Origin of the sequence: Citrobacter telavivensis (assembly GCA_009363175.1) — a bacterium.
In the GTDB taxonomy this organism is placed as follows: domain Bacteria; phylum Pseudomonadota; class Gammaproteobacteria; order Enterobacterales; family Enterobacteriaceae; genus Citrobacter_A; species Citrobacter_A telavivensis.
The window spans coordinates 5,005,561-5,236,246 of sequence record CP045205.1; the positions used below are offsets into that span (position 1 = coordinate 5,005,561).

Annotated in this window: 229 protein-coding genes, 1 tRNA gene, 11 pseudogenes and 1 riboswitch (2 of these 242 running past the window's edge); of the genes and pseudogenes, 91 read left to right on the plus strand and 150 right to left on the minus strand. The window is 52.8% G+C overall.

Annotated elements, in window-relative coordinates:
* The 3 genes from GBC03_26380 to GBC03_26390 all read right to left on the minus strand — a co-directional run.
* Positions 1-258: the 5' portion of a hypothetical protein gene (locus GBC03_26380; protein ID QFS73491.1), read on the minus strand. It extends 252 nt beyond the left edge of the window; the window shows 258 of its 510 coding nt (coding positions 1-258); its start codon is at positions 256-258; the stop codon falls past the left edge of the window.
* A 15-nt stretch (positions 259-273) separates the two neighbouring features.
* On the minus strand, positions 274-627 hold the full coding sequence (locus tag GBC03_26385) for a hypothetical protein (GenBank protein QFS73492.1): 354 nt from the start codon (positions 625-627) through the stop codon (positions 274-276).
* Positions 628-701: 74 nt separating this feature from the next.
* A complete protein-coding gene (locus tag GBC03_26390; GenBank protein ID QFS73493.1) occupies positions 702-1,022 on the minus strand; it encodes a hypothetical protein in 321 nt (106 codons plus the stop codon).
* On the opposite strand from GBC03_26390, the gene GBC03_26395 reads away from it, so the two are divergent.
* From GBC03_26395 to GBC03_26405, 3 genes are all read left to right on the plus strand, one after another.
* The gene (locus tag GBC03_26395; protein QFS73494.1) at positions 1,012-1,227 is read left to right on the plus strand and encodes a hypothetical protein; all 216 of its coding nucleotides are present in this window, start codon (positions 1,012-1,014) and stop codon (positions 1,225-1,227) included. The genes GBC03_26390 and GBC03_26395 overlap by 11 nt on opposite strands.
* Before the next feature lie 398 nt (positions 1,228-1,625).
* Complete coding sequence (locus GBC03_26400) at positions 1,626-3,836, plus strand: AAA family ATPase (protein ID QFS73495.1); 2,211 nt, start codon at positions 1,626-1,628, stop codon at positions 3,834-3,836.
* Positions 3,837-4,839: 1,003 nt separating this feature from the next.
* On the plus strand, positions 4,840-5,748 hold the full coding sequence (locus GBC03_26405; protein ID QFS73496.1) for an HNH endonuclease: 909 nt from the start codon (positions 4,840-4,842) through the stop codon (positions 5,746-5,748).
* A 406-nt stretch (positions 5,749-6,154) separates the two neighbouring features.
* Here GBC03_26405 and GBC03_26410 read toward each other — a convergent pair whose 3' ends face one another.
* The 4 genes from GBC03_26410 to silR form a co-directional block, all read right to left on the minus strand.
* On the minus strand, positions 6,155-6,505 hold the full coding sequence (locus GBC03_26410) for a DUF305 domain-containing protein (protein QFS73497.1): 351 nt from the start codon (positions 6,503-6,505) through the stop codon (positions 6,155-6,157).
* A 145-nt stretch (positions 6,506-6,650) separates the two neighbouring features.
* Positions 6,651-7,082 (minus strand): silver-binding protein SilE, encoded by a 432-nt coding sequence (gene silE, locus GBC03_26415; protein ID QFS73498.1) that lies wholly within the window; start codon positions 7,080-7,082, stop codon positions 6,651-6,653.
* Between the two features lie 245 nt (positions 7,083-7,327).
* A complete protein-coding gene (gene silS, locus GBC03_26420; GenBank protein QFS73499.1) occupies positions 7,328-8,803 on the minus strand; it encodes a copper/silver sensor histidine kinase SilS in 1,476 nt (491 codons plus the stop codon).
* Complete coding sequence (gene silR / locus GBC03_26425; protein ID QFS73500.1) at positions 8,796-9,476, minus strand: copper/silver response regulator transcription factor SilR; 681 nt, start codon at positions 9,474-9,476, stop codon at positions 8,796-8,798. The genes silS and silR overlap by 8 nt, the downstream gene beginning before the upstream one ends.
* A 189-nt stretch (positions 9,477-9,665) precedes the next feature.
* On the opposite strand from silR, the gene silC reads away from it, so the two are divergent.
* The 7 genes from silC (at position 9,666) to GBC03_26460 (ending at position 19,330) form a co-directional block, all read left to right on the plus strand.
* Positions 9,666-11,051 carry a Cu(+)/Ag(+) efflux RND transporter outer membrane channel SilC gene (gene silC, locus GBC03_26430; protein QFS73501.1) on the plus strand — a complete coding sequence of 462 codons (1,386 nt, stop codon included), beginning with the start codon at positions 9,666-9,668 and terminating at the stop codon, positions 11,049-11,051.
* Positions 11,052-11,079: 28 nt separating this feature from the next.
* Positions 11,080-11,433, plus strand: coding sequence for a cation efflux system protein CusF (gene cusF, locus GBC03_26435; protein QFS73502.1), 354 nt, complete (start codon positions 11,080-11,082; stop codon positions 11,431-11,433).
* A gap of 113 nt (positions 11,434-11,546) precedes the next feature.
* A complete protein-coding gene (silB, locus tag GBC03_26440) occupies positions 11,547-12,839 on the plus strand; it encodes a Cu(+)/Ag(+) efflux RND transporter periplasmic adaptor subunit SilB (protein QFS73503.1) in 1,293 nt (430 codons plus the stop codon).
* 10 nt (positions 12,840-12,849) lie between these two features.
* Entirely contained in the window at positions 12,850-15,996 is a 3,147-nt protein-coding gene (gene silA / locus GBC03_26445; protein QFS73504.1) for a Cu(+)/Ag(+) efflux RND transporter permease subunit SilA, read from the plus strand.
* 86 nt (positions 15,997-16,082) lie between these two features.
* Positions 16,083-16,523: a hypothetical protein gene (locus GBC03_26450; GenBank protein QFS73505.1), complete on the plus strand. Its 441-nt coding sequence runs from the start codon at positions 16,083-16,085 to the stop codon at positions 16,521-16,523.
* A gap of 97 nt (positions 16,524-16,620) precedes the next feature.
* Positions 16,621-19,092 carry an Ag(+)-translocating P-type ATPase SilP gene (silP, locus tag GBC03_26455; GenBank protein ID QFS73506.1) on the plus strand — a complete coding sequence of 824 codons (2,472 nt, stop codon included), beginning with the start codon at positions 16,621-16,623 and terminating at the stop codon, positions 19,090-19,092.
* A 40-nt stretch (positions 19,093-19,132) separates the two neighbouring features.
* Positions 19,133-19,330, plus strand: coding sequence for a DUF2933 domain-containing protein (locus tag GBC03_26460; protein QFS73507.1), 198 nt, complete (start codon positions 19,133-19,135; stop codon positions 19,328-19,330).
* Between the two features lie 33 nt (positions 19,331-19,363).
* Here the strand turns inward: GBC03_26460 and GBC03_26465 are convergent, their stop codons facing one another.
* Positions 19,364-20,101 (minus strand): peptidoglycan DD-metalloendopeptidase family protein, encoded by a 738-nt coding sequence (locus GBC03_26465; GenBank protein ID QFS73508.1) that lies wholly within the window; start codon positions 20,099-20,101, stop codon positions 19,364-19,366.
* Positions 20,102-20,389: 288 nt separating this feature from the next.
* Positions 20,390-20,839, minus strand: a complete 450-nt coding sequence (locus GBC03_26470) for a copper resistance protein (protein QFS73509.1) — start codon at positions 20,837-20,839, stop codon at positions 20,390-20,392.
* 234 nt (positions 20,840-21,073) lie between these two features.
* Between GBC03_26470 and pcoA the strand changes: the two genes are divergently transcribed.
* From pcoA to GBC03_26520, 10 genes are all read left to right on the plus strand, one after another.
* Positions 21,074-22,891, plus strand: coding sequence for a multicopper oxidase PcoA (gene pcoA, locus GBC03_26475; protein QFS73510.1), 1,818 nt, complete (start codon positions 21,074-21,076; stop codon positions 22,889-22,891).
* Positions 22,891-23,787: a copper resistance outer membrane transporter PcoB gene (gene pcoB / locus GBC03_26480; GenBank protein QFS74134.1), complete on the plus strand. Its 897-nt coding sequence runs from the start codon at positions 22,891-22,893 to the stop codon at positions 23,785-23,787. Before pcoA ends, pcoB begins: the two co-directional genes overlap by 1 nt.
* A 39-nt stretch (positions 23,788-23,826) precedes the next feature.
* A complete protein-coding gene (gene pcoC, locus GBC03_26485) occupies positions 23,827-24,207 on the plus strand; it encodes a copper resistance system metallochaperone PcoC (GenBank protein ID QFS73511.1) in 381 nt (126 codons plus the stop codon).
* Between the two features lie 4 nt (positions 24,208-24,211).
* Positions 24,212-25,141: a copper resistance inner membrane protein PcoD gene (gene pcoD / locus GBC03_26490; GenBank protein ID QFS73512.1), complete on the plus strand. Its 930-nt coding sequence runs from the start codon at positions 24,212-24,214 to the stop codon at positions 25,139-25,141.
* A gap of 54 nt (positions 25,142-25,195) precedes the next feature.
* Complete coding sequence (gene pcoR, locus GBC03_26495; GenBank protein QFS73513.1) at positions 25,196-25,876, plus strand: copper response regulator transcription factor PcoR; 681 nt, start codon at positions 25,196-25,198, stop codon at positions 25,874-25,876.
* On the plus strand, positions 25,873-27,273 hold the full coding sequence (pcoS, locus tag GBC03_26500) for a copper resistance membrane spanning protein PcoS (GenBank protein ID QFS73514.1): 1,401 nt from the start codon (positions 25,873-25,875) through the stop codon (positions 27,271-27,273). The genes pcoR and pcoS overlap by 4 nt, the downstream gene beginning before the upstream one ends.
* A gap of 216 nt (positions 27,274-27,489) precedes the next feature.
* Positions 27,490-27,924 carry a copper-binding protein gene (locus GBC03_26505; protein ID QFS73515.1) on the plus strand — a complete coding sequence of 145 codons (435 nt, stop codon included), beginning with the start codon at positions 27,490-27,492 and terminating at the stop codon, positions 27,922-27,924.
* 209 nt (positions 27,925-28,133) lie between these two features.
* On the plus strand, positions 28,134-28,541 hold the full coding sequence (locus tag GBC03_26510; protein QFS73516.1) for a transposase: 408 nt from the start codon (positions 28,134-28,136) through the stop codon (positions 28,539-28,541).
* Positions 28,538-28,888, plus strand: a complete 351-nt coding sequence (gene tnpB, locus GBC03_26515) for an IS66 family insertion sequence element accessory protein TnpB (protein QFS73517.1) — start codon at positions 28,538-28,540, stop codon at positions 28,886-28,888. Before GBC03_26510 ends, tnpB (GBC03_26515) begins: the two co-directional genes overlap by 4 nt.
* Positions 28,889-28,918: 30 nt before the next feature.
* Positions 28,919-30,511 (plus strand): IS66 family transposase, encoded by a 1,593-nt coding sequence (locus GBC03_26520; GenBank protein QFS73518.1) that lies wholly within the window; start codon positions 28,919-28,921, stop codon positions 30,509-30,511.
* A gap of 47 nt (positions 30,512-30,558) precedes the next feature.
* On the opposite strand, the gene GBC03_26525 is transcribed toward GBC03_26520, so the two are convergent.
* Positions 30,559-30,813, minus strand: a complete 255-nt coding sequence (locus GBC03_26525) for a type II toxin-antitoxin system ParD family antitoxin (protein ID QFS73519.1) — start codon at positions 30,811-30,813, stop codon at positions 30,559-30,561.
* Positions 30,814-31,096: 283 nt separating this feature from the next.
* On the opposite strand from GBC03_26525, the gene GBC03_26530 reads away from it, so the two are divergent.
* A complete protein-coding gene (locus tag GBC03_26530) occupies positions 31,097-31,609 on the plus strand; it encodes a hypothetical protein (protein ID QFS73520.1) in 513 nt (170 codons plus the stop codon).
* 34 nt (positions 31,610-31,643) lie between these two features.
* On the opposite strand, the gene GBC03_26535 is transcribed toward GBC03_26530, so the two are convergent.
* The 3 genes from GBC03_26535 to GBC03_26545 form a co-directional block, all read right to left on the minus strand.
* Entirely contained in the window at positions 31,644-32,777 is a 1,134-nt protein-coding gene (locus tag GBC03_26535; protein QFS73521.1) for a hypothetical protein, read from the minus strand.
* A gap of 166 nt (positions 32,778-32,943) precedes the next feature.
* Positions 32,944-33,717: a hypothetical protein gene (locus GBC03_26540; GenBank protein QFS73522.1), complete on the minus strand. Its 774-nt coding sequence runs from the start codon at positions 33,715-33,717 to the stop codon at positions 32,944-32,946.
* Positions 33,718-33,729: 12 nt separating this feature from the next.
* Positions 33,730-34,230, minus strand: coding sequence for a hypothetical protein (locus tag GBC03_26545; GenBank protein QFS73523.1), 501 nt, complete (start codon positions 34,228-34,230; stop codon positions 33,730-33,732).
* A gap of 208 nt (positions 34,231-34,438) precedes the next feature.
* Between GBC03_26545 and GBC03_26550 the strand changes: the two genes are divergently transcribed.
* Together GBC03_26550 and GBC03_26555 are read left to right on the plus strand one after the other, a co-directional pair.
* Complete coding sequence (locus GBC03_26550) at positions 34,439-35,050, plus strand: hypothetical protein (protein QFS74135.1); 612 nt, start codon at positions 34,439-34,441, stop codon at positions 35,048-35,050.
* Between the two features lie 170 nt (positions 35,051-35,220).
* A complete protein-coding gene (locus tag GBC03_26555) occupies positions 35,221-35,502 on the plus strand; it encodes a hypothetical protein (protein QFS73524.1) in 282 nt (93 codons plus the stop codon).
* A 44-nt stretch (positions 35,503-35,546) separates the two neighbouring features.
* On the opposite strand, the gene GBC03_26560 is transcribed toward GBC03_26555, so the two are convergent.
* The 24 genes from GBC03_26560 to GBC03_26675 form a co-directional block, all read right to left on the minus strand.
* Positions 35,547-37,091, minus strand: coding sequence for a conjugal transfer protein TraG (locus tag GBC03_26560; protein QFS73525.1), 1,545 nt, complete (start codon positions 37,089-37,091; stop codon positions 35,547-35,549).
* Positions 37,092-37,101: 10 nt separating this feature from the next.
* A complete protein-coding gene (locus tag GBC03_26565; GenBank protein ID QFS73526.1) occupies positions 37,102-37,440 on the minus strand; it encodes a hypothetical protein in 339 nt (112 codons plus the stop codon).
* A 1-nt stretch (position 37,441) separates the two neighbouring features.
* Positions 37,442-38,836: an integrating conjugative element protein gene (locus tag GBC03_26570; protein QFS73527.1), complete on the minus strand. Its 1,395-nt coding sequence runs from the start codon at positions 38,834-38,836 to the stop codon at positions 37,442-37,444.
* Positions 38,837-38,847: 11 nt separating this feature from the next.
* Positions 38,848-39,819, minus strand: coding sequence for a TIGR03756 family integrating conjugative element protein (locus GBC03_26575; GenBank protein QFS73528.1), 972 nt, complete (start codon positions 39,817-39,819; stop codon positions 38,848-38,850).
* A complete protein-coding gene (locus GBC03_26580; GenBank protein ID QFS73529.1) occupies positions 39,816-40,223 on the minus strand; it encodes a TIGR03757 family integrating conjugative element protein in 408 nt (135 codons plus the stop codon). The genes GBC03_26575 and GBC03_26580 overlap by 4 nt, the downstream gene beginning before the upstream one ends.
* Before the next feature lie 266 nt (positions 40,224-40,489).
* Positions 40,490-40,897: a hypothetical protein gene (locus tag GBC03_26585; protein QFS73530.1), complete on the minus strand. Its 408-nt coding sequence runs from the start codon at positions 40,895-40,897 to the stop codon at positions 40,490-40,492.
* Positions 40,894-43,710: a conjugative transfer ATPase gene (locus GBC03_26590; protein ID QFS73531.1), complete on the minus strand. Its 2,817-nt coding sequence runs from the start codon at positions 43,708-43,710 to the stop codon at positions 40,894-40,896. The genes GBC03_26585 and GBC03_26590 overlap by 4 nt, the downstream gene beginning before the upstream one ends.
* Positions 43,710-44,126: a TIGR03751 family conjugal transfer lipoprotein gene (locus GBC03_26595; GenBank protein QFS73532.1), complete on the minus strand. Its 417-nt coding sequence runs from the start codon at positions 44,124-44,126 to the stop codon at positions 43,710-43,712. Before GBC03_26595 ends, GBC03_26590 begins: the two co-directional genes overlap by 1 nt.
* Positions 44,110-44,385 (minus strand): hypothetical protein, encoded by a 276-nt coding sequence (locus GBC03_26600; GenBank protein ID QFS73533.1) that lies wholly within the window; start codon positions 44,383-44,385, stop codon positions 44,110-44,112. The genes GBC03_26595 and GBC03_26600 overlap by 17 nt, the downstream gene beginning before the upstream one ends.
* The gene (locus tag GBC03_26605) at positions 44,385-45,911 is read right to left on the minus strand and encodes a TIGR03752 family integrating conjugative element protein (GenBank protein ID QFS73534.1); all 1,527 of its coding nucleotides are present in this window, start codon (positions 45,909-45,911) and stop codon (positions 44,385-44,387) included. Before GBC03_26605 ends, GBC03_26600 begins: the two co-directional genes overlap by 1 nt.
* Complete coding sequence (locus tag GBC03_26610) at positions 45,908-46,807, minus strand: TIGR03749 family integrating conjugative element protein (protein ID QFS73535.1); 900 nt, start codon at positions 46,805-46,807, stop codon at positions 45,908-45,910. Before GBC03_26610 ends, GBC03_26605 begins: the two co-directional genes overlap by 4 nt.
* Complete coding sequence (locus GBC03_26615) at positions 46,804-47,463, minus strand: TIGR03746 family integrating conjugative element protein (GenBank protein QFS73536.1); 660 nt, start codon at positions 47,461-47,463, stop codon at positions 46,804-46,806. Before GBC03_26615 ends, GBC03_26610 begins: the two co-directional genes overlap by 4 nt.
* Positions 47,460-47,840: a TIGR03750 family conjugal transfer protein gene (locus tag GBC03_26620; GenBank protein ID QFS73537.1), complete on the minus strand. Its 381-nt coding sequence runs from the start codon at positions 47,838-47,840 to the stop codon at positions 47,460-47,462. The genes GBC03_26615 and GBC03_26620 overlap by 4 nt, the downstream gene beginning before the upstream one ends.
* A 9-nt stretch (positions 47,841-47,849) precedes the next feature.
* Positions 47,850-48,215, minus strand: coding sequence for a TIGR03745 family integrating conjugative element membrane protein (locus GBC03_26625; protein QFS73538.1), 366 nt, complete (start codon positions 48,213-48,215; stop codon positions 47,850-47,852).
* 12 nt (positions 48,216-48,227) lie between these two features.
* Positions 48,228-48,473 carry a TIGR03758 family integrating conjugative element protein gene (locus GBC03_26630; GenBank protein QFS73539.1) on the minus strand — a complete coding sequence of 82 codons (246 nt, stop codon included), beginning with the start codon at positions 48,471-48,473 and terminating at the stop codon, positions 48,228-48,230.
* On the minus strand, positions 48,464-48,781 hold the full coding sequence (locus GBC03_26635; GenBank protein QFS73540.1) for an integrative conjugative element protein, RAQPRD family: 318 nt from the start codon (positions 48,779-48,781) through the stop codon (positions 48,464-48,466). The genes GBC03_26630 and GBC03_26635 overlap by 10 nt, the downstream gene beginning before the upstream one ends.
* Before the next feature lie 192 nt (positions 48,782-48,973).
* On the minus strand, positions 48,974-49,735 hold the full coding sequence (locus tag GBC03_26640; protein QFS73541.1) for a TIGR03747 family integrating conjugative element membrane protein: 762 nt from the start codon (positions 49,733-49,735) through the stop codon (positions 48,974-48,976).
* Positions 49,722-51,833: a type IV conjugative transfer system coupling protein TraD gene (gene traD / locus GBC03_26645; protein QFS73542.1), complete on the minus strand. Its 2,112-nt coding sequence runs from the start codon at positions 51,831-51,833 to the stop codon at positions 49,722-49,724. Before traD ends, GBC03_26640 begins: the two co-directional genes overlap by 14 nt.
* Positions 51,834-52,062: 229 nt before the next feature.
* Positions 52,063-52,611 (minus strand): restriction endonuclease, encoded by a 549-nt coding sequence (locus tag GBC03_26650; protein QFS73543.1) that lies wholly within the window; start codon positions 52,609-52,611, stop codon positions 52,063-52,065.
* The gene (locus tag GBC03_26655) at positions 52,608-53,138 is read right to left on the minus strand and encodes an integrating conjugative element protein (protein ID QFS73544.1); all 531 of its coding nucleotides are present in this window, start codon (positions 53,136-53,138) and stop codon (positions 52,608-52,610) included. Before GBC03_26655 ends, GBC03_26650 begins: the two co-directional genes overlap by 4 nt.
* Positions 53,135-53,758, minus strand: coding sequence for a transglycosylase SLT domain-containing protein (locus tag GBC03_26660; protein QFS73545.1), 624 nt, complete (start codon positions 53,756-53,758; stop codon positions 53,135-53,137). Before GBC03_26660 ends, GBC03_26655 begins: the two co-directional genes overlap by 4 nt.
* A complete protein-coding gene (locus tag GBC03_26665; GenBank protein ID QFS74136.1) occupies positions 53,737-54,450 on the minus strand; it encodes a TIGR03759 family integrating conjugative element protein in 714 nt (237 codons plus the stop codon). Before GBC03_26665 ends, GBC03_26660 begins: the two co-directional genes overlap by 22 nt.
* A 24-nt stretch (positions 54,451-54,474) precedes the next feature.
* Positions 54,475-55,341, minus strand: a complete 867-nt coding sequence (locus GBC03_26670) for a plasmid transfer protein (GenBank protein ID QFS73546.1) — start codon at positions 55,339-55,341, stop codon at positions 54,475-54,477.
* Between the two features lie 207 nt (positions 55,342-55,548).
* A complete protein-coding gene (locus GBC03_26675; GenBank protein ID QFS73547.1) occupies positions 55,549-56,670 on the minus strand; it encodes a tyrosine-type recombinase/integrase in 1,122 nt (373 codons plus the stop codon).
* Between the two features lie 52 nt (positions 56,671-56,722).
* Here GBC03_26675 and GBC03_26680 point away from each other — a divergent pair, with 52 nt between their 5' ends.
* The 3 genes from GBC03_26680 to GBC03_26690 all read left to right on the plus strand — a co-directional run bounded on the left by GBC03_26680 (position 56,723) and on the right by GBC03_26690 (position 57,695).
* Positions 56,723-56,974 carry a shufflon protein C gene (locus GBC03_26680; protein ID QFS73548.1) on the plus strand — a complete coding sequence of 84 codons (252 nt, stop codon included), beginning with the start codon at positions 56,723-56,725 and terminating at the stop codon, positions 56,972-56,974.
* 219 nt (positions 56,975-57,193) lie between these two features.
* The gene (locus tag GBC03_26685; protein ID QFS73549.1) at positions 57,194-57,487 is read left to right on the plus strand and encodes a shufflon protein C; all 294 of its coding nucleotides are present in this window, start codon (positions 57,194-57,196) and stop codon (positions 57,485-57,487) included.
* 34 nt (positions 57,488-57,521) lie between these two features.
* Positions 57,522-57,695 carry a pilus assembly protein PilV gene (locus tag GBC03_26690; GenBank protein ID QFS74137.1) on the plus strand — a complete coding sequence of 58 codons (174 nt, stop codon included), beginning with the start codon at positions 57,522-57,524 and terminating at the stop codon, positions 57,693-57,695.
* Between the two features lie 495 nt (positions 57,696-58,190).
* Here the strand turns inward: GBC03_26690 and pilV are convergent, their stop codons facing one another.
* From pilV to GBC03_26825, 27 genes are all read right to left on the minus strand, one after another.
* Complete coding sequence (gene pilV, locus GBC03_26695; GenBank protein ID QFS73550.1) at positions 58,191-59,579, minus strand: shufflon system plasmid conjugative transfer pilus tip adhesin PilV; 1,389 nt, start codon at positions 59,577-59,579, stop codon at positions 58,191-58,193.
* A complete protein-coding gene (locus tag GBC03_26700; protein ID QFS73551.1) occupies positions 59,579-60,247 on the minus strand; it encodes a prepilin peptidase in 669 nt (222 codons plus the stop codon). The genes pilV and GBC03_26700 overlap by 1 nt, the downstream gene beginning before the upstream one ends.
* Positions 60,244-60,723, minus strand: a complete 480-nt coding sequence (locus tag GBC03_26705; GenBank protein ID QFS73552.1) for a transglycosylase SLT domain-containing protein — start codon at positions 60,721-60,723, stop codon at positions 60,244-60,246. Before GBC03_26705 ends, GBC03_26700 begins: the two co-directional genes overlap by 4 nt.
* A gap of 4 nt (positions 60,724-60,727) precedes the next feature.
* The gene (locus GBC03_26710; GenBank protein QFS73553.1) at positions 60,728-61,324 is read right to left on the minus strand and encodes a pilus assembly protein PilX; all 597 of its coding nucleotides are present in this window, start codon (positions 61,322-61,324) and stop codon (positions 60,728-60,730) included.
* Positions 61,325-61,333: 9 nt separating this feature from the next.
* Positions 61,334-62,449, minus strand: a complete 1,116-nt coding sequence (locus GBC03_26715; protein ID QFS73554.1) for a pilus assembly protein PilR — start codon at positions 62,447-62,449, stop codon at positions 61,334-61,336.
* A complete protein-coding gene (locus GBC03_26720; protein ID QFS74138.1) occupies positions 62,439-64,013 on the minus strand; it encodes a pilus assembly protein in 1,575 nt (524 codons plus the stop codon). Before GBC03_26720 ends, GBC03_26715 begins: the two co-directional genes overlap by 11 nt.
* A gap of 7 nt (positions 64,014-64,020) precedes the next feature.
* The gene (pilP, locus tag GBC03_26725; GenBank protein ID QFS73555.1) at positions 64,021-64,518 is read right to left on the minus strand and encodes a type IV pilus biogenesis protein PilP; all 498 of its coding nucleotides are present in this window, start codon (positions 64,516-64,518) and stop codon (positions 64,021-64,023) included.
* Entirely contained in the window at positions 64,505-65,719 is a 1,215-nt protein-coding gene (gene pilO2 / locus GBC03_26730; protein QFS74139.1) for a type 4b pilus protein PilO2, read from the minus strand. Before pilO2 ends, pilP begins: the two co-directional genes overlap by 14 nt.
* A 69-nt stretch (positions 65,720-65,788) precedes the next feature.
* A complete protein-coding gene (locus GBC03_26735; protein ID QFS73556.1) occupies positions 65,789-67,462 on the minus strand; it encodes a PilN family type IVB pilus formation outer membrane protein in 1,674 nt (557 codons plus the stop codon).
* Between the two features lie 19 nt (positions 67,463-67,481).
* Entirely contained in the window at positions 67,482-67,925 is a 444-nt protein-coding gene (gene pilM / locus GBC03_26740; GenBank protein QFS73557.1) for a type IV pilus biogenesis protein PilM, read from the minus strand.
* A gap of 1 nt (position 67,926) precedes the next feature.
* Entirely contained in the window at positions 67,927-69,276 is a 1,350-nt protein-coding gene (locus tag GBC03_26745; GenBank protein ID QFS73558.1) for a hypothetical protein, read from the minus strand.
* Positions 69,277-69,542: 266 nt separating this feature from the next.
* Complete coding sequence (locus tag GBC03_26750; GenBank protein ID QFS73559.1) at positions 69,543-69,791, minus strand: DUF2442 domain-containing protein; 249 nt, start codon at positions 69,789-69,791, stop codon at positions 69,543-69,545.
* Positions 69,775-70,017, minus strand: coding sequence for a DUF4160 domain-containing protein (locus GBC03_26755; GenBank protein QFS73560.1), 243 nt, complete (start codon positions 70,015-70,017; stop codon positions 69,775-69,777). The genes GBC03_26750 and GBC03_26755 overlap by 17 nt, the downstream gene beginning before the upstream one ends.
* A gap of 78 nt (positions 70,018-70,095) precedes the next feature.
* Positions 70,096-70,644, minus strand: coding sequence for a single-stranded DNA-binding protein (gene ssb / locus GBC03_26760; GenBank protein ID QFS73561.1), 549 nt, complete (start codon positions 70,642-70,644; stop codon positions 70,096-70,098).
* A gap of 17 nt (positions 70,645-70,661) precedes the next feature.
* A complete protein-coding gene (locus tag GBC03_26765) occupies positions 70,662-70,865 on the minus strand; it encodes a hypothetical protein (protein ID QFS73562.1) in 204 nt (67 codons plus the stop codon).
* 72 nt (positions 70,866-70,937) lie between these two features.
* A complete protein-coding gene (locus GBC03_26770) occupies positions 70,938-71,429 on the minus strand; it encodes a DUF3577 domain-containing protein (GenBank protein ID QFS73563.1) in 492 nt (163 codons plus the stop codon).
* Between the two features lie 628 nt (positions 71,430-72,057).
* A complete protein-coding gene (topB, locus tag GBC03_26775) occupies positions 72,058-74,067 on the minus strand; it encodes a DNA topoisomerase III (GenBank protein QFS73564.1) in 2,010 nt (669 codons plus the stop codon).
* Positions 74,068-74,080: 13 nt separating this feature from the next.
* Positions 74,081-74,803 carry a TIGR03761 family integrating conjugative element protein gene (locus GBC03_26780; protein ID QFS73565.1) on the minus strand — a complete coding sequence of 241 codons (723 nt, stop codon included), beginning with the start codon at positions 74,801-74,803 and terminating at the stop codon, positions 74,081-74,083.
* A gap of 341 nt (positions 74,804-75,144) precedes the next feature.
* A complete protein-coding gene (locus GBC03_26785) occupies positions 75,145-76,377 on the minus strand; it encodes a helix-turn-helix domain-containing protein (GenBank protein ID QFS73566.1) in 1,233 nt (410 codons plus the stop codon).
* 78 nt (positions 76,378-76,455) lie between these two features.
* Positions 76,456-76,686 (minus strand): hypothetical protein, encoded by a 231-nt coding sequence (locus GBC03_26790; GenBank protein ID QFS74140.1) that lies wholly within the window; start codon positions 76,684-76,686, stop codon positions 76,456-76,458.
* Positions 76,686-77,282, minus strand: coding sequence for a DUF2857 family protein (locus GBC03_26795; GenBank protein QFS73567.1), 597 nt, complete (start codon positions 77,280-77,282; stop codon positions 76,686-76,688). The genes GBC03_26790 and GBC03_26795 overlap by 1 nt, the downstream gene beginning before the upstream one ends.
* Before the next feature lie 84 nt (positions 77,283-77,366).
* Entirely contained in the window at positions 77,367-78,110 is a 744-nt protein-coding gene (locus GBC03_26800; GenBank protein ID QFS73568.1) for a DUF2786 domain-containing protein, read from the minus strand.
* On the minus strand, positions 78,103-78,357 hold the full coding sequence (locus tag GBC03_26805) for a TraR/DksA family transcriptional regulator (protein QFS73569.1): 255 nt from the start codon (positions 78,355-78,357) through the stop codon (positions 78,103-78,105). Before GBC03_26805 ends, GBC03_26800 begins: the two co-directional genes overlap by 8 nt.
* Entirely contained in the window at positions 78,350-80,065 is a 1,716-nt protein-coding gene (locus GBC03_26810) for a hypothetical protein (protein QFS73570.1), read from the minus strand. Before GBC03_26810 ends, GBC03_26805 begins: the two co-directional genes overlap by 8 nt.
* Positions 80,062-81,429 (minus strand): replicative DNA helicase, encoded by a 1,368-nt coding sequence (gene dnaB / locus GBC03_26815; protein ID QFS73571.1) that lies wholly within the window; start codon positions 81,427-81,429, stop codon positions 80,062-80,064. The genes GBC03_26810 and dnaB overlap by 4 nt, the downstream gene beginning before the upstream one ends.
* Positions 81,426-82,310: an AAA family ATPase gene (locus GBC03_26820; protein QFS74141.1), complete on the minus strand. Its 885-nt coding sequence runs from the start codon at positions 82,308-82,310 to the stop codon at positions 81,426-81,428. The genes dnaB and GBC03_26820 overlap by 4 nt, the downstream gene beginning before the upstream one ends.
* 708 nt (positions 82,311-83,018) lie before the next feature.
* Positions 83,019-84,263 (minus strand): MFS transporter, encoded by a 1,245-nt coding sequence (locus GBC03_26825; protein QFS73572.1) that lies wholly within the window; start codon positions 84,261-84,263, stop codon positions 83,019-83,021.
* A gap of 119 nt (positions 84,264-84,382) precedes the next feature.
* On the opposite strand from GBC03_26825, the gene GBC03_26830 reads away from it, so the two are divergent.
* The gene (locus tag GBC03_26830; GenBank protein QFS73573.1) at positions 84,383-85,795 is read left to right on the plus strand and encodes an aminotransferase class I/II-fold pyridoxal phosphate-dependent enzyme; all 1,413 of its coding nucleotides are present in this window, start codon (positions 84,383-84,385) and stop codon (positions 85,793-85,795) included.
* 337 nt (positions 85,796-86,132) lie between these two features.
* Complete coding sequence (locus tag GBC03_26835; GenBank protein ID QFS73574.1) at positions 86,133-86,501, plus strand: hypothetical protein; 369 nt, start codon at positions 86,133-86,135, stop codon at positions 86,499-86,501.
* A 130-nt stretch (positions 86,502-86,631) separates the two neighbouring features.
* Here the strand turns inward: GBC03_26835 and GBC03_26840 are convergent, their stop codons facing one another.
* Complete coding sequence (locus tag GBC03_26840; GenBank protein QFS73575.1) at positions 86,632-88,491, minus strand: bifunctional glutathionylspermidine amidase/synthase; 1,860 nt, start codon at positions 88,489-88,491, stop codon at positions 86,632-86,634.
* Between the two features lie 195 nt (positions 88,492-88,686).
* Here GBC03_26840 and yghU point away from each other — a divergent pair, with 195 nt between their 5' ends.
* Positions 88,687-89,556, plus strand: coding sequence for a glutathione-dependent disulfide-bond oxidoreductase (yghU, locus tag GBC03_26845; GenBank protein ID QFS73576.1), 870 nt, complete (start codon positions 88,687-88,689; stop codon positions 89,554-89,556).
* Between the two features lie 83 nt (positions 89,557-89,639).
* On the opposite strand, the gene GBC03_26850 is transcribed toward yghU, so the two are convergent.
* The 10 genes from GBC03_26850 to hybO all read right to left on the minus strand — a co-directional run bounded on the left by GBC03_26850 (position 89,640) and on the right by hybO (position 98,016).
* Complete coding sequence (locus tag GBC03_26850) at positions 89,640-90,323, minus strand: molybdate ABC transporter substrate-binding protein (protein QFS73577.1); 684 nt, start codon at positions 90,321-90,323, stop codon at positions 89,640-89,642.
* The gene (locus GBC03_26855; protein ID QFS73578.1) at positions 90,323-91,375 is read right to left on the minus strand and encodes an ABC transporter substrate-binding protein; all 1,053 of its coding nucleotides are present in this window, start codon (positions 91,373-91,375) and stop codon (positions 90,323-90,325) included. The genes GBC03_26850 and GBC03_26855 overlap by 1 nt, the downstream gene beginning before the upstream one ends.
* 77 nt (positions 91,376-91,452) lie before the next feature.
* Positions 91,453-91,701 carry a hydrogenase maturation factor HybG gene (gene hybG, locus GBC03_26860; protein ID QFS73579.1) on the minus strand — a complete coding sequence of 83 codons (249 nt, stop codon included), beginning with the start codon at positions 91,699-91,701 and terminating at the stop codon, positions 91,453-91,455.
* A 30-nt stretch (positions 91,702-91,731) separates the two neighbouring features.
* Positions 91,732-92,073, minus strand: a complete 342-nt coding sequence (gene hypA / locus GBC03_26865; protein ID QFS73580.1) for a hydrogenase maturation nickel metallochaperone HypA — start codon at positions 92,071-92,073, stop codon at positions 91,732-91,734.
* Positions 92,066-92,554, minus strand: a complete 489-nt coding sequence (gene hybE, locus GBC03_26870) for a hydrogenase-2 assembly chaperone (protein ID QFS73581.1) — start codon at positions 92,552-92,554, stop codon at positions 92,066-92,068. Before hybE ends, hypA begins: the two co-directional genes overlap by 8 nt.
* Positions 92,547-93,041: a HyaD/HybD family hydrogenase maturation endopeptidase gene (locus GBC03_26875; protein QFS73582.1), complete on the minus strand. Its 495-nt coding sequence runs from the start codon at positions 93,039-93,041 to the stop codon at positions 92,547-92,549. Before GBC03_26875 ends, hybE begins: the two co-directional genes overlap by 8 nt.
* Positions 93,041-94,744 carry a hydrogenase 2 large subunit gene (gene hybC / locus GBC03_26880; protein ID QFS73583.1) on the minus strand — a complete coding sequence of 568 codons (1,704 nt, stop codon included), beginning with the start codon at positions 94,742-94,744 and terminating at the stop codon, positions 93,041-93,043. Before hybC ends, GBC03_26875 begins: the two co-directional genes overlap by 1 nt.
* The gene (gene hybB, locus GBC03_26885) at positions 94,741-95,919 is read right to left on the minus strand and encodes a Ni/Fe-hydrogenase cytochrome b subunit (protein ID QFS73584.1); all 1,179 of its coding nucleotides are present in this window, start codon (positions 95,917-95,919) and stop codon (positions 94,741-94,743) included. The genes hybC and hybB overlap by 4 nt, the downstream gene beginning before the upstream one ends.
* The gene (gene hybA, locus GBC03_26890; GenBank protein ID QFS73585.1) at positions 95,909-96,895 is read right to left on the minus strand and encodes a hydrogenase 2 operon protein HybA; all 987 of its coding nucleotides are present in this window, start codon (positions 96,893-96,895) and stop codon (positions 95,909-95,911) included. Before hybA ends, hybB begins: the two co-directional genes overlap by 11 nt.
* A gap of 2 nt (positions 96,896-96,897) precedes the next feature.
* Positions 96,898-98,016: a hydrogenase 2 small subunit gene (hybO, locus tag GBC03_26895; GenBank protein ID QFS73586.1), complete on the minus strand. Its 1,119-nt coding sequence runs from the start codon at positions 98,014-98,016 to the stop codon at positions 96,898-96,900.
* Positions 98,017-98,269: 253 nt separating this feature from the next.
* Between hybO and GBC03_26900 the strand changes: the two genes are divergently transcribed.
* Positions 98,270-99,301, plus strand: a complete 1,032-nt coding sequence (locus tag GBC03_26900) for an IS630-like element ISEc33 family transposase (protein QFS73587.1) — start codon at positions 98,270-98,272, stop codon at positions 99,299-99,301.
* A 59-nt stretch (positions 99,302-99,360) separates the two neighbouring features.
* Here the strand turns inward: GBC03_26900 and GBC03_26905 are convergent, their stop codons facing one another.
* From GBC03_26905 to GBC03_26915, 3 genes are all read right to left on the minus strand, one after another.
* Positions 99,361-99,648: a DUF2623 family protein gene (locus GBC03_26905; GenBank protein ID QFS73588.1), complete on the minus strand. Its 288-nt coding sequence runs from the start codon at positions 99,646-99,648 to the stop codon at positions 99,361-99,363.
* 85 nt (positions 99,649-99,733) lie between these two features.
* A complete protein-coding gene (locus GBC03_26910) occupies positions 99,734-101,374 on the minus strand; it encodes a HAMP domain-containing protein (protein ID QFS73589.1) in 1,641 nt (546 codons plus the stop codon).
* 189 nt (positions 101,375-101,563) lie between these two features.
* Positions 101,564-102,451 carry a dienelactone hydrolase family protein gene (locus GBC03_26915; protein QFS73590.1) on the minus strand — a complete coding sequence of 296 codons (888 nt, stop codon included), beginning with the start codon at positions 102,449-102,451 and terminating at the stop codon, positions 101,564-101,566.
* An 81-nt stretch (positions 102,452-102,532) separates the two neighbouring features.
* Here GBC03_26915 and mgrA point away from each other — a divergent pair, with 81 nt between their 5' ends.
* Positions 102,533-103,573 (plus strand): L-glyceraldehyde 3-phosphate reductase, encoded by a 1,041-nt coding sequence (gene mgrA, locus GBC03_26920; GenBank protein QFS73591.1) that lies wholly within the window; start codon positions 102,533-102,535, stop codon positions 103,571-103,573.
* Positions 103,574-103,616: 43 nt separating this feature from the next.
* Here the strand turns inward: mgrA and GBC03_26925 are convergent, their stop codons facing one another.
* A complete protein-coding gene (locus GBC03_26925) occupies positions 103,617-104,111 on the minus strand; it encodes a TIGR00645 family protein (GenBank protein ID QFS73592.1) in 495 nt (164 codons plus the stop codon).
* 71 nt (positions 104,112-104,182) lie between these two features.
* Entirely contained in the window at positions 104,183-104,686 is a 504-nt protein-coding gene (locus GBC03_26930) for an RNA helicase (GenBank protein ID QFS73593.1), read from the minus strand.
* A gap of 104 nt (positions 104,687-104,790) precedes the next feature.
* Between GBC03_26930 and GBC03_26935 the strand changes: the two genes are divergently transcribed.
* Together GBC03_26935 and GBC03_26940 are read left to right on the plus strand one after the other, a co-directional pair.
* Entirely contained in the window at positions 104,791-105,198 is a 408-nt protein-coding gene (locus GBC03_26935) for a hypothetical protein (GenBank protein QFS73594.1), read from the plus strand.
* Positions 105,198-105,629 carry a cytoplasmic protein gene (locus GBC03_26940; protein ID QFS74142.1) on the plus strand — a complete coding sequence of 144 codons (432 nt, stop codon included), beginning with the start codon at positions 105,198-105,200 and terminating at the stop codon, positions 105,627-105,629. Before GBC03_26935 ends, GBC03_26940 begins: the two co-directional genes overlap by 1 nt.
* A 64-nt stretch (positions 105,630-105,693) precedes the next feature.
* Here the strand turns inward: GBC03_26940 and exbD are convergent, their stop codons facing one another.
* Both exbD and exbB read right to left on the minus strand, forming a co-directional pair.
* Entirely contained in the window at positions 105,694-106,119 is a 426-nt protein-coding gene (gene exbD, locus GBC03_26945) for a TonB system transport protein ExbD (protein QFS73595.1), read from the minus strand.
* 6 nt (positions 106,120-106,125) lie between these two features.
* Positions 106,126-106,860, minus strand: a complete 735-nt coding sequence (exbB, locus tag GBC03_26950; GenBank protein ID QFS73596.1) for a tol-pal system-associated acyl-CoA thioesterase — start codon at positions 106,858-106,860, stop codon at positions 106,126-106,128.
* A 249-nt stretch (positions 106,861-107,109) separates the two neighbouring features.
* Here exbB and metC point away from each other — a divergent pair, with 249 nt between their 5' ends.
* Together metC and GBC03_26960 are read left to right on the plus strand one after the other, a co-directional pair.
* Complete coding sequence (gene metC / locus GBC03_26955) at positions 107,110-108,297, plus strand: cystathionine beta-lyase (GenBank protein QFS73597.1); 1,188 nt, start codon at positions 107,110-107,112, stop codon at positions 108,295-108,297.
* A 139-nt stretch (positions 108,298-108,436) separates the two neighbouring features.
* Complete coding sequence (locus tag GBC03_26960; GenBank protein QFS73598.1) at positions 108,437-109,096, plus strand: DedA family protein; 660 nt, start codon at positions 108,437-108,439, stop codon at positions 109,094-109,096.
* 48 nt (positions 109,097-109,144) lie between these two features.
* On the opposite strand, the gene GBC03_26965 is transcribed toward GBC03_26960, so the two are convergent.
* Positions 109,145-110,044: a helix-turn-helix domain-containing protein gene (locus tag GBC03_26965; protein QFS73599.1), complete on the minus strand. Its 900-nt coding sequence runs from the start codon at positions 110,042-110,044 to the stop codon at positions 109,145-109,147.
* 194 nt (positions 110,045-110,238) lie between these two features.
* Here GBC03_26965 and GBC03_26970 point away from each other — a divergent pair.
* Positions 110,239-111,403, plus strand: a pseudogene (locus GBC03_26970) (alcohol dehydrogenase).
* Between the two features lie 104 nt (positions 111,404-111,507).
* Positions 111,508-112,335 (plus strand): 2,5-didehydrogluconate reductase DkgA, encoded by an 828-nt coding sequence (gene dkgA, locus GBC03_26975; protein QFS73600.1) that lies wholly within the window; start codon positions 111,508-111,510, stop codon positions 112,333-112,335.
* Between the two features lie 47 nt (positions 112,336-112,382).
* On the opposite strand, the gene GBC03_26980 is transcribed toward dkgA, so the two are convergent.
* From GBC03_26980 to GBC03_27005, 6 genes are all read right to left on the minus strand, one after another.
* Entirely contained in the window at positions 112,383-112,787 is a 405-nt protein-coding gene (locus tag GBC03_26980; GenBank protein QFS73601.1) for a carboxypeptidase regulatory-like domain-containing protein, read from the minus strand.
* 120 nt (positions 112,788-112,907) lie between these two features.
* Entirely contained in the window at positions 112,908-115,079 is a 2,172-nt protein-coding gene (locus GBC03_26985; GenBank protein QFS73602.1) for a YgiQ family radical SAM protein, read from the minus strand.
* A gap of 109 nt (positions 115,080-115,188) precedes the next feature.
* On the minus strand, positions 115,189-116,601 hold the full coding sequence (ftsP, locus tag GBC03_26990; GenBank protein ID QFS73603.1) for a cell division protein FtsP: 1,413 nt from the start codon (positions 116,599-116,601) through the stop codon (positions 115,189-115,191).
* Positions 116,602-116,723: 122 nt separating this feature from the next.
* A complete protein-coding gene (gene plsC / locus GBC03_26995; GenBank protein ID QFS73604.1) occupies positions 116,724-117,461 on the minus strand; it encodes a 1-acylglycerol-3-phosphate O-acyltransferase in 738 nt (245 codons plus the stop codon).
* A gap of 267 nt (positions 117,462-117,728) precedes the next feature.
* Positions 117,729-119,987 carry a DNA topoisomerase IV subunit A gene (parC, locus tag GBC03_27000; GenBank protein QFS73605.1) on the minus strand — a complete coding sequence of 753 codons (2,259 nt, stop codon included), beginning with the start codon at positions 119,985-119,987 and terminating at the stop codon, positions 117,729-117,731.
* A gap of 130 nt (positions 119,988-120,117) precedes the next feature.
* Entirely contained in the window at positions 120,118-120,510 is a 393-nt protein-coding gene (locus GBC03_27005) for a YgiW/YdeI family stress tolerance OB fold protein (GenBank protein ID QFS73606.1), read from the minus strand.
* A gap of 152 nt (positions 120,511-120,662) precedes the next feature.
* Between GBC03_27005 and qseB the strand changes: the two genes are divergently transcribed.
* From qseB to GBC03_27025, 4 genes are all read left to right on the plus strand, one after another.
* On the plus strand, positions 120,663-121,328 hold the full coding sequence (gene qseB, locus GBC03_27010) for a two-component system response regulator QseB (protein ID QFS73607.1): 666 nt from the start codon (positions 120,663-120,665) through the stop codon (positions 121,326-121,328).
* Positions 121,319-122,668: a two-component system sensor histidine kinase QseC gene (qseC, locus tag GBC03_27015; protein QFS73608.1), complete on the plus strand. Its 1,350-nt coding sequence runs from the start codon at positions 121,319-121,321 to the stop codon at positions 122,666-122,668. The genes qseB and qseC overlap by 10 nt, the downstream gene beginning before the upstream one ends.
* Positions 122,669-122,776: 108 nt before the next feature.
* Positions 122,777-123,358 carry an NADPH quinone reductase MdaB gene (locus GBC03_27020; GenBank protein QFS73609.1) on the plus strand — a complete coding sequence of 194 codons (582 nt, stop codon included), beginning with the start codon at positions 122,777-122,779 and terminating at the stop codon, positions 123,356-123,358.
* 30 nt (positions 123,359-123,388) lie between these two features.
* Positions 123,389-123,703 carry an antibiotic biosynthesis monooxygenase gene (locus GBC03_27025; protein QFS73610.1) on the plus strand — a complete coding sequence of 105 codons (315 nt, stop codon included), beginning with the start codon at positions 123,389-123,391 and terminating at the stop codon, positions 123,701-123,703.
* Positions 123,704-123,757: 54 nt separating this feature from the next.
* Here GBC03_27025 and GBC03_27030 read toward each other — a convergent pair whose 3' ends face one another.
* The 4 genes from GBC03_27030 to GBC03_27045 all read right to left on the minus strand — a co-directional run bounded on the left by GBC03_27030 (position 123,758) and on the right by GBC03_27045 (position 129,432).
* Positions 123,758-124,942, minus strand: a complete 1,185-nt coding sequence (locus tag GBC03_27030; GenBank protein ID QFS73611.1) for an aminotransferase class I/II-fold pyridoxal phosphate-dependent enzyme — start codon at positions 124,940-124,942, stop codon at positions 123,758-123,760.
* A 176-nt stretch (positions 124,943-125,118) separates the two neighbouring features.
* A complete protein-coding gene (locus GBC03_27035; GenBank protein ID QFS73612.1) occupies positions 125,119-126,309 on the minus strand; it encodes a glucuronyl hydrolase in 1,191 nt (396 codons plus the stop codon).
* Positions 126,310-126,332: 23 nt separating this feature from the next.
* Positions 126,333-127,601 (minus strand): MFS transporter, encoded by a 1,269-nt coding sequence (locus GBC03_27040; protein QFS73613.1) that lies wholly within the window; start codon positions 127,599-127,601, stop codon positions 126,333-126,335.
* Positions 127,602-127,611: 10 nt separating this feature from the next.
* A complete protein-coding gene (locus tag GBC03_27045) occupies positions 127,612-129,432 on the minus strand; it encodes a DUF2264 domain-containing protein (protein ID QFS73614.1) in 1,821 nt (606 codons plus the stop codon).
* Between the two features lie 165 nt (positions 129,433-129,597).
* On the opposite strand from GBC03_27045, the gene GBC03_27050 reads away from it, so the two are divergent.
* Complete coding sequence (locus GBC03_27050; protein QFS73615.1) at positions 129,598-130,452, plus strand: helix-turn-helix domain-containing protein; 855 nt, start codon at positions 129,598-129,600, stop codon at positions 130,450-130,452.
* A 47-nt stretch (positions 130,453-130,499) separates the two neighbouring features.
* On the opposite strand, the gene parE is transcribed toward GBC03_27050, so the two are convergent.
* From parE to GBC03_27075, 5 genes are read right to left on the minus strand one after another with little or no spacing between them, the layout of a single operon-like run.
* Positions 130,500-132,392, minus strand: coding sequence for a DNA topoisomerase IV subunit B (parE, locus tag GBC03_27055; protein QFS73616.1), 1,893 nt, complete (start codon positions 132,390-132,392; stop codon positions 130,500-130,502).
* Positions 132,393-132,419: 27 nt separating this feature from the next.
* Complete coding sequence (gene yqiA / locus GBC03_27060) at positions 132,420-133,001, minus strand: esterase YqiA (GenBank protein ID QFS73617.1); 582 nt, start codon at positions 132,999-133,001, stop codon at positions 132,420-132,422.
* Positions 133,001-133,828 (minus strand): 3',5'-cyclic-AMP phosphodiesterase, encoded by an 828-nt coding sequence (gene cpdA / locus GBC03_27065; GenBank protein ID QFS73618.1) that lies wholly within the window; start codon positions 133,826-133,828, stop codon positions 133,001-133,003. Before cpdA ends, yqiA begins: the two co-directional genes overlap by 1 nt.
* A gap of 24 nt (positions 133,829-133,852) precedes the next feature.
* Positions 133,853-134,275, minus strand: a complete 423-nt coding sequence (locus GBC03_27070) for a DUF1249 family protein (GenBank protein QFS73619.1) — start codon at positions 134,273-134,275, stop codon at positions 133,853-133,855.
* A complete protein-coding gene (locus tag GBC03_27075) occupies positions 134,272-134,904 on the minus strand; it encodes an ADP-ribose diphosphatase (GenBank protein QFS73620.1) in 633 nt (210 codons plus the stop codon). Before GBC03_27075 ends, GBC03_27070 begins: the two co-directional genes overlap by 4 nt.
* Positions 134,905-135,103: 199 nt before the next feature.
* On the opposite strand from GBC03_27075, the gene tolC reads away from it, so the two are divergent.
* From tolC to GBC03_27090, 3 genes are all read left to right on the plus strand, one after another.
* Positions 135,104-136,591, plus strand: coding sequence for an outer membrane channel protein TolC (tolC, locus tag GBC03_27080; protein ID QFS73621.1), 1,488 nt, complete (start codon positions 135,104-135,106; stop codon positions 136,589-136,591).
* Between the two features lie 149 nt (positions 136,592-136,740).
* Complete coding sequence (locus GBC03_27085) at positions 136,741-137,406, plus strand: DUF1190 family protein (protein ID QFS73622.1); 666 nt, start codon at positions 136,741-136,743, stop codon at positions 137,404-137,406.
* Positions 137,407-137,411: 5 nt separating this feature from the next.
* Positions 137,412-138,572: a hypothetical protein gene (locus GBC03_27090; protein QFS73623.1), complete on the plus strand. Its 1,161-nt coding sequence runs from the start codon at positions 137,412-137,414 to the stop codon at positions 138,570-138,572.
* Positions 138,573-138,606: 34 nt separating this feature from the next.
* Here the strand turns inward: GBC03_27090 and ygiD are convergent, their stop codons facing one another.
* Entirely contained in the window at positions 138,607-139,395 is a 789-nt protein-coding gene (gene ygiD, locus GBC03_27095) for a 4,5-DOPA dioxygenase extradiol (GenBank protein QFS73624.1), read from the minus strand.
* Positions 139,396-139,527: 132 nt separating this feature from the next.
* Here ygiD and zupT point away from each other — a divergent pair, with 132 nt between their 5' ends.
* On the plus strand, positions 139,528-140,301 hold the full coding sequence (gene zupT / locus GBC03_27100) for a zinc transporter ZupT (GenBank protein QFS73625.1): 774 nt from the start codon (positions 139,528-139,530) through the stop codon (positions 140,299-140,301).
* 408 nt (positions 140,302-140,709) lie between these two features.
* Here zupT and ribB read toward each other — a convergent pair whose 3' ends face one another.
* Complete coding sequence (gene ribB / locus GBC03_27105) at positions 140,710-141,363, minus strand: 3,4-dihydroxy-2-butanone-4-phosphate synthase (protein ID QFS73626.1); 654 nt, start codon at positions 141,361-141,363, stop codon at positions 140,710-140,712.
* Between the two features lie 105 nt (positions 141,364-141,468).
* Positions 141,469-141,618, minus strand: a riboswitch (FMN riboswitch).
* Positions 141,619-141,750: 132 nt separating this feature from the next.
* Here ribB and GBC03_27110 point away from each other — a divergent pair.
* Positions 141,751-142,047, plus strand: a complete 297-nt coding sequence (locus GBC03_27110; GenBank protein QFS73627.1) for an accessory factor UbiK family protein — start codon at positions 141,751-141,753, stop codon at positions 142,045-142,047.
* Positions 142,048-142,080: 33 nt separating this feature from the next.
* Here the strand turns inward: GBC03_27110 and glgS are convergent, their stop codons facing one another.
* The 4 genes from glgS to GBC03_27130 all read right to left on the minus strand — a co-directional run bounded on the left by glgS (position 142,081) and on the right by GBC03_27130 (position 148,185).
* Positions 142,081-142,287 carry a cell surface composition regulator GlgS gene (glgS, locus tag GBC03_27115; GenBank protein ID QFS74143.1) on the minus strand — a complete coding sequence of 69 codons (207 nt, stop codon included), beginning with the start codon at positions 142,285-142,287 and terminating at the stop codon, positions 142,081-142,083.
* Between the two features lie 164 nt (positions 142,288-142,451).
* Positions 142,452-143,885: a bifunctional D-glycero-beta-D-manno-heptose-7-phosphate kinase/D-glycero-beta-D-manno-heptose 1-phosphate adenylyltransferase HldE gene (gene hldE / locus GBC03_27120; protein QFS73628.1), complete on the minus strand. Its 1,434-nt coding sequence runs from the start codon at positions 143,883-143,885 to the stop codon at positions 142,452-142,454.
* Between the two features lie 51 nt (positions 143,886-143,936).
* Positions 143,937-146,774: a bifunctional [glutamate--ammonia ligase]-adenylyl-L-tyrosine phosphorylase/[glutamate--ammonia-ligase] adenylyltransferase gene (gene glnE, locus GBC03_27125; protein ID QFS73629.1), complete on the minus strand. Its 2,838-nt coding sequence runs from the start codon at positions 146,772-146,774 to the stop codon at positions 143,937-143,939.
* A gap of 109 nt (positions 146,775-146,883) precedes the next feature.
* Positions 146,884-148,185, minus strand: a complete 1,302-nt coding sequence (locus tag GBC03_27130) for a CYTH domain-containing protein (protein QFS73630.1) — start codon at positions 148,183-148,185, stop codon at positions 146,884-146,886.
* A gap of 241 nt (positions 148,186-148,426) precedes the next feature.
* On the opposite strand from GBC03_27130, the gene GBC03_27135 reads away from it, so the two are divergent.
* Positions 148,427-149,047 carry an SH3 domain-containing protein gene (locus GBC03_27135; GenBank protein QFS73631.1) on the plus strand — a complete coding sequence of 207 codons (621 nt, stop codon included), beginning with the start codon at positions 148,427-148,429 and terminating at the stop codon, positions 149,045-149,047.
* Between the two features lie 65 nt (positions 149,048-149,112).
* Positions 149,113-150,354: a multifunctional CCA addition/repair protein gene (locus GBC03_27140; protein ID QFS73632.1), complete on the plus strand. Its 1,242-nt coding sequence runs from the start codon at positions 149,113-149,115 to the stop codon at positions 150,352-150,354.
* A gap of 104 nt (positions 150,355-150,458) precedes the next feature.
* Here the strand turns inward: GBC03_27140 and GBC03_27145 are convergent, their stop codons facing one another.
* Together GBC03_27145 and folB are read right to left on the minus strand one after the other, a co-directional pair.
* Positions 150,459-151,280: an undecaprenyl-diphosphate phosphatase gene (locus tag GBC03_27145; protein QFS73633.1), complete on the minus strand. Its 822-nt coding sequence runs from the start codon at positions 151,278-151,280 to the stop codon at positions 150,459-150,461.
* Positions 151,281-151,511: 231 nt separating this feature from the next.
* On the minus strand, positions 151,512-151,877 hold the full coding sequence (gene folB, locus GBC03_27150; protein QFS73634.1) for a bifunctional dihydroneopterin aldolase/7,8-dihydroneopterin epimerase: 366 nt from the start codon (positions 151,875-151,877) through the stop codon (positions 151,512-151,514).
* Between the two features lie 106 nt (positions 151,878-151,983).
* Here folB and plsY point away from each other — a divergent pair, with 106 nt between their 5' ends.
* A complete protein-coding gene (gene plsY / locus GBC03_27155; protein ID QFS73635.1) occupies positions 151,984-152,601 on the plus strand; it encodes a glycerol-3-phosphate 1-O-acyltransferase PlsY in 618 nt (205 codons plus the stop codon).
* Between the two features lie 33 nt (positions 152,602-152,634).
* Here the strand turns inward: plsY and GBC03_27160 are convergent, their stop codons facing one another.
* Entirely contained in the window at positions 152,635-153,567 is a 933-nt protein-coding gene (locus tag GBC03_27160; GenBank protein ID QFS73636.1) for a LysR family transcriptional regulator, read from the minus strand.
* Between the two features lie 211 nt (positions 153,568-153,778).
* Here GBC03_27160 and ttdA point away from each other — a divergent pair, with 211 nt between their 5' ends.
* From ttdA to ureG, 10 genes are all read left to right on the plus strand, one after another.
* Positions 153,779-154,690, plus strand: a complete 912-nt coding sequence (gene ttdA, locus GBC03_27165) for a L(+)-tartrate dehydratase subunit alpha (GenBank protein ID QFS73637.1) — start codon at positions 153,779-153,781, stop codon at positions 154,688-154,690.
* A complete protein-coding gene (gene ttdB / locus GBC03_27170) occupies positions 154,687-155,292 on the plus strand; it encodes a L(+)-tartrate dehydratase subunit beta (GenBank protein QFS73638.1) in 606 nt (201 codons plus the stop codon). Before ttdA ends, ttdB begins: the two co-directional genes overlap by 4 nt.
* A 48-nt stretch (positions 155,293-155,340) precedes the next feature.
* Positions 155,341-156,804, plus strand: a complete 1,464-nt coding sequence (locus tag GBC03_27175) for a DASS family sodium-coupled anion symporter (protein QFS73639.1) — start codon at positions 155,341-155,343, stop codon at positions 156,802-156,804.
* A gap of 207 nt (positions 156,805-157,011) precedes the next feature.
* Positions 157,012-157,752: an urease accessory protein UreD gene (locus GBC03_27180; GenBank protein ID QFS73640.1), complete on the plus strand. Its 741-nt coding sequence runs from the start codon at positions 157,012-157,014 to the stop codon at positions 157,750-157,752.
* 10 nt (positions 157,753-157,762) lie between these two features.
* Positions 157,763-158,065, plus strand: a complete 303-nt coding sequence (locus tag GBC03_27185; GenBank protein ID QFS73641.1) for an urease subunit gamma — start codon at positions 157,763-157,765, stop codon at positions 158,063-158,065.
* 9 nt (positions 158,066-158,074) lie between these two features.
* Complete coding sequence (locus tag GBC03_27190; protein QFS73642.1) at positions 158,075-158,395, plus strand: urease subunit beta; 321 nt, start codon at positions 158,075-158,077, stop codon at positions 158,393-158,395.
* Complete coding sequence (gene ureC / locus GBC03_27195; protein QFS73643.1) at positions 158,388-160,091, plus strand: urease subunit alpha; 1,704 nt, start codon at positions 158,388-158,390, stop codon at positions 160,089-160,091. Before GBC03_27190 ends, ureC begins: the two co-directional genes overlap by 8 nt.
* Positions 160,092-160,100: 9 nt before the next feature.
* Complete coding sequence (gene ureE, locus GBC03_27200; GenBank protein QFS73644.1) at positions 160,101-160,559, plus strand: urease accessory protein UreE; 459 nt, start codon at positions 160,101-160,103, stop codon at positions 160,557-160,559.
* Entirely contained in the window at positions 160,559-161,233 is a 675-nt protein-coding gene (locus GBC03_27205; GenBank protein ID QFS73645.1) for an urease accessory protein UreF, read from the plus strand. The genes ureE and GBC03_27205 overlap by 1 nt, the downstream gene beginning before the upstream one ends.
* A gap of 9 nt (positions 161,234-161,242) precedes the next feature.
* Positions 161,243-161,860: an urease accessory protein UreG gene (gene ureG / locus GBC03_27210; protein ID QFS73646.1), complete on the plus strand. Its 618-nt coding sequence runs from the start codon at positions 161,243-161,245 to the stop codon at positions 161,858-161,860.
* 133 nt (positions 161,861-161,993) lie between these two features.
* Here ureG and tsaD read toward each other — a convergent pair whose 3' ends face one another.
* The gene (tsaD, locus tag GBC03_27215) at positions 161,994-163,007 is read right to left on the minus strand and encodes a tRNA (adenosine(37)-N6)-threonylcarbamoyltransferase complex transferase subunit TsaD (protein QFS73647.1); all 1,014 of its coding nucleotides are present in this window, start codon (positions 163,005-163,007) and stop codon (positions 161,994-161,996) included.
* Between the two features lie 227 nt (positions 163,008-163,234).
* Between tsaD and rpsU the strand changes: the two genes are divergently transcribed.
* The 3 genes from rpsU to rpoD all read left to right on the plus strand — a co-directional run bounded on the left by rpsU (position 163,235) and on the right by rpoD (position 167,456).
* The gene (gene rpsU, locus GBC03_27220) at positions 163,235-163,450 is read left to right on the plus strand and encodes a 30S ribosomal protein S21 (protein ID QFS73648.1); all 216 of its coding nucleotides are present in this window, start codon (positions 163,235-163,237) and stop codon (positions 163,448-163,450) included.
* A gap of 241 nt (positions 163,451-163,691) precedes the next feature.
* A complete protein-coding gene (dnaG, locus tag GBC03_27225; GenBank protein ID QFS73649.1) occupies positions 163,692-165,437 on the plus strand; it encodes a DNA primase in 1,746 nt (581 codons plus the stop codon).
* Between the two features lie 171 nt (positions 165,438-165,608).
* Positions 165,609-167,456, plus strand: a complete 1,848-nt coding sequence (gene rpoD / locus GBC03_27230) for an RNA polymerase sigma factor RpoD (GenBank protein ID QFS73650.1) — start codon at positions 165,609-165,611, stop codon at positions 167,454-167,456.
* A 45-nt stretch (positions 167,457-167,501) separates the two neighbouring features.
* Here the strand turns inward: rpoD and GBC03_27235 are convergent, their stop codons facing one another.
* Positions 167,502-168,008 (minus strand): G/U mismatch-specific DNA glycosylase, encoded by a 507-nt coding sequence (locus GBC03_27235; GenBank protein QFS73651.1) that lies wholly within the window; start codon positions 168,006-168,008, stop codon positions 167,502-167,504.
* Positions 168,009-168,133: 125 nt separating this feature from the next.
* On the opposite strand from GBC03_27235, the gene GBC03_27240 reads away from it, so the two are divergent.
* Positions 168,134-168,209, plus strand: a tRNA-Ile gene (locus GBC03_27240).
* A gap of 102 nt (positions 168,210-168,311) precedes the next feature.
* Here GBC03_27240 and GBC03_27245 read toward each other — a convergent pair.
* From GBC03_27245 to GBC03_27320, 16 genes and pseudogenes are all read right to left on the minus strand, one after another.
* A complete protein-coding gene (locus GBC03_27245) occupies positions 168,312-169,160 on the minus strand; it encodes a DUF4942 domain-containing protein (GenBank protein ID QFS73652.1) in 849 nt (282 codons plus the stop codon).
* A 63-nt stretch (positions 169,161-169,223) separates the two neighbouring features.
* On the minus strand, positions 169,224-169,427 hold the full coding sequence (locus GBC03_27250; GenBank protein QFS73653.1) for a DUF957 domain-containing protein: 204 nt from the start codon (positions 169,425-169,427) through the stop codon (positions 169,224-169,226).
* A gap of 29 nt (positions 169,428-169,456) precedes the next feature.
* Entirely contained in the window at positions 169,457-169,948 is a 492-nt protein-coding gene (locus tag GBC03_27255; GenBank protein QFS73654.1) for a hypothetical protein, read from the minus strand.
* Complete coding sequence (locus tag GBC03_27260; protein ID QFS73655.1) at positions 169,945-170,322, minus strand: toxin CbtA; 378 nt, start codon at positions 170,320-170,322, stop codon at positions 169,945-169,947. Before GBC03_27260 ends, GBC03_27255 begins: the two co-directional genes overlap by 4 nt.
* A 50-nt stretch (positions 170,323-170,372) precedes the next feature.
* The gene (locus tag GBC03_27265) at positions 170,373-170,732 is read right to left on the minus strand and encodes a type IV toxin-antitoxin system YeeU family antitoxin (protein ID QFS73656.1); all 360 of its coding nucleotides are present in this window, start codon (positions 170,730-170,732) and stop codon (positions 170,373-170,375) included.
* 23 nt (positions 170,733-170,755) lie between these two features.
* The gene (locus GBC03_27270; protein ID QFS73657.1) at positions 170,756-170,977 is read right to left on the minus strand and encodes a DUF987 family protein; all 222 of its coding nucleotides are present in this window, start codon (positions 170,975-170,977) and stop codon (positions 170,756-170,758) included.
* A 20-nt stretch (positions 170,978-170,997) separates the two neighbouring features.
* Positions 170,998-171,477: a DNA repair protein RadC gene (radC, locus tag GBC03_27275; GenBank protein ID QFS73658.1), complete on the minus strand. Its 480-nt coding sequence runs from the start codon at positions 171,475-171,477 to the stop codon at positions 170,998-171,000.
* 11 nt (positions 171,478-171,488) lie between these two features.
* Complete coding sequence (locus GBC03_27280) at positions 171,489-171,932, minus strand: antirestriction protein (GenBank protein ID QFS73659.1); 444 nt, start codon at positions 171,930-171,932, stop codon at positions 171,489-171,491.
* A 30-nt stretch (positions 171,933-171,962) separates the two neighbouring features.
* Positions 171,963-172,784 carry a DUF932 domain-containing protein gene (locus tag GBC03_27285; GenBank protein ID QFS73660.1) on the minus strand — a complete coding sequence of 274 codons (822 nt, stop codon included), beginning with the start codon at positions 172,782-172,784 and terminating at the stop codon, positions 171,963-171,965.
* A gap of 98 nt (positions 172,785-172,882) precedes the next feature.
* Positions 172,883-173,114: pseudogene (locus GBC03_27290) on the minus strand (DUF905 domain-containing protein).
* Between the two features lie 71 nt (positions 173,115-173,185).
* Complete coding sequence (locus GBC03_27295) at positions 173,186-173,635, minus strand: hypothetical protein (GenBank protein ID QFS73661.1); 450 nt, start codon at positions 173,633-173,635, stop codon at positions 173,186-173,188.
* Positions 173,632-174,087 (minus strand): hypothetical protein, encoded by a 456-nt coding sequence (locus GBC03_27300; GenBank protein ID QFS73662.1) that lies wholly within the window; start codon positions 174,085-174,087, stop codon positions 173,632-173,634. The genes GBC03_27295 and GBC03_27300 overlap by 4 nt, the downstream gene beginning before the upstream one ends.
* A gap of 38 nt (positions 174,088-174,125) precedes the next feature.
* Positions 174,126-174,761: a hypothetical protein gene (locus GBC03_27305; GenBank protein QFS73663.1), complete on the minus strand. Its 636-nt coding sequence runs from the start codon at positions 174,759-174,761 to the stop codon at positions 174,126-174,128.
* Positions 174,758-175,471: a WYL domain-containing protein gene (locus tag GBC03_27310; protein ID QFS73664.1), complete on the minus strand. Its 714-nt coding sequence runs from the start codon at positions 175,469-175,471 to the stop codon at positions 174,758-174,760. Before GBC03_27310 ends, GBC03_27305 begins: the two co-directional genes overlap by 4 nt.
* Before the next feature lie 41 nt (positions 175,472-175,512).
* Positions 175,513-175,701: a hypothetical protein gene (locus GBC03_27315; protein ID QFS74144.1), complete on the minus strand. Its 189-nt coding sequence runs from the start codon at positions 175,699-175,701 to the stop codon at positions 175,513-175,515.
* A 30-nt stretch (positions 175,702-175,731) separates the two neighbouring features.
* Complete coding sequence (locus tag GBC03_27320) at positions 175,732-176,607, minus strand: GTP-binding protein (GenBank protein QFS73665.1); 876 nt, start codon at positions 176,605-176,607, stop codon at positions 175,732-175,734.
* A 279-nt stretch (positions 176,608-176,886) separates the two neighbouring features.
* Between GBC03_27320 and GBC03_27325 the strand changes: the two genes are divergently transcribed.
* The 6 genes and pseudogenes from GBC03_27325 to GBC03_27350 all read left to right on the plus strand — a co-directional run bounded on the left by GBC03_27325 (position 176,887) and on the right by GBC03_27350 (position 185,058).
* Positions 176,887-177,270, plus strand: coding sequence for a transposase (locus tag GBC03_27325; GenBank protein QFS73666.1), 384 nt, complete (start codon positions 176,887-176,889; stop codon positions 177,268-177,270).
* Positions 177,267-177,494: pseudogene (gene tnpB, locus GBC03_27330) on the plus strand (IS66 family insertion sequence element accessory protein TnpB). Before GBC03_27325 ends, tnpB (GBC03_27330) begins: the two are co-directional and overlap by 4 nt.
* Positions 177,491-178,696 (plus strand): annotated as a pseudogene (locus GBC03_27335) (IS66 family transposase). The pseudogenes tnpB (GBC03_27330) and GBC03_27335 overlap by 4 nt, the downstream one beginning before the upstream one ends.
* A gap of 368 nt (positions 178,697-179,064) precedes the next feature.
* Positions 179,065-181,827 (plus strand): lactate dehydrogenase, encoded by a 2,763-nt coding sequence (locus tag GBC03_27340; GenBank protein QFS74145.1) that lies wholly within the window; start codon positions 179,065-179,067, stop codon positions 181,825-181,827.
* 14 nt (positions 181,828-181,841) lie between these two features.
* A complete protein-coding gene (locus GBC03_27345) occupies positions 181,842-183,887 on the plus strand; it encodes a DEAD/DEAH box helicase (protein ID QFS73667.1) in 2,046 nt (681 codons plus the stop codon).
* Entirely contained in the window at positions 183,880-185,058 is a 1,179-nt protein-coding gene (locus tag GBC03_27350; protein QFS73668.1) for a GIY-YIG nuclease family protein, read from the plus strand. The genes GBC03_27345 and GBC03_27350 overlap by 8 nt, the downstream gene beginning before the upstream one ends.
* Positions 185,059-185,339: 281 nt before the next feature.
* On the opposite strand, the gene GBC03_27355 is transcribed toward GBC03_27350, so the two are convergent.
* Entirely contained in the window at positions 185,340-186,356 is a 1,017-nt protein-coding gene (locus GBC03_27355) for an IS5-like element IS5 family transposase (GenBank protein ID QFS73669.1), read from the minus strand.
* Here GBC03_27355 and hdeB point away from each other — a divergent pair.
* On the plus strand, positions 186,355-186,684 hold the full coding sequence (hdeB, locus tag GBC03_27360; GenBank protein QFS73670.1) for an acid-activated periplasmic chaperone HdeB: 330 nt from the start codon (positions 186,355-186,357) through the stop codon (positions 186,682-186,684). The two genes, GBC03_27355 and hdeB, sit on opposite strands and share 2 nt — an antisense overlap.
* Positions 186,685-186,735: 51 nt before the next feature.
* Here hdeB and GBC03_27365 read toward each other — a convergent pair whose 3' ends face one another.
* The 5 genes from GBC03_27365 to GBC03_27385 are packed head-to-tail and all read right to left on the minus strand — an operon-like array spanning position 186,736 to position 192,121.
* A complete protein-coding gene (locus GBC03_27365) occupies positions 186,736-187,539 on the minus strand; it encodes an MIP family channel protein (GenBank protein ID QFS73671.1) in 804 nt (267 codons plus the stop codon).
* Positions 187,540-187,592: 53 nt separating this feature from the next.
* Positions 187,593-189,416 (minus strand): diol dehydratase reactivase subunit alpha, encoded by a 1,824-nt coding sequence (locus GBC03_27370; GenBank protein ID QFS73672.1) that lies wholly within the window; start codon positions 189,414-189,416, stop codon positions 187,593-187,595.
* A gap of 12 nt (positions 189,417-189,428) precedes the next feature.
* Entirely contained in the window at positions 189,429-189,854 is a 426-nt protein-coding gene (locus GBC03_27375) for a glycerol dehydratase small subunit DhaB3 (GenBank protein QFS73673.1), read from the minus strand.
* Between the two features lie 2 nt (positions 189,855-189,856).
* The gene (locus tag GBC03_27380; GenBank protein ID QFS73674.1) at positions 189,857-190,441 is read right to left on the minus strand and encodes a propanediol/glycerol family dehydratase medium subunit; all 585 of its coding nucleotides are present in this window, start codon (positions 190,439-190,441) and stop codon (positions 189,857-189,859) included.
* 12 nt (positions 190,442-190,453) lie between these two features.
* Positions 190,454-192,121: a propanediol/glycerol family dehydratase large subunit gene (locus GBC03_27385; protein ID QFS73675.1), complete on the minus strand. Its 1,668-nt coding sequence runs from the start codon at positions 192,119-192,121 to the stop codon at positions 190,454-190,456.
* Positions 192,122-192,534: 413 nt separating this feature from the next.
* Here GBC03_27385 and GBC03_27390 point away from each other — a divergent pair, with 413 nt between their 5' ends.
* The 4 genes from GBC03_27390 to GBC03_27405 are packed head-to-tail and all read left to right on the plus strand — an operon-like array spanning position 192,535 to position 195,053.
* Complete coding sequence (locus GBC03_27390) at positions 192,535-192,963, plus strand: heme-binding protein (protein QFS74146.1); 429 nt, start codon at positions 192,535-192,537, stop codon at positions 192,961-192,963.
* 21 nt (positions 192,964-192,984) lie between these two features.
* Complete coding sequence (locus GBC03_27395; GenBank protein QFS73676.1) at positions 192,985-194,148, plus strand: 1,3-propanediol dehydrogenase; 1,164 nt, start codon at positions 192,985-192,987, stop codon at positions 194,146-194,148.
* 20 nt (positions 194,149-194,168) lie between these two features.
* Positions 194,169-194,522: a hypothetical protein gene (locus GBC03_27400; protein QFS73677.1), complete on the plus strand. Its 354-nt coding sequence runs from the start codon at positions 194,169-194,171 to the stop codon at positions 194,520-194,522.
* The gene (locus GBC03_27405; protein ID QFS73678.1) at positions 194,523-195,053 is read left to right on the plus strand and encodes a cob(I)yrinic acid a,c-diamide adenosyltransferase; all 531 of its coding nucleotides are present in this window, start codon (positions 194,523-194,525) and stop codon (positions 195,051-195,053) included.
* Here the strand turns inward: GBC03_27405 and dhaR are convergent.
* The 3 genes from dhaR to GBC03_27420 form a co-directional block, all read right to left on the minus strand.
* Entirely contained in the window at positions 195,031-196,956 is a 1,926-nt protein-coding gene (gene dhaR / locus GBC03_27410; protein QFS73679.1) for a PTS-dependent dihydroxyacetone kinase operon transcriptional regulator DhaR, read from the minus strand. The two genes, GBC03_27405 and dhaR, sit on opposite strands and share 23 nt — an antisense overlap.
* A 101-nt stretch (positions 196,957-197,057) precedes the next feature.
* Entirely contained in the window at positions 197,058-198,155 is a 1,098-nt protein-coding gene (locus GBC03_27415) for an iron-containing alcohol dehydrogenase (protein QFS73680.1), read from the minus strand.
* A 58-nt stretch (positions 198,156-198,213) separates the two neighbouring features.
* Positions 198,214-198,438 (minus strand): hypothetical protein, encoded by a 225-nt coding sequence (locus GBC03_27420; GenBank protein ID QFS73681.1) that lies wholly within the window; start codon positions 198,436-198,438, stop codon positions 198,214-198,216.
* Positions 198,439-198,715: 277 nt separating this feature from the next.
* Here GBC03_27420 and GBC03_27425 point away from each other — a divergent pair.
* Positions 198,716-199,030, plus strand: a pseudogene (locus tag GBC03_27425) (dihydroxyacetone kinase).
* A 69-nt stretch (positions 199,031-199,099) separates the two neighbouring features.
* A pseudogene (locus GBC03_27430) lies at positions 199,100-200,610 on the plus strand (IS3 family transposase).
* A 24-nt stretch (positions 200,611-200,634) separates the two neighbouring features.
* On the opposite strand, the gene GBC03_27435 reads toward GBC03_27430, so the two are convergent.
* Genes GBC03_27435 through GBC03_27445 form a run of 3 tightly spaced genes read right to left on the minus strand, consistent with a single transcriptional unit; the run spans position 200,635 to position 204,038 of the window.
* The gene (locus GBC03_27435; GenBank protein ID QFS73682.1) at positions 200,635-201,318 is read right to left on the minus strand and encodes an ATP-binding cassette domain-containing protein; all 684 of its coding nucleotides are present in this window, start codon (positions 201,316-201,318) and stop codon (positions 200,635-200,637) included.
* Between the two features lie 10 nt (positions 201,319-201,328).
* Entirely contained in the window at positions 201,329-203,017 is a 1,689-nt protein-coding gene (locus GBC03_27440) for an ABC transporter permease subunit (protein ID QFS73683.1), read from the minus strand.
* On the minus strand, positions 203,001-204,038 hold the full coding sequence (locus GBC03_27445) for an extracellular solute-binding protein (GenBank protein ID QFS73684.1): 1,038 nt from the start codon (positions 204,036-204,038) through the stop codon (positions 203,001-203,003). Before GBC03_27445 ends, GBC03_27440 begins: the two co-directional genes overlap by 17 nt.
* 213 nt (positions 204,039-204,251) lie before the next feature.
* On the opposite strand from GBC03_27445, the pseudogene GBC03_27450 reads away from it, so the two are divergent.
* The 7 genes and pseudogenes from GBC03_27450 to GBC03_27480 all read left to right on the plus strand — a co-directional run bounded on the left by GBC03_27450 (position 204,252) and on the right by GBC03_27480 (position 211,345).
* Positions 204,252-205,067: pseudogene (locus GBC03_27450) on the plus strand (IS1595 family transposase).
* Positions 205,068-205,134: 67 nt separating this feature from the next.
* Positions 205,135-206,115: an IS5-like element ISKpn26 family transposase gene (locus GBC03_27455; GenBank protein QFS73685.1), complete on the plus strand. Its 981-nt coding sequence runs from the start codon at positions 205,135-205,137 to the stop codon at positions 206,113-206,115.
* A 57-nt stretch (positions 206,116-206,172) separates the two neighbouring features.
* Positions 206,173-206,382, plus strand: a complete 210-nt coding sequence (locus GBC03_27460; protein ID QFS73686.1) for a hypothetical protein — start codon at positions 206,173-206,175, stop codon at positions 206,380-206,382.
* A gap of 96 nt (positions 206,383-206,478) precedes the next feature.
* Positions 206,479-207,549: a dihydroxyacetone kinase subunit DhaK gene (gene dhaK, locus GBC03_27465; protein ID QFS73687.1), complete on the plus strand. Its 1,071-nt coding sequence runs from the start codon at positions 206,479-206,481 to the stop codon at positions 207,547-207,549.
* 10 nt (positions 207,550-207,559) lie between these two features.
* Positions 207,560-208,192 (plus strand): dihydroxyacetone kinase ADP-binding subunit DhaL, encoded by a 633-nt coding sequence (gene dhaL / locus GBC03_27470; GenBank protein QFS73688.1) that lies wholly within the window; start codon positions 207,560-207,562, stop codon positions 208,190-208,192.
* A gap of 10 nt (positions 208,193-208,202) precedes the next feature.
* Complete coding sequence (gene dhaM, locus GBC03_27475) at positions 208,203-209,621, plus strand: dihydroxyacetone kinase subunit DhaM (protein QFS73689.1); 1,419 nt, start codon at positions 208,203-208,205, stop codon at positions 209,619-209,621.
* A gap of 74 nt (positions 209,622-209,695) precedes the next feature.
* On the plus strand, positions 209,696-211,345 hold the full coding sequence (locus GBC03_27480; GenBank protein ID QFS73690.1) for a glycerone kinase: 1,650 nt from the start codon (positions 209,696-209,698) through the stop codon (positions 211,343-211,345).
* 103 nt (positions 211,346-211,448) lie between these two features.
* On the opposite strand, the pseudogene GBC03_27485 reads toward GBC03_27480, so the two are convergent.
* Positions 211,449-212,077: pseudogene (locus GBC03_27485) on the minus strand (siderophore-interacting protein).
* 442 nt (positions 212,078-212,519) lie between these two features.
* On the opposite strand from GBC03_27485, the pseudogene GBC03_27490 reads away from it, so the two are divergent.
* Both GBC03_27490 and GBC03_27495 read left to right on the plus strand, forming a co-directional pair.
* Positions 212,520-212,888, plus strand: a pseudogene (locus tag GBC03_27490) (site-specific DNA-methyltransferase).
* A pseudogene (locus GBC03_27495) lies at positions 212,889-212,978 on the plus strand (peptidase M23). It abuts the pseudogene before it with no gap.
* On the opposite strand, the gene GBC03_27500 reads toward GBC03_27495, so the two are convergent.
* The 3 genes from GBC03_27500 to GBC03_27510 are packed head-to-tail and all read right to left on the minus strand — an operon-like array spanning position 212,947 to position 215,670.
* The gene (locus GBC03_27500; GenBank protein QFS73691.1) at positions 212,947-214,236 is read right to left on the minus strand and encodes an ISL3-like element ISPpu12 family transposase; all 1,290 of its coding nucleotides are present in this window, start codon (positions 214,234-214,236) and stop codon (positions 212,947-212,949) included. The pseudogene GBC03_27495 and the gene GBC03_27500 sit on opposite strands and share 32 nt — an antisense overlap.
* A 21-nt stretch (positions 214,237-214,257) precedes the next feature.
* Positions 214,258-214,770: a signal peptidase II gene (locus GBC03_27505; GenBank protein QFS73692.1), complete on the minus strand. Its 513-nt coding sequence runs from the start codon at positions 214,768-214,770 to the stop codon at positions 214,258-214,260.
* 3 nt (positions 214,771-214,773) lie between these two features.
* Positions 214,774-215,670 (minus strand): sodium:proton antiporter, encoded by an 897-nt coding sequence (locus GBC03_27510; GenBank protein QFS73693.1) that lies wholly within the window; start codon positions 215,668-215,670, stop codon positions 214,774-214,776.
* A gap of 95 nt (positions 215,671-215,765) precedes the next feature.
* On the opposite strand from GBC03_27510, the gene cadR reads away from it, so the two are divergent.
* The 3 genes and pseudogenes from cadR (at position 215,766) to GBC03_27525 (ending at position 219,076) form a co-directional block, all read left to right on the plus strand.
* Positions 215,766-216,173 carry a Cd(II)/Pb(II)-responsive transcriptional regulator gene (gene cadR, locus GBC03_27515; GenBank protein QFS73694.1) on the plus strand — a complete coding sequence of 136 codons (408 nt, stop codon included), beginning with the start codon at positions 215,766-215,768 and terminating at the stop codon, positions 216,171-216,173.
* A gap of 78 nt (positions 216,174-216,251) precedes the next feature.
* Positions 216,252-216,506: pseudogene (locus GBC03_27520) on the plus strand (site-specific DNA-methyltransferase).
* On the plus strand, positions 216,503-219,076 hold the full coding sequence (locus GBC03_27525) for a type III restriction endonuclease subunit R (GenBank protein QFS73695.1): 2,574 nt from the start codon (positions 216,503-216,505) through the stop codon (positions 219,074-219,076). The pseudogene GBC03_27520 and the gene GBC03_27525 overlap by 4 nt, the downstream one beginning before the upstream one ends.
* Positions 219,077-219,166: 90 nt before the next feature.
* Here the strand turns inward: GBC03_27525 and GBC03_27530 are convergent, their stop codons facing one another.
* The 4 genes from GBC03_27530 to GBC03_27545 form a co-directional block, all read right to left on the minus strand.
* A complete protein-coding gene (locus GBC03_27530; GenBank protein QFS73696.1) occupies positions 219,167-219,793 on the minus strand; it encodes an inovirus Gp2 family protein in 627 nt (208 codons plus the stop codon).
* Between the two features lie 300 nt (positions 219,794-220,093).
* Entirely contained in the window at positions 220,094-221,509 is a 1,416-nt protein-coding gene (locus GBC03_27535; protein QFS73697.1) for a DUF3987 domain-containing protein, read from the minus strand.
* Positions 221,510-221,637: 128 nt separating this feature from the next.
* The gene (locus tag GBC03_27540) at positions 221,638-221,874 is read right to left on the minus strand and encodes an AlpA family phage regulatory protein (protein ID QFS73698.1); all 237 of its coding nucleotides are present in this window, start codon (positions 221,872-221,874) and stop codon (positions 221,638-221,640) included.
* A 92-nt stretch (positions 221,875-221,966) separates the two neighbouring features.
* On the minus strand, positions 221,967-222,977 hold the full coding sequence (locus tag GBC03_27545) for a hypothetical protein (protein QFS73699.1): 1,011 nt from the start codon (positions 222,975-222,977) through the stop codon (positions 221,967-221,969).
* A 220-nt stretch (positions 222,978-223,197) separates the two neighbouring features.
* On the opposite strand from GBC03_27545, the gene GBC03_27550 reads away from it, so the two are divergent.
* Positions 223,198-224,360 (plus strand): IS3-like element IS3 family transposase gene (locus GBC03_27550; GenBank protein QFS73700.1). Its coding sequence is split into 2 segments (ribosomal slippage): positions 223,198-223,459 and positions 223,459-224,360, totalling 1,164 coding nucleotides; the frame shifts between segments, so codons are not numbered across the junction.
* Here GBC03_27550 and GBC03_27555 read toward each other — a convergent pair.
* From GBC03_27555 to GBC03_27565, 3 genes are all read right to left on the minus strand, one after another.
* Entirely contained in the window at positions 224,357-225,679 is a 1,323-nt protein-coding gene (locus GBC03_27555) for a DUF4102 domain-containing protein (GenBank protein QFS73701.1), read from the minus strand. The two genes, GBC03_27550 and GBC03_27555, sit on opposite strands and share 4 nt — an antisense overlap.
* Positions 225,680-226,008: 329 nt before the next feature.
* Positions 226,009-226,347 (minus strand): DUF1889 family protein, encoded by a 339-nt coding sequence (locus GBC03_27560; GenBank protein QFS74147.1) that lies wholly within the window; start codon positions 226,345-226,347, stop codon positions 226,009-226,011.
* An 85-nt stretch (positions 226,348-226,432) separates the two neighbouring features.
* Positions 226,433-227,200, minus strand: coding sequence for a siderophore-interacting protein (locus tag GBC03_27565; GenBank protein QFS73702.1), 768 nt, complete (start codon positions 227,198-227,200; stop codon positions 226,433-226,435).
* A gap of 224 nt (positions 227,201-227,424) precedes the next feature.
* On the opposite strand from GBC03_27565, the gene GBC03_27570 reads away from it, so the two are divergent.
* The gene (locus tag GBC03_27570; GenBank protein QFS73703.1) at positions 227,425-227,985 is read left to right on the plus strand and encodes a PadR family transcriptional regulator; all 561 of its coding nucleotides are present in this window, start codon (positions 227,425-227,427) and stop codon (positions 227,983-227,985) included.
* Here GBC03_27570 and GBC03_27575 read toward each other — a convergent pair.
* Positions 227,982-229,547, minus strand: coding sequence for a HAMP domain-containing protein (locus tag GBC03_27575; protein QFS73704.1), 1,566 nt, complete (start codon positions 229,545-229,547; stop codon positions 227,982-227,984). The two genes, GBC03_27570 and GBC03_27575, sit on opposite strands and share 4 nt — an antisense overlap.
* A 309-nt stretch (positions 229,548-229,856) precedes the next feature.
* A protein-coding gene (locus tag GBC03_27580; protein QFS73705.1) for a PAS domain-containing protein crosses the window boundary here: on the minus strand, positions 229,857-230,686 show its 3' portion. The gene runs 691 nt beyond the window's last position; the window shows 830 of its 1,521 coding nt (coding positions 692-1,521); its start codon lies off the right edge, out of view; it ends in the stop codon at positions 229,857-229,859.

A 230,686-nucleotide genomic window follows, 5' to 3' on the forward strand; every position in this document is an offset into this window, starting at 1 on the left:
ACTGACACCTCCGTCTGGAAAAAGCAATCCAAACTTCAGGATAAGTCTGCCCCTTTTGAACCGGAACAACACAGGTTTCCCCACTTGAAAGCGGGTTACCCGAGTTCCCAGGCACATGGCCATAAGGGCATGTCCGGATTCATGAATAAATGCGTAAAGAAAACTGAAGAGATATAAATAAACTGGCAGCATCCATCCAAGACTATCAACGATGTAATGCAGGTATTCAAAAGAATGCAATGGAATTCCTTTAATCATAAATCCCGCCCGCCATTAAATTTGTTCAGCAGCAGTTTTTGCAATTTCATCCACCGCTTCTCTGACCGAAAAGGACAAACTCTGCTTCGGCGAGAAATGTACCCAGTAGCACAGGTGAGATGCCCAGGTCTGACCGTTCTGTCGCGGCTCATAATCCACACTGAAGGCATAGATAATCCTGCCATTCAGATCAAAGCTGGTCACTTCGCAGTAACGCAGATAAAGCTCGCGTAATTCATCAAACAATTCTCCCTCTTTCAGCGGGCCCGCTTCTTTGACTGTTTCACGCTGATCCATGAAATGCCCCACAGCTGCTTTTTTGGAAGGAAACTCCCTTCCCTTGATAATCCCCTTAGTGGAACGCCCCATCCTTAACTCCTTAGTTGTTACGCTGCTCTATTGAGAAATCCCGCCTGTCAGGAGTTCACCTTATGACCTGGTGACTATAAAAGATCCATATACCATGCCGCTTCGTCAGGACAACCCAAATCGATCTCAAACGCCCCTTCAGGAAGCGTACGGGATTTATAACCGCCGTCAGAATACTGAATGGACCACTCTTTCATATCTGGAGCATCAAGGCGGCTGGCCATTTCCTCGTATATCCCGTTCTCCTCATCGAGAAGCACAAGAAGTGTTTCCCCCTGCGTATTCGTCGTGCGGTATAACCACATTTTTTTACAGCCATAACCTGAAAGCATTTCCACAATTGATGAAGGGGAAAAGCTGTTGCACTGATTAGCGTATGTCGTTGTGTTGCTCATAATTGATTTCCTTATCGTAAGCTTTCTACTAATTACTTTATTTATCATCACCCGCAGGACATTCCGTTGCCCGCCTGAAGTGATTAGCCAGATAACAGTCACCAACCGCAATTACCGGACGCACCTTTCCCACACTTCCGAAAAATCCATAATAGCTTGTTTTTCGGAAATGCTGAGGGAGAGATTATCTGGAATGACCCGTTAGGTCGGTTTGAAGTGCGGAGGGTGGCTTACTATCTAATTAATTAAATTATATCACATTTTCTGATTTTGTCCCAAAAAATGTGCAAATAATAGCCATGATCCGCTTCTCGGGGTTTTCGGATCTCCATACAGTATGAAAAATACTGATGACTTTAAATCAAGAATATGAGCTGATTGTTGCTTTAGGTGCATTAATAACCAGTAAGCACAAGAACAAATTTTTATTGCTAATGATGTAATAATAACTCGGACATTAAAATACGGTTACCATCACTTCCCGTTGAGCCAGTTTTCTCATGTCAGTATGATCGAGAAAAATCTTATCAGGATGGCACAACCTGAATACAAAATGCGCTACGATGGAAAGGCTCAGAAAACTCAGGGATAAGGAGAAAAAGAATGGCTCATCTCAGGATCCGTGGCGTAAGAAGCTATGCGCCAGACAGGGAAATCTGCTTTGATCTCAGCAGCAAAGTGACGCTCATCTATGGCCAGAACGGCTCGGGAAAATCCACGGTATCTGGCTATTTTTATGACAGTCAGGCCGATAAATATCGGCATTGTGCATTTGAGAGTCCGCATATCAGCCACTTTCAGGTCTTTAATCAGGAATACATTGACAACAAATTCGCCCGTTCGGACTATCAGCCTGGAATATTCACTCTCAGCGAGGCCAATCAAGAAAGCCAAGATAAAATAAACAGTAATAATAAAGAAAGAGCAAAACTGAGTACTCGCATAGATAAGCTCAATGAAGAGATCGCAGAAAAAGAAGGGATGAAAGAAACGGTCATCGACCATTGTACCAGGGATATATTTAACAGAACGGTAAATGACAGAAAAATCCTCAGCGATTTCCTTGATGGAGCTAAAATTAAAAGATCGTTTTACGAACGTATGGTGGCAATACCACTTTCAGACGTTCGTACCACAACTGAGGAACTGGCTGATAAATGGCGGATGTTAAATCAAAGCGAAGGAACTCTTGTCGCCGAAATTCATATTCCCCAGACCACCGCCTTAACTGAAGACACACAAAAACTGATGCAGGAACCTGTTATGCCTGCAAGCAGCACACAATTCTCTGCGCTCATTCAGAAAATCGGTAACGCAGACTGGGTGCGCCAGGGACAGCATTATATAAACGACGATATTTGCCCGTTCTGCCAGCAGCCCTTTGATGTCATTACGTTTTCGCGCGAACTCACTCAGATGTTCGATGAGACATATCAGACTTCTCTTGGGATGCTGAGCCAGGCAGCAGAACGACTTGCTGAGGACTGTGATAACTTGGCCGAATTTGAACGCCGTGTTGCGATCCATACTTTCGTTGATGATGGAAGTCAGATTTTGTCTCTGGTGAAAGCGGTAAATAAATGCTTTCAGATTTTGTTGCAGCAACTCCTTAATAAAATTAAAGAACCTTCTCTGAAGATACAACCTGAGAACATTCAAGAACCCCTGTTGTTACTCCAGAATGAAGTGGATGCTTTCAATACCCGGGTACGGGAAAATAACCGTCTTGCTGAAAATTTCACCCAAGAAAAACAGACCCTGTACGCTGATGTCATGGCGCACCTCAGAAGGATTTGCGATGAGTTCTTTACCGAACGCGACAGGCAGCTTGGTGAGCTTCAGAATGAAGTTAACAGCAGGTTGCGTGAAGCTGAGAGCCTCGCTGCAAATAAGAAGCAGCTGGATGACGAGACGAATGCGTTGACCAGACAACTCTCCGACATACAACCAACCATTGACATTATCAACGCGAATCTCAGGCTGCTGGGGATCACTGGCTTTGAAATAATCTGCCATGATGCTGAAATGAAACTATACCGTCTGCGCCGAGGAAGCGAACCTGAAAAGGCGGAAGTATTCAAATCCCTCAGCGAGGGTGAGAAAACCATCGTTTCTTTCCTCTACTTTATTGAATCGTGCTCGGGAAGTCTCACTCCCGAAACCGTTAATCCTGAAAATAAACTCATTGTCATTGACGATCCGATTTCCAGCCTGTCACATAATTATATCTATGAGGTCGCTGCACTCATCAAACGTAAAATAATCAAGGCAGGCGCAGCAAGGCATGTCGTTATACTTACTCACAACATGTTTTTCTTCCAGGAAATACTGTTAAACAGCGGCCGCCTACAGGATAACAGAGAAGCACCGGTAAACTGGTCTTTGCTTCGCATCGTTAAATCTGACTACAGTTCCTGCGAAAAGCTTTCCATGCACGAGATGCTCAATGAATATCAGGCGTTATGGCAGACCCTGAAAGATGTCAGGGATGAGAAAACCCAGCCCGTTGTGCTTTTTAATACGATGAGGAATATTCTTGAGTACTATTTCAGTTTCTCCTGCAAAAATGAAAAACTGAAAGATGCCCTTGAGTCTCTGGCAAGCGAACACAGTGATGCTGGAGAATATGATTCATTTTACCGGGCAATCAACCGGCACTCTCATTCCGATGGCAGAAATATTTTATCGACCGGTGCCATCGATAAGGAACGCTATCTGAAAATGTTCAGAAGAGTATTTATTCAGACTGATGACGATGAACACTATCTTGCAATGATGGGGGAGTCTGAAGAACAGCGAGAAACAGGTGTTTAAACAAGAAGCATCGTCACCTACGGGTACCGTTCATTTAACGCGTCGGGAGCGAGCGCATGTGATTACGCACATGCTCTACGCGCCCGAAACGAAAACGTGTATACCGTACAACGGGTACAATTTTCGGTTTCATGGCGGGTTTTCCTTTTACAGTCCGGCTTCTGCCGGAAGTCCCTGTAACCATTTACAGGCGGTAAAAAGTGCAGAGGGGAACACCCGAGGTGACGACAACGGATTATAAACACCGTTCCGGTTAGAGGTAAACTATTTCCATAACATAAGCATGGAGAATGAGTGTTCCAGGTTAGGCGCACCTCCTCTGGATTCGTAGGATCCTTCCGGATGTCCAACCCTGCTAGCGATCAGTGATTAATGAATTACAACTACCCGCCGATAGACCTACCAGCTTCACCAGACCAATTAGCCGATAGCTTCAGTCCAAAAGGGTCCCCCTTCCTGCCATCAGAATTTAATAGGTTGAGGCATGATCCGGTTTTTGCTTTTTTCGGATCACGTATGACAAAACGCATGATATTTCCTGTAAATGCAATTATGCATAACATTTATATTCATAAATGTTAAAAGTGCGAAATTAGCATCAGTTGCTGATTATTATTAACATTTCAGCAACAAACTGCATCCCACCCGCTTCGTTAAAAAAACCGAAGGTCATCAGAAGCGCTCTCTGATCGTCCCGGGCTGAGACGGTGGCAGCGTCACGGGTAATGTCTCTATTTTATTGGTCGTGAGGAAGGCCGGATAATGGCCAAACTAAGAAGCCATAGCATTGGGGGCAGCCTGCTGATCTGGTATGATCAAGCAGAGGCTCATCTCAATGAGCAATCCCCGCAACAAGTTTTTTCGGGGTGCAACAGACCCTTTAGTGTCCAGGACTGAAAAAAAAGAAAGCACGGTCTCTGAGAGACTACTGTCCTTACGCAACCATACCGGTTAGCGAGCTTTATATTTTCATTATGACTATTTGTATAACAGGGGAATGAATGTGATTAAAAAAATATGCGAAGTGATTGATGGAGAGTATGTCTGTGACATTGATATCAGTGTGGAAGAATGGAAAACTTTATTAACAAATGATAAAGTTTTTGACACAAAAAGTATTGCAGCGTTAAAAAAATGGTTTATTGAGCCAAATCATTCCTGCACATGCTTCGATATTGGTAAGAAGTACGACCTGCACAGCATGAGTGCTAATGGTGTCATAAACGGACTGGGTGGCAGAGTTCAAAAAGAACTTGGTAGATTCGAGGTTAAAGGTGTCGGAAATATCGCATGCGGTACAAAATTCATTACCGTAATGAAGAGTAAAGAAATCGGCGGAAAACCCAAAAGAAACTTATGGACAATTCGTGAGGAACTTGTTCAGGCAATTAACGAACTGGATTTTTTTGGTACAACAGAAATGGCCAGCAGTGAGTATTACTCTGACGATGAGTTGATCAATGCCATAGAGAAAAGTAATATCTTTGACAACGTTCAGACGTTTGAATATACAGGGGAAGCCAAACCAAAGAAAAATGCAATAGAAGTAAAAAATGGCCTCTCGTATCCCAGGAGTAAAGGCGTATCCCAAAATGCGCTGAATAAAGCAGGTTACAGATGTGAAGTCGATAGTGACCACCCAACATTCAGAAGGCGAAATTCATCCTTAAATTACACAGAACCTCATCACATTGTACCTATGTCCAGGCAAGATGCTTTTGACACATCTCTTGATGTTGAAGAAAATATCATATCTCTGTGTTGCAATTGCCATAAACAAATTCACTTTGGTCAGGGTTATGAAGATATGCTGAAAGAAATATACACTGCGCGAAAAAGGTTATTAAAAAAAGTTGGTATTGATATATCACTGGAAAACTTGATTCTTTATTACAAAATGGAAAGTAAGTGAGATTCAAACGAGAGTGATACCTTCGTTTTATTGGTCGGGATGAACAGCAGATGATGTTTCCGGCAAGTATCGGGTCCAGAAACTTTCTGTTAAAAAAGAGGTAAAAGTAGTCTTGAGCCCTGACTGCGAATTGCCATTGCGCATGACCAGAGAACAGGACGAACCCCTGCCAAACCCAGGCATGAGAAACACCTTTAAAACATAGACTTAATTAAAATCAGCAATTCCCATCGAAATAATAAGCAAGCAGAATTGGCTCAGGTGAATTTCACTCGGTGCAGTGCATGCGTTGGGGGGGTAAAAGGAAAAACCCGAAATGAATCGGGTTTTGATTAATTAACGATTAACAGGTTCCCGTGCCCGGGAACACTCTGACTGTACGCGCAATATATTATTTCCGCAATCATTATTTTTGATTACCAAGCCATTTATTCATCTGCTCAATTTCACCTTTTTGAGCTTTAATGATGTCCTGCGCGAGCTTTCTCATTTCCGGATCTTTTCCGTATTTTAGCTCGGTCTCAGCCATTGCTATTGCCCCTTCATGGTGTGCTACCATGCCTTTCGCAAAAGCCTTGTCGGGATCGGACTCTTTTACAGCGGCCATCATTTTGTCATGCATACCTTTCATGCCGGACATATATTCCTGTGACGATGCCGATGAGGATATATCTGACATTTTCATTTCTGAATGTTCTGCGGAAATCGCTGGCAGGGATAACATCAGTATAACAAAAAGCGAATTTGTGATTTTCATATAATAAACCCTTTCAGATGGTTACCGGATAAGTTTAGCTGAGTCAGACAAAAAAGCCCCCTGAAGGGGGCAAAAAATAACAACATATCCGTATAAGGGACAATCTATCAAGGAAAGGGTAACCGCACGGAAACTTCAGTTGTCATCAGCCCGCATTGATCATGCGGCGGTGTGCATCAGCCATAGCCTGATGGGGGCCGGACTGACCGTTATTCGTAAATTCATGGGCAACAGCTGCTCTTTCATGTTCATTCATCGCCGCAAACGAAGTCGCCGGACGGGAAGCGTTAACGGTGCCAGTTCCCATCATCTTCTGATGACTTTCCGCCATTTTTTTATGTGCATCTGCTGAACCATTGTTCATGGTTTCATGAACAATAATAGCCTGTTCATGCTGATCCATACCGGCCATCCGTGGAGCTGCCCCCTGGATGGCGGCTGGAGTTGAAGAAGACTGCATCTGATGGGCCGGAGCCTGAGCATTATTGACACGCTCATGGATATTTACAGTTTCAGTGGCCCAGGCCGTAGAAATTAAGCTCAAACCTAACACTGATGCTAAGACGATATTTTTCATGGTAACTCTCCATTTCTGAATTAGTGATGTCCGTGAATTTCGATCTGTGTCCTCAGTAGTACAACTGACAACTCTACAGACCTTATTCCGCCGGGATGAGGCTTTAATACAACTCCTGGCTTGTGCTGATGCCGTGTATGGATGAAGTAATAATGCCTTCCTGATAAGTTGCACTAATTATATCGAATGGCTTCTGTTTGCTGCATGACAGGCTAATGACATCTTTGTCATTTAAATCTTTATTCTCAGTACTGGGTTTCCGGAATCATTTTCTCCAGTCTGGGCACGGATAGGATAAAACGAGTTGAACGTACGTCCGATTCCACCTGCACTCTTCCGTGATGTGCTTCCACGATGGACTTCACAATCGCAAGGCCGATGCCGCTGCCTTCTCCTTTTCGTTGTCTGGACGGATCTACCCGATAAAAACGGTCAAACAGCCTTGATAAATGCTCTTCAGGGATTGGTTTCCCCGGATTTTCAATCACAAGGTCAAAAAAGCTCTCCTGCTCTCTTATTGAGACGGTGATTGCCTGTCCCTCCGGGGTATAACGCAGGGCATTGGATAACAGATTATTGATCGCCCTTCTGAACATTTGTGGATCTCCCTCAACCAGGCAGGGCATCCCGTTAAATTTGAGCGTGATATTGCGTTCTTCGGCCCAGGCTTCGAAAAACTCGAAGACTTTCATGACTTCCGCTCTGAGGTCAAACATGACCCTGTCAGGTATCAGCTGATTATTATCTGCCTGTGCCAGGAACAGCATATCGCTGACCATTTTGGTCATCCGGTTATACTCTTCAAGACTGGAATAGAGGACATCCTCAAGTTCCCTCTGTGTTCGATCCTGACTCAGTGCGATTTCAGTCTGCGTCACCAGATTGGTGATGGGCGTTCTGATCTCATGCGCGATATCGGCAGAGAAATTGGCCTGGCGGGTAAAGACATCCTCAATCTTTCCAATCATATGATTGAACGAGATAACCAGTTGCTCCAGCTCAATGGGAACGCGTGTCGGTTCCAGTCGCGCATCAAGATTCTCGGAGGTGATGTTTTTAATGGCATTGCTGACATTACGAAGGGGCAGGTGCCCCTGACGGACAGCGATTCGAATGATCAGAACAATCAACAGGCTTATCACGACGGCAATCGCAATCAGGTTCTTTTTCAGCGCATCGAGGTAATGGAGATGGAAATTAATGGATAGGCCAGTCAGCATGACATAGTTCTGCTGTTTGCCCTGAAATATCGCCTGACCAGAGGAGGCGATAATCCTGTATGTTTCCATCTTCATTTCGGACCCGGTATCCATCGGTCCCGCAGGATCCTCCACCGTCCAGAGAAAGACATCCCGTGCGCGGCTGTGCTCGCTAAAATCTGCTGAATTCACTGCCGGGCGTAGTGCCGCCCCCTGAGCTGAGCTAAAGAGCACTTCCCCCCTGGGATTGAGGAGCAAAAGGGCAACGTTGCGGTAGCTGGCAATTGATTCCTTTATTTTGCTTATTTTTTTATCATCCGGATCCACCGGGGACTGCAGTATACGGTTCAGTGTGGTGCTGATTTGTTGAAGATCGCTGACATCCTGCTCGGCAAAATGATTTTCAACAGAATGCAGCATAAACCAGGTGAAGGCGATAAAAGCCAGTATCGTGGACAGGCTGATAAAAAAGGTCAGCCGCAGAGCGAGTGAGAAAGGGCGTCTGGAAGGTTTGCTATGCATCCGGGACCTCCAGCATGTAGCCCACGCCCCGGACTGTCTGGATCAGCTTTGTCTCGTAATCGTTGTCTATTTTAGCGCGGAGTCGCTTTACTGCGACATCGATCGCATTAGTGTCGCTGTCAAAATTCATGTCCCAGACCTGAGAGGCAATCAGGGAGCGGGGAAGAACCTCTCCCTGATGGCGAATGAAGAATTCCAGCAGGCTGAACTCTTTACTGGTGAGCACAATGCGGTTTCCGGCGCGACTGACTTTTCTGGATACGAGATCAATCGAGAGGTCAGCCACCTTAAACTGGCTTTCCGTGATCATCGTGTTTCCCCGCCTCAGAAGGGTTCTCACCCGGGCGAGCAGTTCGGCAAACGCAAAGGGTTTAACCAGATAATCGTCCGCACCCAGTTCCAGTCCTTTGACCCTATGTTCGATCGTGCCGAGGGCTGTCAGCAGTAAGACCGGCATACCCTTTCCGGCAGTGCGCAGCATGCGGATGATATCCCAGCCGTTCACATCAGGTAGCATGATATCCAGAATGACTAAATCATACTCGGCTGTCATGGCGAGATGATATCCGGTAAGACCATTATCAGCGTGATCCACTACGAACCCTGCCTCTGTAAGCCCTTTGCTGAGATATTCACCTGTTTTAATTTCGTCTTCGACGATCAATATTTTCATCTTGCTCCCCGGCTGGCTGCTAATGTCATTCTATTGCGCCCACGATCGTTATCAACGGATTACAGCAAAAATGACAACATTGTCATTATCCTGTCACTCGGCAAACAGAGAGCGTTAGGTAAAGTACCCCTATCAATACTCTGGACTTCATTTGAACCATTTACCAGGTCTGCCTGGACGAGAAGCGTTATGTTCAAATTAAAATTACTCAGCATTAGCACGATATTCATCCTGGCAGGCTGCGTGTCGCTTGCGCCTGAATATCAGCGGCCCGCAGCACCGGTACCCCAGCAGTTTTCACTGTCCCATAACAGCCTGACGCCAGCGGTAAATGGCTATCAGGATACGGGCTGGCGTAACTTTTTTGTCGATCCCCAGGTTACCCGGTTGATCGGTGAAGCTCTGACTAATAACCGTGATTTGAGAATGGCTGCCCTGAAGGTTGAAGAGGCCCGAGCCCAGTTCAACGTCACGGATGCAGATCGTTATCCCCAGCTGAATGCCTCATCCGGGATAACATACAGCGGTGGTCTGAAAGGTGACAAGCCGACCACACAGGAGTACGACGCGAGACTGGAGCTCAGCTATGAGCTCGATTTTTTCGGCAAACTTAAGAACATGAGTGATGCTGACCGCCAGAACTACTTTGCCAGCGAAGAAGCCCGTCGGGCCGTACACATCCTGCTGGTCTCCAACGTTTCACAGAGCTATTTCAGCCAGCAACTGGCGTACGAACAACTCCGTATTGCGCGGGAAACGCTGAAAAATTATGAACAGTCCTATGCTTTCGTTGAGCAACAGCTCGTGACCGGGAGTACGAACGTTCTGGCACTTGAACAGGCGAGAGGACAAATCGAAAGTACCCGCGCCGAAATAGCCAAACGAGAAGGCGATCTGGCTCAGGCAAACAATGCCCTGCAACTGGTGCTGGGAACGTACCGCGCACTTCCGTCAGAAAAAGGGATGAAAGGCGGGGAGATCGCACCAGTAAAATTGCCACCAAATCTATCTTCACAAATTTTGCTGCAGCGACCGGATATTATGGAAGCGGAATATCAGCTGAAAGCGGCTGATGCCAATATTGGCGCAGCGCGAGCGGCCTTTTTCCCCTCCATTACCCTGACCAGTGGTCTTTCCGCAAGCAGTACGGAGCTGTCAAGCCTGTTTACGTCAGGAAGTGGAATGTGGAATTTTATCCCTAAAATTGAAATTCCTATTTTTAATGCTGGCAGGAATAAAGCCAATCTGAAGCTGGCTGAAATTCGCCAGCAACAATCGGTGGTTAATTACGAACAAAAAATTCAGTCAGCCTTTAAGGATGTTTCCGACACGCTTGCGCTGCGCGACAGCCTTAGCCAGCAACTTGAGTCACAGCAGCGTTATCTTGATTCACTTCAGATAACTCTCCAGCGTGCCAGAGGATTATATGCAAGTGGTGCTGTCAGTTACATCGAAGTGCTGGATGCAGAACGTTCCCTCTTCGCTACGCAGCAAACCATTCTCGATCTTACCTATTCCCGACAGGTTAACGAAATTAATCTGTTTACCGCGCTGGGTGGCGGTTGGGTAGAGTAAATTTATTTAATTAATCAGGAAATTAAAAATGCGTAATTCACTTAAAGCCGTTTTATTTGGTGCCTTCTCTGTCATGTTTTCTGCCGGTCTTCATGCTGAAACACATCAGCATGGCGATATGAATGCTGCCAGTGATGCTTCGGTACAGCAGGTTATCAAGGGCACCGGTGTCGTTAAAGACATTGATATGAATAGTAAAAAGATTACCATTTCGCACGAAGCAATCCCTGCTGTGGGCTGGCCTGCAATGACCATGCGCTTCACTTTTGTTAATGCAGACGACGCTATCAATGCCCTGAAAACCGGCAACCATGTCGATTTCTCGTTTATTCAGCAGGGCAATATCTCCTTACTCAAAAGCATTAACGTTACGCAATCCTGATTATCAGTCCGGAGCGAATACATCCAGTGCGCCTGAACATTCATTAAGGGATTACTGTGAATGAATGATCGGGCGCATATGCCAGGTGTTTTGATTTTTCAGCGAGAAATTGTATGGCTTCTTTAAAGATAAAATATGCTGCAATAATTATCAGCAGCCTCATAGCAGGAGGGCTGATATCGGTTACTGCCTGGCAGTACGTAAACTCATCACAAAAAACAGTACAAACCGAACAAAAGGCACCGGAGCGAAAGGTACTTTTCTGGTATGACCCGATGAAACCGGATACCAAATTTGATAAACCCGGAAAATCTCCCTTTATGGATATGGACCTGGTGCCAAAATATGCTGATGAAAGCGGCGATAAAAGCAGTGGCGGGATCCGTATCGATCCAACGCAGGTTCAGAATCTGGGATTAAAAACGCAAAAAGTCACGCGAGGAATGCTGAATTATTCTCAGACAATCCCGGCTAATGTCAGTTACAACGAGTATCAGTTTGTCATTGTGCAGGCGCGCTCTGACGGTTTCGTCGAAAAAGTGTATCCCCTGACGATTGGCGATCATGTGAAGAAAGGCACTCCGCTTATCGATATCACCATTCCTGAATGGGTTGAGGCACAAAGTGAGTTCCTGCTGTTATCCGGTACAGGCGGTACGTCAACCCAGATAAAAGGGGTTCTGGAGCGACTTCGTCTGGCTGGTATGCCGGAAGAGGATATTCAAAGGCTGCGTTCAACCCGCACAATCCAGACCCGTTTTACCATTAAAGCACCTATTGATGGTGTCATTACTGCGTTTGACCTGCGCACCGGAATGAATATTTCGAAAGATAAAGTAGTGGCTCAGATTCAGGGGATGGACCCGGTCTGGATCAGCGCTGCAGTGCCAGAATCTATCGCATATCTGCTGAAAGATACGTCGCAGTTTGAAATTTCGGTACCGGCTTATCCGGATAAAACATTCCATGTCGAAAAATGGAACATTCTTCCCAGCGTGGATCAGACAACCCGTACGCTTCAGGTCCGTCTCCAGGTTTCTAATAAGGATGAGTTTCTCAAGCCGGGCATGAATGCCTATCTGAAACTGAATACCAAGAGCCAGGAGATGCTGCTGATACCAAGCCAGGCCGTTATCGATACCGGCAAAGAACAGCGCGTGATTACTGTTGATGATGAAGGCAAGTTTGTGCCGAAACAGATCCACGTTCTGCATGAATCACAGCAACAGTCCGGCATTGGCTCCGGCCTGAATGAAGGCGATACCGTGGTGGTCAGTGGCCTGTTCCTCATTGACTCCGAAGCCAATATTACGGGCGCGCTGGAACGTATGCGCCACCCTGAAAAAACAGAAAACAGTATGCCAGCAATGTCTGAGCAGCCTGTAAATATGCATTCAGGGCACTGAGGAGACGACGATGATTGAATGGATTATCCGGCGCTCTGTCGCCAACCGTTTCCTGGTCATGATGGGCGCACTGTTTCTCAGCATCTGGGGCACATGGACGATAATTAACACGCCGGTCGATGCGCTGCCTGACCTGTCAGATGTGCAGGTCATTATTAAAACCAGCTATCCCGGACAGGCCCCGCAGATTGTAGAAAACCAGGTCACCTATCCGCTTACCACCACCATGCTGTCCGTACCTGGCGCAAAAACCGTGCGTGGCTTTTCACAGTTCGGTGATTCGTATGTGTATGTCATTTTTGAAGACGGCACCGATCTGTACTGGGCCCGTTCGCGCGTGCTGGAATACCTGAATCAGGTTCAGGGCAAACTGCCTGCGGGTGTGAGCTCTGAAATCGGCCCGGACGCCACGGGAGTGGGCTGGATATTTGAATATGCCCTTGTCGATCGCAACGGAAAACACGACCTTTCAGAACTGCGCTCTCTGCAGGACTGGTTCCTGAAATTTGAGCTGAAAACCATCCCGAACGTGGCTGAGGTCGCTTCGGTTGGCGGCGTGGTGAAACAGTACCAGATTCAGGTCAATCCGGTAAAACTGTCCCAGTACGGTATCAGCCTGCCCGAAGTGAAACAGGCACTTGAATCGTCTAACCAGGAGGCCGGTGGCTCATCCGTTGAAATGGCCGAAGCGGAGTATATGGTCCGTGCCAGCGGTTATCTTCAGAGCATTGATGATTTTAATAACATCGTCCTGAAAACAGGTGAGAACGGCGTGCCGGTTTATCTGCGGGATGTTGCCCGCGTGCAGACCGGGCCCGAAATGAGGCGTGGTATTGCCGAGCTGAACGGCCAGGGAGAAGTCGCTGGCGGCGTGGTGATCCTGCGGTCGGGTAAAAATGCGCGCGACGTTATCACGGCAGTGAGGGATAAACTGGAGACGCTGAAGGCCAGCCTGCCGGAAGGCGTTGAAATCGTGACCACCTACGATCGCAGCCAGTTAATCGACCGGGCGATTGATAACCTCAGTTCCAAACTTCTGGAAGAGTTTATCGTGGTGGCCATCGTCTGTGCTCTGTTCCTGTGGCACGTACGTTCTGCCCTGGTGGCGATTATCTCTCTGCCGCTTGGCCTGTGTATCGCCTTTATCGTCATGCACTTCCAGGGACTGAACGCCAATATCATGTCGCTGGGAGGGATAGCGATTGCCGTCGGTGCGATGGTGGATGCCGCCATTGTGATGATTGAAAATGCGCACAAACGGCTTGAGGAGTGGGATCATCAGCATCCGGGTGAGCAGATTGACAACGCCACCCGCTGGAAGGTGATTACCGACGCCTCCGTGGAAGTGGGACCCGCGTTGTTCATTAGCCTGCTGATCATCACCCTGTCCTTTATTCCTATCTTTACCCTGGAAGGGCAGGAAGGTCGTCTGTTTGGCCCGCTGGCATTCACGAAAACGTACTCCATGGCGGGAGCGGCCGCACTGGCCATCATCGTCATTCCTATTCTGATGGGATTCTGGATCCGGGGGAAAATTCCTGCCGAGACAAGTAACCCCCTGAACCGGGTGCTGATCAAAGCGTATCATCCTTTGCTGCTGCGGGTCCTCCACTGGCCAAAAACAACCCTGCTGGTTGCGGCCTTGTCCATTTTCACGGTTATCTGGCCACTGAGTCAGGTGGGCGGTGAATTTCTGCCGAAGATTAACGAGGGCGATCTGCTGTATATGCCGTCGACCTTGCCTGGCGTCTCTCCGGCAGAAGCTGCAGCGCTCCTGCAGACAACAGACAAGTTAATCAAAAGCGTTCCTGAAGTGGCTTCTGTATTTGGCAAGACCGGTAAAGCAGAGACCGCAACGGATTCCGCGCCGCTCGAAATGGTGGAAACCACGATCCAGCTCAAACCTGAGGATCAGTGGCGTCCCGGCATGACAATTGACAAGATTATTGATGAACTCGACAGGACAGTCCGTTTACCGGGTCTGGCAAACCTCTGGGTGCCGCCTATCCGTAACCGTATTGATATGCTCTCAACCGGGATCAAAAGCCCGATAGGTATCAAAGTGTCCGGGACTGTTCTGTCCGATATCGACGCGACGGCGCAGAGTATCGAGGCGGTAGCCAAAACCGTGCCTGGCGTGGTGTCTGTCCTGGCTGAGCGACTTGAGGGCGGGCGCTACATCGATATCGATATCAACCGGGAGAAAGCCTCCCGCTACGGGATGACGGTAGGTGATGTCCAGCTGTTCGTCTCTTCAGCAATCGGAGGTGCTATGGTGGGTGAGACGGTTGAAGGGGTGGCCCGGTACCCTATTAACATTCGCTACCCGCAGGATTACCGGAACAGTCCGCAGGCGCTGAAACAGATGCCGATCCTGACCCCGATGAAGCAGCAGATCACGCTGGGCGATGTCGCGGATATTAACGTCGTTTCTGGACCAACCATGCTGAAAACCGAAAATGCCCGGCCAGCCAGCTGGATTTATGTTGATGCCCGCGGCAGGGACATGGTGTCGGTGGTTAACGACATTAAGACGGCCATCAGCGAGAAAGTGAAACTGAGACCGGGAACCAGTGTGGCATTCTCCGGACAGTTTGAACTGCTTGAGCATGCCAACAAGAAACTGAAGCTGATGGTGCCGATGACGGTGATGATCATTTTCATCCTGTTGTATCTGGCATTCCGCCGGGTTGACGAAGCCCTGCTGATCCTGATGAGCCTGCCGTTCGCCCTGGTTGGCGGAATATGGTTCCTGTACTGGCAGGGCTTCCATATGTCAGTGGCGACCGGAACCGGGTTTATCGCCCTGGCCGGGGTGGCAGCAGAGTTTGGCGTGGTCATGCTGATGTATCTGCGTCATGCCATTGAAGCGCACCCGGAATTGTCCCGTAAAGAGACGTTCACACCGGAAGGTCTTGATGAAGCCCTCTATCATGGTGCCGTACTGCGTGTCCGGCCGAAAGCCATGACCGTGGCGGTGATCATTGCGGGTCTGCTGCCAATACTCTGGGGAACCGGCGCAGGTTCAGAAGTCATGAGCCGTATTGCTGCGCCAATGATTGGTGGGATGATCACGGCTCCGCTGCTGTCCCTGTTCATTATTCCTGCCGCCTACAAATTAATCTGGCTGCGCAGACATAAAAAAAGCGTGTCATAACCCTGAAAGGGCGCCCCCAGTGGGCGTCCTTCTGCACTGATTCACCCTGACGTCAGGGTTTATATCGATAATATACAGAGGTGAGTATGAAAAAAGTGGTTCTAATGGCCCTGGCTCTCGGCCTGTCACTGCCTGCAATGGCGAGTGAAAAAGTCATTGATATGTACAAATCTGAAAACTGTGGCTGTTGTTCCCTGTGGGGCAAAGCGATGGAAAAAGACGGGTTCGAAGTGCGAACTCACGTCATGAATGATCAGGCGCTGTCAGCCCTGAAAGAAAAGCATGCTGTTCCTGCTGGACTACGAAGTTGTCATACCGCGGTTGTAGGTAATTTGATCATTGAAGGCCATGTGCCTGCGGCAACGATACATAAGGCCATGCAGTCTGGTTCGGGTATATACGGTCTCGCCACCCCCGGTATGCCAGCAGGAAGTCCGGGAATGGAGATGGGGGCCCGAAAAGAGGCTTACGATGTTATCGCATTCTCACCGGAGGGCAGTAAAAAAGTCTTCCAGCGAATCGAATAGTCAGCGGAACGGCTGATAACGGGACGCCGGCAGCAGGCACTCTTATGCCGGCGGCATTCGTGGTAATCGCATCCATGACATATCCTGAAGACAGAAAATGCTTCAGATATGCATAAGGAGAGTTACTGTGAAAAATGACAATGCAGTGGAACATAACAACCAGACTGCTTCTGAGCAGACATCATCCCCGGACGAGAGTCACGCATTGCATAAGGTGAGAGATCCCGTGTGCGGGATGGTCATCCTGCCTGACAAGGCGCACAGCAGCATTCGATACCAGGACCATCAGCTTTATTTCTGCTCCGCCAGCTGTGAGAGCAAATTTAAAGCCCATCCCGATCATTATTTTACCGAAGATGCCAGTGAACATCACCATCACCACGACCACCATGAAGTCAGCCCTGATAAGATAAAACAGTCTCACCGCCAGGCGGAGAAAGAGATTTCTGAAGGTGTGTGGACATGTCCGATGCATCCGGAGATACGCCGTAGTGGTCCCGGAAGCTGTCCTGTCTGTGGAATGGCACTGGAGCCGCTCGTAGCTACGGCATCCACGGGGACGAGTGATGAACTTCGCGACATGACAAGACGCTTCTGGCTGGGGTTGTTGCTGGCGTTTCCGGTTCTGATACTCGAAATGGGTTCTCATCTGTTTCCCGCTTTGAGGAATACAGTACCGCCACAGTACAACACATGGCTGCAGTTACTTCTGGCCTCTCCTGTCGTTTTGTGGTGTGGCTGGCCATTCTTCGCCCGGGCCGGAATGTCGTTACGTAACCGCTCCCTGAATATGTTTACCCTTGTTGCAATGGGGACCGGCGTAGCCTGGGTTTACAGCGTCATTGCAACCGTCTTCCCCTCCTGGTTTCCTGCATCGTTCAGAAACATGGATGGCCTGGTGGCCATTTATTTTGAAGCCGCAGCTGTTATTACGGTGCTTGTTCTGCTGGGACAGGTCCTTGAATTGCGGGCAAGGGAACAAACCTCAGGTGCCATTACTGCGCTTCTTAACCTTGCCCCCAAAACCGCCAGGCGGCTGGATCAAGACGGTCATGAAACGGATATTAATGCGGAAGATGTCCTGCCTGGCGATAAGCTCCGCATCAGACCTGGAGAGAGTATTCCGGTCGACGGTATCGTGGTCGAAGGCAAAACAACCGTTGATGAATCGATGGTGACCGGGGAATCTATGCCTGTTACCAAAACGGAGGGTGACCCTGTCATCGGGGGGACCATTAATCAGACAGGTAGTCTTATCATCCGTGCAGAGAAAGTCGGTGATGAAACGATGCTCTCACGAATTGTTCAGATGGTCGCTGATGCACAGCGTTCGCGGGCCCCCATCCAGAGAATGGCTGACAGCGTTTCAGGCTGGTTTGTTCCTCTGGTGATACTTATCGCGGTTGTTGCTTTCATGATCTGGTCTGTCTGGGGGCCCGAGCCCAGGATGGCGCACGGTCTCATTGCGGCTGTGTCGGTCCTGATTATTGCCTGTCCCTGCGCGCTGGGGCTGGCCACGCCGATGTCGATAATGGTGGGGGTGGGCAAAGGAGCCCAGGCCGGGGTGTTAATCAAGAATGCCGAAGCCCTTGAGCGTCTTGAAAAAGTGGACACGCTGGTTGTCGACAAAACAGGCACGCTCACGGAAGGTTCGCCGACGGTGACAGGGATTATCAGTCTCAATCCGGGTGGGGAAACATCTCTTTTGCGTGTAACGGCCGCAGTGGAAAAAGGCTCGCAGCATCCGCTGGGTATGGCAGTAGTTAAAGCAGCACAGGAAAAGGGGATCGCAATACCCGCAGTCACTCATTTCAATGCGCCGTCGGGTAAAGGTGTCTCAGGCGATGTCGAAGGTCAACGGGTTGTTATTGGTAATGAACTGGCTATGCAGGAAAACAGTATCGTTATTGATAATCAAAAGGCCGTTGCGGATACGTTGCGGATGGAAGGCGCTACCGTTATCTATGTGGCCACAGACGGGCACCTTGCAGGCCTGATAGCTATCTCGGATCCCGTGAAAGCAACCACGCCGGATGCGCTTAAAGCTTTGCGTCAGGCGGGGATCCGCATCGTTATGCTCACCGGGGATAACCAGCTTACCGCTGAAGCAGTCGCACGGAAACTGGGAATAGATGAGGTTGAAGCCGGGATTCTGCCGGATGGCAAAAAAGCAGTGATAACCCGACTGAAAGCGTCTGGCCATGTGGTTGCGATGGCCGGAGACGGTGTGAATGATGCCCCGGCGCTGGCAGCGGCTGACGTGGGTATAGCCATGGGAACGGGTACAGATGTGGCAATTGAAAGTGCCGGAGTCACCCTTCTCAAAGGCGACTTGATGATACTGAACAGGGCCCGTCATCTGTCAGAAATCACCATGAAAAATATCCGACAGAATCTGTTTTTTGCATTTATCTACAACGCACTTGGCGTGCCTGTGGCTGCAGGTCTGCTTTATCCTGTGTATGGAATACTGCTGTCGCCAGTTATTGCGGCGGCGGCCATGGCTCTTTCCTCCGTCAGCGTCATTGTGAATGCGTTGCGTCTGAAAAGTGTCAGGCTCGGGAAATAACACTGAGTGAAGGGGCTGTTACGAACAGAAGGAGTCCAGTATGAAAAGTACCACCTATGCGCTTATTGCTGTCGCCGCGATCGCGGCATTTGCCCTCCTGCGCGAACACTGGTCACATGTGGCAGGTTACTGGCCATATCTGTTATTGCTGGTCTGCCCGCTAATGCATCTTTTCCACGGCCACGGAGGGCATGGAGATCATCAACATCAAGGAAGTGAAAACGATAAAAAAAATTAATCCGGCAGACGGGGCCGCGTCGCGGCCCCGTTATCAGTCCAGGTATCGTTCGTAGTCTCTGGCATGCGCAAAGGCATGCTGTTCAAGTTTGTTATCAGCGGGTGCCGCTGCCCGGAACGCCAGTGAGTTAACAGGATTGTTATTGATGACCAGCTCGTAATGCAGATGAGGACCGGATGAACGTCCGCTGTTACCGGATAACGCAATAGCGTCTCCCCGGGTAACCCTGGCCCCTTTAGTAACGAGTATTTTATTGAGGTGGAGATAGCGAGTTTTAACACCGGCTTTTCCCGTTACTTCAACAAAATATCCCATGGTACTGTTGTATTCGGCCCGGGTGATTTTTCCGTCGATGACGCTGACTATTTTCGTGTTCATGGGCATGGAATAATCAATGCCATTATGGGGACTCACTTTTCCCGATACCGGGTTAAGTCTTGCAGGATTGAAAGGCGAACTGAGTCTTGCTGTGGCCGGTAACGGATAATCGAGACTGCCTTTCCCGGAAGTATCGGAAAGGTTATAGAACTTTTTATCTGATATACGATACGCCGTGTAATTAAATGAACCGGACGTAAATTTATAGGCCACGACACGTGATTTTCCCGCTTTCTTTTGCAGTACGAGTTTTAATGATTCATTTTTTTTCAAATGCCGCAGATTAAACCGGGAAGGCAAGGAGCGCTGAAGAGTAGCGATCTCGTTCGATTCCAGCCCCGAGCGGGTGGCTGAAAGGTAGGCATTTTCTTTTACGACATCGGTAGAATACATTTACTGGAATTCGCCGTTAGCATGAACACTGCGGCGTATGCTAGGGGTTTTCAGGAGGCGTGTCATCTGTCAGTTAATCGGGAGCACCGTTGATGGTCGTCATTTTTGTAACATATCTTGTTTCCCGTTTGCTCCTGAAGCTCTGGGAACTGTATGACCAGCCCGACGGTGATGATTAACGGGACTGAAACAGGTTACGGCAGAGCAATATGGGGCTCATGTCCTGCTACGTAACCCGTCAGTAAAGCCCTGCTGCGCACCTGACGCTAAGCACTAACCCGCCTGCAGTTACCTGGTCGAATACAGCCCGCGAAGCTTTCTTGCCTGCGTCTGATGTGCTTCCGCACCGGCATTATTGACCTGCTCATGCACGAGAGCGGCTTTTTCTCCGGCATTCAGTTCGTTAAAAGAAGAAGACGAGGTCTTTGAATTTGCATCACTGCCGGACAGCATTTTTTTATGTTCCTCAATCATTTTCTGATGCGCATAGGACGCGCTGTTGTTCATAAATGAATGAGCAACAATGGCCCTTTCATGTTCATTCATTTCAGAGAATGAGGGCGTGTTGTTTTTATTAACCCTGTCCGGTAAGTTTTCATGCGTCGAGGAATTCACATGACTGACGGCTGAGGCATTATTAACAAATCGATGTGCTTCATGGGCAATATCACTGGACTGAGCAAAAGCTGCCCCACAAAATAAAGCTGTAAACGCAGTGGTCGTGATTAATATATTCATGTGTAATTACCTTCTGAGGTACATAAAAGATGTCCTTATGATCATATATAAAAATAATCAACCTGTGGGGAAGATGACGTAAATGTAATACAGCTATGTACATTACACGATTGTAATGAATTTGTTTCTTAAGGTGTGCTAGATTCATTTCATTGTAAGTGGATGAACCAGTAATTTAATTTAAATCGGTTCTCGAATTCTGTCAGTAACCATACTTTAAATAAGGGAATGCGCATGCTGTTGAAAACGTCTCGACGAACTTTCCTGAAGGGGTTAACCCTCTCTGGCGTAGCCGGAAGTCTTGGCGTATGGAGTTTCAATGCGCGTTCCAGTCTGAGCCTGCCAGTTGCCGCATCCCTGCAGGGTACTCAGTTTGACCTGACCATTGGTGAAACGGCCGTCAATATCACGGGCAGTGAGCGTCAGGCCAAAACAATCAATGGAGGCCTGCCGGGGCCCGTTCTTCGCTGGAAAGAAGGTGACACCATTACCCTGAAGGTCAAAAACCGTCTTAATGAACAGACGTCCATTCACTGGCACGGCATTATTCTTCCGGCCAATATGGATGGTGTTCCGGGGCTGAGTTTTATGGGCATAGAGCCTGATGATACCTACGTTTACACCTTTAAGGTTAAGCAGAACGGGACTTACTGGTACCACAGCCATTCCGGTCTGCAGGAACAGGAGGGGGTATACGGTGCCATTATCATCGATGCCAGGGAGCCAGAACCGTTTGCTTACGATCGTGAGCATGTGGTCATGTTGTCTGACTGGACCGATGAAAATCCTCACAGCCTGCTGAAAAAATTAAAAAAACAGTCGGATTACTACAATTTCAATAAACCAACCGTTGGCTCTTTTTTCCGCGACGTGAATACCAGGGGGCTGTCAGCCACCATTGCCGATCGGAAAATGTGGGCTGAAATGAAAATGAATCCGACTGACCTCGCGGATGTCAGTGGCTACACCTACACCTATCTCATGAACGGGCAGGCCCCGCTGAAAAACTGGACCGGACTGTTCCGTCCCGGTGAAAAGATACGCTTACGGTTTATCAACGGCTCGGCAATGACCTATTTCGATATCCGTATCCCCGGGCTGAAAATGACGGTCGTGGCTGCAGATGGCCAGTATGTAAACCCGGTTACCGTTGACGAATTCAGGATTGCCGTTGCCGAAACCTATGATGTCATTGTGGAGCCTCAGGGTGAGGCCTATACCATCTTCGCACAATCCATGGACAGGACCGGTTACGCTCGAGGGACACTGGCCACGAGAGAGGGGTTAAGTGCTGCCGTTCCCCCCCTCGATCCCCGTCCTCTGTTGACCATGGAAGATATGGGTATGGGGGGAATGGGACATGATATGGCAGGAATGGACCACAGCCAGATGGGAGGCATGGATAACAGCGGAGAGATGATGTCTATGGACGGTGCTGACCTTCCGGATAGCGGGACATCCTCCGCGCCCATGGATCACAGCAGCATGGCCGGTATGGATCATTCCCGGATGGCCGGAATGCCGGGTATGCAAAGTCATCCTGCGTCAGAAACGGATAACCCACTGGTTGATATGCAGGCGATGAGCGTCTCTCCGAAATTAAATGATCCGGGTATTGGTCTTCGAAATAACGGAAGAAAGGTTCTCACGTACGCGGATTTGAAAAGCCGCTTTGAGGATCCTGACGGACGTGAACCTGGCCGTACCATAGAACTGCATTTAACCGGCCACATGGAAAAGTTTGCCTGGTCATTTAACGGAATCAAGTTTTCAGATGCCGCACCGGTGCTGCTGAAATACGGTGAGCGGCTCAGGATCACGCTGATCAACGATACCATGATGACTCACCCCATTCACCTGCATGGTATGTGGAGCGATCTGGAAGATGAAAACGGTAATTTCATGGTTCGTAAACACACAATAGATGTTCCCCCTGGTACAAAACGCAGTTACAGAGTGACAGCAGATGCGCTTGGCCGCTGGGCGTATCACTGCCATTTGCTCTATCACATGGAAATGGGAATGTTTCGTGAAGTCCGGGTGGAGGAATGATGCGAATGAAGAGAAATTTGAAGGCCATACCTGTTCTGGTCGCCGGTTTGTTTACCTCACAGCTTTCTATTGCGGCGGGCTCCGTCTCTGCAGATCCCCACGCCGGGCACGACATGTCTGCCATGCAGATGCCAGCAGATGAGAATTTCACTGAGATGACGTCAATGGAGCCCATTGTAACTGAGAGCAGAACGCCAATTCCGCCTGTTACCGATGCCGACCGGAAGGCTGCATTCGGCAATTTACAGGGGCATGCGATTCACGACAGTGCGATTAATTATCTGGTTCTGCTGGATCAACTGGAATGGCAACGGTCGGATAACACCAACAATTTCAGCTGGAGTGTTAACAGCTGGATTGGAGGCGACACAGATCGGATTTGGCTAAAGAGTGAAGGTGAACGAAGCAATGGGGAAACGGAGGCGGCTGAAGCGCAGTTACTCTGGGGACATGCGGTTGGCCCATGGTGGGATTTGGTTGCGGGTGTCAGGCAGGATTTCAGACCTGCTTCTGCCCGGACCTGGGCTGCTGTCGGTTTTCAGGGGCTGGCACTCTATAATTTTGAGTCTGAAATTACGGGTTTTGTCAGTAATGGCGGAAAAGCAGCCCTTCGTCTGGGAGGAGAATACGACGTTTTACTGACTAACCGGCTCATACTCCAGCCATCCTATGAGGTGAATTTCTACAGTCAGGATGATGAATCGCGGGGTCGCGGCAGGGGACTGACTGACACAGAGCTGGGGCTCCGGCTGCGCTATGAAATACGCCGTGAGTTTGCACCCTATATAGGCGTTTCCTGGAATCAACTTTACGGGAAAACATCCGATATGGCGAAAAGAGAAGGTGAGAAAGACCATCAGGTAGTATTCCTGGCGGGAGCCAGAATCTGGTTTTAACGCACTGATATAAAACACTCAACTAAACAGGTAAATAAAATGTCGATTTTAAATAAAGCCATTCTTACAGGTGGCCTCGTTATGGGCGTTGCTTTCTCTGCTATGGCCCATCCGGAATTAAAAAGCTCTGTGCCACAGGCTGATTCAGCCGTAGCGGCCCCGGAAAAGATTCAGCTTAATTTCTCGGAAAATCTGACCGTGAAATTCTCAGGTGCAAAATTAACGATGACGGGTATGAAAGGCATGTCATCACATTCTCCGATGCCGGTCGCGGCAAAAGTGGCGCCAGGCGCTGACCCTAAATCGATGGTCATTATTCCGCGAGAGCCTTTACCCGCTGGCACTTATCGTGTTGACTGGCGCGCGGTTTCTTCAGATACGCACCCTATTACCGGTAATTACACCTTTACAGTGAAGTAATATTATGAACGACCTGATTATGATTGTTATTCGTTTTCTTCTTTATCTGGATTTGATGGTAATATTTGGATTGCCATTTTTTCAGATATATGGAATAAGCGGTGTCAGACATGAAACCTATAACCTGACTAATTTCAGGTCGTTTATAACCTTTGCTGTTGTTACAGGCATCATTCTTACTGGCATTAATATGCTCCTGGTATCTAATGCCATGAGTGGAGTAACTGACCTCAGAGAATTATCCATCCATGTTATCGAGATGGTGATAGAAGAAACTGATGTGGGTATTAGCTGGATTGTCAGGCTCTGTGCCCTGTTTACCACACTCGGTGCTTTGTTCCTTTACACTAATAAGAGAGTATTGTCCTGCCTGCTGATGACGATGAGTGGGGGCGTGGCGCTGGCTACACTTGCCTGGGGAGGACACGCCGTTATGCATGACGGTCTGCATTACTATCTCCATTTACTGAGCGATCTGACCCATCTCGGCGCTGCAGGTGCCTGGACAGGTGCTCTGGTTGCATTTGCTATCCTGCTGATGCGCAGAAACGAGCATAATGCACAGAGCGTCATTGTGATATCTGACTCCCTGGCAAAATTTGCCACGGCAGGAACGGTGATTGTTGTAGCCCTGATCCTGAGTGCGCTGGTCAACTATCTGTATATTGCTGAGGGTAACTTAACTCCCTTATTCAACAGTTCCTGGGGGAGGATATTGCTTGCCAAGACGGCTCTGTTTGTTCTGATGCTTCTTCTGGCTGCAGCAAACCGGTTTCACCTGGGTCCCCGGCTTGAAGTTATGGTCAGGGAAGGGAATTATGATCGCAGCGTTGCCCTGATGCGAAACAGCATCCTGACAGAATTCGTTGTTGCGATTATCATTCTGGGCGCCGTAGCGTGGCTCGGAATGCTTGCTCCGTCTCAGGTCAGCTAGGGGACAGCCAAAGCTCATGCGTGAGATTTTTACTTTCATATCAGCGAGTTGACCATGCAGCGTATTTTAATCGTTGAAGACGAACAAAAAACAGGTCGTTACCTGCAGCAGGGACTGGTTGAGGAAGGCTATCAGGCCGATCTCTTTAATAATGGCCGCGATGGTCTCGGGGCCGCGTCGAAGGGACAGTATGATTTGATAATACTGGACGTGATGCTGCCTTTCCTCGACGGGTGGCAAATCATCAGCGCACTGAGGGAGTCCGGGCACGAAGAACCGGTCCTGTTTTTAACCGCAAAGGACAACGTGCGGGACAAAGTGAAAGGACTGGAGCTTGGCGCAGATGACTACCTGATTAAGCCCTTTGATTTTACGGAGCTGGTTGCACGTGTAAGAACCCTACTGCGCCGGGCACGCTCGCAGGCCGCAACAGTCTGCACCATCGCCGATATGACCGTTGATATGGTGCGCCGGACCGTGATCCGTTCGGGGAAGAAGATCCATCTCACCGGTAAAGAATACGTTCTGCTTGAGTTGCTGCTGCAACGCACCGGAGAAGTGTTACCCAGGAGTCTTATCTCGTCCCTGGTCTGGAACATGAATTTTGACAGTGATACGAATGTGATTGATGTCGCCGTGAGACGTCTGAGAAGTAAAATTGATGATGACTTTGAGCCAAAACTGATCCATACCGTTCGCGGTGCCGGATATGTCCTGGAGATCAGAGAAGAGTGAGGTTCAAAATTTCCCTGACCACACGCCTGAGCCTGATTTTTTCTGCGGTGATGCTTACGGTATGGTGGTTATCAAGTTTTATCCTGATTAGCACCCTTAATGGCTATTTCGATAATCAGGACCGCGATTTTCTGACAGGTAAACTTCAGCTCACCGAAGAGTTTCTTAAAACAGAGACGTTCAGGAACAAAACGGATATTAAGTCATTATCAGAAAAAATAAACGATGCGATGGTGGGGCACAATGGCTTATTCATTTCTATAAAAAACATGGAAAATGAAAAAATTGTTGAACTCTATGCCAAAAATTCTGTTGTTCCAGCGGTCCTGCTTAATAAGTCGGGTGATATTCTCGACTATATGATCCAGACGGAAGAAAATAACACCGTGTACCGCAGTATCTCGCGGCGGGTTGCCGTGACGCCGGAACAGGGTAAAAGCAAACATGTCATCATTACGGTTGCCACGGATACTGGGTATCACACCCTGTTTATGGACAAACTCAGTACCTGGCTGTTCTGGTTCAATATCGGTCTGGTCTTTATTTCTGTTTTTCTGGGCTGGCTGACCACACGTATTGGTCTGAAACCGTTACGGGAAATGACCAGTCTGGCTTCCTCCATGACCGTACACAGCCTTGATCAGCGTCTTAATCCCGATCTGGCCCCACCGGAAATCTCTGAGACCATGCAGGAATTCAATAACATGTTCGATCGCCTGGAGGGGTCATTTCGGAAACTGTCAGATTTCTCGTCTGACATCGCGCATGAGCTGCGCACACCAGTCAGTAATCTGATGATGCAGACGCAGTTTGCACTGGCTAAGGAAAGGGATGTTTCGCATTACCGCGAAATTTTATTCGCTAACCTGGAAGAACTGAAAAGGTTGTCACGAATGACCAGTGACATGCTTTTTCTGGCACGTTCAGAGCATGGTCTGCTGCAGCTGGATAAACATGATGTAGATCTGGCAGCCGAACTGAATGAATTACGTGAGTTATTCGAGCCCCTGGCAGACGAAACAGGAAAGACAATCACGGTTGAAGGAGAGGGCGTTGTTGCCGGAGACAGCGATATGCTGCGACGAGCTTTCAGTAACCTGCTTTCCAATGCAATCAAGTATTCTCCCGATAACACCTGTACAGCGATACACCTTGAGCGTGACAGTGACTGTGTGAACGTGATGATTACGAATACGATGTCTGGCCCGGTTCCCGCTAATCTGGAACGCCTGTTTGACCGGTTCTATCGCGCAGACTCATCTAGGGTCCACAACACGGAAGGCGCGGGGCTGGGATTATCAATTACAAGGTCGATCATTCATGCTCACGGCGGCGAGCTGTCAGCAGAACAGCAGGGGCGGGAAATTGTGTTCAGTGTGCGTCTGTTAACGGATTAATACTGTTATTCAGGAAAAATCCGGAAGGTGACAAAAATGTCATCATTTAGTCACGCGATAAACAGAGGCGGTTTTTTATAATCAGTCATAAATCAGGAGCAACGTGATAATTCAATCGCCCGGTTCCTGGCGTGATGATTAACCAGCCCTGAGATCAAATGCTTTCTCTGTTATAAGCATTGATTGTTCGGGTATGAAAACACCGGAGACCCAACCATGAAAAAAATTCTTGTATCCTTTATTGCCATGATGGCTGTCGCTTCATCTGCCTGGGCTGCAGAGACAATGAACATGCATGACCATGTAAATAATGCCCAGGCGCCTGCCCATCAGATGCAGTCATCCGCTGAAAAAAGTGCAGTTCAGGGGGAGAGCATGAAAATGATGGATATGAGCGGTCACGATCAGGCCGCTATGTCCCATGAAATGATGCAAAACGGCAATTCTGCCGCCCATCAGGACATGGCTGAAATGCATAAAAAAATGATGAAAGCCAAACCTGAGAACACCCAAGAAACTGCTAAGCCATTTTCCGAAATGAGCGAGCATGAGAAAGCCGCTGTTGTGCATGAGAAGGCGAATAATGGCCAGTCTTCCGTTATTCATCAGCAACAGGCGGAAAAGCATCGCAGCCAGATCACCCAGAATTAACCCGCAGCTCCACTTGTCAGACCCTCATTTGACGCCGAAGTCACTGGCTTACGCTCCCGTCCGGGAGCGTTTTTTTATATATGCATCCGCCTGGACAACTCCGAACTGTCTGAAGCTGTAGTCGTAAGCGTCAAGCCACTGCCGCCTGTTGCGATTACTAACGATTGACGATGATAGAGTCCTCTTATTAACGTTAATGGACTCTATCAATGTCAAACACTCTTCAGCCCCGCAGGGCGCGGGCGTCCTACTCAATGGACTTTAAGCTGGCTCTCGTCGAAAAGTCATATCAGCCTGGAGCCTGTGTTGCCCGGTTGGCGCGGGATAATGGAATTAATGACAATCTGCTGTTTACCTGGCGCCAGCGTTACAGACATCTTCTGCCCGATGAAATACAACGGTCAATCAGAGAGCAAGACTCTGTTATCCCCGTTGTCTTGCCTGATATGGTCCTGTCACACCATGCTGAGCCGCACTATGAATCCGCCGCTCCAGCCTGCCGCGAGGCCATGACATGCGAGGTGACTGTCGGCGGTGCCAGCCTGCGTCTGTCCGGGGATTTATCACCTGCACTTCTGAAAACGCTGATCCGCGAGCTGAGCGGGAGGAGCCGATGATACCCTTACCGTCAGGCACTCGTATCTGGCTGGTTGCCGGGGTCACCGATATGCGTAAGTCCTTCAATGGTCTGGGCGAACTGGTCCAGCATGTTCTTGATGACAATCCGTTCTCCGGCCACCTGTTTATCTTCCGTGGTCGTAAAGGTGACACCGTGAGGATCCTCTGGGCTGATGCTGACGGTCTGTGTCTGTTTACCAAACGTCTGGAAGAGGGACAGTTCGTCTGGCCTGCTGTACGCGACGGCAAAATCGCCATCACCCGCTCACAACTCGCCATGCTCCTCGATAAGCTGGACTGGCGGCAACCTAAAACTGCACGCCTTAACTCACTGACGATGTTGTAAAAAGCGCATGACCGCATTATAAATGGGGTCATGAGTCAGGACTATCTCGCCCGTATCGCTGCGCTGGAAGACGCGCTTCGCCAGAAAGACAGCCAGCTCAGTCTCGTTGCTGAGACTGAGTCGTTCCTGCGTTCGGCGCTGGCCCGCGCAGAAGAGAAAATAGAGAACGAAGAGCGTGAAATAGAACATCTGCGGGCTCAGATAGAAAAACTGCGCCGAATGCTGTTCGGTACCCGTTCAGAAAAGCTACGCCGGCAGGTCGAAGAAGCCGAAGCCCTGCTGAAACAGCAGGAGCAGCAAAGCGATCGTTACAACGGCCGGGACAATGATCAGCAGGTTCCGCGTCAGTTGCGCCAGTCCCGTCATCGTCGCCCGTTACCGGAACATCTTCCCCGCGAAATAAACAGACTGGAGCCAGCTGAAACCAGCTGTCCTGGTTGCGGTAGTGATATGGCCTATCTCAGCGAAGTCAGCGCGGAGCAACTGGAGCTGGTCTCCAGCGCCCTGAAAGTGATCCGCACGGTCAGAGTGAAAAAGGCCTGTACCCGATGCGACTGCGTCGTTGAAGCGCCAGCGCCCTCACGTCCTATCGACCGGGGCATCGCCGGGCCGGGTCTGCTGGCCCGCGTGTTAACGGCCAAATACTGTGAACACCTGCCGCTGTATCGCCAGTGCGAAATCTTTGCCCGTCAGGGTGTGGATCTGAGTCGTGCGCTGCTCTCCAACTGGGTGGATGCGTGCTGCCGGTTAATGGCCCCGCTGGATGAAGCCCTCTACCACTACGTGATGGACTGCCGCAAACTGCATACGGATGACACTCCGGTGCCCGTGCTGGCGCCGGGCAGAAAGAAGACGAAAACCGGGCGTATCTGGACATATGTCCGTGATAACAGAAGCGCGGGTTCATCAGATCCGCCAGCGGCATGGTTCGCCTTCTCACCGGACCGACAGGGGAAACACCCTCAGCAACATCTTCGGCACTATCATGGCGTGCTGCAGGCAGATGCCTTCGCAGGGTACGACAGGTTGTTCAGCGCAGAGCGTGAAGGTGGCCCGTTGACAGAAGCGGCATGCTGGGCTCATGCGCGGCGCAAAATCCATGACGTCTATATCAGCACCCGGACGGCCACAGCAGAGGAGGCTCTGAAGCGCATCAGTGAGTTATACGCGATAGAAGAGGAAATACGCGGCCTTCCGGCATCTCAGCGGCTGGCCGCCAGACGGTCCCGAAGTAAACCGTTGCTGATATCCCTGCATGACTGGTTGGTGGAGAAAAGTGCCACTCTGTCGAAAAAATCCCGGTTAGGCGAGGCGTTCGCTTATGCACTGAACCAGTGGGATGCCCTGTGTTACTACTGCGATGATGGTCTGGCAGAGCCGGATAATAACGCTGCTGAGCGAGCGCTACGAGCGGTCTGTCTGGGCAAGAAAAACTACATCTTCTTCGGCAGTGATCATGGTGGTGAACGTGGTGCCCTGCTGTATGGTCTGATCGGAACGTGCAGGCTGAACGGTATCGATCCAGAGGGTTACCTTCGCCATATCCTGAGCGTATTGCCGGAGTGGCCCATCAACAAAGTGGCCGAACTGCTGCCATGGAACGTAGATCTCACCAATAAATAGCCGTCAATACGGCGCTCACTTAACGCTTACCTGTAGTCCCAGATAACTTACAGGTCTTCTTCTCTTTTCGCATCAGCTCGATCCCTTTCATTTTCCGCCCTGGCACTGGCGTTTTTCAGGAATGCATCCTTGTTCCATGGTTTCGCCTCGCCGCTGCTGATCCCTTCGGCCAGCAGATCGCGCAGCAGACGCAGCGCGTCACGCATAACCTCGCTCTGGATTCGGTAATCACCGGCCTTAACCTGGGAATCGATGAATTCACGCAGCTCATCACCCACGTCCACGGTCATCGTACGGGCCATAACCCCTCCGTTTTTCAATGTAAGATTTATTCTTACATCAGTAGATTATTTTACTCTCCTGGTTCCACCTCCGCCATTTTAGTCAAAACAACGCAGCAGTAGTCTGGAGATCCGACTTATACTTTTTTCGGATCTCAGGGGAGAAAACTGAAGGGAAATCCAAATGCATATATCAATTAAAATATCAATACCAAAAACAACGAATAGCACTTTTTGCACTCACGGATAGCACTAATTGCTAAAACGAGGTATATTTGCGTCATCGGCTGCTTCGGGTGGCCTCATGACCATCTTTAAGGAGAATATTGTGGACACAAGTCTGATTGGACCGATCCTTACGGCGCTGCTTGCCGCTGCGGGGTTCTACTGTAAGTTTTGGTTTACGCGTTATCAGGCCTCCCGTGATCAGGCCCAGAAAGTCAGCCGGACGATCGAGGATGTCCTGAGCAATATGGCCGCGCTGTTCGGACAGAAGAAACCTGCCCGGATACTGAGAGAGGAATTTTCCGCTGTTATTGCGCCGCTTCATCAGGAAATGCGCAGCCTTGACGATATGACGTCCCGTCTGCCGCTGAAATGGCTGCAGCGCGAACAGCGCCACATTCTTTATCATGCCCGATGGCTGCAGCGGTATCTGGATTCGCGCAGGGGCGGCAGTGACGGGGACTTTATCCTGCTATTGCACGATGTGGCGATGGGGACCGATTATCAGGTTGCTGACATTCTGGCATCGCAGCATGACTGTAAGCGGCGTCGTGGATCACAGCTGCCGGTTAACCTGAAAACCTGCCCCTGAGAGGGGGCAGTTGAAAGCAGATAACTATCCGGCATCAGTCGGGTGATCCCGACACCACATATGGCATGCGTCTGGCTTCATCAAAGTCCCGCAGTTCCTGCGCCTGCCTCATGATCTCTGCGCTTGGTACCGGGAGTTTACCCAGGAGTTCCATAAATCGACTGGCAACCGACTGGATTGACACGCTGTTGGTCCTGGCTGTTTTCAGATTGGTATAAACAAGGCGGGAAAGTGGCTTTGTCAGCGCCTTGTCTTCCATGAATCGCTTGAATGTCCAGAGATAAATATCTACCAGCTCCAGACCTGCACTCTTGGTACCGGACTGGAATACAAGTGGTTCAGCCGGCATATTTTTCATGTTCATAACAGGTAATCCGGGCCCCAGTTCCCAGGGCATCTCCCGTATCTGGTAGTAAAACTCGTTAAGTTCACGCTGGGTGGTGTTGAACTGTGACTGCTGGTCAACAATGATACTGGCCTTTCTTTCTGGTGCCCCCAGGCGGGAACAGATCCCGTGCAATACGGACTGAAAGCCAATCATATTGGGCATAATCCGCAGCCTTTCCTTGTTGGTTTTACAGTTATAGCCCAGCTGTTCAAAATTGGCTGACGCCCAGTTCAGGGCATCGGTGATCAGCTGCTTCGACCGGTGGTCCAGCGCGCTGGCTGCCGTCCTGCTGATCAGTTCATCACTGACGGTACAAAAAAGTTCCGACGCCCGCTCATCATGCGCCTCCAGCCTTGCCGTCCATGCGTTTGAAGCAAGTTCATCATCAAACAGGCTGGCCAGATTCAGCAGCAGGGGGTAGCGCAGAGGGGTCCAGTATGCAGACCAGGGAACGGCTGGATTCATTCCCTGATCAAATACCTGGTCGAAGAACGAAATAATGGCATGATCGCGCTTTACTACCTGCCAGATGTCAAACCGTATCCGGTGCTTTTTCTGCAGAACCAGCAGCGTATCCACAAGGTCAGAAAGGCGGTGCAAGCCCAGTTCCGCAGCGTGCAGGCGCTGCACGCCAAGCGTTTTGCGTAATACGGCAAGATCCGCTTCAGCAACCTTATCCAGATTAGCATCAGACGACAGCACTCCGTAGGAGAGGACTGGCTGGGTTTTGTCAAAAAGGTTTCGGCCAGTCTGGCCTGTTTCATCCACATAAAAGTGCATTCAGAGATCCTTTACCAGGCAGTAGGAAGGGAAACGGCATAATCCTGGTCAATGTAAAACCTTTCTGCAGCCAGCTGCAAGTGATCCGCTTAAGGCTTTAATGACCTCAATACTGGGTTCACGGCAACGAACAAACGGGCCGGATCACAGACCCGTTTTTTAGAGATTACATCTGCCCGGGCTGCAGAAACTCGATTCTGGCAATGGCCGACCTGGACACAGATTTCCCGTCACAGTCTATGCCGAAAGTTGCGTTTCCGTCCGGCGGGAGGTCACGGACTGATGTATAGGCATATGCCAGAGCCGTTTCAAGAACCCCTTTTTCATAAACAATATCCGCCTCGAACCAGACAATACAGGGATGAAGCACGCTGAGATAATGCGGTTTAAGATCGTGGCCGTATTTCTTCTGGTAGGCCTTACAGACATCCTCTACCAGCTCCGGCAGCCAGAGGTAATCATGCAGTCCATTTTCACTGGCGTTAAAATGTAATTCCCGGACTAAATGGCCATAAGGTCCCCAGTGAATTTTATCGCCGGTTCTGAGCTGAAACATCTCATCCGGGACGCCCCCCGGAACATCCCATTCCTGCAGGTGTTTACGGACCATCTCATTCGGGGCCAGGTTGAGCAGCATTTTCATGGCGAGGGATTCTGACTGATTTAGCGCCAGTAACCCCGCCGGAAAAGTATTACCGGCGAAAGTCCGGGTGCCATGAAACCACAGAGCCCGGGTGAATGGTCCCGGTTCGCCCAGTTCCGCACAGACGTAGTCTCTCAGATACTGAGGTGCATCAACCAACTGGCGAGGATTAAGCTCGTAGATACTTTCAAGATCGAGCGAAAGCAGCACTTTTTTCAGCTTTTCAGGGGGACAGGCAAACCCGGCAGATAATGTATGCAACGCCTGAGTTCGTGAGGAGCAATCGAGAATCAACATGGTGTAAATCCCTCACAAATCCAATATGTTAACAGCGGGGGCTCGACGCCGAGCCATATTGTCGAGCAGCAGGGTCGCATAATATTTCAGAAAGGGTAAAAGCTCCGGAGCGCTGAAGCTGGCGTAGACTTCTCCATCTCCCTGGGATTCCCTGAAAACAATCCAGTCTACAAGGTGTGCATCGCTGGCTGACTCTACCTGGACACAGAAATGAGCAACTGAATTCCGCATCTTATGGATCAACTCCCGCAGGTTCATTTCCGGTCCGGGCAGCTGTGACTCACGTAATCCCATTTCTGCTTTAAGTTGCCGCGTTAAACGGTCGGCAGGCAGGAAAGAGAGCGCCCTCTCTTTCGGTAACACGATAAGACCCAGAAGGCAATTCAGGGTCAACGTGTAGTTGTACTGCTCCCTGAATGGTTTGCCCAGCACCTCAATCATTTCGTTATATTGATCGATAAGCGCCAGTGTTCGCTGAACAAAATCGGTTTCAAAATCTGAATAATTTCCCATTTAACCCTCCCGTTCCGGTTCGAAAATCCACTATATCATCCGGCCAGCCTGACGGCTCAGGTACAGCATTTCCTATTAAGTGAGTTTTCGGATCTGACCACGAAAGTAGAGATGGTGCACGTTGGTCTTGTATTGTATGTATTATTTGTATTGTGTACAAACTACAGTCAGGTTAAAATGTATGCATACCTTCTTAACGGAGTATTTCATGACTAACCTGCCTGCTGACACCGTCCGTCGGATCGAGGACGCCGCCGCCGCACTCATTGCCGCCGGCAACCCGAACCCGACCAACGAACAGGTCCGCCAGCACCTCGGTGGCGGCTCCCTGTCCCACATTTCCCCGGTGATGCGGGAATTTCGGGCACGCCAGCGCGCACTGGCCAGCGAACAGACGCCGGCTCTGCCGCCAGAGCTGGCGCAGCTGCTCACCGGCCAGTTGGCCCTGTTGTGGCAGGCCGCGGTGAAACAGGCAGAAGCCGGGACACTGGCGGCCCGGGAACAGGCCGACACCGATATCGCCCGGGCCGACCAGGAGCGCGACGAGGCGCTGGCGAAAGTGACCGCACTGGAAAGTGAACTGGCGGTGCTTCGGGAGGTGGTGACCGAACGTGACCGGTTGCTCGATGAGGTACGCGGGCTGCGCGCGGAGGCGCTGCCGCTGCGCGAGCAGGTAGCCCGTCTGACCGCCACCGGCGAACACCTGGCGGCGCAGCTGCAGGACACCAAAGCGGAGCTGAAGGAAACCCGGGAGGATGGCCGTGCGCTGCAGGCAGAGCTGCTGGCCCTGGCACGCCACGACGGGAAGGCGAAGAAATGAAAGTGGAAATACAGGCCCGTGTGAAGGCCTAAGGCCTTCCGCCGCGCACTGTAGCTCGCCGCCAAGGAACGCGCCTGTGAGCCGGTGCCCTCCCCTATAGTGCTTAATAATTTGCGTGTATAGGGGATTTTTAGTAGCTTATTTATTAGACAAAATGAGGAGTCATTACCATGAGCGAGGACGGTTTCAATAAAGATGACCTGAGCAGCACCTTTGCGCGTTTCACCACAAAACGTCGCAATATCGTTTGTGATGAATCCAAGCTGAAGCGGAAAAAACCTGAGCCGGTAAAACTTTCGAGTGCAACACAAGAAATTGGTTGTGTGATTTCATCTGTGCTCGCCTCTACCTCTAAAGCGGACGTCACAAAAGACAAACAGGACCAATATAAATCTCCTATCCGTTACAGCTGGGAGAAAAAAGGTATTAACGGTGGTTCTAACAATTTTTAATCTTATGAAGCGATGGCATAACCACCGCTTCATATAGCCATCAGTTATCCTTTGCTTAATCCTGATTTAATCCCGCCTGAAGCTGCATCAATCGCCACCCCTTGAGCTTTTTTACCTGCTTCCGAGCCAGCATCCGTAGGCATTTTAGAAGCATCACTAAAGTTGTTAGCCATATTACCAATTCGAACTCCAGCCCAACTCAGCATACCAACCCAGAACATCGGAAAGACCAGGTACATCATCCCCAGTACCAGGTTCATAATCCATCCATCAGCCGTTGAGCTAAAGAAAGCCGCGAAAGGCACCGAGCTGTTTGCAATCCCCTGCTCAGCCATATTGTCATAGAGGATGGTGATCAATCTGTCATCAAGCCAACCTGCCAGTTCCCACCAGAACGTAATGAACTGAAGAGCGAATAACGCGAAGGAGATGGTAAAAATGGTTTTCGGATCGTAGGCGCTGAACATCATTAACGCAGGAATGACCGTGATTATCATCATCAGCAATAATGCCTGGATCATCGGCAGTGCCTGCTTCATTGCATCAAAACCAGGTAACGCCTCGGCCTGTTTCAGTCCAAGACCAATAGACGAGGTAAGGCGTGTAAGATTACCAACTACTCCGGTGGTTGTGTCGCTACTGCCAACAGCATAAGTGGTACCGGCGCCGGAGAGATCTGCGTTGCGTGGGCTGACAAGCCAGCGTAACGCAATTTCTTCCCACTGCTTTCCGGGGAACTGACGCTGCATCTCCTTACGTGTGTTATCACTAAAACTGGCCAGAACTCGTTTGCGAAGCCCGGAAGTACCATCGGACCACCACGTCTTACATGTTGGATATCCACCTGCACCAGTATCCGGATAGCCACTGTCCCGGCTGCTGTTGTAAGGCCACTGGCTACGTGGCGTCATAGCCGTGTAGTAGTCATAATATCCGGAAGTATTCAGGAAGTAGCTGCTACCTATCCAGCCCACGGAGTTGATGGTGGCATCACTGAGCTGGCTGTTGCTGTTTTTCAGTCTGAAATATGCTCTCGAGTAACATTGATCTGCAAATTCCTGGACCTCCTGCAACAACACAGGATCACGCAGTTTCGTGTTCTGAACGTCAAAACGCATCTGTCGCAAATTCGTACCGCATGGGATTGACGCAATCATTGCCTGCGTTGTGCCCTTCGACATCATATGCAGGAGATACCACCAAACTGGAACCTCGGCCGTACGACCGTCAAAATCGTTAACGAGTCCCTTGTAGCCAGAATTCTGTGGCGTCGGCACACTGACGCCGCACTGTTTAGCGCGCGAGCTGTCGAACTTGATTGTGCTGATATCAACCGGCAACAGCGGAATACAGCAAAAGAGCATCACAAGATAAGACACATACAGTGCATGTTCGATTCGCGGAAGGGCAAGAAGCCCTTTGTTCCCCTCGTCAGCCCCCTCCTCCCTCACTTTCAGCCAGACGCCAAGAACCCTGACCACCAGTGGCAATGCAAAAAGGCCTGTACTGCTGAGAATGCTCCACATGGCATTGTTCATTACCCAGCCAAAGAGAACGAGAAAATATTCCAGAAAACTGTTTGCGGTCATCGTCCTCTCCTTACACAGCGCTTGTCCAGGCCACATATTCCGTGGCTACCAGGAACAACACCCCCATCAGTTCCATACGCACAAGACGCGGACGCCCATCCGGCCAGCGGATTAATGCCTGTGGGCGTACCTTCAATATCCAGGCGGTAATAGGGCAGCCATAAAGAACCAGTCGCCAGGCAAACAGTCCCCATCGGCTGTCATGCAACCAGCGCCGTGTGATGTGGCCATCAGGGTCGTAAGCCATAAATACCGCTGCGATAGCAAACATGCTGGCCGTCATCAACAGAATGAGCAGCACCATAAGGAGAATGCGGCCAATATGGCCGCTGAACGGGTAAAGTCTCATATCAGTTTGCTCCGGAAGACTGAGACTGGCCCATCTGGCTGAAGCCCTGGTCCTCGTTACCGGCTTTCTGCTGCAGACGGTTATCCTGATTCCTTGTCCCCTGCCGCTCCAGTGCCGTCAGCAGGCTGTTATTGCTTATAGATTTGCGTAACTCCATCTCATTACGCAGCGCCGTCAGCTCGCGATCGAGGGCATCGATGCGGCGATCACCCTCAGCAATGGCTTCCGGCTGCTCTGCAGCATTAGGTTCGGATTCACCAGTGGTGAGCATCCTGCGCATTGTTAGCGCGGTTTCAACGGTATCGGACATCGCCAGTTCGCCGGCAAGCCGCTGAACCAGGGCCGCTTTGTCCGGATCGTCACGTAATGCCTGAATTACCCCGCGGGTGACAACCAGACTGCCGGTTTTCAGTGCGGAAAGGTTATCAGTGGTGGGCTGCAGCTCACCACTAACCAGCTTACTAAGCTGCTCCAGATTCTCTTTCGTGGCATCCTCAAGGATGGGAGAAAAGCCAGTACCAGCGACAGCACTGCCCGGCTGGTTATCGGTTCCACCACTGGTACATTCACTGGTTTCCCGGCAAGTCCTGATGGAGCGATCACCAAGCACTTTAACAACGGCCGCAGCGGCCTCTTCAGAAGATTTATAACGTTGGCATGCGGTACCATTGCAGCTCGAGGAGCCGACGCTGCTGTTACTGGTCACTGGCAAATTATTCATCATGTTATAACCAGCTTTGGCCAGATCCCGAGTGGGCTGAATTGCGGGCTGCCCCTTGCCGCCTCTTTTCTGCCCACCAACCCACGTCACGCCTTCCTCTCCAGTTGCTTTTTGCAGTTTCTGGTCGCTGGAAACCGCATCGCCGCCACTTGTGGCCACAATATCTTTGTACTCTTCAGAGACAGCTACCTGCTGCCATTTATTGCCAATGGTATAATCAGCCAGTTTCTTCGACATGCTCTGACAGTTCAACATCGCTTTATCAAAGCTCAAACCGGCCTGCAGAACGCCATTGGTGAGCATTTCATACAGCCCGGGGTTTGCGCGCTGAATAGCCATTGCCGGCATACTCATGACAGCACCAGTCGCCCCCTGAATCACATTCCCCATCAGATCCTTAAACCCGCTGGTAATACCATTCAGCTGGTTGCCAACGGTTGTTTTGATGTCGAAATTGCCACACATCAGATCACTGCTAAGGCCACCATTAATGCCTATCCTGGACATATTGTTACGACTGGGCGGGGGTGAAATAACCGAACTGCCACCAATAGAATAAAAGAGCCCATCGCTGATAGCGTTACCGCTAACTGACGCCCCCGATGAAGACAAAGAGATATCAGTTGCCATTGCCGGCAGCGAGGCAAAAATCAGTAAAAGTCCTGCTTTTTTCATGTTCTGAACCTTTATGAGAAATCGGTGCTGGAAAGGAACGTCTGGCCGCGACGTTTGCAGCAGCTGTACGGTTGCCACAATGCCCAGGCATAGTTACCGTCCTGGGCAATCTGGCCATTGGTGTCGGGAAACACTGCACAGGTCTGGGACAACTGAGGCGAAAGTCGCTGCCATTTGTGGTTTTTGGTGCCGGTATTTTCTTTTACCGGCTCGGGTGGCCAGTAACCCGGGGACTTCTGTCCCGTAAGGGGGTTGTAGACGTGGAGCTGGCCGGAGCGGGTAATGACGTCAGCGACACGCTGAACTACAACCGCTGCTGATTTGTAACTGTCTGTCTGGGTGACAAACCCGCTACGTGGATAAACGTTCCCCCACATATTGCCGGATGTGGTTTCCCCGATTTCTCGTTGCCCGGGGATGAGTGCTTCGGGATAAAGGGTCTCCGGGACACCCGTTCGCCAGACCAGAGCATCCAGTGAGCTGTTGAAATAGGGCATGAAAGGAGTGGCAGCACTGTCGCATGAATAGCCCGGCACCATACCGCCAATGACTTTTGTTGCTGGATGGCCATAGGCGTCGCCGTAATAGAAATGCAGGTTCTGCTTACGTTCCCCGGGAGCTTTCATCTCCTGACGACCGCCCCCCGTACTCACACCCGTCACACTTTCCAGCAGAGAACCTTCAGCACCGCTGGCGGCGTTACTAACTGTGGACATTTCAGTCCAGGGGTTATCTCCGGGGTTGAGGTAAGCCGATACCACAGCCTCCGGAATGAAATGTGTCACTTTCACCGAGGTTTTCACCGTGCAACCAAATGGGGTACACAATAACCAGTAGCAGATACCACTGACACGCCAGCTGATACAGTCTGTACTTGCCGCGCTGGCCAGAAGATTCGCTGTATTGACGCTGGCCATGGTGCCGGAACAAACCAGCAATGTGGCGATCGCCAGTCGACGTGGGCGGAAGGAGAAAGATTTCATCGGTTCTTCTCCTTCCAGGCAGCGAGCTGACGGGTTGCCTCGTTGACATCAGTCGTACCGTAGACAACAAAGACGTCATCAAAAACCACAGCCGGGTATTTTTCCAGGCCGAGGGACCAGGCATGAGTGACACCCGCATAAGCTTCCGCCAGTTGTTGTTGCTGCTGCCGGAAATTCGGGGAAGAGATCACTGCCCGGGCACGTTGTTCTGCAAGAACGGGATCGGCAGATAACTGACCGAAAATGTCCGCCTGTACACGTTCGGGCGCATCGAGCTCAACAACGGAGACATCCGGACCAGGATTTGCTGCTATGGTATGAGAGGAGTCGGTATATATCACTGTGCCGGCACTGGCACCGACGGAAAGGAACAGTGCTGCCAGGCAGCAAAATGGCATTTTCATGAAAAACACTCCCTGAGTGTGAAAAACCTATTCAGGGTGCGTTCTCTTTAAGGAGGGGTCAGTAATTAATTCTGACGTGAAAAATGATAATTAATCTTGCCCTGGTAATTCATTATCTGTACGTCAGCATAAATCTCAGATCGCTGGAAATGTCATTTTTTAAATGCAGGAACTTTAATACACGCGGGCTCTTTGCCGCCCGCACCCGCAGCCTCCCCCCTTACCAGACAGCGGAAAACACACCGCTGTCTGGCAAGGTCGGAGGGTTATAAGTCACATCCGGTGTCACAGGTCACCCTGTCGATTTCCTTAAGAACCCAGAGCATATCGGTTGCATCGGGTACACAGATATTCCATCGGATACCCGACCGGTACTCCTGTTCTGCTGGCCAGAGTGTATTGCCGGTAACAGTTATCAGGATATCCAGGGTTTTCTCATGCACGTCGCTGAGGTGGACTGCAACGCAGCTGCGCCGGCCAACCCGGTGAGGATAGACCGACAGCAATACAGGCTGCTCCAGTCTCTTAACGATCTCCCCTTGCAGATGCTTAATCGACTCACTGTCAGCCACACCGACTGAGGCAGAACCCTGTGGCGGAACGGTAAAAATAACAGAGGCAATAAATGCCTTGTCCGGTACAACGATCGGCGTCGCCATAATCAGTTTTTTCATATTGTCCCCTGAATAGTACCAATGCCACGTTTCTCATCGAGGCGGCGCGCAACGTGAAATGCGGCCTCAAGCTCCGAGCAATTTAATTCATTCATAATGGCCCGTCTTTCGGCTTTTTCCTCTTTTTCAGTCATTCCCAGCGCCAGGTACAAACTGGGGGGGACCGCACGAAACAACGCCTGTACCTTACGGGACAAAATAACTCCCTCTGTGTATTTTCTCGGAAGTTTTGTCGCGGACAACAGCATCGCCTTCTGCTCTTCTGTGAGCGTCTTAAATCGCGCTATTTGTTCAACTTCATCAGGTGGCATAACGAGGCAGATCCACCACTCCGCCATATTGAGCATTTTTTTCGCAGTGTCAGGGAAATCCTCCAGGTTCTGTGTGAACAACCACAGCCATGATCCGAGCTTACGCCACATTTTGACAATTTTGGTTGCATACGGGCCCAACAGCGGGTTAGCAGTTACAATATGCGCTTCGTCGATTGGCACAATGATATCCCGATCGCTGAACTGTTCCCTTTCTGCGATGTTGTTAATCGTATTAAGCAGCGAGATGACAGCAACGGCCATCTGAGCTTCATAGCCTTCACGCGCCAGCGTACCTAAATCAACAATAGTCACGTCTGCCTCTGGCCATTGCGCGCCCGGACGGTTAAACAACTCCCCTTCAAAACCTTCGGTAAACATGCGTAATGCTTCTGCCATCTCTTCAGCTCGCGCACGTCGCGCTGGCGTGCGTTTCTCGCGGCCGTCTTCTCCCATGCTGACATCGCGGGCAATGTTCTCAAGCGAGAACATTAAATCTTCCGGTAGCATCTGGCGGTTTTCGTCAAACGCTTTACGAGCCGCAATGAGTATCGCCTCACGAATCATACCGCGGTCGGCGCGTGTCATTCGCTCCTCTTCTGCTGCTTCACCACCGGTGATCATCAACCGCGCTGCAATCTCCATTTCACCCAGAATGTCACGTTCTTCGTCCTTGTCCTCATCATCTTCATCAATGTCAGGGAGGGCCTCTTCGCTTGTCACTAACGTCTCAGGTTTCGCCTGCATGAGCAGATGTGAATCGCCAAACGGAGCAAGTGAAATAACCTTACCAGGCTTGATACTGACACGGTGCACTGAGAGCCCCAGCGAATTACAGTAATCTCCAAACAGACCGAAGCTGTTACCCGCTTCCAGCAAAAATATACGGGGGCGGTAGATTGCCACCATCTGAGCCAGTTTATCGAGCGCAGTGGCAGATTTACCGGCACCTGTCGGCCCGAAAAGCAGCAGGTGCGCATTCTGGGTACGGTCATTTTTATTAAGTGGATCTACGGACAGGGGGCCACCACCACGATTCCAGAACGTAAGCCCCGGGTGACCAGTACCGGTGTCGCGACCATAAATAGGGGCGAGACATGCAAAATGCTGTACAAACATAAGGCGCGTGTACCAGTTGTGTTTATCCATTTGAGGGTTAAAGCACATAGGTAACGCACGCATATAACTGCTGAGAGGACCAATATCGTGTTCTGGATTTATCGGTTCCATCCCACAGTTCAGTAATTTACTGCTGAGATCAAGATACCGTTTATCGAGTGTTTCCTTGTCCTGAGCCTTGATAAGCAGTGTGATGGCCGCACGGTAAAGCTTGTGTTTGTTTCCCAGGAAATTACGCGCTGTAGCAGCGTCTTCGCGAGCACGCAGGGAATCAACATTCTCCCCCATTGAATTGCGGCTAAGGCTCGCAAAACTTTCTTCAAGCTTGTCCTGAGGCTGAACCACCAGGGTCATGGCCAGAACTGTCCCTTCCGGAAGCAGATCCATAATGGCATTCACATTATCACCACGTTTTACCTCCCCCGTCAGATGACCGGTAGAAGGTGCAGTACGCAGGCGGGCAACCGGAACAGCTTTATGTGCCACATCATCAAACCACCACACACCGCTTTCGGCATCACTTCGCGGGCGGGTAAACCAGAGGCTTTCGCTGAAATCATTCAGAAGAGGCAAATCGCCCGGTGCATGATCGGAGTGTTTTGCGCAACGATACAATGTTTTCTTATCGACCCACGCCGGCGCCGGGTTGAACCAGCGCAACAGCCAACTATGGATTTGCTCGCCGTTCTGCTTTTCGCACCGGATACCGGCACCGCTCAGTGCTGCAGTCAGGCGATCGCAGACCTGTTTCAGCAGCACCTCCGGTGGCATGGGGTCACGATAAGGTGTCTCAACCCAACGGTAAACCACCATGCGCGTTCTGCGAATTTGCCCTCTCCAGGCGGCCCCTGTGACAGCCTCGTCTACAAAAAGCCCCTGTTCCACCGCCACATTTTCTAGGTGGCGCTCCTGTTCAGCCAGCCAGGCTTTCGTGAATGCAGTTCCCTGAGCTCTTGGCCTGACATAGCCTCTGATAGTATCCATATAAGTAGAGAGATCAGAGTCATCCTGGCAGAAAAACTGTACCACCCATTGGTGATCATCCAGTTCAGGGAGACTGTCCTGTAGGGCGTTCTCAGCGATATTGCAGATCTCGTCCAGACGTGTTTCCGGGCGCCCTTCAGTGCCCACAGGGATAATCTCATACACGGCCCCAACGGATACGCCATCGTCAAGCAGAATACATTCATGCTCTGGCAAATACTCACCCCAGGGAACATGATCGATAATGGAAGGTGCCGTGGAATACAGACGCGCTTCATCTGAATGAGTCAGTTGCCCTTCCCGGGTAAGCGGTTCATACCCACTGACGGAAAACGGACCGTTACCGTACTGATGAGCATCCTGAGACGCTCGACGTCGGCTAAATAAAGGGAAAGCCATCAGAGATCCTCCGTTCGCTCACCAGGCAACGCATACTGTACCTGGCTGTAGAAAGGAAAGACGGTGCTGTAGCCTGGAACCGGCGTGTTCCCGCCAGCCAGATGCGGAAAAACATACATGACCATGTCAGGATTTGGCAGACGCGGAAACGTCTGCTGAATTTCATTTTCCTGGGTGCGGCTGTAGCTGTTACTGACCTGCTGACTGATCTCACGTTCGCTGTCTGTAACTGGCCGGCGAAGTGTTGTTCTGCTCTCGTTGGTAGCATGAGTTGACGATGCACCATCGTTCCATAATTCAAGCATGGTGCTGTCGCCAGGCGGCAACATTTCCTCTTTTGACGTACTGCAACCCGAGAGGGCAAGCGATACAACGACCAACATAACGGTGGCCAGATGATTAAAACTGAGCAACATGCACCTCCGCTTCATCCGAATCACTGATGACAGCTGACAGACGAATCACTCGTCCATCAGGCAGCTGCATCTGCATTCCATTTCCCTCGCTCAGAAGCTTCTTTCCGACAGCGAGCAGGGCCTGTTCGGTGACTTCATGCCTGCTACCTTCCCATTTGCCATTATCACACCTGACAAAACCGGCAAAGAGACGGCCACCCAGTGGCGTATAGTCCACCCGATACTCGAGGTTTTTATTGTTCTGCATCTTTATCCCCATCAGTCCATGCCCGTGCTGCTACCAGCGAGGCTGAAATCGTCATATTTCACCTTGCGGCCTTTTTCTTCATAATCAATCGCCAACTGACGAGTGATATGTAAAGCCACTTTCTGTCCAGGCGGTACATAGATCGCGTCAAAAGTCTGACCATATCGCGCTTTAACCCAGTCAACGGTCTCACGCATACCGCCGGATAACGCCTTACCCAACACGGCCTGACCGGCATCCCCCGTCAGCGTAGACGTCACACCACCATAGCCATTGGTCTGGCTGGTATTCTGGTTTTCAGCCACGGCGTCCCCAGCTGCGCTGGCAGCTGCAAGTGCGGCAATGGTTGGCAGATAAGTAGAAGCGTTTGATTTTCGGGTACCTGAAATGCATGGAATGCCATTGTCATCTGATAACCAGCCAATACTGCTGTTATTCCCACCCTGGCTGTTCTGATTACCACCATTACTGCCTTGCCCCTCAGGTGAAGGAAGCGTACGAACGGTGCCATCAGTAAAAACAAAAGTGATGCTTGTTATGGCGCCGCGTACGCAGGAAAGCGTCCAGTCCCCCGTAGCGGTTCCCGAAACGATCGCCCCCTGTACATCAGGCAATTCAATGCCATTTGCCGTCAGGTTGTCTTTTCCGATCATCACTTTGAACGGGTAAGGGTCAGTCACCTTGCCATCAATGGGAATACGTCCCAACAGCGCGGTCATGGCCCGACTACCCACAAGCGTGGAGTTTTCCGGAAGGGTATAAACAGGGGCAGCATTTTTTTCAGATCCGGGAATGTTGTTCTGGACCGTTGTACTTACTGCTGACGTTGCCTGCCTGGCTGCATCACCTGCAGCGCCAAAGGAGGTGGCAAAAGAAAAACCAGTCGCGTTATTACTGTTTTTATCTGAGACAGGTCGACCATTCGCATCCGTGGCAATACCATCTTTCGGCTCAACCCATTGCAACCCGTTGCCATCTGTTTGAGATAGATTTCCCGTGCCTCCGGTCAGTCCATTGTCATAACCCAGTCCCACTGGAATATCGCTGCCTGCAACGTTACCTTTATTTCCTGCCGTTAAGCCGGAGGAGCCATTTTTGAGTTGGTCAAGAAGTTGGTTCACCTGCGAACTCAGATCAGTAACCTGAGAACTCAGTTGTGCACGTTTTTGAGCCTCTTCGGAACGAACTTGCCCCACAGCCTGGCTGATTTGCTGATCAACATTGGTGCTATTTTTTTTCAGCTCCTTATTTTCATCAGCAAGCGTTTTATTATCGCTTTCAAGGCTGTCAAGGCGCCCCTGAACCTTACGGTAACTACCAACCAGGGTACGCAAAGTATCCTGCGCGGTGTCACCTTCCACACCCAGCGCTTTGAGATCTTCTGGTGTAAGGTCCTTCAGGGCGACATTAGAGGTTTTCTGGCCTGCTTCATTTTTATCGTTTTTATCTGTACAGGATTTAACCCCAATCATGATGGCGCCCACCACTACGACGGGAACAGCAATTTTCACAAGCAGGTTTGAAGCAGGCTTTTTCATTTATGTGCTCCTCGGTTACTCCGCTTACTCTCCTTTCCTTCAGATTCGGGTAAACGCTGTTCAGCAATAAAGGCACTTTCGGGACGTCCTGTAGTAACCAGATATAGAACTGTCGTGTCTTCCGGTGTACCGGCACGCCCCAGCCAACGGTGCTGGAAAGTCGCAGTAGTAAACTGACCTTGCAGCGAACGAGGATCGAGGATGACCTTTACTGCTGATCGGTTACGCACCTGCAGCGCAATTACACTGCTGCCCTGCAGACTCCAGGCAGCCATCGGCGTGACGCTGACGGACTCAGAGGGCATAAGTGTGGTGATCCGGGGAGGAAGCTTCAGTGAAACCTGACTTACTCCCGGTACGGGCTCTACCGTTCTCAACGGTCCATACATGTTCTGTGCGGCATAACGAGTCAGGACAACGGGCAGCGGCGCATTGAGTTTTGCGGGCCTCCGGCTTTCTGCATTTGCCTCTGCCGACGACTGACGGCCGGCACTGTCCCCATCACTGCTGACCGTCTGTTTATCGGTCGCCGAAGCGGTAGCCACTTCTCCGTCGTAGACAATTTTGACAGGTTCCCACGTGGTTTTACCGGGGGCAGCAGAAACATCAAGTAGAAGTATTTCCCCGTTTTCCTTGTTCTGAAGTTCCAGTCTCGTCACCGGAAAGGCTTCTTTCGCATCGAGATAAACTACACCTCCGGAGCTTTGAATACGCAGCTTGTCGTTGAGTGTGGGCGGAAACCCCACTCGCACGTTTTTGTTTACAAAAACGATTCGCTCCTGCCCTACAGTCAGGGGAATCTGCAAAGGTATCCGTTCCCATTTCATAAGCTCAACAGCACGAGCTCCGGCTGAGACCAGTACCAGGGTCAGCAGGATCACTGAGAATTTTTTCAATTGAATGCTCCCGACTTTTGTTCTGGCTCAGGCAAGGAGATCGCCTCAAGTCTTTGTGGCGCGCTGTCATAGCAATCCAGTGCCAGTCCAAACGGATTTCGCTCTGGGTCACCTTCCCAGCGAACCACTTTCATTGGATAACGCGCCAGGGCACGCTTAACGGGTTCGGTATGGAAATATTCGTCAGCTACCAGGTCCAGCCGTACCACCCAATGATCTTCATCAATGATGGTCACGCTGCGGTTACTGTAACCACGACGGGGGATTTCGTATACCACGCGTACACGATCGCGCAGCTCGTCATTATTCTTGCGCATCTCGGCGTCCTTATTGAGAAAATCCTGACAGGACGGCGTCAAATACGGGCTCATTTGGGCAATTTTGGCTGTGTAGTCAGCTTCCCCATTTTTCGGCCAGGAATTCAGTTGCTGAAAAATGTAAAAAGCAAAACTGTAAACCGTAGATGGCGGGACCTCCCACCATTTTCGGGTACTGCCGGAACGCAGGTCAGGTGGGTTGTGAATTGTCAGCTCCGAGGGTGCTCGCATCCATCCCAGACTGGTGACGAACAGTCCCAAAGCCAGCAAAACACAAGCGATACGTAGCGAAATAATATGATTATCGCGGGCGGTTATACCGTTACGAAAACGACTCATACTTTCCCTCCGCGCATCAACGGAACAGGTTTCGTTCGTTTAAGTTCCCACGCCCTACTATCCAGAATCATGGTTCGGGACATACGTGCACGGCAGCGCAATTCCTCCAGACGTTGCCAGATATAATTTTCTGGCTTACCGCGCTTGTAGCTGGCAATCCAGTTGCCGCCAAAAAAAATGACCAACAGAGGCATCAGCAGCATGCACGTCGGAAAAGCCAGCCATCCGACAAAAGGAACCAGAGCTAACGGTATTGCCAGAGGGATACCGGCAATAACACCGATGACGGCCGCCAGCACAAACTCCCCGGATGTGAACCCTTTCCAGACCACGGGGGGGTTGTTCAGTCTGTCAGGGAGGAAATCAATGACGGCCATATGGGCTCCTTACAGGATATCTGAAGCTTTAGTTGCGAGGTAAATAACCAAAAGGATGAGGATGATGCCGACAACCAGATAGACCAGGAACTGAGTCCATTCCCCCTTACCACGACGGATATCGTGAAATGCGGTAATCACGGCATGCGCTACGGCAAAAAAAGCACCGACACATACGAGAAGCCCTATCGCAAGTGCCCCCATTTTGATGTAGCCCATAACGGTGTTGTAGGTTCCGCCACCGCCTCCAGATGTTGGCTGTTCAACAGCTGGCAAGTCTGCCATAGCCTGACTTGCAGTTAAGAGACCGGTAAGCAACAAATATCCCGCACGGGAATAGGCAGAACGAAAATGCCTGAAGAAAGTGAATTTCATTGAGTCATCCTTTCAGTGGAAAAACAGAAACAGGGTCAGCAGATAAAGCACAATCAGTCGAATTAGCAGCTCATTGAACTGCCTGAACGTCACTGATTTACTGACCAGGCCACGGTAGGCCTGCACCAGTGCCCATGCGCTGAAAAGGAGAACGACGATGGCGAGCGTACCGAGGATCAAGAGGTTCAGTTGCCCGGGCGTGAGGCTGCTTCCGGTGCCCGCACTCCATCCATTTAGCTGAGAGCCATTCATCGCCATGAGGGCTCCTCAGCACGGTACTGCCCGGTGACTAAAGTGGAGGGTGCTGTTGGCTGCGCGCGCGACGGCTCGAGATAAGTGGATATGCCCTGCCTCATCGTTGAGATGTCACGGGTTGCCTGCTGATAGTCGAAATAAAAGCGAGCGTCCTGATTCTGATTGGCTACGACGCGGGCGCGATCAAGGCCAGCCTGAACCTGATCCAGCTGGCGCATCACGAGTGCCAGCTCATCTTTTTCTGACGCCTGGCAGGTCAGCACCGGCAGAACGGGCAATAACATTGCCAGGATGATTGTGGTGTGACGCATTTGCGACTCTCCCTAATAACTTGTCGTCGGGAGATTGACGCAAACAGGACATGCTGGCAGCAGGAAAATATTTATGAAGGTCAGAAAATTAAATGCCACAAAGTGAGCCAGTTAATACAGATGAACCTTCAAAAAAAAAGCCCGCGACATCAAGCGGGCTCCGGGGAATTCCCGAAACAGCTACTTCCTGGGCTATAGGTATTTTTTAAAGGACGCCGTGACGATGGCCAGAACACCGCCAAGTAATAATGCTGATGGCAGCAACAGGAGATTTGGCCAGACAGCAGTCGGCCAGGCCAGATACAACATGCAGGGGCCGTAAAGTGCGGGTTTAATAAAACGTTTGGCGTGATGGTAGACAAAGCTCGATTCATATCCAGCTCCATAACGACGCAAATCTCGACGGACCAGCCCTTCAACTATGCCGGTGATAATCACCAGGCCGAACAGAGGCAGACTCAGGAAAAGGATCATCACCCTGATGAAGAAAATCAGAGTTACCCAGAGCGTAGCTTGCAGGTACTCCCCAAGCCAGCCGATTAGTGAGTCACCGAACCGGTTAATCGTTGGGATAACTCCAGTCCCCTTCTGACCAGTTTCCCTGAATGATTGAAGCCAATGGCTGAATCCGCTATCGACAAACAACCAGTTCCAGGCGGTATGTACCCACCGCGAAATCGTCTCAACCGGCGCTGCCATCAGTAAACTCCGCGTGTACCCTTCCGACAACCAGTGGCTTTCTGCAACCATCACCCGGTAGCTGTGTGAAGCACCTTCGTCAGGCCAGAGTAAGGCAATGCAGGCATATTCGATCAGCAGGCTAACCAGAAGCGACCCCAGCAGAATGCCAATTAAACTGACAGGCAAATCCCAGAGCAACATGCCGAATGGTCCGGATTGTTTCTGTCGGGATGGCGAACTGCGATTGGCAGTATCTCTGTCATGCTGAGACATTTTGCCCCCCCGAATATGCCGCATCACCGCCTGTCCACCAGGATTCTCCAGTTCGGTAATTCTGCTCCATGTTGTCAGCCAGCTGCTTCAGGCTCGCGGGCATGTAAGGATCGTCGTTATCAGCCGGCAACGGCATCCTGATTTTCCACAGGCGCCCTCCTTCAAGCAGGGCAAATGCCTGCCCTTTCGGCAGGTTGATAACGTCTGAAGGGTTGAGCATCGGGACTTTAACCAGACTGACCTGGTCCTGAACGTTACTGTTAAAATCAGTACCCTCTCCCGGCCGGGATACGTCAGTGACACCCGATGTAAGGGTTTTCTGGTAGACGTCAACTTCCGGTAATTGGTCGGTCAGGAGCATGGCAGTGTTTTTTTCACGCACACGGAGCATTATCAATGAGTTGAAGTTCCCCACTACCTGATTCGCTTTAGCACTGCTGCCTATACGGGCCTCGATGTCCGAAAGAGTCTGCGTATATGCAGTCACCTGGAAGCCCGCACCACCCCCTTTGTTGATGAGAGGAATAAACTCATCACCCATTAACTCGTTAAACTCGTCACAGTGAAGATTTATCGCCACTTTCGAACTTTTTCTGCCATCCTCATCACCGAGACCGAATTTATAGATGTGTCCACCTTCGGAAACGAGATCAGCGAACATGCTGTTGCCGACTGCTGCTGCGACAACAGGGTCGGATAGTGCATCGAGGCCGATATAAACCACGCCGCGCGATTTTATAATGTTATGCCAGTCCAGGATCGGTCTCGGATCGTTCAGGTCCGTATAGTCAGGTGCCAGCAATGCGGCCGTTTTACCAGTTGTAAGCTTTTCAAGCAGCGGCAGCAGTGACGCAACAATTTTGTCGAAATACGTTCGATCATATTGCACAGCGCTACGTAGCCCATCCAGCACCGGGTCCCACAGTTTTTTTCCTTCTTCGCTGGCCAGTACCTGCTCAATAGCCCAGATATTCATGCCATTAGGCCTGCCCTGCATGTGACGCGGCAGATCCTTCTCGCTTATACCGCTACCTAACAGCGCTTCGACTGTACTCAGCAACTGTGGTGCCTTTTCACTCAGCATATTCTCAACATAGGTTTCGTACAGTTCACCTATGTTTGTCACGTAACGCAGTATGAGACCGTAATCAGGACGCTGGCCAAGTGCGACCAGCGCGCGGGTAATAATATTGACAAATCGCCAGGCAAATTCCCGAAATGCAGCAGAATTGCCCTCTCCGGAGAGCTGTCCTGCAACACGTGATGCTACTTCCGAGATACGGCTGAACCGTCCAACGGCATTGTAGCGAGCGCTTATATCTGGCCATCCGAGGTGGAACACCCAGAAGTTATCCTGACGACCAGCACGGTGTGCCTCGGCATACATTCGCCTCAACAGATCGGCATCTCCTTTCGGGTCAAACACGATGACAACTTCATGCTCGCCTGCAGCGTTTTTACGGCGAATATCCTGTGTGATAAGTAACTCAGCAAGCCGGGTTTTACCGACTCGTGTGGTGCCGATAACCAGTGTATGCCCTACACGTTCTCCGAGATCATAGGTGACCGTAGTTTCATCCAGTTCCACACCATGGTAAATGGGGCTTCCTCCTACAGGAGGCAACGGGCGAAACGGGTTGAGCGCCGAATCAGTTCGTGTCAGCCTGCACAACCACGGCAAGCTGTACTCCATCTTTTTTTCCAGATCGCGTGCCAGGCGATAAATAACAGAAGGTTGTACGTAGACCTCACACTCCGGACGCCTCGCTTCCAGAAGACGCTGCGTATGGCGGGGAGACCACTGGAAGCCCTTGCCAAGGAACAAGTGCCGCTGGCTGACGGGGATCTGCTCGCTGGTCAGTACATATCGGGGCAAACGGCGAATGTTTTGGCGGTAACGGAGTATTTTCATCCCCTCAGATGTACGCTTCAGCGCCAGTACACCAAACCCCGCGGCGGTCACCCAACTGACCGATGGTGCGAGCGCGACAGCCCAGGGGGCCGTAAGGCAAATAAAGGTTGCGCTACCCGCCGCCGCAGCGGAATACAGTTCAACCGCCGGGCGAAGGAGGGATTCCATCACGTACTTGTCGCTCATATAAAAGCCCTCCCCTGGAACAGAGCAAAAGTTTTATCATTGAGTTTGAGGAATAAATGAGCAGAATCTGTGGCCTTGCGGAATACGGCTAGAAATAAATAAAAGAAAAGAAATAACCCAAACATCAGCAAAGAAATCAATACAGACCGGAATATGAAAATCCGGAAAGAAACCAAAAGCCACACCGAACCAATAAACGGTAATGTTGATGTGGAAAAATTCATCTGTATTACCTCTTTTTTAATGGCCGGAGAACATGTTCAACGGATTCACCAGACAGCAGTAGCAAAAGGGAAGACCCGCTTATGAGCAAAATTTCCGGGTAATCACTGAAATACTTAAAACTGATAAAACCTGTTCGTCCTGTGTGTACAAACAGACCTCTGCATTTTTCTTGTCGGACTAACTCACCAAACTGGCGGACATGTTCAGGACGAACAGCACTGGCAAATCGTTTAGCCTGGACAAGCCACCTTTCCTGACCAATCCAGAACTGACCATCAATACCACCATCACCGCTGTAACTCGGATTACGCCTGACCGGTATTCCTCGCCGCTCTATGGCGGTCAGAATCATCTCCTCGAAAACATAGGGATTAATCTTCCGTAAATATAAAACCTGCTGCCCCGCTTTCAGCTCAGGCAGTTTTAGCAACACCCTGTTAGCCGTCTGTCGATTACGCTGATGTCTGCGGACACGGGCACTTCTTGTATTACACCGCAGCCAAAAAGCTGTGAGTGAAATGAAAGCCAATAATATGAAAACCACTGTGGTCATTGCGCTAATCCATCAGCGGTAATCAGGACAGGGTAATGCGTCAGATTCAATCGCTTTGCCAAATCACCGCCGCGAACAGGGACCATCTCAGTACCTGGCAAGAGTCCTCTAAGCGTGTTGAGCGCACTTTCAGTCGTAACATTCACTACCATTCCTGTGGCGCCCATCCCTTTCAGTTCAGCACCACGCTGCCGCAGCCAGGCTCGGGAAATATCATCATCGCCAATCACAAAAACAGGGGGCAAACCGGGTAACTGCAGAGGGCGAGACGTCACCTTTCCGGGTGTCATTTCCGGTGTATTAACGGGCAACATATCGGAAATAGACAGCGATGACGGTGGTTCAGGCAAGGAAGAAACATCGGACAAATGCGACTCCTCACCTGAATTAATCGCCTCGAATAATGGTCTGGTTGACTCCCCGCCCAGATCCCCGACCACTGTCAGCGAAGCAAAACAACTAAACGCTGCTGTAAGCAGTGATACACAAAAGATGCCATTGAAATATTTATCGATATTTTTTTTCATTGAGGTTCAACCCAGGTTAATGAGTGACTGGCCAGAGCAACCGGCCCCCCTTCAGGGACCTTAATATCAGGTGCGATCTGACTTAGCTTGCGGCGTACGATAGCCATATATTTTGCTGCCGGCTTACCACCGGCCGGGTGGTGATAACAGCCAGCAGCTTTAATCCAGCTTCCAGGCTGAGCGTCATAGCAGGCACGGAGAATTCGGGCCGCTGCACGAAGATTTGTGTAGGGATCAAAAGCATCACGAAAGGATGGGAAAAGATGCCCGTTCCACCCAAGATTGACCTGGGCTACACCGACATCGATACGCTTGAGAGGGTAGCGCTGCATAAATCCAAGAAGTGCCGCAAAGGCCTCCTCGCGGGTTTCAAAGTGGTATCCTTTCCCTGCTACATTAATAGTCCAGGGCCATGGTTTAGACCCCCATGCGGTTTTACGGGTGCTTTCGGCCATCGCCAGCGAGTAAAGCGATTCTGCCGGAACGCGCTCGGCAGCAGCAATGACCCGATAAGCCTGCGGAACTACCTGAACACTGCTATTTACATTCACGACCGCCAGGCAACCAGTGCTGACAAACCATAAACAGCAAGCCAGTTTCAGAATGCGGCAATTTGCCATCCCTCTTCTCCCTGCTGCAAAATAACTGGCATCTGACCTTGCCCATAGCGCTGCCACAAACCGCGATCATGATTTAGGGTAATTTGCCGATTACGCACTTTTTCGACTGGTATGCCATGGCTTATTGCCCATGATCTGATTTTTTCGTCGCTCACGTCATTTCCGACAAGGTAAATATCTACCGGTCTGTTGTCGGCGATAACAGCAGCAAGCCGGGCATCACAGCGTGAACATGACTCTTTGACAAATAACGCCAGTCTTCCTTGTGTGTCATGAGCGATACCCGCGGCATTCCCCATATTCACGGCCAATGTTTCAGGATAAAGACGAAGCCAGGCAGTGTTTATTTCTCGTTGAAATGCGAGTTCTTTCTCGGTACGGGCGTATTCGTGTTTTACCCACAATTCAGCCAGCCGACGGCGCTCAGATGAATTATCTGTCTCGACGCCCAGGGCAGTAAGAGGATCAAGACCAGGGGACATAATGCCTCTGGCTCCTTTCATCAACGACTGATAGCGACTCCAGTCCTCATCTGAAAGCCCCCATTGTTGACCCTGTTGCTGCGTCTGAACCTGGTTTGCTGATGATGCCTGCAGGGATGTTTGCTGACTCTGATTCGATTGAGTGGTAACTGTTGATGCCGCCACACACAGCGGCAAGGAAAGTACACCTGCCATCAAAATTCTTCTCATCTGATGCTTCATATGTCTGGTCTCTTATTGAACCTGTAAACTATGTTGGGTACCGTTCACGCTGAAAACAGCAGTACCACTGTCCTGGATAGAACGAAGCGTCCACCCCAGCATCCCGTCTCCCGGTGAAAGCAACCGCATATCTGATATTTGGGAATTTCCACGGGGGATGACGACTGCGAACATCTGCCCGCCGCGCCGCTCAATGCCGGTCAGTACAAACGGTGCTTCAACAGCTGCGCGCCTGACTGACCGCTCAGGCTTTTTTACGATCTGGCCTGTCCCGGATTTTGAAGATGTTTTGCTCTTAGTGACTGGTTGCTGGTTCTGCTTCGATTCTTTCTGAGAAGTGTTGCTTTCAGCTTTGCTCAGCCCGGCAACTCGCGATTCAACCTGTGACAACCGTGAGTTAATGTCATCAATACGTTCAGAGTGTTCGTCTATCGCGGTACGCCGCGCCAGGGCTTCTGAGGAAAGTTTGTTAATGCTTCCTGTTAATTTTGAATGTTCCCCCTGAAAATCAGCTAACTGGTTTTGTACTGATTCAAGCCCTGATGAGACAGACTCGAGCTGCTTCTCGTGTTTCCGGCTTTGAGCTTCGAGCGAAGTAACCGAACCAGACAACTGGCTCATCTGACCGCTGCGAAAAGCGGCATCCAGGGAGTTCACCCGAATACTCAGATCAGAGATTTGCTGTGCCATGATCACAATCGTGGCCACAGAACCAACAAGAGAAACAATGAGGAATCCCAGACCTCCAATCCGGACTATTTTTTTCAGGTTAATGGGAACCAACCGGCGAGCCTCTGGCTCAGCAGGCACAACTTTCGAAGAAGTAACCTCTGGATTTTCAGGTATAACTTCTTCCGGGACGACTTGACTGACTGACATTTCAAAATCCTTATAGCTGCGCAGAACAGCCATAAGGTGCAAAAAACGTCATTCTATGGCGATGATTAACTCATCTGCCATTTCTGAAGTTTTTTTCGGCGGGGAAACCAGGTCGGAGGGGATCATCTGGAAAGGCCACTATCATAATAGCGCTGTCTAAAAACGTCCTTGTTTTAGATGTGTTTGAATCCAGGGGTTCGCAAAATTTCAGAGCGGATTAATGAGCACACGAGTTGGGTCATTAGCTTTGATATTGCCTGGTGGAGGGAGTCGTTCTCCAGAACGAGCAGCAAGAGCCTGAATTCTGAGAAGCTCAAAAGAGGCTTTCTGGATAACGTCTTCCTTTGTTTGCGCTTCAAGTGAAGGATGTTCAAGATCAGAGAAGCGTAAAACAATACCGTTATTGCTGCTCTCAAGTTCAGCAGGATACGGAACAAAGATCGCCGCCAGTTTCTGCGCCTGTCGTTTACGTATATCAAGTTTACTAACCAGCTGCGTCGCACGAAGGTGGGTATAGCGTTTTAGCATCGTCAGGCTCTTGTGTCCTGATATCGCTGCAATTTCCATGACATTCAGTGTTCCGAGCTCAAAAAGACGGCTTATAGCTTCGTGTCGTAGATCATGAAAATGCAAATCGACAATGCCTAAAGCCTGTATAACTTCTCGCCAGGCGCTTTTAAACCCATTGGATGTATAACTGAAAACAGGTCCGGATAGAGGGCCGGAATACTCTCTTAATACCTTTCTTGCTTTAAACGACAACGGAACATCCCGTACGCTCCCATTTTTAGTGAGAGGTAAATGAGCGATGCCAATGTGCAGGTCGATATTCTCCCAGCGAAGTGAGAGGATCTCCCCCTGACGCATAGCCGTTTCAAGGGCCAAAAGAAAAATGGCTGCCAACTCGATATTTCGTTTTGCCAGCGCCCTGCCAATCTTTCGCTCCTCCTGAGATGTCAATCTTCGGGTTCGCCCTTTGGAGGCCGGTGGTTTTCGTACATGCTCAACAGGGTTATGAGTACATGTTCCCCATTCAATTCGAGCAAGGTTATAAAGGGCAGATAGCAACGCAAGTTCAAGTCGGACACTTGCAGGGCTATTAGTTCGCCCCGTTTTACTACTTACTTCAGAGAGTCGCTGATCACGGTATTCTGCAATATCAACCGAAGTAATCTCATGCATGTATCGCCTGGCAAGAGCTGAACGCTTTATAACATTTATCCGATAAAACTCCTGCAGATGGCCCCGCTTTTGCACAGATGCACAACCGTAATATTTATCAAGAGCTACACCCAGCTCCATTTTCTTAATTCGCTGTCTGAGTTGCATCGCATATTCCTAAAAAGATTAGAAATATATCACATACCACTGTCAATCCGGTGTGTGGAAATCATTCCAAAACAAGTTCTCGATACAGGCTTTCGATGTGGGGAAAAATGTCACTAACAGTGATATTGGAATCCATGCTTATTGCTCATGGACGAACTTAAATGGTTCACCTTTTGGTGGATTTCAGAAGGTATATGCAGATAGTTCAAATCGCTGGTTTGTTACCAATACGCGATGGGGTGATTACGAATCAGGAGGGACAATCACTGTCACTTGCTTAAATCTACCTGGTGCCGGAATTTGACTGTCAATCCGGTGTGTGGCAAGGCAATGCTGAAATCGGTGATTTGTTCTTCTCTCCTGATATCAGCTCCGGTCAATCACGTAATATTGGGCAACATAAATATTGTGCATTGTCTCAGGCGCGATTCGATTACAACAATTACCGAGCGTGCGTTTTGGTTAGAAACGCAAATGGCACATGGACGTTGTCGGCTCCAAAGGTTGGTAATGGGCAAGCAAATTGCGTTGCCGTGTGTTTCTGACAACTGACTGTCAATCCGGTGTGTGGAGATCGGGCCAAGTCAAGTTCACCACACAGGTCTATAACATCGGACAAAATGTTATTGATCAGTATATCGGAATACATGCGTACTGCTCCTGGACATATCTTTTCAGCGCCCCGTTGGGAGGAACTCAAAAGGTCTATAGCGACGGGAACAATGGCTGGAGAGTCACCAATACCCCTTATAATGGATACCAAACTGGCTCTTCGGTTTCGGTTACTTGTCTTAACCTTCCGGGGGCGGGAATTTGACTGTCAATCCGGTGCGTGGACTGGAGCTGGAAAAATCAATAATTCTTCCTGTAAATGGGTTTCCGCTCCAAATGCCAATGATAACATTGGCGGTTATAAAACGGCTTCATGCCCTGCGGGATGGATAGTTCAATCTGTCCGTTGGTTTCAGATTCCATCCTATGTTGATGATGAGCATGTCGATGCGTTTTGCTGCCCATTTAGCTAACTGTCAATCCCGTGGCGATTCAGTGTGGGTATCTGGCGGAAACTACAGCGGGAATTATTCTTCACTTGGCTCATTTGTGTCAGCTTACACAGCTATCAATACCACCGGTAAGCCCATGACAGTATATGCATCTGGGGGAGTATCCACAGTGAACCGGCACGTCGAGGATGGTGACAATTGCAGAAACACATGGGCTTTGTCAGGTAGTGTTGATGGGCGCGTTATCACCGCCGCGGGTACAGCTAATTCAAGCTGGAGTAAGTCGGGTACGATTAATTTTATCGTACCGGCAGGCTCTTCCTTCACTGTTATGTCTAGCCCGTTACCCTCTTATGGATGCTCTCCAGGGAGTTTTAGCCTTGCTATATACTCATAATCTATGGGAGCTATACCGTCAGAATCGTACTGAAGAAATGCGCAGTAGACTGATATTCCATCCGGCGTGTAGTCAGGCACATCAAAGCCCTTGAGTTCACTACACACAGGATTTGGCGTCTAATTAGTGGCGCAGTTTGCTATAGCCTGGAAGCACGCTGCACCTTTTGAATTGTTCGGTAAGACGATGTAGAACCGGTCATTTACAGGATCAAGAGCCATGGAATCGGGTGAGTTATGATTGGAACCATCAGACCAACTTTTTAAAGTGTAAGAACCACCTATAGCCACTGTACCGGACGGACAATAAGCAGACGCAACCGCTTTATTGGCACAGGTGGTTTCGCCAAAAACGGTTTGCATTTTGATTTTTGATGCGGCTGCCCACACACCGGATTGACAGGAAAGTATGGCTCCAGTGGCGTCGCGGCTTACAAGGCCGTTTGGTGAACAAACTGCGCCAGCAGTATTGACTCCGTCGAGCTGCAAAACTTCTCCTGTAGAAAGTCTTCCATCAGCCCGCACACTTCCACCACGAACCTGACCGCTTGTATAAATATTCTTATTATTTATGACTCTAACCCAGTCATTATCTGACATATAAAAACCGCCGCCATACGTTTCATTTAGCCATCCCTTACTCCCTCGAGTTATGAACCAGCCATTATTTGAACGTATGTCGTTGTTAGCCGTTATTGTATTTCCTGCGGTGACGTTTGAACCGGCAGTAACATTCTGTCCTGTAACAGTTCCATTCGCAGTTATATTTCCAGTGGCCGCCACATCGCCACTGAAATTACCCGTTACGGCATTAATCGTGCCTGCGTTATTAAGATTGTTACCTCCCATATCAATACTGGTATGCATCGTGTTGAGGTCTGGCTTGCCGGTTACCGAAAAACGATAAAGGCGATCATTTTCACCGCGAGCAGCGCCCAGTTCATCTGTGGTCAGTAAAGCCGCAATATGTCCCTGAGTTGTACTTATCCCAAACTGTGAAAGAGGAATAGTCCAGCTGCCCATAGCGCCGGTAGCAGTTCCTGATGTCCATATATAGCCGCCCATACCAGAGGTGATATCCATTGATATCTGGCGCAGTGCGAGAAAAGGCAGTGCCGCGCCGTTTTGAGTGTAAACCAGTGCCTGCAGCTGATCTGTATTAGTGGCATTACGAACAACAGCAGCCAGGTAAGCCTGTCCGTCTACTGTCGTCTCGCTGAACCCCTGCTCCAGAAATCCGGTGTTTTTCAGCATAGCGGGTGTAACCGTAACCGGGGTCGTGGTGGTGGCACTTGAAAGCAAAGTATCGTAATAACGGCCAGTGTAGCTCTTCACAGCTTGTGTGAAGCGAGATACCTGTGACGCGGTATTCAGCCAGGTCCGTTTTTGCATCCAGTCACTGATAAGGGTAAAGCCCCAGACGCTGACCACCAGGAGAATAATCAATGAAGCACCAGTGCTGAGGATAGCCCAGCCCCGGTCAGTCGTTTTATATGTGAACACAGGCATCACCATGTAATAAGCGGTTGATACAATTTAAACAGGGTCACAGAAATCGCGCCGGCGCACAGCCAGGGTCCCATCGGCCCTCCTTCAGTTATGCGACGAACAGATATCTGCCAGAGCACAAAGAGCACCACGCCGATCAGCAGAGCATAAAGCCCCTCTCGCCCTCCCAACCAGGCCGCAATAGCACCGGCCAACCAGACATCGCCAAGCCCCAGACACTCACGGGCATGAATCCTAAAGGTGACATAACGCCAGACGCCAAAAATCACCAGCGCAGTGGTAGCTGTGAGGAAGTGCCCTATAAAGCCGGGAGCGATAAGAGCGGAAACAAGACCGGCAATAAGACACCTTATCGTCAATTCTCGGGGCAGAAATCCTGTGAACGCATCGGTAAGCGTCAACCTGAAAAGAAAGAGGCAGAACAACAGAGACATCAGTCGCTCCAGTAGCGGCACAGGGGACAGCATCATGCCAGTTGCCGCTGTAGCGTAAAGCCAGATGAAGCCGGTGGATGCAGGGGCGAAAAAAACAGCAAACCATTCCTGATCATCATCCAATATCATCAGGCTGAGACGAACCAGGCTCCTCATAAAACTGAATAAGCTGAGGCATAGAGGAAAAATGATAATGACAGTTGGCCAGGGCATACTCAGCGTCAGCAGTGTCACAGTTTTATTCCCCGTTCATTAAGTAAAAGCCGACGATAAATGGCATAAATCCGGTTGGCATAGGACTCGCGAGTTTCATGCCGGTCCTTACGAAAACCTGCGTTATAAGAGCCAAGACAGTTCCAGCTTATGCCGCATACCTGAAAATGCTTCGCCAGTATCCAGGTACCTATCTGAACGTTGAGGCACGGACGGTTCAGGAGGTCCTGTGAGCTGCGAATGTAACCCTGCGCTATCAGCGAAGCGATATGCGATGAATTGACCTGCATCAGTCCATAATCGGTACTGAGTGCCTGCCCGGTCTTTTTGTCACGATTAATATTTGTGACATCCGGTCGCAGGCTGCTTTCACCTATGGCTATTGCCTTAACCAGTAGCGGGTCAATGTGGTATTTAGCGCCCGCCGATTCAAAGCAGAATGCATCCACCCGTGGGCAAACCAAAATCAGCAGCAGAAAAGCGGACAGGCGCAGCATGTCATCAGCCGTTATGGGTGAAGACCAGTGTATTGTTACCTGTCATTCCGCTGTCTGATGAGCAGGTTTTGCCTGCCTCTTCTGCACTGACCAGACCGTCACTGTAATCAGTACTGTTAATGGTGATAGCACTGAATGCTCCACCGGAACCGAGCTGTGTAGTGATAGAGATGCAGTCTGCCTGCGGAACTTTCTGCGTTGTAACTGAAAATCCATTGTTAAATCCATTCGATGCCACAGGAGCCAGAACGACCTGACCACCATAACCGTTCCACATCGTAGCGGTACCGGAACTGGCTGTTCCCTGGATAGTCCAGCCAGCCTTTGGTGCGCCCCCCTGCTGGATAAGCGTTCCCGTCATAGTTGTACCGCTCGTAAAGTTATATCCCCCCTGCGCCTGCTTAAGCGACTGCGCGTTTGTCACGACGGTCTGGAGATTTGAAACCTCAACGGCAACGGACTTTTTCCCCCAAAGACTCCAGACCAGAGCACCAACCAGAGCCAGTACGATAATCGTCCCGATCGCAATGGTACCGTGTTCAAGAATGCCCCAGCCCCGGTCAGGCTGATGTTGGCGATGTGGTAATGTCTGAGCTGACATGGCGGTTCCTTAATGTAAGTTGAAAGTGTTCATGTCCTGAATCTGCATCACCATCATCAGGATGAGTAAGAAGAAACTCATAATCAGAACGAGAGAAAAGAGTTTGGTGGCATTCGCCCGACGCGCGACGCGCGCGAGCGCCTGCTCCAGCCAGCGGTCCGCATAATTGGTGATGAGCGAAGCAGCACCATCCCCCTTATCCAGAAGAGAGAGATAGTTCACAGCCTCACGGCTCGGAAAATCATATCCGCTGTTACGCAGAGCTCTGCCAAGTGAATCGCCTTCACTCATGCACTCCATCGCGGCCTCGATGCGTTCCTGCAGCCAGGGCGGTGCAAAACCGTTAAGGATCTGCAAAGCTTTGAGTTCCTGGACACCCGAACCAAGAAGCGCGCCAATATTCATAAGAAATACAGCTCCCTGCAGGTCTTTATAAACAGACCATGGTAGTAACCAGTCAGCACAGCGCCTGAGACGGCCGCGCCAGCGGGGCAGCGACCAGAAAGACAGCAGCACAAGCCCTGCGGCTGTAGCGGCAGAAGCAACACCCCACTCGGAACTCCACTTCGCTACTCCATTCATAAACCCGAGTGCACCGGTCCAGCGAGCTGGATCGGACATTTTGCTCATGGTGGGAACAAGTGCGAGATTGTTGGCCAGTAGTAGCCCCGTACTCAGGATGGCAAGCGCGGCAGGAAATACTGAGGCAAAAATTACCTGCCCAAGAATTCGCCGACGGGCAACAATCAACTTATCAGCCTGCATCAGCGCGGCAGGAATATTACCGGTTTCCATCCCGGCGCTGATAAGCGCGGCCTCTTCGTAAGGTGCCCAGGCAGCCAGAACATCCTGCAGCGCGCGGCCAGGACGGTTGTCGTTCACACCCTCGATGCAGTCCTGAACAAGTTCATAATAAGGATGCCAGCGCCTGCCAAAATCAGTATGTACATCGCCGATCATGGTCAGCGCGTCTTTCAGGGCCTTACGGTTTTCAAGAAGAAAGCGCAGCGTTTCGTAAAATGGCTGGCGGTATTTCCCAGTAAAAGTGGCTCTGACAAGCCGGTAGCGAATCCTTTCAGGGAACGACATTTCCCGGGATGGATAAAAATGGCTGTCACTTTCCATCAGGCACCTCACAATCCATGATGTCATCCTCATCCAGCGGACAGATGAGATCGCCTTCCAGCGGATCAACAAGACCCTCTGCCAGATAACGCAACAGATGCATGCGGCGAGTAATCCCACCCTGGTTTACCCAGTACTTTCTGGCAACTGAAGGCCCATGTGAAAGCCAAAGTTGCATCAGGCGAGCATCTGTCCGGACAACTTCGGCAATAGCTGTTCGCCCTGTAACGCCACGACTGATAATGCGTCCGGTCAGTGGTACCGTTTTCCGGCAGTGTTCACATCCCTCATAGTTGCGGAAGAAGAGATTTTTCGGTTCGCACAAGCCCGCGACAGAACAATATTTTTCGAGACGCGCGCGGGTTTCTTCATCAAGCTCAGGGACTTTGACTTCCCACGGTACCCGGCAGTGTTCACACAACAGCGGCACCAGACGCTGGCCAATCAGGCCAGTGATGAGTGCAGCATCCGCCAGAAGGTGGCGATCAATACCGAAATGCTCCATACGACGCAGGGAGCCGATAGGGCTCTGGGTGTGCAGGGTCGACAGCACCAGGTGGCCGGTTTCACTGGCGAAAATGGCGGCGAGAAGGGAATACAGGTCACGGATCTCACCGTTCAGGATGGCATCCGGATCGAGACGAAGTGCAGAGGCGTTTCCGTTACTCCAGGCGCGGCTGATGGCCTCCGGTGAATTGTCTTCCGGCATAACGGGGGTCTGAATACCACCCGGAATACGCCCCTCGGGCGGGTTTTCCAGCGTGAGCAGGCGCTTTTTACCGCCGGTCAGTTTCAGCCAGATATCACTGAACACGCGCAACGTGGCGCTCTTCCCTGAACCAGTAGGCCCGGTCAGCAGCGTCATGCCTTCCGGCATACGCAGGATCTGCAGGATGAGCTTAATCTGCTCAGGCAAAAAACCCAGTTGCGGCAGCGTCGGTATATTGTCCCCGTCATCCGGGATCAGACGCATGACCACTATCAGCCCATCCGGAGTAGGACGGTGTTCGTAGCGGGCGCCATAGAGGCCGGCGCGGCGGGCGAACTTTGCATCGATGCGCCCTGACTGCTCACGACCGGCAAAGAATGACTGCTCGCGCACGTCGCACATGGAAAGATAAGATGTGGAGGCCAGCGTCATACCCTCCACATCTTTCACTTCATCCACCACCTCCAGCTCGCCGTGAATACGCAACTGAACGATGCAAATCTTGCGATCACCGCTTATTTCCATATGAATATCAGAGGCATTAAAGTCGTTACCCAGCCTCATATAGCTGATGACCTTATCCTGCGACACACTGACGTCACGGTTACTTAGATCCGCCTCGCTCACACCCTGGTTAAGCCCACGGCCCTGACGTTCTGCCACTTCACGCCGCCGGTTCAGTTCGCTGAGTGTAACAAACTCAGTTTTTGCATCAGCCCATGTCCGGGTGACATCCATAACCCAGCGCTGTATGCCAGGGTCTTTTCGCCGGTTGCCGTCGATGAGTAGCGTAACCCCTCCAGACGGATGCTGCTCGGCAAAGACAAAATCCATGATTTCTTTATCAGAAGACATCATCACCTCAAAATGAAAGTTCAGAATTGTCGCTGAGGCGTACGATCGTGGAGGTAACCTCCGTGACCCGCTTTGAGGTTCCGGGAAGCTGATCGCCTTTTGCTACTTCTGTGACTCCGCCATCCGGCAGAACAATGCGTGCACGCAACTGCGAGCCACGGCCGTAAATCTCCTGAAGGCGCACACCACCGGTCCGCTTTTCACCGACTGCACTGGCAGTCTGTTGTGAAGGAGCTGGCTGCGCCATAAGCGGCATGGCAGGCTGGGCGGCAGTAGACAGATAATTCCTGTCAGTACTCTGTCCGGACTGGCTTTCACGCAGCTGCTGCTCCAGACGCGCCGTCTGCACTTTCTGCTCCAGAATGAGGTTGCGCGCCTGAGCTGCTTCAAGTTCGCCAAGCGTAACGTTCGGCGGAAGCGCATCACTGGTTACGGTTGCCACTGCCTGCCCGCAGAACAGAGCGGACAGCAGCAGGCCCGTTCCCGCGGGATTAATTCTGCGCATAAATGCTCCCCTTCATGGTGTAGTCGAACTGCCCCTGCGGGCTCATGGTGATTGACACGCTGTTCAGGCGGAGCCCGGTCGCATCAAAATCCTGCAGCAGACGTTCAGGCTGCAAACGCGAGCTGACAGTAAAAGTGAATTCGCGCCAGTCCTGTACGGGCATGGTTTTCTCTTGTCCTGGCGCGACCGCTGGCGGTTTCACTTCACTGAACTTGACTTCCAGGTTGCGGCGCTGCAGGTGCGAAATGAAACGTATCAGTTGGGCATCCGCGCCAGGCAAGGCCTCGTCGGTATACTCACTTACGCTGTATTTCCGGAAGGGAATGAATACGTCGCCGTTTTTACCTCCTTCCTGAAGGTTGAAAACAGCAGAATGCCCAAGAAGCACCCTTGCGCGGTGGGAGAAATCCTCCACCGTCGCACCAGGTGTGGCGAGGTAACGCAAGCGCAGGCCTTCAGGGACACATTCACCGTCCGTAAAGCGCCAGCCAGCCACCGAGGCGAAAAGTGGTTCGCGTGTCAGCCAGCAATTACCAAGTAAAAGCGAAACTGGTGGCTGAGAGGCCCACGGATGCGGCGCTCGGGCTGGCGCAGCTGGCTTATCAGCAGACATCGCCATTCGGGCGCGAAACTCTGCCATTGCAGCAGCCTGTTCCGCTTTTTGCTGAACGTCGTCGTACCAGTAAATTCCTGCTGCTGCCACGAGTGTAATAAGCGCAGCAGGCATAATGAGAGACATCGTCGTCAGGCGCTTACCCAGGCGGCAACGCTTCAGTTGCGAACGGTTCAGCCTGTCAGTGAGCGAGGTTGCATCACAATTATCATCTGCGGTTGCAGCACAGCGCAGACCCGGTGTATCAGCATCGTTAAAACGCAGGAAGTTTTCTGCTGCTGATTCTATCTTCGCGCGTGAACCGGTCACATCACCCATGACAGAAAGTTGCCCACCGCTGGCTGCAAAGAAAACCCAGAGATCTTCGTTGTGGCTGAGACGGTATATCCCCCATGTATTTCCCCCTTCAGACAGCAGGAATGCTACTGCAAGAGAGTAAGGGCTCCGTCGCACACGCCCGGGGGAAACGACCCCCATCATTGATGCGTTACGCCTGCCGGCAACTACTACATGCGTGTCAGGTGAGGCTTTTCCCCGGAATCGCGTTAACAGTGCGCTCCGCTGCTGCTCCCAATGAAGTCCTGCCATCCAGTCGCGACGGTGGTGGGTGACTCGAATGCCGCTACGGAGTGAAGATTTTTTCTTTGATGACATGGATTACCTCAGCAGAACAGGGGTGATCATAATCACGAGCGTGTTACGACCGCGCGTACCGTTCTGGCCACCGCCCAGGATAAAGTTGTCGGGTGTGAATGTTCCCTGCTTGTTTGCAGAAAGGTTCTGTTGCTCAGATCCGGTTAATACCAGTGTCTGGCCTGAGCGCAGGTTAACTTTACGTGCCAGCCCCTGTGTCGAGGTATTCGGTATATCGTTACGGGTATTCCCGTCCCTACTGATAAATTTCTCTATCTGCGGTGGACTGGTATAGCTAAAAGCGAACTGCAGTTGCACGTCACCGTTTTCCTGGATGAACGGCAGCATGGTCATGAACAAACCGGTGGTGATTGTGGTTACGGTCTGTGAGGAAGTAACCCCGACGTTAGCTGTTGCAGTTGAACTGGAACTTGTCAGAACGCCCTGTTGGTTTGAGAGCTGATAAGCTACCGGCGTCAGATTTGCTGTTGGGTCGGTCTGGTTCAGCGCCATGCTGACGTTGCCCTGCTCGGAAAGCGCTTTAATCAGCAGGCTGGAGCCGGAAAATTTGGCGGCATTGCCTGTTGCCGTGTCGAGAATCGAAATGCCGGCACTGCCTGCTGAAGTCGAAGCATTGGCCATTGAACCGGTCAGAGTGGCGCCAAAATTGTGCAGGGATTTGTATACGAGCCCCCAGTCAAGACCCAGTTGCTCATTACGCGTCTGGTTGACGCTGACAATCTGTATGTTGAGCTGGACCTGCCTGCTTAGAACCTTATTCTGATACTCAATGTAACGACCAATACGATCCAGAACGTCCGGTGTGTCAGTAACACTCAACGTGCCAGTAGCTGCTGAAAGCCAGAAACGACCAGATTTTGGCGTCAGCATCTGCTCGATGGTTTTACGAATGTCGTCGTACAGGTCGCTGTTCATGCCATAATCGGTCTTCTGATTAGAGCTAATGTCTCCGCTCGTCCCCCCCGATGTGCCGCCACCGCTGCCCAGCTGATTGCCAGAGCCGGAGTTAATTGATGCGCTACTGTTTACTTTCGTATTCAGGATAACGAGCTGAAAAGTGCGGGTATCCTGTCGATAAAAATAAACTCCGTTTCCGTCACTGCGCCATGACAGCCCGTACCCGCTGGCTTCGACATCGAGCAGATCACGAACATCTCCCTGGAATTTAAGGCCACGCATGAGCGCCGGTGATGGCTGAACGGAGACGGGCTGAGCTGACGTAGCCCCCATCTGTGCCAGGGGAACCCGACCATTGTCATCCGGCGCCGGCAGTTGACCACTCATCTGAGAAGTTACCACGCTGCCGGTACTCACGTTGCTCAGCGCAGCAAATGCATCTGGTGTGATGGAGACTCGTATACCACATAGCGCAGTGATGCGCTGTCCCAGCTCAGGCAGTGAAATGCCGTCAGGACGATTAATCGTTATCTGACAGGGAGGCAGATTCTTTTCGTCCGGAGTGGAGACCACCGGCGTGACTGGCTGCAGGTTTACCCAGGGCTTATCCATCCAGACAACAGTTGGTTGTGATATGGACTGACGACTCTGCAACACTCGCTGAGCCGTATCGGCCTGCCCAACGGCTTCCTTGTCTATTTTGCTGATTTCATTCAGCGAACATGATGACAGCACAAACGCAGCGGTAAGTACTGTCAGGCAGAAAGGTATACGCGGCATCCGCAGCTCCCTGATTCTGTTAGTTAAGATAAACAATGCTGCCTTCCGTCACACCGGACGGCAGAGACAGGTTCATATCAGTGCCATCCGCCATCCGCAGATGACCGCCGCTTACGGTCAGGGCAAGCGCAGAAGTCACTGAGCGGGCGCGCAACGCGGCATAAACACCGTCTGTTTCAGGTACCCAGATCCACAGGCGACCGTTCTGAATAATGCTTTTGATGCGACTGTCTGGTAACGGCAGCATTCCAGTCAGTGCGGTTGATACGGGGCCATCTGTTATGGACCGCCCGTGACGCCAATTATTTACGACATCAGCAGTCCGAAGCATGTCTGCTGCAAGCTGTTCAGGCTGAGTCTGCTGCAGCGCAAGCCGTACATGCTCTGATGAGTGGTGCTGTGCATCACCGGCTATCAAGATGATGACAAGACAAAGCGCGAAAACTGGCAGCGCATATCCCATATCATTTCCCGTCCTGAATCGGCTTATCGTCCACGAATACCAGGCACTGAAGACGATTTGGTGCTGCATAGAGGGGTTTTTCTGCAGGGCGATATAACCTAAACAGCTGCACGATAATCGACTCGAAATTACCGCGCAGCGTAAATGGTACATCGATGCGGTAGTTCACAGGCGTTGGCCAGATAACTACCCAGGTAGGACTACTGCCACTCTCACAGCGAACCGATGTAGCCCATTGGATCAGAGTCTCTTTTAACGTAGTGCCTGCCTGCGCGGTCCAGGCCTGTCCGTCTGGTAACGAGGAAAGCAATGCTCCCGGAGTGAAAACAGTTTTTCCGCTGACCGGAGCAGTAGGAGAGATGACAGTGGACGGTGGATTACTGTTCTGAACCGTTCCACCTGGTTTCACTGCACCAGATGGAGTTAAAGGCACACCAAGTGCAGCTTTATTCAGAGGTGTTGACGCAACTGACAATGCTGACGGCGCAGGCGCAGGAGCCAACTCTGTTGATGGTTTTACCTTGCCAGATGTTAACTTAGCTGCGGGACCTGCCTGTGTTTTCTGCACCGGAACCGTAGATTTTTCCCCAGGCTCGCTGGCAGAGAACGGGTTACGAGGTGTTTTTGCTGTCGTTGCAACAGATAAAGGGGAAACAGCTTGAGAGGTAACTTTTGGTGTCCCTGGTGACAAAATGGAACTTTCTGGCCGAGCCGGAGGCAACGGATAGCTATTATTTCCAGTACCAGAAAGTCCCTTAGAACTGTTAAGTAGTGTGCCTGTAGAAGCAGATTTCCCTGTTCCATGACTTGCTACACTCGCCTGCAAGGGACCTGTTGTTGAGAGGGCAAGATGTCGATATTCATCACGCAGAACAAAACAAATTTCTCGATTCAGGTCATCTACGCGCATACGCCAGGCAGGCCCGGCGAGGATTTGTAAAGCATCTCCAAGCTTCACAGGTCCTATTGAACGCTGCACAGCCGGTAATGGTTTAACGAACAATTCAGAGAATACACCCGGTTCGCCTGAACACAGTGAATAACCTGATTCAAGCATCACGTATCGCATACCTTCCCCAATGGTATTCACCATCTGCAAAGGCATCCTGATATCGATAATCTGATTCAGTGGGTCACGCTGAGCATCTACAGGTCGCGTACTCGCAAGTATGTAACGATCGTATCGAACAACTTCAGGGGAACGGTTTTGATAAAGATCCTGAACACGGGGAGAGCCCTGAAGCCTGCTCATGGGTTCAGAGCGAGAACTAAAGTCTGTGCAGCCAGCGGCAAGCAGACAAAGCGTGATGGCCCCAAGCCGATAACGTGTCTGCAGGTTTATTTTTACCATCAGGAATCCCCAGGAGTTGTCCGAAACAAGTCGGATATTCTGGCGGGGATGCCTTTTCGGACAATGCAAAACTATTACTGCGAACTGAAGAAAATTTCCTCGGTGGGGCAACCGCGAAAGACCAGGATATCCAGTTTCAAGGGTTATCACCGTATTCGGGCGCAGGGAAAGGAGCTACACGAGACCGATTTATCCAGCCAGTTGGCAATACCTTAAAAAGAAAAGCGCCGGAAAATCCGGCGCCTTAGTCTGCGACTTTATGATTATCAGGCTACGCGATGTGGAACATGGGTCACGTCACCACGGCCAGCGAGCAAGCCATCGACTGAGATATCCTCATCGAGATTATCCCAGTGAATACCACGTTTACTCAGTTCATAGTCATTACGTTCTTTGTCTGTGGCATTCAGCAGACGAGGAAACCAGGCGATTGGTACGCCCATCACCCTGCCATCGTTTAATTCGACCCACATGGTGGTCTCATCAAATCGTACATTTTTAGCTGAAATAGTCATTCCAGGCCTCCACAAACATCGTCTGGTTATGTTGAACCATCTTAGTCAACTCTTTAAGAGTCCGGGCATCGAAGCCATCGTTCCTGCTCAGTTTAACTTCATTTTCAAGCCAGAATTTCGCTTCACCATCAGCGTTACGGACATGAATATGAGCGGGTTCTAGAGGATTTCCCTCGTTCGAGTAAAAGAAAAATTTGAATCCGTTAATTCTCAGTATAACTGGCATTAAAAAAGTACCCCGCTCCTGCCATGATTATCTTGAATAAAAAAGCGCCAGTCAAACTGGCGCCTCTGTAAAATCCAATCAGGAAATGGCGTAGATCGCTTTTCGGCAGATCCCATAACCATGCCCCAGAAACGGTATGTCATCATCAAAATCCATCGGAGGTTCATTAGCAGGATTGTGTGGCGCAGCTGACTGCTGAGGCTGAGGCTGCTGAGGCTGCCCCCAACCTCCTTGCGCCGACCCAGGCTGCTGAGCATTACCGGTACCTGCTGGAGCATTACGACTACCCAGCATCTGCATCGTACCGTTCACACCAACCACAACTTCTGTTGTCCAGCGTTCAACCCCGCCGTTATCAGTCCATTTGCGGGTCCGCAGATGGCCTTCAATGTATACCTGTGAACCTTTTTTCAGATATTCACCGGCTATTTCGGCGAGTTTGCCAAACAACACAACGCGATGCCACTCAGTGTTTTCCTTCATTTCACCGCTTTGTTTATCACGCCATGACTCCGACGTTGCAATACTGAACCCTGTAACAGCTGTGCTATTGGGCATATAACGTACTTCGGGGTCCTGACCGAGATGGCCAACGAGAATAACTTTGTTAATTCCGCGACTTGCCATGATGTAATCTCCTGTACCTAATCATATTCACGCTGCGTCCATTCCCCTTTTTCAAGAGCAATATCGGCCTGCAGACTGGTTTTGTAGTATTCGACTGACTCACGGGACACGGGTCCCATTTCGTTCGCGGTTCCGATATAAAAACCGCGCTGACTGGACAGAACCTGGATCTGTAATTGATACCCAGCTTCTGAAGCCAGTAAACCGAATGGATTTCCCATGCGAGAGCTCCGTTACGTTATCGAGAGAGGTAAATCTCCCGAAAGAGATTTACCGGATGTAAGAAAAAAGAATTAAAACGAGTTCGGATCGTAGTCTTTAGGAGCCGCAGAACCTTGTTCCGGGGTTTGAGATGCATTTGGCGCTGTGTAAACGACTTCCTGGCCTTTCTTAATGAACTCGACCTTAATCAGGCGAGCCTTCAGAGAAGGTCTGGATTCACCGGAATGTTCACCCGACTGAAGGGTAAACACGTCAGCTTTCAGGCCGCTCAGCACAAACCCCAGCAATACTTTTTCCTCTTCATCCACGGCCTTCTGGCAGCGGTTGATGAGTTTTGTAGCCTCTGGGCCCGCAACAGTGACATCGAAACGAGTGTATGACGCATTGTCGGTAGGACCAGTCAGGGCATTAATGACAGCGCAGGTAAATTCACCGTTTTGGCCCTGTACACGACGAATCGAGCTCAGGTAGCCGATACCGCTTACGTTAAGATTGAAATACTCTTTTTTCTGGCTGGCAGAGGAAGAGGTGGTGGAAGAAGATGCAGTTGTAGTAGCAGTCATGATGTTATCTCCGGAGTAAAAACTAAACTGGTAGCGGAGAAACATCTATCCCTTGCGGGATAACGTTTCCCGCAGGGAAGTCAGCAAATTATTGCCGACTGGCTGTATTTGTGAAATGGACCTCAACTCGCCAGGAGTACCTGTTCTCAGAGGTTAAACAGGTTTACCACCCGAAGGCGCCACTCTCAGGTTTTATGTGGCATTGGCATGTGATTACCCGAAGGCGCCCTTCTCAAATCACCAGGGCATTGGCAGTTGTCGATGACAACGATTAGCCTCTTTATCATTTATTCAGACGCAGCAGATGTCAACGCCGGTGTGCGTAAAAAATCATCAATGCCAAAAAATAAAAAAAGCGGCACCTTTCGGCACCGCCTGTGAGGTCTGCACCATTAGACCTGATGTTGACCTGCTTACGCAGTTGCTCCGGGGGTGTGTTCAGGACCCGGCACGGTTTCACGGAGTTTTGTGCCTTTTTGACTCACGTTCAGGTGTGGACGCGGCCAACAAGACTGTATCCTGCAAGCACTGCATTTGATGCTCACAGGACCCGCAGTCACGAGGTGCGGCTTCAGAGCCGTCGCAACAATAGCAAAGGCATCCTGTCCCCGCAATGAGAGACAAGGAATTAATTATTCTTTGGTTTTACAGCCTTAGAGCTACGCGCGCTTTTACGTTTCTGGGTGTCGTTGTTGATGATTCCTTTGCAATCAGGATAACGAGTACACCCCCAAAACTCTCCTTTCTGTCCTTTTTTTAGGCGAGTTTTCCCCCCACATAAAGGGCACGATGGTGTGGGTGGTATTCTAATGCTCACCCGCTGCTGTCCTCCCATGCTGACAAGGTTACGGGTCCATCCGACCTGTCGCTGCAAAAAATCATTCAGGGTAAGGCGTCCTTCTGCTACTTCATCCAGAGCCTGTTCCCAAAGTGCAGTCATTCCGGGGTCGGTTAACTGCGAGGGCAGAGCATCAATGACATCAGCACCAAGATCAGTCGCGCGAAGCTGCTTACCTTTACGCACAATAAATCTGCGGTTCAGCAGTTGCTCAACGATACCAGCGCGGGTGGCTTCCGTGCCTAATCCGGCGTTGTCCTTCAGTACCTTACGAAGAGCAATATCGGTAACAAACGCTGACGCGTTCATCATAGCGCCGATGAGTGTTGCGAAAGTATAGTGAGCCGGCGGACGAGTCATTTGCTGCACGACCTCTGCACCGTTTACTCCGCAACGGTCACCCTTCCTGAGAGGAGGAAGTTCAATACTGAGATCATCATCCCCTGCACTATCCTCTTCCTCCTTACTGAACAGGACCTTCCAGCCCATTACAATCTCCGTCCTTCCTGTTGTGCGGAACAGTTGCCCGCCAATGTCAAACTGCAGACGAGTAATATCAGATTCGTGCAGGGGAAGAAATTGTGCCAGATAATTTCGGCGGATAAGGGTGTATACCCTTCGCTCTGCCTCACTTAACGCAGAAAACTTAAACGCGTTTCGGGTAGGGATAATGCCATGGTGAGCTGTGATTTTTTTGTCGTTCCATATACGCGAAACAAACGAAGTATTTAGACCTGAAAGAAGAGAACTACACTCTGGATCAGACAGACCAATAGCGGAAAGAACCGAGGGGATTTCCTCACGCATAGACTCAGGAAGGTATCCACAATCAGTTCGTGGATAAGTGGTTGCCTTGTGTTTCTCATAGAGGCTCTGTGCAGTGTCAAGCACCTGCTGGGGTGACATATCCCAGAGCAGGCCACAGGCCTGTTGTAAAGTGCCGAGCGAAAAAGCCAGCGGCGCTGCCGCTTTTTCACGCTTCGTCTCACATTCTGTTACGGTCGCTGCTCCAGCCTGCCGGCAAAGATGCGCTACCTGCTGCGCTATATTTTGGTGTACACAGCGTTTTTCTTCGTCGGTATAAACCTTTGCAGGTACCCATTGCGCCGGAAAAGTTCTCCCTCCCGCACTCAGAAGCGCCTTAACCTGCCAGAAAGGTTTTGGGACGAATGTCGCTATCTCCCGATCACGCCGGACAACCAGTGCCAGGGTGGGAGTCTGCACCCGCCCGACAGAAATCACACAGTCGAATCCTGACTGTACTGCAAGCAGTGTATACAGACGGGACAGATTCATTCCAATGAGCCAGTCGGCACGAGCGCGACCAAGTCCCGCATGATACATTCCAAGAGTTTCGGCACCCGGTCGCAGATCCTGGAGAGCTGCACGGATGCTCATTTCATCAAGGGCAGAAAGCCAAAGCCGCTGTACAGGACCGTCCCAGCGGCAGTATTCCAGCAATTCACGGGCAATTACTTCTCCTTCCCGGTCCGCATCAGTGGAGATAACCACATCATCGACCTGGCGCAGCAGCCGCTCAATAACCTTGAACTGAGACTGCGTCTCCTTTTTTACCACCACCTGCCATGGGGAAGGCAGGATCGGCAGAGCAGAGAGCGACCATGGTTTGCCATACTGTTGACCGTATGCTTCAGGCGGTGCGGTCTCCAGCAAATGCCCTACTGCCCAGGTAACAGTGACGCCAGGGCCAGTTAGAAAACCGTCGCCACGTCGGGTGGCACCCAAAACATTCGCAAGATCTCGCCCCTGTGAGGGCTTTTCGCAGATAAACAACCGCATGGTGGTTCCCCGGTCAGGCAGCCCGATATCGCATACGAAGCAGGTTTACGCTCGATTCATTAACCGGCGGTGAGAAAGCTGAGCGCTTTTCACCAAGAAGAACAGACAAATCTGGCTCTCCCGCCACCTCGCATGCTTGTTTCCATGTTTCGTTGTTTTCCACAGCATCAAACCGGGTAGCATCAATACGGCGATAAGATAAAACAGAGCCATAGATCTGACGAATTAATCTGCCACCTTCGCTAAGATGATGATCACGGCGAGAACGTGTAATTAATCCATAATGCGATGCTTGTAGTGCCTTTTTCGCAAACTGATCGAATCCTACTAACAGAAACACACACCTGTAACCCAGAGGGGTTCGTGTAAATACCTGGATATCGAGTGGCTCAACAGATGCAACTTCTGTCAATGTAATACCAGGCGGCAACATTGACATCTCAGCATCAAGTTGCTGTATCAAAGCAGTCATAGAATCTGATGCAACCTTGATCTTTTCTTCCAGGTTAAACATAGCAACATCAGCCCATGGATTATTTCGCAGGGAATCCTGGTTAATCAGAGTCGCACGGTGGAAAAACTGAGGCATACCGATAATTCCATGCCTTGCAGGCTTTTCACCGTCCTGTTTTTCAGGCTGACGCCCCTGCCATAGCCCGATTGCGTAATTCGTATGCAGTGCGATCGTCATTTCAGACTGCAGCGCACCAGTTCTTTTCTCATTTTTTTCTGCCATCGTTGTCACCTGTGCTCAGTTAAGATGAGCAGGCATAGTCCTGAAACACCGGTATCTCCAACAACGCGAAACTCATAATTCCAAGAACGAAATTGTAAGTTGGTTAAAATTTGTACTTGCTGCGCCCCGCAGCAAGCTCGTTTTTTAACCAACAGCAATACTTTCCCGCAAGACCCCAACCACAACACATCGAAACCTGATTCTTTTTTGTACTTGTTGCGCCCCGCAACAAGGTCATTTTTTAACCACTATTGCGCCCAGTAGTTCTGCTCATTTTTTGTACTTGCTGCGCCCCGCAGCAAGCTCACTTTTTAATCAAAAACAGATTTTTGATGCCATAATCATTTCTGGACCTGTTGCCGAATAGCCGCAATCATAGCCCTTACCTGCCCCTGAGACGGGCGTTTCGCAGGTTGAACAGGGACGTTGGCTGTGGGTACAGTACGTGATTCAACCGGGTGGGAAATTGTTCCACCAGAACTGGCAGTCGCCGTATCCTCTGAAATTTTCAGCTCACCACTTCGCGCCCTGCGAAGCATAGAGAACATCCAGCCCACCGGATTGTTGAGCCTTCCAAGGGCCTGTTGCTCACGCAGCATGTCAGCAAGGGCCTTTGCCATTGTCTCCGGAAGCGAAGCCATCTGCGTACTCAGCATCTGCCTGTCTTCACTGTTCAGAGCGTTCAGAAAATCATCTGGCAGGAATTGCTCACCACACGGTACGTACGTTTTTTTATTCACACTGTGTGTGAAAGAACGTACGTTACAGTCCGAATTTCGGACTCCGGCGTAAGTCCTTGATTTTTTACTGAGTCCATTTTCCGGATTCTGTGAATTATCAGGTTTAAGGGAACTGAGTCCGTTTTCCGGACTCAGTGAATTCGGGCTGTTTTTTATGCGTTTTTTACTGAGTCCTGATTTCGGACTCGGTTGCACAGCCTGTCGCTGACGAGCCATTTGTTCTGGTGTGGCAGGTGCACTTAGCCGGCTCTCAATAATGGCCAAGCGGCTGTGACGGTGGCGCATTCCCGGATCATGAAGGATGTCATTGACTACAGCCAGCGCCGTCATACGGACGGCTTTATTCCTGCTCAGGCAACTCTCTTCAACAAGGGTCAGCCAGCCCGGATCAAAAGTCTCAGCATCACGGTAGCCCAGCGGCTCATCATGCTGTGCATAGATATTGCCCCGCACACGACCATGGTCGTCGCGAACACGCTTACACAGGCTGAGCCAGCCTGTAAGACGCAGCATCAGCAGAACGCGGCTGACCGTATCTCTGGAGGCCTTCTCTGAATGTGCCGACGCCAGTTGAACCTGGAGCTCATCATAAGTCGGGAAAACAGCACCTTCATTCTGCTGTGCATACAACCGGATCATCACCCAGGCGGTTTTATCCAGTGGCGAAAGACGGGTATCCAGAAACAGCTGTCGGGGAAACGCATCATGTACATTTCCCATAAAAAGAAGCCCGCTGCGCTCCTGACCGACATCACCAGTGTCTGTACGCCGTTCGAGACTACGCTGCATCCTGGACAGTGTATGAGCAACTATGCTGTCTGCCGGAATGGTCATTTTCTGCTCTCCTCTTCAACCTGAGACAGCACAATGCCGGGACAAACCCGGCACTGTACGGTCAGCAGCGGCATTCCGTTACCGCCGTATTTCACGGTTATAGGTCTCATGATCCATAAGCCACCAGTGTTTACCTCCATCCTTACTGAGGATGCGCCAGAACGGCCCAACATCTATCTTGAGATAGCCGTTCATCGTCAACCGACGGAACACCTTCTCACCGCAGCACACTGCGCTGAACAGCCGTTGCGCCCTGCGACGAACCGAGGGGGAAACGTACTGACGTGAAGAAAAGTCGGTCATCTGCATCATGCTTCCTTGCGCTGTTGTGATTCACTCTTGCGGGATGGAGTTGTCTCCCGGCACCACTGGCAGACCCTGCTCCAGACTGCGGTCAGTGACAGGCCATGCTGCTCAGCGGCAAGCATCATCGCTTCCAGAGCCTGATGAGAGTCCGGGGATGATAGCCCGGCAGCCTTCCACTCGATCCATAGTGCCGAATCCTGTGGCTCCGTCAGAGACTGTGTGCGGCCCTGGCGAGACTCTATCCCCATCAGACGACGCCGTGCGCTAACCTCTGATGGAGACAGGCCGAAGTATTTATCAATCAGTTCCATTGAACCGCCAAGCTCAAGCGCCCGGTCTATCATCAGCATTCGTTTCTGCTCATTACGTGCCTGGTTGAGCATCAGCCAAAAATTTTCGTGATTCAGGCTAACATCAAGCACAGAAACGTGTGACTGGCTCAAATAATGCAGCTCATCAAGGCTCAACTGACTCAGTGCGCGTATCTCCTCGAGTGACATTCCCAGCGACTCACAGCGGCGAATATTGCCGTTTTTAACATCCATCAGCAGTGATGAAAGGATGGCCGTGGTGGCCTGTGAAAGGTTGTGCTGGCTCATAGGGCCCCTCCTGATATCATCTGATCGGCAACAAGCAGAACATCAAAAAGCCAGCCCGACAGGCAGGCACTCCATAAAATAATGTTACTCATGTGTACAGCCTCCCGCCGTAATCTGCTGTTGAGCCTGCGCACCAGTCAGGCCTTGATGAACTTCGGTATCCCGCCCCGCGAGCCAGCCCGCTACGCGTGCTGCTCTGTCGCCACGGCATTTACCGGCCACCCTGACGTTTACAGTCCCCAGGGTGTCGCCGGTGTGACGCTGGGCAAGCCAGCGCTGAAGCATGGAATTCTCACATTCTGAAGGCGCGAATGACTGCAGTACCTGCCAGACGCCAGATACCCACCCTTCACGAAACTGATCGGCTCTGCGACGAAGCGTGTTCTTAAGAATACGGCGCTTCCGGTATCCGGCAATCTGACCGTCAGTGTCTGCACGAAGTTGCCGCTGTAAAACGGTATAGATATAGAGCGCAACTTCGGCTCTCCCGCTGAAACCATAAAAGTGCAGAGATCGGCGAACGCTTTTTACACCACTGCAACTAGTGTGAATATGCCAGCCAAACCAGCAACGGCAGCCCGTGGCCATGCATACCACTGTTGCGAGTGAACTTAGCCAGGCTGGCACTTTTTCTGCATTACTGGTCAGGTTCTGACAGACGGATTCCTGGATATCATGAAGAGAAAGCATGTCAGGGGTCAGGCCATGACGCTGCATCAGCCGTTGAGCCAGAGCCACTGCACGGGCCGCCTCGTGTGGATTACTGTTCCGGGTACCCAGCGCCATCAGTCGCCGGATACGTGCAATCACTTTTGTAGTTTCAGACATGGTGTAGCCCCCTGCAGCCGGCAGCACGGTGAACATCCTGCTTCTCCTTCACATCCTGACAAGCAGCACACAACTCTACGCCCGGCACTGCCAACTGACGGGCAGCGGGAATGTCCGCGCCGCAGCACTCACAAATTTCTTTTGACGGGCGTAACGAGTGCACTTTTGCCCTGATAGCATCGATGCCGCGCTGGGTGAAAATAGCGGTACTGGCCTGAGCCATTTCATCATTCAGGTCCTCAGACATTTTCCCCTCCCTTCACAGCCAGACGCTGCAGCTCACGCAGACGCCGTATAACGCGGATAAGGCGCATTGTTTTTACAACAGTGACATCATCGAAAACGGCAGTATCTGCAGGTTCCTGAGAGCCAAAAAAATTCAGGCAGAACATGAACATATTGAACTGTTTGTTAGGCAGTGAACCTGATAGCCCGGCGAGGAAAAGAGTAAACTCGCTGGCGTTCTCTGAAATGGAGAAACCAGCTGAATGATGGTCTTTATCCTCCCGAACACAGTCCGCGCAGCCCATCGCTTCGGCAATTTCGAAAGTAAGCCGATAAGCCATATCCTGCAGGTGCTCGATGTCGTCCTGTAATGCGGAGATGTGCCAGATATCATTGACCGGTTCCAACCCGGTTGCGGCGAAGGCCACTGAGCTAACTGAAGGTGTGGAAGTTTCATCCTGTTCGCCAAAAGCAGAAACGAGCGCGTTGGCATTAACATCTGACTTAAATTGCCACTCTCCATCGTTATCAGGATTCTCTGTCTGACCGGTAATCACAGGATTTCCGCCAAACAGGTCATTCTGAACTTCACGACGCGGCTCACTTCCAACAGACATACCGCCGGGAAGTGCAGTATTGTCCTGAAGTTCTGGTACAGCTTCCGGACGCCCTGGAGTAGTCAGCGTACCGCTACGCAGACCAGTAACAGGGGGCTGGGATGAAGTATCTGCTGGCAGAGTCGTAACTGGTGGTGTTGTGCGTTCCCGACCACCTGACTGTTCAGACGCGGGTGTAGGTGCTGGCAGTGGAGGCGGCTCGCCAAACTGTTCCCTGCGTTTTTGCTCACGAGGATCAAGTTCAATTAACCAGCGGTCATAATTCAGGCTTGGATGGGGAAGAGCCTTAACCAGTTGACCGATAAACTCATCCCTAAAAATATCAAGGGCATAGCTTTCAGGTTCATCAAAACACCGGCAAACTGCACCAAACACATCATCAAGAGAACATTCTGGGTTTACGTCACCGCTGAAAGATTTCCAGACCTTCATAGCTGAAGAACGAAGGCTCAGGAGTGGTGTTGCCTGACCACGGCTCATGCCACTCTCAAGCAACTGGGGCATATGTGGATACAGGTAATTAAGCGTATCTTCCATCCGGCTTACGCTGGAGTTATCAATAGGATAACCTTCCTTACCCAACAGATCCGAAAGTTCTCGTAAGGTAACACTCCGGCCCAGTTGCTCTTCATAAATTACACGCGCTTTATGAACACCGAATGCCTTTTCTATATAGGTAAGATCCCCCCTGACCTCATTCTCAGCCAGGTGACCAACCAGACATTTTAGACGTCCAGGCCAGGGTTTGAAGATCGTGTGAACGCGATAAAAACGTTCATCACCAGTCTCCTGCCAGAGATCGCAGAGTATCTGATACCGGGTATTTCCCCCGTCACTAAAGATATAAACATCATCACCATCCGGATCACGGGTCACTTTTGGAATCGAATCCAATCCTCGTGCACGGACGGAAGCTTTAATTTCCTCAAAACGAGGATTGCGTCCTTTGCGCGGGTTATCCGGATTCGGGCGAAGCTGGTCAAGGGTAAGAACCATTGCCATTTCGTTTACTGGCTGGGTAACGGTGGGAGTATTATTATCAGCAGCCTGAGCCGGTGATTTTCCACGCTGCAACATGGCGTCGCCAAGGTTAAGACTACGGACGTTGCTCATGCAAACCTCCCGGTATGACCAGGGTTAGCAGAAAAACGCGTATAACGGCCTTCGTATTGCAGTCGGATCGTACCAATCGGTCCCTGACGCTGTTTGCTGACAATAATTTCAGCAACCCCCTTGTCTTCAGTGTTTTCGTGATAGACCTCATCACGATAGATAAAGACAATTACATCAGCATCCTGTTCCAGGGCACCGGAATCACGAAGATCGCCATTGTTCGGCCGTTTATCAGCACGACTCTCTAGTTGACGATTCAACTGCGAAAGGGCAACAACCGGACAACCCATTTCTTTCGCCAGCGCTTTGAGTGACCGCGAGATTTCAGCAATTTCCTGTGTGCGGTTCTCCTGATCCGGACAACGCATCAGTTGCAGGTAATCAAGACCGATGACTGAAGGGTGACCATAACGGCGGGCGTTACGACGGGCGCGAATTCTGAGCATGGCGGGGGTCAATGAGCCAGTGTCATCTATGATGAGGCGGTCTTTAAGGTCACCCATCAATAGTGAAGACGCGTTTGAAACACGCGCCCAGTCCTCATCATCCATCTGGCCATTTTTTAAATGTGTTAAATCTACACTGCCAAGTGAAGCGACCATACGCATGAGGATCTGCTCGGTGGGCTGCTCAAGGCTGTAAAACTGCGCATGTGTATCGGCTTTTTTCAGAAGTGAATTCAAAATCAGGCTGATCAGAAAGGCAGTTTTCCCCATTGAAGGCCTTGCTGCTATAAGTATCAGATCAGCTGCCTGCAGCCCGCTGGTCATGGCATCAAAATCTTCAAATCCCGTAGGCGTACCAGTAATACCATCGGGCACATTGCAACGACGTTCCAGCTCTGTAAGGAGTTTTTCCATGCCGTCAAGCAGCGTCACGGCCTGCTGTGGTTCTGAACGTTCTGCCAGCCGGGTAATTTTTTGCTCTGCGGTTTCCATCACCGCCCCGATATCAGCACCGGATGCCTTAACAGTTTCGGTTATCTCAGCACCAATGGCGACCAACTGTCGCCCCTGGCTGTACCTGGCAACAATGTCACAGTAAGCGACGATATTGGCCGCACTTGGAGTATTTTTTGAAAGTTCGGCCAGATAGGCGAATCCGCCAAGTTGCTCAAGCGCATCCTTACCACGGTTTTCAATGCTCTCAGCAAGTGTGATCAGGTCAATCGGACGCCCTGCTGCAACCAGACGCGCCATTTCATGAAAGATGACCTGGTGAACCTTGAAATAAAAATCATCGGTATCGAGACGGAGCGCCACTTCATCCCAGCAGTCGTTATCCAGCATCAGGCCACCAATGACGCTCTGCTCAGCATCCTGAGAAAACAGCCCCGAAACATTTCTGCGGTTGTTAGAGGTCATTCCTCGCCCCCCGCATTAGCTAACGCATCAAAATTCGTTTTCCACTCTGGGAAAAGTTCACAAGCCAATTGATACATTGACGTAAACGCTGAGTCGCTTTTACGTCGGGTATTTTTTTCAAGACGATGTACCGGTACGCCCTTAACATGCCCAAGAACATAGACAGTCAGGTCATAGATACATGTCTCCAGCAGGTCGATATGAATTTTGTCTGCATGGGCGCTGTAGCGTTTATCTTCAACGATCGCTTTGACTTCAGCGAGGGTCTCAACAGACAGATTGTCGTATTCCATACAGTTGATGAGCAATTTTGTGACTGGAAGCTGAATGCCAAACGCACAATAAGGCAGCAATTCTTCCATCAGCGCGACTGTTCCGCGCATGAACTCCCTGACATCAGGAAGAATCGGTTTGGCAATACCCACCATGGTTCCGGTGGAGGCCAGGATAATTAACTCAGACATCACTGACCGTGAGCCTTGTGAATCGACAATAATCACGCCATATGAATTAAAAAGGGGATGTGAAAGAGCATTTCGGAGGCGAACTCGCCCATCAGGCGCATTCAGCATTGCAGTTGGGAGAAAATTACGAGGATCGTTGGAAACGATAATGTCCAGATTATTGATCGACGTACGGGAGATCAGATTATCGGGATTTGAGAGATCAACTGTCTGCATCAACAGTTCGTACAAACCACCAGGGGCTTCATATTCAAGCGGGAATATACTGCTGGCCGTTGGCTGAGCATGGTCGCCATCAATCAGAAGTGTTTTGATACCTGCATCGGCCAGAAATCCTGCAAGATTAGCTGACTGAGTAGACTTACCCTCGCCCCCCTTAGTGGAAACAACAGGTATAATACGAGGCTTAACACCCAACGTTGGATAATCGATTGATTGTAAATGCATTTTAGCACCTGAAAATTAATCAGGATGCGATTCAACAAATACCGATCATTCTTCTATGGAATTTAACATTTTGTCACAGGGATTGAAAATCCCCGTGTCCTTGGTTCGATTCCGAGTCCGGGCACCACTAATTTATATTAACGGACCTTCACGGAGGTCCGTTTTTGCATTCTAATCCCGCCAGAATCTATGCTTCACATCTAACGCAATTCCACCGTACGCTATCTACTTCGACCCACAATAAGTCGCTTATGCGGGTACAAACGAGTATACAGGCTGATTCGATAATTTGTTGCCCTCACATCACTCAGACTCTCCTGTTATAGCGCTGACTGACGCGAAAAGCCGGAGCACCAAACCGACGTAAACCTCGACAAAAAAGGCGACACCGGCAATATGTTCTTCCTCGCCATTCTAACGGTTACAGATACTGATAATTGCGTTATTGTCACCCTGGGGAAGAGAAAACACTAGCCTCTGGTCAGTATCCGGAAATCTCATTTTCAACGTTCCGTGACAGCCGTGATCCTACTAACTGGAAGAGGGCCCAGATGCACTGCCACCGTTACAGGGGCTGGCCTTCGGGAGCAGTAGCTCCTGTCAATTGAGTTCACCGGAATCTAATCTAACACCGATCGGAAGTCGACAATACGTCGTTCAGTGTCCTGAACACAGGGGTTAATCCTGACCCGCGAGTCCTTTCTTTGAAAGCCTCAACAAGAGCAATACTGCAAGCGCAATAGGAATAAAAGTGAGCCAATTGAGGTTTATCCAACCGAGAGAGTGATACAACTGTCCGGATATCAGCGAGGCGATAGCAGAGGCACCAAAAACCAGCAGGTCATTCAATGATTGTACTTTACTGCGCTCACTTGCATGGTAGCACTCTGTCACCAACGCGGTCGCGCCAATAAAACTGAAGTTCCAGCCCAGCCCCAGTAACGCAAATCCACTCCAAAAAATGAATACGCTGTTGCCGATAAAATAACAAACGCTTGAGAGAGCAATAATTAGAAAACCAAGTATGGTGACAGGCAACTTACCATAGCGGGTCATGATCTTACCGGTAAAAAAGCTGGGGAGATACATCGCTAAAATATGCCACTGTACGCCCAACGTTGCATGATTGATTGAATGACCGGCGTCGACTATAGCCATCGACGTTACCGTCATCATAAACATCATCAAACCATAAGATGTTAATCCGGCAGTCACGGCGACAATAAAGCGGAAACTTTTTATAATCTGCAGAATTGTTCTTGGTTGCCTGGGAACGTTATTTTCCTGTCTTTCGCTTTGCTCCGTGATTTTATCCTCTTCAGGTACAACAAGCCCTGTCGTCAACCGGCCCACAGATAAAATCAAAATTATAGCGATGAGTGCCAGCACGGACTGGCTGAGAAAACTGCCGACCAAAGGAACGTCCAAAATGTCCTGTCCCAAAATAACCAGCTGCGGCCCTAATACAGCAGCAACCAGTCCCCCCTGCATCACCCGAGAAATCGCTTTTGGATGTGCCCATCCAGGAAGATAATCAATAGCTGCAAAACGGTAATTTTGTACGCAGGCGCCGTAGCCTCCCGCCAGGACTGCACCAATACAGAAATTCAGAAAAGAAGCGCTGTAAACGCCATAGGCTGCAAAAAGCCCTCCAATAGCAGCAATCAGCGCCCCCATCAGGTAAGTAGATTGCCGGCCAAAACGAGCAATTAAGTAGCCAACAGGCAAGGTTGCTAGCGCCATCCCTATGCTATAAAGTGAAACGGGCAATGTCGCTAAAGAAGGCGTGCTTGAAAGCTTTGCACCCACCATGCCTCCTAAAGAAATGATAATTGGGGAAGAGGATGCGCCAACTATCTGCATCAGGAATATCAGGTTTACGTAGTGCCATGCTCGTTGATCTATTTTCTCAGTATTATCCATGACCGTTTACTTAAAGTTAACACTTTAGACTATTCCAGATGAAAGTTAACCACAGACAACCGTTTTCAAGAAGTACCAGTTTGAGCAAATTTTAATGGAACCAGTTGGGGAAAGTTCGAATGCTATACATTAAGTTTGATAGAATTCATGGTCATTCTTATTCAAAAAATATTTACAAGGATATACGCGAAAAGATACTTTCTGGTAACTTACGTACTGAAGAAAAACTTCCATCAACACGTGAGTGTTCTAAAAATTTGTCTGTTTCACGAAATACAATATTGACGGCTTATGAAATGTTAATTTCAGAAGGTCTTGTCGTGAGTAAGCCCGGGTCTGGTTTTTTTGTCAGTTCAGACATTATTGCTAAGAAACACCCCTTACAGGTTAGTGATAGTTGTACCGCCTCGTTGTCAGATATATCAATACCCACGAATGCGATTAACTTTGACAGTGGGCTTCCTGCTTTAGATTTATTTCCCAAAAGAAAATGGAGTAAAGCGGCAACAAAAGCGCTAAAAGAGGCGCCGATATCTGCATTAGGTTACGATGATCCTCAAGGTAGGTCAGAGTTTAGAGAAGTACTCAGAAAATATCTTCAACGCACACGAGGCATCGTCTGTGGTGCGGACCAGATTATTGTTACCAACGGAACGAAACAAGGTTTAACATTGGTGGCAAAATGTCTGCTTGATGCACAAAGTGAAATCTGGATTGAAAATCCGACTAACGACAATGTCAGGCAGATATTTTCTTATCACACGAATAATATCACGCCTTTTGAAGTCGATAAGGATGGTATACAACCTTGCTTATTTTTCAAGAACAATAGCCCTACATTGATATTTATGACACCATCTCACCAATTTCCAATGGGGGGGAGGTTACCCATCAAAAGACGTCTGGAAGTGATTAAATTCGCCAGAGAGAATGACTGTTTGATACTAGAAGATGACTATGATAGTGAATTCACTTATGAGGGTTCACCTGCCAATTCATTATTTGAACTTGATCCACAGCATGTGATTTACTCTGGCACGTTTAGTAAAGTGTTGTTCCCTTCTATACGCCTCGGTTATCTTGTAGTCCCGCGTCATCTTGTAAGCAGAATTCGGGAAATTAAACGACTAGCGGATCATCATTCAAATTCAATAACCCAACTAACGCTGATGCATTTCATCGAAAGTAAAGAACTTGAACGTCATATCCGACGAATGAAAAAAGAGTATAGGAAACGACGAGAACAGTTACTTTTTCTCTTACATAAATATTTTGGAGAAAATATTAAAATACACGGCGATCGGGCCGGGATGCATGTTGTGGCAGAATTTAATGGTGTTATTTTTACGCAAAAAACCCTTCAACGATTGCAAGAAAAAGGTGTCTATGTTGTTCCTGTGGAAAAACACTCCATGTTAAAGGGGAAACATCAAAGTAAAATAATTTTGGGTTATGCACATCTTTCCTGTGAGATCATGGAAACCGGATTGAATATAATCAAAGCGGAATTAAACCTCAGCGAGAGTTTATAAATTGCGGATTAAACACTTACTGTTTCAGAGATAATCGTTAGGATCATTCACCTCAAACCCTTCAGGATACATTGATGCAAATCCACTCTCCGGATCAGACAAAATCGATATAGATAAATGAGCCTTATTGCAATTAATTACTCTTTCATTAATTTCTCTTTCATCTATTTATTTTCCATCTATTTGTCATTCATTTAACATGACAACATTGGCAATCGCTATTTTAGTGACTGTGATCATTTACTATGCCTTATAATAATATGATATTCACCTGTACTGTATGGACAGAAAAAATTTAATGCCCCTGGAAACATAACTGTAATCAGGAGAAAGATAAATGGACGAAAAAATATTTTTTATCGCGACCGGGCAACATCGAAGCGAATATCCAGATCCTATCACATTCACAAGAGGAACCCCGCTTATTGTTGGGGAAAGATATGAGGGTAATGAAGGATGGGATAACTGGTGTTTTTGTATAGCGTCGGGTCATGCAGGCGGGTGGGTTCCTGAACAACTGATTGAACGACGTGCCGAGTCGGATCATGGGGTGGCAAAAGAGGACTATTCTGCGAAAGAGCTTGACGTGAATGAGGGTGATGAGTTTCAGGCAATAAAAGCGCTGAATGGCTGGCTATGGTGTCGACGGCTTACAGATAATGATATTGGATGGGTGCCGATGAATATTCTACGGAAAATAGCATGAATTGCATCAGGTAAAAGACGTTGTGAGCGAAACTGCTATCGCTTAGGCCATGTCCGGACACCACGGTAAAAAGAAACCGCAACGCTACGCATTGCGGTCTTTAGTTCCTTACGCGAAATAGCCGAAGGGATCACCCCTTCAGTACTATCAGCGGTTCGATATCGCTCTCTTTCCTAATAACCAGCGATTCGTCGCCGCGCAGACAGGTGCCGCCGTAGTTTCCACCGACGGTAAAGGTGCACACCTGAATATACTTACCGGCAACGTTTGGCAGACACCATAGCTGCTGATAAATGTTTTTCTGTTCAGCAAATTTCCCGCTGGTTTTATCCAACAGCTCTTCCTGATGGCTGACCAAATCGATATTGCTACCACAGCGACCGGCAATCGGTTTCACCGCATACCCGGTTTGCGCCAGTTCATCATTGACGATGAAATCAGTATCCAACAGGTAACGATGATGCGGGAAAAGTTGCCAGAGGATCGGCAGAATCGCTTTGTTACCCGGGATCACCGTCCACAGTGGCTCAAAGACCAGCACTTCCGGGCGCAGCAGCACATCAATCAGCCGTACGTCCTGATCGGTATGCCCGGTACGAATCGGCACAGCGGCATACTCGGTTTCGCTGACTTCACGCACCTGCTCAATGGCCGTTTCCCATGCCCAGGTTTTCCAGACGCAGTTCACCAGGCGTCCTTCGCCGTCAATCAACTGACCAGCATCATCCCAGCGTAGTTCATCCAGCCCACGCAGGATCTTACTTTCAAACCCGGCCTGATGCAGCGCCTGCTGCATAAATTGCGCGTGGTAGTTCTCCTCAATATCCTTATCCTGCATGATGTGCACAAAAGGACGCGCGTGGCTGTGTTTCCAGGCTCCTGCCAGCTCGTTAATCAGTCCTTCTGCCGGGTTGTGCCCCTGCCCTTTATAGCCCTGCTCCGCCCAGCGCTCGAGGATTAGCCCCGCTTCGGTATGACACGAAGCGGAATCGGCATTGTATTCGTACACCTTCAGCCCACGCTCATCCATACAGAAATCCATACGACCGGTGATCATATGGTGGCGGCGACGCTGCCAGGAGAGACGCAAACGCGGCCAGAGGATTTTGGGAATGTCGAACAGCGCCAGCAGGTTATCATCTTTCAGCACCTTGTCTGTGGCGTGCAGATACATCAGATGCAGCTCGTTGGTCGCTTTGATCAACTCCTGCTCGGCACTCTCTGTAATCGTGAAATACTGGTATGGATCCTGATTGATCACGTGACCGTTTGCCGTTACATAGGCTTTTTGCAGCGGATCCTGTTCGTCCAGCCACTTGCCGTCAAACTGACCCTTTTCTTCCAGTCTTGCCGCGCCTATCTTCAGCGAATCATTGGCGATCCCCGGCTGCGGCAGGCTGTGCCTGGTATCGTCGGTCTGGATCATCCAGCCCAGAATGGTGGTGTCGTCAAAAGTGTCTTTCAGGGTATAGCAGCCATTTTCCACCACCATCTCCAGCTCACGCGTCCACTGCTGTCCGGGAGGAAGCGGAGTGTGAATGACATTCTGCTCGGCAATGCGGATTTTGTTGTCCAGCAACTGAGTAATAATCGCGACGTGGCCGGTGTCTTTAAATTCACCGCCTTTTTGCCAGATGAGCAACGCCCCGGCGACCGGCGCGCGGGGCGATCCGTTAGGAAACGCCTGCAACGGCAAAATGTTGTCGTTCACCACTTCGCGCAGGAAACGCAGCGAGAAGATCTCCCACGCCATACCGACATCGGTAAACACCGCACCATAATTCAGGAAGAGGAAACGGCGCGCGAATTCAACGCACTGCCATTTGTGGCCCATATATTCATTGTCGATATAGCTGCGAAATACAGCATCATCGTCATAGTCCCGTGGGTCGAGGGAGCTGTAATCTGAAGAGTAGATCGCTACACCACCGGGGGCATAGCCCAATAATGTCCCGAACGGGGCATCCTGACTGGTCGTTCCTTTGCTCATGCACCTTACCTCAAAACTATACAGCTGAGCAGCTTCTGCTTGCCTGCTCTACACCGCCGACCATCATACACCTCAACGCAGCGGGAGCGCGCGCAACAACAAAAAATAGCCAGGCGTAAATGTGCCAATCTGTTAAATGCGCGGGTGGTGACCTGCTACACTGCTTCAACACAACCACTCAGAAGGCAGGTCAACATGTCAGATAACACTTATCAGCCCGCGAAAGTCTGGACGTGGGAAAAATCCAGCGGCGGTGCATTCGCCAACATCAACCGTCCGATCTCCGGTTCAACTCACGACAAAGTGCTGCCCGTCGGTAAGCACCCGCTTCAGCTCTATTCACTGGGCACACCGAACGGCCAGAAAGTCACCATCATGCTGGAAGAACTGCTGGCGCAGGGAGTGAGCGGCGCGGAATACGATGCGTGGCTGATTCGCATTGGCGAAGGCGATCAGTTCTCCAGCGGCTTTGTGGAGGTTAACCCGAACTCGAAGATCCCGGCATTGCGCGATCATTCGCAGAATCCACCGGTGCGCGTGTTTGAGTCGGGATCGATCCTGCTGTATCTGGCGGAAAAGTTTGGCTATTTCCTGCCGCAGGATCGCGCAAAACGTACGGAAACCCTGAACTGGCTGTTCTGGCTCCAGGGCGCAGCGCCCTTCCTCGGCGGCGGTTTCGGCCACTTCTATCACTACGCACCGGTGAAGATTGAGTACGCGATCAACCGCTTTACGATGGAAGCCAAACGCCTGCTGGACGTGCTGGATAAGCAGCTCGCGAATAACGCTTTCGTGGCGGGCGATGAGTACACCATTGCCGATATGGCTATCTGGCCGTGGTTTGGCAACGTCGTGCTGGGCAATGTGTACGATGCGGCGGAATTCCTTGACGCAGGCAGCTACAAAAATGTGCAGCGCTGGGCGAAAGAGGTCGCTGAACGTCCGGCCGTTAAACGCGGGCGGATTGTGAATCGTACCAACGGGCCGTTGAATGAGCAGCTTCATGAACGTCATGACGCCGGTGATTTCGACACAAACACCGAAGATAAACGCCATCCGGCATAATGCTGCCTGATGGCGCTGCGCTTATCAGGCCTACCCTATTCCAACCGTAGGCCTGATCATACGCTGATGCCGCCCTCTGACAGTCAGGCGAATCCATGCTGACAAAGAATTAATCTCGCCTCAGGTGATAACAAAAAATCGGCGAACGGCTTTCCCTTGTCACTCAGGCAGGCAAATCCATACTCCGCGACCGGATTATATGGCTCCGGTATTTCTACCACCGTCAGCGTCTCAATCAGTCTGAGCCTCGGGGCATAGCTGGCATATCCAATGAAGACATCGGTGTCATCATTGCTGATTAACCACTCGGCTGCCAGACTTCCCGCCGGAAGGGGAAGCGTATCTCTGCCGCCGACCAGCGCCACCGCCCGTTCCCGGGCGCGCGTTCCCGCATCGCCCATCCGTGAAAAAAGCTGCTGCGTATAATCACCGGACGGATCGCATCCCGCTGTCGACGTGCCAATCCGCAGGTCCGGACGCGTTAACAGCGATAACCAGTCATCGCCTTCTCGCACTGCATCCGCCCGCACGGTAAGACACAGGCGATTGGTCGCGAAGGGAGCCACGGATTGTGCACGACCGGCGTCCAGCAGCGCTTGTGGATGCGCCATATTCGCCGAGGCAAAAAAGTCACAGGGCTCGCCAGCTTCAATCCGTTCGCGCAGCAACCCCGCCGGACCAAAATCACAAAGCACATCCTTCTCCTGAAAACAGGCCATCAGCGACTGCCATACCGCACGCAGACTCCCCGCAGCGAGGATGCGCATCAGTCAACGCCCTGATAGTCGGTGCGATAAAAACGCTGATACCACTCATTCGCCACATTGCGCATATCAATGTCCGTGAACTTCTGGGGGTACAACTTTTTCGCCATCCACAGTTCACCAATCCCCATCGCTTCCGGCATCGGATAACCCCAGGCTTTCGCGTAATCAGGCATCAGATAAACACGATGATTTTTCACTGCATCAATCACCTGCCACTGCGGGCTTTGCAGGATCTCATCAACCACTTTTGGATAGCGATCCTGCACAAAAATGACCTGCGGATTCCAGGCAATCACCTGTTCCATCGCCACCGGTTTGAAGCCCTTAACGGTTGAGGCCGCAACGTTCAGCGCCCCAGCGTGCGCCATCATCAGGCCGGTATATTTTCCTGAACCGTAGGTAGTCAGATCCGGGTTGGCCATATAGGCGCGAACGCGTTGATCTTCAGGGATCGCCTGCAAACGATCGCTCACCAGCTTGCGTCCTTTATCGGTGGCGTCAATCAGCGCTTTCGCCTCTTGCGGTTTATTAACAATATCGCCGATAAGCGTGATCCCTTCCCGCAAGCCCCGCTCGTAAGCCTGTTCCTCATCCGCCATGGTCGGATTCAGTTTGGCTTGTTCCCCTGCCGCGTCATGGCGCAGAGAGACTGCCACCACTGGAATGCCGAGACTGCTGATTTTGTCGATCATCTCCTGCGGCGCGTAGTTTGTGACAAACACGACCTGCGGGTGCAGCGCCACCAGCTGTTCCGGATCCACGTGGGTTAAATCGCCCAGCGCGGTTTTCTGGGCCAGTTCCGGCGCCAGTCGCGCGTAGCCATCACCCAGTTGTTGCTTCCAGTTCGCCATCACGCCGACAATTTTGTCGGTCGCATTCATCTGCACCAACAGATTGAGCGTCTGATGCTGGAGCACCACAACGCGATCCACCTTATCCGGCACGGTGACCTGGCGGCCAATTTGATCGGTAAAGGTACGGTCGGCTTGCGCCATGAAGGGGAGAGGGAAAAGTAACGCCAGCAGGGAGAGCTGGCGTAAGAATTTAAGCATGAGTGTATCCTCGCATTCGGTGTATAATTAAGTATACAGCGATGAAAGAACACTTAACAGACTGTCATCAGGGGTTATCAGGCGCTGGTCACGTCGTACTCCATACGGCGTAGCGCATCCAGCGTGGCTTTGGCTTCTTCTTCATCAATGATGCTCATCGCAAACCCCACATGCACTAACACCCACTGCCCGACCAGTTGTGCAGGACTGTCTTCACAGATTAGCGCAATATTCACATCACGTTTGATGCCGCACACTTCCACCTGCGCAAGCTGGTGAATATCTTCACCGACGGCCAGAACCTGGCCCGGAACGCCTATACACATATCTGACTCCGCCCCATGTCACATCACGGGTTATTCAACTTCAATACTTTTCACTTTCAGCGAATCGCCGGTATCAACACGCAGACGATCGCCATGACAACGCGGACACTGTGCATCGTGCTGAGTGATTTCAACTGCCTGACTGCAATCCCAGCACCATGCCTGTGCCGGTTTGTAGTCGATGTGCAATTCACAGCCTTGCGCCACCGTCCCCTGGCAGACAATGTCAAAACTAAAACGAACCGCGCTCTCTTCAACACAGGACAGCGCGCCAATCTCCAGCCACACGCCGGTGACGCGCTTTACGCCATGCTGTTCAGCCTGCTGTTGAATGATTTCAACCGCACTCTGACAAAGAGACAGCTCATGCATTCTGTAAGCCCCGACGCCCGAACAGCAATGCGCGACGGCTTGTCTGCGGCGCATCCGGATCGCTGACCGGCAGCGACAACAGCATCCGCGCGCAGTCATCGGCCAGACGCACACCCTCCTGTGCCGACAAACTGTGATTGAGCGGCGACATCAGGGAACAGCCGAGGTATTGCGATACGCCGTCCAGCTCGCCCACGGTGAACGTCATCGTGCCATACGGCAGACGCAGCCCGAGCTTTTCACTGACTTTACGCACTGGCCAGAGCTGGTCTGGCCCGGGGAAAATCAGCGCACTCAGCATCCACGGCGTAATCACGCATCCTGTCCACTGCCCTTCAAACAGGGTAAAGTCAGAGACATACACCGGCATATCAGGATGCAGGAAGGACAGATCGTGCATTGAACGCTGCGCAATCGCTTCAAACGCGGCCTGAACCTGTGCCTTTGGAGCCGTCTGGAACCCGGAGATCTCCTCAGACATGCGTTACCTCCCGTGGGATCGCTTCAACGCCCGACTCACGCAGCGCGGCCAGAACCTGCGCAAGCGCAGGTTCAATCATCGCTTCAACCGTTGGCGTTAAGCCAATGTTCGGCTCCAGCGATTCCGGAATGACGCCAATCAACGTCAGTTTTTTCGGGAACTCACCGGTGAAGCGAAGGGCCGACAGAACGTCGGCCAGGCCCAGCTGATGCGGGGAGATCTTGTTGGTAAACAGCGCCGGCACCTCATCATCCCGCAGGATCATCAGCGTACCCGGGGCGTTTTTTCTCGAGACAATGGCATCCGCAATGATCAGATGATCCCGGTTTGCCATGTCGCCGAGCAACTCCATGCCCGCCGTACCGCCATCAAGGATTTCAACGAAATCCGGCAATTCATATCGCTGCTCTAAGGCTTCAACGATACGAACGCCGATGGCTTCATCGGTCAGCAAAATATTGCCGACCCCTAAAACTAAAATCCGCATCACAGAACCTTTACAGAGACAACTTCGTTCCCGTCAGCGTCAACAACATGCACTGCACACGCCATGCAAGGATCGAAAGAGTGAATAGTACGTACCACTTCCAACGGTTTTTCCGGATCGGCAATCGGCGTGCCTACCAGCGACTGTTCGTACGGACCGACGTCATCGTTGAAGTTACGCGGACCGGAGTTCCAGGTTGACGGTACTACCGCCTGGTAGTTGCTGATAATGCCGTCTTTAATCACCATCCAGTGAGAGAGCATCCCGCGCGGTGCTTCAAGGAAACCGACGCCTTTAAATTCACCCGTCGCCGGAATATTCGGTTTCACGAACGTGGTGTGGTCACCTTTACCGATGTTGGCAATCAGCGCACTGTACTGGCTCTGCAGGATACCCTGTAGTTCACAGCAGTGAACGGTACGGCCAATAATACGCCCCAGCGTGGAGTGCAACTGCGCCACTTCCAGCGTTTTACCGGTCAGCGCCTGATAAATCGCAATGATTTCATTCAGTTTTGCCTTCGTGGACTCACGTCCGGAGGCCAGTTTCACCAGCATATTCGCCAGCGGTCCCACTTCGACGGTTTTACCGTAGAACGTTGGGGATTTCACCCATGAATATTTGCCGTCATCTGACCAGCCGTTATAGTCCGGAATGGTCGTCCCTTCCCACGGCGCCTGCGGGGCTTCGTCTTTATACCAGGCGTGTTTGGCGCTCTCCTGAATCCCTTTGATCAGGTACTCGTCGGAGTGAGAGGAGATCGGGCGATAGCTCGACAGATCCGCATTTTCGATATAGCCACCCGGGAACAGGAAGCTGCCGTTCTTACCGTCGGTCGGGAATTCCGGCGCAGCCAGATAGTTAACCGCCCCTTTACCATGTTCCAGCCAGTCCGGATAGAACGCGGCAATCACCGCCGTATCCACCTTGTAGACCTGTTCAACGAAGTCGCTCAGTTTGTCGATGAAGGACTTGATGTACATCAGGCGTTCCAGGTTCAGTACGCCCAGGCCGTCGAGGTTGATCGGGTTGGCAACGCCACCCACCGCCAGGTTCTGGATGTGCGGTGTTTTACCGCCCAGCAACGCCACCACGCGGTTGGCATCACGCTGACATTCCAGCGCCTGCAGGTAGTGAGCAACGGCGATCAGGTTCACTTCCGGCGGCAGTTTCATCGCCGGGTGTCCCCAGTAACCGTTGGCGAAAATCCCCAACTGGCCGCTGGCAACCAGGTCCTTGATCTTATTCTGAACTTTCGTGAACTCTTCCGCGCTGTTCAGATGCCAGGTCGACACGCCGTTCAGCATCGCTGACGCTTTTGCCGGATCGGCTTTCAGCGCAGAGGTGATATCCACCCAGTCCAGCGCCGAGAGCTGATAGAAGTGCACAATGTGGTCATGAGTGGTATGCGCCGACAGAATGATGTTACGGATATACTGGGCGTTAACCGGAACGTCAATGTTCAGCGCGCTTTCTGCCGCACGAACGGAGGCAATCGCGTGCGTTGTCGTACAAACGCCGCAAATACGCTGCACAATCATCCACGCGTCACGAGGATCGCGATTCTTCACGATCTCTTCCATACCGCGCCACATGGTGCCGGAAGCCCATGCTTTTGAAACAACGCCGTTTTCGATTTCGCAATCGATACGTAAGTGCCCCTCAATACGGGTTACAGGATCAATAGTAATTCTCTGGCTCATGCTTTGCTCGCCTCATGACGATTGTGATCGTTTTGTTTTAAAGGAGGAAGTATCGGCAGTAGACGAATGAGTACGATGTAAGCGCAAATCTCAATAGCCACAAAACCAATAGAAATCAACAGTTCTTCCCAGGTCGGGAAGTAGTGGTAGCCACCACCTGGATTAAATGCCACCAGCGAATAGGACAGACGCCATGCAGCACAACCCAGCAGCGCACTGAGCGCAGACAGGTACAGCATACGAGAGTCATTGCGCAGTTTCGCCACGCGCAGCACCACTATCGGGAAGACCATCAGCACGACTTCAAGCCAGAACATTGCTGAGTAGAAATCGCCGGCAAAGGCATATGACAGCTTGTCCCGGTAAATCAGTTCACCAAAGCGCAGAACGACAAAGATCGCCAACATCACGCTGATGGTGTTCGTCAACTTGATAAACAGGTTCTTCTCATCCGGACCGTTTCCTCTCAGGCCAGCCTGAACCAGCGAACCTTCAAAGATGACGATCGAGAAGCCCATAATAAAGGCGGTCAATACCGAGAACAGCGGCAGCATTTCATAGCTCTGCCACAGCGGATGCACCTTATAGCCTGCCGAGATCATCAGCGAGCCCATGGAGGACTGGTGCATGGTTGGCAGCAGCGCGCCGAGGGCGATGATGAAGAACATCAGCTTGTTCAGACGCTTCAGCGACACCTTCCAGCCCAGACGTTCAAACAGCGCAGGGGCAAACTCAAGCGCCATCACCCCAATGTAGATGGTCATACAGACCGCCGTCTCGAACAGAACCGAGTTCACGTTGAAGTGACCCGGAATGTAGAAGTACGGCAGGTTCCAGTAACGACCCACGTCAATGGTGATAGACAAGCCACCCAGAGAATAACCAAACAGGCTCGCCAGCAGCGCCGGACGCACCAGCGGATGGTACTGTCCCCGGTTGAAGACATATACCGCCCACGCCAGCGCCCAACCGCCACAGGCAAAGCCGGTGCCGATTAACAGGTCAAAGGCAATCCAGACGCCCCACGGGAAACCGCCGTTCAGATCGGAGACAGACCCCAATCCAAATACCAGACGCTTCACAATAAGGAGCATGCAGAGGATGATTAACGGCCCGAAGATGATGACCGGTTTGCTGATAATTTTGCCGCCCAGCGGTTTAGGATCATGACTCATGATCGTCTCCTCCGTCGTGATGGTCGTTTTTGGTATTACGACGAACCAGCACGGTCAAGCCCGCCAGCACGGCCAGTGGTAGCATCATGCCTTTATACAGGGTGTGTTGAACATGTTCGGAACGCGCGCCGGTTGAAATCTCATCCAGCTTCGGCATATCCAGATTCTCGTAAGGCACCCCGGTCAGTACTAACACCTGCGTTCCGCCGCCCTCTTTCTCACCGTAAAGATGCGGATAGTACTTCGGCACGGTATGCACGTAGGTATCGCCCGTTTTCACGGTTTGACGCGGATAGTGGTATTCACTGCCAGGCTTCAGCGCCAGGCGTTTTTGCGCCTCGGCCATCAACTCTTCGCGGGTACCAAAAATAACCGCACCGGCAGGACAAACCTCAACACAGCCTGGCAAGCCGCCCTTATCGAGACGCTCAACGCCTTTCTGGTTACACAGTTCACATTTGTGAAGCGCACCAAACGGGTTGTTGTAGTCGTACTTTGGCACGTTGTACGGACAGGCAACCATGCAGTAACGGCAGCCAGTGCAGACGTCTTTGTTGTAATGAACGATGCCGGTTTTCGGATCTTTTTTCAGTGCGGAAACCGGGCAGACAGAGACGCAGTTGGGATCGACGCAGTGCATACATTGTTTTTTGATGTATGCATAGCCATTCTCTTCCTGATCTTTATTCACGCCTGTACCGCTACGCCACACTTGAATGATGTTGTTGGTATACGGTGACAGTTTGTCGTTGTTCGACCAGGTCTGCGCCCCTTCAGGGTTACGCATCGGGAAGTTGATATCCTGACACTTGGTCACACAGGCCTGACAGCCCACGCACAGCGTCGAGTCATACAACATACCCAGAGAACCGGGGATGGGCGGGCGATTTTCTGCAGCCGCGTGGCTGATAGACGGCGCAGCGCCTAACAGCAACGCCCCGCCGGAGGCTGCTTTGATAAAATTACGTCTGTTCACGGTTATTCTCCCCGTGAGTCAGCGTTATCTTTCTTTTGCTGACGCCCCAGTTCACGTACCGCCATCACGCTGACACCGGCCACCAGACCGACAACGCCGCCAAGCAACCCGATAGCGCCGGCAGAGATGTTGCCGCCCTCTTTCATGTTCACATCAGGTTTTTCGGAGCGCGGTGTCTGATTTTCCACATGGGCAAGTTGGTGAATGCCCTTATGGAAACCAACGCCTTCTTCGTTACAGCCATAGCAAGGATGACCAATCGCCACTGGCCATACGCCGCCAACGTCGCAGAATTGCAGCGTGGAGCAGTTGCCCCAGGTTTCGGGTCCTTTACAGCCGAGGTGGTAAAGGCACCAGCCTTCACGGTGACCTTCATCGCCGAATTCTTTCGCAAAGCGACCGGCATCGAAGTGTGGACGCCGTTCGCAGTGTTCGTGAATCAGGCGGCCATAGGCAAAGGTTGGACGGTTTTTCGCATCCAGTTTCGGCGGTTTGCCCCAGGTGATGATATGGGCGACTGTCGCCAGGAAGTTATGCGGGTTCGGTGGGCAGCCTGGAATGTTGATAATGGTTTTACCTGGCAGAACTTCCTGCAGGCCAACTGCACCGGTCGGGTTCACGCCGGCAGCGGCGACGCCGCCCCACGCAGCACAGGAACCGATAGCGATAATCGCTGCCGCACCTTCTGCCGCTTTGCGGATATGATCCACAATCGGCTCACCGGCAACCATACAGTAAATACCGTTATCTTTTAATGGGATAGAACCATCAACAACCAACACATACTGCCCTTTGTACTTCTCAAGCGCATTGTGTTTGTTCTCTTCAACCTGGTGGCCGAAGGCGGCGGAAAGCACCTCATGATATTCCAGAGAGATGGTCTCCAGAACGAGGTTTTCTACCGTGGGGTGGGTCGCGCGAAGGAGGGATTCGGTACACCCTGTGCACTCCTGAGCACCAATCCAGACAACCGGTGGGCGCTGCGGACGGGATACCGATTCAGCCATTTCGGCGGCGGCTTTGCTACTGAGCCCCATCGTGGCGGCGAGTGCTGCACAAAGCTTCATGAAATCACGACGGTTTACGCCATGGGAATTAATGAGAGTGTTATCTCCAGTCATTTTATAGTTATTCCGTTACGAAGACCTGGCTCTTATTTTGCAACAATCACAAATCCGTAACTGCGATCGCTGCGCCATTTACCACACTTTTGTTATGGTTATGTAGCCTATGATACTGCGAGGGAATAACAAAACGAAGGGAGTAGTGGCTAAATAGCTGCGCGGAATAGTAGATCACTGAAAGGGAACTCAGCCCGGATTGTGCGATCTGATCAATCGCCAAACCAACCAAAACCACCAACCGGACTGAGCGATGCCGATCATAGCACCAATACCCCGTGGCGAACGACGCCTGATGCAGAAAGCTATTCATAAAACGCGCGATAAAAATCATGCCCGCAGACTCACGGCCATGCTGATGCTTCATCGGGGTGAACGGGTCAGCGATGTTGCCAGAACTCTCTGTTGTGCCCGTTCATCCGTTGGTCGCTGGATTAACTGGTTTACGCACTCAGGTATTGAAGGCCTGAAATCCTTACCCGCAGGGCGCTCCCGACGCTGGCCTTTTGAACATATCTGCACCCTGTTACGTGAGCTGATAAAGCATTCTCCCGGCGATTTTGGTTATCAACGTTCACGCTGGAGCACCGAATTACTGGCAATAAAAATCAATGAGATAACCGGTTGCCAGTTACATGCAGGAACCGTTCGCCGCTGGTTGCCATCTGCGGGGCTTGTATGGCGCAGGGCCGCGCCAACTCTGCGTATCCGTGACCCACATAAAGATGAAAAGATGGCGGTAATCCACAAAGCGCTGGATGAATGCAGCGCAGAGCATCCGGTATTTTATGAAGATGAAGTGGATATCCACCTTAATCCTAAAATCGGTGCGGACTGGCAGTTGCGCGGACAGCAGAAACGGGTAGTGACGCCGGGGCAGAACGAAAAATACTATCTGGCCGGCGCACTGCACAGTGGCACGGGTAAAGTCAGCTACGTGGGCGGCAACAGCAAAAGTTCAGCGCTGTTTATCGCTCTGCTGAAGCACCTGAAAGCCACTTACCGGCGGGCGAAAACAATCACGCTGATCGTTGATAACTACATTATCCATAAAAGCCGCGAAACACAGCGCTGGTTGAAAGCAAATCCCAAGTTCAGGGTAATTTACCAGCCGGTTTACTCGCCGTGGGTGAATCATGTGGAACGGCTATGGCAGGCACTTCATGACACGATAACCCGTAATCATCAGTGCCGCTCAATGTGGCAGTTACTGAAAAAGGTCCGCCATTTTATGGAAACCGCCAGCCCATTCCCCGGAGGAAAACATGGTCAGGCAAAAGTGTAGCGGTATTAGGCACAGCTATTTAGTGTAATTAATTAAAGCAAGATAATACCCCCTTTGGATCAACCTTCGAGCCGATAGCCGGCCATGAAAAAGCGAATTGTGGTGCTGGACTGATTTTCCCGAAAGAAGTCCATCACCATCTCTTTATCCAACCCATAGCGGCGCGTCAGGATCCCCGCTTCCCAGGCGCTAAGTTGCCTGTCGCCGGTTTTTTCAAACATGCGATGCGAGAATCCTAATACGAAGCCGCGTTTATAATCCGAACAAAAATCCGCCACATTGCGAGCGCTGTCAGCCTGCGTGGCGCTTAATCCGGCCATCAGGCCCTTGCCAAAATGATTGTTCATGACCCCTCCTTAATCGCTATATAATAAATTATATAGCGATCTTTTAAGCAAAGGCCAGAGGGTTCAGAGACTTTTTTACTGTTCCTTAAAACGCCACCCACTCATCACCTGGCGCAGCGGGTGCCTGGCGTCGCTGAGCGACGGGAGCGGCACTTTTGGCGGGGTGATTGGGCGTGTCATTTTGCGATAACCGGAACTGTTGCACAGAACGTTGTAAATCTTCCGTTTGTCTTTCCAGTGCCGCAGCGGCGGCAGAAACCTGTTCCACCAGCGCGGCGTTTTGCTGCGTGACGCCATCCATCTGGGTAATCGCAACACCCACCTGAGAAATCCCTTTGCTCTGTTCTTCCGACGCTGAGGCTATTTGTTTCATGATGGTATTGACCTCCGTCACGCCGCTCAGGATCGCCTCCATCGTTGAACCGGTATCCTTCACCAGTACCGCTCCGTGGTCGACGCGGCGAGCGGATTCGGCAATCAGCGTTTCAATTTCTTTTGCCGCGTTCGCGCTGCGGCTCGCCAGATTACGCACCTCGCCGGCGACAACGGCAAATCCACGCCCTTGTTCACCCGCACGCGCGGCTTCAACCGCCGCGTTTAATGCAAGAATATTGGTCTGGAAGGCAATGCTATTAATGACGGTCGTAATTTCAGCAATCTGCTTCGAGCTGGCGGAAATACCGTCCATTGTCTCGACCACTTCAGACACCAGCGAACCGCCTTTACCTGCTGTGCGTGATGCAGACTCAGCCAGAAGGCTGGCCTGACGCGCGTTATCCGCATTCAGCTTCACCGTGGCGGTAAGCTGCTCCATGCTCGCGGCCGTCTCTTCCAGCGCAGCGGCCTGCTCTTCCGTTCGCGATGAAAGATCGTTGTTGCCGCTGGAGATTTCAGTGGCCCCGCGCCAGATGTTGTCGCTACCGGAACGGATCGTGTTTACCGCATCGCGCAGGCTGTCCTGCATCGTGCGCAATAAAGGCACCAGTTGACCGACACAGTTGCGGCCTATGTCGTCAATCGGCTGACTGAGGTCGCCCTGGGCTATCTGGCGAAACTGTTGGCGAATTCGCGCCAGCGGTTTCACCAGCATGGTCACCAGATAGCGATCGGTGAAGAAGAGGATCGCAATGCCCAGGATCACTGCGCCGATGATCAGAGTACGGATGATCGACGTTTTGCTATCCACCATCACGCGGGTTTGATCAAGCATCACACCCGCGGCTTTATTAAAGCGTTCCGCACTGGCACCAAACGCCCGGCTCAATACTGGCGTCACTTTGTTTGCCTGTTCGCTCCAGGCGCTCTGAGTCCCCTGTTGCGCCAGCTGCATTTGCGGCGTGACGCCTTTGTCGAGGAGATCCTGCCAGCTCGCCAGCACCGCGGCGGAGACGTCGGGATCCATCGGGCCTGGCGAAAGGGTTTTCATCTCTTGCAGATTTTTGCTCATGTTATCCAGCGCCTGCTGGACGGGAGCGAAATCCGGCGTGCCGCCGCTGGCTTTCAACTCCATCGCGCGGCTGAGTCGGGTGACAAAGCGGAAATACTGATCGTTGCCCTGGCTGAGCACCGTCATCTGACGAACAAGATGGCGATCGACTTCGTTACCATCAGCGACACGAGAAAGAGACCAGGTGCTGTACAAACCCACACCCATCCACATTAAACAGAAAATACCAAGGATCGTCAGCATGACGACCCGGATGGTGAAATTACGCAGTATGTACATATATGTTCCTTGCCGTTAGGGAAAAGTCGCCCAGAGGCGAGTCTTAATCTCGTTATCGGCAAGGAATGAAGAATATATACTGACTTTTGTTTTTTTTACTTTCATAAACAATATCCCCGTTTCTTATATTCCTATAATTAACAATGAAAAACACCGGGAATATTACCTAACTAATGATTATCCTGTTATTTATGATAAATATTTTTCGAACCATGCCAGCGTTCTTTGCCAGGCCAGCTCAGCAGCGGCCTGGTCATACCGCGGCGTAGAGTCATTATGAAAGCCATGATTCACGCCGGGATAAATATAAGCTTCATAAACTTTATTATTCTCTTTCAACGCAGCTTCATACGCCGGCCAGCCCTCATTGATATTTTTATCCAGCGCCGCGTAATGCAGCAATATCGGCGCCTTTATCTTCGGCACATCCGCCGCGGCAGGCTGGCGGCCATAAAACGGTACCGCGCACTCCAGTTCCGGATAGGCTACGGCCGCCGCATTCGAGACACCGCCACCGTAGCAAAATCCGGTGATCCCCACTTTCCCGCTGGCCTCAGGGTGTTGTTTCATAAACTCGACGGCGGCGAAAAAGTCATTCATCAACTTCGTCGGATCCACTTTCTGCTGCAAAACTTTCCCTTCTTCATCGTTTCCAGGGTAGCCGCCCACCGAGCTTAAACCGTCGGGTGCCAGCGCAATGTAGCCCGCTTTCGCGACCCGCCTTGCGACATCTTCAATATAGGGATTCAGGCCCCGGTTCTCATGCACCACTACCACAGCAGGCACGTTGCCCGTCGCGTTGGCCGGTTTCACCAGATAGCCGCGCACGTTGCCATGACCGTTTGGCGACGGATAGTGAATATACTCAGGCAAAATATCGGGATCGGTGAATTTCACCTGTTCCGCCAGCGCATAGTTGGGCTTGAGCATATTGAACAGCGCCAGCGCCGTCACCCCGCCAACGGCGTACTTTGCCGCGAGATTGAGGAACTCTCGTTTCGAGATTTTCCCGTGTGCGTAGTAGTCGTAATAATCGAGCAACTCCTGCGGAAAATCTTTGGCTGTCAGACGCGTCATCGCATATCTCCGGAATTTGTGATTTTATAAGCATAGAATGAAAACGCTGTTTCGAAAATTCATCACCTGAAAGGAGACATCATGTCCTGGAACGCCTCCCCTGACCGCTATGAGAATATGCAGTACCGCTACTGCGGTAAAAGCGGCCTCCGACTGCCCGCGCTATCACTCGGTCTGTGGCACAGCTTCGGTCACGTTCAAGCCCTCGACTCGCAGCGCGCGCTGCTGCGAAAAGCCTTTGATCTCGGCATTACCCACTTTGACTTAGCCAACAACTACGGGCCGCCTCCGGGCAGTGCGGAAGAAAACTTCGGCCGCCTGCTGCGCGAAGACTTTGCCGCCTTGCGCGATGAGCTGATCGTCTCGACCAAAGCCGGTTACGATATGTGGCCAGGCCCCTATGGTTCCGGCGGCTCGCGGAAATATCTCCTCGCCAGCCTCGATCAGAGCCTGAAGCGTATGGGACTGGATTACGTCGATATTTTCTATTCTCACCGCGTAGATGAGAACACACCGATGGAAGAAACGGCGTCCGCGCTGGCTCACGCCGTACAAAGTGGTAAAGCGCTGTATGTCGGCATTTCGTCTTACTCGCCGGAGCGAACGCAAAAAATGGCTGAGCTTTTGCGCGAGTGGAAAATCCCGCTGCTGATCCATCAGCCTTCTTACAATCTGCTGAACCGCTGGGTAGATAAAAGCGGTTTGCTGGATACGTTAAAAGCCAACGGTGTCGGCTGTATCGCCTTTACACCACTGGCACAGGGGTTGCTCACCGGGAAGTATTTGAACGGCATCCCGGACGGCTCACGTATGCAGCGCGAAGGGAAGAAAGTACGTGGTCTGACGGAGAATATGCTGACGGAAGCGAACCTCAGCAGTCTGCGTCTGCTTAATGAGATGGCGCAACAGCGCGGTCAGTCAATGGCGCAAATGGCGCTCAGTTGGCTGTTGAAAGACGATCGCGTCACCTCGGTATTGATTGGCGCAAGCCGCCCGGAACAACTAGAAGAAAACGCTCAGGCGCTGAAAAATCTGTCGTTCACTGCTGAAGAGCTGGCGCAGATTGATAAGCATGTCGCTGACGGTGAACTGAACCTCTGGCAGGCGTCGTCCGATAAGTAACGCGCAGTGCCGGGTAGCGACAGCGGCTACCCGGCCTGTTCAGTCAGTGCTTATGGCGGGTTAACCTGTCGAGATAGCCCATCACAAACGCCGACAAGACGAAGGTGAGATGGATAATGACGTACCACATCAGCTTGTTATCCGGCACGTTCTTCGCGTCCATAAATACGCGCAGCAGATGAATGGAAGAGATAGCGACAATCGAGGCCGCGACTTTGTTTTTCAGTGAGGTCGCATCCATCTTCCCCAGCCAGTTCAGCTTTTCCCGCCCTTCGGAGATATCCAGTTGCGAGACGAAATTCTCATAGCCAGAAAACATCACCATCACCAGCAGTCCGCCGACCAGGGTCATATCCACCAGCGACAGCAGCACCAGAATCAGGTCAGCTTCTGCCATCGAAAAGATATTGGGCAGCACATGAAAAATCTCCTGAAAGAATTTCAGCGCCAGCGCAACCAGTGCCAGTGACAAACCAAAGTAAACCGGGGCCAGCAGCCAACGAGACGCGTACATGGTGTTTTCGAGAAAGCGTTCCATAATTTCCTGTGATGTAGCAAAAACCGGGCGACAGTATATCCCAACTGTGCAACATCAGATCAACATCCCCGTCAAACTTCGTCGGGATTGATCCACGGGCGCTGATACTCAGGCCACACCAGCGCTACCAGTGACGGATACGCCTCGACGCTAAACTCCCGGAAACACTGGCGTAAGTTGAGTACGTCGAGATCGGAATGGGGAACTTTTTCACCGTTGAGACAGCGCTTTTTTATCGTGTCGTAGTATTTATACACCGCTGAATTGAGATCGCTGCAACGCCGTTGGGCATCAAACAGTCCTGGGGTGTCATTCAACTGCGCCATCGTCATGCGTTTTATCGTTGCGTGAAGGAAATCAATATATTCGTGATTGACGCGCCAGTACCATATCGGTGTAATAGCATTCATCAACGTGGAAAAATGATCCTCTCCCTCTTCTTTGGTCAGAGGTGTTGATTGAGTCGCAGAGGCCAGTTCTTCAGCGTTGCGCGGTTTATTAAACTCACGCATTAATAAAAGCACGCCGCCGGTCAGCAATAACAAGGTAATGACAGAATAAAAAATACTGTTCATAGCATGACTCCATTTTTTTTGATTCTAAAATTACCCCATGTTATTGTCAACGCGACCTGCCAAATAAAAACAACTATACTTTTGATATTAAAGGAAATTGCGACATGCTTCCTGAGCACCTTGTGCCACCGCGTTTTCATCTGTCACCCGCAGGTCAGGCGGAAGGAACAGCAGAAAACGATGAGAATTTAACTCAGAGCAAAACAACCCTCAGCGATTATGAAGCCGATATCTTAATTAGCGCAACGCCCACAGGGCAATCTAAAAATATTCTGCTCGAAGAACGCGATCGTCATTTTAAAGAACGCCTTGAGCGGGTGGCAAAAATTGAGACTTTCGCTCGGGTTATTAATGCGTTACAGGCTGAAGGCGATATTGACGCCCAGACCTTAAGTAAAATAATCGCTGAAATGACCGCGCATATAAATGAAAATGGTAATGAAATTTGGCTTAATTTAATTACCCGGGAGAAAGACTCGCCCCTTTTCTATTCTCTGGATGACGAACAATGATTAAAGATGTTGAAGATAATAATGTCTATTTGGCCCTGGATGATAATAAAAGCGATCAATTTATCTTAAAGCAGAATATTGCCGCGCTTATCGCCAATAAAAATGCCGTCCTCGAAAGTGTGGCGCAAGAAGTGACGTCCATCCCGGCGGCGCTGGTTCGTCTGAAATGGCAAAACCGACGGGAAATTTACGCGCTTCAGGTGAAGGAAGAGATTTATGGCGCGGCGATCAACGCCATTATCAGACAGACCCCGGAGCTGCATGACAAAATCATGGCGCGGCTGGAGAGCACCTGGCAGTATTTGTTGGCTCGGGAGACGGCCACGCTGCGACTGACGCGCAAACTTGCCGACGGGAACTACCGCACGATCGCGATCACCACCGTCGCGCTCAATGAACGCCTGGTACAGACCCGGAGCGACAGGCAATAAAAAAGCCGGGTAGCAATAACGCCTTACCCGACCTTTTCTCTCATCGTGCCCGGGGCGACAACGATTATTTCGCTTTCGCGACCTCTTCGCCGACCAGGCCAATCTTCAGATACCCCGCCTGATGCAGCGTGTCCATCACCTTCATCAGGGTCTCATAGTCGACGGTTTTATCCGCGCGGAAGAAGATCGTGGTGTCTTTCTTCCCTTCAGTCAGTGCCGTCAGTTCTGCCACCATGGTCTCGTCCGTCACCGGATCGTTACCAATAAACATGCTGTTGTCCGCTTTGACCGACAGGTAAACGGGTTTTTCCGGGCGCGGTTGTGGCGTACTGGAGGAAGCAGGCAGGTTTACCTTCACATCCACCGTTGCCAACGGCGCGGCCACCATAAAGATGATCAGCAGTACCAGCATGACGTCGATAAACGGCGTCACGTTGATTTCATGCATTTCACCGTTATCGTCCAGATTTTCATTAAGACGCATTGCCATGAAACATTACCCTACACGTAATTTCTGCGCGGTGCGTACCGGATGAGCGGATGCGCTTGCATCCAGATCCAGGTCGCGACTTTGCAGTAACAGCACCTGTGCTGCCACATCGCCCAGCATCGCTTTAAGACCGCCAATCTGACGGGCAAAGATATTATAGATAACCACGGCTGGGATGGCGGCAACCAGACCGATGGCCGTCGCCAGCAGTGCTTCTGCGATACCCGGCGCTACGACGGCGAGGTTAGTGGTCTGCGTTTGCGCAATCCCGATGAAGCTATTCATGATGCCCCAGACCGTACCGAACAAACCGACAAACGGTGAAATCGCCCCGATGGTCGCCAGGTAGCCATTTCCGCGCCCCATATGACGTCCCACCGCCGCAACGCGACGCTCCAGACGAAAACCAGTACGCTCTTTAATCCCTTCGTTGTCTTCACTGCCCTGAGACAGTTCCAGTTCGTTCTGCGCTTCATTGAGCAATTGGACGCTTAAGCTTTTAGCGCCAAAGTTTGCAGCGATATCGCTTGCCTGATCCAGAGAGCGGGCTTCCGCCAACAGTTGCTGTTCGCGCTTAAGCCGACGCTTCTGAGAGAAGAACTCAACACTCTTACTGAAGAAGATAGCCCAGGTGACCACTGACGCCAGAATCAGACCAATCATCACGCACTTAACCACGATGTCGGCGTGCTGATACATACCCCAGACGGAAAGATCCGTCTGCATCAAATTATTACCCACTCTGTATCTCCAGGACGCAAATCACAAATTCTGAGCGTAATAATATCAAAACGACGTCGAATTGATAGTCGTTCTCATTACTATTTACATAGTGCCGCACCTTTGGTTTCTTTTCCTTGCGCTTACGCAGTAAAACGTTACGGGAGGGAATTTTAAGAAAATATTGTGCTTTATCCTGTTCCCCGGGATGCGCATTTTGCCATTCGTGGTAGTTTAGACATCCAGACGTATAAAAACAGGAAACACAACATGGCAGATAAGCAACTGGACACCAAACTGGTCGGTGCAGGACGCAGTAAAAAATACACGCTGGGTTCGGTGAATAGTGTGATTCAACGCGCTTCTTCGCTGGTTTTTGAAACGGTCGAAGCCAAAAAGCACGCCACCCGCAACCGCGCCAACGGCGAACTCTTTTACGGACGCCGCGGCACGTTGACCCATTTCTCGCTGCAGGAAGCGATGTGCGAGCTTGAAGGCGGTGCCGGCTGCGCGCTCTTCCCCTGCGGCGCTGCGGCTGTCGCCAACACCATTCTGGCCTTTGTCGAACAGGGCGACCATGTGCTGATGACTAACACAGCCTATGAGCCGAGCCAGGATTTCTGCACCAAAATCCTCGGCAAGCTGGGGGTGACCACCGGCTGGTTCGATCCGTTGGTCGGCGCTGACATTGTTAAGCATCTTCAACCCAACACCAAAGTCGTTTTCCTCGAGTCTCCGGGTTCCGTCACCATGGAAGTCCACGACGTACCGGCGATTGTCGCCGCCGTCAGACGCGTTGCGCCAGACGCCATCATTATGATCGACAACACCTGGGCTGCGGGCGTGCTGTTTAAAGCCCTCGATTTCGGCATTGATATCTCGATTCAGGCCGGGACCAAGTACCTGATTGGTCACTCCGACGCAATGGTTGGTACTGCCGTTTCGAACGCCCGCTGCTGGGATCGGTTGCGTGAGAATGCCTATCTGATGGGGCAAATGGTCGATGCGGATACGGCCTATATGACCAGCCGCGGGCTGCGTACCCTGGGTGTGCGCCTGCGTCAGCATCACGAAAGCAGTCTGAAGGTTGCCGAATGGCTGGCTGCCCATCCGCAGGTCGCACGAGTGAATCATCCGGCATTGCCGGGCAGTAAAGGACACGAATTCTGGAAACGTGACTTTACGGGGAGCAGCGGTCTGTTCTCATTTGTGCTGAATAAAAAGCTCAATAATGACGAGCTGTCCGCTTATCTGGATCACTTCAGCCTGTTCAGCATGGCCTATTCGTGGGGCGGGTTTGAGTCGCTGATTCTGGCCAATCAGCCTGAACAGATTGCGGAAATTCGCCCGGAAGGGGGCGTGGATTTCAGCGGCACGCTGATTCGTCTCCACATTGGTTTAGAAAATGTTGACGATCTGATTGCAGATTTAGCCGCCGGATTTTCTCGCCTCGTGTAAAATTGACGCTAATGGACAGCTATGCAGACACGTCGAGCGAAATTGTCTGCATTTGTTGCGCCCGGGATCAAGTCATCCGGGCCCGTTCAGGAGTACAATAGGGTCATTAAGGCGTAAACGCTGTTCCACAGGAAAGTCCATGGCTGTCATTCAAGATATTATCGCTGCGCTCTGGCAACATGATTTTGCCGCGCTGGCGGACCCACATGTTGTTAGCGTCGTCTACTTTGTGATGTTCGCCACGCTGTTTTTAGAGAATGGCCTGTTACCGGCCTCATTTTTACCCGGTGATAGCCTCCTGCTATTAGCGGGCGCATTAGTCGCGCAGGGCGTCATGAGCTTTGTCCCTACTCTGGTGATCCTGACGACGGCGGCCAGCCTCGGTTGTTGGCTTAGCTATATTCAGGGACGCTGGCTGGGCAATACTCGAACGGTAAAAGGCTGGCTGGCGCAACTTCCGGCGAAATACCACCAGCGCGCGACCTGCATGTTTGACCGCCACGGTCTGCTGGCACTGCTGGCGGGACGCTTTCTGGCGTTCGTACGGACCCTGCTGCCAACCATGGCGGGGATTTCCGGCCTCTCTAACCGCCGTTTCCAGTTCTTCAACTGGCTGAGCGGTCTGCTGTGGGTCGGCGTGGTCACCAGCTTTGGCTATGCCCTCAGCATGATCCCGTTTGTGAAGCGCCATGAAGATCAGGTTATGACCTTCCTGATGATCCTGCCACTCTTCCTGCTGGCGGCGGGTTTGATCGGCACGGTTGTGGTCGTTATCAAGAAGAAATACTGTAGCGCCTGATAGGTTGATTGCCGGATAGCGCTCTGCTTATCCGGCCTGCGCCGTCCGTCAACTCCCCTGCATGGTGCGGATCCGCGCCGCATCCTCTCCCGGCGTCACGCCGAAATAGCGCTTAAATTCGCGACTGAATTGCGACGCACTTTCATAACCCACCCGCATTGCCGCCGCACTGGCCTTCATGCCGTCGTGAATCATCATCATCCGCGCCTTATGTAACCGATACGTTTTCAGGTACTGCAACGGCGATGTGCTGGTGACTGACTTAAAATTATGGTGGAACGCAGAGACGCTCATGTTGGCTTCTGCCGCCAGTTGCTCGACGTTGAGGTTTTCGGTGTACTTATTTTCAATACGCTTGAGCACGCGGCTAATCAGGCTGAAGTGGGTCTGACGGCTCACCAGCGCCAGCAGTGCGCCACCGCGTGGCCCGGTCAGAACGTGATAGAGGATCTCGCGGATAATCTGTTTACCGAGAATTCGCGCGTCCAGCGGTCTCTCCATGACGTCGAGCAGACGTTCTGCCGCGCAGAGGATCTCCTCAGAGAGCGTCGCGGAGTTGATCCCGCTTGCCGCCATCGACGGCTGAAAGCGTTCGTCTTCGCCGATGTCCATCAGCAGTTCCTGCAATTGCAGAATATCGACATTGATGCGAAATCCGGCGAGCGGCACGTCAGGTGTCGCATAGGTTTCACATTCGAAGGGTAAAGGTACTGTCAGCAGCAGGTATTCATTGGCGTCGTAACGGAAAACCCGCTCATTGATGTAACCGATTTTATGACCTGAAAAGAGAAATATGATGCCGGGATCGTACATGACGGGTGTACGTAAACCCGGTTCAGTACCATACAGCAGACGGATGTCTGGCAGCAGTTCACCGGGCTTATGTTCATTGTTTTTCAACTGCTTAACTTTATCCGTCAGCAGTAAACAGATCTCTTCGCGGTTCATGGCAGAAATTTTTCTCAACGTATGACGACGCCTTGATTGTGCGCAAGTTTATCGTTTTTCTCCAGCACTCTGGAGAAATGGGCAAGACATTGGCAGAAATGAGCATTGAGAGGATAGCCGCGCACGACCACAATGTTCTCCATCCGGCAGACCCCGCCTGCCCTCTTTTTTTTACCCACATAAGGGAACGAGCAATGAACAACTTTAATCTGCATACCCCGACTCGCATTCTGTTTGGTAAAGGTGCGATTGCTGAACTGCGCGCACAAATCCCTCAGGACGCACGCGTGCTGATCACTTATGGCGGCGGCAGCGTGAAAAAAACCGGCGTGCTGGCGCAGGTACAGGACGCACTGAAAGGTCTGGACGTTCGTGAATTTGGCGGCATCGAACCTAACCCGTCCGTATGAAACACTGATGAACGCCGTAAAAATCGCCCGTGAAGAGAACGTAACCTTCCTGCTGGCCGTCGGCGGTGGTTCGGTCCTTGATGGCACGAAATTTATCGCCGCTGCCGCTCACTATGCGGATGGCGTTGACCCGTGGCACATCCTGCAGACCAGCGGTAGCGACATCAAAAGCGCAATCCCGATGGGGTCCGTGTTAACGCTGCCGGCAACCGGTTCTGAGTCCAATAAAGGCGCGGTCATCTCGCGTAAAACCACGGGCGACAAGCAGGCCTTCCATTCCGCACATGTGCAGCCGGTCTTTGCGGTACTGGATCCGGTTTACACCTACACCCTGCCGCCGCGTCAGGTGGCCAACGGCGTGGTTGATGCATTTGTGCATACCGTTGAGCAGTACGTTACGTATCCGGTTGATGCAAAAATTCAGGATCGCTTCGCGGAAGGCATTCTGCTGACCCTGATCGAAGACGGTCCGAAAGCGCTGAAAGATCCGGAAAACTACGATGTTCGCGCGAACGTGATGTGGGCAGCGACTCAGGCGCTGAACGGCCTGATTGGCGCGGGTGTGCCGCAGGATTGGGCAACCCATATGCTGGGCCACGAACTGACGGCGATGCACGGTCTGGATCACGCCCAGACGCTGGCGGTGGTTCTGCCTGCATTGTGGAATGAAAAACGCGATACCAAACGTGGCAAACTGCTGCAATATGCTGAGCGCGTATGGAACATCACCGACGGTTCTGACGATGAGCGTATTGATGCAGCAATTGCAGCCACCCGTAATTTCTTCGAGCAACTGGGCGTTCCGACTCGCCTGTCAGGCTACGGCCTTGACGGCAGTTCTATCCCGGCCCTGCTGGCGAAACTGGAAGAACACGGCATGACGCAACTGGGTGAACATAAAGACATAACCCTGGATGTCAGCCGCCGCATTTACGAGGCAGCCCGCTAAGCTTTTTTCACCTCTGGCTTTCGTTTTTGGGCATTTCGTCCAGACTTAAGTCACCCTACATCACCGGAGCGCCCCTCCGGTGATGAGCACATGAAGGAGGAAAAATGGCAAACCAAACCGTAATTAAGCTTCAGGATGGCAACGTAATGCCCCAACTGGGGTTAGGCGTATGGAAAGCCGGTAACGACGAGGTCGTCTCCGCCATTCATAAAGCACTGGACGTCGGCTATCGGTCCATAGACACCGCCGCCGCATACAAAAATGAAGACGGCGTCGGCAAAGCGTTAGCCAGCGCAGGTCTCCCCCGCGATGAGTTATTCATCACCAGCAAGCTGTGGAATGACGATCAGAAACGCCCCCGCGAAGCGTTGATGGAGAGTCTGGAAAAACTCCAGCTCGATTATCTCGATCTGTATCTGATGCACTGGCCGGTTCCGGCAATCGATCACTATGTTGCCGCCTGGCAGGGCATGATCGAGCTGCAAAAAGAGGGGCTGATTAAGAGCATCGGCGTGTGTAACTTTCAGGTCAACCACCTCCAGCGACTGATTGACGAAACGGGCGTCACGCCGGTGATTAACCAGATAGAACTGCATCCGCTAATGCAACAGCGTCAGCTGCACGCGTGGAATGCGACGCATAAAATCCAGACGGAATCCTGGAGCCCGCTGGCGCAGGGTGGCGAAGGCGTTTTCGATCAAAAAATCATTCGTTCCCTGGCGGATAAATACGGTAAAACCCCGGCGCAGATAGTCATCCGCTGGCATCTGGATAACGGTCTGGTGGTTATCCCGAAATCCGTCACGCCGTCGCGTATCGCCGAGAACTTCGACGTCTGGGATTTCCGTCTCGACAAAGACGAACTGGGCGAGATTGCGAAACTCGATCAGGGCAAACGCCTGGGTCCCGACCCGGATCAGTTCGGCGGTTGATTCCCTTCTTTCAGGCCCGGCTTAGCGTCGGGCTTTCATGTTGTTCGCTACAGGCATGACACCTCGCCGGGTTTGTCCGGCAACGTACACGTCACGTTGAACTTTCTGCCCTCAAGCGCGTGCGGCCCGCCAAAAGCGCCGCCCAGATCGGTTTCATAGTCCTTGCCATTCGCACTCATGTGTAGTGCAGAGCGAAAATACCAGTCCACCGGGCCTATTGGCACAAAGAAGGTCCATTTATAGGCAGCCGGGAAGGTAAAACGTCCATCACCATCAGAGCGTGTCTGAACGGACTCCCCACTGCTCACCAGGGTCAGTTGCGCCCCCTGTACCGGTTTGCCGGTACTATCGACAAGCTGTCCTGCCACTTCAGGCTGTATCTGGTGATGTACCACGCAACCGCTTTGCAGCAGAGCGATTGCCATCACCCCTGCCATCATCCCTGCTTTCATCTCCGTCTCCTGATTCAGATACTGTTTGCCCGCTACAGATGAAAAAATGGCTGCATCAGCAGCCACATTTATCAAACGGTGTAACCGACCCGGTAAGTTTGACGTTACCGGGCAATCGCATTATCGCCCGGCGACTTTTGCCCGCTTTTTGTTGGCGGCCGGCGTCTGACGCTGATGCGCTACCGGCGTGTGCTTGGTCAGCGCTGGACGGGTATTACGGTTCTGGCGACGCGCTTCGCGCATCTCTTCCAGCGTTGGTGCAGGCACCAGGCACTCGCGGCGTCCGCCAATCAGATGCTTTTTACCCATCTCTTCCAGCGCCTGACGGATCGTTGGCCAGTTTGCCGGATCGTGGTAACGCAGCAGCGCTTTATGCAAACGACGCTGCTTATCGCCCTTCGGCACCACCACATCTTCACTCTTATAGCCAATTTTACCCAGCGGGTTTTTGCCGGTGTAATACATGGTGGTCGAGTTTGCCAGCGGCGACGGATAGAAGTTCTGCACCTGATCGAGACGGAAGCGATGTTTCTTCAGCCATAGCGCCAGATTCACCATATCTTCGTCACGCGTCCCCGGGTGCGCGGAGATGAAATACGGGATCAGATACTGCTCTTTCCCTGCCTGCTTCGAGTAGAGATCGAACAGTTCCTTAAAGCGGTCATAGCTGCCCATGCCCGGCTTCATCATCTTCGACAGCGGCCCTTCTTCGGTATGCTCAGGCGCAATCTTCAGATACCCCCCGACGTGATGACTCGCCAGTTCTTTGATATAGCGCGGGTCTTCGACCGCGATGTCGTAACGCACACCGGAAGCGATCAGGATCTTCTTGATGCCTTTCAGGTCGCGCGCACGGCGATAAAGGTTGATCGTCGGCTCGTGATTGGTATCCATATGCGGACAGATATCCGGATAGACGCACGACAGGCGACGGCAGGTCTGTTCCGCACGCGGCGACTTGCAGCGCAGCATGTACATGTTGGCCGTCGGACCACCGAGATCGGAGATCACGCCGGTGAAGCCCGGGACGGTATCGCGGATCGCTTCGATCTCATTAATGATCGAATCTTCAGAGCGGCTCTGAATAATGCGCCCTTCATGCTCGGTGATCGAACAGAACGAGCACCCGCCAAAGCAGCCGCGCATAATGTTGACAGAGAAGCGAATCATCTCATAGGCCGGAATGCGGCTGTTGCCATATGCCGGGTGCGGCACGCGCTTATACGGCAGGGCAAAGACGCTGTCCATCTCTTCGGTTGACAGCGGGATCGCCGGCGGGTTGATCCAGATGTAGCGATCGCCATGCTTTTGCATCAGCGCACGCGCACAGCCAGGGTTGGTTTCATGGTGCAGGATCCGCGAGGCGTGCGCATACAGCACTTTGTCGCCCTTCACTTTTTCAAAGGACGGTAGCAGAACGTAGGTCTTTTCCCACGGCTTCGGACGCGCAGGCTGCACGGTAACGGCTTTCGCTTCCTGCTTTTTCGGCGCGACCGGTTTGTTGTCGGCGCACGGCAAATCTTCGCCATACGGATGCGGAATCGGGTCGATTTTCCCCGGCGTATCCAGACGCGTAGAATCGACGCCGCTCCAGCCTGGCAGCGCGTCTTTCACCATAATCGCGGTGTTACGCACGTCGCGGATCTGGCTTATGGTTTCGCCCATCGCCAGACGGTGCGCCACTTCCACCAGCGGACGCTCACCATTGCCGAACATCAGCATGTCGGCTTTGGAATCCACCAGCACGGAACGGCGCACGGTATCGGACCAGTAATCATAATGCGCGGTACGGCGCAGGCTCGCTTCAATGCCGCCAAGGATCACCGGCACATCTTTCCACGCCTCTTTGCAGCGCTGGGTATAAACCAGCGTGGCACGATCCGGGCGCTTGCCCGCTACGTTATCCGGGGTATAAGCATCGTCATGGCGCAGGCGGCGATCGGCAGTGTAGCGGTTGATCATCGAGTCCATATTGCCAGCGGTTACGCCGAAGAACAGGTTCGGTTTGCCCAGACGCATGAAATCGTCTTTGCTGTTCCAGTCCGGCTGCGCAATGATGCCAACGCGGAAGCCCTGCGATTCCAGCATACGACCGCAAATCGCCATACCGAAACTCGGGTGATCGACATAGGCGTCACCGGTAACCAAAATAATGTCGCAGCTATCCCAGCCAAGTTGATCCATTTCGTCGCGTGACATCGGCAAAAAAGGAGCGGGACCAAAACAGGCCGCCCAGTACTGAGGCCAGGAGAAGAGATCTCTGTCTGGCTGGATCAGGGATATTGCGCTCATAGTGCTTCCAAAAATGGTAAAAAAATAATCAAAGGCCGGCGATTATATGCCGGAACGAAAGAGAAATCGAAGGATAATCTCTCTCGCGTATCAGCGAGAGAGAGGAGGATTACGCCGCTGGATTCACCAGAATCTGCCCAATAGAACCGCGGTCCGCCATTTCCAGCGTCTGGCTGTTGAAGTAGAACGGGAAATGCGCCCAGGACGGTTGTCCGTACCAGACCAGCAGCTCTACCTGCCCATCCACCCAGACGGTATCTTTCCAGCCCCTGTCTTCCGGGAACGGCATCGCGCCGTTGACGTTACGCACGAGGAACGACACCCCTTCGATGTGAAACGACTGCGGCATATCGGCACGCACCGTCCAGCGTTCCCAGGAGCCCTGCTGCGCGGTGATATCAATGCGGTTGACGTCCCATAACTGGCCGTTGATGCCCGGATCGTCGCCCAGACTGATATCGCGACTACGAATCGGCGTACCGCTCATGATCTCGGTCGGCAGCAGACGCATCGGCAGGCTGTCGGTCACCAACGGCAGCAGGCCGGTTGGGCGCAGCGTTAACACCAGCGTGGAAACCAGAATGCTCGACGGTTCAAAGAAACCGCGGATCCGGTCAACGATGCTCGCCGCTTCACCACAGGTAATCGACACTTCATCGCCATTGGTCATGTCGACCAGAATTTCGCGGCGCTCGCCGGGCGCCAGCGACAGCTGTTTTACCGACACCGGCGCGGGCAAAAAGCCCTGATCGCCTGAGATGACATGCAGCGCGCGACCGTCGCTCATTTGCAGCTGGTAACGCCGGGAGTTAGAGGCATTCAGCAGGCGCAGGCGCACCCAGCCGCGGGATACCTCGACATAAGGACTTTGCACCCCGTTGACCAACAGCGTATCACCGACAAAACCACCGCTGCCGGGTTCGCTGTACTCCGGCGTGCCAAAGTTATCCAGTCGCTTGTCCTGAATAATGATAGGGAAGTCATCGACGCCGTAATGATTCGGGATCGGCAGCGATTTACTCACCTCATCTTCGACCAGCCACATCCCGGCCAGGCCGTTGTAAACCTGCTGAGCGGTACGGTTCGGCGTATTAGCGTGATACCACAGCGTGGCGGCGTTCTGACGGATGGGCAGCACGGGTGCCCAGTCTGCGTTTGGCGACATCATGCGAGCCGGACCGCCCATCAGCGGACCCGGAACCTGCAAACCGGCGATAGTCATAGAGACATTTTCCGCCAGACGGTTACTGTAGATAAGCTTAACGTCATCCCCTTTCCAGACGCGGATCGTCGGTCCGAGGTAACGCCCGTTAATGCCCCAGACCGGCGCACGCGTGCCCTGGGTAAATGACCAGTGCGAACGCTGCAGCGTCATAAACAGCGGCTGGCCCCGGCGGGATTCCAGTAGCGGCGGAACGGGCAGCGGCTGTTGCTGACCGGCAGCATTGGCCCTCAGCGGAACAGCACCGGCACACAGCGCGATCCCCGATGCCTGAATGAACTGACGCCGACTGAATGACATATAAGCTCCATGTAAAACTGGCTAAATTACGGGCAGGAACTCGTTTCCTGCAAAAACTCGTCATACTCCAGGCTGCATGTGCGTTAGCTTGCAGCGCGAATGAGTAAGCATTTATCGCTGAATCAAACTTTCCCGGCGGCTTCGCGCTCGGCGACTTCTTGATCAAGTTCAGCAATCTTTTGTTCCATCAACGAGCGGCAGTGCGCGGCCAGTTCACGAACCTGATCTTTACCATACTGACTGGTATCCACCGGCGGCAGCATTTCCACAATCACCAGACCATTCTTCAGGCGATTCAGGTTAATTTTATTCGAGGTATTGGAAACGCACACCGGAATAATCGGGACGCCAGCAGCAATCGCGGCATGAAAAGCCCCGGTTTTAAACGGCAGCAGACCACGGCCCCGGCTGCGAGTGCCTTCCGGGAACATCCAGATGGAGATACGACGCTTTTTAAAATGGTTCACCACTTCGGCAATCGTGCCGTGCGCTTTCGCACGGTTATTACGATCGATCAACAGGTTTCCCGTCAGCCAGTACAGTTGACCAAAAAATGGGATCCACAGCAGGCTTTTCTTCCCAACGGTCACGGTTGGCGGCTGCACGATATTCGCGGCGGTCACCATATCGTAGTTATTCTGATGGTTAGCGATGTAGATAGCGTTACCGTAGCTTTCCGCATCCGCGGGTTTACGGCACTCAACTTTCAGGCCGAACACCGGCGACAGACGACCAAACATGTGCCCGAAAGTCGCGACGTGTTTTGGGTTACGCGGGCTGAGTAAGCAGTAAAGAGAACCGAAAACACAAACCAGAATGGAATAGATAACGGTAATAATAAGTCGAAAAATAAATAGCATAACAACCTCTGAAGGCCTAAGAGCCCGGGATTCTACGTCACCTGCTATCAGGTTAGGGTATTGTTAATGTGGCTCTCTGGAAAACTGTATTGTTAATCGCGACTCACGAATAAACAACGGTTTTACGGGAAATTTTACTGTAATCCGGCAGGAACGAATGGCACGTCCCTTGTGGACAGGATAACGACGCACACGTTTTATCCGATCCACAAGGGGCATCTGCGTAGGCCGGAGAAGGCAAAGCCGCCATCCGGCATTTCACGCAAATTACTCTTCGCTGTCACCACTGCCGGCACGACGCGGCGAATCAATCTCAATGTGATCGATGCGCTGCAAACCACGCATCAACGTCCCGCGACGACCACGTTCGCCGGCCACTTTCTGCAACTCTTCAGGACGCAGCTTAATTTTGCGTTTCCCGACGTGAATGGTCAGCGTGCTTTGCGGCGGCAGCACATAGAGCAGCGCCAGCGCGTCATCACCCCGCGCCGCTTCTGCGGACGGAATGTTGATTATCTTGTTCCCTTTACCTTTCGACAACTGCGGCAGATCGCTGACCGGGAACATCAGCATACGTCCAGCCTGGGTAATCGCCAGCAGCATGTCCGTTTCATCTTCAATCACCACCGGCGGCATAACGCGGGCATTTTCCGGAAGCGTAATGAGCGTCTTACCGGCACGGTTACGCGCCACCAGATCGTTGAACGTACAGACGAAACCGTAACCCGCATTTGATGCCATCAGCAGTTTCTGCTCATCGCCTTCCATCAGCATATGCTCAACGGTCGCGCCCGGCGGTAGCGTCAGTTTACCGGTCAACGGCTCGCCCTGACCGCGCGCCGACGGCAGCGTAATCGGGTCAATGGCGTAACTGCGCCCGGTGGTATCGATAAACACCACCGGCTGGTTGCTCTTGCCTTTCACTGCCGCTTTAAAGCTGTCGCCCGCTTTGTAGTTCAGCCCCTGCGCGTCGATGTCGTGACCTTTGGCGCTACGCACCCAGCCCATCTGCGACAGCACGATCGTCACCGGCTCAGACGGCAGCATGTCGTGTTCGCTCATCGCTTTCGCTTCTTCGCGCTCGCGCAGCGGTGAGCGACGATCGTCACCATAGGCGTCGGCATCCGCCTGTAGCTCTTTCTTCAGCAGGGTATTCATTTTGCGTTCAGAGGCGAGAATCGCCTGCAACTGATCGCGCTCTTTCGCCAGCTCATCCTGTTCACCGCGAATCTTCATCTCTTCCAGTTTGGCGAGATGACGCAATTTCAGTTCGAGGATTGCTTCGGCCTGCGTTTCGGTAATACCAAAACGCGACATCAGCGCTGGCCTGGGCTCATCTTCCGTACGGATGATCTCAATAACTTCGTCGATATTGAGAAACGCCACCAGCAAACCTTCCAGGATATGCAGGCGTTTGAGGACTTTCTCCAGACGATAGTTCAGGCGGCGACGCACGGTATCACGACGGAACGCCAGCCATTCGGTGAGGATCTCCAGCAGGTTTTTCACCGCCGGACGCCCGTCAAGACCGATCATATTGAGGTTAATGCGGTAGCTCTTTTCCAGATCGGTGGTGGCAAACAGGTGGTTCATCACCTGCTCCATGTCCACGCGGTTGGAACGCGGCACCACCACCAGACGAGTCGGGTTTTCGTGGTCTGACTCATCGCGCAGATCGTCAACCATCGGCAGCTTTTTATTGCGCATCTGGGCCGCGATTTGCTCCAGCACGCGCGCGCCGGAAACCTGGTGCGGCAGCGCAGTAATCACCACCGCGCCGTCTTCTTTCTTCCACACCGCGCGCATGCGCACGGAGCCGCGTCCATTCTCATAAATCTTACGAATTTCAGCGCGTGGGGTAATGATTTCCGCTTCAGTCGGGTAGTCCGGGCCGTGGACAATATCCAGCAGCTCGTCCAGCGTCGTTTTCGGCTGTTCAATCAGGGTGATCGCAGCTTTTGCTACTTCGCGCAGGTTGTGCGGCGGAATATCCGTCGCCATACCGACCGCGATACCGGTTGTGCCGTTAAGCAGGATATTCGGCAGACGCGCGGGCAGCATTTTCGGCTCCTGCATCGTCCCGTCGAAGTTTGGCACCCAGTCAGCGGTTCCCTGTCCGAGTTCGCTCAGCAGCAGCTCAGCGTATTTTGACAGGCGGGATTCGGTATAACGCATCGCGGCGAAGGACTTCGGATCGTCAGGCGCCCCCCAGTTCCCCTGACCATCGACCAGCGGATAACGGTAAGAGAACGGCTGCGCCATCAGCACCATGGCCTCATAGCAGGCGCTGTCCCCGTGTGGGTGGTATTTACCCAACACGTCGCCAACGGTACGGGCGGATTTTTTAAATTTAGCGCTGGCGTTCAACCCCAGCTCTGACATCGCATAGACGATGCGGCGCTGAACGGGTTTCAGACCATCACCAATAAACGGCAACGCCCTGTCCATGATGACGTACATGGAGTAATTCAGATAGGCGTTTTCCGTGAATTCATGCAGCGCAAGGCGCTCTGCCATATCGCTCATTAATCGTGATTCCTCAACTGTAAGCCCGCCAGATACCCGGTATCTTTTCAGGCAATATTGCCGCAGATACTACCTTATCTGACGCGTTGAGTCACAAAGAAAAGGGCCGCGAACGCGGCCCTGACGGGGATTATTTGCTGACTTTACTGATTTGCTTCACGTCAATTTCAACGGAATTCCAGTCTTTGTCCACTTCACCCTGAATTTCAACGGTATCCTGCGGGGTGACCGTCACGCCGTTCCAGCGTTTGTGGTCGATATCGACATTGATGGTGCCTGTCGCGTCTTTAAACAGATAGAGGTCATCGGAAATGCGTTCAACGATGTTGCCACGCAGCGTCACCCAGGTGTCATCACGCAAGGATTTCGCACTTTCTACCGTCGTGCTACTGCCGTTTGGTCCCTGGAAGCCGCCGCTCTGCGTTTGTGTCGCGGACGGGCCAGAAAAACCACCCTGCTGCGCTGCCAAAACCGGTGCAGAGCAGAGCGCCATAACGGCAACAATTGTAGCCAGTTTTTTCATGATCATTTCTCCCTTTGATGTCACTTGATATCCATTAAACAGGCTAATCCTTAACGAGTTCTTAAGGCAAAAAAAAGTCTCATTTTTGCTGTACATCGCGTGCGACATCGCGGTTTACTTGCCGTTATGGCGACGGGCGCAAGGATGAAACGATGCGAATTTTACTGATTGAAGATGATGCGTTAATTGGCGACGGCATTAAAACCGGGTTGAGTAAAATGGGCTTTAGCGTCGACTGGTTTACGGAAGGTCGTCAGGGAAAAGAAGCGCTCTACAGCGCACCTTATGATGCGGTGATCCTCGACCTCACGCTACCGGGGATGGACGGACGCGATATTCTGCGCGACTGGCGTGAACAGGGAAAGCGCGAACCGGTGCTGATCCTCACCGCACGCGACGCACTGGCCGAGCGTGTGGAAGGACTTCGCCTCGGGGCAGATGATTATCTGTGTAAGCCCTTTGCGCTGATTGAGGTCGCTGCCAGGCTGGATGCGCTGATGCGCCGTGCCAGCGGTCAGGCCAGCAGCGAACTGCGCCACGGGCTGGTGACCTTAACGCCCGGCGATCGGGTCGCGACGCTGGCGGGTGAGCCGCTCATACTCAAGCCAAAAGAGTTCGCGCTGCTGGAGTTGCTGATGCGCAATGCCGGGCGCGTGTTGCCGCGCAAGCTCATCGAAGAGAAGCTGTATAACTGGGACGAAGAGGTCACCAGCAATGCCGTTGAAGTGCATGTTCACCATCTGCGGCGCAAACTGGGCAGCAATTTTATTCGCACCGTTCACGGTATTGGCTATACGCTTGGTGAGGCATCATCGTGACCCGGCAACTCAGCCTGCGCGTCAGGCTTACCCTCATCTTTCTGATTCTGGCAGCCATTACCTGGGCGGCATCGAGTTTTGTCGCCTGGAAGAAGACGACCGATAACGTCGATGAACTGTTTGATACTCAGTTGATGCTCTTCGCCAAGCGCCTGATTACGCTTGATATCAACGAACTGCACGCCACCGAACGGATGGCGCATACCCCGAAGAAATTCAAGCACGGCCACGTTGATGATGACGTGCTGACCTTTGCCGTCTATACCACGGACGGCAAGATGGTGCTGCACGATGGCGACAATGGTCAGAACATCCCCTATAGCTACCGTCGGGAAGGGTTTGATGACGGCCAACTCAACGGCGATGACGACAAATGGCGTTTTATCTGGCTGACCTCCGTCGATGGTAAGTACCGTATCGTGGTCGGCCAGGAGTGGGAATATCGTGAAGATATGGCGCTGGAGATTGTGACGGCGCAACTGGTCCCCTGGCTTATCGCCCTGCCGCTGATGCTGTTGATGCTGATTATGTTGTTGCATCGGGAGCTCATGCCGCTGAAAAAGCTGGCACAGGCGTTGCGACTGCGCGATCCGCAATCCAGCGAACCGCTCAGTTCACATGGCGTTCCGAGTGAGGTGCGCCCGCTGGTCGAATCGCTCAACCAGCTTTTTACCCGCACCCATAACATGATGGTGCGCGAGCGACGCTTTACGTCAGATGCCGCTCACGAACTGCGCAGTCCGTTAACGGCGCTGAAAGTCCAGACGGAGGTGGCGCAACTTTCTGATGACGATCCGCTGGCGCGGCAGAAAGCCCTGATGCAACTCCATACGGGTATCGATCGCGCCACGCGTCTGGTCGACCAACTCCTGACGCTTTCTCGTCTCGACTCGCTGGATAACCTGCAGGATGTCGCCACGCTTTCTCTTGAAGAGCTCCTTCAGTCCGCGGTGATGGACATCTGGCAACCCGCGCAGCAGGCGCATATTGATGTGCGTTTGCAGATCAATGCTTCCAATGTGACGCGTACCGGACAACCGCTGCTGCTCAGTCTGCTGGTGCGAAATCTGCTGGATAACGCCATCCGCTACAGCCCGAAAGGCAGCGTGGTTGATGTTACGCTTGACGCCAGACAGTTTACCGTCAGAGATAACGGCCCCGGCGTCACTGCGGAAGTCCTGCCCCATATTGGCGAGCGCTTTTATCGCCCGCCGGGCCAACACGCTACCGGCAGCGGCCTGGGCCTGTCGATTGTCCGCCGCATTGCCGCCCTGCACGGAATGACGGTGTCGTTTGGCAATGCGCCAGACGGTGGTTTTACCGCGACAGTACGGTGGTGATCGTCAATTATTGCGCCGAACGCAAAAGACTTTGCACATTTTGCTAATTTCACCGAATCGCCTGTTGACGTAAAATTAGCTTCAAACGCATTCCCGAGAGGCTAAAAAATGAGCAACGTCCTGATTATCAATGGCGCAAAAAAATTCGCGCACTCCAACGGTCAACTGAATGACACGTTGACGGAAGTCGCTGACGGCACCCTGCGTGACCTCGGGCATAGCGTCAAAATCGTCCGTGCTGACAGCGATTACGACGTGAAAGAAGAAGTGCAGAACTTCGTCTGGGCTGACGTGGTTATCTGGCAGATGCCGGGTTGGTGGATGGGTGCGCCGTGGACTGTGAAAAAATACATTGATGACGTGTTCACCGAAGGTCACGGCACGCTGTATGCCAGCGATGGTCGTACTCGCTCAGATGACTCGAAAAAATACGGTTCCGGCGGTCTGATTCAGGGGAAAAAATACATGCTCTCCCTGACCTGGAACGCGCCGATGGAAGCCTTCACCGATAAAGATCAGTTCTTCCACGGCGTGGGCGTCGATGGCGTTTATCTGCCATTCCATAAGGCGAATCAATTCCTTGGAATGGAAGCGCTGCCGACCTTTATTACCAATGACGTCATTAAAATGCCGGATGTACCACGTTATGTTGCAGAATATCGCGAGCATCTGCAGGCGATTTTTGGTTAACTAGTAACCTGGAATTAGAAGGAGTTAACCATGCTTACAGTTATTGCTGAAATCCGTACCCGTCCGGGACAACATCACCGTCAGGCCGTTCTGGATCAGTTTGCGAAAATCGTTCCTGTCGTACTGAAGGAAGAGGGCTGCCACGGCTACGCGCCGATGGTTGATCATGCGGCAAACGTGAGTTTCCAGACCACGGCGCCTGACTCAATCATCATGATTGAGCAGTGGGAAAGCATCGCGCATCTTGAAGCGCACCTGCAAACCCCGCACATGAAAGCCTACAGCGAAGCCGTTAAGGGCGACGTGCTGGATATGAATATTCGTATTCTGGAATCCGGTATTTAAACATACCGCGTTGTGCCGGGTCCGCCATCAATGTCAGACCCGGCAAAAGCGGCCTCAGGGCAGCGCTTTTTTCAGTCTCCGCACCGCTTCTTCCAGTTCATCCGCCGTTGGCGTAGCAAAAGACATACGTAGCGTACGTTTATCCGGATTATTGCAGAAGAAAAACTCTCCCGGCACGAACACCACTTTTTCCTGCAAAGTACGGGAAAGCCACGCCGTGGTATCGAAATCGTAACGGAACGTCCCCCACAGGAACATCCCCCCCTGCGGCATATGGAATGAGATATGCTCACCCAGTTCGCTGCGAATCGCATCCGCCAGCACATTGCACTTCTCACGATACGCCTGACGAATGATCTGGATTTGATCTTCCAGACGGCCTAACGTCAAATAGCTGGCCGCCATCGCCTGCGAATGCGCACTGGTATGCAGATCGGTTGCCTGTTTAACAATGGTCGCTTTTTGTCTGATCCATTCCGGCAGCACCACCCAACCCACGCGCAGGCCAGGGGCCAGAATCTTGGAAAAGGTCGAGGTATAAATCACCTGCTCAGAGCACCCGCTCTCCTGGGCATGCTGGAACAACGTTTTATAGGTCTCATTGGTGAAATTGATTTCGCCGTAGGGATCGTCCTCGATGATGGCAAAGTCATGCTGTTTCGCCAGTTGAACCAACTTCTGACGACGGGAATCACTCAGAACCACGCCGCCGGGGTTACCGAACGTCGGCACGATATACACGAACTTGATCGTGTTGCTCTGTAACAACACTTCCAGCTCGTCCACGATCATGCCGTCTTTATCGGTGCCAACAGACAGCATATCCGCCTGTGACAGTTGCAGAACCTGCAATGCGGCAAGATACGTCGGGCGTTCGAGCACCACTTTATCGCCCGGATTGATCAGCGTTCTCGCCAGAATATCCAGCGACTGCTGTGAACCATTGGTCACCAGAATCGCTTCAGATGTAGCCTGAATGCCGCGTTTCTGGCACAACTGAGCGATCGCTTCCCGCAGCGGCGGATAACCTTCGCTCAGGCCGTACTGGAACGCATTCAGAAACTGGCTTTCCATCATGTTGCGTGTGGCCATTTCCAGCCCTGTTTTATCAAACAGTTCCGGGCTGGGAATGCCGCCGCCTAGCGAGATCAGGCCTGGCATTTTGCTATGTTTGAGTAATTCCCTGATAGCGGAGGGTTTAAGGGCGTCGACGCTCTTAGACAGATGTGTGTTGTTCATCCTGTTTCCTTATTATGTATTTTTGGCGTCCATCCCCGGTTGTTGCCTTATCCTAAATCCGCGTTCTCGCCTCGGTTGAGCCTAATAGACCTCTCTGGCAAGATCAATCAGATATCATAATGGCAAAAGGGTAAGCTCCCGTGGCTTACCCTTTTGATCGACAGTGAAATTCACGCTTACCAGTACAGCTTCCAGCACTGGGTAAATCGCACCAGCGCCTCCACGTAGAAGTAATCTCCCCAACTGGCACACTCATCCACCCCTTTATTGCTTGAGAGGTGATACACCGAGTGTTTCAGCAAACCGTTACCCTTTTCCTCTTTCGCCATCAAATAGTGTTTCGTCAGCGACGACATGATCGCCATCGCCCACTGCTGGTAACGTTCGCGATCCGGGTCGGTAACGGGTAGATGTTTAATCAATTCCAGCAGGCCGCAGACCGCAATGGCCGCCGAGGAGGAATCACGCAGCGCATCGGTTCCGACCAGCGCCAGATCCCAATGGCAGACGGCGTCTTCCGGCAGGCGATTGAGGAAGTAGTTGGCCAGTTTTTTCGACAGCGCCACCTTCTGCGGGTCGCCGGTGTAGATATAGCTCAACAGGAAACCATAAATACCCCACGCCTGACCGCGCGACCAGCACGAGTCATCGGCATAGCCTTGTTGTGTGTTTCCGTAGCGCGGCGCACCGCTGTGCACATCCATGTAGTAGGTATGGAAGGTGGACGCGTCTTCACGAATTAAATACGTCTGCGCCTGGGAGACGTGCGCCTTCGCCGCGTCCGCAAACCGCGGATCGCCAGTCTGCTCGCTCGCCCAGTACAACAGGGGCAAATTCATGTTGCAGTCAATGATCATTCGCCCGGCCTGTTCCGGGTCGCTCAGATCGCCCCACGCCTGAATGATCTGCGCTTTCTCGTGAAAACGTTCCAGCAGCGCTTCTGCTGCCAGCAGCGAAAACCCGCGCGCATCGCGATTTCCCGTCAGGCGCCAGGCCGCCACGCAGGAAAGGGTGTACAGGAAGCCCAGGTCGTGGGTGTTGGTGTCGTGACGTCCTGCAATTCGCAGACCAAAAGAGCGGACGTGCTTTTCCGCCATGTCCCGGAACACCGCTTCACCGCTCATCTCCCAGGCCAGCCATAGCTGCCCGGTCCAGAAACTGGTCGTCCACTCGACATTATCCGTTAATGGGTAATATCCCTTCACACAGGTTTCGGCAGGAAAGTGGTCACCGAATTCCGTTAAATGACGACGAATCAGTTCGAGGACATGTTCACGCGCGCTGCGCATTTCATCCTGAAATGCCCCGGCATCGATCGGCCAACCAGGAAAAGCGCGCAGGCGTTCCTCAACGATATGATTTAACATATTTCGGTTCCTTATGACGTAAATTATCTTGTCGCGTTATTTTCAGCGATATCAAGGGCAGTATTATTTTTTCGTTTACTCTGGCATGCCGATAAGGTAAATGCCGAAATAAGCGTAAAGACCAGGGCGATAATCCCCATGATGATGTAGGTTTTCTCAAAACCAATACGGTCATACATTAATCCGGCAGGTGAAGAGACCACCACATTGCCGACATACAGCATCGCCTGATATCCCAGTAAATACATGGTTGCATTGACCCGTTTATCAAAATGCTCTGCGATATATTTAAAGACCGAGACCAGTAATAAACAGATCTCCAGACCATATAACGGTTTAAGCACAGAAATTAACAGGTGAGAATCGCAGAGACCGGAAATCACCAGTCGCGCGCCTACCAGTGCGCCGACAATCAGCAGTCCGCGTTTGGCACCGATAGCATTAACAAATAAAGGGATCACCATGTACATGACGAATTCCATACCCGACTGCACGGTGCCCAGATAGCCAAAGACCGCATTGCCTTCGTGGATGTCAGAGAAGAAAGTCACAAAGTAGCGGGAGAACTGCTGCTCGGCGATAAACATCATCCACGCGACGCCCGCCACATACAGGCAGAATGCCCAGAACTTACGGTTTCGCAACAGAGCGTAGACATCTGCCGGGACGATTTTCTCTTTGGTCAGCACATCAGCGGCATTGGCGGCATTGACGTTCACCTTCAGACTCAGCAGAACCATCAGCATCACCACCGACGTCACGCTGCCCATAATGAAGTTATAAGCCGGAGAAAGGTTAAACAGCAGTCCCGAGAACGATGATGCCACCGCCCAACCGAGTGAACCCCACATCCGAATCTGCCCAAATTCCATACCGTTAAGGCGGCTGTAGCGATCGGAATACGATTCACAGGCCGCCACGCCGGCATACCAGGCAAAACTCAGGTAAATCGCGCCAACAATAATCCCCAACAAAGTTTGAGAAAGTAATAATGGCTGGTAAACATAAATAAAGAAGGGTGCCATTAATGCCGACATGCCCACGACAAAATAGAGCAGATATTTACTCATCCCAATTTTATCGAGAATATAGCCGTAAATAGGTTTCAGGATAACCGAGAAAATACCATTCACGGCAAAGACAGTGCCTATTACCGTACCGCTAAGCTGTGCTTTCTGCCCCAGCCAAATCGCTAACAAACCGATGCTTGCCGACCAGGTAAAGAAATAGAGAAAGATAAAACTGCTGATTTTATAGTATTCCGTTCTGTAACCCGGTGAACGTATATTCATACCACCCTCGCTATAAAGAGAACGACAACTGGCGTGCAGATTCAGGTTCGCGAATCACGACCCGGTGAGTATTAATGTGCAATTGCGGAATGGCGGCGTATTCTTTGTGTTGCCCGGATGCACTGACCGCACAGCAGAGCCAGCTTTCTCCGGGCGCAATCTCTGTTGAGAGCACCGGGATCGCGGCACATTCGGCAAACATAATGCTGCTGTTTGGCGGCGTGATGATGCTGCCCGGACTGCGCGACATCACCGGCGACAGATCCACAATCGTGCTGCTGCCGTTGCTGGCGGCAATCACACATCCACGCCCGTTCAACTGGTGCTCCGCTTTCATCACCGCAAAGCCCCCTTCCACCGTTTGCAGTACCCGCGCGCTGTTGATGCGGTGCAAACGGATGTGCCATTCACCGAACGGCACCAGCCAGGTCTCTATCGTCACGTCATGCCAGGGCGACCAGCGCGAGAAAATGAAGCGCTCATCGACGCGGACTTCGTCGCAGTCGCGGCGACCCCGGAAGTAGTTATCGCCGTCGGCCAACAGCAGCATGGAATCGCACGCCGCATGCTTGATACCAAAACGCCCGCGCTCAATGGTGAAACCAAAACGGCTGGAATAGGCAAACTTCGTGTATTTCGCCTCGGTATTAACGTAGTTATTCAGCTCCAGCTGGCCGGATGTCAGCATTGTGACAAGCCCGGAATGCTCACTGTGCTGAAGAATTTGTCCAGCGTGCGGGATCGCGCGCGTTTGCGCCAGTGGTGGCAGGGGTTGCTCCTCTGCCAGCCAGAACGGGTGATTTTCCGGCAGCGCGAGGATCAGAAAGACCTTCAGCGCCCAGTAAGGAGAGCCGGGCGAATTGTAGTCCTCGCACATCGCCAGATTCGGGTAAGCGAAGCCTAACGTCAGGATCCCGTCACGATCAAAAATAGGCCGTTGCTGCCACCAGCGTAAATGTCGCAGGATCACCCCTTTAATGACGCCCGGCGTGAGTACATCCAGCTCAGCAAACGCCACCGCACTCCAGAACGCGACCATCGCAAATCGATAGGTCAGGCTGCGGCCGAACGGCACCGAAGCCCCGTCGGCCGCCGACATATAGATAAAGTCTTCGGCAAACCGCCGGGCACGTTCGCGCAACGTGGCGGCGCGAGCGGTATCTTCCGGATTCAGCGTGGCATACAGCAAGCCATAAAAATGGAAGGCCATCGAGATGTAGTAATCCTGGGGTCGTCCGGGACCATCGGAATACCAGCCGTCACCCAGATAGTAGGCCTCCATCAGCGCAAAGCGACGATCGATAGCCGTCTGATCGAACGGCAGTCCGGCACGTTTAAAACCGAGCTGAACGATGATGGCAAAGTAGTTCCAGTTGCTGTCCGGCATCTGCGCATCGGTTATCTGATTCAGCCAGCGATACAGGTTTTCTTGTTCCGACGGGCTGAACGCCGCCGTTAACCGGGTCTGTAGTAGCGCCAGACCCAGCCCATACGCCGCCATCTCCACCAGACGCTGATCGTAAGGCCCGGTGTCGCCCCAGTAGTGTGGACTCTGCGGATCGGTACCCAGCCTGATCGCCTGAATGTACTTGTCGGCAAACGGGGCCTCAGCACCTCCTGCCATCAGCGGGAAGAGCCCCCACAGCGCTCTCGAAAGCCCTTCCATACAGGCAATATCCGCACTGTAATGCGCACAGGTATCGCCCAGTGAAAACTGGGCCTGCCCTGCGGGAAACTGCTTATCCAGCGCCCCCAAAATGAGGTTAACCGCACGCGTAACCTCTTCACGGGATGACAATGGATTTGATTTTTCTTCAGTTGCCGACCACATACTCTGCCCCTCTGAATAAAGTGGCTAAAGCATAGTGAATCGCGCATTGGCAGAAATGTTACCTCAATCACACCCGACACATTCTTTTGAAACAGTGATTGAGAAAATTTAAAAATAGAGTTTATAAAGGTAATCAGCCTGGTAAAAATTTAATTCTGTTGCACTATGAGCATGAACGCACCGCTGTATTCAGAACGTCTGGAGCTTATCACCCTAAACGATGCTATCGCGTCGTTTAGTCGCCTGTTTGCCAACACGGTCCGCTACCACCACTGGCATCAATGTCTGGAAATGCTGTACGTAGAAGAAGGTTTCGGCGTGGTCACGGTCGATCATAAGCAGTACACCATGCGGCCAGGGCGGATGTTCTTTTTCCCACCGTTTACCCTGCACAAAATCATGGTTGATGAGCAGGCGCAGAATAGCTACCGACGCACCATTATTCATCTCGACCCGCATGCGGTATTGAAGGTGCTGCGTGATTTCCCGCTCAATCAGCAACGCCTGCAAAACCTGACGATTCGCGGCGGTGAAGCCTGGGTGATCGACGCTAGTGAGATCCATGCACACATCGATTTCCTCTTTAGTCGTTACGAGAAAATAGCGGCGTTGAAGCCGCTCAACACCGAGCACGTTGCCTGCCTGTTATTAAGCTTATTCAGCCTGTTACCTGAAGATAAGTGCAGTATGCAGGAAATCGCCACCGGCATCGCCAGCCAGGTGATGTTCTGGCTCGATGAAAATTACACGCACAAATTCAGCCTGAGCGTGCTGGCAGATGAACTGGGAAAATCGAAAAGCTACGTGTCGCGGCGCTTCCATGTTGAGACCGGGGAAAGCATTCTCGACTATCTCAATACATTACGTTTGAGAAAAGCCTGCGAAGCGCTACTTCACAGTGAAGCAAGCGTGCGGGAGATTGCGAAAAAGGTAGGATTTTCAGAGGTGACGTACTTTATCAGCGCGTTTGGCAAGGGAATCGGTGAAACGCCGTTGCAGTACCGTAAACGGCATAAATGACAGTGCCGGAGGGCGCGCGAATGACGCCACCCGGCACAACAACACCATTAGCCGTCAAGATCCGCAAGGTCGCCTTTTTCCTGCAACCAGTTACGACGGTCTTCGGAGCGTTTCTTCGCCAACAGCATATCCATCATGGCGTTGGTGCGCTGATCGTCCTCATCATCAATGATGAGCTGAACCAGACGACGGGTGTTGGGATCCAGCGTGGTTTCGCGCAACTGCATCGGGTTCATTTCACCCAGCCCTTTAAAGCGCTGTACGTTCGGCTTGCCTTTCTTGCGCTTTAACTGCTCCAGTACGCCCGCTTTTTCTTCTTCCGTCAGCGCGTAATAGACCTCTTTGCCGAGGTCGATACGGTACAACGGCGGCAGCGCGACATAGACATGTCCGTGTTTCACCAGCGTACGGAAATGCCGCACAAACAGCGCGCAGAGCAGCGTGGCGATGTGCAGCCCATCGGAGTCCGCATCCGCCAGGATACAGATCTTGCCGTAACGTAATTGGCTCAGATCGTCGCTGTCCGGATCGATACCGATCGCGACAGAAATATCGTGTACTTCCTGCGAGGCCAGCACTTCATCAGAAGAGACTTCCCAGGTGTTCAGGATCTTACCCTTAAGCGGCATAATCGCCTGATATTCACGATCGCGCGCCTGCTTGGCGGAACCGCCCGCCGAGTCCCCTTCCACCAGGAACAGTTCGGTACGATTCAGATCCTGCGCGGTGCAGTCCGCCAGTTTCCCCGGCAGTGCCGGACCGCTGGTCAGTTTTTTACGCACCACTTTCTTCGCCGCGCGCAGTCGACGCTGGGCGCTGGAAATAACCATCTCCGCCAGCAGTTCGGCTGACTGGACGTTCTGGTTCAGCCACAGACTGAAGGCATCTTTCACCACGCCGGAAACAAATGCCGCACACTGACGTGACGACAGACGCTCTTTGGTCTGTCCGGCAAACTGCGGATCCTGCATTTTCACCGACAGCACGTAGGCGCAGCGATCCCAGATATCTTCTGCCGAAAGCTTCACGCCGCGCGGCAGAATGTTGCGGTATTCGCAGAACTCACGCATCGCATCGAGCAACCCCTGACGCAGACCGTTCACGTGCGTCCCGCCCTGCATGGTCGGGATCAGGTTCACGTAGCTTTCGGTCAACAGTTCGCCGCCTTCCGGCAGCCACAGCAGCGCCCAGTCGACCGTTTCCGTGTCACCGGAAAAATTGCCGATAAACGGTTTTTCCGGCAGCGTAGGCAGGCCGTTTACCGCTTCGCCCAGATAGTCGTTCAGACCATCCTGATAGCACCAGCGCTGTTCGCTGTTATTGACTTCATCTTTAAAGGTGATTTCAACGCCAGGGCACAGCACGGCTTTGGCTTTCAGTACGTGCGTTAAGCGAGAGACGGAAAAGCGCGGACTGTCGAAAAAGGTTTCGTCAGGCCAGAAGTGGACGCTGGTGCCGGTATTGCGCTTACCGCAAGTGCCAACGACCTGCAAATCCTGAACCTTATCACCGTTCTCAAACGCAATGTTATACACCTGGCCATCACGACGCACGTTCACTTCCACGCGCTTCGACAGGGCGTTAACCACGGAGATCCCTACGCCGTGCAGGCCGCCGGAGAACTGGTAGTTCTTGTTCGAAAACTTTCCACCTGCGTGTAGCCGACAGAGGATCAGTTCAACGGCCGGAACGCCCTCTTCCGGATGAATGTCCACGGGCATGCCGCGACCGTCATCGATAACTTCCAGAGATTGATCGGCATGTAAAATCACATCCACGCGTTTCGCGTGGCCCGCCAGTGCTTCATCCACACTGTTATCAATCACTTCCTGCCCAAGATGGTTGGGGCGGGTCGTATCGGTATACATCCCTGGGCGACGGCGTACCGGCTCAAGCCCAGTGAGTACCTCAATGGCATCAGCGTTATAAGTTTGCGTCATGGTTTTAATAGCAATTCGAAATGATTGTCAGCAACTGTGCAGTCCAAGGAAATCGACAATCGGGTTGAAATAATCTTCGAAGCCCGTGAATGCATGGTTTCCACCTTCAATAACAGTCTGGCGGCAAGAGGCGTAATACGCCACTGCCTGGCGGTAGTCCAGCACTTCATCTCCCGTCTGTTGCAGCAGCCAGATTAAATCCGACGCTTCCAGCGGGTCGATCTGCATGACTTTAAGATCGTAAATATGGCGTGACTCTAGCACATATTGCTGCCCCGTGTAGGGGTTCTCGTTCTGACCGAGGTAGTCGATCAACAGTTCAAATGGCCGGACCGCCGGGTTGACGACAACCGCGGGCAACATAAAACACTGCGATAGCCAGGTGGCGTAATAACCGCCTAACGACGATCCCACCACGCCCAATGCCTCACCGCCGTGCTCCAGCACGATAGATTCCAGCATCTCTGCGGCATCAGCCGGATACGGCGGCAACTGAGGCACAATCATCTCAACATGGGGATACTGTTCACGCAGCCAGTTTTTCAGCAGGCAGGCCTTCGCGGAACGGGGCGAGCTATTGAAGCCGTGCAGATAAAGAAGCGTAGACATCAGTAGCCTTCAGAAGCGGTATCAGGTCGGAACTCAGCACCCTGCAAACGACAGACGTCCGTTTTCAACGTACCGTCGGCAAAGAGCTCCAGCGTACGCCAGCCCGGAGCGATGTTATCAAGGGTAAAGTTCGCACAATGAGGTTTAAACTGGACGCAGGTAGAAGGCGTCGCCAGCAGACGGCGGCCATTCCAGTCGAGATCCAGTTCCTGATGAATATGCCCACACAGCAGATACTTCACGCGCGGGTAATTCACCAGCACGTTGTCCAGTTCTGCCGCGTTACGCAGGCTGTGTTGATCCAGCCAACTGCATCCCGCAGGCAATGGATGATGATGCAGAAGCAGCAGAGTGTGGCGCTCAGGAGCCTCAGCCAGTTTGCGCTCCAGCCACTCGAGCTGAAATTCACTCAGTTCGCCATGAGGCACGCCAAAAACCTGACTGTCCAGCAGCAGGATTTGCCACTGGTCGCCAATCATGACGCACTTTGCCGGGGAGATCCCCGCCTCTTGTAACGCGCTGTACATCGCGGGCTGAAAGTCATGGTTACCGGGCAACCAAACGCAAGGCGCGCGAAAGCTTGCGATGCCTTCTGCAAAATGCTGATAGGCCGCAGCGGTTTGATCCTGAGCTAAATCACCTGTTGCCACAATCAGATCGTATTCCTGCCTGTCGGCATGGATGGCATCCAACACGGCCTGGTAGCTTTCCCAGGTGTTTACGCCCAACAGCGTTTCGTGCTTTTCGGCAAACAGGTGAGTATCAGTAATTTGTAAGATCCTGACCCTGGCCTCACCAGCCAGAGAAAGGTTTAACAGGCTTTCCAAATGGTGTCCTTAGGTTTCACGACGCTAGTAAACCGGAATCGCCATCGCTCCATGTGCTAAACAGTATCGCAGCCAGTCGGCCAGAAACTGATTAATTTGATGCTTTTCGTCGCGTTGATGCAACTTTTTATTTGGATAATCATACCGTGCTTTGAAGCGAAAGATCTGCTGACTTGAACACACTTCGGCGACCATGGCGTCATGGTAAAGCCGCACTGTCAGTGACGGCAGGCTCCAGTAAGTGATGGTCGGTGCCGTCTGCTCGATGCTCACCAGCGTGGTGTATCGGGTCGATTCAACAATCGTTAACCGATATTGTGCGTTGCCCACCTGGTAACTTACCGTTTCGCCAGGCGCATCATTGCGCGGCAGCAGGCGTCGCAGCTGCGAAAAGTTCGTTTCGCAAAGACGCATCATTTCAGGGAAGTCAGGTGTATAGCGCTTCATTTTTTCCACTCGTTTATTAACTCTTTATAGTGCAGTTGCAGCCATTGCAGGGCGATGACCGCAGACGCGTTATCAATTTTCCCCTCTTCAACCCAACGGTAGGCCTGTTCCCGGCTTACCACATGAACCCGAATGTCTTCGTTTTCATCAGCCAGACCGTGAATCCCGTTTGCGGTCGTGGCGTCCACTTCACCCACTATAATTGACGAGCGCTCACTGGTGCCACCGGGGCTTGCCAGAAAACTGAGTACCGGTTTCGTCCGTTTCACCTCGATGCCAGCCTCTTCCATCGCTTCACGGCGGGCCACATCGTCAACGCTTTCACCCTCTTCGATCATCCCTGCCACCATTTCCAGTAGCCACGGCGTTTCACTGGTGTCATACGCCGCGATGCGCACCTGTTCGACCAGCACTACTTCGTCCCGCTCAGGGTCAAAGGGTAGCAAGACCGCCGCATGACCGCGCTCAAAAATTTCTCTACGCACTTCCTGGCTCATTTCACCGTTGAACAAGCGGTGGCGGAAGCGATAAAGATCCAGCGAAAAAAAACCGCGATATAGCGTTTCTCGTGCAATAATTTCTACATCGTTTTTGGAGAAAGTTACTGGCGAGTTGCCTGATTTACGCATTGTGCCGTCCTGTACCAATAATGATTTAAATGTGAATATCATAGGCGTTTGACTGCCGTTTCATCGACCTTGTGGTAAATTGGTGCAAATTAACGCCTGATGGCACAGAACGCCAACTTTTTGCAGTGGCGGATTCTGCTAGAATCAGCAATTATTTTTTAAAATTTGATCAGCGCTAAATACTGCTTCACAACAAGGAATGCAAATGAAGAAATTGCTCCCCATCCTTATCGGCCTGAGCCTGTCGGGGTTCAGCACACTGAGCCAGGCAGAGAACCTGATGCAAGTTTATCAGCAAGCACGCCTGAGCAACCCGGAATTGCGTAAGTCCGCCGCCGATCGCGATGCTGCATTCGAAAAAATTAACGAAGCACGTAGTCCCTTACTGCCTCAACTGGGCTTAGGTGCCGATTACACCTACAGCAACGGCTACCGCGATGCTAATGGCGTGAACTCGAACGCCACCAGCGCGTCCCTGCAATTAACGCAGACCCTTTTCGATATGTCGAAATGGCGTGCGCTGACCCTGCAAGAAAAATCAGCGGGTATTCAGGACGTGACCTTCCAGACGGACCAGCAAACGCTGATCCTCAACACCGCGAGCGCCTATTTTAAAGTGCTGAACGCCATTGACGTTCTCTCTTACACCCAGGCGCAGAAAGAGGCGATTTATCGTCAGTTGGATCAAACCACCCAGCGTTTCAACGTGGGTCTGGTGGCAATCACCGACGTGCAAAACGCCCGTTCGCAATACGATACCGTGCTGGCGAACGAAGTGACTGCCCGTAACGATCTCGACAATGCGGTAGAAGAACTGCGTCAGGTCACCGGCAACTACTATCCGGAACTGGCATCGCTGAACGTTGACAGCTTCAAGACCGACAAACCGCAGGCGGTGAACGCCCTGCTGAAAGAAGCAGAAAACCGCAACCTGACGCTGTTGCAGGCCCGTCTGAGCCAGGATCTGGCGCGTGAGCAGATTCGCCAGGCGCAGGATGGCCACCTGCCAACGCTGGATTTAACCGCCTCTACCGACGTGTCTGACACCTCGTACAGCGGCTCTAAAACGCGTGGCGCGACAGGCTCCCAGTATGACGACAGCAACATGGGCCAGAACAAAATCGGCCTGAGCTTCTCGCTGCCGATTTATCAGGGTGGAATGGTTAACTCGCAGGTGAAACAGGCGCAATACAACTTCGTTGGTGCCAGCGAGCAACTGGAAAGCGCCCACCGCAGCGTGGTGCAGACCGTACGTTCATCCTTCAATAACATCAATGCGTCAATCAGCAGTATTAACGCGTACAAACAAGCGGTTGTTTCCGCCCAGAGCTCATTGGATGCGATGGAAGCGGGCTACTCCGTGGGTACACGTACCATCGTTGATGTGCTGGATGCGACCACCACGCTGTACAACGCTAAGCAACAACTGGCGAATGCGCGTTATAACTACCTGATCAACCAGCTGAATATTAAGTCAGCGCTGGGTACGTTGAACGAGCAGGATCTGGTGGCGCTGAACAACACGCTGGGCAAACCGATTTCCACTTCGCCGGAACACGTCGCGCCCGAAACCCCGCAGATGGACGCTAACGCTGACGGCTATGCCGCTAACGCAGCAGCGCCCGCCGCGCAACCGGCGTCAGCACGTTCTTCCAGCAGCAACGGTAGCAATCCGTTCCGTAATTAAACGCGATGACGGGGCTTCGGCCCCGTCTGAACGTAAGGCAACGTAAAGATCTCACCATTGGGCCGCATTCCAGCCTCTTCTCGCTTCATTTTCAACCACTCATCCTCTATCCTGAGCAGTATTAACCACTGGGTCCAGGAAAGACGAAAATGAAACGGACAAAATCCATCCATCACGCCTCGTTCCGCAAAAGCTGGAGCGCGCGCCATCTGACGCCTGTCGCGTTAGCCGTTACCGCTGTGTTTATGCTGGCGGGTTGTGAGAAAAGCGATGAAACCGTGTCGCTGTATCAGAATGCGGATGACTGCTCGGCAGCCAATCCGGGCAAAAGCGCGGAATGTACCACGGCGTTCAATAACGCGCTGAAAGAAGCGGAACGTACCGCGCCGAAATATGCCACTCGCGAAGATTGTGTCGCCGAGTTCGGTGAGGGCCAGTGCCAGCAAGCCCCTGCTCAGGCAGGCATGGCGCCAGAAGCGCAGGCCCAGCAGTCCAGCGGCAGTTTCTGGATGCCGCTGATGGCGGGCTATATGATGGGCCGCATGATGGGCGGCGGCGCGGGCTTTGCGCAGCAGCCGCTGTTCAGCTCGAAAAACCCGGCCAGCCCGGCTTACGGTAAATACACCGATGCAGGCGGTAAAAACTACGGCGCAGCGCAGCCTGGCCGTACGATGACGGTGCCTAAAACCGCCATGGCACCGAAACCTGCGACCACCTCTACCGTGACGCGCGGCGGCTTTGGCGAATCGGTTGCCAAACAGAGCACCATGCAACGTAGCGCAAGCGGCACCTCCACGCGTTCAATGGGTGGCTGATACGCATGGAAAGAGTGAGTATTACCGAGCGTCCGGACTGGCGCGATAAAGCCACTGAATACGGTTTCAATTTTCACACCATGTACGGCGAACCGTACTGGTGTGAAGACGCCTATTACAAGCTAACGCTGGCACAAGTTGAAAAGCTGGAAGATGTGACCGCCGAGTTGCACCAGATGTGTCTCAAGGTGGTCGAGAAAGTGATTGCCAGCGACGAGCTGATGACCAAATTCCGTATTCCTAAGCACACCTGGGGCTTTGTTCGTCAGTCCTGGCAAACGCATCAGCCGTCGCTCTACTCGCGTCTCGATCTGGCGTGGGATGGCACTGGTGAACCGAAGCTGCTGGAGAACAACGCCGATACCCCGACCTCGCTGTATGAAGCGGCGTTTTTCCAGTGGATCTGGCTTGAAGATCAGATCAATGCGGGCAATCTGGCGGAAGGTAGCGACCAGTTTAACAGCCTGCAGGAAAAGCTCATCGAGCGCTTCGCCGAGCTGCGTGAGCAGTACGGCTTCCAGCTTCTGCATCTAACCTGCTGTCGCGATACCGTTGAGGATCGCGGTACCATTCAGTATCTGCAGGATTGCGCAGCAGAGGCGGAGATAGCCACTGAATTCCTCTATATCGAAGATATTGGACTCGGTGAAAAAGGTCAGTTCACGGATCTACAGGATCAGGTGATTGCCAACCTGTTCAAGCTCTATCCGTGGGAGTTTATGCTGCGCGAGATGTTCTCCACCAAGCTCGAAGACGCTGGCGTGCGCTGGCTGGAGCCGGCCTGGAAGAGCATTATCTCCAATAAGGCGCTGTTGCCGCTGCTGTGGGAAATGTTTCCAAACCATCCGAACCTGCTTCCCGCGTATTTCGCCGAAGACGACTATCCGCAGATGGAAAAATTCGTCGTGAAACCGATCTTCTCGCGTGAAGGCGCAAACGTCTCCATCATCGAGAACGGTAAAACGATCGAAGCGGTGGAAGGGCCGTATGGTGAAGAAGGCATGATCGTGCAGCAGTTCCATCAGCTGCCGAAGTTTGGCGACAGCTATGTGCTGATCGGCAGTTGGTTAGTCAACGATCAGCCTGCCGGGATCGGCATCCGCGAAGACAGAGCGCTGATCACCCAGGATCTGTCCCGCTTCTACCCGCATATTTTTGTTGAGTGATCGCTGAGGCCCGGTTGTGACCGGGCCTGCATTGCTATCCTATCTGTACCGACAGCATACTCAGGCTGCCCATCTCAATACCATCAACGGGGATCGTCACCGGCTCTTTGCCATCCCACGCGCCAAGCGTATACAGTAGCGGCAGATAGTGATCCGGCGTCGGGTTCGACAGTGAACCGCCTTCGTGATCGAGGTAATTCACCAGTGGATGCTGCTCAACCGGTCCTTGCCAGCTCAGGTTCGCTTTGACAAAATCATTGAACGAGGTTGCCCACGGATACGGAGTATTATCGCCGTGCCAGCACGCCGTACGCAGGTTATGTACTACGTTACCACTGGCCACCAGCATGATGCCTTCATCACGCAGCGTCGCCAGTTTGCGTCCAATCTCAAAATGCCAGGCCGCCGGTTTGGTACTGTCGATGCTCAACTGCACCATCGGAATATCAGCATCCGGGTACATCTTGATCAACACGCCCCAGGAACCGTGGTCAAACCCCCAGGCCTCTTTGTCGAGCGCGACCGGCACCGGGGAAAGCAAATCAACCAGCTGCTGCGCCAGCTCAGGGGAGCCAGGCGCCGGGTAATGCGTGTCGTACAAGGCCTGCGGGAAACCGCCAAAATCATGAATGGTCTTTGGCGCTTCCATTGCTGTGACGCCCGTACCACGGGTGTACCAGTGAGCAGACACCACCACAATCGCTTTTGGACGCGGCAATGTCTCCCCAAGCCGCTGCCAGGCACGGGTATACAGGTTATCTTCCAGAACGTTCATCGGGCTACCGTGTCCCAAAAACAATGCTGGCATACGAATTGAAGACATGATGATATCCTTACTCAGGGAGTCATTTTGATGGTCTTACCATACCCTCTTTCGGTGAATGAAGAACTCTGATAACCATGATGATCATCATCAGTTATTTTGAAGGTCAGTGAGATGTATAAGGAGTCATTGATGTCAGTACCTTTAATTCTGACCTTACTGGCGGGGGCCGCCACGTTTATTGGCGCGTTTCTTGGCGTACTGGGGCAGAAGCCCTCCAATCGCCTGCTGGCGTTTTCACTCGGGTTTGCCGCCGGAATCATGTTGCTGATCTCCTTAATGGAGATGCTGCCCGCCGCGCTGGGTACAAAGGGAATGCCACCGGTTCTGGGCTACGGCATGTTTATCATCGGCTTGCTGGGTTACTTTGGGCTGGATCGTCTTCTTCCGCACGCTCACCCGCAGGATCTGGTGCAAAAAAGGACGCAGCCAATTCCGGGATCAATCAAACGCACGGCCATTCTGCTCACGCTCGGGATCAGTTTGCACAACTTCCCGGAAGGGATTGCCACCTACGTGACCGCAAGCAGCAACCTGGAGTTGGGATTCGGCATCGCGCTGGCGGTTGCCCTGCATAATATCCCGGAAGGTCTGGCCGTCGCCGGGCCAGTCTATGCAGCCACCGGTTCTAAACGCACCGCTATTTTCTGGGCGGGCATTTCCGGGATGGCGGAAATACTGGGCGGCGTGCTGGCATGGCTGATTCTTGGCAACCTGGTATCGCCCGTCGTCATGGCCGCCATAATGGCCGCCGTCGCGGGCATCATGGTTGCGTTGTCGGTGGATGAACTGATGCCGCTGGCAAAAGAGATCGACCCCAATAACAACCCCAGCTATGGCGTTCTGTGTGGAATGTCAGTCATGGGGCTGAGTCTGGTCGTACTTCAGGCGATGGGGATCGGGTAACGGAGAAGGCAGGAAGCGATTATTCCTGCTCTTTCGTCATAACGCGTTTTTCATCATCATGACGCAGTAATTTATTGCGGATTTCCAGTAGCGCATCGCGATCCTGCCGAAACGCTTTACAGTAGCGCTTCATGTGGCAAAAATACCCCACGACCACCAGAACAATTAAGACAATCCAGTACCAGGCGATAAACATCCTTTTACCCTTTAAATTTAACATTAACAAATATTTAGCGTTAAAATTTAACATACCTATTAGTAGGTAGGATTATATACTGGCACAGTATGAAATCGAAAAGATGATTTCGATCATAGAGAAAAAGATTGGATGTTTATTAACCGGCAGGATGTTTGAAAAAGCGAAATTTGCCGGATAAGGTGCTTGCACCGCTATCCGGCAAGGCTGAATTAACTGGCTTTGCGTTCGTGCGCCTGACGGTAAGCCACCAGGTCTTCGATCGTCACTACAGCCATATTGTGTTTGCCCGCAAATTCGATGCATTCTGGCGCGCGCGCCATGCTGCCATCATCATTGGTCAGTTCACACAGTACACCTGCAGGTTTGTAGCCAGCCAGCGTCACCAGATCGATGGTCGCTTCGGTGTGGCCACCGCGAGTCAATACGCCGCCCGGCTGAGCGCGCAGCGGGAAGACGTGTCCCGGACGGTTCAGATCGGAAGGTTTTGCGCCATCGGCAATTGCCGCGCGAACGGTGGTCACGCGATCGGCCGCCGAAACGCCGGTCGTGACACCTGTCGCTGCTTCAATGGTCACGGTAAAACCGGTGCCATAAGCGCTGGTGTTATTTTCCACCATCATCGGCAGATCGAGTTGTTTACGACGATCTTCGGTGATGCACAGGCACACAATACCGCTACCGTGACGGATGGTCAGCGCCATCTGCTCAACGGTCATGGTCTCTGCCGGGAAAATCATATCGCCTTCGTTTTCACGATCTTCGTCGTCCAGCACCATCACACCGCGGCCTTCGCGCAGCGCAGACAGAGCGTGTTCGACACGTTCAAAAGGCGTACCAAAAGAGGAAAGTAGCGTCTGATTCATGGTAAAAAAACCTCACTAAAATTATGGTTACCAGAATCAGGGCAGTCTTAGGAGTACCGACAAGCGGCAAAAAAATAACGTGAGCGGGTCCATGCCCGACTGGATCGTTACTCTCTCCCATCCGGACTCTAACCGTCGGCCCCGGAATTACACCGGATCTGCTGACCTTTTCACCGTGGTGAAAAGCGCTCGCGGGCTTTCAACCTGAGTTGATTTACCGCCGGTGGGGAATTTCGCCCCGCCCTGAGAATAAGCGGGTTAACTATAACGCTATTGATTACCTTCATCAACGCCTTTACCCGCATTAACATCACACAATTCTGGTTTATGCCTCACGCAGATCGCACTACAATGGGCGGTAACACTTACCAGTTCAGGGAAACCACTATGATTGACCCGAAAAAAATTGAGCAGATTGCTCGCCAGGTTCACGAATCGATGCCAAAAGGGATCCGGGAGTTCGGGGACGATGTCGAGAAGAAGATCCGTCAAGCGCTGCAATCTCAGCTGACGCGTCTCGATCTGGTGAGCCGAGAAGAGTTTGATGTTCAGACTCAGGTGCTGTTACGCACCCGTGAAAAGCTGGCGCTGCTGGAGCAACGTTTGAGTGAGCTGGAAGCGCGTCAGACCACTGAAGAAGTCAAACCTGCGCCCGCCATCCCGCCGGTAGAACCGCAAGCGTAAAAACAGCAACGGGCCGCAAGGCCCGTTGACATATCAATGTTCCACTTCTAACTTTCTGGCGTTCATGGCCTGCTGGCAGTAGTGCGCGTAGCGTTTGCAAAACCAGCTGCGGTGCTCCTCATCCATATTGCCGGTAACGGCCTGGATATCAACAGGGCGACCTTCAGCCTGCATTCTGGCAAAACTCCGCGCCAGGAAATCGAAATTGTTCATCGAATAAACACTGTTGTTCATTAGCATATCCTCCAGTCGGTGAATCTCTGTTAAGGTCATATGCTTTTTTCTGATACCAGTATTTACCGGGAAGCGTAGCAGGTTTGTACATATTGTGCGCAAATCAGTTGCCTGAGTTCACACTTTAGGAACACAGGTGATGACCGATTTCCAGGCATCACCTTCAGCCATTATTTATCGCTGTCTTTCTGGATTTTCTTGATGATATTGGTGGTTGAGCAACCGTCTTCAAAGTTGAGCACCAGCACTTCACCGCCGTTGGCCCACACCTCTTTACTGCCCGCAATGTCTTCCGGCTTATAGTCACCGCCTTTGACCAGCAGATCCGGCAATACGCCCGCGATCAGGCGTTGCGGCGTGTCTTCTTCAAAAGAGACCACCCAGTCAACGGCTTCCAGCGCGCCCAGCACGATCATCCGCTGTTCAAGCGGATTCACCGGACGCGTTTCCCCTTTCAGGCGTTTCGTCGAGGCATCGCTATTGACCGCGACGATTAACCGATCGCCCAGCTTACGCGCGTTTGCGAGATAGGAGACGTGGCCTGCGTGCAGAATGTCAAACACCCCGTTAGTCATCACCACTTTCTCACCGCGCTTACGCGCGCTGGCAACGGCCTGTTTCAGTTCTTCTTCGGTCATCACGCCAAAGCCGGTTTCCGCACGACCACGCACCGCGTTTTCCAGTTCGATAGGCGAAACGGTGGACGTTCCCAGTTTGCCAACCACCACACCCGCCGCCGCATTGGCAAAAAAGCAGGCTTCTTCCAGTGAATTGCCCGCCGCCAGCGTCGCCGCCAGCACGCCAATGACGGTGTCGCCCGCACCAGTCACGTCATACACTTCCTGCGCCTGCGTTGGCATATGCAGCGGGGCTTTCCCCGGTTGCAGCAGCGTCATTCCCTGCTCAGAACGGGTGACCAGCAAAGCGGAAAGTTCGAAATCGGCAATCAGCTTCATGCCGCGTTCAACAATCTCTTCTTCGCTTTTGCATTTTCCCGCTACCGCCTCGAATTCAGACAAGTTAGGCGTCAGCAGCGTCGCACCGCGATAACGCGCAAAATCGGTCCCTTTCGGGTCGATCAGCACCGGCACACCGGCTTTACGCGCCAGGGCAATCATCTGCTGTACGCTGGCCAGTGCGCCTTTCGCGTAGTCAGACAGCACCAGCGCCCCAATTGAGCTGAGTGCCTGATTGATGCGCTCATGCAGCGGCTGCGGATCCACGCCTTCGAAGCCTTCTTCGAAATCCAGGCGAATCAGTTGCTGGTTACGCGAAAGCACACGCAGTTTGGTGATGGTCGGATGGGTCGGCACAGAAACGAAGTCGCATTTCACGTTCACGTCCGCCAGCGTTTTGCTGAGCGCACGCGCGGCATCGTCGATACCGGTCAGTCCGACCAGACGCGAATTCGCTCCCAGAGAGGCAATGTTCATCGCCACGTTCGCCGCACCGCCCGGACGTTCTTCGATGGTATCCACTTTCACCACCGGTACCGGCGCTTCGGGTGAAATACGGCTGGTGGGACCGTACCAGTAGCGATCCAGCATCACATCACCGACAACCAAGACTCCTGCACGTTCAAACTCTGGCAGCGTTACTTTCATTCCTGTCTCCTGAGAGATTCAAAATTTTGCGCGCGATAATAGCACACTTCGTCAGGCAACCAGCCACTTCTGCCAGCTTGCCCGTACCAGTGAACGTTCCGCCTCAAAACACGTTTGCGCCACATGGCCCGGCTGTTCCTGTAAAGCCAGATGATGCAGTTCATCGCGCAGCGTGGTATAGGCGTGGGTCAATGCCATCGCCTCCTGCTCGTCCATGATGTCGTTTTGCGCTAACAGCTCCAGAATGCGCACATTATCCGACCAGCGGGTGAGTTTGGGTTTGTCATGGGCATAACGTAGCACCAGATATTGCGTGATAAATTCGATATCCGTAATACCGCCTTCATCGGCTTTAATATCAAAGCGATCGCGATGCTTATTGCCCAGATGTGCGCGCATTTTTTCGCGCATCTCACGTACCTCGGTCTGCAACGTTTTGCCGTCGCGAGGCAGCGTCATGATATCGCGGCGCACCGTGTCAAACTGCGAGGTCAGTTGCGGGTCGCCATAAACAACACGTGCGCGCACCAGCGCCTGATGCTCCCACGTCCAGGCCTCATTCTTCTGATAATCCGCAAAGGATTCGGCGGAGGTCACCAGCATCCCCGCCGCCCCTGACGGCCGCAGTCGGGCATCGACTTCATACAGGATGCCTGAAGAGGTGCGGGTACTGAAGAGGTGCATAATGCGCTGCGCCAGCCGCAGGTAGAACTGCCGTCCGTCAATTTCGCGCTCGCCGTCGGTCATCACGTCAATGGGGCAGTCATGCAGGAAGATCAAATCGAGATCGGAGCTGTAGCCCAGCTCCCAGCCGCCCAGTTTGCCGTAGCCCACCACCGCAAAGCCGCGCCCTTCCCGCTCGGCAAGATGCGTCGGTTGCCCGTAGCGCGACACCATTTGCAGCCACGCCTGCTGCACAACGGCATCAATCATCGCTTCCGCCAGCCAGGTCAGGTGATCGCTGACTTTCATCACCGGCAGCGTACCGGCGATATCCGCGGCAGCAATACGCAACAGTTGCGTTTGCTTGAACTGACGCAACGCTTCCAGCTGTTGCTCTTCGTCATCCTCCGGGACGCGCAGTAAATACTGGCGCAGCTCGTCGCGATAAGCGTCGGTTGCCGTTGGCTGATAGAGCGTATTCGGGTCGAGTAGTTCATCGAGCAGCAGCGGATAACGCGCAAGTTGGCTGGCGACCATCGGCGACGCCGCGCAGAGCGAAATCAGATGCTTCAGTGCGCCGGGAAATTCACTCAGCAACTCGAGATAGGTGGTGCGGGTAACAATCCCCACCAATAGCGGCGTAATGCGCGACAGCGGGAGGGAAGCATCCTGGCGCGTGCAGACATCGCTAAGCAGGTGCGGCATCAGGTGGTCGAGCACCTGACGCCCACGTGGGCCAATAGTGCGTTTATCCAGCTCTTTACGAAAATCGGCAATCAACGCCAGCACGCGCATACGATCGTCATCCGTGAGATGCGACAGCACCGGTGGCGTATCATCCTCCTGCAAGGCGTCCTGCCACAGCTCGCGCCACTGTTCCGAGAGCGCGTCTTCCTGCGTTTCGGTTTCGTCATCGCCGATCAGCTCGTTAAACACGCGGCGGACGTTCGCCATATGCCCCTCAAGCGTTTCGGTCAGTTGCTGCCAGTCATCAGCATTCATTCCCCAGGCCAGTCGCGCCCGGTTAAGTTCATCACCCGGCAGCGTCTGGGTTTGTTCATCGTTAATGCTTTGCAGCAGGTTTTCCAGACGACGCAGAAAGAGATAGGCCTGTCGCAGTTGCTCAGCATCGTTCTCCGACAGCAGATGCAGTGCGGCGATCGCGCTTAAGGTCGGCAGCAGTGAACGGGATTGCAGCGACGGCTCGCGCCCGCCGCGAATCAACTGGAACACCTGCACGATAAACTCGATTTCGCGAATGCCGCCCGCACCGAGCTTGATGTTATCTTTCAACCCCCGGCGACGGACTTCACGTGCAATCATCCCCTTCATATTGCGCAGCGACTGAATCACGCTGAAGTCGATGTAGCGACGGAAGACGAACGGGCGCAGCATAGCGCGCAGTTCCTCAACATAGCGCCCATCGGTATCGCCCATAATCCGCGCCTTGACCATCGCGTAGCGCTCCCAGTCGCGCCCCTGCTCCTGGTAGTAATCTTCCAGCGCCGCAAAGCTCAACACCAGCGGGCCGCTGTCGCCAAACGGACGCAGCCGCATATCTACCCGATAGACAAAGCCATCCTGGGTGGGCTGATCCAGCACCTTGATCAGCCGCTGCCCCATGCGGGTAAAAAACTGCGCGTTATCCAGTTCACGGCGTCCGCCCTGGGTGGAGCCGTGCTCTGGCCAGGCAAAGATCAGATCGATATCCGAAGAAAAATTCAGCTCGCCACCGCCCAGTTTGCCCATGCCTAATATCAGCAGCGGTTGCGGGATGCCTTCCTGACTGCATGGCGTTCCCCATTCGCGACAGCAAGCGTCGTACAGCCAGTCGCGCGCACTGACAATCAGCGTTTCGGCAAGATGGCTTAGCTGTTGCAGAATGTCGGTATCATCCACCAGCGACAGCGCCTGTGCCCAGGCAATGCGCACCATCACACGGCGGCGAAACAGACGCAGTTCATGCATCAACGCCGCTTCATCGTTCACCGTTGCCAGCGCCACCTGTAACCATTCGCCGTACCGTTGCCATTCATCGGCCTGCGGCGGGGCGCTTTCCAGCTCCGCCAGCCAGTGGGGATGCGCAATCACACCGTCCTGCACAAAATCACTCAATGTAAGTACTGACTTCGCCTGAGCGCTAAGCTCAGTCTCAGGTAAGGACGCTGGCAGCCGCTCGACAACGGTCGGCCAGTACTGCTGTAACGGGGAAGAAAGCGGCTTCATTTAAGGGGTATCCTTTGAATGATGCCGGATAGCGGCATTTTGCCTTATCCGGCCTACAAAACATGTCGATCCGTAGGCCTGATAAGCGCAGCGCCATCAGGCACTCCAGTTATCGTTTTCCGCTGTGCAGCCAGAACGGTTCCTGGTTGTTCGCCTCATTGCGGAAATGTTCAATTTCAATATGTTGACCGGTGGCAATCGCGTGAAGCAATCCTTGCCAGTTCTCCAGCCAGGCCTGAACCACCGCCGCGTCGTAATACCCCGCCAGCAGCAAAACGGTATCAATATCGCGGCGTAAACGCGGCAACTGATCGCGATACTGGTCGCCCAGCGGTTGCCCAAATACGCTTTTCAGCTCAGCGGCGGTACGCGAAAGATGGATATCCGCGAAGCGCTTGAAAGAGTCCGCCATTTTAGCCTGCGCCTTTGCGTCCAGAAACGGCTGCCAGGCTTTGGTCACCAGCCACTCGGTTAGCGCCAGTTTCGCCATTGCCGTTTCGGTGGTGTAAACCGCCGTCACAGCAGAAACGGCCGACGCGATAGTAGCTTCCGACTGGGTTAACAGATCACGTAAGTGAGCGCTCGCTTTACGCGGAACAATACCGCCAAATAGCATCAGGGTGTGACGAACCAGACCCATCGCGGCCAACACGTCCGCCTTCGCCGCCTTATTGCCGCGAACCCAGAGTTCTTCATGGTACTGCCATTGTGCCAGCGCCAGCTCCAGAGAGGCTTCCAGCCCGTGTTCCACGCTGGCTTTCGCGGGCACTTTCAGCACCGCTGTCGGTTTACTCTCGCGTGGGGGATTCCCCTGCGCCAGATGATAACCGCGCGCCGCTTTACTCAGACTACCCTGGCGCAGGCCCGTCTGGCTCACCAGCTGATTTGCCAGCTTCAGCACCGCTCGGGTGTCGCCGCTCAGTAGTTCAAGCTCCAGCTCGCAAATCGGCTCAGCCAGTTCACCCGCTTTCACTTCGCCTAAATCGAGGGCAATTTCAATCTGGCTGCCATCCACCGTCAGCAGCCATTTTTCACGTTCAAAATCGGTGCTGAACAGCGGCTGCATGCGGGAGACGAGATCGACAGGTAGCTCACCGTTTGGCCACACTTGCGGCGGAAATTGCGTTAAATCCAGCACAGGTTCGTTCAGGGGGACATTGTATTCCGGTCGCTGGTGTAAACCGCCGGTCACTCGCCCGGCAATTTTCATTGTCATCTCGTAGCGCCCCTTCTCCCCACGAATACGCAGCCCCATATCGTGACCGCGCAGCCACTTATCCTCGGTCTCATAGTAAATATTCAACAATGGGCTGGGCGCATGATGCTCGCCTCCGAGCGTATTCAGATGGTCACGCAGCGCGTTCACTGCCTCGTGATTAACGATAAATTTTAATTCAATTTCCTGAGCCATGGCCTTGTACTTACCGGTTATGTCATATAAGAGAGAATCACGACGAACTTACGGTGATCTTTTTTGTCAGTAGATAGTATTTTGCGCCAAATTGCCATGCAACGGGCAATTTGACGGGCGTAAAAGTTTTGAAGTAGCGGTAAAGCGGACACAGATGATTCCGATTGATGTCGAATGCTTTGCGTAGAGACACTGATACCACTACTATCGTTCCACTTTCTATGACAATAACGACAGCCTGATGCCAAAATTACGCCTGATTGGATTTATGTTACTCGCACTTAGCGCTACTGCCGTGTCACACGCCGAAGAAAAGCGCTATGTCTCTGATGAACTGAACACCTGGGTCCGCAGTGGTCCGGGGGATAATTATCGCCTCGTCGGCACGGTCAATGCGGGCGAAGAAGTCATACTGTTACAAACTGACGCCAGCACGAACTACGCGCAGGTCAAAGACAGCACCGGGCGGACAGCCTGGATCCCGATGAAAGAGCTGAACAGTACGCCAAGCCTGCGCACCCGCGTGCCGGATCTGGAAAATCAGGTCAAAACGCTGACCGATAAGCTCAACAATATCGACACCACCTGGAATCAACGCACGGCTGACATGCAGCAGAAGGTGTCGCAGAGCGACAGCGTGATCAACGGGCTGAAAGAAGAGAACCAGAAGCTGAAGAACGAGCTGATTGTGGCGCAGAAGAAGGTCAGCGCCGCAAATCTGCAGCTTGATGATAAGCAACGTACCATCATCATGCAGTGGTTTATGTATGGCGGCGGCGTGCTGGGACTCGGCCTGCTTCTTGGTTTGATCCTGCCGCACATGATCCCAAGCCGGAAACGCAAAGACCGCTGGATGAACTAAATCGCCTTCTCCGCCGCACTGTCATATGATTAAGGGATTGTATTTCCCTGGAGAGGTGGTGTGGCGTGAAGATTTATCTGGTCGGTGGTGCGGTTCGGGATACGCTGTTAGGGCTACCGGTTAAAGATAAAGATTGGGTGGTGGTTGGCGCCACACCGCAACAAATGCTCGACGCGGGCTACCAGCAGGTAGGTCGCGATTTTCCTGTTTTTCTCCATCCGCAAACCCACGAAGAGTATGCCCTTGCGCGTACCGAGCGTAAGTCCGGCTCGGGGTATACCGGATTCACCTGTTATGCCGCACCCGACGTCACACTGGAAGACGATCTCCAGCGACGTGACCTGACGATTAACGCCCTGGCGCAAGATGATGACGGCCAGATTGTCGATCCCTATCAGGGACGTCGCGATCTGGATAAACGCCTGTTGCGCCATGTCTCACCCGCCTTTAGTGAAGATCCGCTGCGCGTACTGCGCGTGGCGCGCTTTGCCGCTCGCTATGCACATCTTAGCTTCCGTATTGCTGACGAAACCATGGCGCTGATGCGCGAAATGACGCACGCCGGTGAGCTGGAGCATCTGACGGCAGAACGCGTCTGGAAAGAGACCGAAAACGCGTTAACCACGCGCAACCCACAGGTCTATTTCCAGGTCTTACGCGACTGCGGCGCGCTGCGTGTGTTGTTCCCGGAAGTCGATGCGCTGTTTGGCGTCCCGGCCCCGGCGAAGTGGCATCCGGAAATCGATACCGGAATTCATACTCTGATGACGCTGTCGATGGCGGCGCTGCTCAGCCCAGCGGTTGACGTGCGTTTCGCTACGCTGTGTCACGACCTCGGTAAAGGTCTGACGCCGCCGGAGCTCTGGCCGCGTCACCACGGACACGGCCCGGCGGGCGTCAGGCTGGTCGAGCAGTTGTGCCAGCGCCTGCGCGTACCGAATGAAATTCGTGATTTAGCCAAACTGGTGGCGGAGTTCCACGATCTCATCCACACCTTCCCGATACTGCAACCTAAAATCATCGTGAAGCTGTTTGATTCGATCGACGCCTGGCGTAAACCGCAACGCGTGGAACAGATTGCGCTCACCAGCGAAGCCGACGTACGCGGACGGACGGGATTTGAAGCCGCGGATTATCCGCAGGGACGTTTACTGCGCGAAGCGTGGGAAGTCGCGCAGTCTGTCCCCACCAAAGACGTTGTCGAGGCCGGATTTAAAGGCATTGAGATTCGTGAAGAGCTGACCCGACGTCGGATTGCGGCGCTGGCCCACTGGAAAGAGACCCGTTTCCCGAAGGCGGTCAGTTAAGGCGTGAATGCCGGATGGCGATGCGCTTATCCGGCCTACGGTATCGCATCTCAACGCGTCGGCCGGATAAGGCGTTTACGCCGTCATCCGGCATGAGAGATCCGTCAGAAGAACACTACGTAAACCGCCGCGGCGACGATAAAGCGGTAAATAGCAAATGGAATGAACGAGATCCGCTTAATCAGCTGCAGGAAGGTCTTGATGGCAACTAGTGCGACCACGAAGGCGGTGACAAAACCGACGGCAAACATTGGGATATCGGCCGCCGTCAGGAACGACCAGCTTTTGTAGAGATCCAATGCGGTGGCGCCCATCATCATCGGTACTGCCAGCAGGAATGAAAACTCAGACGCCGCGTAACGGCTCACGCCCATCAGCATCCCGCCGGAAATGGTCGCCCCGGAGCGGGAGAACCCCGGCCACAGCGCCAGACACTGGAAGCAGCCAATCATGAATGCCTGACGGTAAGTCATATCATCCAGACCCGGCGCGCGCGGTTCTTTCGGCTTCAGACACTCTGCGGCGATCAGCAGTAAACCGCCCACCACCAGCGCATACATCACATTCACCGGGTTAAACAGCGATTTGATCGTATCGTGGAAGACCAGTCCCAGCACCACGGCCGGGATCATCCCCAGCAGAATGTGGATCAGCGTTAAACGACCTTTACTTTCCCCTTCACGCTGTAGCGGACGACCAAAGTGAATGCCGATCAGGCCAAACAGACGCCGCCAGAACATCACCACCACCGCAAGAATGGATCCCAACTGGATCACCACCTCAAACGTCTTTGCCGTGTCGCCCTCAAATCCCAACAGATGGCCCACAATGATCATGTGCCCGGTACTGGAAACTGGCAAAAACTCCGTCAATCCTTCGACCACACCCAAAATTGCCGCAATCAGCAGCGAGTGCATATCGCTCATCAATAAACCCCTAAATAGAAAAATCTACTGCACAAAAAGATCGCGTTTTATACCTAAATAATTCGAGTTGCGGGACAAAGCCCAAAGGGCTTTGAACAGCGCTAGCGCTGGCCCCGAAGGGGCGAGTCTCAGGATGAGACGAGTAACTCAGCAGCCAACGCACATGCAACTTGATGTATGACGGGTATAGGACTCTTTTATATCCGTTTGGTTTAACAAATATGAAGATAATTATTTTTCTTTCAGATTATTGCTACGCTCAATGATTACGCCCACATTGGCCGCGCGCGCCACCGCGCCTGGCTTACTCAGCTTGATGCGCACCCACGGCGAGTTAAAGCGCGTAAGCAGTAGCTCGGCCACCTCTTCGGCAACACGTTCCACCAGCGCAAAACGCCCACCTTCAACATGGCTAACGATCGTCTCGGCGATATCCGCATAGCTCAGGCAGTCGGCGACGTCGTCACTTTTTGCTGATTTTCGGTTATCCCACGCCATTTCGATATCGAACACCAGTTTCTGTTCAATCGTCTGTTCCCAGTCGTAAACACCAATAGTGGTGATTACCGAAAGTTGCTCTATAAATACAATATCCATCACGACCTGCCTGCTTTTTGGCTAACCCGGATACCACTTCCGGCGAAATATGCGTATTATCCACAGAAGTAGCGTTTTACACGACATTTTCAAAACGGAACAGCTTATGAGTGCAATCGCGCCTGGAATGATCCTCTTCGCGTACCTCTGCGGCTCCATTTCCAGTGCCATTCTGGTCTGCCGCATTGCTGGCTTGCCCGACCCGCGTAGCAGCGGATCCGGTAACCCTGGCGCGACCAACGTGTTACGAATCGGTGGCAAGGGAGCAGCCGTAGCGGTCCTGATTTTCGATGTCCTGAAAGGGATGTTGCCCGTCTGGGGCGCGTATGCGCTGGGCGTCAGCCCGTTCTGGCTGGGCCTTATCGCTATCGCCGCCTGTCTGGGGCATATCTGGCCAGTATTCTTCGGTTTCAAAGGTGGGAAAGGCGTGGCGACGGCCTTTGGCGCTATCGCACCTATCGGTTGGGATCTCACCGGCGTGATGGCGGGCACCTGGTTGCTCACCGTTCTGTTGAGCGGCTATTCATCGCTGGGGGCAATTGTCAGCGCGCTGATTGCACCGTTTTATGTCTGGTGGTTCAAACCGCAGTTCACCTTCCCGGTCTCCATGCTGTCGTGCCTGATTTTGCTGCGTCATCATGACAACATCCAGCGTCTGTGGCGCCGCCAGGAGACAAAAATCTGGACCAAACTGCGCAAGAGACGCGAGAAAGATCCCGAGTAAGGTTGGCCGGAAAATGGCGTTGTCCAGCCCGGCCTACAGCACCTGATAGCCTTCGTCCGGCTTGCCTAATCGTTGCTGGCACCATGCCGCCAGAAACTCCACGCAGACCCTGAGCTTCACGCTGCGATACAACGGCTCCTGATAAACCGCCCAGATGTTGGCGCTCTGCGCGTACTCCGGCAACACTCGCACCAGTTTGCCGCTCGCCAGAAACGGTTGCACATCCCACTCTGAACGCAACATGATGCCTTTGCCTTCCAGCGCCCATTGCAGAACGACCTCACCGCTGTTGGAAGAGAGATGCCCGCTCACTTTGACCGATTTTTTCGTCGTGCCATTTCCCAGTTCCCATATTCCGTGAGTCATGTCACGCTCTTTTGTCACCAGACAATCGTGGTGACTTAATTCCTGCAAGGTTTTTGGCTCAGGATATTTCTGTAAATATCCGGGGGAGGCACACAATATTCTTTTATTCTTTGTTAACAAATGCGCAATATAATAATCAGGGATTTCATCGTTAATGCGAATATCAAGATCGATATTATCCTGAACCAAATCAATTTGCCGATCGAAGAGTTCAAAATGGACCTGTAACTCAGGATAATTGCGCATCAGTTCGGTAATGGCAGGCGCAATGTGACTGCGGCCAAACCCGAAGCTACAACCAATACGAATCATCCCTTCCGGTCGCGTTTTGATTTGCGTCACTTCATCTATCAGGCGCTGATATTGCGTGAGGATCGCCAGCGCCTGTTCATAACAGCGTTGGCCACTTTCCGTCAGCGCCACACCGCGCGCAGAGCGGTTAAGCAGCGTGGTGTCGAGCGTGGTTTCCAGGATCTGAATCCGCTTCGTCACAAAGGCAGGCGTTTGTCCGAGGGTGCATGCCGCTGCGCTAAAGCTGCCCGTATGGACAATTTCCACCAGCACCTGAAGGTCTTTGGCTAAGGGCCAGTTTTTGAGCATTTTTCGGGTTATCCATGAAGTTGATACCTCAAGTGTAATTCGCAATCTACGGTTAATCTCTGCCTTTGCTCAATTTTCATCATCTTTCTTCAGCATCATTCACGAACTGTTAATTGCATATACACAGTGGCAAATAATATAAAACCACACATTTAATGGTAGTTTGTGAAAGAGAATTTATTTCCAGAAAAATAAAAGAACTGGAGTTGACATGATGAGCAATCAAAATAATCAAAATGCGGTTAATACGTTGACGGAAATAGTCGCCAACTTTACCGCCATGATATCCACCCGTATGCCCGACGATGTGGTGGACAAATTAAAACAGCTGCGGGACGCCGAAACATCAAAGATGGGGCAAATCATCTACCACACGATGTTCGACAACATGCAAAAAGCGATTGATCTTAACCGTCCGGCCTGTCAGGACACCGGTGAGATCATGTTCTTCGTGAAGGTCGGTTCCCGTTTTCCACTGCTGGGTGAGTTGCAAAGCATTCTCAAGCAAGCGGTGGAAGATGCCACGGTGAAAGCGCCGCTGCGCCACAACGCCGTAGAAATTTTTGACGAAGTGAATACCGGTAAAAACACCGGTAGCGGCGTACCGTGGGTAACCTGGGATATTGTGCCCGACGGCGATGACGCGGAAATTGAAGTCTATATGGCCGGTGGTGGTTGCACGCTGCCGGGGCGCTCCAAAGTACTGATGCCTTCCGAAGGTTATGAAGGCGTAGTGAAATTCGTCTTTGAAAACATCTCGACGCTGGCCGTCAACGCCTGCCCGCCAGTGCTGGTCGGCGTGGGTATCGCCACCTCCGTTGAAACCGCCGCCGTACTGTCGCGCAAAGCAGTATTGCGCCCGATTGGCTCCCGCCATCCGAATCCAAAAGCGGCAGAGCTTGAGCTGCGTCTGGAAGAGGGGCTGAACCGGCTGGGCATTGGTCCGCAAGGGCTCACCGGCAACAGTTCCGTGATGGGCGTACATATCGAATCCGCCGCGCGTCACCCGTCAACCATCGGCGTTGCCGTCTCCACCGGCTGCTGGGCGCACCGCCGCGGCACGCTGCTGGTCCATTCTGACCTCTCCTTCGAAAACCTGTCTCACACCCGGAGCGCGTTATGAAAAAGATCCTCACAACCCCGATCAAAGCCGAAGACCTGGAAGACATCCGCGTTGGCGATGTGATCTATCTGACCGGTACGCTGGTGACCTGCCGCGACGTCTGCCACCGCCGACTGATCGAACTGAAGCGCCCGATCCCCTACGACCTCAATGGCAAAGCGATTTTCCATGCCGGGCCCATCGTACGTAAGAACGGTGAAAAATGGGAGATGGTCTCCGTCGGCCCGACCACCAGTATGCGTATGGAAGCCTTTGAAAAAGAGTTCATTGAGCAGACAGGCGTCAAACTGGTGGTGGGTAAAGGCGGCATGGGACCGCTGACGGAAGAAGGCTGCCAGAAATTCAAGGCGCTGCACGTAATCTTCCCGGCCGGTTGTGCGGTGCTGGCCGCCACCCAGGTGGAAGAGATCGAAGAGGTGCACTGGATGGAGCTCGGTATGCCGGAATCGCTGTGGGTTTGTCGGGTGAAAGAGTTCGGTCCGCTGATTGTCTCTATCGACACCCACGGCAACAACCTGATCGCCGAAAACAAAAAACAGTTCGCCGAGCGTCGCGGTCCCATCGTCGACGAAATCTGTGAACACGTGCATTACATCAAATAACCCTTCCGGAGAGGCCTGCGCCTCTCCCTCTTTCGCAGGGATACGACAATGGCACCTTTATCTGGTTGGTGGCGATATCTGGCTCCGCTGGTGGTCATCGCCATTATTGCTGTTTTGCCCGTCCCCACCGGTCTTGAGAGCCACACCTGGCTCTACTTTGCGGTCTTTACCGGCGTCATCGTGGGACTCATTCTGGAACCTGTACCCGGCGCAGTCGTGGCGATGATTGGGATATCGATTATCGCAGTCCTCTCGCCGTGGCTGTTGTTCAGCCCGGAACAGCTCGCCCAGGACGGCTTCAAATTTACCTCCAAGGCGCTCTCGTGGGCGGTTTCTGGTTTTTCTAACTCGGTTATCTGGCTGATTTTCGCCGCCTTTATGTTCGGCACCGGGTATGAAAAAACCGGCCTCGGTCGGCGTATCGCGCTGATGCTGGTGAAAAAAATGGGGCACCGCACGCTGTTTCTCGGCTATGCGGTGATGTTCTCAGAACTGATCCTTGCCCCTGTTACCCCCTCTAACTCCGCACGCGGCGCAGGGATCATCTACCCGATTATCCGCAACCTGCCGCCTCTCTATAACTCACAACCCAACGATCCCAGTGCCCGCTCCATCGGCTCTTACATTATGTGGATGGGGATCACCGCCGACTGTGTGACCAGCGCCATTTTCCTGACGGCAATGGCACCAAACCTACTGCTGATTGGCCTGATGAAGACCGCCTCTCATACGGTGCTCAGTTGGGGTGACTGGTTCTTAGGCATGCTGCCGCTGAGCATTTTGCTGGTTCTGCTGGTGCCGTGGCTTGCCTATGTGCTGTATCCACCCGTGCTGAAGTCGGGCGATCAGGTGCCGCGCTGGGCGGAGTCGGAACTGAAAGAGATGGGGCCGCTCTGCTCGCGTGAGAAAAAGATGCTGGTGCTGATGGTAGGCGCACTGGTGCTGTGGATCTTCGGCGGAGACTATATCGACGCAGCCATGGTCGGTTACAGCGTCGTCGCTCTGATGCTGGTGCTGCGCATCATCTCCTGGGATGACATCGTCAGTAATAAATCGGCGTGGAACGTCTTCTTCTGGCTGGCCTCGCTCATCACTCTCGCAACCGGACTGAACAACACCGGCTTTATCACCTGGTTTGGCAAGCTGCTGGCCAGCGGGTTGAGCGGCTACTCACCGGTGCTGGTGATGATCGCGCTGATCGTGGTGTTCTGGCTGTTACGTTACTTCTTTGCCAGTGCAACGGCCTACACTTCCGCGCTGGCACCAATGATGATCGCTGCCGCGCTGGCGATGCCGGAAATTCCATTACCGGTATTCTGCCTGATGGTCGGTGCGGCTATTGGTCTGGGCAGCATTCTCACCCCGTATGCGACCGGTCCAAGCCCTATCTACTATGGTAGCGGTTATCTGCCGACGGTTGATTACTGGCGGCTGGGGGCAATTTTCGGTCTGATTTTCCTGGTGCTGCTGCTGGCGACCGGGTTGCTCTGGATGCCTCTCGTTTTGCTTTAACCTCGTTGGGGCGGCAGGGCTGTCGCCCCCTTTTTCCATAAGCGTCTCATATGACCGTTTTCCCCCTCTGCTGAGGCATACTTTTTACTATGCAAACACCCTCACGCTGATAAGGGAAACGCTCTGGATACCGTTGCGCACAAGACACCAACACGGGGCTGGCAGGCCGAACTCGACCTGCGGTTTAGCCATACCGCGCATAAAACGGTGCTCACTCGCGCACACCACGTCGGTCCCCTGACGGTTCAACGGCCGTTTTATCCGCAAGACGATGTTTGCCATCTCTATTTACTCCATCCTCCCGGCGGAATTGTCGGCGGTGATGAACTCCAGATTTCCGTCACGCTGGACGAAAACAGCCATGTATTAATCACCATGCCCGGTGCGGGCAAGTTTTATCGCAGCGCAGGTCCGCTGGCACGACTGCTCCAGACGTTTACGCTGGCCCCGAACGCGACGCTGGAATGGCTGCCGCAGGATACGAGCCTGTTCCCGGGCGCTAACGCCAGCCTCTGCTCCATATTTCATCTCACCGCCGAAAGCCGCCTGCTGGGCTGGGATCTGCTCTGCTTCGGGCGACCGGTCATGCAAGAGACGTTCAGCCACGGCGCATTGCATAACCGCCTGGAAGTCTGGCGTGACGGGCAGCCGCTGCTCATCGAGCGCCTGACGCTGCGTGATGGGGATCTCGCGGCCATCGCCAGTCAGCCGTGGTGCGGCACCCTGCTCTGTTATCCGGCCACGGAACAGATGCTGGACGGCGTGCGCGAACGTCTGGCTCCGCTCGGTGATTATGCCGGGGCAACGCTCGCCGACCGGCTGCTGACGGTCCGTTTTCTGGCAGACGACAACCTGATCGTTCAGCGCGTCATGCGTGAAATCTGGCAGTTTTTGCGCCCGCTGTTAACCCAAAAGCCACCGCACCCGCCGCGCATCTGGCAAACCTAAGAGACTCCCTATGGAACTGACTCCCAGAGAAAAAGACAAGCTGTTGCTCTTTACCGCCGCGCTGGTCGCGGAGCGCCGACTGGCGCGCGGGCTGAAGCTGAATTACCCGGAATCGGTGGCGCTCATCAGCGCATTCATCATGGAAGGGGCGCGCGACGGCAAAAGCGTCGCTGCGCTGATGGAGGATGGCCGCCACGTTCTGAACCGTGAACAGGTGATGGAAGGCGTTCCGGAGATGATCCCGGACATCCAGGTTGAAGCGACCTTTCCGGACGGTTCGAAGCTGGTCACCGTTCACAGTCCGATCGTCTAAGGAGCAACCATGATTCCAGGTGAATACCGGATCGCGACAGGAAACATTGCGATCAACGCAGGGCGTGAAACGCGCACGATCGTGGTGGAGAATCATGGCGATCGCCCTATTCAGGTGGGTTCGCACTACCACTTTTACGAGGTCAACCCGGCGCTCCGCTTTGCCCGCGAATCCGCGCTGGGTTTTCGTCTGAATATTCCGGCGGGGACAGCGGTACGTTTTGAGCCGGGGCAAAAGCGAGAGGTCGAGCTGGTACGCGTGGCGGGCGCACAGCGTATTTTTGGCTTTCGCGGCGACGTCATGGGTGCGCTGGAGGTGAAACATGGCTGAAATTTCCCGACAGGCTTACGCCGACATGTTCGGCCCGACCACCGGCGATAAAGTACGTCTGGCGGACACGGAGCTGTGGATCGAAGTGGAAAACGATCTCACCACCTATGGCGAAGAGGTCAAATTCGGGGGCGGCAAAGTGATCCGCGACGGCATGGGCCAGGGGCAGATGCCGTCTCAGGATTGCGTGGATTTGGTGATCACCAATGCGCTAATCGTCGATCACTGGGGGATCGTCAAAGCGGATATCGGCATTAAAGACGGCAGGATCTTTGCGATTGGCAAAGCCGGGAATCCGGATATTCAGCCTGACGTGACGATCCCAATCGGCGTCGCCACTGAAGCGATCGCCGGCGAAGGCAAGATCGTGACGGCGGGTGGCGTGGATACCCATATTCACTGGATCTGTCCGCAGCAGGCGGAAGAAGCGCTGGTCTCCGGTGTGACGACAATGATTGGTGGCGGCACCGGACCGGCTGCCGGCACCAATGCCACCACCTGCACGCCGGGACCGTGGTATATCGCCCGAATGCTACAGGCGGCGGACACATTGCCCGTCAATATCGGCCTGCTGGGCAAAGGCAATGGTTCCCATCCCGATGCGCTGCGCGAGCAGGTTGCCGCTGGCGCCATCGGCCTGAAAATCCACGAAGACTGGGGTGCGACGCCTGCGGCTATCGACTGCGCGCTGACCGTAGCCGATGAGATGGACATTCAGGTGGCACTGCACAGCGATACATTAAACGAGTCGGGCTTTGTCGAAGATACGCTGGCAGCGATTGGCGATCGCACCATCCACACGTTTCACACCGAAGGGGCCGGCGGCGGGCATGCTCCGGATATCATCACTGCCTGCGCACATGCCAACATTCTTCCTTCTTCCACCAACCCGACACTGCCCTACACCGTCAACACCATTGATGAGCATCTCGACATGCTGATGGTTTGTCACCACCTGGATCCGGATATCGCCGAGGATGTCGCCTTTGCCGAATCCCGGATCCGTCGGGAGACCATCGCCGCCGAAGACGTGTTGCATGACATTGGCGCGTTTTCGCTGACCTCATCGGACTCTCAGGCAATGGGACGCGTGGGGGAAGTGATCCTGCGCACCTGGCAAGTGGCGCACCGGATGAAAGTGCAACGTGGCCCGTTAGCGGAAGAAACGGGTGATAACGATAATCTGCGCGTGAAGCGCTACATTGCCAAGTACACCATTAACCCGGCGCTGACTCACGGCATCGCCCACGAAGTCGGTTCGATTGAGGCCGGGAAGCTGGCGGATCTGGTGCTCTGGTCCCCTGCTTTTTTCGGCGTGAAGCCAGCCACAATCGTGAAGGGCGGCATGATCGCCTGCGCGCCGATGGGTGACATCAATGCCTCCATCCCCACGCCGCAACCGGTGCATTACCGCATGATGTTTGGCGCGCTCGGCGCGGCACGTCATCATTCCCGGCTGACCTTTCTGTCACAGGCGGCGGTGGAAAACAGCGTCGCGCAGCAACTCAATTTGCAAAGCCAAACCGCCGTGGTGAAAGGCTGCCGGACGGTGAAAAAAGCCGACATGATCCACAACAGCCTGCAACCCAATATCACCGTGGATGCCCAGACCTATGAGGTCCGTATCGACGGTGAACTGATCACCAGCGAACCCGCTGACGTTCTGCCAATGGCGCAGCGTTACTTTTTATTTTGAGGAGCCGAGATGCTGTTATTGACGCAACGCGTTGACACCCCAGCGCACGTCACCGCCACGCTGACGCTGCCAATTGATATCCGCGTGAAGAGTCGGGCGAAAGTACAACTCAATGACGGGCGCGAGGCGGGGCTGATGCTGCCCCGTGGCCTGCTGCTGCGCGGCGGCGACTGCCTGAGCACTGAAGACGGCACGGAAGTGGTGGAAATCATCGCCGCCAGCGAGGCGGTGTCGGTGGTGCGCTGTGCCGATCCGTTCCTGCTTGCGAAAGCCTGTTATCACCTCGGTAACCGCCACGTCCCATTACAAATTCTGCCGGACGAACTGCGCTATCACCACGATCATGTGCTGGATACGATGCTGCGCCAGTTCAAACTGCAGGTGACGTTTGCGCATTTGCCGTTTGAACCTGAGGCCGGGGCGTATGCCAGTGAATCTCATGGTCATCACCACAGCCATGCGCACTGATGCGTGATGCACTGCAGCAGTTGCGTCTACTGCAACTCGCCAGCAGCAGTCTGCCGGTGGGATCGTTTACCTGGTCACAGGGGTTGGAGTGGGTAGTTGAGACCGGCTGGGTGAACAGCGTGGACACCTTCGCACGCTGGCAAACCCGGCAGATGGAAAACAGCGTTTTCACCGTCGACCTGCCGCTGTTCGCCCGGCTGTATCACGCCTGCGAACAGGATGATATTGATGCCGCGCGACGCTGGACGGCGTATCTGCTGGCCTGTCGGGAAACCCGTGAGCTACGGGAAGAAGAGCGCAGTCGGGGCGCGGCGTTCACCCGACTGGTCGTCGACTGGCAGCCAGAATGCCCGCAGCCATGGCGCACGCTATTTGCCGACAGTCAGCTCTGCGGTATGGCCTGGCTGGGCGTGCAGTGGCGCATTCCGCTGCCCGACCTGGCCTTAACGTTCGGATACAGTTGGATTGAGAGTGCGGTGATGGCCGGTGTCAAACTGGTGCCGTTTGGTCAGCAGGCAGCCCAGCGGCTGATTATTACGCTTTGCTCGCAGTATGCCGAGGGCATGGCGCAGGCGCTGGCGTGCCCGGACGACGGTCTGGGTTCCGCCACACCGCTGGCAGCCATCGCCTCTGCACGCCATGAAACGCAATATTGCCGTTTATTTCGCTCCTGAGGAGAGACAATGAGTGAGTACAAACATCCCCTGCGCGTTGGCGTAGGCGGCCCGGTGGGTTCCGGTAAAACCGCCCTGCTGGAAGCGCTATGCAAAGCGATGCGCGACCGCTGGCAACTGGCGGTGGTCACCAACGATATCTACACCAAAGAGGATCAGCGCATTCTCACCGAAGCTGGCGCGCTGGCACCGGAACGCATTGTCGGTGTGGAAACCGGCGGCTGTCCGCACACCGCCATCCGCGAAGATGCCTCGATGAATCTGGCCGCGGTGGACGCGTTAAGCGAAAAATTCGGCAATCTGGATCTGATTTTTGTTGAGAGCGGCGGCGACAACCTGAGCGCCACCTTCAGCCCGGAACTGGCGGATCTCACTATCTACGTGATCGACGTGGCCGAAGGGGAAAAGATCCCGCGAAAAGGCGGACCGGGGATCACCAAATCGGATTTCCTGGTGATCAACAAAACCGATCTCGCTCCCTATGTAGGCGCGTCGCTGGAGGTCATGGAACGCGACACGCTGCGTATGCGTGGCGAGCGCCCGTGGACGTTTACCAATTTAAAATCGGGTGACGGTCTGGCGACAATTATTGCGTTTCTGGAAGACAGAGGAATGCTGCGGGTGTAGTGCGGGTGTATGCGGTGTATTGCCGGGTGGCGGCTTCGCCTGACCCGGCCTACGGTCTTGTCGATCCGGTAAACGCAGAGAATAGATTCGCAGGCCCGGTAAGCGCAGCGCCACCGGGCAGGACAGAAAGCGCTTATGCCGCAGGCAGCTCCGCCAGCGGCCAGCGCGGTCGTACGGTCACGCCGAGATCCGCCGTGGCCCCCGCTTTAAAGCGCACCATACCGGCATAAGCTATCATCGCCCCGTTGTCGGTACAAAATTCCGGACGGGCATAGAACACGTCGCCACGACGTTTTTGCATCATCTCCGCCAGCTTCGCCCGCAGCGTACGGTTGGCGCTGACGCCGCCCGCCATCACCAGACGCGTAAAGCCGGTCTGATCCAGCGCCCGCTTGCACTTGATCATTAGCGTATCCACCACCGCGTCTTCAAACGCCCGGGCGATATCGGCACGAGTTTGATCATCATCGCCGTTATTACGAATCGTATTCGCCGCAAAGGTTTTCAACCCGGAGAAGCTGAAATCCAGCCCCGGACGATCGGTCATGGGCCGCGGGAAAACAAAACGTCCGGCGGTGCCCTGCGACGCCATTTTCGACAGCATCGGGCCGCCAGGGTAGTCGAGTCCCAGCAGCTTGGCGGTTTTATCGAACGCTTCACCGGCAGCGTCGTCAATCGATTCACCGAGCAACGCATACTGCCCAACGCCCGTCACGCTGATAAGCTGGGTATGTCCCCCCGATACCAACAGCGCCACAAAGGGGAATTCTGGCGGGTTATCTTCCAGCATCGGTGCCAGCAGATGCCCTTCCATATGATGTACAGGGATAGCGGGCACATTCCATGCAAACGCCAGCGAACGACCGACGGTTGCGCCGACGAGCAGCGCGCCAACCAGACCCGGTCCTGCGGTATACGCCACCGCATCAATCTCTTTCGCACTCAGTCCCGCCTCTTTCAGCGCCGCCTGAATCAGCGGCACCGTTTTGCGGACATGATCGCGGGAGGCCAGTTCAGGCACGACCCCGCCGTAGTCAGCATGTAATTTCACCTGACTATACAATTGGTTGGCTAACAGACCTTTTTCGTCGTCGTAAATGGCGATGCCGGTTTCATCGCAGGATGTTTCAATTCCCAGTACACGCATGACTTGTTTCTACCTCACGTTATTACCGCGCAGTGTAGGTCGAATGCGGGTAGATGTATACCCTCACTCCCGATTTCGTGTATACTCTTCCCCCTTATAAAAGTCCCTTTCAAAATCGCATCGGTGCTTTACAAAGCAGCAGCAATTGCAGTAAAATTCCGCACCATTTTGAAATAAGCTGGCGCTGATGCCAGCGGCAAACCGAATTTATCAAAGGTGAGAGTTACATGCCGGTAATTAAAGTACGTGAAAACGAGCCGTTCGACGTAGCACTGCGTCGCTTCAAGCGTTCCTGCGAGAAAGCAGGCGTTCTGGCGGAAGTTCGTCGTCGTGAGTTCTATGAAAAACCGACTACCGAACGCAAACGCGCCAAAGCTTCTGCTGTGAAACGTCACGCGAAGAAACTGGCTCGCGAAAACGCACGCCGCACTCGTCTGTACTAATCTCTGTCGGGGGCTGAGGCTCTCGATTCAGACCGAGTTGTAGTTGTAAGGCCGTGCTTCCGAAAGGAATGCGCGGCTTATTTTCGTTTATACACGTCATCATTCAAGCTGCCTCTGCGTTGGCTGCGCTCGCTCACCCCAGTCACGTACTGATGTACGCTCCTGAGGATTCGCTCTCTTGCCGCCTTGATGCAACCTGAATGATTTTGTGTATATGAGTCATAAAAAATAAACGGGGCATATGGCTGGACGAATCCCACGCGTATTTATCAATGACCTGCTGGCAAGAACCGACATCGTCGATCTCATCGACGCGCGGGTAAAGCTGAAAAAACAGGGCAAAAATTATCACGCGTGTTGTCCGTTCCATAACGAAAAGACCCCCTCTTTCACCGTAAACGGTGAAAAACAGTTTTATCACTGCTTTGGATGCGGCGCGCACGGCAACGCTATCGACTTCCTGATGAACTACGACAAGCTCGAGTTCGTGGAAACCGTCGAAGAACTGGCGGCTATGCATAACCTTGACGTCCCGTTTGAAGCAGGCACAGGCCCCAGTCAGATAGAGCGCCATCAACGGCAAAGCCTGTATCAACTGATGGATGGCCTGAACACGTTTTATCAGCAATCTCTGATGCAACCCGCCGCTACCCCTGCGCGCCAGTATCTGGAAAAGCGAGGACTCAGTAGTGAAGTGATCGCGCGTTTTGCTATTGGCTTTGCGCCCCCCGGTTGGGACAACGTCCTGAAACGGTTTGGCGGCAATAGCGAAAATCGCCAGTCACTGGTGGATGCGGGTATGTTGGTCACCAACGATCAGGGACGCAGTTACGATCGCTTCCGCGAACGGGTGATGTTCCCCATCCGCGATAAGCGTGGTCGGGTGATAGGTTTTGGCGGTCGTGTGCTGGGTGATGCTCTACCGAAGTACCTCAACTCCCCGGAAACCGATATTTTCCATAAGGGCCGCCAACTGTATGGCCTTTATGAAGCGCAGCAGGATAACGCCGATCCGCAACGTTTGTTAGTGGTGGAAGGCTATATGGATGTGGTGGCGCTGGCGCAGTATGGTATTAACTATGCCGTGGCTTCGCTGGGCACCTCAACCACCGCCGATCATATTCAGCTCCTGTTCCGCGCCACGAACAACGTTATTTGCTGTTATGACGGTGACCGTGCAGGACGAGACGCCGCCTGGCGCGCGCTGGAAACCGCACTGCCGTACATGACGGATGGTCGTCAGCTACGCTTTATGTTTTTACCTGATGGCGAAGACCCCGATACGCTGGTGCGTAAAGAGGGGAAAGCGGCATTCGAAGCCCGGATGGAGCAGGCCCTGCCGCTCTCCGCGTTTTTGTTTAATAGCCTGCTGCCGCAGGTGGACCTGAGCACACCGGACGGTCGAGCGCAGTTGAGTACGCTGGCGCTACCGCTCATCACTCAGGTACCGGGTGAAACGTTACGCATTTATCTGCGACAGGAATTGGGCAACAAGCTTGGCATTCTGGATGACAGCCAGCTTGAACGATTAATGCCAAAATTGTCCGAAAGTGGGACTTCCCGACCCGCTCCGCAGCTAAAACGCACGACCATGCGTATACTGATAGGACTGCTGGTGCAAAATCCGGAACTGGCGCCGCTGGTGCCCCCGTTAAGCGGCCTGGACCAGAATAAGCTGCCTGGACTTGGCTTATTCGCAGAACTGGTCAACACTTGTTTGTCCCAGCCAGGGCTAACCACCGGACAGCTTTTAGAACACTATCGTGGCACAAATGATGCGGCCACCCTTGAAAAATTGTCGACGTGGGACGATATAGCAGATAAGGATATTGCTGAAAAAACCTTCACCGACTCACTCAACCATATGTTTGATTCGATGCTTGAGCTGCGCCAGGAAGAGCTAATCGCCCGCGAGCGCACACACGGTTTAAGCAGCGAAGAACGCCGGGAGCTCTGGACACTGAACCAGGAACTGGCGAAGAAATGAATTGAAACAGACAAAAGTATTTAACGGCTTAAGTGCCGAATAGCGATCGGGAAGCCCCCGACAGCCGCACTGAGAGGCAGCGGCCACAAATATAAGTACGCCCTCGCTTTAAATGTTGGCAGCAACGGCTTGCTGACTCTAATCAAACGAATTAAGTGTGGATACCGTCTTATGGAGCAAAACCCGCAGTCACAGCTGAAGCTTCTTGTCACCCGTGGTAAGGAGCAAGGCTATCTGACCTATGCCGAGGTCAATGACCATCTGCCGGAAGATATCGTCGATTCAGATCAAATTGAAGATATCATCCAAATGATCAACGACATGGGTATTCAGGTGATGGAAGAAGCACCGGATGCCGATGATCTGCTGCTTGCTGAAAACACCACCAGTACCGACGAAGACGCGGAAGAAGCGGCTGCGCAAGTTCTGTCCAGCGTAGAGTCTGAAATCGGTCGTACCACTGACCCGGTTCGCATGTACATGCGTGAAATGGGTACCGTTGAACTGTTGACCCGCGAAGGCGAAATCGATATTGCGAAACGCATCGAAGACGGGATCAACCAGGTTCAGTGCTCCGTTGCCGAATATCCAGAAGCTATTACCTATCTGCTTGAGCAGTACGATCGCGTTGAAGCTGAAGAAGCCCGTCTGTCCGATCTGATCACCGGTTTTGTCGATCCAAACGCGGAAGAAGATCTGGCCCCTACCGCCACTCACGTCGGATCTGAGTTATCTCAGGAAGACATGGATGACGATGAGGACGAAGACGAAGAAGACAGCGACGACGACAGCAGCGATGACGACAACAGCATCGATCCTGAGCTGGCGCGCGAGAAGTTCGGCGAACTGCGTACGCAGTACGAAGTCACGCGTGACACCATCAAAGCGAAAGGTCGTAGCCACGCCGATGCCCAGACTGAGATCCTGAAGCTGTCTGAAGTATTCAAGCAGTTCCGTCTGGTACCAAAGCAGTTTGACTACCTTGTGAACAGCATGCGCGTCATGATGGACAGGGTTCGTACCCAGGAACGTCTGATCATGAAGCTCTGCGTTGAGCAGTGCAAAATGCCGAAGAAGAACTTCATCACCCTGTTCACCGGCAATGAAACCAGCGAAACCTGGTTCAATGCGGCTATCGCGATGAACAAGCCGTGGTCCGAAAAACTGCATGATGTGGCCGATGACGTTCACCGTGGTCTGCAGAAACTGCGTCAGATTGAAGAAGAAACCGGCCTGACCATCGAGCAGGTCAAAGACATCAACCGTCGCATGTCCATTGGCGAAGCGAAAGCGCGTCGTGCGAAGAAAGAGATGGTTGAAGCAAACTTACGTCTGGTTATCTCTATCGCCAAGAAATACACCAACCGTGGTCTGCAGTTCCTGGATCTGATTCAGGAAGGCAACATCGGTCTGATGAAAGCGGTCGATAAGTTTGAATACCGTCGTGGTTACAAGTTCTCCACCTATGCAACCTGGTGGATCCGTCAGGCGATCACCCGCTCTATCGCGGATCAGGCGCGCACCATCCGTATTCCGGTGCATATGATTGAGACCATCAACAAACTCAACCGTATCTCCCGCCAGATGCTGCAAGAGATGGGTCGCGAGCCGACGCCGGAAGAGCTGGCTGAACGTATGCTGATGCCGGAAGACAAGATCCGTAAAGTGCTGAAGATCGCCAAAGAGCCGATCTCCATGGAAACCCCGATTGGTGACGATGAAGATTCGCATCTGGGTGATTTCATCGAGGATACCACCCTCGAGCTACCGCTGGATTCTGCCACAACCGAGAGCCTGCGTGCGGCAACGCATGACGTGCTGGCTGGCCTGACCGCGCGTGAAGCGAAAGTCCTGCGTATGCGTTTCGGTATCGATATGAACACCGACCACACGCTGGAAGAAGTGGGTAAACAGTTTGACGTTACCCGCGAACGTATTCGTCAGATCGAAGCGAAGGCGCTGCGTAAACTGCGTCACCCGAGCCGTTCTGAAGTGCTGCGTAGCTTCCTGGACGACTAATCCCGTCGCACAAACAACAAACGCCACCTTTCGGTGGCGTTTTTTTTACATTCCGCGCACGATCAGCGCTTCATCCAGTTCCCTGAATGCTTCCACCAGTTTATCCAGCGTAATGCGGCTCAACCCGCTGGTATTCGGCAACACCCACACCTGCGTTGCGCCAATGGTTATGCTCTGTTTTCCCCACTGTACGCCGCGCTGGCTGAAGCCTTGCTCAAATGCCTGCTTACCCAGAATCGCCAGGGCATGCGGTTGGTACTGCTCAATTTTGACAATCAGGCTACGTCCACCGTCGTGCAACTCCTGACGCGAGACTTCATTGGCCTGCACCGTTGGCCTGTCAACCAGTTTGGTGACACCGCAGCGAAAATCCAGCAGGTGTTCTGCCTCTTCGGGTTTGAGCTGGCGCTCGGTAAAACCGGCCTGATGAATCACCTTCCAGAAACGGTTCGCCGGATGTGCAAACGGAAATCCCGTCCCGGCAGAAGAAAGCCCCGGATTGATGCCGCAGAACACGACCCGCAACCCTGGCGCTAAAATGTCCTTAACCATAACGACTCCACTACATAACATCGTAAGAAAAGTATAACGGATTGAAAATACGTTGTTTAATAAAACAGCATACGTACGGTTATGGCTGGATTGCACGCCGGAGTTACTTTATAATTCACCGCCACGGCCCCTTAGCTCAGTGGTTAGAGCAGGCGACTCATAATCGCTTGGTCGTTGGTTCAAACCCAACAGGGGCCACCAAATAAAACAAGGAGTTAGATGAGAAATCGTCTGACTCCTTTTTCTTTGGATGTGATTTGGGTCAGGTAATGGGTCAGGTAAGGAATTGCCTCTCAGCGCTCTTCATCTCGCTGACAGCGCTCCCGGATAGTGCCGGGCAATGATGTCATTCAGTTTATCGAGCAGTTCAGGCCGCTTAAAGTTGATGTGCGCGGTTCCTTTCTGAAAATACTTGATTGCAAACATCTCATCCTCGTAACGATTACTGTGTCGGTTTGTATGAATATGATCACTAAGACGACGTGTGACGTCGGCGCGGTTGTCGGGAATGGGCTGACCATCAAGGAGCATCAGCATGCGCTCAAGGTCGGCTAACCGATCCCGTTGCCAGCCCCAGTTCAGCCCAAATCCCCATCTGTCACATTTGACTAGTCCCGTAACAATGATTTTTGTGCCAAATTTGCAGGGACTATTGGTCTTATAGTTCCAGGATAGCCCCTTAAATACATTGATTACTCCTCGCTCAAACACCTCACCTTTGCTCTGATGCAGTTGCTCAAATGTGCTCAGAATGTTGGCTTCGCTAACAGCCGGAATATCCTCCCCTTCAAGGTTTTTGTACCACTCATCACGGGCCTGAGCATCCATCAGGCTTAGCATCCCCGATTTCTTCATCAGGTCTTTCCAGATACCACGATCAATATTGTGGGTGATCGCCTTCATCGCGGTTTCAGGTTTCTCCATCAGCCAGCAGTCGTAACGGTATTGCCGCACTCCCCATTCATTCGATTTGCCCCCGCCAATACTGTCGGTTAGTGTAGAAATATCACTAAGCTGATGGATAAGGATTTCTGTCAGGCTCAACGCTGCATTACGTCCGGTAACAATGCGCTCAATGCTGGTGGAGCAAATAACATCAGTGTGATCGGTTAATACCTCAGGTTCAATTGTGCTCATATTCAGGGACTCCATAAATGCACAACACCAGCCGGTTTACGGGCTGGCGCATATGCAGGTAGTGTGTGAAATGGTGGGTTATTTCGTCTTTGCGTCTTGCAGAAGTTGAAGATGACGGAGGTCACTGACATCTTTAAGCGCCTTTTCAATCCATGGCAGCAGCGCTGTCGAATCCGTCCTGTCTTCGTCGTTGTCGAAGATAATCTCGCTGCCGCAATCGATGTTGTCCTGCAGCCAGCGAATCAAAATATCGAGAGCGGTTTCAGTGGTCAATTCCGGCATGTGAAAACCTTGCGGTGATTGAGGTGGGGTTACCAGTCGAAGGTGGCAAAGCCCGGCAGCACTTCGCCAAAGGCATCCAGATGAACAATGCCAACGGCGTAGCGACGGATAAGCGTCACCACTAACCGGCGGCATGCTTTCGACAGGCCGAGACGTTTGAGATGCAAGACCGGAAACGACCATGCGCCAAGGTAGAGCAGATAACCCGAGCCGGTATAGCTAATCCATTCCGACTCGCCAAAGTCTTCATGCTGGTGTGCAAGGGTAAACAGCAGAGCATTGTCTTCCGCCGTGATATGCGCGGTGCTGCACTGGATGCCATTAACGCGCGCGAGGGGTGGCAGCGGATCTTCAACAACCAGCTTTCTGGGCTCGTCAGCAACACGCAGGGAATACCCGTTATCACAGACCACATCAATCAGCGCAGCTAGTTCAATGCCATCAATATCCACGGCGATCCGGCCCGCATTCAGAGCCAGTACGTTGAGGGTATCGGCTTCTACCGTCAGGGACAGCTTCATGGCTGCACCTCCCGGTATTTACCGGTGGTGATGTCGGTCACCGTTCTGTAATCGTTTCGGGTCATCAGTCCGGTGGCTTTGCGGGCGCGGAGAATATCGATACTGCTGAGAAGAGGCGACTGTGTTTCTGCGTTAAAACCGCGACGGTCGGTTCGTACCAGATCGTATTTCTCCACGATAAAATTCACCGCGTCGCACAGTGAGATACCGGCGTCGATATGCTCCTGAATCACGCCATCGTTGCCGAACGGAGTGTCGTTGAGTGTCAGACCGTAGTGACGATCCAACAGGTGGCTCAGAAGCCGTTGCCAGATCTCCACCGGTGACGGGCGTGGTGTAGCCTCCTGAGTTGAGGATAGTGGTTGGGTTTGCATAGTGGGATCTCTTTGTTGATGGGTAAAACGAGGGTAAGTAGTAAGAAGCTTTATGCGGTTGCCGCTGGTGTCGGATAAATCGCCAGGTATACGTAACCATGCGAGCCGAGGGAGTCGGCCTCGCAGGTCAGCCCTTTTGCATAGAGCGTGACACAGTGCTGATGGCAGGGATTGAGTTCACCGCTGGTGAGCATCAGTTCAAGCTGTTTGAGCAGCAGTGGAAATGCCTGGTCGAGATACCGTAAATCAGCGTCGCTGAACTGTCCGGTGATGTTGGCCCGGTCAGCGAGATAATGCAGACGGTTGCCCGCCTGTACCAGCCGTGCGCCAAAACAGGGCGTGATACTGCGTTTAAGCCCCCACCAGGGTTCAGTGATATCGTGGTTTACTGTCGGTATTTCATTCGACAATTTTAGCCTTCCTTAAACGTGTGTTAATTCAGCGTGACGCTGCGTAATACGACATAGGGGCCGTTGCGGCTCTGACGGCGTTCAGCGAAGACCGCGAGCACACCGCTGATATCCTGAACCTCCTGTCCGGCGTAGTGGCAGATGCTGCCAGACCATTTGTATTTACCCGTGCAGAAGGGAAACAACCGGGACTGCGGATACTGGCGGTATATCGCCATCGCCTGACGTTTACTGATAATTTTCATTGGGTTATTCTCCTGTTGTGCTACAGCCAGCCACGATCTGCAAACGAGGTGATCTCCATGCCGCCGACCACCAGGTGGTCCAGCAGGCGGATATCAACCAGGTCCAGCGCCTGCTGAATACGCGTAGTGACCTGACGGTCTGCCTTGCTGGGTTCAGCCTCCCCGGAGGGATGGCTATGGGCGACAATAACAGCGGCGCAGTTATGCTTCAGACCGGCCTTCACCACTTCGCGGGGATGGACCTGCGTATGGTTGATGGTGCCGGTAAATAGCGTTTCGTGGGCTATCAGGCGATGCTGGTTATCGAGAAAGAGCGCGGTAAACTCTTCCCGCTCCAGTGACGCGAGCTGCAGGCGCAGCCAGTCGCGGACGGCATGGCTGGAAGTAAATGATGCGCCGGTTTCACGTAGCTGGCACTCCAGCAGAGATAAGGCTTTCCAGACTGTCTGCTGGTCGGCAAGGGCTAATTCACGGGCAAACAACGGTAACTGTTGCTCCATAGCGGCTGACCTCAGTCGATGATGTGCATGATGGCGTTGCATTCCGCGTGGTTGAGCGCGAAGTCCCGCAGGCGGTAGTAGTGCTCCGTCATGGCGTCGCATTCGGTACGGCAGGCATGGTGGCTGTAAGCCATCAGACAGACCGCAATCCCTGCAGCTTCGGCACTCATGTCACCGCCGTTGCCGTTCATCGTGTTAAACAGCGACCAGAGTTCATCGTTCTCCACTTCCGGGGCCATAAACGCGCCGCCGTTGCTCAGCGTGTAAAAATTCCAGATGCCGCCGCTGTAGTCCGTGCAGAAGCGGTCCATCCACGCGAAAACGGTGGGTTCAAGGATTATCCACTGCGGTATGCTGCCGAAGTACTGCGACCAGAAGCCGATGCGTAACTCGTCAGGGACCACCGAGGCAGTAATTGCGGTATGCTCCGCAAACTGATGATTTTGTGTATTCATTAAACTATCTCCTTATGCCGGAACTGTTGTTTAACGCCCGAAAAAATCGAGCATGTTTTCTGCCATAACCCACAGGGCGCGATTAAGCTTCACATCGCCATCAATACCGGTAACAGCACGGGTGCGGCTGCTTTTCCCCTGAGCGGTTCGCCCCGACAATCCACCTTTCATCAGGTTCTCCTGCACGCGCTGGTATACGGTCCACAGGTCATCGCTGTAGTCCTCCCGGCGACGTGGGGTCAGCAACTGCGATACCGTGACCGGCTGGTGCTCCTCACCAAATCGATACTTCAGTGCGGCATTTGCCAGCGCGTGACGGGCCGGGGCTGGTAACGCCAGAGACTGCATTGCATCACGCTTCTCCTCCACCCGGTCAAACACACCGAGCACTTCGTAAGCCCCTTCAATCACCTTCTCAACAACATTCCCTTTATGCGGTACCCGCACTTCTCCGAATGACTGACCGCAGACCAGGCCATTGGTACAGACGCCGCGAAATAACCCCGGCAGCATCTGGTAGCTTGATGAGCCGTCATGGCTGTTAAGTAGAATGATTTCCGGCACCTGATGGCCGGTAAGTTGACCGGCACGACGCAGGCGAAGCATGTGTTTGGTGTGCTCCCTCTTGCTCTGGTCGCGAACCTTTGTCTGGCAGGCAAAGAACGGCTCAAAGCCTTCACGCTGCAGGCTTTCGAGGATGGTGATGGTCGGGATGTAGGTATAACGGTCTGAACGAGATTCATGCTTGTCACTCCCGAACACGCTGGGAACATGACTCATCAGCTCTTCGTGGGTCAGAGGCCGGTCACGACGTATCTGGTTTATACGGCCAAAGCGGCTGGCTAATCGCATGGGTAACTCCTTATGCAGTGGGTAAAAAGACAAAAGGCCACACTTCCCGAAGGAGGTGTGGCCTGACTTTGTTTATATCGATGATGTGCTGGTGGTGGTTATGCAGGAAATTTGCGGATGCCATCACGAGTGATATACCGGTTCAGCCAGTAACCGGCATCCGACTCAAAGTTCCAGGCTCGCCAGACCATGCGACACTCATGACGGATAACCAGACGGAAATGTGTCCCCTTGCTAATCCTCTATAGCAACACTGGTATATTGAGACGCAACCACCTCTGCCTGCTGACGCGTAAATGGCCCCTCAGGTAATTCAGTAAGTTCAGTCATACTGGCTCCTTAAAACAAAAAGCCCCTGTGGCATAAGCGACAGGGGCTGAAACGGACGAGTAATGATGGCATCAGGATGTCTTACCTCCGGCAACCGACACCGGTAGTGGGTGATAATACTGCGGATCAAACACTGACAGCGGCAGGTCAGTCTGGTAACCATCAGAGGCTTCCGTTGCCTTCATGATTTCGACGGAACTGACGTTTTCCACGCATTCGTTCTCCAGCGAGGCTTCCTGAGAGCGAGTGGCATCGCTGTCGCCAAATGCAGCCACTGCCATATTCCCCATCGCCAGCGTGTTCCCCCCTTTATCTTTCAGACGCAGGGAAAGTGTCAAAGGCCCGAATCCTTCACCACTTCCGCCGTTGTCCAGGCGAAACTGCCAGACGCAGACATTGCCTGGCACCCAGACCATGTCTGTGTTGCGGATACTGATGTAACGCTGTTCTTCGGCCTGAGCCGGTGACAGCAGACAAAGACTCAGAGCGAAAACTGAGATAACGCCTTTCAGCTTCTTCATGGATTTTTCTCCTGATTCTCCGGCAGATAGAGTTTTCCCATTTCCTTGCCATCGTGCGAATACACCACCGATTTTTCACCCGTATAGCTGTCGGTTTCAATCCTGAAACTCAGGGTGATATTGTCCGCAAGGCACAGGGCTGCCATCAGTGGTTGTACTGTTTTCTGCTGCATGTCAGCAATGTAGTAATAATTGCCTGACTCACAGCCTTCCGGTGACTGGCGGGTTTTCATCACCGTATATTGCGGTGTACCAAAGGCATCCTTCTTTACCCATTCCCGGGCAATATCGGATTTATGCGAGACAACCTTGCTGAACGGTGGTGGAGTCAGGTCCTTAAACCTGGCTATCGCTTTCACGCCAGCATCTTCCTTGCTGTCACAACCGGAAACACTGATAGCACTGATAACGGCCAGAACAGTGACAACAATACGCGGGTATGTTTTTTTCATGACGTTGATCCCTTGCTGATAATATCGTTTTGACTGCGTCAGCAGTTACCGGTACGACGGCATAGCTCAGCAAGACTCTGCTGTGCCACCCACTGTTGCAGTTCCCTGTCTTTTTCAGTACGCCGGGCTGCAAGCGCTGCCTGCTGCCGTTTGTTAACACAATTGTCCTTTACCATCATCATGACTTCCGGCGTGAACTGTTTTTTGAGTTCAGCCGCTTTTTCATCAACATTTTCAACGGCGGGATACTGGTAGAGCAGCTTGTCTTCAACGGCTGTCCAGTAGTTAGCCATCCGGTCATCAACGACAGCGAAATAACAGCCCTGACCTTCATTATTGCCCTGATAAATAATCCGGAGATGTAGCGGATATTCGTCACGGGGTTTTATATCAATGTATCTGACCGTCAGGGATTTTTTGTCTGCCAGATAAAGCGAGCCTCCATCTCTGCTGCGAAGAAAAAAGTGATTCGTCCAGGGATAATTGTCGAGTACAACCGCCTGATAGAGTGCGTTATGCATATGGTTATCATCGTATCCATCAGCGGATGTCCAGCCATCTGCCTGCATGTACTGCCAGGCCTTAACTGAACCCACGATATTTTCTGCGATGGCCGGGGTCACAGAGGTAATGCAGAGGCTGGCGGCCAGCGCCGCCGAGGTGAGTAATTTCATGCCTGTTCCTTATGGGTAAGCTGCCCGTAACTGCCGTCAGCGAGTAGTGAATGAAAAACATGAAAATGAGGTAACGCCTGTAAAAAATCCGGGTGTGACAGAATGCGGGTGAAATGTCCGTCTGGTGTGAAGGTTTCCGCGTGAAACGTCACGGAGTGAACTGTGTGCAGTGCAAAAACGGTTATCCGGGCAAGGTGTTCCCCCACCAGAAACCACTCACCGCCGCTGAAAATCAGCCGGTAGGGGGCAAGGTTGTCGCAACGGCATCCGTCAGCCAGCAGGGTTATCCTCCGCTGCTCTGATACTGCCCTGACCAGTCGCGTGAAGATGCCTGGCCGGGAAGACGGTACGGATGCCCCCTGATGCCAGATAAGGCATGGCGAGGAGTCCTTGCTACTCAGCAATGAACTGACCAGATGGTGATCCATATCAGGAAACAACGCGCCAGTGCCTGACTGACGGGCAAACTGCATTGCGGCCTCCTCCTGAATCTCCTGACGGCCTCCGGTCAGCAGACGGCAGCAGCCATCCTGATATTCGAGGTCGAGATAAATCAGACGCTCGCGGAAATCACGATGTAGGGTACGCTCCGAGACGCCAAACTCCGCCGCCAGTTTGCGCATATTCAGCGTTTCCCCCGCAAGCAGACGGCTGATAATCAGCGACAGCCGGACAGACAGGCGGTCATAACGACGCTCAGCCTGAGACATGTATTATCTCCGTGTCGGGTAAGTAGTTAATTAAGAAGGTATTACTGTAAAGGATGAGACTGACAGGTTGTGTCCGTTATACGTAGCGAAACGCCTGGCGCGAAAAGGCCGTATGGATGCCCTGTCGGCAGCAGTAACGTGCTTATGACTGGTGGTATCTTTTGCTGGTGCAGACAGGTTATGTCTGCCACATAAAAATCATCTACCGGGTGGTGAATAAACAGAGTAATCCACCACTAACCTGATAACCTTTTACTCATTCAGAAGAAAATCCAGTCCCAGACCGCGCGGGCCACCGACACCACAGTATCACGCACGGTACGAATCACAGTCTTCAACGGCGCAGGCAGAAACGATGATGATTCTGCCGTATCAAACACCCGGCCCACGGCCTCACCGAAGCCATCACGGGCCTGCGACTTTACCGGCTCCGTGCAGAGCCTCCCGTGCAGCTGTGTCGCCACCGGGCTGGTGGCGCGGTCCGGCAGACAGCGCATCATGGTCGCCACCATCTCTTCAGTACCCCAGCCGCTACAGGCAGATACCACACAGACCGGATGATGCGGTTTAAACATCGCGCTAATGGCAGCCTGCTTTTCCTGAAGGTTAGTCCATTGCTGTGCAGAAGGCGTGCTGGTGCGAGCCTCCCATTCATGGCAGGGTTCTATTTTGTCGGCCTGATTCAGCACGAACAGCACCTGCTGCTGGTAAGGTTGCATCACCCCGTGCCAGAAATGTTCATCCACCGACAGCGCCCGGTCGTCGGCTTTAATGACCCACAGCACCAGGTCCAGTTCCGGCAGCATACGCCGGTACAAGGCACGGTATTCATGGTCCCGTTGCCCGTTTTCTCCCACACCCGGTAAATCAACAATCACCAGACTGTGACGACCACTGCGCAGCCGGAAGCGCAGTATGTCGCGGGTGCAGGCGTTCACATCACTGACGGCGGAGACTTTCCCCCGAAAGAGTTCGTTACAGAGCGACGACTTACCGGCACCACTCTTGCCCATGATGCCAATCACCGGCTCGTAGTGGGTCAGATTCTGAATACGTTCAAGAATAAGCTGGCGAAGCGTATCGGGAAGCGACGCCAGCGGTTTTTCCAGGGCCTGAAGGCCATCAGTTTTATTCATACAGGGTTCTCAGCGTGAAAAACAAAAATTCCCGCGCTCCGGTCAGGGAGGCGGGGGATTCACGGAGATAATATCTATCTGAATTTATTTAGAATATAAGCAGGCTCATGTAACTGTAGCAGTGTCAACTTTACATCACAGCTCATGTTGGCTGGTGGTATTTTGCCAATAATAGACATTTACGCTTGGGTTTAGAGTAAGCGTTGTCTCAAAAACGTCTGGCTCTGAAACCACTATCCTGTAACTTAAGCCCCCGCTTAATTTGCAGGTGGACACCTAATGCGCGCCAAAGAAAGACTTCCCCGAAAACGATATTCCCCTGAGTTTAAAATGGAACTGGTCAGGCTGGCACTTGAAAAAGAAGGAAGTGTTGCTGCGCTGGCCCGACAACATGATGTCAATGACAACCTGCTCTTTAAATGGATAAGGCTCTGGCAACGTGAAGGGCGGGTCTGCCACCCACGGAAAAACGCATCGTCGCTTCCTGCTCTCATACCCGTGCAATTTCGGGCAGAGCCATCTCCCCCAACGCCCGAACCGCCATCCTGTTCACCTCAGACTGCCTGTCACATAAAATGTCGGGGCGGAGATATAACACTGACTCATCCCTCAACTGAACTCATCACCACTGTCCTGCGCGAACTGATGCGAGGGACTGTATGATAAATCTTCCTGCAGGCACTAAAATCTGGCTGGTTGCCGGTATCACCGACATGCGCAACGGCTTCAACGGGCTGGCGGCAAAAGTGCAGACGGCACTGAAAGACGACCCGATGTCCGGCCAAGTCTTCATCTTCTGGGGCTGCAGTGGCAGTCAGGTAAAATTGCTGTGGTCTACCGGCGACAGGCTGTGTCTGCTGACCAAACGGCTGGAGCGTGGTCGCTTCGCCAGACCCGCACCCGTAAACCGTTCCCCGAATCACTCCCTCGTGACGAAAAACGGCTGTTGTCGGCGGCATCATGCTGCCCGGACTGTGGCGATTCACTGCGCTGGCTGGGTGAAGATACTGCTGAACAGCTGGAGCTGATGCGCAGCGCCTTCCGTGTTATCCGGACCGTGCGGGAAAAACACGCCTGTACAAAATGCGACGCTATCGTGCAGGCCCCCGCGCCTTCACGTCCCATCGAGCGGGGTATCGCCGGAGCGGGGCTGCTGGCCCGGGTACTGGGCTCAAAGTATGCAGAGCATACCCCGCTGTACCGCCAGTCTGAAATATATAGCCGCCAGGGTGTGGAACTGAGCCGCTCCCTCCTGTCGGGCTGGGTGGATGCATGCTGCAGGCTGCTGTCACCGCTGGAGGAGGCGCTTCGGGGCTATGTCCTGAGCGACGGCAAACTCCATGTCGATGATACCCCGGTCCAGATGCTGCTGTCGGGCAATAAGAAGACGAAGTCCGGGCGATTGTGGAAGTACGTTCGTGATGACCGCAACGCCGGGTCAGCAGTCGCACCGGCGGTGTGGTTCGCTTACAGCCCGGACAGAAAAGCCATCCACCCGCAGACCCATCTTGCCGGCTTCAGGGGAGTGCTGCAGGCGGATGCGTATGCAGGATTCAACGAGTTGTACCGCGGTGGCCAGATAACGGAAGCCGCCTGCTGGGCTCACGCCCGCCGTAAAATCCACGATGTGTACGCCCGCACGCCGTCGGCGCTGACGGAGGATGCCCTGAAGCGTATCGGCGGGTTGTATGCCATCGGGGCGGAAATAAGGGGAATGCCGGCGGAGCAACGTCTTGCTGAACGTCAGCAGAAAGCGAAACCGCTGCTGAAATCCCTGGAAAGCTGGCTGCGTGAAAAGATGAACACCCTGTCACGACACTCAGAGCTGGCGAAAGCGTTCGCGTACGCCCTTAACCAGTGGCCGGCCCTGACGCACTATGCAGGCAATGGCTGGACAGAAGCCGATAACAACATCGCTGAAAAGGCGCTGCGGATGGTCAGTTTGGGGAGAAAAAACTGGCTGTTCTTCGGCTCAGACCACGGAGGTGAGCGTGTAGCGCTGATGTACAGTCTGATCGGGACGTGCAAACTAAACGGCGTGGATCCAGAAAGCTACCTTCGTCATGTGCTTGACGTCATAGCTGACTGAACAGTCAACCGGGTCAGGGTCAGCGGGGAAAACCATATTCGGTGCAACCTTAATACGTTTTAAGAAAACCATAAATAAGAACGGAAGTTACTCACATGCGAGCGTCTCATATACCATGAATTTAGCAGTCTTTAATTGGCTGAAAATATGTATATTTTATCGAAAATATCTCAATGCTAAAATTCTCGCCATAAATACATAATAGGGCTTTCTGAAACGTGGATCTGAGACTGAATCAGCTACAGCGCTGGGTTCTATTCTGTTAAACTTACGGTCAAAAATTTCCAAGAAAACCTAGGATATGACATGAGTTCACTGCACACCAGTAGCAGCAGGGCGGTCACATGCCAATGGAGAACTGTAAGCAAATGAACGCCGTAGAAATTGAACAAGCCATCACGGATCTTGCAGAGCAACCCTTTGATCCCATAGAGTTTCCTTATGCTTTCCTTGAAGCCTTTGGTAACAAGGAAACGACTATCAAACGCTTGCGAGCCGGAGCATCGAATAAGTCCGATTTGGGCGGCGTTCTTCAGACCAATAACATTCACATTTTGGCTAGTGAAGAAGGGCAAGTAACACAAATGCTTGCTTCACTCAAGGCCAGCCCGGCAACAGGCAAGGCCAAGGCCAAATTCATCCTCGCCACAGATGGAAAAGACTTCGAAGCTGAAGACCTCATCAGCGGCCAGACTGTCGCTTGTGCCTTTAAAGACTTTCCCGATCACTTCGGTTTCTTTTTGCCACTGGCAGGTATCAGCACTGTTCGGCAGATCAGCGAAGACGCCTTTGACATCCGGGCTACAAGCCGCCTGAACCGCCTTTACGTTGAACTGCTGAAAGACAACCCTGAATGGGGTACTGCGGAGCGTCGTCATGACATGAATAAGTTCATGGCGCGTCTAATATTCTGTTTTTTTGCTGAAGATACTGACATATTCATAGGCAAGGGGCGCTTTACTGACACCATTGCACAGATGAGTGAGCGCGATGCTTCTAATATGCACGAGGTCATCGGCACGCTCTTTCGTGCTATGAACACTCCAGACTATGAGCGTGCCGCAGTAGGTATTCCGCGCTGGGCTGCAGAATTTCCATATGTTAACGGCGCTTTGTTCTCAGGTACGGAAGAGGTGCCGCGCTTCAGCCGTATCGCGCGCTCCTACCTGCTTCACGTTGGCAATCTGGACTGGACCAGAATAAATCCGGACATATTCGGCTCGATGATTCAAGCAATTGCCGAAGATGAAGAGCGCGGTGAATTAGGGATGCACTACACTAGTGTTCCCAACATCCTGAAGGTACTGAACCCACTATTCCTCGACGAACTGCGTTCAAAGCTGGAAGATGCGGGCGAAAATCCACGCGCTTTGCTCAATTTGCGCAAGCGTATCGCCCGTATACGCATTTTTGATCCAGCCTGTGGTTCGGGCAACTTTTTGGTCATTGCTTATAAAGAAATGCGTGCCATTGAAGCTGAGATTAACTGGAGGCGAGGCGAACCTGATCGCCCATCTGATATTCCGGTCACAAATTTTCGTGGCATTGAGCTGCGCGACTTCCCGGCAGAGCTCGCCCGCCTTGCGTTGATTATCGCAGAATACCAGTGTGATGTACTCTATCGTGGGCAGAAGTTGGCCTTGGCCGAATTCTTGCCACTACGCAGCGAGAATTGGATCACTTGTGGAAATGCGCTGCGGATCGATTGGTATAGCTTAATGGATGTGAGTGGCTCAGGAGTTAAGGTGGTTTCAGACGATATCCTGCAAACTCCACTTGATCAAGCTGAAATCGAGTTTGAACATGAAGGCAGCGAAACATATATCTGTGGAAACCCTCCTTATAAAGGAACCAAAAATCAATCCGCTGAACAGAAGGCAGATCTATTGTTTGTCTTTTCTAAATATCCTAGAACTTTCAAAGTGCTCGACTACGTGAGCGCATGGTTCGTGAAAACTGCGGAGTACCTCTCCCATGTAAATGGAGCAGCCGCTTTCGTCAGTACAAACTCGATTTGTCAAGGGAACCAAGTTCCTGTGCTGTGGCCACTGATAATGGGACTAGGTGTCAGGATCTCGTTCGCGTACACATCTTTCAAATGGTCTAACCTTGCAACCCACAATGCTGGTGTAACAGTCGTTGTAATTGGGTTGACGCGTAGTTTTGGAACGAAGTGTAGATTATTTGAGCATCAAGGTGAGGGAATAGTCGAGAGAGAGGTAGATAATATCAATGCCTACTTGGTTCCAAATGCAGACATCTTTATAAACAAGAAATCTGATCCTCCTCCTGGCTGCGCCCCGATGGTACTTGGTAATCAGCCATACGAAGGCGGTCATCTAATTTTCGATAGTAAGGGGATTGAAGCCCTTTGCATCCCAAAGGATGTTCGAGAGACGATCACGCGCAAAATCTTAGGTTCGAGCGAGGTAATTAACGGTAGCGAGAGATACTGTCTCTGGATTGAGAATGAGAATTTTGCGCTGGCCACATCGTTTCCAGCAGTCTCAGCGCAGATCAATAAAGTCAAAGAATGGCGCTTAAAGAGCGAGCGGCAGGCAACGCGTTCTATGGCCACTCGACCGCATCAGTTTTGTGAGATGAAGTGTGGAAATCAGTCGGTAATAATTGTTCCAATCCGGAGTTCTGAGAATCGGGAATACCTTCCCGTGGCTCTATTCGATGAGCGGACTACAGTAAATAACCTTGCTTATTCGATCTATGATGGATCTTTGTTTAATTTGGCACTAATAGCATCAAGATTGCATCTAATCTGGATTAGCACCGTCTGTGGAAAGCTAGAAACACGATTTAGTTACTCAAACAAAATGGGTTGGAACACTTTTCCGGTGCCAATGCTTACAGATAAGAATAAGGAAGACTTAACACGCTGTGCCGAGGACATTTTGCTGGCGCGAGAACATCATTTCCCAGCAACAATTGCAGAGCTGTATGACCCCGAAAATATGCCCGCTGATCTACGTGCCGCGCATGCTCGCAACGACGAAGTGCTTGAACGCATCTACATCGGCCGTCGCTTTAAGAATGATACCGAGAGGCTTGAGAAGCTGTTCGACCTCTATATCAAGACGGCCACCTCGGCTGTACCGGCTAAGGGAAAAAAGAGTTAAGAAGGAGCCAACATATGAGCGTCAAGATCAATTCAGTACCATCCGTTTCCGTTACTTATGCACGCAACGGAGCATCGACCAAGGCTAATGCCCTTGGGATGCGCCCTATGCAAGAACGGGCCTATGAGAAGCGCGGAGAACAATATCTTCTCATAAAGTCGCCGCCCGCCTCTGGCAAGAGTCGTGCGCTGATGTTCGTCGCACTCGATAAACTCGCAAACCAGGGGATCAAACAGGCAATCATTGTCGTGCCGGAAAAATCTATTGGCGCGAGCTTCAACGATGAACCACTATCGCAGTTTGGATTCTGGGCTGATTGGCATGTCGAACCTAAGTGGAACCTATGCAACGCGCCCGGTAACGACAACGGTGGCAAGGTAAGAGCTTTCGGCTCTTTTCTTGAAAGTAGCGACAAGGTGCTTGTTTGCACACACGCAACCTTTCGCTTCGCGGTCGATGCCTACGGCGTAGAAGCGTTTGACGATCGCCTGATCGCCGTCGATGAATTCCACCATGTGTCAGCTAACCCGGATAACAAGCTTGGTCAGCATCTGGGGCAGTTCATCGCGCGTGACAAGACACACATCGTTGCCATGACCGGCTCCTACTTCCGGGGTGATGCGGAGGCCGTTTTGGCTCCTCAGGATGAGTCCAGGTTCGATACCGTCACCTATACCTACTACGAACAACTCAACGGTTACGAATACCTCAAGCAACTTGACATCGGCTACTTCTTCTACAGTGGCTCCTACGTCGATGACATCCTTAATGTCCTCGATCCTGACAAGAAGACCATTATCCATATACCCAACGTCAATTCGCGCGAGAGCACGAAGGATAAAATTAAGGAAGTGGAACATATTCTTGGCGCGCTTGGCGATTGGCAAGGTGCGGATCCTGCGACAGGTTTCCAGTTAGTCAAATGCCGCGATGGCCGAATGTTGCGTATCGCTGATCTGGTGGACCCAACTAGCCAAGGCAAGATTCAGGAAAGCCTTCGAGCTGTAGAAATGAAGACAGACCGTGATTATGTGGACATCATTATTGCACTTGGTATGGCGAAGGAAGGTTTCGACTGGATCTGGTGCGAACATGCGCTGACTGTGGGCTACCGTGCTAGCCTGACTGAGATCGTGCAGATTATCGGTCGCGCCACTCGTGACGCTCCGGGTAAAACCCGCGCGAGATTTACTAACTTGATCGCCGAGCCGGACGCTGTAGAGGGCGCAGTTACTGAGGCAGTCAACGATACCTTGAAAGCTATCGCGGCGAGCTTGTTGATGGAGCAGGTACTGGCTCCGCGCTTCGAGTTTAAGCCCAAGAATCCAGAAAGCGGCCCGACTCCAGGCTTTGATTATGGTGATGGAGGATATGACCCGGATAGCTGCAATTTTGGTGTTAATGAGCAGACAGGGACGTATCAAATCGAGATTAAGGGACTTGCCGAGCCCAAGAGCAAAGAAGCGGCACGCATCTGCCAGGAAGATTTAAACGAAGTGATCGCGGCCTTTGTGCAGGATAAGCCCGCCATCGAACGAGGTCTGTTCGATGAAGAGCTGATCCCTGAAGAGTTAACACAGGTTCGTATGGGTAAGATCATCAAAGAAAAGTATCCTGAACTTGATGCTGAAGATCAGGAGGCTGTACGTCAGCATGCTATCGCCGCCCTTAACCTCACGCAGCAGGCCAAGCGTATTGTCAACGGCGAGAACGATGGGACGCTCAATACTGCCCTTATTGACGGAGTGCGTCGCTTTGCGATGGACGTACGCGATTTAGACATAGACCTTATCGACCGCATCAATCCCTTTGGTGAAGCCTACGCCATACTTGCTAAGACAATGAGCGAAGATAGCTTGAAGCAGGTCGCGGCGGCCATCTCGGCCAAGCGTACCTCGATCACGCCTGAAGATGCCAAAGTGATCGCCAAGCGTGCTGCTGAATTTAAACGTGAACGTGGGCGACTCCCATCGTTAACTTCGGCGGATGCCTGGGAAAAGCACCTTGCAGAAGGTGCAGCCGCGTTTATGCGTTTTAGGGCGGAGGGACGTTATGAGTAATTCTGATTTAGACGATTTGGCGGCAGAACTTGCTGAATTTGCACCACCGGAGAAGAAAAAAGGACGTCCAGCCAGCGAGGAACGCATCATCGCAGGTTTTGAGGAAATCCAGCGCTTCGCTGACCAACATGGACGTGCGCCGCAACACGGCGAAGAGCGTGAGATCTTTGAGCGCCTCTATGCAGTGCGGCTCGACCGGCTACGCAGTCTCCCAGACTGCCGTGCCTTGCTAGAGCCGCTGGATTATCAGGGCTTGTTGGCCGGAGGGGGGGATGGAGCGGAGTCAGCGGACGAATTTATCGATATCGATAATTTGGCTGCCGAACTGGCGGATGTTACCAGCGAGGACGATATCACAGTCTTGCGTCATGTTCGTGCTAGCGCCGAAAAGCGTGCTGTACAAGGGATCGCGGATCGCAAGCCGTGCGAGGATTTTGATACATTCAAACCGCTATTTGAACAGGTGCGCAGTGATCTAAGTTCAGGGTTAAGAGTGACCCGACCTTTTGGACAGTATGCAACGATTGAAGTGGGCCATTGGTTCATCCTGGATGGTCAAACGGCTTATGTGGCTGAGGAAGGTGAAGAGTTCGATTCGCCACAGGGGAAGAAAGATGCTCGGCTGCGTGTCATTTACTCGAATGGTACGGAAAGCAACCTACTTCGGCTGTCACTGGTTCGTGCTTTGTATAAAGACGAAACAGCACGCCGAATTACCGATCCAGACATGGGGCCTTTATTCAGCGATGCTCTAGAAGAGAGCGATCTAGAAAGTGGCACCATTTATGTGTTGCGTTCGCTATCTGATAACCCTTATGTAGCTGAACATCGTGATGTCATTCACAAGATTGGAGTTACTGGCGGCAAAGTTGAGGCGCGTATTGCCAATGCGGAACACGATTCCACCTATCTGTTAGCGAAGGTCGAGGTGGTAGCTTCATACAAGCTTGCAGGCATCAACCGCACCCGGATGGAAAACCTGTTTCACAGGTTGTTTGCACCCGCAAGGCTTAACATTACCATTAACGACCGTTTCGGCCATCCAGTACAGCCCGAGGAATGGTTTCTCGTTCCGTTATTCGTTATCGATGAGGCTGTTGCACGTATTAAGGATGGTAGCATCATTGGGTATGTTTATGACCCCATGTCTGCGAAACTGGTGAAGGCATAGTGAAGTGACACACTGAATTTGGCCACCTGTTCTGAGGTGATATACTCACCTCAGAACAGCACAGGAAAAAAGATACTGATTTGAATGTGCCTATACTTTGCGATGTGAGGATCAATGAATAGTAACCTGACCAAGGGAAGGTGCGAATAAGCGGGGAAATTCTTCTCGGCTGACTCAGTCATTTCATTTCTTCATGTTTGAGCCGATTTTTTCTCCCGTAAATGCCTTGAATCAGCCTATTTAGACCGTTTCTTCGCCATTTAAGGCGTTATCCCCAGTTTTTAGTGAGATCTCTCCCACTGACGTATCATTTGGTCCGCCCGAAACAGGTTGGCCAGCGTGAATAACATCGCCAGTTGGTTATCGTTTTTCAGCAACCCCTTGTATCTGGCTTTCACGAAGCCGAACTGTCGCTTGATGATGCGAAACGGGTGCTCCACCTTGGCCCGGATGCTGGCTTTCATGTATTCGATGTTGATGGCCGTTTTGTTCTTGCGTGGATGCTGTTTCAAGGTTCTTACCTTGCCGGGGCGCTCGGCGATCAGCCAGTCCACATCCACCTCGGCCAGCTCCTCGCGCTGTGGCGCCCCTTGGTAGCCGGCATCGGCTGAGACAAATTGCTCCTCTCCATGCAGCAGATTACCCAGCTGATTGAGGTCATGCTCGTTGGCCGCGGTGGTGACTAGGCTGTGGGTCAGGCCACTCTTGGCATCGACACCAATGTGGGCCTTCATGCCAAAGTGCCACTGATTGCCTTTCTTGGTCTGATGCATCTCCGGATCGCGTTGCTGCTCTTTGTTCTTGGTCGAGCTGGGTGCCTCAATGATGGTGGCATCGACCAAGGTGCCTTGAGTCATCATGACGCCTGCTTCGGCCAGCCAGCGATTGATGGTCTTGAACAATTGGCGGGCCAGTTGATGCTGCTCCAGCAGGTGGCGGAAATTCATGATGGTGGTGCGGTCAGGCAAGGCGCTATCCAGGGATAATCGGGCAAACAGGCGCATGGAGGCGATTTCGTACAGGGCATCTTCCATGGCACCGTCGCTCAGGTTGTACCAATGCTGCATGCAGTGAATACGCAGCATGGTCTCCAGCGGATAGGGCCGTCGGCCATTGCCCGCCTTGGGATAAAACGGCTCGATGACTTCCACCATATTCTGCCATGGCAAAATCTGCTCCATGCGGGAGAGGAAAATCTCTTTTCGGGTCTGACGGCGCTTACTGCTGAATTCACTGTCGGCGAAGGTAAGTTGATGACTCATGATGAACCCTGTTCCATGGCTCCAGATGACAAACATGATCTCATATCAGGGACTTGTTCGCACCTTCCCTAAAGCACTCGTATTGACCGTGGCGGCTACCACATTCTGTCTGATGACCAGCCCGGCGTTCGCGGTTGAGGAAACCACGCCGCAGAATATGACCTGTCAGGAATTTATGGATATGAACCCAAAAAGCATGACCCCGGTGGCCTTCTGGGTAGTGAATCGCAACACCGACTTTAGCGGCGGCGACTATGTTGACTGGCATGAAGTCGAGACCGTTTCGGTACCGAAAATGCTGCAGGAGTGCCACAAGAACCCCGCCGCTAAACTTGGCGATCTCAGCGCGGTCATCAAAAAATAACCCCCCCGGCATCAGGCCGGGGAAACCCGCCGCGCTGCGGCGGGTCCCGCTTTACTCATCGATACCGCATTCGCACGGCAGAAGGCGGCCGATAAGCTTGCGATACAAAAACGCCCCGATAATCGCCCCCACCACCGGCGCCAGCAGCGGCACCAGAAAGTAAGGGATCGCCAGCCCACCGGTAAAGGCGATCGAGCCCCACCCGGCCAGACTGGTAAACAGTTTTGGGCCGAAGTCGCGCGCCGGATTCAGCGCAAAGCCGGTTAGCGGCCCCATCGACGCGCCGATCACGGCGATCAGCAAGCCAATCAGCAACGGCGCCAGCGGCCCGCGCGGAATTCCGTTGCCGTCGTCGGTCAGGGCCATGATCATCGCCATCAGGATTGCCGTGATGGTGGTCTCAACGGCAAACGCTTGTATAAAAGTGATATGTGGATGCGGGTACGTGGAAAAGACCCCGGCCAGGTTAAGGCTGGCGGCAGTGCCGCGCACGATATGCTGACTCTGTTCAAGATCGAGAAACAGCTGGCGATAGAGCCCATACACCAGCGCGGCGGCGCAGAAGGCCCCGGCCGTCTGGGCAACAATAAACGGCAGCACCTTGCGGCGTTCAAAACAGGCGAACAGCCACAGGGCAATGGTCACCGCCGGATTAAGGTGCGCGCCGGAGACACCGGCCGTCAGGTAGATGGCCATGGCGACGCCAAGGCCCCAGATAATACTGATCTCCCACTGACCAAAGCTGGCCCCGGCGACCCGCAGCGCAGCGACGCAGCCCGCGCCGAAGAAAATGAGCAATCCGGTGCCAAGAAACTCGGCCACGCACTGCCCGGTTAAGGTAGAAGTCTGGTTCATTATCGGCATCCTGAAATAGCACGTTAAAGAGAGAGGCTGGCGCGAGCGCCCGTTTAATTCGCCTGACCGGCCAGTAGCAGCCCGGTGGCGACCGCATTGCGCGGCCCTTCTGTTCCCCGAATATTGCCCTGCCCGGCGACTACGCCATAGTGCGACAAGGCTTCCGTGATAAGCTGCGGGATCTCAAAGTCCAGCGATGAGCCGCCCACCAGCACCACAAAGGCGATATCGCGAATGGAACCGCCGGGTGAGACCTGGCGCAGCGCGCGCAGGCAGTTGGTGACAAACACTTTCTCTTTCGCCTGCCGGCGCACGAGACGAATTTTTTCCAGCGGGCTGGCGTTATCGATCGGCACCAGTTCGCCCTCCTTGATGTACACCACTTTGGCGAACACCGCCGGGCTGAGGGCTTCCCGAAAGAACTCCACCGCGCCATTCTCGTGACGAATACTGAACAGGCTTTCCACTTTGGCCAGCGGGTATTTTTTTATCGCTTCCGCCAGCGAAAGATCCTCGAGGCCCAGCTCGGTTTTAATCAACAGGCTGACCATATTCCCCGCCCCGGCGAGATGGACCGCCGTTATCTGCCCCTCCGCGTTGACGATCGCCGCATCCGTCGAGCCGGCGCCGAGATCGAGGATCGCCAGCGGCGCCGCACAGCCGGGAGTGGTTAACGCCCCGGCGATGGCCATGTTGGCCTCCACGCCGCCCACCACCACCTCGGTCTGCAGTCGGGCGCTCAGTTCGCGGGCGATAACCTGCATTTGCAGACGGTCCGCTTTCACCATCGCCGCCATCCCGACGGCATTTTCCATGGCGCACTCGCCGGCCATCCCGCCCTGCACCTTGCGCGGAATAAACGTATCCACCGCCAGCAGATCCTGGATGTATATCGCGCTCATCTCATGGCCGGTCAGGGACGCCATTACCTTGCGCACCCGCTCAAGCATGCCGCCGGCGTGAGTGCCCGGTTCGCCGCGGATGTCGCGTACCGGAGCACAGGCGCTCATCGCCTGCATGATGGCTTCCGCGCCCTCGGCGACATCGGCCTCTCCGCGGCGCTTTTCGCCGCTAATGTAGAGGTTGCCCGCCGGGATCACCCGCGACTGCACGTCCCCCTGCGGGGTCTTGAGCACCACCGCTGAACGGTTGCCAATCAGGGCGCGGGCGATGGGGACGATGGCCTGGGTCTCTTCCGGGCTTAGCCCGAAGAAGGTGGCGATCCCGTAGGGATTCGACAGGATCCGCACCACCTGGCCCGGCGCGGCCACTTCCACCGCCGCCATCACCCCCTCGGGGACCTGCTCCAGGAGCGTCACTTCATCTACCACCGGCAGGGTTTTACGCAGGCGGTTGTTCACCAGCACGCCGTCGTCCTTTTTGAGGATCGCCGCCACCACGTTGATCCCCCGGTCGAGCGCCTCATTGAGCCACCACACGGCGTCAAGGAAATCGACGGCGTCGTCAATCAGTACGATCCACCCCTCGGCATACTGCGCCGCCGGCAGCGTCGCCAGCCGCCCGAGGGCGATAGTCGTCCCCACGCCAACGCCCACCCCGCCCGGCGTCTGCGGGTTATGACCGATCATGGTCGATTCGGTGATAATGGTCTCGGTGATGGTCTCCATCGCCACATCGCCAATCACCGGCGCGGCTTCGTTAAGATAGATGCGAGAGACATCGCTCATCGACCACGGTGTTTTCGCCAGGGCCTGCTCCAGCGCGGCGAGGGTCCCGGCGATATTGTCCCGCGTCCCTTTCATGCCCGTCGTCGCGACGATCCCGCTGGCAACAAACGCCCTCGCCTGCGGGTCGTCGGACGCCAGCGCCACCTCGGTGGTGGCGTTGCCGATATCAATCCCGGCTATTAACGGCATGCTGACCTCCGCTTAGCTTCCTTTACGCAGCTTATGCCGCTGCTGATACACTTCCGCCGACTCCCGGACAAAGGCGGCATTCACTGTCGCATGCCAGGTGTGCTCCAGCTCGTCGGCGATCGCCAGCAGCTCCGCCTGCGAGGAGCGGAACGGGCGCAGCGCGTTATAGATAGCCAGAATGCGCTCGTCAGGAATGGCGATAAGCTCCGCCGCGCGGCGGAAATTGCGCGCCACCGCATGGCGCTGCATCTGCTCAGCAATCTGCGCCTGGTACTCAAGGGTCTGGCGGGAGATCCGCACATCCTGCGGGCCCACCTCGCCAGAGAGCACCTTCTCGAGGGTAATATCGGTCAATGGTTTGCCGGTAGGCGTCAGGATATGCTCCGGGCAGCGGGTGGCTAACGGATAATCCTGCACGCGCATGGTTTTCTCGCTCATGGTCACTCCCTTACTAAGTCGACGTGCAGGGTGACGGGCTCGGCGTCCTGCACCACATGTTTGGTCTCTTTGATATGAAATAGCGCGGCTTTGGCCATAAATTTCGGCCGCACCATCTGATCGTTCACCACCGGCACCGGCGAAGGTGACTCTTTGCGCGCATAGCGCGCGGCGTTTTTGCCAATCTGCCGGTAGGTTTCCAGCGTCAGCAGCGGCGCCTGGGAGAACAGCTCCAGGTTGCTGAGCGGCAGCAGATCGCGCTGATGGATGACCGTGGTCCCCTTCGACTGGATACCGATGCCGATCCCCGAGCCGCTCAGGTTGGCAGCATCCCAGGCCATAAAGGAGACGTCGGACGTGCGCAGAATGCGCACCACCCGGGCGTGAAGCCCCTCTTCTTCCACCCCGGCAATCAGCTCTTTGAGGATCGCGCCATGGGGCATATCGATCAGAGTGTGATGCTGGTGTTTATCGAAGGCAGGGCCGACGCCGATCACCACTTCATCGGCGCGTTCATCGGCAGAAGCTACCCCGCCCTCGCGGGTTTTCAGGGTAAAAGAGGGCTGAATTTGGGTTGTCTGTTGCACAGGAATACCGCCTTATTCAATGGTGTCGGGCTGAACCACGCCCGGAATATTTTTGATCTCCGCCCAGCGTTCGGCAGAGATGCGATAGCCGGTGCCCGGCCCCTGATAGTCATTGATGTCGTTGACCGCACTCACCACCTCGAACTGCCGATCGAGAATGGCCGAGGTCTGCAGGTAATCGCCGGTGACCCGCTGGCGCAGCATATTGAGAATATTGCTGGCGATATCCTCAAAGCCGCTGCGGCTCAGCGCGCCGACAATATCGAGGCCGGTGATGTTGCGCTTCATCATCTCTTCCACCGCACTCAGATCCTCCACCACGTTACGCGGCGGCATCTCGTTGCTACCGTGCGCGTAGGTGGCGGCCTCTACCTCCTCGTCGGCGATTGGCGGCAGCCCCAGCTCGCGGAAAACCGCCTGGATCGCCCGCGCCGCTTTCTGGCGAATGGCAATGGTTTCCGCCTCGGTCACCGGACGCAGGCCGCCGTCAACCATCAGGTCACGCTGCAGGATGTTGTAATCATCAAAATCTTCCGCATCGAAGTTCGAGCCGGCGAACATGTTGTCGTAGTTCGGCACCGCGCTGTAGCCGGAGAAAATAAAGTCGGTGCCCGGCAGCATCTGCATCAGGGTGCGCGCGGTGCGGCGAATATCCGAGTGGGAGAAAGTCTGGTCGTTAGCGGACGCCACTTCGAGGTCGAGCATAGAGGCGATCAGGTTTTCCGCCAGCACCGCCCGAATGCCCGACGGCACAGCGCCGGTCATGCCGATACAGCTCACCGCGCCGTTTTGCAGCCCCTGAACCCCGGCGCCTTTGGTAATGAAGATGCAGCGCGATTCGAGGTAGAGCATCGACTTGCTCTCCGAATAGCCCATCAGCGCTTCGGATCCGGTGCCGGAGGTGTAGCGCATTTTCAACCCGCGGGAGGCGTAGGCCGAGGCGAGGAACGCCTTTGACCACGGAGTATCATCGCCGTCGGTAAATACCGCTTCAGTGCCGTAGACCGACACCGTCTCGGCGTAGCTGGTTAAGCCACGCATGCCCAGCTCCAGCTCGGTGGCCTCTTCCACCGAGCACTGCGTCAACACGCCGGGGCGGCCGCACTGCGAGCCGACCAACAGCGCCAGGGCGTTAAACGGCGCATAGCGCGCGATACCGACCGTGGTCTCCTGTTCTGAGAAGCCGCGGATCCCGGCCTCGGCGGCGTCAGCGGCAATCTGCACCGGATTATCTTTGAGATTGGTGACGTGGCACTGGTTGGAGGGGGTCCGGCGGGCACGCATCTTCTGCAGCGCCATCATCATCTCCACCACGTTCATCTGCGCCATCACCTCGACCGCTTTGGCCGGCGTGATGGCGGTAGTGATGGCAATGATCTCCTCCCGGCTGACGTGAATATCCACCAGCATGCGGGCTATTTCCACCGCCTCCAGGCGCATTGCCTGCTCTGTGCGCTCAACGTTGATCGCGTAATCGGCGATAAACCGGTCGATCATGTCAAACTGGTCCCGGCGTTTGCCGTCCAGCTCGACGATCAGACCGTTGTCCACTTTTACTGAAGAGACCGGGTCAAAGGGGCTGTCCATGGCGATCAGCCCCTCTTCAGGCCACTCGCCAATCAGCCCGTCCTGATTGACGGGGCGCTGGGCCAGTACTGCAAATCGTTTTGATCTTTTCATTGTTCATCGGCTCAAAAGGTGAAATCCGCAGACGGTAGCGAATACGCCGGGCCAGCGTCGTTGCCGCCCGGCCATTACCGGCAATAGCGGAACTTTAAATGAGCCAGTGGTGAAAAAAATAAATTTAATTTCGTTTCAATTTGGCACACGAAATCTACCGACAGTTTCACTATGAAACTTTACTCCGGCGGCAAAAATAAAAAATGTGATCGCCCGCAATGATATAAATCAATTAATAAAAAACGCCCTTAATTACGTTTTGCCGACGCTATTTTAACCCTATTGACTAAATCATGGCGGGCGACAAAATAACGCTGACAAAAATAAAGCAAGCCAACCGAATGGTAATAGTTTTTTACTATCGCCCCCTACTGACTATTCGCGCCAGCGTTATCCTGGTGCGGGAGAGAATGATGAACAAGAGCCAACAAGTTCAGACAATCACCCTGGCCGCCGCCCAGCAAATGGCGGCGGCGGTGGAAAAAAAAGCCACTGAGATCAACGTGGCGGTGGTGTTTTCCGTAGTTGACCGCGGAGGCAACACGCTGCTTATCCAGCGGATGGACGAGGCCTTCGTCTCCAGCTGCGATATTTCCCTGAATAAAGCCTGGAGCGCCTGCAGCCTGAAGCAAGGTACCCATGAAATTACGCCAGCGGTCCAGCCAGGACAATCTCTGTACGGTCTGCAGCTTACCAACCAACAGCGAATTATTATTTTTGGCGGCGGCCTGCCAGTTATTTTTAATGAGCAGGTAATTGGCGCCGTCGGCGTTAGCGGCGGTACGGTCGAGCAGGATCAATTATTAGCCCAGTGCGCCCTGGATTGTTTTTCCGCATTATAACCTGAAGCGAGAAGGTATATTATGAGCTATCGTATGTTTGATTATCTGGTGCCAAACGTTAACTTTTTTGGCCCCAACGCCATTTCCGTAGTCGGCGAACGCTGCCAGCTGCTGGGGGGGAAAAAAGCCCTGCTGGTCACCGACAAAGGCCTGCGGGCAATTAAAGATGGAGCGGTGGACAAAACCCTGCATTATCTGCGGGAGGCCGGGATCGAGGTGGCGATCTTTGACGGCGTCGAGCCGAACCCGAAAGACACCAACGTGCGCGACGGCCTCGCCGTGTTTCGCCGCGAACAGTGCGACATCATCGTCACCGTGGGCGGCGGCAGCCCGCACGATTGCGGCAAAGGCATCGGCATCGCCGCCACCCATGAGGGCGATCTGTACCAGTATGCCGGAATCGAGACCCTGACCAACCCGCTGCCACCTATCGTCGCGGTCAATACCACCGCCGGCACCGCCAGCGAGGTCACCCGCCACTGCGTCCTGACCAACACCGAAACCAAAGTGAAGTTTGTGATCGTCAGCTGGCGCAACCTGCCGTCGGTCTCTATCAACGATCCGCTGCTGATGATCGGTAAACCGGCCGCCCTGACCGCGGCGACTGGGATGGATGCCCTGACCCACGCCGTAGAGGCCTATATCTCCAAAGACGCTAACCCGGTGACGGACGCCGCCGCCATGCAGGCGATCCGCCTCATCGCCCGCAACCTGCGCCAGGCCGTGGCCCTCGGCAGCAATCTGCAGGCGCGGGAAAACATGGCCTATGCTTCTCTGCTGGCCGGGATGGCTTTCAATAACGCCAACCTCGGCTACGTGCACGCCATGGCGCACCAGCTGGGCGGCCTGTACGACATGCCGCACGGCGTGGCCAACGCTGTCCTGCTGCCGCATGTGGCCCGCTACAACCTGATCGCCAACCCGGAGAAATTCGCCGATATCGCTGAACTGATGGGCGAAAATATCACCGGACTGTCCACTCTCGACGCGGCGGAAAAAGCCATCGCCGCTATCACGCGTCTGTCGATGGATATCGGTATTCCGCAGCATCTGCGCGATCTGGGAGTAAAAGAGGCCGACTTCCCCTACATGGCGGAGATGGCTCTGAAAGACGGCAATGCGTTCTCGAACCCGCGTAAAGGCAACGAGCAGGAGATTGCCGCGATTTTCCGCCAGGCATTCTGAGTGTTAACGAGGGGACCGTCATGTCGCTTTCACCGCCAGGCGTACGCCTGTTTTACGATCCGCGCGGGCACCATGCCGGCGCCATCAATGAGCTGTGCTGGGGGCTGGAGGAGCAGGGGGTCCCCTGCCAGACCATAACCTATGACGGAGGCGGTGACGCCGCTGCGCTGGGCGCCCTGGCGGCCAGAAGCTCGCCCCTGCGGGTGGGTATCGGGCTCAGCGCGTCCGGCGAGATAGCCCTCACTCATGCCCAGCTGCCGGCGGACGCGCCGCTGGCTACCGGACACGTCACCGATAGCGACGATCATCTGCGTACGCTCGGCGCCAACGCCGGGCAGCTGGTTAAAGTCCTGCCGTTAAGTGAGAGAAACTGAATGTATCGTATCTATACCCGCACCGGGGATAAAGGCACCACCGCCCTGTACGGCGGCAGCCGCATCGAGAAAGACCATATTCGCGTCGAGGCCTACGGCACCGTCGATGAACTGATATCCCAACTGGGCGTCTGCTACGCCACGACCCGCGACGCCGGGCTCCGGGAAAGCCTGCACCATATTCAGCAGACGCTGTTCGTGCTGGGGGCTGAACTGGCCAGCGATGCGCGGGGCCTGACCCGCCTGAGCCAGACGGTCGGCGAAGAGGAGATCACCGCCCTGGAGCGGCTTATCGACCGCAATATGGCCGAGAGCGGCCCGTTAAAACAGTTCGTGATCCCGGGGAGGAATCTCGCCTCTGCCCAGCTGCACGTGGCGCGCACCCAGTCCCGTCGGCTCGAACGCCTGCTGACGGCCATGGACCGCGCGCATCCGCTGCGCGACGCGCTCAAACGCTACAGCAATCGCCTGTCGGATGCCCTGTTCTCCATGGCGCGTATCGAGGAGACTAGGCCTGATGCTTGCGCTTGAATTGGCTGGCGTCAATATCGTACTGCTTCATTTTGCGCCACAGGGTGGTGCGGCCGATATTGAGCAGCTGCGACATCTCCTGCACCCGCCCGCTGGTCACCCGGGCGGCGTGAATAATAGCTTCCTTTTCGATGGCGCTAAAGGTCAGGCTGGCCGGCAGCAGCGATGACGCGCTATCCCCGCCCGGCCGCTCGGAAAAGAGATATTCCGGCAGATTACTCAGGCGAATGTGGCCGTTGTCGCTGCTGATGGCGATATTCTCAATGACGCTGTTGAGCTCAAAATCATTCCCCGGCCATGAGTAGGCCACCAGCTGCGCCAGCGCGTCATCGTCCACTTTCAGTCGCGAAGAGAAACGCTTCTCCAGGCTCTTCAACCGGTTATGCACCAGCGACGGAATACTGTTGCGTCGGGCGCGCAGCGGCGGGATGACGATCTCAAAGGAGTGCAGCGCATAGTACAGCTGGCGGCTAAAGCGGTTCTGTTCCACCAGATTGGCCAGATCGACGGTGGTGGTGGCAATCACCTTCACATCCACCGGGATCAGGCGCCGGGCGTCGAGGCGGGTGAGCACGCCCTGCTTAATCACCTGCAGCAGGGCCGACTGCAGCTCCGGCGCCAGATACTCGATCTTTTCCAGAAACAGGGTGCCGCCGTTGGCCAGCTCAAGGCGGCTCAGGCGACCATTTTCATCGTCGGTAGGGGCGCTGCCCATAAAGTCCTGGCCCAGCACGCTGTCGGCATATAGCTGGCAGTTGACGGCGATGTAGGGGCCGCCCGCCCGTTCGCTTTCATTGTGGATAGCCTGGCTCAGCAGCTCTTTCCCAACCCCCTCTTCGCCGCACAGCAGCACCGGGAAGCCACCGCGCGCCGCCTGGCGGCCAAAGTGGATCAGGCGTCGGGTTTCCGGATCGTCGGCAGACATCTGCTCAAAGGTGTGGCTCACTTTACCGAGCTGGCTGGTCATCAGCTGCCGCATCTGCTCCACCGGGTGCAGCAGCAGAATAAAACTGTTGCCTTGCGCCTCGACAATCGGTTTTAAGGTGATCACCGCATCGACAAACTGATGCTGACTTTCAAAGGTGACTTCGACGTGATTCAGGCCGCGGGCGTGTTTGATGGCGCGGCGCAGCAGCGCCGGGAGGGTCACCAGATCGGCGATATTTTTCCCCTGGCTGGCCTGAACATCAAGATGCAGCAGTCTCGCCGCCTGAACATTGAGAAACTGCAGCACGCCCTGTTCGTTCCACGCCATCACCCCATCGTCCATGCTCTCCAGCAGGCCGTACATCTGATTAAGGTGACGGTTGGATTCCGCCAGCAGGCTGTCGGTGAGCAGGGAGTTACCCACCTCGCGGGCGATGGCCAGCGTCAGGGAGAGGTCGGCGCTGGACTGGTGCTCGACCAGACAGCAAAGCGAAATAGAGCCGAACAGCCGCCCGTGGTTATCAAACACCGGCGTCGAGCAAAAACTCCATGGCTGTAGCGCCTGCTTAAAATGCCGATCGCCGGCGGTGTTGATCGGCTGGCCCTGCATCGCGGCCAGCGACAGCGCGCAGGTGCCGATAATGCTCTCAGCACAATAGCTGCCGTCGCGAAATCCCAGGGCAGCCAGCTGGGCCAGGGTTTGCGGCTCGCCGCAACGGCTGAGGATGCAGGCAGACTCATCAAGAATAAACAGCGCGCAGGGGCGACCGTCCATAAACTCCCAGGCGTCTTCCAGCGCCGCCTGACCGATGGTCAGCAGCGCGGTTTTACGCCGACAGATGGAGTCGAAGGTCAGGCCCTGGGCCTGGTGCGGCGTTTGCCAGGTTTCGCGCTGCATAAACTTGCTGCAGCGGTGCCATGACTGGGCGATGACGGAAGAGACCGCCTTCCCGGTATCCTGAGTCTGAACAGTCATATCCTTTTCCGCGTTGTACCATAGAGAACCCCTCCGGCAGCGACTGCCGGAGGGGAGAAAGAAAAACCGCTGACCTGGGCCAGCGGTTTAGCCACCGCGAATTAACGCGCCAGCCACTGCTGGCCTAACAGATCGGCGGTGAGGATAGCGGCATGGACGCTCTCCGGGGTCACCGCAAACGGCATATTGTGGATGGTTTCCCCTTCCGCGCAGGTGGCTTTCGCCACCGCGGCGATTTTCTCGTCGATCCCCTCTTTGACGCCCATCTGCGCGAGCGTCACCGGCAGGCCGACGCGCTGGCAGAAGCCCAGCACCGTTTCAATCTCGTCCATCGGGCTGTTCTGTAGCACCAGCTGCGCCAGGGTACCGAAGGCCACTTTCTCACCGTGATACAGGTGATGGCACTCTTCAAGAATGGTGAAACCGTTGTGGATTGCATGGGCGGCGGCCAGGCCACTGCTTTCAAAGCCAATGCCGCTGAGGTAAGTGTTCGCCTCGATGATGCGCTCCAGCGCTTCGGTCACTACCCCGGCCTGCGCCGCCAGACGGGCCTTTTCGCCCTCCGCCAGCAGCGTATCATAGCACAGGCGGGCGAGGCTCAGCGCCGCCTCGGTGGACTGTCCTCCGGCCATGCTGGTGGCGCGCGCATCGTAGCAAGCTTTGGCCTCGAACCAGGTGGAGAGCGCATCGCCCATGCCGGAGACCAGCAGGCGTACCGGCGCTTTGGCGATAATCGCCGTGTCCATCACCACCATATCCGGGTTTTTCGGATAGATCAGATACTCTTCAAACTCGCCCGCTTCGGTGTAGATCACCGACAGCGCGCTGGTCGGCGCATCGGTCGAGGCGATGGTCGGGATCACCACCACCGGCAGCTTCTGGTAGTAACCGATCGCCTTCGCGGTATCGAGGGTTTTACCACCGCCGATCCCGACCACGCCGCGGCAACCGTGTTTTTTCAGAATGGCAATCAGGCGATTAATTTCAACATGGCTGCATTCACCGTTGAAGCGTTCCGCGTGGCAGCTAATGTCATGGCTGTGCAGGCCATTGAGTACCTTTTCTCCCGCCAGCTTCATGACGAAGTCGTCCGCAATCACGAAAAAGCTGTCCGCCAGATTTTTAGCGTATTGACCAAATAAGGTAGAAGCGTCAGGACCCTGGAGATATTTGGCTGGAGATTGAATAACTTTTAGCATTCCTTTCATCCTCAAATAAGTACATGTTTTTACATGGTGAGCCCTGGCGTTAACCCGTTTAGCCTGATGTTGACGGCGAAAGCGGACGTACCGGAGCGATGTAATAACTGTATGGCGAGGCGTGTACAAAAAAATCTTTCGTCATTTTGTTCTGATATGGAACAGATAAAAATGACATGCGTTTCATATTGGAACGCTTAACCACAAAAATAATGAGATTTGCGATCTCGATCCGTTCCGTTACCGCGAAATTACCGACAAACACGATGATAAATTTCCCCAATTACGCGCCATCCTGGGTAAAGCCCCGCAAAAAAGACTGACTGCGCCGTGTGGCCTGCTCTGATCGCAGGAGGAAAAAGTCGAGCGAGTTCGCATTGTGATGATTTCTCGCCTAATTAAGTTTCATTTCGGAACAAAAAACAGCAATCACGTTTCGTAATGAAACTCATTTTCGTGTTGTTTTTTTCCATGCTGACTTCGCCAGAATCTCTCTATCGCCTCCGCACCATGAACATGCATTCGGGGGGTTGTCTTACACTCAACCTCGAGGAGCCGTTATGTCTCAATTCTTTTTTAATCAACGCCCCCATCTCGTTAGCGACGTGATCGACGGTACAATTATCACCAGCCCGTGGAATAACCTGGCGCGTCTGGAGAGCGACCCGGCGATCCGTGTAGTGGTACGCCGCGATCTGAATAAAAACAACGTGGCGGTGATTTCCGGCGGCGGCTCCGGCCATGAACCGGCGCACGTCGGCTTTATTGGTAAAGGCATGCTGACCGCCGCGGTCTGCGGCGATCTGTTCGCCTCGCCGAGCGTCGATGCGGTACTCACCGCGATTCAGGCGGTGACCGGCGAGGCGGGCTGTCTGACCTGCTCCCCGTTGATTAGTACACCCCGATGTTAGTAATGTCTTCATAAGCCACATGAGGACATCCCCATGAAGAAGCGTTTTTCCGACGAACAGATCATCAGTATTCTCCGCGAAGCCGAAGCTGGGGTACCCGCCCGTGAACTCTGCCGCAAGCATGCCATTTCCGATGCCACGTTTTACATCTGGCGTAAGAAGTATGGCGGTATGGAGGTGCCTGAAGTTAAGCGCCTGAAGTCGCTTGAGGAAGAGAACGCCAGACTCAAGAAGCTGCTTGCCGAAGCCATGCTGGATAAAGAGGCGCTTCAGGTGGCTCTTGGGCGAAAGTACTGACGACAGACCAGAAGCGGGAAGCCGTGATGTTGATGTGTGATGCGACCGGTCTGTCGCAACGTCGTGCCTGCAGGCTTACAGGTTTATCCCTGTCGACCTGCCGCTATGAGGCTCACCGTCCGGCTGCTGATGCGCATTTATCAGGGCGCATCACTGAGCTGGCACTGGAGCGCAGGCGTTTTGGCTACCGTCGTATTTGCCAGTTGCTGCGCCGTGAAGGGCTTCATGTTAATCATAAGCGCGTGTACCGGCTTTATCACCTCAGTGGCCTGGGCGTAAAACGCAGAAGACGTCGTAAAGGGCTGGCAACAGAACGTCTGCCGCTGCTCCGTCCGGCGGCGCCCAATCTGACCTGGTCGATGGATTTCGTCATGGACGCACTTTCCACCGGTCGCAGGATCAAGTGTCTTACCTGCGTCGATGATTTCACAAAGGAATGCCTGACGGTCACTGTTGCCTTTGGGATTTCAGGCGTTCAGGTCACGCGTATTCTGGACAGCATTGCACTGTTTCGAGGCTATCCGGGCGTCGATGTTTTTCTGCCTAAATCGGGTTCAACGCTGGTTGTGCCGCAGCAACTGATACTTCCGGATACCGTGCGCGAGGGGATTGTCATCAACGTCGCCGAGATGCGGCTTTACTATTATCCTGCTGGCAGCAATACGGTTGAGGTTTTACCCATTGACATTGGTCAGGCGGGTAGAGAAACGCCGCGTAACTGGGTGACGGCGGTCGAACGTAAGCAGGAAGCACCAAGCTGGACGCCGACGCCAAATACCCGACGTGAATACGCCGCTCGCGGTGAAAGCTTGCCGGCTTTTGTTCCTGCCGGGCCAGAAAATCCGATGGGCCTGTATGCAATTTATATTGGCAGGCTTTATGCCATTCACGGGACAAATGCCAATTTCGGTATTGGTTTGCGGGTAAGTCAGGGGTGCATCCGTTTGCGGAATGATGACATCAAGCACCTGTTTGATACGGTGCCTGTAGGGACGCGTGTACAATTAATTGACCGACCGGTGAAATACAGCGAAGAGCCGGACGGTAGTCGCTGGGTGGAAGTACATGAGCCGCTGTCACGAAACCGTTCGGAATACGAGTCTGACAGAAAGGTGCCTTTGTCAGTCACTCCCGCTTTGCGCACCTTTATCAGCGGGAATGACGTGGATGTGAGCCGCGGGAGCCAGGCACTGGAAAGGCGCTCCGGTATGCCGGTGAACATCAGCCTGGTACAGAAGCATTATTAATTTTCAGGGCGACTTTGTTGACCTTCAGGTCGGATGGGTCGCTTTTTTAATTTGATACTGCCCCATTTTTACCACGCCAATATGGTCAGCCATTAGTTGGGCTTCGTGTTCACTGTGGGTAACCAACAGCGCCGTTTGCCCGGCGGCGCGCAAAATATCCCGTACCTCGTTGCCAAGACGCTCACGTGTGCGCTTATCCAGGCTGGAGAAGGGTTCATCCAGCAACAGGATTTCCGGATGTGGCGCCAACGCGCGCGCAAGGGCGATACGCTGTTGTTGCCCGCCGGAAAGCTCATGCGGATAGCGGTTGGCATGGCTGTGTAACTCCACCATTTTCAACAGCTCAGTCACTCTGGCCTGTTGTTCCTCACGCGGCATGCGACGCAATCCAAAGGCCACATTTTGCTGCGCGGTCAGATGGGGGAATAACGCATACTCCTGGAAGACCATGCCGACATGACGTTTTTCCGGTGGCAGATGAACGCCGGGACCGGCAACACGTCGCTGTGACACATAGATCTCTCCGTTTTGCAGGCGTTCAAATCCGGCAACTGCGCGTAGTACCGTGGTTTTTCCGCAGCCTGAGGCACCCAGCAGACAGGCAATTTCACCTTTACGTACCGACATTGAAAATCCGCTCAGTACCGATTGCTGGCTGTTGCCATAAGCAACGTGTACATCCTGGAGTCGTAATGCAATTTCTGACATTGTTGCTCTCTTAACCACGGCGAGTCATTTGGTGACGCACCAACAAAATAACCGGTAGCGTGCCAGCTAAAACAATCATTAGCGCGGCGATAGCACCTTCTTCATAGGTTCCACGTGCGGCTTCCGCATACAGTAACGTTGCCAGCGTTTCAAAATTGACCGGGCGCAAAAGCAACGTTGTTGGCAGCTCTTTCATGGCATCAGCAAAAACCAGCAGGGCACTGCTGACTAATGCCGGGCGCAGCAGGGGAAAATGGACTCGTGCAAACGTCCCCGCACCATTCTCGCCCAACAGACGAGACGCCTGTTCCAGCGAAGGTGGAATGCGGCCCAGACCAGAATCCAGCGCGCCAATGGCAATCGCCTGGAATCGCATGGCACAACAAATTACCAGCAGGATCCCTGCGGACATCAGCGGCAGGCCGCGAACATCCAGTAAATCGGCCAGCCAGCGGTCGACAGCCATGGCGGGGGGTAAAAAACCAATCGCCAGAATTGTGCCGGGAACCGCATAGCCTAAAGAGGCCAGACGCATCACGCCGCGACGAAATCCCGGCATGGCGTTGTCTGCGGCGCTATGGCGGGCGCTCCAGGCCACCAGCATACTGACACAAACCACCACCAGCGTGGTTCCCGCTGCCAGCGATAGCGTATTTTGCAATGCTGACAGTAACGAAGAGGAAAGGGGGTTCTCATCGCCTATGCGTTTGGCGCTTTCCCACATTAAAAACAGTACCGGTGCCAGAAAACCCAGTACAACCGGCAGTGAAATAACGCCACCGAGCAGCCAACCGCGCCAGCCCTGCACGCGCGAAGGTTGAATTTCCCGCAGGCTGCGGCTGCTGAATCCTTGTTTTCTGCGACCATAAAATTCCAGTGTCAGAATCAGGAATATAAACATCAGCATCATGCAGGCAATTTGCGCCGCAGCAGATAAATCAGAACGCGAGATCCATGTGGTGTACACGGTAACGGTTAACGTCTGTACCCCGAGAAACTCCGATGCGCCAATATCGTTGAGCGTTTCCAGCAGTGCCAGGCTGATCCCAACGGCCAGTGCCGGACGGGCCATGGGCAAAGCAACACGAAAAAAGGTTCCGGTTGCGCTGCATCCCAGCGTGCGTGCGGCTTCCAGTAAATGGGCGGGCTGGCTGATAAACATAGCGCGGGTTGTCAGATACACGTATGGGTAAAGCACTAATCCGAGCAGGATGATTGCGCCGGAAAGTGAGCGTAAATCTGGCAGCCGGAACTGTCTTGGGCTGTCAAAGCCCAGTAAAAAACGGATAAAGGTTTGCAGGGGGCCAATCGGATGCAGCAGATCGAGCCACGCAAAGGCCACAATGTAGGTTGGCATTGCCAGCGGCAACAGTAACGCCCAGCTAAGAATTTTACGTCCAGGAAAATCCCATGCCGTTACCGCCCATGCGCTGCCTACGCCAATCACGCCGACCATCACCGCGACACCGGCTAATAACAGCACGGTATTTTTTAGTGCGGCAGGCAGTACATACGTCAGGAGATTATCCCAGTGAGATAAATTGGCCTGGGTAGCCTGCCAAATTAGCGCAATGATCGGTGTCAGAACGCCAAGCGCTACGCACAGTGCGCCAAGATGTAGCGGCGTTAATAATGACTGCGGCCCGGAAACCAGGCCGCGTAACGTCGGAAACTGCAGAGGTTTATTGATCGAATCCAACTTTATCTACCAGCAGACTAGCTTGTTTACGATATTTAACGATTTCGGTTAACGGCGTTTTATCGACGTTGATTTCACCAATAGTTGCGCTGATAACCGGATCAAGCGTCACGCCTTTCAGTACCGGGTATTCGAAGTTCGCTTTCGCATACTGCTGCTGGGCAGGTGCGGAAACCAGATATTCCATCAGCTTAACGGCATCGGCTTTATTTGGCGCATAGCGGGCTACAGCTGCGCCACTGATGTTGACGTGTGTACCGCCATTTTCAAAGGTGGGTTTAACGACTTTAATCGCATCGCCCCACTGACGTGCATCACTGCCTTCTTTGGCGTTTTTCATATGGCCGACGTAATAGGAGTTGGCGAGACCAATATCGCAAATTCGGCCGAGAATATCGCGAGCAACATCGCGGTCGCCACCGGTAGCTTTACGCGCCAGGTTAGCTTTCACACCGCGCAGCCATTCTTCGGTCTTTGCTTCACCGTGATGAGCAATCATTGCGGCGATCAGCGCCGTGTTATACGGGTGCTGTCCGGAACGAATACAGACTTTACCTTTGTACTCAGGGCTGGCGAGTTGTTCGTAATGCCAGTTATCGATTGGCAGTGACTTCTCGGCATACAGCACGCGGGCACGCATCGACAGCGCAAACCACTGATTATCTGCGCCGCGCAGATTAGCCGGAATAGCGGTTTTTAGTGCTTCTGACTCTACAGGCTGAGTTACACCCGCTTCCACTAAATCAATGAGGTTACCGGCATCGACGGTCATCAGCAGGTCGGCAGGTGAATTTTTACCTTCAGCTTTAACGCGCTCAAGCATACCGTCCTTGATATAGACCGTACTGACTTTGATGCCGCTGGTTTTGGTCCAGCTATCAAGCAAAGGCTGGATCAGACCCGGTTCACGGGTGGTATAGAGCGTTAACGTTTCCTGAGCGAACGCCGGTAGGCTAACTGAGAAGACCAGGACAGAGGCAAATGTGATACGGCGCAGTCCGGCGCGAGGCAGAGAATTCATCGTTTATATCCCAGAGTAATTGGAACGTACAGTGAACCGAGCGGGGGGATCGTTCCTTTGGCTCGCGTACAATAAATGATAATCACTAGCACTTACAATAATTGCAAAGTTTAAACGATTTACATTTACATAACTTTACCTGATTACCCATGATTAGCAGTCAGTTACCACGAACTATACTGATCTTACGTACAGTTATCGAGGTGCGAGATCATGGCCAAAAGCAAAATCCAATTCCAGAAAGGCTACAGCCTGTTTGAGTTTCTCAAGGACTATGGCACTGAGGCTCAGTGCGAAAACGCGCTGTTCACTTGGCGTTTTCCTAACGGCTTTGTCTGCCCTGAATGTGCCAACAAGACCTGTTGTCGCCTGAGAAGGCGGCCACGTGTGTGGCAATGCAATCACTGCCGTCACCAGATGTCATTGACTGGAAACACGATTTTCGCAAACACCAAGCTCCCACTGACCAAGTGGTTTCTGGCAATGCACCTGTTGTCACAAACCAAAACAGGCTTGTCAGCGATGGAGCTAAAGCGCCAGTTGGGCGTCAAATATGACACCGCCTGGATGCTCAAGCACAAGCTGCTGCAAGCCATGAAAGAGTCCGATGACAAGCAGCCCATCAGCGGCATCATTCAGCTCGATGATGTCTACTGGGGTGGCGAGCGCCGTGGTGGCAAACGGGGTCGGGGCGCGGCAGGCAAGACGCCGTTTGTGGCAGCAGTGGCCCTGAACAAGGAAGGACATCCAATCAAGATGCGGATGACGGTGGTCGATGGTTTCAAAACCAAGTCCGTTGCTGATTGGGCAAAACGGCATATTGCCAGTGGTAGCGCGGTGATATCCGATGGATTGGCCTGTTTCAAAGCGGTCAAGGAGGCCAATTGTGAGCACCTGGGTGTTGTCACCAGGGGCAACCTGGACTGGCTGGATCATCCGGCATTCAACTGGGTAAACACGATGATAGGAAATGTGAAAAACTCGCTGCGGGGCAGTTGTCATAAGCTCGGAGCGAAGCATTTACCAAGGGAAGGTGCGAACAAGTTCCTGATATGAGATCATCATATTCATCCGGAGCGCATCCCAGAGGGACATCATGAGCCATCAACTCACCTTCGCCGATAGTGAATTCAGCACTAAGCGCCGTCAGACCCGAAAAGAGATTTTCCTCTCCCGCATGGAGCAGATTTTGCCATGGCAGAATATGACCGCTGTCATCGAGCCGTTTTATCCCAAGGCGGGCAATGGCCGACGGCCCTATCCGCTGGAGACCATGCTGCGTATTCACTGCATGCAGCATTGGTACAACCTGAGCGACGGTGCCATGGAAGATGCCCTGTACGAAATCGCCTCCATGCGCCTGTTTGCCCGATTATCCCTGGATAGCGCCTTGCCTGACCGCACCACCATCATGAATTTCCGCCACCTGCTGGAGCAGCATCAACTGGCCCGCCAATTGTTCAAGACCATCAATCGCTGGCTGGCCGAAGCAGGCGTCATGATGACTCAAGGCACCTTGGTCGATGCCACCATCATTGAGGCACCCAGCTCGACCAAGAACAAAGAGCAGCAACGCGATCCGGAGATGCATCAGACCAAGAAAGGCAATCAGTGGCACTTTGGCATGAAGGCCCACATTGGTGTCGATGCCAAGAGTGGCCTGACCCACAGCCTAGTCACCACCGCGGCCAACGAGCATGACCTCAATCAGCCGGGTAATCTGCTTCATGGAGAGGAGCAATTTGTCTCAGCCGATGCCGGCTACCAAGGAGCGCCACAGCGCGAGGAGCTGGCCGAGGTGGATGTGGACTGGCTGATCGCCGAGCGTCCCGGCAAGGTAAAAACCTTGAAGCAGCATCCGCGCAAGAACAAAACGGCCATCAACATCGAATACATGAAAGCCAGCATCCGTGCCAAGGTGGAGCACCCGTTTCGCATCATCAAGCGGCAGTTCGGCTTCGTGAAAGCCAGATACAAGGGGCTGCTGAAAAACGATAACCAACTGGCGATGTTATTCACCCTGGCCAACCTGTTTCGGGTGGACCAAATGATACGTCAGTGGGAGAGATCTCAGTAAAAACCGGAAATAACGCCAGAAATGGTGGAAAAAATAGCCTAAATAGGCTGATTCGATGTGTTTGCGGGAAAAAAATCGGCCCAGATCCGCGAAATTTTAATCAGCGAGTCAGCTTGGGAAGAAATGACCTGCTTATTCGCACCTTCCATGCAGAAAAAAACGGACAAATTATTAGCGCTGGCTCGCATTTCTCCTGTTTATCGGCAATTAATGTTCCATAAAGGAACAAAAATTCTTTTCTACGTTCCGTTATGGAATCAATTTTGACGGCATTTTATTTTGCGCCCGCTCAGCCAGAATCACTACATCGCCGGGCTACCCTTATAGACAGGCGACCTCCCCCTACCCTACGGAGCATAAACAATGAAAAAACTGATTAACCGTGTGGAAGATGTACTGAGTGAACAGCTTATCGGCCTGGCGAAGGCGCATCCTGAACTGACGCTGCACCAGGACCCGGTCTATGTCACCCGCGCTGATGCACCGGTCGCCGGCAAAGTGGCGCTGCTCTCCGGCGGCGGCAGCGGACACGAACCGATGCACTGCGGCTACATCGGCCAGGGCATGCTCTCCGGCGCCTGTCCGGGGGAAATTTTCACCTCGCCGACGCCGGACAAAATGTTCGAATGCGCGATGCAGATTGACGGCGGCGAAGGCGTCCTGCTGATTATCAAAAACTATACCGGCGACATCCTGAATTTTGAGACCGCCACCGAGCTGCTGCACGAAAGTGGCGTTAAGGTTACCACCGTCGTGGTGGATGACGACGTGGCGGTAAAAGACAGCCTCTATACCGCCGGACGCCGCGGCGTCGCCAATACCGTGCTGATTGAAAAACTGGTCGGCGCCGCCGCCGAACGCGGCGACTCGCTGGAAGCCTGCGCTGAACTGGGCCGCCGTTTAAATAACCTTGGTCACTCGATTGGCATCGCGCTGGGCGCCTGCACCGTACCGGCCGCCGGACAGCCCTCCTTTACCCTGAAAGATGATGAGATGGAGTTCGGCGTCGGCATCCATGGCGAGCCGGGTATCGACCGCCGCCGCTTCAGCTCGCTCGACCAAACCGTCGATGAGATGTTCGATACCCTGCTGGAAAACGGCGCATACAGCCGCACGCTGCGCCAGTGGGATAACGTCAAGGGAGCGTGGCAGGAAGTGAAACAGAGCAAAACCGCGCTGCAAAACGGCGATCGGGTTATCGCGCTGGTCAATAACCTCGGCGCCACCCCGCTTTCCGAACTGTACGGCGTTTACAACCGCCTTGCCCAGCGCTGCGAAGCGTCCGGCATTGTGATTGAACGCAACCTCATCGGCAGCTACTGCACCTCGCTGGATATGGCGGGTTTCTCCATCACCCTGCTGAAAGCGGATGATGACACGCTGGCGTTATGGGACGCCCCGGTCCATACCCCAGCGCTGAACTGGGGAAAATAAGGAGCACGACATGTCACTGAACAGAACGCAAATCGTCGACTGGCTGTACCGCTGTGGCGACATTTTCACCAAACAGAGCGATTTTCTCACCGGCCTTGATAAAGAGATCGGCGACGCCGACCACGGCCTCAATATGCATCGCGGCTTCAGCAAAGTGGTCGAAAAGCTGCCGTCGATCGCCGATAAAGACATCGGTTTTATTCTCAAGAATACCGGGATGACGCTGCTTTCCAACGTCGGCGGCGCCAGCGGCCCGCTGTTCGGCACCTTCTTTATCCGCGCCGCCCAGGTCACCCAGGCGCATCAGAGCCTGACCCTCGACGAGCTTTATCAGATGATCCGCGAAGGCGCGGACGGCGTCGTCAACCGTGGTAAAGCGGAGCCGGGCGATAAGACGATGTGCGACGTCTGGCTGCCGGTGGTGGAATCCCTGCGTCATTCCAGCGAGCAACATCTGTCTATCCCTGCCGCGCTGGATGCCGCCTGCGAAGTGGCCGAGCGCGCCGCCCACGCCACCATCACCATGCAGGCGCGTAAAGGCCGCGCCAGCTATCTCGGCGAGCGCAGCATCGGGCATCAGGATCCCGGCGCGACCTCGGTGCTGTTTATGGTTCAGATGCTGGCTGCCGCCGCCAAAGAGTAAGGAAATCGCGATGGTAAACCTGGTTATTGTTTCTCATAGCGCCCGGCTGGGCGAAGGTGTCGGAGAACTGGCCCGGCAGATGTTAATGAACGATGGCTGTAAGCTGGCGATCGCCGCCGGGATCGACGATCCCGACAGCCCGATCGGCACCGATCCGATTAAAGTCATGGAGGCGATCGAATCCGTCGCCGATACCGACCATGTTCTGGTGATGATGGATATCGGCAGCGCCCTGCTCAGCGCCGAAACCGCCCTCGATCTGCTCGATCCGGCGATGGCGGCAAAGGTGCGGCTGTGCGCCGCGCCGCTGGTCGAAGGGACGCTGGCGGCCACCGTCAGCGCCGCCTCCGGCGCCGGGATCGACAAAGTTATCGCCGATGCCATGAACGCCCTGGAAGCCAAGCGGGTTCAGCTGGGTTTACCTTCGCACACGCCTGACGCCGCCGCCCCAACGCTTGCTGACGACGGCGATGCTAAATCGGTTTCAGTCATTATTAACAATCACAACGGCCTGCACGTGCGTCCGGCATCAAAGCTGGTCGCCGCGCTGGCGGGTTTTAACGCCGACCTGGTGCTGGAGAAAAACGGCAAATGCGTCACCCCGGACAGTCTGAATCAAATCGCTCTGCTACAGGTGCGCCGCCACGATAAGCTGCGCCTGCTGGCCCGCGGTCCGGACGCCGATGCGGCGCTGGCGGCGTTTCAGGCGCTGGCCGCCGATAACTTCGGCGAGTCACCGGAGGCGCAGCCGACAGCGGAACCCGCCATACCTGCGCGTGTTGAAGGCGCCGCGATGCTTTATCCGCTGGCGCCGATCCAACCGGCGCTCCCCGCCGCCGCCGACATCGCCCGCGAGCAGCAGCGCCTGCGCCAGGCGATCGACCAGACGCTGGCCGATCTCAATGCGCTCACCGAGCTGGCGGAACACAAATTTAACGCCGATATCGCGGCGATCTTCGCCGGTCATCACACCTTGCTCGACGATGAAGATCTGTTTGATGCCGCCAACGATCGCCTGCTCACCGAACAGTGCTCGGCGGAATGGGCGTGGCATCAAGTGCTGATGGAGCTCAGCCAGCAGTATCGTCAGCTGGATGACGCCTATCTGCAGGCCCGTTATATCGATGTCGACGATATTCTGCAGCGCACGCTGCGCCATCTGCAGGGTATTAAGGAGACGCTGCCATTCGCCAGTGAGCCGACGATTATTATCGCCGACAATATTTATCCCTCGACTGTACTCCAACTGGATGCCAGCAAGGTCACCGGCCTGTGCCTGCGCGACGGCAGCGAACAGTCCCACGGCGCGATTATCGCCCGCGCGGCGGGGATCGCCTGGCTATGCCAGCAGGGCGAAGCGCTGAATGATATTCAGCCTGGCGAAGCCATCACGCTCGATATGCGTCTGCAACGTCTTATTCGTCGCTAAATCCACTTTGACCGTTACCACTCCGGGGGCCCGCCTCCGGAGGGTGAGTTTTCGCTTACTGATCAGGAACCACTATGTCTCAATTCTTTTTTAACCAGCGCGCCAGCCTCGTTAACGACGTGATCGAGGGAACCATTATTGCCAGCCCGTGGAACAACCTCGCCCGCCTGGAGAGCGACCCGGCGATCCGTGTAGTGGTACGCCGCGATCTGAATAAAAACAACGTGGCGGTGATTTCCGGCGGCGGCTCCGGCCATGAACCGGCGCACGTCGGCTTTATTGGTAAAGGCATGCTGACCGCCGCGGTCTGCGGCGATCTGTTCGCCTCGCCGAGCGTCGATGCGGTACTCACCGCGATTCAGGCGGTGACCGGCGAGGCGGGCTGTCTGCTGATCGTTAAAAACTACACCGGCGATCGGCTTAACTTCGGCCTCGCGGCGGAGAAAGCACGCCGTCTTGGCTATAACGTAGAGATGCTGATCGTCGGCGACGATATTTCGCTGCCGGATAACAAACAGCCGCGCGGTATCGCCGGGACTATTCTTGTGCATAAGGTGGCGGGCTATTTCGCCGAGCGCGGCTTCAACCTCGCCACCGTCCTGCGTGAAGCGCAGTACGCAGCCAACAACACCTTCAGCCTGGGTGTTGCGCTTTCCAGCTGTCATCTGCCGCAGGAAGCGGAAAGCGCGCCGCGCCATCAGCCCGGCCACGCCGAGCTGGGGATGGGCATCCACGGCGAACCGGGAGCCTCGACGATCGCGACCCATAACAGCGCGGAAATCATGCAGATTATGGTAGAGAAGCTGACCGCCGCCCTACCTGAAACCGGCCGCCTGGCGGTGATGCTCAATAATCTCGGCGGCGTGTCGGTGGCCGAGATGGCGATTCTGACCCGCGAGCTGGCCAACACCCCACTCCATGCGCGCGTTGACTGGTTGATTGGCCCGGCTTCGCTGGTAACGGCGCTGGATATGAAAGGCTTCTCGCTGACCACTATCGTGCTGGAAGAGAGCATTGAAAAGGCGCTGCTGTCGGATGTCGAAACCGCCAGTTGGCAGAAGCCGGTGCAGCCGCGGGCTGTTAATATCATGCCGTCCGCGCTCGCCAGCGCACGCGTCGCCTTTACGCCATCGGCCAACCCGCAGGTGGGCGATTACGTGGCGCAGGTGACCAGCACCCTCTCCGGCCTCGAAACCCATCTCAACGCGCTTGACGCCAAAGTGGGCGACGGCGATACCGGCTCCACTTTCGCCGCTGGCGCGCGTGCGATTGCCGCTCTATTGCAACGCCAGCAACTGCCGCTCAATGATTTACCCACGCTGTTCGCGCTAATTGGCGAACGCCTGACGGTGGTGATGGGCGGCTCCAGCGGCGTATTGATGTCGATTTTCTTCACCGCCGCCGGGCAGAAGCTGGAGCAAGGCGCCAGCATGGCGGAAGCGCTGAACGCCGGTCTGGGGCAGATGAAATTTTACGGCGGCGCCGATGAGGGCGACCGGACGATGATTGACGCTCTACAGCCGGCGCTGGCGGCGCTGCTGGCCGAACCGGATAATCTGCAGGCCGCTTTCGCCGCGGCGCAGGCCGGCGCGGATCGCACCTGCCAGTCGAGCAAAGCCGGCGCCGGACGCGCCTCCTATCTCAATAGCGAGAGCCTGCTCGGCAATATGGACCCCGGCGCCCACGCGGTGGCGATGGTGTTTAAGGCGCTGGCGGAACGCTAAGCCTCACCCGGTGGCGCTGCGCTTACCGGGGCGACATAACACCATTGAAAGGTAGCCCGGAGAAGGCGCAACGCGCCGCCATCCGGGTTTACCACACTGCCGATTATTTGCTATGCCAGTACGCCTGCGAACGCACCAGTTGCTGATCGATACTCGGCTCCTCAAAGCGCGCCAGCAGCGATTTCACCACGCCGCCTTCTCCGGTCAGCCAGATAAAATAATCTTCTGACGGCACCTTGACCTGAGCCAGCCGCTCGGCGACGAACGCCGGGTTGTGGCCTACCACCCATTCGATATTAAAGCCGTCGAGATCCGCCAGATAATCTTTATACGAAGCATCCGCGACGGTGACGATGGCCGTCACCTGCGGCGTCACCGGCAGCTGACGTAATCCCAGCAGGCGACGGCGCAGCGCCGGCATGCCCGACTCGTCACAGACATAAAGCTGCCAGGCGTAATCTTCCGGCACCACCAGCGAGCCGGGCGCACGCCCTCGCCCCAGTTAATGCCTTCGTCGGTCACTTCCGGCGGCGTAAATACGCTGCCCGCCTGCGGGAAAAACAGTTTGGTGTGGTCGTCAAAACCTTGTGAAACAAAGCCATCCAGCGCCTCGCCCCCCAGCACGATCCGCTGGAACGCCTGGCCGATACGCTCAACGCGCAGCACGGTTAATTCGCGAAAACGTAGTTCGTTACGCACGCGCTGTGGGTAGCGTGAGGTGTTTTTTGTCATTTTTTCGCCTTCGTGAAGATAATACGATATATCTAAATTTATTTTTAAATGATAATGATTGCTAATCAAAAAGATTGCAAGCACTTTTTTGATATAGTCAGCTTGAGATTAAACAGCTATCAGCAACCCATAAAAACCATTAATAATCATCAAATTAAACAAAAATTATTTTATAGACTTGCAAGTCGATAAACTTTAGATATGAATTAGATATATCTAAATAACATCAGGAGACGATGATGCAAAACCATCATGAAGGTTGCTGTAAACATACAGAGCACCAACACGAAGGCTGCTGCAAGGGTGAAGGACATCACCACGAAAGCCGCCACAGTGAGCACCATGCAGGCTGCTGCAAAAGTGAAGAGCATCGCCACGCAGGCTGTCACCAGAAACATCACCACGAACAGGGTGCGGACGCCGCCACGGTCGCGGCGGAGGTGGTGGTCGTCGCCAGTGCATCTCCGTCACTAACAACGAAGTCGCTGCCGACGAACAGAAAAAATTGCGCGAACAGGGCTTAAGGCCTGGAGATCCTGATTGGGAAAAGTGGGGGATCTGTGATTATATCACCAAACCACGTGTACAAGCTGCTATCACAGGCAAAACGCCGAATGAACAACCGATTAAGGGCAATTATAGGTTTACAGACGAGTTCCCAATGTCTGACGGTTTTGAGGAAAATGCCGAGTTTTTCACTCTGACCTACGAAGCTGAGAAGTCGGTTAGCCACAACTTGGCCTTTGTTCGCATTGCGCCGTTGCTATGGCTACGCGCGGGTGCGCGCGGCGAACGTATTGAAAAAATACCGGGGTATACGGATTTAATGGTTGATGGGGCACCTTCACCCCATCAATCTGATACCACCCTCAGATGGTTGATAGATCGACTCCGTAGTTGAGTTCCTCTGCGAAGTCCGGCAGTCCGTAACCGATGGTTTTCTTGTAGAAAGGAGAGACCTTCGCAGTCGGTGCCTTCTTCTTGTGCTTCGTGGTGTAGAGCATTCGTGCCCGCATCACCTCGAAGGAGTAACCGCGCCCTTCACGGTTCTTGTCCTTGGCCAGTCGGTTGATGGACTCCGTGTAAGCGTTGGTGACGGGCATGTCCGTCTCGAAGTAGGTCATGGTCTCTTCGCGCCAGTTTCCCACTGCCCTGACCAGATCGCTCCAGACTTCCTTTTGGCCCTTCGGGATGGTGGCTATCCACTCGTCCAGGGCGGCTTCTGCCTGGAGCCGTGTGGTGGCGTCCCAGATGCCGTAGAAGCGCTCCTTGTGCTCGTAGGCGGCCAGCAGTTGCGGGAACGCGCCTGTCCAGGTCTCCATGATGAGGCGCTCCCGGTCTGAGACTTCGTGAGCGCGTTTCAGCAGGATTTTCCGGTCTCCCTTGAGAGTCCGGCTCTGGGACGGTTTCAGCTCCTTTCTGAGGCCCTTGCGCACTCTCTCTAGGGCATCGTTGGCCATGCGCACCACATGGGACTTATCGACCACGATACGGGCCTGGGGCAGCACAGCCTTGACCGCTGCCCGGTAGGGGTTCCACATGTCCATGCTGACGATCTCGACCTTCTGCCGGTCTTTCAGCTTCATCAGGTAGTTGGTCACCACGTCCTGGCGGCGGGTGGCCAGCAGGTCGAGCAGGGTTCGCTCCTCAATGTTGGTCAGAATGCAGCGGTAGCGCTTGTTCAGGTATAGCTCGTCAATGCCCAGGATGCGGGGCGTCTCGAAGCGGTGCCAGCGCCCCAGGAACTCGGCGCGGGCGTTGAAGATGTCGCGCACCGTCTTCTCGTCCAGGCCGGTCTGTGCCGCCACAAAGGTGTAGGGGTGGTTGAAGGATTCCTTCTCCACGTACTCATGCAGCCGCAGTGTCATACGGAATCCGTCCACCATCTCCGGTAGCTGGGGCCTGAATGTTGTCTTGCAGGCCCGGCAGGTGTATCGGCGGCGGACCACCCAGAGAGTGACCCGCTTGCCGTGGATGGGCAGATCACGATAGGGAACGTCACGCTTGCCGAACCGTACGAACTCACCCTGCACGCCGCATTCCTCGCAGGCGATGGGATCGGGCACGTCCACCTGGAAGTGCATTTCGTCGTCGGTTGATTTGCAGCCCAGTACTTGGTATTGCGGCAGGTGAAGGATGTTGTCGGGAAGTTCGGTCATGGTGTTGTATAGGCGTAGGTGTCAGTCAGATCCATCCGACTCGGCATTGGTGTTTGCTTTTTTACCCAACAAGCTGCTGGAAACGAAAAGTAAGGCACCGAGGACAATTGCAATATCAGCCAGGTTGAAGGCCGGCCAATGCCAGTCTCGCCAATAGAAATCAAAGGAATCCACAACATAGCCGCGAAAGACCCGGTCAATCAGGTTGCCCATGGCGCCACCGAGGATAAGACTGTAAGCGATGGCTTCTCCTTTATGACGATTTTCAAGGATCAGCTTGATCAGAAAAATCGAGACCACTACCGCGATTCCGATAAAAAAGTAGCGCTGCCAGCCTCCACCATTCGCAAAAAGACTGAATGCGGCACCGGTGTTCCATAGGTGCACCCAGTTAAAGAACGGGGTCACCGAAACATACTCGCCATAGGCCATTGATTGCTGCACCAGCCACTTTACAGCCTGATCAGACGCTGCCAGCAGGCCCGATATGGACAATAGGGCATACGGCGAGAGCTTTTTGCCAATAATGAGCATTATTTAACCCTTCAACGCCAAAATGCGTCTGGCACCGTTAAGTACAATGCCCCCCGCGATGGTGCCGATAATCAGATCCGGATAATTGGAACCGGTCCACGCGACCAGGGCGCCGGCGGTGATGACCCCCAGGTTGATCACCACGTCGTTGGCCGAGAATATCCAGCTTGCCTTCATGTGCGCCCCGCCTTCCCGATGTTTGGATATGAGCAGCAGACAACTGGTATTGGCAATCAATGCGACGAATGCGATAGCCATCATCACCAGCGATTCAGGCTCACTACCGAATACAAAGCGTCTCACCACCTCTACGAGCACGCCCACAGCCAAGATCAGTTGCAGTACACCAGCAAGATGCGCGGCACGTACCTGCATTTTCACGCTATGTCCAACCGCATAAAGGGCAAGCCCGTACACCGCCGCATCGGCAAAATTGTCCAGGGATTCTCCAATCAGGCCGGTGGACCGGGCGATCAGACCGGCAGTCATTTCCACCACTAACAGAAGTGCATTGATGCCGAGCAACCAGCGCAGGGTCCCGGATTCTTGCTTAGCAGAAGCTGCCGAAAACTCGGCGGCCTTGATGGTCTCCGGATTTGCAGCGACGGTTTCCTGAAGCGAGGCGCCTAGCCCCAAGGTCTTCAGTTTCGAGGTGACGGGCTCGACCTCGCCGTCATGCACGACCTTCAGCCGGCGGTTCGACAAGTCGAAGGACAGCGCCCGAATCTCCTCAAAGCCGTTCAGGGCTAGGCGAATCATTCGTTCTTCTGATGGACAGTCCATCTTCGGCACGGCATAAACACTGACCCATCTCCCTGGCGCCTCGGAGGAGGCCTGTATATCGGTATCCGCTGCGGACGTTGCATCACCGCCACAGGCGCCACCACAGGATTTGCTCATGATACGACTCCACTTGAACAATGTTGTGGTACCATTTAAAACTATAAAGCTACTATAAGGTCAATAGAGTAAAGAATCCGTTGGGGAGGAGGCTGATGCGCATTGGTCAGTTGGCGCAGTTGGTAGGGGTCGAAACACAGACGATCCGCTTCTATGAACAGCAGGGCTTGTTGCCGCCGCCTGATCGGCAGGACAACGGTTACCGTGTCTATACCGAGAAGCATGGTGAGGGGCTGGCCTTCATCCGTCGCTGCAGAATCCTGGGCCTGTCACTGGCTGAGATTCACGAACTACAGAGCTATCAGGACGACCCTCATCAGCCTTGTACCGCCGTCAACGCCTTGCTCGATGATCACATCTCTCATGTGCGGTCGCAGATAACCGCTCTGCAAGCGCTTGAGAAACAACTCGTTTCACTGAGAGCGAGTTGCAACGATGACCGGGAAGTTGAGGCGTGTGGGGTTCTTGCTGGAATTAGCGAAGGAAACATGCACCAGCAGTAGGTGAAGCATCAACCAGATAATCCGATGAGATGCCGGTCTGTCTCACTCTCATGCAAAGGTAAGATCAACCATTTAATCCGCTTACCCAAAATACCTACTAAAGGATGGGAAGTGACCGATGCGTACGGTCTACTGCTAGATGTAGACCAAGCAACCCCATTCATTGAAGCCATTGATACCTCCAGTGGCGTGTGCGTGGCTTTCATCGTTACTGATGATGACCGTCACTTCCAGTCTGTAACAAAACGTTTGCCAAAAGATGTTGAACCAGTGCGGTTATACGAGTCGTACCTGACCAATTTCAGCTTCACCAGTGGGGAATGGACAGAATGAAATTTACTCTCAAGGACTATCAGCGCGATGCGGTACATGATGCTCTGGCGAATCTCAGGAAGGCTCGACGTTACTGGCACAACGAGAGCGACAAAAGCGCCTTCTCTTTAACGGCTGTAACCGGTGCGGGTAAGACCGTCATGGCTGCTGCTGCATTTGAAGCATTGTTTCATGGTGACGACGAATTTAATTTCGATGCAGATCCCGGCGCGGTGGTGATCTGGTTCAGTGATGATCCAGCACTGAATGAGCAAACCCGTTTTCGCCTGATGGAGGCGAGTGACCGTATCAACTACAACGATATGGTGGTAGTTGAACATCCCTTCAGTCGGCGTAAGTTTCAGGCTGGAAAAATCTATTTCCTTAACACGCAGAAGTTTGGCAAAAAAAGCCTCCTGGTGCGCGGGTTCGATGATAAAGGCGGCCTTTTCGAAGCAGCCCCTGATGCACAGGCTTATACGCTGTGGGATACCATCCAGAACACCATCGAAGACCCGGATCTGACCCTTTACTTAGTGCTGGATGAAGCGCACAGAGGGATGGGCTCGTCAACGGCTTCCAGTGAAGCTGCTAAGAGTACTATTGTACAACGGCTTATCAATGGTTCGGCTGGAGTGAAGGGTATTCCAGTAGTGTGGGGTATTTCCGCCACAGTTGAACGTTTCGACAAAGCCATTGCCAATGCTGGTCATCATGTCAAACTGCCGAATGTGGTGGTTGACCCCGCTAAAGTGCAGGAATCTGGACTTATCAAGGACGATATCATTCTGGGTGTGCCTGATGAAGCTGGTGACTTCGATACCGTGTGGGTACGCCGTGCTGCCGACAAACTCAGGGAAGCGACCGATGCCTGGGCAGAGTACGCAAGACAGCAGGAAACCGTGCGCGAAGTAGTGCCGCTAATGGTATTCCAGGTACCTAATACGCCTGACCCGAATGAGGTGGGGCGTTGGCTGGATACGTTATTCTCCCGTTATCCTGAATTGTCCATTGACAGTGTTGCTCATGTCTTCGGTGAACACACCACACAACGTTTCGGCCAACATCAGGTGCCTTATATTGAACCGCAGCGGGTGCAGGAATCAACCTGGATGCGAGTACTGATTGCTAAAGATGCCATCAGCACTGGCTGGGATTGCCCACGTGCCGAAGTGATGGTTTCCTTCCGCGCAGCCAGCCACAGGACGCATATTACGCAATTGTTGGGGCGTATGGTGCGTACTCCATTGGCGAGACGTATTCCGGGTAATGAGCGTTTAAACTCTGTAGAATGCCTGTTGCCCAAGTTTAATACCAATACCGTGAGAGATGTCGTCAATACCTTGTTTAAGGGCGATGATACCTCTCCTCCAAGCGGACGCATCCTGGTTAACCCTGTGGAGATGAAACCTAACCCGGCTGCTTCAGCTGAAGTATGGGAAGCATTTGAAGCGCTACCTTCTCAAACCCGACCACAGAAAGGAGCCAGACCCGCCAGACGTCTGACCGCGCTGGCACAGGAACTGGTTGATGACGGCATTCTTGATGGGGCAGTCAGGAAATCCCATGCTGCTTTGCACGCTGTTCTGGACAAGTTCCAGATAGAAAATGCCGAGAAAATCAAAAACAAACGCAATGCAGTGCTCGTCGTAGATGGTAAGGCTGTGGTTGCCAGCCTCAAGAACAAAGCAATGACCTTCAACGAATTCTGGGAGGAGGCGGACGTAACGGTGATTGATGACGCCTACCGGCGTGCAGCCCGAATTTTCAGCCCGGATGTTTCACGTACCTATGTCGAATATCTGGCCGGTAAGGTTGCGGATCGAGAAGAGGATGCAGAGGAATATCTGGAAGCAATCATGGAGGCTCGTGTTACCGTTGCTGGCATGGGGCTGGTGATGGAGGTGCAGGATTACTTCGATGGCGAGGCCGATAGACTGGCGAAGGCGTGGCTGGCCGAGTACACACCGCAAATCAAGTCGTTGAAAGATGAGCGTAAAGAGGCCTATCGTCAAATCGTCGAAATGAGTACCGAACCGCAGGATGTGGATCTGGTCAGGCCGGCGAACAAGTTTGAAATGACCAGGGTGCGTGAAGGTGAAAAGGAAGCTGACCTTCCAGTCTGGAAACACCATTTGTTGTGTGACGAAAACGGGATCTATCCGGCTCTGTTGAACCATTGGGAAACCAAGGTTTTTGAGATCGAAACCAAACGTGAAGGATTTGCTTTCTGGTATCGTAATCCACAGTACACAGGGCAGTCGTCACTGGGAATCGCTTATGTTGAAGCTGAACAGTACAAGATTGTTCGTCCCGATTTCCTGTTCTTTGCCGAACAGGATGGCAAAATGGTTGTGGACCTGGTAGATCCACATAGCCTACATCTGGCTGATGCTTTGCCCAAACTGAAAGGACTTGCGCTATATGCCGAACATCATTCTGATGCTTACAGGCGAATCGAATCTGTCGCCGAAGTAAAGGGTAAATTACGAGTGTTAGATTTGAAACGGCAGGATGTGCAGGATGCTGTTGCTACCGCTGAAAATGCAGAAACGTTATTTAGTAGCGGACTTGCTGATGACTATCAGTAATCTATAGAAAATTGCGTAACGAAACTGCATTTTAGTAATTTTTTGAAACAATACAAATAAGGCCTTCTCACTGAGAAGGCCATTACCGACTTACAGTTCGATTTGGCTACAGCCGAAGTTACGGTCTCCTTCACCAAACACTTTGCTTTCAACTTTGGTCAGGTAGTCCAGTCGGGTTAACAGCGCCTGGTAGTTCTGCTGGAAGTCAGTACTATTGGTGTCTAGCACATACTTACAGTTTTCAGGAAAATGGACCAGACCAGGGTGATCGTCTCTCTCCAGTCTCAGGGCGCTGTACCAGGCTCCTGTGATCATCCCTCTAAGGTTATCGTCCTGATCGTAATCCCCGAGGTGGTAGTAAGCGTCTTTGTTGAACAACAGGCAAATGTGATAGTGGCATTTACCTGATTCAGAATACTCTTTCGCCCATATAATAAATAAAGGGCAACGGTAGATGCGTTTATCCTCACGCACCTTACGGGTACGGTCAGCCTCCAGCTTAGCTCTGAGGGATTCACGCATCCGGGATATCACCCCAGGTTCCAGGTTAGGGAAGCAACAAATATTGTCACCGTCATCAACTATCTTCGGATAGTGGAGATCGACACGTACAGCAATTAACCTAGGATACCGGTTAGTCAAATAACATAATAATTTATTAATCTTACTCTGATATTCGAGGATATGTACTCCATGAGTACCTTGATATGTTTTCATAATATATACCTGTAGTTGGTCCTACGGTCTATAGCAGACCGTATAGGGATGCCATACAGGTAGGGCTATTCATGGTCACTGTTGTCGGTATATACTGGTATCAGATTTTAGTACGGACATACTGATCTGATTACTACTCTTACTGATTAATACTGGCTAATACAGGTAGTAAGGGTATACAACGCCATTATAATACCTATCCAACATCTAAATCTGAGACGAAGGTAGCCCCAGCCTGTGATGGCTGTTTAAAAGTCACTCTGCAATTAGCTTCGAGAAAAAATAATATTTCTGATGGAATCAAACCAAATCAGTGGTCTCCACAGGCTGGATAAATATAGTTTTACCTCGCTTCGCAGCCATTATCTTACGCTGTGAGTAAAGAGTGCTTAGTAATTCGCTCACTGTCGCTTTGTTTCTGAACCGATTGGGGCCATACTGCAATATCGTGTTTTTTCTGAGATAAGGGATCGTATTTCTCACGCAATATTCTTTTATCCAACAGTAAAGATCGTGAGCCTCTGAGCCTACAAGTGTCGATTCTTGCTGTTTTGAGAAAAGCCTTACATACTCGTCCACGTACCATGAAATTATCTGTATGGCTGCTTCAACAGCAATGAGTGAAATATCTCCGCCACTCCCCTCGAAGTAGTGCAGTAAAGCAGCTACTCTCGCCATATTCTCTGTGACCTTAGAAGCATAGTCTTTGAAGTCAGAAAGAAAACCAAGCATCCCCATCTCAGATTCAACTTTATTATAAAACTCAATCATTCGTTGTTCCGCCTCAGGACAAAAAAAGAGGCATTCCCGTTTATTTTCATCATGTCGTATCATATTTTCAGTGATGATCTCCATCAATCGTTGGTGGAATACTGGCAAATGTTCGGTTGAAGTCACTGGGCTGGTAATTTTCCTGTAACCCTGGGTTGAGTCTGGCTGACAGAGCAAGGCGCGGGCAAAAAAACCTATCCCTTTAGCCATCTCTCCATTAGACTCCTGATATGCTCTAAAAATAACAGGTTGTAGCATTGCAGACAGAGTAACTCTGGCATCCTTAATAAATTGTTCCGGGCTACATTTCCTTTCCACTGAAAATGTTGAGCCATCCCACATTTTGTTGATGAAAGGCAGATCATTTAGTGTATGACCTTTAAATATGGTGCCTGCTTCATCGGAAGTTATGCCAATAGCCCGCCATTGACCACAGAGAAACTGTTTAATCGCCGCCGGAGTGGCATCATTAAACATCAACTTGTACCTTACTGGCTCTTCCGGGCGGTTTTCCATAAGAGCTTTTAATTGTGCTTCAGTCGCGGAAGAATCTTTATTTCGCCTGATCTCCGATTTCAGCTTTGATGTTAACGCCTTTTGTTGGGTATTAAACACTTGCATGTTATTTTCCCAGGTTTCATAATCCCTCATGTATTGTATAAACTTTTGTTCCTCCAAATCGTACAGCGGCTTCATTAATGCTTTATCCACACTGCTTTTCCTTTCTCCAGAATCAGCCAGTGTCAGCAAAAATAAAGATACGGGACTACGCAAATGATTAAACCGGCAAACATCAATCCCGTTTTGACTGGCAAGGGAAATAGCACCAAGGGCAGATGCGGCAACTAGCGCTAATGGTGCCTGTGTATTTTGAGTTACCTCATAAACCGCATTTCTGATAATCAATGGCAGTACTTGTACAGGGAACGGACGACTAATAAGCATGAAAACCTCTGTATAGATTAAGGATAAATTTATTTCACCTTAGCGGCTATTCCGCTATTAGTAGCGGAAATAGCAAGATGAAACCGTGTTCATTAAAGATAAAACGAACCGAAAACACGACTTTTTGATTAACGAATGCTGATCCAGCAAAGAAGATCACTCAGCAGCCAGGCACAAGATTTTGGCCCAATCGACTTACGTAAAGGGAAGCGGCCTGCTCGTTCAAGTTTCCATGCTGTAGATCGTGATACTGATGTGATACGCTGGCGTTCACGTTCACGAACCAGACGATCTGACCTCTCGCCATAGTTCTGTAAAGCCTGTAAACGCTGCTCGGGGGTAGGTTGAGTAAAAGAATTGTGCATGATTGCCTCCTGTGGTTTCGATGGAGACAATCATGTTTCAGGACGGGAGATTTGGAAAGTGATGCACTTTTGGAGATGCGCTTAGTAAGCGCTTAGTTTTTGGGTTTCTTAAGCCACTTTCTGACATCACTTGTAGTGAATGCGACCGGGAACTGAAAATCGTCCGAGGCCGCCAATTTGTTGAGTTCATCTGCAATTATAGCGGTTTTACTTTTGGAGCCACTTCCATATTTTTGACTGAACATAGTCATAAACAAATATAGACCTTTTATTTTTTCGCCCTTAATTCTTTGCCTTCTATCTGTAAATGCAGCTGGTTTTTCAAACCATTCAAGAAGTGTACTTTCTGATATATTTGCTTTCCACATTTCATCATAATCAACTTTAAATTTACTGACAACAGGAACGCCATTGTTCCTCACGACAGTTTCATGCATAAGCAAACAAACAGCAAAATTCTCTTTTTTAGTTTCAAAAACAGCCTCTTTTGATTTTTTCTCAACTGTTACGCCATTAAATTTATCATCAGGGTTGAATGAAGGAAAGACGGACTTTAGCACATTAACATCGATATAGAGATCATCATTATTGATGCCGTTATCACCGTCAAAAATCAAATAGTCCTCATCGTAAACACTATAGACATATACCGCACCAGATGAATCAGCCTTAAGACTAAATGACTCTTTATCAGTGAGAATATAATTACCATTATTAAAGGCTGCTAGTTTAGTCGGGACAACAACCCAATATCCCAATGCAGTCCCTGCGTATTCATAGTTGAAATACTCACCTTGAATTGATCTTGATATTTTAAAACCTTTAGTTATCTTCAAGTGCGATTTTAGCGGCAGGTCAGGGATGAATTTTAAAATTGAATGTGCCTTACTGTCTTCTGACAGGTAAAATTCATCCCCATTACTAATAAGCTGCTCTCCGCCTATATGTAGCGAAGGCGAAATACAGCGTGACAATCTACATTTTTTGCCATTTCCGCCAAAATACAAAAAAAGTTGTATACGTTTAGAAAACCATGCATCCAGTATTTTCTGAACGATATGCTGATCAGTTATTTTTGACAACGAAAAAAAATTAGAATTCATCCCTCTCTCCCATCAGGCAGACACTTATCATTTGTCGATAATAACAAATTAAGTGTCGCCTGACACAGCAATCGCCCCTAAAAAGTGATCCATCTTATATTTCACTACTCGGGAGTATAACTTACTATGTTCTTTTGAAGAGACTTACCACGTTGTGATCTTACCCAGCAATAGTGGACACGCGGCTAAGTGAGTAAACTCTCAGTCAGAGGTGACTCACATGACAAAAACAGTATCAACCAGTAAAAAACCCCGTAAACAGCATTCGCCTGAATTTCGCAGTGAAGCCCTGAAGCTTGCTGAACGCATCGGTGTTACTGCCGCAGCCCGTGAACTCAGCCTGTATGAATCACAGCTCTACAACTGGCGCAGTAAACAGCAAAATCAGCAGACGTCTTCTGAACGTGAACTGGAGATGTCTACCGAGATTGCACGTCTCAAACGCCAGCTGGCAGAACGGGATGAAGAGCTGGCTATCCTCCAAAAGGCCGCGACATACTTCGCGAAGCGCCTGAAATGAAGTATGTCTTTATTGAAAAACATCAGGCTGAGTTCAGCATCAAAGCAATGTGCCGCGTGCTCCGGGTGGCCCGCAGCGGCTGGTATACGTGGTGTCAGCGGCGGACAAGGATAAGCACGCGTCAGCAGTTCCGCCAACACTGCGACAGCGTTGTCCTCGCGGCTTTTACCCGGTCAAAACAGCGTTACGGTGCCCCACGCCTGACGGATGAACTGCGTGCTCAGGGTTACCCCTTTAACGTAAAAACCGTGGCGGCAAGCCTGCGCCGTCAGGGACTGAGGGCAAAGGCCTCCCGGAAGTTCAGCCCGGTCAGCTACCGCGCACACGGCCTGCCTGTGTCAGAAAATCTGTTGGAGCAGGATTTTTACGCCAGTGGCCCGAACCAGAAGTGGGCAGGAGACATCACGTACTTACGTACAGATGAAGGCTGGCTGTATCTGGCAGTGGTCATTGACCTGTGGTCACGTGCCGTTATTGGCTGGTCAATGTCGCCACGCATGACGGCGCAACTGGCCTGCGATGCCCTGCAGATGGCGCTGTGGCGGCGTAAGAGGCCCCGGAACGTTATCGTTCACACTGACCGTGGAGGCCAGTACTGTTCAGCAGATTATCAGGCGCAACTGAAGCGGCATAATCTGCGTGGAAGTATGAGCGCAAAAGGTTGCTGCTACGATAATGCCTGCGTGGAAAGCTTCTTTCATTCGCTGAAAGTGGAATGTATCCATGGAGAACACTTTATCAGCCGGGAAATAATGCGGGCAACGGTATTTAATTATATCGAATGTGATTACAATCGGTGGCGGCGGCACAGTTGGTGTGGCGGCCTCAGTCCGGAACAATTTGAAAACCAGAACCTCGCTTAGGCCTGTGTCCATATTACGTGGGTAGGATCATTGTTTTCCTGCTGTCGCTGATAGTTGTTGACCCTATCTTCCCAGATCTCAAGCGCCCTGCGCTTTTCAGGCAAGTAATCATAACGATCATAGTGTTTCGAGCTGACGTCATTCAAAGCGTGATTCTGGATACGGTCGCGGATCTCTTTGCTGATCCCCGCCTCCCCCATCAGCGTTTTACATGTGCGACGTAAATCTCGCGCTGTGAAAACTTTAAACTTAGGATTAAAAGCCCGGAAATACATGATGGAACGGGCCAGGCTATCGGTACGTACCGGTCGTTCGCCGTTGGTCGAGAGCGGGAAGATATAGGGGCTGTTACTTTCCTTAGTCAGTTCTTTCACTGAGGCTAATTCACTTAATGCCGATTCAGTCAATGGGATCAGGTGCTCCCGTTTGTTTTTCGATACATCGGCTATGACCAGTAACGTCTTTTGCTGCCAGTCAATCGCGCTCCATTGGCTGGCAATCATTTCAAACGGTCGCTGCCCGCCAGCATAAACGCAGAAGCGGATAAGGTGCTGCATCAACGGCCCAACGTTAGTTGCCTGGTCGAACTGCTCCATGACAATACGTAGCTCTTCCAGCGTTAACCATGTGTCACCAACTTTCTCCGCCGAGGATTGCTTTGGTATGGCCGATACCGGGTTAACCTCAAGCCCAAACGTAATCCCCACGCTGCTATTCATCGGATCGTTGTCGGCTTTAAGACCGTAGTTAAATGCCGCCATCAGGTAGGAACGAATTCGGTTTGCATGGACCACCGCATCTCGCTGGATAATGCCAGACAAGATCGTTTTGATCTGTAAGGGCGTGACATCCTTCGCTTTGGTCTCTCGAGGAATGACTGAATAGCACTCTTTTTCAAGTCGCTTCAGTACATCGGCCCAAGTCCGCTTATTGTCGAGCTTCATCTTGTTAACGTAACCATGTACCAGCTCTTTAAACGATCCCTGAGAACGGTGAAGCTGCATGATGTGCTGCTCAGCCAGGCGTTGTTGCTCAAGCTCTTGCTGAGGTTCTTTTCCTTCAACAAGCCAGGCCCCGTACTTTTTCGCCAGCTCATTGGCGGTCACCAATTTCATCTCAGGCCAGATACCTAACTGAATGAATCTCTCTTTCTTTCCTTTCTCAACGTAGTAACGGAAATAAAAAACTTTGCTGCCTGAAGGCTGAACCTTAACGCCAAGCCTGCCGGTACCACGCTGAGCACTGTTGCTCCACACGTAGTACGACGTGCTTTTTGTCTTCAATCCGCGTATAGCAGTCTCAGTAAGATTAGCGGCCATGAGGTTACCTTTCTAAGGATAAGCGTTACCTGACCCGATGCCCATTTTGGGTCAGGTAATGGGTCAGGTAACGATAGTACAATGAGGAGACGAGACAACCAATCAGAAACAAAAACAACATCATAACTGATTGATTATAGACAATTAAAAATACAATAAGCGTCAATAGCGAACGATTAGAAGCATGCCGATTTTATGACTCATAATCGCTTGGTCGCTGGTTCAAGTCCAGCAGGGGCCACCAAATTCAATGAGTTACAACAGCGCGGAAGTAAGAGAAAGGGATGCTCTTCCCCTACAGGCAAGAGCATCAAGACAGGTTGTTGACTTCACGCGCGCTCAACTTCGACCAGTTCCTGAAGCTGCTCACGCATATACAGTGAAAAATACTCAGGGTTTTTAATCAATACCCGCTCTCCGGACTCAAACTTTTCAGCCCATCCGGCTAATTTCTGCGTAAAACCGGGGTTCCACCCCTCCTGTTCCCCCCGGGCCGTGACGTCTGCTGCGCTAGCCGGGAATCCCAGTTCTTTCAGATACTTCAAAATTCCTTTCGCCGTGCTTTCATCCATAGGTTCAGGTGAAGAGGCCGAAGTGTTCATACCGTTAATGAAATCTAATGCTTTATCAATGACTGCAGGCATACTTTTATCCTTAAAATTTACCATGTAAAACACAAGACTACCCTATGACCTTAAACCGATTTCAGCGTCAAAGAAATCATTAAATTTCATTGTCCCGACGGCGCTCACTTTACTTGTTGTGCCAGTAAGCCGCTGCTCGGACTAACTGCTGATCAAACGGTTCCTGCTCAAAGCGCTGGCTGAGTTTTTTCACCACTTTCCCTTCCCCGGTGATCCAGATGAAGTAATCTTCTTCCGGCACCTCAATCTGCGCCAGTCGTGCGGCAACCGCCTGCTCATCGTGTCCCAGCCATTCAATGGCAAACCCGTCCAGATGCGCGAGATAATCCTGATATGCCGGATCGGCGACGCTCACCAGCGCGGTCACCGTCGGTTTTACCGGTAAGCGACTCAGCGCCTCAAGACGACGACGCAGCGCCGGCATGCCTGACTCATCGCAAACATAAACCTGATATGCGTAATCTTCCGGCACCACCAGCGAACCACGTGGCCCACCGATCGTTAACGTATCGCCTGCGCGCGCCTGTAACGCCCAGGAACTTGCCACGCCGCCGTCGTGGATAAAGAAATCCAGCGCCAGTTCATGACGGGCTTCATCGTACAGCGGCGTATAGTCGCGAGAAACTGGACGTACGCCCTCTCCCCAGACAATGCCCTCTTCCGTCACGGTTGGCGGAACAAAATGGCTGCCGGGTTGCGGGAAAAACACCTTGCTGTGATCGTCAAAACCGCGCGAGCTAAAACCTTCCAGTGCATCGCCGCCGAGGACAATACGCTGAAAACCCGTGCCAATACGTTCTACGCGCAAAACGGTAAGTTCGCGAAAGCGCAGTTCATTGCGCACACGCTGAGGGTAACATGAAGTTTTATCCATCATCTTTTGGCCTTAGTGTAATAATCAGATATATCGAAATAAATTTTCAAATGATAATGATTGTTAATCACCAGGATTGCAAGTCATTTTTTGATAGTTTCTGGAAGATTACACCTAATAATATTTATCGTTAAAATTCATACAATTAATAAAAATATCAACATTGAACTTGTCATAATTTATTCTTTAGATATAAATTAGATATATCTAAACAACATCAGGAGATTATCATGCGACATCATCATGAAGGTTGCTGTAAAGGCGAAGGGCATCATCACGACGGTTGCGAACATCGTCACGGTAGAGGCGGTGGAGGTGGACGGCGTCAGCGCTTTTTTGGTCATGGGGAGCTGCGTCTGGTGATTCTGGACATTCTTTCCCGCGAGGCCAGTCACGGCTATGAGTTGATCAAAGCCATCGAAAATCTGACGCAGGGCAACTATACGCCGAGTCCTGGCGTGATCTATCCAACGCTGGATTTCCTCCAGGATCAGGCCTTTATTACGATAAGCGAAGAGGAGGGTGGACGTAAAAAAATCACCCTCACCGACACCGGCGCACAGTGGCTGGAAGAGAATCGTGAACATCTCGGTCACATCCAGGAACGCGTTAATGCGCGCAATGTCGGCTTTGAGTTGCGTAAGAACCCGCAGATGAAGCGAGCGCTGGAAAACTTCAAGGCGGTGCTTGATCTGAGGGTAAATCAGGGTGACATCAGCGACGCACAGCTTAAAAAGATCATTGGCGTGATCGACCGCGCGGCGCTGGAAATCACTCAGCTTGATTAAGCAGGCAAGGCATCGCCTTCGCGAACGCGGAACACTTTCACCATCTCTTTTAAGTGTAACGCCTGCTCGTTCAGTGACGCCGCTGCCGCAACGGACTCCTCAACCAGACAGGAGTTCTGTTGCGTGGTGGCGTCAATCAGGCCAATCGCGCTGTTGATCTGCGAGATACCCTCGGTCTGCTCACGACTGGCCTGGCCGATCTCCCGTAGGATCACATCCATCTCTTCAACGTTGTTTACCATGCCGTTAATCAGGGCATTAGCCTTCTCGACCAGTTGCATCCCTTCTTGGGTCTGACCGGTGGAATCCTCAATCAGATGGCGAATCTCGCTGGCAGAAGACGCGCTCTTCTGCGCCAGTTGGCGTACCTCTCCCGCTACCACGGCAAATCCGCGGCCATGCTCACCGGCTCGCGCAGCTTCAACCGCCGCATTCAGCGCCAGAATATTAGTCTGAAAGGCAATAGAGTCAATCAGGTTGATGATGTCTGACATCCGGTTAGTCGTTTCATTAATCACGCGCATTTTCTGCGTCACCTGATTCATCATCTCGCCATTGTTCTTCACGACGGTCGCCGCCCCCGCTGAGAGTTTCGTCGCTTCTCCGGTATGTTCGGCGGTATTTTTGACCGTGGCAGTGATCTGCTCCATCGACGCTGCGGTCTGCTCGACAGAGCTCGCCTGTTCTTCGGTACGCGCAGCCAGATCCTGGTTTCCGGCGACAATCTGCGCCGCCGCGCTGGAGATATTCTCTGAGCCGTTCTGAACCTCCTGGACTATCTCCAGCAGACGAGTTTTCATTACCATCAGCGCATGCAGCAGTTCGCCGGTCTCATCTTTCTGCGTGGTAATGATATTGCGGGTCAGGTCACCCTCGGCAATCGCTTCGGCAAACTGCACCGCTTCATTCAACGGCCGGGTGATGGAACGCACGATATACCAGCCCATGATACAGCCCGCGGCAATGCCGATGAGCGCCAGTGCGCTAAGCAGCGCCCGGTTCGTGTTAAAGTCGCTTTCCACCTGTGCGCCAGCGCGCAGCATCTGCCTGTCTTCAATGGCGATCAATGCCTGAACTTTAGCTTTATAGTCCTGCTGTACATTAACCGTCGTGGTCATCATCTCCTGCATCGCCGCCTGTCGGTTATGGTTTTGCAGTTCCTGCAGAATGCGAAATCGGGAGGCGAGATACTGCTCACGCACATCGCGGATCCCAGCGATGACATTCTTCGATTCGGCATTCAACGGCGCGGCGTTCAGTTCATCCAGCAGCACCGTGATTTGCTCGCTTATGGCGTCGAGTTTTTTCTGTGACGTCTGGGCCCACCGCCCCTCTTCGTCCATCAGCATCAGTTGCTGCGTGCTGACAAAATCCTGGAAATGATCGACAAGCTTGTTGGCTTTTACCGTGATGGGATAATCATTGGTAATGATGTTTTGCATACCACTGTTGGCGCGGTCCAGGCTAAATAAGGAAAGGCCCGAACTCACCATCATCAGTACAATAAACAATCCAAACGCGATAAATAATTTTGAGCGAATTTTCATGTTACGCAAAAACATATATTCTCCCTGGAGATAGTTTTCTTCAGACAGATTCCTTATCGGTAACAATTTCACTAACTTTATGAATTTGATCGCTTTTTATTATCAATAATTGCTGGTAAATAGTTTTTAACGATGAATAGAGGCAGACCGATCGTTATATAAACGATTTTTTATAATGTCTAAATAGCAAAAAGAGGGAAACTGAAAGCGGTTAATAAAATAGAGAAATAACCCGTAGGTGGTAATATTTAATATGCTGTTAACATTATTATTACAATAACGCTTGCCGTTACAGGCAAGCGTTGATGAGGATAAAGGAAAGGATTAGTGCAGCACCGTCACGGCATCTTCCAGACGGCTGGCGCGGTGTTTCACCATGGCGGACACCTGGGCGCTCTCTTCAACCAGTTCGGCGTTCTTTTGTGTAATGTGGTTAAGTTCATCCACCGCACGCGTCAGGCTGGTCAAGCCATCTGACTGTTCCAGTGTGGAATGGCTAATCTGCGCAATCAACTGGGTGACGTTCTGAACCTGAGAGACAATATCATCCATCGTGCGCCCCGCCGCATGGACCTGCTGGGAGCCAGACTGCACTTTATCCGCACTGGCATCGATCAGCTTGCGAATATCGTTCGCCGCGCTGGCGCTGCGACTGGCCAGATGGCGTACTTCACCCGCCACAACGGCAAACCCTTTCCCCTGCTCACCCGCCCTGGCCGCTTCAACCGCGGCGTTTAGCGCAAGGATATTCGTCTGGAAAGCGATGTCGTTGATAAGCGTAGTGATGGTACCGATGCGCTGCGTGCTGTTGGCGATGTCATCCATGGTTTTAATCACGGTGTCCATCGCCTCGCCGCCCTGCGTCGCCGCGTTACTGGCAGCAATCGACAGCTTATCGGCTGCGGACGCGGTTTCTGAGTTTTGTTTAACCGACGCCGCCATTTGATTCATGGTGGTCACCGTCTGCTGCACGTTATCGACCGTCTGACGGGTGTGCTTATTCAGATCGTCATTACCTTTCGCCAGCGTTTCGCTGCCGTTTCTGACGCTCGACACCTGGCTTGAAACATCGTTGATTAGCCAGCGACACATCAGACCAAGCTGTCCGACGGCGCGTAGCATCAATCCCAGTTCGTCGCTGCGGTTCAGATGCG

Coding starts and splice junctions, on each gene's coding strand:
- GBC03_26540 (QFS73522.1), bottom strand. CDS start 33,717: ATGTTGATTCTCGATTGCTCCTCACGAACTCAGGCGTTGCATACATTA.
- GBC03_27025 (QFS73610.1), top strand. CDS start 123,389: ATGCTTACAGTTATTGCTGAAATCCGTACCCGTCCGGGACAACATCAC.
- GBC03_27350 (QFS73668.1), top strand. CDS start 183,880: ATGAGTAATTCTGATTTAGACGATTTGGCGGCAGAACTTGCTGAATTT.
- GBC03_26595 (QFS73532.1), bottom strand. CDS start 44,126: ATGTTGCTCAGTTTTAATCATCTGGCCACCGTTATGTTGGTCGTTGTA.
- GBC03_27370 (QFS73672.1), bottom strand. CDS start 189,416: ATGCCGTTAATAGCCGGGATTGATATCGGCAACGCCACCACCGAGGTG.
- silP (QFS73506.1), top strand. CDS start 16,621: ATGCTTCAGATATGCATAAGGAGAGTTACTGTGAAAAATGACAATGCA.
- GBC03_26465 (QFS73508.1), bottom strand. CDS start 20,101: ATGTATTCTACCGATGTCGTAAAAGAAAATGCCTACCTTTCAGCCACC.
- GBC03_26980 (QFS73601.1), bottom strand. CDS start 112,787: ATGAAAGCAGGGATGATGGCAGGGGTGATGGCAATCGCTCTGCTGCAA.
- GBC03_27020 (QFS73609.1), top strand. CDS start 122,777: ATGAGCAACGTCCTGATTATCAATGGCGCAAAAAAATTCGCGCACTCC.
- mgrA (QFS73591.1), top strand. CDS start 102,533: ATGTCCTGGAACGCCTCCCCTGACCGCTATGAGAATATGCAGTACCGC.
- GBC03_27295 (QFS73661.1), bottom strand. CDS start 173,635: ATGAAGAAGCTGAAAGGCGTTATCTCAGTTTTCGCTCTGAGTCTTTGT.
- topB (QFS73564.1), bottom strand. CDS start 74,067: ATGCGGTTGTTTATCTGCGAAAAGCCCTCACAGGGGCGAGATCTTGCG.
- GBC03_27375 (QFS73673.1), bottom strand. CDS start 189,854: ATGAGCGAGAAAACCATGCGCGTGCAGGATTATCCGTTAGCCACCCGC.
- GBC03_26780 (QFS73565.1), bottom strand. CDS start 74,803: ATGGCAGAAAAAAATGAGAAAAGAACTGGTGCGCTGCAGTCTGAAATG.
- GBC03_27130 (QFS73630.1), bottom strand. CDS start 148,185: ATGGCTCAGGAAATTGAATTAAAATTTATCGTTAATCACGAGGCAGTG.
- GBC03_26675 (QFS73547.1), bottom strand. CDS start 56,670: ATGCAACTCAGACAGCGAATTAAGAAAATGGAGCTGGGTGTAGCTCTT.
- dkgA (QFS73600.1), top strand. CDS start 111,508: ATGGCAAACCAAACCGTAATTAAGCTTCAGGATGGCAACGTAATGCCC.
- parC (QFS73605.1), bottom strand. CDS start 119,987: ATGAGCGATATGGCAGAGCGCCTTGCGCTGCATGAATTCACGGAAAAC.
- silA (QFS73504.1), top strand. CDS start 12,850: ATGATTGAATGGATTATCCGGCGCTCTGTCGCCAACCGTTTCCTGGTC.
- GBC03_26505 (QFS73515.1), top strand. CDS start 27,490: ATGAAAAAAATTCTTGTATCCTTTATTGCCATGATGGCTGTCGCTTCA.
- GBC03_26850 (QFS73577.1), bottom strand. CDS start 90,323: ATGCGCATCCTCGCTGCGGGGAGTCTGCGTGCGGTATGGCAGTCGCTG.
- hdeB (QFS73670.1), top strand. CDS start 186,355: ATGATCTCATATCAGGGACTTGTTCGCACCTTCCCTAAAGCACTCGTA.
- GBC03_26795 (QFS73567.1), bottom strand. CDS start 77,282: ATGAGCCAGCACAACCTTTCACAGGCCACCACGGCCATCCTTTCATCA.
- dnaG (QFS73649.1), top strand. CDS start 163,692: ATGGCTGGACGAATCCCACGCGTATTTATCAATGACCTGCTGGCAAGA.
- GBC03_26905 (QFS73588.1), bottom strand. CDS start 99,648: ATGAACAATCATTTTGGCAAGGGCCTGATGGCCGGATTAAGCGCCACG.
- hybO (QFS73586.1), bottom strand. CDS start 98,016: ATGACTGGAGATAACACTCTCATTAATTCCCATGGCGTAAACCGTCGT.
- GBC03_27545 (QFS73699.1), bottom strand. CDS start 222,977: ATGAATTCTAATTTTTTTTCGTTGTCAAAAATAACTGATCAGCATATC.
- GBC03_26580 (QFS73529.1), bottom strand. CDS start 40,223: ATGAAAATGCCATTTTGCTGCCTGGCAGCACTGTTCCTTTCCGTCGGT.
- dhaR (QFS73679.1), bottom strand. CDS start 196,956: ATGACTGTTCAGACTCAGGATACCGGGAAGGCGGTCTCTTCCGTCATC.
- GBC03_27565 (QFS73702.1), bottom strand. CDS start 227,200: ATGATGGATAAAACTTCATGTTACCCTCAGCGTGTGCGCAATGAACTG.
- GBC03_26620 (QFS73537.1), bottom strand. CDS start 47,840: ATGGCCGTCATTGATTTCCTCCCTGACAGACTGAACAACCCCCCCGTG.
- pilP (QFS73555.1), bottom strand. CDS start 64,518: ATGCGCAGAATTAATCCCGCGGGAACGGGCCTGCTGCTGTCCGCTCTG.
- GBC03_26855 (QFS73578.1), bottom strand. CDS start 91,375: ATGCTTAAATTCTTACGCCAGCTCTCCCTGCTGGCGTTACTTTTCCCT.
- GBC03_26790 (QFS74140.1), bottom strand. CDS start 76,686: ATGCAGATGACCGACTTTTCTTCACGTCAGTACGTTTCCCCCTCGGTT.
- GBC03_26830 (QFS73573.1), top strand. CDS start 84,383: ATGCTATACATTAAGTTTGATAGAATTCATGGTCATTCTTATTCAAAA.
- dnaB (QFS73571.1), bottom strand. CDS start 81,429: ATGACCTCTAACAACCGCAGAAATGTTTCGGGGCTGTTTTCTCAGGAT.
- hybG (QFS73579.1), bottom strand. CDS start 91,701: ATGTGTATAGGCGTTCCGGGCCAGGTTCTGGCCGTCGGTGAAGATATT.
- silR (QFS73500.1), bottom strand. CDS start 9,476: ATGAAAATATTGATCGTCGAAGACGAAATTAAAACAGGTGAATATCTC.
- silB (QFS73503.1), top strand. CDS start 11,547: ATGGCTTCTTTAAAGATAAAATATGCTGCAATAATTATCAGCAGCCTC.
- dhaK (QFS73687.1), top strand. CDS start 206,479: ATGAAAAAACTGATTAACCGTGTGGAAGATGTACTGAGTGAACAGCTT.
- yqiA (QFS73617.1), bottom strand. CDS start 133,001: ATGTCTACGCTTCTTTATCTGCACGGCTTCAATAGCTCGCCCCGTTCC.
- GBC03_26840 (QFS73575.1), bottom strand. CDS start 88,491: ATGAGCAAAGGAACGACCAGTCAGGATGCCCCGTTCGGGACATTATTG.
- silE (QFS73498.1), bottom strand. CDS start 7,082: ATGAAAAATATCGTCTTAGCATCAGTGTTAGGTTTGAGCTTAATTTCT.
- GBC03_27535 (QFS73697.1), bottom strand. CDS start 221,509: ATGCTTATTAGTCGTCCGTTCCCTGTACAAGTACTGCCATTGATTATC.
- ygiD (QFS73624.1), bottom strand. CDS start 139,395: ATGTCTTCAATTCGTATGCCAGCATTGTTTTTGGGACACGGTAGCCCG.
- GBC03_26755 (QFS73560.1), bottom strand. CDS start 70,017: ATGCCAGTTATACTGAGAATTAACGGATTCAAATTTTTCTTTTACTCG.
- GBC03_26745 (QFS73558.1), bottom strand. CDS start 69,276: ATGGTAAAAATAAACCTGCAGACACGTTATCGGCTTGGGGCCATCACG.
- GBC03_26825 (QFS73572.1), bottom strand. CDS start 84,263: ATGGATAATACTGAGAAAATAGATCAACGAGCATGGCACTACGTAAAC.
- GBC03_27235 (QFS73651.1), bottom strand. CDS start 168,008: ATGGTTAAGGACATTTTAGCGCCAGGGTTGCGGGTCGTGTTCTGCGGC.
- pcoA (QFS73510.1), top strand. CDS start 21,074: ATGCTGTTGAAAACGTCTCGACGAACTTTCCTGAAGGGGTTAACCCTC.
- tnpB (QFS73517.1), top strand. CDS start 28,538: ATGATACCCTTACCGTCAGGCACTCGTATCTGGCTGGTTGCCGGGGTC.
- GBC03_27160 (QFS73636.1), bottom strand. CDS start 153,567: ATGCTCAAAAACTGGCCCTTAGCCAAAGACCTTCAGGTGCTGGTGGAA.
- yghU (QFS73576.1), top strand. CDS start 88,687: ATGTCAGATAACACTTATCAGCCCGCGAAAGTCTGGACGTGGGAAAAA.
- rpsU (QFS73648.1), top strand. CDS start 163,235: ATGCCGGTAATTAAAGTACGTGAAAACGAGCCGTTCGACGTAGCACTG.
- GBC03_26785 (QFS73566.1), bottom strand. CDS start 76,377: ATGACCATTCCGGCAGACAGCATAGTTGCTCATACACTGTCCAGGATG.
- GBC03_27245 (QFS73652.1), bottom strand. CDS start 169,160: ATGGAGTCCCTGAATATGAGCACAATTGAACCTGAGGTATTAACCGAT.
- GBC03_26560 (QFS73525.1), bottom strand. CDS start 37,091: ATGACCGCAAACAGTTTTCTGGAATATTTTCTCGTTCTCTTTGGCTGG.
- GBC03_27500 (QFS73691.1), bottom strand. CDS start 214,236: ATGACCGAACTTCCCGACAACATCCTTCACCTGCCGCAATACCAAGTA.
- cadR (QFS73694.1), top strand. CDS start 215,766: ATGCGCATTGGTCAGTTGGCGCAGTTGGTAGGGGTCGAAACACAGACG.
- exbD (QFS73595.1), bottom strand. CDS start 106,119: ATGGCAATGCGTCTTAATGAAAATCTGGACGATAACGGTGAAATGCAT.
- GBC03_26900 (QFS73587.1), top strand. CDS start 98,270: ATGCCGATCATAGCACCAATACCCCGTGGCGAACGACGCCTGATGCAG.
- GBC03_26965 (QFS73599.1), bottom strand. CDS start 110,044: ATGAACCGCGAAGAGATCTGTTTACTGCTGACGGATAAAGTTAAGCAG.
- GBC03_27395 (QFS73676.1), top strand. CDS start 192,985: ATGAGCTATCGTATGTTTGATTATCTGGTGCCAAACGTTAACTTTTTT.
- GBC03_26720 (QFS74138.1), bottom strand. CDS start 64,013: ATGTCTTCTGATAAAGAAATCATGGATTTTGTCTTTGCCGAGCAGCAT.
- GBC03_27280 (QFS73659.1), bottom strand. CDS start 171,932: ATGAATACACAAAATCATCAGTTTGCGGAGCATACCGCAATTACTGCC.
- GBC03_26630 (QFS73539.1), bottom strand. CDS start 48,473: ATGGCGATGAATGGCTCTCAGCTAAATGGATGGAGTGCGGGCACCGGA.
- hybC (QFS73583.1), bottom strand. CDS start 94,744: ATGAGCCAGAGAATTACTATTGATCCTGTAACCCGTATTGAGGGGCAC.
- GBC03_27575 (QFS73704.1), bottom strand. CDS start 229,547: ATGTTTTTGCGTAACATGAAAATTCGCTCAAAATTATTTATCGCGTTT.
- GBC03_26765 (QFS73562.1), bottom strand. CDS start 70,865: ATGGGAAATCCATTCGGTTTACTGGCTTCAGAAGCTGGGTATCAATTA.
- GBC03_27415 (QFS73680.1), bottom strand. CDS start 198,155: ATGCTAAAAGTTATTCAATCTCCAGCCAAATATCTCCAGGGTCCTGAC.
- GBC03_26670 (QFS73546.1), bottom strand. CDS start 55,341: ATGTCAGTCAGTCAAGTCGTCCCGGAAGAAGTTATACCTGAAAATCCA.
- GBC03_27480 (QFS73690.1), top strand. CDS start 209,696: ATGTCTCAATTCTTTTTTAACCAGCGCGCCAGCCTCGTTAACGACGTG.
- GBC03_27385 (QFS73675.1), bottom strand. CDS start 192,121: ATGAAAAGATCAAAACGATTTGCAGTACTGGCCCAGCGCCCCGTCAAT.
- ssb (QFS73561.1), bottom strand. CDS start 70,644: ATGGCAAGTCGCGGAATTAACAAAGTTATTCTCGTTGGCCATCTCGGT.
- pcoB (QFS74134.1), top strand. CDS start 22,891: ATGCGAATGAAGAGAAATTTGAAGGCCATACCTGTTCTGGTCGCCGGT.
- GBC03_27555 (QFS73701.1), bottom strand. CDS start 225,679: ATGGCCGCTAATCTTACTGAGACTGCTATACGCGGATTGAAGACAAAA.
- GBC03_27325 (QFS73666.1), top strand. CDS start 176,887: ATGCGCGCCAAAGAAAGACTTCCCCGAAAACGATATTCCCCTGAGTTT.
- pilM (QFS73557.1), bottom strand. CDS start 67,925: ATGGGATATGCGCTGCCAGTTTTCGCGCTTTGTCTTGTCATCATCTTG.
- ribB (QFS73626.1), bottom strand. CDS start 141,363: ATGAATCAGACGCTACTTTCCTCTTTTGGTACGCCTTTTGAACGTGTC.
- ureG (QFS73646.1), top strand. CDS start 161,243: ATGAGTGAGTACAAACATCCCCTGCGCGTTGGCGTAGGCGGCCCGGTG.
- GBC03_27005 (QFS73606.1), bottom strand. CDS start 120,510: ATGAAAAAACTGGCTACAATTGTTGCCGTTATGGCGCTCTGCTCTGCA.
- pcoR (QFS73513.1), top strand. CDS start 25,196: ATGCAGCGTATTTTAATCGTTGAAGACGAACAAAAAACAGGTCGTTAC.
- silC (QFS73501.1), top strand. CDS start 9,666: ATGTTCAAATTAAAATTACTCAGCATTAGCACGATATTCATCCTGGCA.
- GBC03_27270 (QFS73657.1), bottom strand. CDS start 170,977: ATGAAAATTATCAGTAAACGTCAGGCGATGGCGATATACCGCCAGTAT.
- GBC03_27145 (QFS73633.1), bottom strand. CDS start 151,280: ATGAGCGATATGCACTCGCTGCTGATTGCGGCAATTTTGGGTGTGGTC.
- glgS (QFS74143.1), bottom strand. CDS start 142,287: ATGCTAATGAACAACAGTGTTTATTCGATGAACAATTTCGATTTCCTG.
- GBC03_27110 (QFS73627.1), top strand. CDS start 141,751: ATGATTGACCCGAAAAAAATTGAGCAGATTGCTCGCCAGGTTCACGAA.
- GBC03_27175 (QFS73639.1), top strand. CDS start 155,341: ATGGCACCTTTATCTGGTTGGTGGCGATATCTGGCTCCGCTGGTGGTC.
- traD (QFS73542.1), bottom strand. CDS start 51,833: ATGAGCGACAAGTACGTGATGGAATCCCTCCTTCGCCCGGCGGTTGAA.
- GBC03_27340 (QFS74145.1), top strand. CDS start 179,065: ATGAACGCCGTAGAAATTGAACAAGCCATCACGGATCTTGCAGAGCAA.
- metC (QFS73597.1), top strand. CDS start 107,110: ATGGCAGATAAGCAACTGGACACCAAACTGGTCGGTGCAGGACGCAGT.
- GBC03_26660 (QFS73545.1), bottom strand. CDS start 53,758: ATGGCAAATTGCCGCATTCTGAAACTGGCTTGCTGTTTATGGTTTGTC.
- GBC03_27135 (QFS73631.1), top strand. CDS start 148,427: ATGCCAAAATTACGCCTGATTGGATTTATGTTACTCGCACTTAGCGCT.
- GBC03_27085 (QFS73622.1), top strand. CDS start 136,741: ATGAAACGGACAAAATCCATCCATCACGCCTCGTTCCGCAAAAGCTGG.
- GBC03_27505 (QFS73692.1), bottom strand. CDS start 214,770: ATGCTCATTATTGGCAAAAAGCTCTCGCCGTATGCCCTATTGTCCATA.
- radC (QFS73658.1), bottom strand. CDS start 171,477: ATGGAGCAACAGTTACCGTTGTTTGCCCGTGAATTAGCCCTTGCCGAC.
- GBC03_26545 (QFS73523.1), bottom strand. CDS start 34,230: ATGGGAAATTATTCAGATTTTGAAACCGATTTTGTTCAGCGAACACTG.
- GBC03_26710 (QFS73553.1), bottom strand. CDS start 61,324: ATGTCAGCTCAGACATTACCACATCGCCAACATCAGCCTGACCGGGGC.
- GBC03_26570 (QFS73527.1), bottom strand. CDS start 38,836: ATGAAAAAAGCAGGACTTTTACTGATTTTTGCCTCGCTGCCGGCAATG.
- GBC03_26665 (QFS74136.1), bottom strand. CDS start 54,450: ATGAGAAGAATTTTGATGGCAGGTGTACTTTCCTTGCCGCTGTGTGTG.
- dhaL (QFS73688.1), top strand. CDS start 207,560: ATGTCACTGAACAGAACGCAAATCGTCGACTGGCTGTACCGCTGTGGC.
- GBC03_26565 (QFS73526.1), bottom strand. CDS start 37,440: ATGAGACTTTACCCGTTCAGCGGCCATATTGGCCGCATTCTCCTTATG.
- GBC03_27455 (QFS73685.1), top strand. CDS start 205,135: ATGAGCCATCAACTCACCTTCGCCGATAGTGAATTCAGCACTAAGCGC.
- GBC03_26705 (QFS73552.1), bottom strand. CDS start 60,723: ATGCTGCGCCTGTCCGCTTTTCTGCTGCTGATTTTGGTTTGCCCACGG.
- GBC03_27185 (QFS73641.1), top strand. CDS start 157,763: ATGGAACTGACTCCCAGAGAAAAAGACAAGCTGTTGCTCTTTACCGCC.
- GBC03_26650 (QFS73543.1), bottom strand. CDS start 52,611: ATGACCACAGTGGTTTTCATATTATTGGCTTTCATTTCACTCACAGCT.
- dhaM (QFS73689.1), top strand. CDS start 208,203: ATGGTAAACCTGGTTATTGTTTCTCATAGCGCCCGGCTGGGCGAAGGT.
- GBC03_27365 (QFS73671.1), bottom strand. CDS start 187,539: ATGAACCAGACTTCTACCTTAACCGGGCAGTGCGTGGCCGAGTTTCTT.
- plsY (QFS73635.1), top strand. CDS start 151,984: ATGAGTGCAATCGCGCCTGGAATGATCCTCTTCGCGTACCTCTGCGGC.
- rpoD (QFS73650.1), top strand. CDS start 165,609: ATGGAGCAAAACCCGCAGTCACAGCTGAAGCTTCTTGTCACCCGTGGT.
- GBC03_27045 (QFS73614.1), bottom strand. CDS start 129,432: ATGTGGTCGGCAACTGAAGAAAAATCAAATCCATTGTCATCCCGTGAA.
- ttdA (QFS73637.1), top strand. CDS start 153,779: ATGATGAGCAATCAAAATAATCAAAATGCGGTTAATACGTTGACGGAA.
- GBC03_26400 (QFS73495.1), top strand. CDS start 1,626: ATGGCTCATCTCAGGATCCGTGGCGTAAGAAGCTATGCGCCAGACAGG.
- GBC03_27250 (QFS73653.1), bottom strand. CDS start 169,427: ATGCCGGAATTGACCACTGAAACCGCTCTCGATATTTTGATTCGCTGG.
- GBC03_26915 (QFS73590.1), bottom strand. CDS start 102,451: ATGACGCGTCTGACAGCCAAAGATTTTCCGCAGGAGTTGCTCGATTAT.
- pcoC (QFS73511.1), top strand. CDS start 23,827: ATGTCGATTTTAAATAAAGCCATTCTTACAGGTGGCCTCGTTATGGGC.
- GBC03_26615 (QFS73536.1), bottom strand. CDS start 47,463: ATGAGTCGTTTTCGTAACGGTATAACCGCCCGCGATAATCATATTATT.
- GBC03_27560 (QFS74147.1), bottom strand. CDS start 226,347: ATGGTAAATTTTAAGGATAAAAGTATGCCTGCAGTCATTGATAAAGCA.
- pcoD (QFS73512.1), top strand. CDS start 24,212: ATGAACGACCTGATTATGATTGTTATTCGTTTTCTTCTTTATCTGGAT.
- qseB (QFS73607.1), top strand. CDS start 120,663: ATGCGAATTTTACTGATTGAAGATGATGCGTTAATTGGCGACGGCATT.
- GBC03_26410 (QFS73497.1), bottom strand. CDS start 6,505: ATGAAAATCACAAATTCGCTTTTTGTTATACTGATGTTATCCCTGCCA.
- GBC03_27525 (QFS73695.1), top strand. CDS start 216,503: ATGAAATTTACTCTCAAGGACTATCAGCGCGATGCGGTACATGATGCT.
- GBC03_26535 (QFS73521.1), bottom strand. CDS start 32,777: ATGCACTTTTATGTGGATGAAACAGGCCAGACTGGCCGAAACCTTTTT.
- glnE (QFS73629.1), bottom strand. CDS start 146,774: ATGAAGCCGCTTTCTTCCCCGTTACAGCAGTACTGGCCGACCGTTGTC.
- GBC03_26530 (QFS73520.1), top strand. CDS start 31,097: ATGACCATCTTTAAGGAGAATATTGTGGACACAAGTCTGATTGGACCG.
- tolC (QFS73621.1), top strand. CDS start 135,104: ATGCAAATGAAGAAATTGCTCCCCATCCTTATCGGCCTGAGCCTGTCG.
- GBC03_27030 (QFS73611.1), bottom strand. CDS start 124,942: ATGAACAACACACATCTGTCTAAGAGCGTCGACGCCCTTAAACCCTCC.
- hybE (QFS73581.1), bottom strand. CDS start 92,554: ATGTCTGAGGAGATCTCCGGGTTCCAGACGGCTCCAAAGGCACAGGTT.
- ttdB (QFS73638.1), top strand. CDS start 154,687: ATGAAAAAGATCCTCACAACCCCGATCAAAGCCGAAGACCTGGAAGAC.
- GBC03_26935 (QFS73594.1), top strand. CDS start 104,791: ATGCTTCCTGAGCACCTTGTGCCACCGCGTTTTCATCTGTCACCCGCA.
- zupT (QFS73625.1), top strand. CDS start 139,528: ATGTCAGTACCTTTAATTCTGACCTTACTGGCGGGGGCCGCCACGTTT.
- GBC03_26510 (QFS73516.1), top strand. CDS start 28,134: ATGTCAAACACTCTTCAGCCCCGCAGGGCGCGGGCGTCCTACTCAATG.
- GBC03_27530 (QFS73696.1), bottom strand. CDS start 219,793: ATGAAAACATATCAAGGTACTCATGGAGTACATATCCTCGAATATCAG.
- hypA (QFS73580.1), bottom strand. CDS start 92,073: ATGCATGAGCTGTCTCTTTGTCAGAGTGCGGTTGAAATCATTCAACAG.
- GBC03_26470 (QFS73509.1), bottom strand. CDS start 20,839: ATGAATATATTAATCACGACCACTGCGTTTACAGCTTTATTTTGTGGG.
- GBC03_27205 (QFS73645.1), top strand. CDS start 160,559: ATGCGTGATGCACTGCAGCAGTTGCGTCTACTGCAACTCGCCAGCAGC.
- GBC03_27320 (QFS73665.1), bottom strand. CDS start 176,607: ATGAATAAAACTGATGGCCTTCAGGCCCTGGAAAAACCGCTGGCGTCG.
- GBC03_26555 (QFS73524.1), top strand. CDS start 35,221: ATGAGCGAGGACGGTTTCAATAAAGATGACCTGAGCAGCACCTTTGCG.
- silS (QFS73499.1), bottom strand. CDS start 8,803: ATGCATAGCAAACCTTCCAGACGCCCTTTCTCACTCGCTCTGCGGCTG.
- GBC03_27435 (QFS73682.1), bottom strand. CDS start 201,318: ATGTCAGAAATTGCATTACGACTCCAGGATGTACACGTTGCTTATGGC.
- hldE (QFS73628.1), bottom strand. CDS start 143,885: ATGAAAGTAACGCTGCCAGAGTTTGAACGTGCAGGAGTCTTGGTTGTC.
- GBC03_27345 (QFS73667.1), top strand. CDS start 181,842: ATGAGCGTCAAGATCAATTCAGTACCATCCGTTTCCGTTACTTATGCA.
- GBC03_26525 (QFS73519.1), bottom strand. CDS start 30,813: ATGGCCCGTACGATGACCGTGGACGTGGGTGATGAGCTGCGTGAATTC.
- GBC03_27355 (QFS73669.1), bottom strand. CDS start 186,356: ATGTTTGTCATCTGGAGCCATGGAACAGGGTTCATCATGAGTCATCAA.
- GBC03_26460 (QFS73507.1), top strand. CDS start 19,133: ATGAAAAGTACCACCTATGCGCTTATTGCTGTCGCCGCGATCGCGGCA.
- GBC03_26805 (QFS73569.1), bottom strand. CDS start 78,357: ATGTCTGAGGACCTGAATGATGAAATGGCTCAGGCCAGTACCGCTATT.
- GBC03_26735 (QFS73556.1), bottom strand. CDS start 67,462: ATGCCGCGTATACCTTTCTGCCTGACAGTACTTACCGCTGCGTTTGTG.
- hybB (QFS73584.1), bottom strand. CDS start 95,919: ATGAGTCATGATCCTAAACCGCTGGGCGGCAAAATTATCAGCAAACCG.
- GBC03_26655 (QFS73544.1), bottom strand. CDS start 53,138: ATGAAAAAAAATATCGATAAATATTTCAATGGCATCTTTTGTGTATCA.
- pilV (QFS73550.1), bottom strand. CDS start 59,579: ATGCCTGTGTTCACATATAAAACGACTGACCGGGGCTGGGCTATCCTC.
- GBC03_27050 (QFS73615.1), top strand. CDS start 129,598: ATGAGCATGAACGCACCGCTGTATTCAGAACGTCTGGAGCTTATCACC.
- GBC03_26835 (QFS73574.1), top strand. CDS start 86,133: ATGGACGAAAAAATATTTTTTATCGCGACCGGGCAACATCGAAGCGAA.
- parE (QFS73616.1), bottom strand. CDS start 132,392: ATGACGCAAACTTATAACGCTGATGCCATTGAGGTACTCACTGGGCTT.
- GBC03_26640 (QFS73541.1), bottom strand. CDS start 49,735: ATGTCTCAGCATGACAGAGATACTGCCAATCGCAGTTCGCCATCCCGA.
- GBC03_26715 (QFS73554.1), bottom strand. CDS start 62,449: ATGGAAAGTGACAGCCATTTTTATCCATCCCGGGAAATGTCGTTCCCT.
- GBC03_27390 (QFS74146.1), top strand. CDS start 192,535: ATGAACAAGAGCCAACAAGTTCAGACAATCACCCTGGCCGCCGCCCAG.
- GBC03_26585 (QFS73530.1), bottom strand. CDS start 40,897: ATGAAAAAACTGATTATGGCGACGCCGATCGTTGTACCGGACAAGGCA.
- GBC03_27310 (QFS73664.1), bottom strand. CDS start 175,471: ATGTCTCAGGCTGAGCGTCGTTATGACCGCCTGTCTGTCCGGCTGTCG.
- GBC03_27445 (QFS73684.1), bottom strand. CDS start 204,038: ATGAATTCTCTGCCTCGCGCCGGACTGCGCCGTATCACATTTGCCTCT.
- GBC03_26875 (QFS73582.1), bottom strand. CDS start 93,041: ATGCGGATTTTAGTTTTAGGGGTCGGCAATATTTTGCTGACCGATGAA.
- GBC03_26925 (QFS73592.1), bottom strand. CDS start 104,111: ATGGAACGCTTTCTCGAAAACACCATGTACGCGTCTCGTTGGCTGCTG.
- GBC03_26930 (QFS73593.1), bottom strand. CDS start 104,686: ATGAACAGTATTTTTTATTCTGTCATTACCTTGTTATTGCTGACCGGC.
- GBC03_26520 (QFS73518.1), top strand. CDS start 28,919: ATGAGTCAGGACTATCTCGCCCGTATCGCTGCGCTGGAAGACGCGCTT.
- GBC03_26750 (QFS73559.1), bottom strand. CDS start 69,791: ATGACTATTTCAGCTAAAAATGTACGATTTGATGAGACCACCATGTGG.
- GBC03_26385 (QFS73492.1), bottom strand. CDS start 627: ATGGGGCGTTCCACTAAGGGGATTATCAAGGGAAGGGAGTTTCCTTCC.
- GBC03_26800 (QFS73568.1), bottom strand. CDS start 78,110: ATGTCTGAAACTACAAAAGTGATTGCACGTATCCGGCGACTGATGGCG.
- GBC03_27035 (QFS73612.1), bottom strand. CDS start 126,309: ATGTTAAATCATATCGTTGAGGAACGCCTGCGCGCTTTTCCTGGTTGG.
- GBC03_26575 (QFS73528.1), bottom strand. CDS start 39,819: ATGAAATCTTTCTCCTTCCGCCCACGTCGACTGGCGATCGCCACATTG.
- GBC03_26390 (QFS73493.1), bottom strand. CDS start 1,022: ATGAGCAACACAACGACATACGCTAATCAGTGCAACAGCTTTTCCCCT.
- GBC03_26985 (QFS73602.1), bottom strand. CDS start 115,079: ATGAGCGCAATATCCCTGATCCAGCCAGACAGAGATCTCTTCTCCTGG.
- folB (QFS73634.1), bottom strand. CDS start 151,877: ATGGATATTGTATTTATAGAGCAACTTTCGGTAATCACCACTATTGGT.
- GBC03_27400 (QFS73677.1), top strand. CDS start 194,169: ATGTCGCTTTCACCGCCAGGCGTACGCCTGTTTTACGATCCGCGCGGG.
- GBC03_27405 (QFS73678.1), top strand. CDS start 194,523: ATGTATCGTATCTATACCCGCACCGGGGATAAAGGCACCACCGCCCTG.
- GBC03_26635 (QFS73540.1), bottom strand. CDS start 48,781: ATGCGTCACACCACAATCATCCTGGCAATGTTATTGCCCGTTCTGCCG.
- GBC03_26590 (QFS73531.1), bottom strand. CDS start 43,710: ATGGCTTTCCCTTTATTTAGCCGACGTCGAGCGTCTCAGGATGCTCAT.
- GBC03_27040 (QFS73613.1), bottom strand. CDS start 127,601: ATGAATATACGTTCACCGGGTTACAGAACGGAATACTATAAAATCAGC.
- GBC03_26625 (QFS73538.1), bottom strand. CDS start 48,215: ATGAAATTCACTTTCTTCAGGCATTTTCGTTCTGCCTATTCCCGTGCG.
- ureC (QFS73643.1), top strand. CDS start 158,388: ATGGCTGAAATTTCCCGACAGGCTTACGCCGACATGTTCGGCCCGACC.
- GBC03_26910 (QFS73589.1), bottom strand. CDS start 101,374: ATGTACATACTGCGTAATTTCACCATCCGGGTCGTCATGCTGACGATC.
- GBC03_27305 (QFS73663.1), bottom strand. CDS start 174,761: ATGAAATTACTCACCTCGGCGGCGCTGGCCGCCAGCCTCTGCATTACC.
- GBC03_26550 (QFS74135.1), top strand. CDS start 34,439: ATGACTAACCTGCCTGCTGACACCGTCCGTCGGATCGAGGACGCCGCC.
- GBC03_27260 (QFS73655.1), bottom strand. CDS start 170,322: ATGCAAACCCAACCACTATCCTCAACTCAGGAGGCTACACCACGCCCG.
- plsC (QFS73604.1), bottom strand. CDS start 117,461: ATGCTATTTATTTTTCGACTTATTATTACCGTTATCTATTCCATTCTG.
- ftsP (QFS73603.1), bottom strand. CDS start 116,601: ATGTCATTCAGTCGGCGTCAGTTCATTCAGGCATCGGGGATCGCGCTG.
- GBC03_27075 (QFS73620.1), bottom strand. CDS start 134,904: ATGCGTAAATCAGGCAACTCGCCAGTAACTTTCTCCAAAAACGATGTA.
- ureE (QFS73644.1), top strand. CDS start 160,101: ATGCTGTTATTGACGCAACGCGTTGACACCCCAGCGCACGTCACCGCC.
- GBC03_26600 (QFS73533.1), bottom strand. CDS start 44,385: ATGGGGATAAAGATGCAGAACAATAAAAACCTCGAGTATCGGGTGGAC.
- GBC03_27190 (QFS73642.1), top strand. CDS start 158,075: ATGATTCCAGGTGAATACCGGATCGCGACAGGAAACATTGCGATCAAC.
- pilO2 (QFS74139.1), bottom strand. CDS start 65,719: ATGGCAGGACTTCATTGGGAGCAGCAGCGGAGCGCACTGTTAACGCGA.
- GBC03_27070 (QFS73619.1), bottom strand. CDS start 134,275: ATGAAGCGCTATACACCTGACTTCCCTGAAATGATGCGTCTTTGCGAA.
- cusF (QFS73502.1), top strand. CDS start 11,080: ATGCGTAATTCACTTAAAGCCGTTTTATTTGGTGCCTTCTCTGTCATG.
- GBC03_26605 (QFS73534.1), bottom strand. CDS start 45,911: ATGAAAAAGCCTGCTTCAAACCTGCTTGTGAAAATTGCTGTTCCCGTC.
- GBC03_27090 (QFS73623.1), top strand. CDS start 137,412: ATGGAAAGAGTGAGTATTACCGAGCGTCCGGACTGGCGCGATAAAGCC.
- GBC03_26810 (QFS73570.1), bottom strand. CDS start 80,065: ATGAGCAACGTCCGTAGTCTTAACCTTGGCGACGCCATGTTGCAGCGT.
- GBC03_26960 (QFS73598.1), top strand. CDS start 108,437: ATGGCTGTCATTCAAGATATTATCGCTGCGCTCTGGCAACATGATTTT.
- GBC03_26450 (QFS73505.1), top strand. CDS start 16,083: ATGAAAAAAGTGGTTCTAATGGCCCTGGCTCTCGGCCTGTCACTGCCT.
- GBC03_26770 (QFS73563.1), bottom strand. CDS start 71,429: ATGACTGCTACTACAACTGCATCTTCTTCCACCACCTCTTCCTCTGCC.
- GBC03_27510 (QFS73693.1), bottom strand. CDS start 215,670: ATGAGCAAATCCTGTGGTGGCGCCTGTGGCGGTGATGCAACGTCCGCA.
- GBC03_27540 (QFS73698.1), bottom strand. CDS start 221,874: ATGCACAATTCTTTTACTCAACCTACCCCCGAGCAGCGTTTACAGGCT.
- GBC03_27300 (QFS73662.1), bottom strand. CDS start 174,087: ATGAAAAAAACATACCCGCGTATTGTTGTCACTGTTCTGGCCGTTATC.
- GBC03_27285 (QFS73660.1), bottom strand. CDS start 172,784: ATGCGATTAGCCAGCCGCTTTGGCCGTATAAACCAGATACGTCGTGAC.
- tsaD (QFS73647.1), bottom strand. CDS start 163,007: ATGCGTGTACTGGGAATTGAAACATCCTGCGATGAAACCGGCATCGCC.
- GBC03_27255 (QFS73654.1), bottom strand. CDS start 169,948: ATGAAGCTGTCCCTGACGGTAGAAGCCGATACCCTCAACGTACTGGCT.